This window comes from Bacillus sp. 1021 (assembly GCF_014534735.1).
GTDB classification, from domain to species: Bacteria; Bacillota; Bacilli; order Bacillales; family Bacillaceae; genus Bacillus; species Bacillus siamensis.
This window is the reverse complement of record NZ_JACVSR010000001.1, coordinates 1-228,386: the sequence shown is the minus strand read 5'-3', so window position 1 is coordinate 228,386 and position 228,386 is coordinate 1. Positions and strand designations below refer to the sequence as shown.

235 protein-coding genes, 10 tRNA genes, 2 pseudogenes and 2 riboswitches (1 of these 249 running past the window's edge) are annotated in these 228,386 nt (G+C 47.6%); of the genes and pseudogenes, 95 read left to right on the top strand and 152 right to left on the bottom strand.

What is annotated here, in order from left to right:
* The 3 genes from ICW23_RS01215 to ICW23_RS01205 all read right to left on the bottom strand — a co-directional run.
* On the bottom strand, positions 1–608 hold the 5' portion of the coding sequence (locus ICW23_RS01215; RefSeq protein ID WP_016938244.1) for a DUF2268 domain-containing putative Zn-dependent protease. It extends 178 nt beyond the left edge of the window; the window shows 608 of its 786 coding nt (coding positions 1–608); its start codon is at positions 606–608; the stop codon falls past the left edge of the window.
* Between the two features lie 85 nt (positions 609–693).
* Positions 694–1,932: a beta-ketoacyl-ACP synthase II gene (gene fabF / locus ICW23_RS01210; RefSeq protein WP_029575326.1), complete on the bottom strand. Its 1,239-nt coding sequence runs from the start codon at positions 1,930–1,932 to the stop codon at positions 694–696.
* A gap of 23 nt (positions 1,933–1,955) precedes the next feature.
* Positions 1,956–2,894: a beta-ketoacyl-ACP synthase III gene (locus tag ICW23_RS01205; protein ID WP_016938246.1), complete on the bottom strand. Its 939-nt coding sequence runs from the start codon at positions 2,892–2,894 to the stop codon at positions 1,956–1,958.
* A 165-nt stretch (positions 2,895–3,059) separates the two neighbouring features.
* Here ICW23_RS01205 and ICW23_RS01200 point away from each other — a divergent pair, with 165 nt between their 5' ends.
* Positions 3,060–3,287, top strand: a complete 228-nt coding sequence (locus tag ICW23_RS01200) for a hypothetical protein (protein WP_016938247.1) — start codon at positions 3,060–3,062, stop codon at positions 3,285–3,287.
* A gap of 29 nt (positions 3,288–3,316) precedes the next feature.
* Here the strand turns inward: ICW23_RS01200 and ICW23_RS01195 are convergent, their stop codons facing one another.
* The 4 genes from ICW23_RS01195 to ICW23_RS01180 form a co-directional block, all read right to left on the bottom strand.
* Complete coding sequence (locus tag ICW23_RS01195) at positions 3,317–3,508, bottom strand: ComZ family protein (RefSeq protein WP_003155061.1); 192 nt, start codon at positions 3,506–3,508, stop codon at positions 3,317–3,319.
* A 12-nt stretch (positions 3,509–3,520) separates the two neighbouring features.
* Positions 3,521–4,474, bottom strand: a complete 954-nt coding sequence (locus ICW23_RS01190) for a BMP family ABC transporter substrate-binding protein (RefSeq protein ID WP_045925324.1) — start codon at positions 4,472–4,474, stop codon at positions 3,521–3,523.
* 88 nt (positions 4,475–4,562) lie between these two features.
* Positions 4,563–5,129: a hypothetical protein gene (locus ICW23_RS01185; RefSeq protein ID WP_188153898.1), complete on the bottom strand. Its 567-nt coding sequence runs from the start codon at positions 5,127–5,129 to the stop codon at positions 4,563–4,565.
* Positions 5,130–5,211: 82 nt separating this feature from the next.
* Complete coding sequence (locus tag ICW23_RS01180; RefSeq protein ID WP_064777821.1) at positions 5,212–5,946, bottom strand: lipase family protein; 735 nt, start codon at positions 5,944–5,946, stop codon at positions 5,212–5,214.
* A gap of 261 nt (positions 5,947–6,207) precedes the next feature.
* On the opposite strand from ICW23_RS01180, the gene ICW23_RS01175 reads away from it, so the two are divergent.
* A complete protein-coding gene (locus ICW23_RS01175) occupies positions 6,208–6,393 on the top strand; it encodes a YjzD family protein (protein ID WP_016938251.1) in 186 nt (61 codons plus the stop codon).
* A 36-nt stretch (positions 6,394–6,429) separates the two neighbouring features.
* Here ICW23_RS01175 and ICW23_RS01170 read toward each other — a convergent pair whose 3' ends face one another.
* The 10 genes from ICW23_RS01170 to ICW23_RS01125 all read right to left on the bottom strand — a co-directional run bounded on the left by ICW23_RS01170 (position 6,430) and on the right by ICW23_RS01125 (position 18,190).
* Positions 6,430–6,609, bottom strand: coding sequence for a YjzC family protein (locus ICW23_RS01170; protein ID WP_016938252.1), 180 nt, complete (start codon positions 6,607–6,609; stop codon positions 6,430–6,432).
* 76 nt (positions 6,610–6,685) lie between these two features.
* Entirely contained in the window at positions 6,686–7,657 is a 972-nt protein-coding gene (gene argF / locus ICW23_RS01165) for an ornithine carbamoyltransferase (protein ID WP_188153897.1), read from the bottom strand.
* Complete coding sequence (locus ICW23_RS01160) at positions 7,645–10,740, bottom strand: carbamoyl-phosphate synthase (glutamine-hydrolyzing) large subunit (protein WP_188153896.1); 3,096 nt, start codon at positions 10,738–10,740, stop codon at positions 7,645–7,647. The genes argF and ICW23_RS01160 overlap by 13 nt, the downstream gene beginning before the upstream one ends.
* Positions 10,733–11,791 (bottom strand): carbamoyl phosphate synthase small subunit, encoded by a 1,059-nt coding sequence (locus tag ICW23_RS01155; protein WP_188153895.1) that lies wholly within the window; start codon positions 11,789–11,791, stop codon positions 10,733–10,735. Before ICW23_RS01155 ends, ICW23_RS01160 begins: the two co-directional genes overlap by 8 nt.
* Positions 11,792–11,859: 68 nt before the next feature.
* Positions 11,860–13,017, bottom strand: coding sequence for an acetylornithine transaminase (locus ICW23_RS01150; RefSeq protein ID WP_188153894.1), 1,158 nt, complete (start codon positions 13,015–13,017; stop codon positions 11,860–11,862).
* A complete protein-coding gene (gene argB / locus ICW23_RS01145; RefSeq protein ID WP_188153893.1) occupies positions 13,014–13,790 on the bottom strand; it encodes an acetylglutamate kinase in 777 nt (258 codons plus the stop codon). The genes ICW23_RS01150 and argB overlap by 4 nt, the downstream gene beginning before the upstream one ends.
* Positions 13,791–13,804: 14 nt before the next feature.
* The gene (argJ, locus tag ICW23_RS01140; RefSeq protein ID WP_016938258.1) at positions 13,805–15,022 is read right to left on the bottom strand and encodes a bifunctional ornithine acetyltransferase/N-acetylglutamate synthase; all 1,218 of its coding nucleotides are present in this window, start codon (positions 15,020–15,022) and stop codon (positions 13,805–13,807) included.
* A 22-nt stretch (positions 15,023–15,044) separates the two neighbouring features.
* Positions 15,045–16,082 carry an N-acetyl-gamma-glutamyl-phosphate reductase gene (gene argC / locus ICW23_RS01135; RefSeq protein ID WP_095240957.1) on the bottom strand — a complete coding sequence of 346 codons (1,038 nt, stop codon included), beginning with the start codon at positions 16,080–16,082 and terminating at the stop codon, positions 15,045–15,047.
* Between the two features lie 132 nt (positions 16,083–16,214).
* Positions 16,215–16,757 (bottom strand): MFS transporter, encoded by a 543-nt coding sequence (locus ICW23_RS01130; protein WP_095240958.1) that lies wholly within the window; start codon positions 16,755–16,757, stop codon positions 16,215–16,217.
* Positions 16,754–18,190 carry an FAD-binding oxidoreductase gene (locus tag ICW23_RS01125; RefSeq protein ID WP_188153892.1) on the bottom strand — a complete coding sequence of 479 codons (1,437 nt, stop codon included), beginning with the start codon at positions 18,188–18,190 and terminating at the stop codon, positions 16,754–16,756. The genes ICW23_RS01130 and ICW23_RS01125 overlap by 4 nt, the downstream gene beginning before the upstream one ends.
* Before the next feature lie 220 nt (positions 18,191–18,410).
* Here ICW23_RS01125 and fosM point away from each other — a divergent pair, with 220 nt between their 5' ends.
* Positions 18,411–18,833 (top strand): FosM family fosfomycin resistance protein, encoded by a 423-nt coding sequence (gene fosM / locus ICW23_RS01120; protein ID WP_016938262.1) that lies wholly within the window; start codon positions 18,411–18,413, stop codon positions 18,831–18,833.
* 73 nt (positions 18,834–18,906) lie between these two features.
* On the opposite strand, the gene ICW23_RS01115 is transcribed toward fosM, so the two are convergent.
* Both ICW23_RS01115 and ICW23_RS01110 read right to left on the bottom strand, forming a co-directional pair.
* Positions 18,907–19,215: a metal-sulfur cluster assembly factor gene (locus ICW23_RS01115; protein WP_003155088.1), complete on the bottom strand. Its 309-nt coding sequence runs from the start codon at positions 19,213–19,215 to the stop codon at positions 18,907–18,909.
* A 62-nt stretch (positions 19,216–19,277) separates the two neighbouring features.
* A complete protein-coding gene (locus ICW23_RS01110) occupies positions 19,278–20,045 on the bottom strand; it encodes a prolyl oligopeptidase family serine peptidase (RefSeq protein ID WP_045925314.1) in 768 nt (255 codons plus the stop codon).
* Positions 20,046–20,164: 119 nt separating this feature from the next.
* On the opposite strand from ICW23_RS01110, the gene ICW23_RS01105 reads away from it, so the two are divergent.
* The 3 genes from ICW23_RS01105 to ICW23_RS01095 all read left to right on the top strand — a co-directional run bounded on the left by ICW23_RS01105 (position 20,165) and on the right by ICW23_RS01095 (position 21,409).
* The gene (locus ICW23_RS01105; RefSeq protein ID WP_045925313.1) at positions 20,165–20,977 is read left to right on the top strand and encodes a Cof-type HAD-IIB family hydrolase; all 813 of its coding nucleotides are present in this window, start codon (positions 20,165–20,167) and stop codon (positions 20,975–20,977) included.
* Positions 20,978–21,062: 85 nt separating this feature from the next.
* Positions 21,063–21,212, top strand: coding sequence for a hypothetical protein (locus ICW23_RS01100; RefSeq protein WP_016938265.1), 150 nt, complete (start codon positions 21,063–21,065; stop codon positions 21,210–21,212).
* Complete coding sequence (locus ICW23_RS01095; protein WP_013351795.1) at positions 21,212–21,409, top strand: DUF3813 domain-containing protein; 198 nt, start codon at positions 21,212–21,214, stop codon at positions 21,407–21,409. Before ICW23_RS01100 ends, ICW23_RS01095 begins: the two co-directional genes overlap by 1 nt.
* Positions 21,410–21,445: 36 nt before the next feature.
* Here the strand turns inward: ICW23_RS01095 and ICW23_RS01090 are convergent, their stop codons facing one another.
* Both ICW23_RS01090 and ICW23_RS01085 read right to left on the bottom strand, forming a co-directional pair.
* Positions 21,446–21,907 (bottom strand): BsuPI-related putative proteinase inhibitor, encoded by a 462-nt coding sequence (locus ICW23_RS01090; RefSeq protein WP_016938266.1) that lies wholly within the window; start codon positions 21,905–21,907, stop codon positions 21,446–21,448.
* Positions 21,908–21,921: 14 nt separating this feature from the next.
* A complete protein-coding gene (locus tag ICW23_RS01085; RefSeq protein ID WP_003155101.1) occupies positions 21,922–22,764 on the bottom strand; it encodes a YitT family protein in 843 nt (280 codons plus the stop codon).
* Between the two features lie 125 nt (positions 22,765–22,889).
* On the opposite strand from ICW23_RS01085, the gene ICW23_RS01080 reads away from it, so the two are divergent.
* A complete protein-coding gene (locus ICW23_RS01080) occupies positions 22,890–23,741 on the top strand; it encodes a DegV family protein (protein WP_047477747.1) in 852 nt (283 codons plus the stop codon).
* 49 nt (positions 23,742–23,790) lie between these two features.
* Positions 23,791–23,913, top strand: a complete 123-nt coding sequence (locus tag ICW23_RS01075) for a hypothetical protein (RefSeq protein ID WP_016938268.1) — start codon at positions 23,791–23,793, stop codon at positions 23,911–23,913.
* 168 nt (positions 23,914–24,081) lie between these two features.
* Here ICW23_RS01075 and ICW23_RS01070 read toward each other — a convergent pair whose 3' ends face one another.
* The gene (locus ICW23_RS01070; protein WP_173363135.1) at positions 24,082–24,978 is read right to left on the bottom strand and encodes a CvfB family protein; all 897 of its coding nucleotides are present in this window, start codon (positions 24,976–24,978) and stop codon (positions 24,082–24,084) included.
* Positions 24,979–25,077: 99 nt separating this feature from the next.
* Here ICW23_RS01070 and ICW23_RS01065 point away from each other — a divergent pair, with 99 nt between their 5' ends.
* The 5 genes and pseudogenes from ICW23_RS01065 to ICW23_RS01050 all read left to right on the top strand — a co-directional run bounded on the left by ICW23_RS01065 (position 25,078) and on the right by ICW23_RS01050 (position 29,387).
* Positions 25,078–25,569, top strand: coding sequence for a YajQ family cyclic di-GMP-binding protein (locus ICW23_RS01065; protein ID WP_188153891.1), 492 nt, complete (start codon positions 25,078–25,080; stop codon positions 25,567–25,569).
* Between the two features lie 100 nt (positions 25,570–25,669).
* Positions 25,670–25,791, top strand: a riboswitch (SAM riboswitch).
* Between the two features lie 89 nt (positions 25,792–25,880).
* Positions 25,881–27,722, top strand: a complete 1,842-nt coding sequence (locus ICW23_RS01060) for a bifunctional homocysteine S-methyltransferase/methylenetetrahydrofolate reductase (RefSeq protein WP_045925308.1) — start codon at positions 25,881–25,883, stop codon at positions 27,720–27,722.
* 78 nt (positions 27,723–27,800) lie between these two features.
* A pseudogene (locus tag ICW23_RS18850) lies at positions 27,801–27,929 on the top strand (GNAT family N-acetyltransferase); the annotation flags it as partial.
* A gap of 183 nt (positions 27,930–28,112) precedes the next feature.
* Positions 28,113–28,739, top strand: coding sequence for a pentapeptide repeat-containing protein (locus ICW23_RS01055; RefSeq protein ID WP_188153890.1), 627 nt, complete (start codon positions 28,113–28,115; stop codon positions 28,737–28,739).
* A gap of 153 nt (positions 28,740–28,892) precedes the next feature.
* Complete coding sequence (locus tag ICW23_RS01050) at positions 28,893–29,387, top strand: DinB family protein (RefSeq protein ID WP_188153889.1); 495 nt, start codon at positions 28,893–28,895, stop codon at positions 29,385–29,387.
* Positions 29,388–29,573: 186 nt separating this feature from the next.
* On the opposite strand, the gene ICW23_RS01045 is transcribed toward ICW23_RS01050, so the two are convergent.
* Positions 29,574–30,437 carry an AraC family transcriptional regulator gene (locus tag ICW23_RS01045; RefSeq protein WP_016938274.1) on the bottom strand — a complete coding sequence of 288 codons (864 nt, stop codon included), beginning with the start codon at positions 30,435–30,437 and terminating at the stop codon, positions 29,574–29,576.
* Between the two features lie 122 nt (positions 30,438–30,559).
* Here ICW23_RS01045 and ICW23_RS01040 point away from each other — a divergent pair, with 122 nt between their 5' ends.
* On the top strand, positions 30,560–31,927 hold the full coding sequence (locus tag ICW23_RS01040; protein ID WP_029575328.1) for an MATE family efflux transporter: 1,368 nt from the start codon (positions 30,560–30,562) through the stop codon (positions 31,925–31,927).
* 37 nt (positions 31,928–31,964) lie between these two features.
* On the opposite strand, the gene ICW23_RS01035 is transcribed toward ICW23_RS01040, so the two are convergent.
* Together ICW23_RS01035 and asnB are read right to left on the bottom strand one after the other, a co-directional pair.
* Positions 31,965–32,708, bottom strand: a complete 744-nt coding sequence (locus tag ICW23_RS01035; RefSeq protein WP_188153888.1) for a squalene/phytoene synthase family protein — start codon at positions 32,706–32,708, stop codon at positions 31,965–31,967.
* 84 nt (positions 32,709–32,792) lie between these two features.
* On the bottom strand, positions 32,793–34,634 hold the full coding sequence (asnB, locus tag ICW23_RS01030) for an asparagine synthase (glutamine-hydrolyzing) (protein WP_099745125.1): 1,842 nt from the start codon (positions 34,632–34,634) through the stop codon (positions 32,793–32,795).
* A gap of 175 nt (positions 34,635–34,809) precedes the next feature.
* Between asnB and ICW23_RS01025 the strand changes: the two genes are divergently transcribed.
* Positions 34,810–35,352 (top strand): DUF2777 family protein, encoded by a 543-nt coding sequence (locus ICW23_RS01025; RefSeq protein ID WP_095241032.1) that lies wholly within the window; start codon positions 34,810–34,812, stop codon positions 35,350–35,352.
* A 204-nt stretch (positions 35,353–35,556) separates the two neighbouring features.
* Here ICW23_RS01025 and ICW23_RS01020 read toward each other — a convergent pair whose 3' ends face one another.
* Complete coding sequence (locus ICW23_RS01020) at positions 35,557–35,913, bottom strand: YisL family protein (RefSeq protein WP_045925301.1); 357 nt, start codon at positions 35,911–35,913, stop codon at positions 35,557–35,559.
* A 93-nt stretch (positions 35,914–36,006) separates the two neighbouring features.
* Positions 36,007–36,912 carry a fumarylacetoacetate hydrolase family protein gene (locus ICW23_RS01015; RefSeq protein WP_188153887.1) on the bottom strand — a complete coding sequence of 302 codons (906 nt, stop codon included), beginning with the start codon at positions 36,910–36,912 and terminating at the stop codon, positions 36,007–36,009.
* Positions 36,913–37,128: 216 nt separating this feature from the next.
* On the opposite strand from ICW23_RS01015, the gene ICW23_RS01010 reads away from it, so the two are divergent.
* From ICW23_RS01010 to ICW23_RS00980, 7 genes are all read left to right on the top strand, one after another.
* Positions 37,129–37,347, top strand: a complete 219-nt coding sequence (locus ICW23_RS01010) for an aspartyl-phosphate phosphatase Spo0E family protein (RefSeq protein WP_016938281.1) — start codon at positions 37,129–37,131, stop codon at positions 37,345–37,347.
* Between the two features lie 193 nt (positions 37,348–37,540).
* Positions 37,541–37,762 (top strand): spore germination protein, encoded by a 222-nt coding sequence (locus ICW23_RS01005; protein ID WP_016938282.1) that lies wholly within the window; start codon positions 37,541–37,543, stop codon positions 37,760–37,762.
* A 12-nt stretch (positions 37,763–37,774) separates the two neighbouring features.
* Positions 37,775–38,014: a spore germination protein GerPB gene (locus ICW23_RS01000; protein WP_016938283.1), complete on the top strand. Its 240-nt coding sequence runs from the start codon at positions 37,775–37,777 to the stop codon at positions 38,012–38,014.
* 34 nt (positions 38,015–38,048) lie between these two features.
* Complete coding sequence (gene gerPC, locus ICW23_RS00995; protein ID WP_016938284.1) at positions 38,049–38,666, top strand: spore germination protein GerPC; 618 nt, start codon at positions 38,049–38,051, stop codon at positions 38,664–38,666.
* The gene (locus tag ICW23_RS00990) at positions 38,663–38,839 is read left to right on the top strand and encodes a hypothetical protein (RefSeq protein ID WP_016938285.1); all 177 of its coding nucleotides are present in this window, start codon (positions 38,663–38,665) and stop codon (positions 38,837–38,839) included. The genes gerPC and ICW23_RS00990 overlap by 4 nt, the downstream gene beginning before the upstream one ends.
* A complete protein-coding gene (locus ICW23_RS00985) occupies positions 38,839–39,234 on the top strand; it encodes a spore germination protein GerPE (RefSeq protein WP_016938286.1) in 396 nt (131 codons plus the stop codon). Before ICW23_RS00990 ends, ICW23_RS00985 begins: the two co-directional genes overlap by 1 nt.
* 39 nt (positions 39,235–39,273) lie before the next feature.
* Complete coding sequence (locus tag ICW23_RS00980; RefSeq protein ID WP_013351765.1) at positions 39,274–39,492, top strand: spore germination protein; 219 nt, start codon at positions 39,274–39,276, stop codon at positions 39,490–39,492.
* 38 nt (positions 39,493–39,530) lie between these two features.
* Here the strand turns inward: ICW23_RS00980 and ICW23_RS00975 are convergent, their stop codons facing one another.
* From ICW23_RS00975 to addB, 5 genes are all read right to left on the bottom strand, one after another.
* Positions 39,531–39,830 (bottom strand): HNH endonuclease, encoded by a 300-nt coding sequence (locus ICW23_RS00975; RefSeq protein ID WP_188153886.1) that lies wholly within the window; start codon positions 39,828–39,830, stop codon positions 39,531–39,533.
* Positions 39,831–39,846: 16 nt separating this feature from the next.
* The gene (gene sbcC, locus ICW23_RS00970) at positions 39,847–43,239 is read right to left on the bottom strand and encodes an exonuclease subunit SbcC (RefSeq protein WP_188153885.1); all 3,393 of its coding nucleotides are present in this window, start codon (positions 43,237–43,239) and stop codon (positions 39,847–39,849) included.
* Positions 43,236–44,408 (bottom strand): exonuclease subunit SbcD, encoded by a 1,173-nt coding sequence (gene sbcD / locus ICW23_RS00965; RefSeq protein ID WP_016938289.1) that lies wholly within the window; start codon positions 44,406–44,408, stop codon positions 43,236–43,238. Before sbcD ends, sbcC begins: the two co-directional genes overlap by 4 nt.
* A gap of 65 nt (positions 44,409–44,473) precedes the next feature.
* Positions 44,474–48,178, bottom strand: coding sequence for a helicase-exonuclease AddAB subunit AddA (gene addA, locus ICW23_RS00960; RefSeq protein WP_188154197.1), 3,705 nt, complete (start codon positions 48,176–48,178; stop codon positions 44,474–44,476).
* Positions 48,165–51,665 (bottom strand): helicase-exonuclease AddAB subunit AddB, encoded by a 3,501-nt coding sequence (addB, locus tag ICW23_RS00955; protein ID WP_188153884.1) that lies wholly within the window; start codon positions 51,663–51,665, stop codon positions 48,165–48,167. The genes addA and addB overlap by 14 nt, the downstream gene beginning before the upstream one ends.
* Before the next feature lie 144 nt (positions 51,666–51,809).
* Here addB and ICW23_RS00950 point away from each other — a divergent pair, with 144 nt between their 5' ends.
* The 5 genes from ICW23_RS00950 to ICW23_RS00930 all read left to right on the top strand — a co-directional run bounded on the left by ICW23_RS00950 (position 51,810) and on the right by ICW23_RS00930 (position 56,466).
* Positions 51,810–52,520 (top strand): DUF421 domain-containing protein, encoded by a 711-nt coding sequence (locus tag ICW23_RS00950; protein WP_064777801.1) that lies wholly within the window; start codon positions 51,810–51,812, stop codon positions 52,518–52,520.
* Between the two features lie 68 nt (positions 52,521–52,588).
* The gene (locus ICW23_RS00945) at positions 52,589–53,098 is read left to right on the top strand and encodes a ferritin-like domain-containing protein (RefSeq protein ID WP_188153883.1); all 510 of its coding nucleotides are present in this window, start codon (positions 52,589–52,591) and stop codon (positions 53,096–53,098) included.
* A 208-nt stretch (positions 53,099–53,306) separates the two neighbouring features.
* Positions 53,307–53,930: a TetR/AcrR family transcriptional regulator gene (locus ICW23_RS00940; RefSeq protein ID WP_188153882.1), complete on the top strand. Its 624-nt coding sequence runs from the start codon at positions 53,307–53,309 to the stop codon at positions 53,928–53,930.
* Between the two features lie 15 nt (positions 53,931–53,945).
* Positions 53,946–55,142: an MFS transporter gene (locus ICW23_RS00935; protein WP_188153881.1), complete on the top strand. Its 1,197-nt coding sequence runs from the start codon at positions 53,946–53,948 to the stop codon at positions 55,140–55,142.
* Between the two features lie 166 nt (positions 55,143–55,308).
* Complete coding sequence (locus ICW23_RS00930) at positions 55,309–56,466, top strand: AbrB family transcriptional regulator (RefSeq protein WP_016938296.1); 1,158 nt, start codon at positions 55,309–55,311, stop codon at positions 56,464–56,466.
* Positions 56,467–56,503: 37 nt separating this feature from the next.
* Here the strand turns inward: ICW23_RS00930 and ICW23_RS00925 are convergent, their stop codons facing one another.
* The 4 genes from ICW23_RS00925 to ICW23_RS00910 form a co-directional block, all read right to left on the bottom strand.
* Positions 56,504–57,025 carry a MarR family transcriptional regulator gene (locus ICW23_RS00925; RefSeq protein ID WP_047476733.1) on the bottom strand — a complete coding sequence of 174 codons (522 nt, stop codon included), beginning with the start codon at positions 57,023–57,025 and terminating at the stop codon, positions 56,504–56,506.
* A gap of 88 nt (positions 57,026–57,113) precedes the next feature.
* Entirely contained in the window at positions 57,114–58,592 is a 1,479-nt protein-coding gene (locus tag ICW23_RS00920) for a monooxygenase (RefSeq protein ID WP_188153880.1), read from the bottom strand.
* A 145-nt stretch (positions 58,593–58,737) separates the two neighbouring features.
* Entirely contained in the window at positions 58,738–59,253 is a 516-nt protein-coding gene (gene lepB, locus ICW23_RS00915) for a signal peptidase I (protein WP_045925291.1), read from the bottom strand.
* Complete coding sequence (locus ICW23_RS00910; protein ID WP_016938301.1) at positions 59,250–59,876, bottom strand: TVP38/TMEM64 family protein; 627 nt, start codon at positions 59,874–59,876, stop codon at positions 59,250–59,252. The genes lepB and ICW23_RS00910 overlap by 4 nt, the downstream gene beginning before the upstream one ends.
* 150 nt (positions 59,877–60,026) lie before the next feature.
* Here ICW23_RS00910 and ICW23_RS00905 point away from each other — a divergent pair, with 150 nt between their 5' ends.
* The 4 genes from ICW23_RS00905 (at position 60,027) to ICW23_RS00890 (ending at position 62,530) form a co-directional block, all read left to right on the top strand.
* Complete coding sequence (locus ICW23_RS00905) at positions 60,027–60,386, top strand: YhjD family protein (protein ID WP_016938302.1); 360 nt, start codon at positions 60,027–60,029, stop codon at positions 60,384–60,386.
* Positions 60,387–60,506: 120 nt separating this feature from the next.
* A complete protein-coding gene (locus ICW23_RS00900) occupies positions 60,507–60,707 on the top strand; it encodes a DUF3311 domain-containing protein (RefSeq protein ID WP_003155162.1) in 201 nt (66 codons plus the stop codon).
* On the top strand, positions 60,704–62,173 hold the full coding sequence (locus tag ICW23_RS00895; protein ID WP_049628227.1) for a sodium:solute symporter family protein: 1,470 nt from the start codon (positions 60,704–60,706) through the stop codon (positions 62,171–62,173). The genes ICW23_RS00900 and ICW23_RS00895 overlap by 4 nt, the downstream gene beginning before the upstream one ends.
* A gap of 39 nt (positions 62,174–62,212) precedes the next feature.
* Complete coding sequence (locus ICW23_RS00890; protein ID WP_016938304.1) at positions 62,213–62,530, top strand: YbjQ family protein; 318 nt, start codon at positions 62,213–62,215, stop codon at positions 62,528–62,530.
* A 32-nt stretch (positions 62,531–62,562) separates the two neighbouring features.
* Here the strand turns inward: ICW23_RS00890 and ICW23_RS00885 are convergent, their stop codons facing one another.
* On the bottom strand, positions 62,563–62,832 hold the full coding sequence (locus ICW23_RS00885) for an excalibur calcium-binding domain-containing protein (protein ID WP_016938305.1): 270 nt from the start codon (positions 62,830–62,832) through the stop codon (positions 62,563–62,565).
* Positions 62,833–63,027: 195 nt separating this feature from the next.
* Between ICW23_RS00885 and ICW23_RS00880 the strand changes: the two genes are divergently transcribed.
* Positions 63,028–63,738: a YrpD family protein gene (locus tag ICW23_RS00880; RefSeq protein ID WP_099745118.1), complete on the top strand. Its 711-nt coding sequence runs from the start codon at positions 63,028–63,030 to the stop codon at positions 63,736–63,738.
* Here ICW23_RS00880 and ICW23_RS19075 read toward each other — a convergent pair.
* The 3 genes from ICW23_RS19075 to ICW23_RS00870 form a co-directional block, all read right to left on the bottom strand.
* On the bottom strand, positions 63,731–63,865 hold the full coding sequence (locus ICW23_RS19075) for a hypothetical protein (RefSeq protein WP_262481951.1): 135 nt from the start codon (positions 63,863–63,865) through the stop codon (positions 63,731–63,733). The two genes, ICW23_RS00880 and ICW23_RS19075, sit on opposite strands and share 8 nt — an antisense overlap.
* Positions 63,866–63,953: 88 nt before the next feature.
* A complete protein-coding gene (locus tag ICW23_RS00875; protein WP_047476728.1) occupies positions 63,954–64,325 on the bottom strand; it encodes an iron chaperone in 372 nt (123 codons plus the stop codon).
* 145 nt (positions 64,326–64,470) lie between these two features.
* Complete coding sequence (locus tag ICW23_RS00870) at positions 64,471–65,049, bottom strand: competence protein ComK (protein ID WP_188153879.1); 579 nt, start codon at positions 65,047–65,049, stop codon at positions 64,471–64,473.
* Between the two features lie 316 nt (positions 65,050–65,365).
* Between ICW23_RS00870 and ICW23_RS00865 the strand changes: the two genes are divergently transcribed.
* Positions 65,366–65,599 (top strand): IDEAL domain-containing protein, encoded by a 234-nt coding sequence (locus ICW23_RS00865; protein WP_016938310.1) that lies wholly within the window; start codon positions 65,366–65,368, stop codon positions 65,597–65,599.
* 29 nt (positions 65,600–65,628) lie between these two features.
* On the opposite strand, the gene ICW23_RS00860 is transcribed toward ICW23_RS00865, so the two are convergent.
* Positions 65,629–66,486 carry an SDR family oxidoreductase gene (locus tag ICW23_RS00860; protein ID WP_188153878.1) on the bottom strand — a complete coding sequence of 286 codons (858 nt, stop codon included), beginning with the start codon at positions 66,484–66,486 and terminating at the stop codon, positions 65,629–65,631.
* A gap of 123 nt (positions 66,487–66,609) precedes the next feature.
* Here ICW23_RS00860 and ICW23_RS00855 point away from each other — a divergent pair, with 123 nt between their 5' ends.
* The 7 genes and pseudogenes from ICW23_RS00855 (at position 66,610) to ICW23_RS00830 (ending at position 73,387) form a co-directional block, all read left to right on the top strand.
* Positions 66,610–68,133, top strand: a complete 1,524-nt coding sequence (locus ICW23_RS00855; RefSeq protein ID WP_188153877.1) for an FAD-dependent oxidoreductase — start codon at positions 66,610–66,612, stop codon at positions 68,131–68,133.
* 18 nt (positions 68,134–68,151) lie between these two features.
* Positions 68,152–68,739: pseudogene (locus ICW23_RS19200) on the top strand (protoglobin domain-containing protein); the annotation flags it as partial.
* A 165-nt stretch (positions 68,740–68,904) separates the two neighbouring features.
* Complete coding sequence (locus ICW23_RS19195) at positions 68,905–69,546, top strand: methyl-accepting chemotaxis protein (RefSeq protein ID WP_395941030.1); 642 nt, start codon at positions 68,905–68,907, stop codon at positions 69,544–69,546.
* Positions 69,547–69,676: 130 nt separating this feature from the next.
* The gene (locus tag ICW23_RS00845) at positions 69,677–70,234 is read left to right on the top strand and encodes a biotin transporter BioY (RefSeq protein WP_188153876.1); all 558 of its coding nucleotides are present in this window, start codon (positions 69,677–69,679) and stop codon (positions 70,232–70,234) included.
* Positions 70,235–70,245: 11 nt separating this feature from the next.
* Positions 70,246–71,682 carry an acyl-CoA synthetase gene (locus tag ICW23_RS00840; RefSeq protein WP_188153875.1) on the top strand — a complete coding sequence of 479 codons (1,437 nt, stop codon included), beginning with the start codon at positions 70,246–70,248 and terminating at the stop codon, positions 71,680–71,682.
* Positions 71,670–72,761 (top strand): acetyl-CoA C-acyltransferase, encoded by a 1,092-nt coding sequence (locus tag ICW23_RS00835; RefSeq protein ID WP_188153874.1) that lies wholly within the window; start codon positions 71,670–71,672, stop codon positions 72,759–72,761. The genes ICW23_RS00840 and ICW23_RS00835 overlap by 13 nt, the downstream gene beginning before the upstream one ends.
* Before the next feature lie 50 nt (positions 72,762–72,811).
* The gene (locus ICW23_RS00830) at positions 72,812–73,387 is read left to right on the top strand and encodes a histidine phosphatase family protein (protein WP_188153873.1); all 576 of its coding nucleotides are present in this window, start codon (positions 72,812–72,814) and stop codon (positions 73,385–73,387) included.
* A gap of 15 nt (positions 73,388–73,402) precedes the next feature.
* Here ICW23_RS00830 and ICW23_RS00825 read toward each other — a convergent pair whose 3' ends face one another.
* Complete coding sequence (locus ICW23_RS00825; protein ID WP_188153872.1) at positions 73,403–74,242, bottom strand: ABC transporter substrate-binding protein; 840 nt, start codon at positions 74,240–74,242, stop codon at positions 73,403–73,405.
* A gap of 487 nt (positions 74,243–74,729) precedes the next feature.
* Here ICW23_RS00825 and ICW23_RS00820 point away from each other — a divergent pair, with 487 nt between their 5' ends.
* A complete protein-coding gene (locus tag ICW23_RS00820) occupies positions 74,730–75,878 on the top strand; it encodes a S8 family peptidase (protein WP_016938318.1) in 1,149 nt (382 codons plus the stop codon).
* A gap of 43 nt (positions 75,879–75,921) precedes the next feature.
* On the opposite strand, the gene ICW23_RS00815 is transcribed toward ICW23_RS00820, so the two are convergent.
* Positions 75,922–77,172, bottom strand: a complete 1,251-nt coding sequence (locus tag ICW23_RS00815; RefSeq protein ID WP_188153871.1) for a M48 family metallopeptidase — start codon at positions 77,170–77,172, stop codon at positions 75,922–75,924.
* A 154-nt stretch (positions 77,173–77,326) separates the two neighbouring features.
* Between ICW23_RS00815 and ICW23_RS00810 the strand changes: the two genes are divergently transcribed.
* Positions 77,327–77,722, top strand: coding sequence for a YhfM domain-containing protein (locus ICW23_RS00810; RefSeq protein WP_016938320.1), 396 nt, complete (start codon positions 77,327–77,329; stop codon positions 77,720–77,722).
* Positions 77,723–77,772: 50 nt separating this feature from the next.
* On the opposite strand, the gene ICW23_RS00805 is transcribed toward ICW23_RS00810, so the two are convergent.
* From ICW23_RS00805 to ICW23_RS00790, 4 genes are all read right to left on the bottom strand, one after another.
* Positions 77,773–79,314 (bottom strand): fatty acid--CoA ligase family protein, encoded by a 1,542-nt coding sequence (locus ICW23_RS00805; RefSeq protein ID WP_016938321.1) that lies wholly within the window; start codon positions 79,312–79,314, stop codon positions 77,773–77,775.
* 130 nt (positions 79,315–79,444) lie between these two features.
* The gene (locus ICW23_RS00800) at positions 79,445–80,089 is read right to left on the bottom strand and encodes an SDR family oxidoreductase (protein WP_188153870.1); all 645 of its coding nucleotides are present in this window, start codon (positions 80,087–80,089) and stop codon (positions 79,445–79,447) included.
* Positions 80,090–80,170: 81 nt separating this feature from the next.
* The gene (gene lplA / locus ICW23_RS00795; protein WP_064778239.1) at positions 80,171–81,166 is read right to left on the bottom strand and encodes a lipoate--protein ligase; all 996 of its coding nucleotides are present in this window, start codon (positions 81,164–81,166) and stop codon (positions 80,171–80,173) included.
* A gap of 12 nt (positions 81,167–81,178) precedes the next feature.
* Positions 81,179–81,913, bottom strand: a complete 735-nt coding sequence (locus ICW23_RS00790; RefSeq protein ID WP_016938324.1) for an MBL fold metallo-hydrolase — start codon at positions 81,911–81,913, stop codon at positions 81,179–81,181.
* A gap of 156 nt (positions 81,914–82,069) precedes the next feature.
* On the opposite strand from ICW23_RS00790, the gene yhfH reads away from it, so the two are divergent.
* Both yhfH and ICW23_RS00780 read left to right on the top strand, forming a co-directional pair.
* Complete coding sequence (gene yhfH, locus ICW23_RS00785) at positions 82,070–82,204, top strand: protein YhfH (RefSeq protein WP_016938325.1); 135 nt, start codon at positions 82,070–82,072, stop codon at positions 82,202–82,204.
* Positions 82,205–82,437: 233 nt separating this feature from the next.
* Positions 82,438–83,727, top strand: a complete 1,290-nt coding sequence (locus ICW23_RS00780) for a glutamate/proton symporter GltT (protein ID WP_016938326.1) — start codon at positions 82,438–82,440, stop codon at positions 83,725–83,727.
* Between the two features lie 39 nt (positions 83,728–83,766).
* Here ICW23_RS00780 and ICW23_RS00775 read toward each other — a convergent pair whose 3' ends face one another.
* Positions 83,767–84,798 carry a M42 family metallopeptidase gene (locus ICW23_RS00775; RefSeq protein ID WP_032864854.1) on the bottom strand — a complete coding sequence of 344 codons (1,032 nt, stop codon included), beginning with the start codon at positions 84,796–84,798 and terminating at the stop codon, positions 83,767–83,769.
* A gap of 198 nt (positions 84,799–84,996) precedes the next feature.
* Here ICW23_RS00775 and ICW23_RS00770 point away from each other — a divergent pair, with 198 nt between their 5' ends.
* Both ICW23_RS00770 and fabHB read left to right on the top strand, forming a co-directional pair.
* Positions 84,997–85,227 carry a hypothetical protein gene (locus ICW23_RS00770; protein ID WP_155816750.1) on the top strand — a complete coding sequence of 77 codons (231 nt, stop codon included), beginning with the start codon at positions 84,997–84,999 and terminating at the stop codon, positions 85,225–85,227.
* Between the two features lie 59 nt (positions 85,228–85,286).
* Positions 85,287–86,264 carry a beta-ketoacyl-ACP synthase III FabHB gene (gene fabHB / locus ICW23_RS00765; protein WP_045925275.1) on the top strand — a complete coding sequence of 326 codons (978 nt, stop codon included), beginning with the start codon at positions 85,287–85,289 and terminating at the stop codon, positions 86,262–86,264.
* 61 nt (positions 86,265–86,325) lie between these two features.
* Here fabHB and ICW23_RS00760 read toward each other — a convergent pair whose 3' ends face one another.
* The 6 genes from ICW23_RS00760 to ICW23_RS00735 form a co-directional block, all read right to left on the bottom strand.
* A complete protein-coding gene (locus tag ICW23_RS00760; protein WP_016938330.1) occupies positions 86,326–88,659 on the bottom strand; it encodes a YhgE/Pip domain-containing protein in 2,334 nt (777 codons plus the stop codon).
* A gap of 71 nt (positions 88,660–88,730) precedes the next feature.
* A complete protein-coding gene (locus ICW23_RS00755) occupies positions 88,731–89,303 on the bottom strand; it encodes a TetR/AcrR family transcriptional regulator (protein WP_016938331.1) in 573 nt (190 codons plus the stop codon).
* Positions 89,304–89,451: 148 nt separating this feature from the next.
* Positions 89,452–90,885 (bottom strand): protoporphyrinogen oxidase, encoded by a 1,434-nt coding sequence (hemY, locus tag ICW23_RS00750; RefSeq protein ID WP_016938332.1) that lies wholly within the window; start codon positions 90,883–90,885, stop codon positions 89,452–89,454.
* A gap of 27 nt (positions 90,886–90,912) precedes the next feature.
* Entirely contained in the window at positions 90,913–91,848 is a 936-nt protein-coding gene (hemH, locus tag ICW23_RS00745; protein ID WP_016938333.1) for a ferrochelatase, read from the bottom strand.
* 75 nt (positions 91,849–91,923) lie between these two features.
* Positions 91,924–92,985 (bottom strand): uroporphyrinogen decarboxylase, encoded by a 1,062-nt coding sequence (gene hemE / locus ICW23_RS00740; protein WP_029575331.1) that lies wholly within the window; start codon positions 92,983–92,985, stop codon positions 91,924–91,926.
* 123 nt (positions 92,986–93,108) lie between these two features.
* Complete coding sequence (locus ICW23_RS00735) at positions 93,109–95,250, bottom strand: transglycosylase domain-containing protein (protein WP_188153869.1); 2,142 nt, start codon at positions 95,248–95,250, stop codon at positions 93,109–93,111.
* A gap of 122 nt (positions 95,251–95,372) precedes the next feature.
* On the opposite strand from ICW23_RS00735, the gene hmoB reads away from it, so the two are divergent.
* The 3 genes from hmoB to ICW23_RS00720 all read left to right on the top strand — a co-directional run bounded on the left by hmoB (position 95,373) and on the right by ICW23_RS00720 (position 98,629).
* Positions 95,373–95,873 (top strand): heme-degrading oxygenase HmoB, encoded by a 501-nt coding sequence (gene hmoB / locus ICW23_RS00730; RefSeq protein ID WP_016938336.1) that lies wholly within the window; start codon positions 95,373–95,375, stop codon positions 95,871–95,873.
* Positions 95,874–95,987: 114 nt separating this feature from the next.
* Positions 95,988–97,373 (top strand): hypothetical protein, encoded by a 1,386-nt coding sequence (locus ICW23_RS00725; RefSeq protein WP_099745104.1) that lies wholly within the window; start codon positions 95,988–95,990, stop codon positions 97,371–97,373.
* A gap of 68 nt (positions 97,374–97,441) precedes the next feature.
* Positions 97,442–98,629 (top strand): M20 family metallopeptidase, encoded by a 1,188-nt coding sequence (locus ICW23_RS00720; RefSeq protein ID WP_188153868.1) that lies wholly within the window; start codon positions 97,442–97,444, stop codon positions 98,627–98,629.
* A gap of 22 nt (positions 98,630–98,651) precedes the next feature.
* Here the strand turns inward: ICW23_RS00720 and ICW23_RS00715 are convergent, their stop codons facing one another.
* Genes ICW23_RS00715 through ecsA form a run of 3 tightly spaced genes read right to left on the bottom strand, consistent with a single transcriptional unit; the run spans position 98,652 to position 101,361 of the window.
* Positions 98,652–99,356, bottom strand: coding sequence for an EcsC family protein (locus ICW23_RS00715; protein ID WP_188153867.1), 705 nt, complete (start codon positions 99,354–99,356; stop codon positions 98,652–98,654).
* A gap of 42 nt (positions 99,357–99,398) precedes the next feature.
* Positions 99,399–100,625, bottom strand: coding sequence for an ABC transporter permease (locus tag ICW23_RS00710; RefSeq protein WP_025649549.1), 1,227 nt, complete (start codon positions 100,623–100,625; stop codon positions 99,399–99,401).
* Positions 100,618–101,361 (bottom strand): ABC transporter ATP-binding protein EcsA, encoded by a 744-nt coding sequence (gene ecsA / locus ICW23_RS00705; RefSeq protein WP_003155231.1) that lies wholly within the window; start codon positions 101,359–101,361, stop codon positions 100,618–100,620. Before ecsA ends, ICW23_RS00710 begins: the two co-directional genes overlap by 8 nt.
* Before the next feature lie 490 nt (positions 101,362–101,851).
* Here ecsA and ICW23_RS00700 point away from each other — a divergent pair, with 490 nt between their 5' ends.
* The 3 genes from ICW23_RS00700 to ICW23_RS00690 all read left to right on the top strand — a co-directional run bounded on the left by ICW23_RS00700 (position 101,852) and on the right by ICW23_RS00690 (position 104,143).
* Positions 101,852–102,289, top strand: a complete 438-nt coding sequence (locus ICW23_RS00700) for an HIT family protein (protein WP_007409220.1) — start codon at positions 101,852–101,854, stop codon at positions 102,287–102,289.
* Positions 102,290–102,424: 135 nt separating this feature from the next.
* Positions 102,425–103,504: a 3-phosphoserine/phosphohydroxythreonine transaminase gene (serC, locus tag ICW23_RS00695; protein WP_188153866.1), complete on the top strand. Its 1,080-nt coding sequence runs from the start codon at positions 102,425–102,427 to the stop codon at positions 103,502–103,504.
* Positions 103,505–103,624: 120 nt separating this feature from the next.
* The gene (locus tag ICW23_RS00690) at positions 103,625–104,143 is read left to right on the top strand and encodes a tryptophan transporter (protein WP_016938343.1); all 519 of its coding nucleotides are present in this window, start codon (positions 103,625–103,627) and stop codon (positions 104,141–104,143) included.
* Positions 104,144–104,200: 57 nt separating this feature from the next.
* Here the strand turns inward: ICW23_RS00690 and yhzF are convergent, their stop codons facing one another.
* Positions 104,201–104,392, bottom strand: coding sequence for a membrane protein YhzF (yhzF, locus tag ICW23_RS00685; RefSeq protein WP_007409223.1), 192 nt, complete (start codon positions 104,390–104,392; stop codon positions 104,201–104,203).
* A 118-nt stretch (positions 104,393–104,510) separates the two neighbouring features.
* Here yhzF and ICW23_RS00680 point away from each other — a divergent pair, with 118 nt between their 5' ends.
* Both ICW23_RS00680 and ICW23_RS00675 read left to right on the top strand, forming a co-directional pair.
* On the top strand, positions 104,511–104,867 hold the full coding sequence (locus ICW23_RS00680) for a YtxH domain-containing protein (RefSeq protein WP_007409224.1): 357 nt from the start codon (positions 104,511–104,513) through the stop codon (positions 104,865–104,867).
* A gap of 179 nt (positions 104,868–105,046) precedes the next feature.
* Positions 105,047–105,658 (top strand): HTH-type transcriptional regulator Hpr, encoded by a 612-nt coding sequence (locus ICW23_RS00675; protein ID WP_016938344.1) that lies wholly within the window; start codon positions 105,047–105,049, stop codon positions 105,656–105,658.
* On the opposite strand, the gene ICW23_RS00670 is transcribed toward ICW23_RS00675, so the two are convergent.
* Entirely contained in the window at positions 105,655–105,996 is a 342-nt protein-coding gene (locus ICW23_RS00670; protein WP_003155243.1) for a YhaI family protein, read from the bottom strand. The two genes, ICW23_RS00675 and ICW23_RS00670, sit on opposite strands and share 4 nt — an antisense overlap.
* 210 nt (positions 105,997–106,206) lie before the next feature.
* Between ICW23_RS00670 and ICW23_RS00665 the strand changes: the two genes are divergently transcribed.
* On the top strand, positions 106,207–106,737 hold the full coding sequence (locus ICW23_RS00665) for a DUF3267 domain-containing protein (RefSeq protein ID WP_016938345.1): 531 nt from the start codon (positions 106,207–106,209) through the stop codon (positions 106,735–106,737).
* A gap of 60 nt (positions 106,738–106,797) precedes the next feature.
* The gene (locus ICW23_RS00660; RefSeq protein WP_003155245.1) at positions 106,798–107,016 is read left to right on the top strand and encodes a hypothetical protein; all 219 of its coding nucleotides are present in this window, start codon (positions 106,798–106,800) and stop codon (positions 107,014–107,016) included.
* A 52-nt stretch (positions 107,017–107,068) separates the two neighbouring features.
* Here the strand turns inward: ICW23_RS00660 and yhzE2 are convergent, their stop codons facing one another.
* Positions 107,069–107,155: a sporulation protein YhzE2 gene (yhzE2, locus tag ICW23_RS00655; protein ID WP_013351705.1), complete on the bottom strand. Its 87-nt coding sequence runs from the start codon at positions 107,153–107,155 to the stop codon at positions 107,069–107,071.
* A gap of 124 nt (positions 107,156–107,279) precedes the next feature.
* Positions 107,280–107,366 (bottom strand): YjcZ family sporulation protein, encoded by an 87-nt coding sequence (locus ICW23_RS00650; protein ID WP_016938346.1) that lies wholly within the window; start codon positions 107,364–107,366, stop codon positions 107,280–107,282.
* A 158-nt stretch (positions 107,367–107,524) separates the two neighbouring features.
* Here ICW23_RS00650 and ICW23_RS00645 point away from each other — a divergent pair, with 158 nt between their 5' ends.
* Positions 107,525–108,382, top strand: a complete 858-nt coding sequence (locus ICW23_RS00645; RefSeq protein ID WP_016938347.1) for a peptidylprolyl isomerase — start codon at positions 107,525–107,527, stop codon at positions 108,380–108,382.
* A gap of 38 nt (positions 108,383–108,420) precedes the next feature.
* Here the strand turns inward: ICW23_RS00645 and ICW23_RS00640 are convergent, their stop codons facing one another.
* The 6 genes from ICW23_RS00640 to ICW23_RS00615 form a co-directional block, all read right to left on the bottom strand.
* On the bottom strand, positions 108,421–108,648 hold the full coding sequence (locus ICW23_RS00640) for a sporulation YhaL family protein (protein ID WP_013351703.1): 228 nt from the start codon (positions 108,646–108,648) through the stop codon (positions 108,421–108,423).
* Positions 108,649–108,759: 111 nt separating this feature from the next.
* Positions 108,760–109,704, bottom strand: coding sequence for a 3'-5' exoribonuclease YhaM (yhaM, locus tag ICW23_RS00635; protein ID WP_016938348.1), 945 nt, complete (start codon positions 109,702–109,704; stop codon positions 108,760–108,762).
* A 73-nt stretch (positions 109,705–109,777) separates the two neighbouring features.
* Positions 109,778–112,663: an ATP-binding protein gene (locus tag ICW23_RS00630; protein WP_188153865.1), complete on the bottom strand. Its 2,886-nt coding sequence runs from the start codon at positions 112,661–112,663 to the stop codon at positions 109,778–109,780.
* Entirely contained in the window at positions 112,660–113,883 is a 1,224-nt protein-coding gene (locus tag ICW23_RS00625; protein WP_188153864.1) for a metallophosphoesterase family protein, read from the bottom strand. Before ICW23_RS00625 ends, ICW23_RS00630 begins: the two co-directional genes overlap by 4 nt.
* 110 nt (positions 113,884–113,993) lie before the next feature.
* Positions 113,994–115,253 (bottom strand): ABC transporter permease, encoded by a 1,260-nt coding sequence (locus tag ICW23_RS00620; RefSeq protein WP_045927101.1) that lies wholly within the window; start codon positions 115,251–115,253, stop codon positions 113,994–113,996.
* On the bottom strand, positions 115,246–116,142 hold the full coding sequence (locus tag ICW23_RS00615) for an ABC transporter ATP-binding protein (protein ID WP_188153863.1): 897 nt from the start codon (positions 116,140–116,142) through the stop codon (positions 115,246–115,248). Before ICW23_RS00615 ends, ICW23_RS00620 begins: the two co-directional genes overlap by 8 nt.
* 105 nt (positions 116,143–116,247) lie before the next feature.
* Between ICW23_RS00615 and ICW23_RS00610 the strand changes: the two genes are divergently transcribed.
* Entirely contained in the window at positions 116,248–116,433 is a 186-nt protein-coding gene (locus ICW23_RS00610; RefSeq protein WP_016938353.1) for a YhzD family protein, read from the top strand.
* Positions 116,434–116,457: 24 nt separating this feature from the next.
* Here the strand turns inward: ICW23_RS00610 and ICW23_RS00605 are convergent, their stop codons facing one another.
* Positions 116,458–117,225, bottom strand: a complete 768-nt coding sequence (locus ICW23_RS00605) for an enoyl-CoA hydratase (RefSeq protein WP_188153862.1) — start codon at positions 117,223–117,225, stop codon at positions 116,458–116,460.
* Positions 117,226–117,409: 184 nt separating this feature from the next.
* Between ICW23_RS00605 and ICW23_RS00600 the strand changes: the two genes are divergently transcribed.
* Genes ICW23_RS00600 through ICW23_RS00590 form a run of 3 tightly spaced genes read left to right on the top strand, consistent with a single transcriptional unit; the run spans position 117,410 to position 119,510 of the window.
* Positions 117,410–117,763: a hypothetical protein gene (locus tag ICW23_RS00600; protein ID WP_188153861.1), complete on the top strand. Its 354-nt coding sequence runs from the start codon at positions 117,410–117,412 to the stop codon at positions 117,761–117,763.
* A gap of 27 nt (positions 117,764–117,790) precedes the next feature.
* Positions 117,791–118,288: a cation:proton antiporter regulatory subunit gene (locus ICW23_RS00595; protein WP_014469990.1), complete on the top strand. Its 498-nt coding sequence runs from the start codon at positions 117,791–117,793 to the stop codon at positions 118,286–118,288.
* A gap of 7 nt (positions 118,289–118,295) precedes the next feature.
* Positions 118,296–119,510, top strand: coding sequence for a cation:proton antiporter (locus ICW23_RS00590; RefSeq protein ID WP_049628203.1), 1,215 nt, complete (start codon positions 118,296–118,298; stop codon positions 119,508–119,510).
* A 25-nt stretch (positions 119,511–119,535) separates the two neighbouring features.
* Here the strand turns inward: ICW23_RS00590 and ICW23_RS00585 are convergent, their stop codons facing one another.
* The 3 genes from ICW23_RS00585 to ICW23_RS00575 all read right to left on the bottom strand — a co-directional run bounded on the left by ICW23_RS00585 (position 119,536) and on the right by ICW23_RS00575 (position 123,408).
* A complete protein-coding gene (locus ICW23_RS00585; RefSeq protein WP_188153860.1) occupies positions 119,536–120,825 on the bottom strand; it encodes a lysine N(6)-hydroxylase/L-ornithine N(5)-oxygenase family protein in 1,290 nt (429 codons plus the stop codon).
* A gap of 101 nt (positions 120,826–120,926) precedes the next feature.
* Positions 120,927–122,429 (bottom strand): coproporphyrinogen III oxidase, encoded by a 1,503-nt coding sequence (locus tag ICW23_RS00580; RefSeq protein WP_188153859.1) that lies wholly within the window; start codon positions 122,427–122,429, stop codon positions 120,927–120,929.
* Between the two features lie 112 nt (positions 122,430–122,541).
* The gene (locus tag ICW23_RS00575; RefSeq protein ID WP_016938359.1) at positions 122,542–123,408 is read right to left on the bottom strand and encodes a Cof-type HAD-IIB family hydrolase; all 867 of its coding nucleotides are present in this window, start codon (positions 123,406–123,408) and stop codon (positions 122,542–122,544) included.
* 370 nt (positions 123,409–123,778) lie between these two features.
* Between ICW23_RS00575 and ICW23_RS00570 the strand changes: the two genes are divergently transcribed.
* Positions 123,779–124,918, top strand: a complete 1,140-nt coding sequence (locus ICW23_RS00570; RefSeq protein WP_080752449.1) for a DNA alkylation repair protein — start codon at positions 123,779–123,781, stop codon at positions 124,916–124,918.
* 38 nt (positions 124,919–124,956) lie between these two features.
* On the opposite strand, the gene ICW23_RS00565 is transcribed toward ICW23_RS00570, so the two are convergent.
* Positions 124,957–125,307, bottom strand: a complete 351-nt coding sequence (locus tag ICW23_RS00565) for a YlbF/YmcA family competence regulator (protein WP_045927096.1) — start codon at positions 125,305–125,307, stop codon at positions 124,957–124,959.
* A gap of 85 nt (positions 125,308–125,392) precedes the next feature.
* Positions 125,393–126,526 carry a DUF445 domain-containing protein gene (locus ICW23_RS00560; RefSeq protein WP_016938362.1) on the bottom strand — a complete coding sequence of 378 codons (1,134 nt, stop codon included), beginning with the start codon at positions 126,524–126,526 and terminating at the stop codon, positions 125,393–125,395.
* A gap of 237 nt (positions 126,527–126,763) precedes the next feature.
* On the opposite strand from ICW23_RS00560, the gene ICW23_RS00555 reads away from it, so the two are divergent.
* From ICW23_RS00555 to ICW23_RS00535, 6 genes are all read left to right on the top strand, one after another.
* Positions 126,764–127,855 (top strand): YheC/YheD family endospore coat-associated protein, encoded by a 1,092-nt coding sequence (locus tag ICW23_RS00555; protein WP_016938363.1) that lies wholly within the window; start codon positions 126,764–126,766, stop codon positions 127,853–127,855.
* Complete coding sequence (locus ICW23_RS00550) at positions 127,845–129,203, top strand: YheC/YheD family endospore coat-associated protein (RefSeq protein WP_188153858.1); 1,359 nt, start codon at positions 127,845–127,847, stop codon at positions 129,201–129,203. The genes ICW23_RS00555 and ICW23_RS00550 overlap by 11 nt, the downstream gene beginning before the upstream one ends.
* Before the next feature lie 83 nt (positions 129,204–129,286).
* Positions 129,287–129,502 carry a YheE family protein gene (locus ICW23_RS00545; protein ID WP_012117190.1) on the top strand — a complete coding sequence of 72 codons (216 nt, stop codon included), beginning with the start codon at positions 129,287–129,289 and terminating at the stop codon, positions 129,500–129,502.
* A gap of 224 nt (positions 129,503–129,726) precedes the next feature.
* The gene (locus ICW23_RS00540) at positions 129,727–129,933 is read left to right on the top strand and encodes an alpha/beta-type small acid-soluble spore protein (RefSeq protein WP_016938365.1); all 207 of its coding nucleotides are present in this window, start codon (positions 129,727–129,729) and stop codon (positions 129,931–129,933) included.
* A 102-nt stretch (positions 129,934–130,035) separates the two neighbouring features.
* Positions 130,036–130,161: a hypothetical protein gene (locus ICW23_RS18845; protein WP_016938366.1), complete on the top strand. Its 126-nt coding sequence runs from the start codon at positions 130,036–130,038 to the stop codon at positions 130,159–130,161.
* A 28-nt stretch (positions 130,162–130,189) separates the two neighbouring features.
* Positions 130,190–130,810 carry an NAD(P)-dependent oxidoreductase gene (locus ICW23_RS00535; protein WP_095241004.1) on the top strand — a complete coding sequence of 207 codons (621 nt, stop codon included), beginning with the start codon at positions 130,190–130,192 and terminating at the stop codon, positions 130,808–130,810.
* Between the two features lie 40 nt (positions 130,811–130,850).
* Here the strand turns inward: ICW23_RS00535 and bmrD are convergent, their stop codons facing one another.
* Together bmrD and bmrC are read right to left on the bottom strand one after the other, a co-directional pair.
* Positions 130,851–132,872: a multidrug resistance ABC transporter ATP-binding protein/permease BmrD gene (bmrD, locus tag ICW23_RS00530; RefSeq protein ID WP_016938368.1), complete on the bottom strand. Its 2,022-nt coding sequence runs from the start codon at positions 132,870–132,872 to the stop codon at positions 130,851–130,853.
* Positions 132,869–134,626, bottom strand: coding sequence for a multidrug ABC transporter ATP-binding protein BmrC (gene bmrC, locus ICW23_RS00525; RefSeq protein WP_188153857.1), 1,758 nt, complete (start codon positions 134,624–134,626; stop codon positions 132,869–132,871). The genes bmrD and bmrC overlap by 4 nt, the downstream gene beginning before the upstream one ends.
* A 420-nt stretch (positions 134,627–135,046) precedes the next feature.
* Between bmrC and ICW23_RS00520 the strand changes: the two genes are divergently transcribed.
* Positions 135,047–135,547 (top strand): universal stress protein, encoded by a 501-nt coding sequence (locus ICW23_RS00520; RefSeq protein WP_016938372.1) that lies wholly within the window; start codon positions 135,047–135,049, stop codon positions 135,545–135,547.
* Positions 135,548–135,585: 38 nt separating this feature from the next.
* Here the strand turns inward: ICW23_RS00520 and ICW23_RS00515 are convergent, their stop codons facing one another.
* On the bottom strand, positions 135,586–136,137 hold the full coding sequence (locus ICW23_RS00515) for a hypothetical protein (protein ID WP_016938373.1): 552 nt from the start codon (positions 136,135–136,137) through the stop codon (positions 135,586–135,588).
* Between the two features lie 108 nt (positions 136,138–136,245).
* Between ICW23_RS00515 and ICW23_RS00510 the strand changes: the two genes are divergently transcribed.
* Entirely contained in the window at positions 136,246–136,830 is a 585-nt protein-coding gene (locus ICW23_RS00510) for a TetR/AcrR family transcriptional regulator (RefSeq protein WP_016938374.1), read from the top strand.
* 40 nt (positions 136,831–136,870) lie between these two features.
* Here the strand turns inward: ICW23_RS00510 and dat are convergent, their stop codons facing one another.
* Entirely contained in the window at positions 136,871–137,722 is an 852-nt protein-coding gene (dat, locus tag ICW23_RS00505; protein ID WP_016938375.1) for a D-amino-acid transaminase, read from the bottom strand.
* A gap of 256 nt (positions 137,723–137,978) precedes the next feature.
* On the opposite strand from dat, the gene ICW23_RS00500 reads away from it, so the two are divergent.
* Positions 137,979–138,827 (top strand): polysaccharide deacetylase family protein, encoded by an 849-nt coding sequence (locus ICW23_RS00500; RefSeq protein WP_016938376.1) that lies wholly within the window; start codon positions 137,979–137,981, stop codon positions 138,825–138,827.
* Between the two features lie 34 nt (positions 138,828–138,861).
* Here ICW23_RS00500 and ICW23_RS00495 read toward each other — a convergent pair whose 3' ends face one another.
* From ICW23_RS00495 to ICW23_RS00485, 3 genes are all read right to left on the bottom strand, one after another.
* Positions 138,862–139,593 carry an NAD-dependent protein deacylase gene (locus tag ICW23_RS00495; RefSeq protein ID WP_395941028.1) on the bottom strand — a complete coding sequence of 244 codons (732 nt, stop codon included), beginning with the start codon at positions 139,591–139,593 and terminating at the stop codon, positions 138,862–138,864.
* Positions 139,594–139,656: 63 nt separating this feature from the next.
* Positions 139,657–140,772, bottom strand: coding sequence for a mechanosensitive ion channel family protein (locus ICW23_RS00490; protein WP_016938378.1), 1,116 nt, complete (start codon positions 140,770–140,772; stop codon positions 139,657–139,659).
* Between the two features lie 164 nt (positions 140,773–140,936).
* Positions 140,937–141,041 carry a YhdX family protein gene (locus ICW23_RS00485; protein ID WP_188153856.1) on the bottom strand — a complete coding sequence of 35 codons (105 nt, stop codon included), beginning with the start codon at positions 141,039–141,041 and terminating at the stop codon, positions 140,937–140,939.
* Positions 141,042–141,210: 169 nt separating this feature from the next.
* On the opposite strand from ICW23_RS00485, the gene ICW23_RS00480 reads away from it, so the two are divergent.
* Genes ICW23_RS00480 through crcB form a run of 3 tightly spaced genes read left to right on the top strand, consistent with a single transcriptional unit; the run spans position 141,211 to position 142,674 of the window.
* On the top strand, positions 141,211–141,921 hold the full coding sequence (locus ICW23_RS00480) for a glycerophosphodiester phosphodiesterase (protein ID WP_188153855.1): 711 nt from the start codon (positions 141,211–141,213) through the stop codon (positions 141,919–141,921).
* A gap of 1 nt (position 141,922) precedes the next feature.
* A complete protein-coding gene (locus ICW23_RS00475) occupies positions 141,923–142,318 on the top strand; it encodes a fluoride efflux transporter FluC (RefSeq protein ID WP_049628190.1) in 396 nt (131 codons plus the stop codon).
* A complete protein-coding gene (gene crcB, locus ICW23_RS00470; RefSeq protein WP_045927082.1) occupies positions 142,315–142,674 on the top strand; it encodes a fluoride efflux transporter CrcB in 360 nt (119 codons plus the stop codon). Before ICW23_RS00475 ends, crcB begins: the two co-directional genes overlap by 4 nt.
* A gap of 13 nt (positions 142,675–142,687) precedes the next feature.
* On the opposite strand, the gene ICW23_RS00465 is transcribed toward crcB, so the two are convergent.
* The 3 genes from ICW23_RS00465 to ICW23_RS00455 form a co-directional block, all read right to left on the bottom strand.
* Positions 142,688–144,076, bottom strand: coding sequence for a hemolysin family protein (locus tag ICW23_RS00465; protein WP_188153854.1), 1,389 nt, complete (start codon positions 144,074–144,076; stop codon positions 142,688–142,690).
* 231 nt (positions 144,077–144,307) lie between these two features.
* The gene (locus tag ICW23_RS00460) at positions 144,308–145,552 is read right to left on the bottom strand and encodes a beta-ketoacyl synthase N-terminal-like domain-containing protein (protein ID WP_188153853.1); all 1,245 of its coding nucleotides are present in this window, start codon (positions 145,550–145,552) and stop codon (positions 144,308–144,310) included.
* A gap of 32 nt (positions 145,553–145,584) precedes the next feature.
* Positions 145,585–146,769: a pyridoxal phosphate-dependent aminotransferase gene (locus tag ICW23_RS00455; protein ID WP_188153852.1), complete on the bottom strand. Its 1,185-nt coding sequence runs from the start codon at positions 146,767–146,769 to the stop codon at positions 145,585–145,587.
* A 178-nt stretch (positions 146,770–146,947) separates the two neighbouring features.
* Here ICW23_RS00455 and cueR point away from each other — a divergent pair, with 178 nt between their 5' ends.
* Positions 146,948–147,373, top strand: coding sequence for a Cu(I)-responsive transcriptional regulator (gene cueR / locus ICW23_RS00450; RefSeq protein ID WP_016938386.1), 426 nt, complete (start codon positions 146,948–146,950; stop codon positions 147,371–147,373).
* Between the two features lie 61 nt (positions 147,374–147,434).
* Positions 147,435–148,769 carry a hemolysin family protein gene (locus tag ICW23_RS00445; RefSeq protein WP_047476662.1) on the top strand — a complete coding sequence of 445 codons (1,335 nt, stop codon included), beginning with the start codon at positions 147,435–147,437 and terminating at the stop codon, positions 148,767–148,769.
* Positions 148,770–148,814: 45 nt separating this feature from the next.
* Here the strand turns inward: ICW23_RS00445 and ICW23_RS00440 are convergent, their stop codons facing one another.
* Positions 148,815–149,414 carry a lysophospholipid acyltransferase family protein gene (locus ICW23_RS00440; protein ID WP_045927079.1) on the bottom strand — a complete coding sequence of 200 codons (600 nt, stop codon included), beginning with the start codon at positions 149,412–149,414 and terminating at the stop codon, positions 148,815–148,817.
* A 238-nt stretch (positions 149,415–149,652) separates the two neighbouring features.
* Between ICW23_RS00440 and sigM the strand changes: the two genes are divergently transcribed.
* From sigM to ICW23_RS00425, 3 genes are read left to right on the top strand one after another with little or no spacing between them, the layout of a single operon-like run.
* Entirely contained in the window at positions 149,653–150,144 is a 492-nt protein-coding gene (sigM, locus tag ICW23_RS00435) for an RNA polymerase sigma factor SigM (RefSeq protein WP_003155312.1), read from the top strand.
* Positions 150,137–151,210, top strand: coding sequence for an anti-sigma factor (locus tag ICW23_RS00430; RefSeq protein WP_047476660.1), 1,074 nt, complete (start codon positions 150,137–150,139; stop codon positions 151,208–151,210). Before sigM ends, ICW23_RS00430 begins: the two co-directional genes overlap by 8 nt.
* Positions 151,198–151,488, top strand: a complete 291-nt coding sequence (locus ICW23_RS00425) for an anti-sigma-M factor (RefSeq protein WP_003155315.1) — start codon at positions 151,198–151,200, stop codon at positions 151,486–151,488. The genes ICW23_RS00430 and ICW23_RS00425 overlap by 13 nt, the downstream gene beginning before the upstream one ends.
* 40 nt (positions 151,489–151,528) lie before the next feature.
* Here ICW23_RS00425 and ICW23_RS00420 read toward each other — a convergent pair whose 3' ends face one another.
* From ICW23_RS00420 to ICW23_RS00405, 4 genes are all read right to left on the bottom strand, one after another.
* The gene (locus ICW23_RS00420) at positions 151,529–152,884 is read right to left on the bottom strand and encodes a sodium-dependent transporter (RefSeq protein WP_099745175.1); all 1,356 of its coding nucleotides are present in this window, start codon (positions 152,882–152,884) and stop codon (positions 151,529–151,531) included.
* A gap of 124 nt (positions 152,885–153,008) precedes the next feature.
* On the bottom strand, positions 153,009–154,406 hold the full coding sequence (gene bcaP, locus ICW23_RS00415) for a branched-chain amino acid transporter BcaP (RefSeq protein ID WP_188153851.1): 1,398 nt from the start codon (positions 154,404–154,406) through the stop codon (positions 153,009–153,011).
* 354 nt (positions 154,407–154,760) lie between these two features.
* Entirely contained in the window at positions 154,761–155,630 is an 870-nt protein-coding gene (locus ICW23_RS00410; RefSeq protein WP_016938392.1) for an SDR family oxidoreductase, read from the bottom strand.
* A gap of 79 nt (positions 155,631–155,709) precedes the next feature.
* Entirely contained in the window at positions 155,710–156,813 is a 1,104-nt protein-coding gene (locus tag ICW23_RS00405; RefSeq protein ID WP_049628186.1) for a citrate synthase/methylcitrate synthase, read from the bottom strand.
* Positions 156,814–156,922: 109 nt separating this feature from the next.
* On the opposite strand from ICW23_RS00405, the gene ICW23_RS00400 reads away from it, so the two are divergent.
* Entirely contained in the window at positions 156,923–157,798 is an 876-nt protein-coding gene (locus ICW23_RS00400; protein ID WP_045927075.1) for a transcriptional regulator CitR, read from the top strand.
* A gap of 68 nt (positions 157,799–157,866) precedes the next feature.
* On the opposite strand, the gene ICW23_RS00395 is transcribed toward ICW23_RS00400, so the two are convergent.
* Entirely contained in the window at positions 157,867–158,691 is an 825-nt protein-coding gene (locus ICW23_RS00395; RefSeq protein WP_016938395.1) for a C40 family peptidase, read from the bottom strand.
* 460 nt (positions 158,692–159,151) lie between these two features.
* On the opposite strand from ICW23_RS00395, the gene ICW23_RS00390 reads away from it, so the two are divergent.
* Entirely contained in the window at positions 159,152–160,531 is a 1,380-nt protein-coding gene (locus ICW23_RS00390; RefSeq protein WP_016938396.1) for an alkaline phosphatase PhoA, read from the top strand.
* A gap of 35 nt (positions 160,532–160,566) precedes the next feature.
* On the opposite strand, the gene ICW23_RS00385 is transcribed toward ICW23_RS00390, so the two are convergent.
* Positions 160,567–161,973: a SpoVR family protein gene (locus tag ICW23_RS00385; protein ID WP_016938397.1), complete on the bottom strand. Its 1,407-nt coding sequence runs from the start codon at positions 161,971–161,973 to the stop codon at positions 160,567–160,569.
* 173 nt (positions 161,974–162,146) lie between these two features.
* On the opposite strand from ICW23_RS00385, the gene ICW23_RS00380 reads away from it, so the two are divergent.
* The 3 genes from ICW23_RS00380 (at position 162,147) to lytF (ending at position 165,866) form a co-directional block, all read left to right on the top strand.
* The gene (locus ICW23_RS00380) at positions 162,147–163,661 is read left to right on the top strand and encodes a mechanosensitive ion channel (RefSeq protein ID WP_049628182.1); all 1,515 of its coding nucleotides are present in this window, start codon (positions 162,147–162,149) and stop codon (positions 163,659–163,661) included.
* A gap of 134 nt (positions 163,662–163,795) precedes the next feature.
* Positions 163,796–164,230 (top strand): nitric oxide-sensing transcriptional repressor NsrR, encoded by a 435-nt coding sequence (gene nsrR, locus ICW23_RS00375; RefSeq protein WP_016938399.1) that lies wholly within the window; start codon positions 163,796–163,798, stop codon positions 164,228–164,230.
* A gap of 178 nt (positions 164,231–164,408) precedes the next feature.
* Positions 164,409–165,866 carry a peptidoglycan endopeptidase LytF gene (lytF, locus tag ICW23_RS00370; RefSeq protein ID WP_099743979.1) on the top strand — a complete coding sequence of 486 codons (1,458 nt, stop codon included), beginning with the start codon at positions 164,409–164,411 and terminating at the stop codon, positions 165,864–165,866.
* Between the two features lie 41 nt (positions 165,867–165,907).
* Here the strand turns inward: lytF and ICW23_RS00365 are convergent, their stop codons facing one another.
* On the bottom strand, positions 165,908–166,231 hold the full coding sequence (locus ICW23_RS00365; protein WP_099743978.1) for a DUF3889 domain-containing protein: 324 nt from the start codon (positions 166,229–166,231) through the stop codon (positions 165,908–165,910).
* Between the two features lie 190 nt (positions 166,232–166,421).
* Between ICW23_RS00365 and ICW23_RS00360 the strand changes: the two genes are divergently transcribed.
* Positions 166,422–166,664, top strand: a complete 243-nt coding sequence (locus ICW23_RS00360; RefSeq protein WP_016938402.1) for a YhdB family protein — start codon at positions 166,422–166,424, stop codon at positions 166,662–166,664.
* Positions 166,665–166,677: 13 nt separating this feature from the next.
* On the opposite strand, the gene ICW23_RS00355 is transcribed toward ICW23_RS00360, so the two are convergent.
* From ICW23_RS00355 to ICW23_RS00295, 13 genes are all read right to left on the bottom strand, one after another.
* Positions 166,678–167,202, bottom strand: a complete 525-nt coding sequence (locus tag ICW23_RS00355) for an NADPH-dependent FMN reductase (protein ID WP_099743977.1) — start codon at positions 167,200–167,202, stop codon at positions 166,678–166,680.
* A complete protein-coding gene (locus ICW23_RS00350) occupies positions 167,203–167,847 on the bottom strand; it encodes a response regulator (RefSeq protein ID WP_049628180.1) in 645 nt (214 codons plus the stop codon).
* Complete coding sequence (locus tag ICW23_RS00345) at positions 167,828–168,985, bottom strand: GAF domain-containing sensor histidine kinase (protein ID WP_049628179.1); 1,158 nt, start codon at positions 168,983–168,985, stop codon at positions 167,828–167,830. The genes ICW23_RS00350 and ICW23_RS00345 overlap by 20 nt, the downstream gene beginning before the upstream one ends.
* Before the next feature lie 142 nt (positions 168,986–169,127).
* On the bottom strand, positions 169,128–170,870 hold the full coding sequence (locus tag ICW23_RS00340; protein WP_188153850.1) for a phospho-sugar mutase: 1,743 nt from the start codon (positions 170,868–170,870) through the stop codon (positions 169,128–169,130).
* A 132-nt stretch (positions 170,871–171,002) separates the two neighbouring features.
* Positions 171,003–172,670, bottom strand: coding sequence for a glycerol-3-phosphate dehydrogenase (glpD, locus tag ICW23_RS00335; RefSeq protein WP_188153849.1), 1,668 nt, complete (start codon positions 172,668–172,670; stop codon positions 171,003–171,005).
* 138 nt (positions 172,671–172,808) lie between these two features.
* Positions 172,809–174,299, bottom strand: a complete 1,491-nt coding sequence (glpK, locus tag ICW23_RS00330; RefSeq protein WP_016938408.1) for a glycerol kinase GlpK — start codon at positions 174,297–174,299, stop codon at positions 172,809–172,811.
* A gap of 16 nt (positions 174,300–174,315) precedes the next feature.
* On the bottom strand, positions 174,316–175,143 hold the full coding sequence (locus ICW23_RS00325) for an MIP/aquaporin family protein (protein ID WP_016938409.1): 828 nt from the start codon (positions 175,141–175,143) through the stop codon (positions 174,316–174,318).
* A gap of 172 nt (positions 175,144–175,315) precedes the next feature.
* On the bottom strand, positions 175,316–175,891 hold the full coding sequence (locus tag ICW23_RS00320) for a glycerol-3-phosphate responsive antiterminator (protein ID WP_016938410.1): 576 nt from the start codon (positions 175,889–175,891) through the stop codon (positions 175,316–175,318).
* A gap of 16 nt (positions 175,892–175,907) precedes the next feature.
* The gene (locus ICW23_RS00315) at positions 175,908–177,260 is read right to left on the bottom strand and encodes an aspartate aminotransferase family protein (protein ID WP_095241035.1); all 1,353 of its coding nucleotides are present in this window, start codon (positions 177,258–177,260) and stop codon (positions 175,908–175,910) included.
* Positions 177,261–177,503: 243 nt separating this feature from the next.
* Positions 177,504–179,042, bottom strand: coding sequence for a bifunctional GNAT family N-acetyltransferase/carbon-nitrogen hydrolase family protein (locus ICW23_RS00310; protein ID WP_016938412.1), 1,539 nt, complete (start codon positions 179,040–179,042; stop codon positions 177,504–177,506).
* Positions 179,035–179,724, bottom strand: a complete 690-nt coding sequence (locus tag ICW23_RS00305; protein ID WP_016938413.1) for an HAD family hydrolase — start codon at positions 179,722–179,724, stop codon at positions 179,035–179,037. The genes ICW23_RS00310 and ICW23_RS00305 overlap by 8 nt, the downstream gene beginning before the upstream one ends.
* Positions 179,725–179,852: 128 nt before the next feature.
* Positions 179,853–180,275 carry a CBS domain-containing protein gene (locus tag ICW23_RS00300; RefSeq protein WP_188153848.1) on the bottom strand — a complete coding sequence of 141 codons (423 nt, stop codon included), beginning with the start codon at positions 180,273–180,275 and terminating at the stop codon, positions 179,853–179,855.
* 130 nt (positions 180,276–180,405) lie between these two features.
* Positions 180,406–180,801 (bottom strand): DUF5365 family protein, encoded by a 396-nt coding sequence (locus tag ICW23_RS00295; RefSeq protein ID WP_016938415.1) that lies wholly within the window; start codon positions 180,799–180,801, stop codon positions 180,406–180,408.
* Positions 180,802–180,911: 110 nt separating this feature from the next.
* Here ICW23_RS00295 and ICW23_RS00290 point away from each other — a divergent pair, with 110 nt between their 5' ends.
* A complete protein-coding gene (locus ICW23_RS00290) occupies positions 180,912–181,820 on the top strand; it encodes an RluA family pseudouridine synthase (protein WP_188153847.1) in 909 nt (302 codons plus the stop codon).
* On the opposite strand, the gene ICW23_RS00285 is transcribed toward ICW23_RS00290, so the two are convergent.
* Complete coding sequence (locus ICW23_RS00285) at positions 181,817–182,413, bottom strand: class D sortase (RefSeq protein ID WP_188153846.1); 597 nt, start codon at positions 182,411–182,413, stop codon at positions 181,817–181,819. The genes ICW23_RS00290 and ICW23_RS00285 overlap by 4 nt on opposite strands.
* Positions 182,410–184,443 carry a bifunctional metallophosphatase/5'-nucleotidase gene (locus ICW23_RS00280; protein WP_188153845.1) on the bottom strand — a complete coding sequence of 678 codons (2,034 nt, stop codon included), beginning with the start codon at positions 184,441–184,443 and terminating at the stop codon, positions 182,410–182,412. The genes ICW23_RS00285 and ICW23_RS00280 overlap by 4 nt, the downstream gene beginning before the upstream one ends.
* 193 nt (positions 184,444–184,636) lie before the next feature.
* Between ICW23_RS00280 and ICW23_RS00275 the strand changes: the two genes are divergently transcribed.
* Positions 184,637–185,299, top strand: a complete 663-nt coding sequence (locus ICW23_RS00275; protein WP_188153844.1) for a spore coat protein — start codon at positions 184,637–184,639, stop codon at positions 185,297–185,299.
* On the opposite strand, the gene ICW23_RS00270 is transcribed toward ICW23_RS00275, so the two are convergent.
* Together ICW23_RS00270 and ICW23_RS00265 are read right to left on the bottom strand one after the other, a co-directional pair.
* Positions 185,300–186,202, bottom strand: a complete 903-nt coding sequence (locus tag ICW23_RS00270) for a hypothetical protein (protein ID WP_188153843.1) — start codon at positions 186,200–186,202, stop codon at positions 185,300–185,302. It lies immediately after the preceding gene.
* Between the two features lie 124 nt (positions 186,203–186,326).
* The gene (locus tag ICW23_RS00265; protein ID WP_016938420.1) at positions 186,327–186,869 is read right to left on the bottom strand and encodes a YhcN/YlaJ family sporulation lipoprotein; all 543 of its coding nucleotides are present in this window, start codon (positions 186,867–186,869) and stop codon (positions 186,327–186,329) included.
* A gap of 142 nt (positions 186,870–187,011) precedes the next feature.
* On the opposite strand from ICW23_RS00265, the gene ICW23_RS00260 reads away from it, so the two are divergent.
* Positions 187,012–187,611, top strand: a complete 600-nt coding sequence (locus ICW23_RS00260) for a hypothetical protein (RefSeq protein WP_188153842.1) — start codon at positions 187,012–187,014, stop codon at positions 187,609–187,611.
* A 208-nt stretch (positions 187,612–187,819) separates the two neighbouring features.
* Here ICW23_RS00260 and ICW23_RS00255 read toward each other — a convergent pair whose 3' ends face one another.
* The gene (locus ICW23_RS00255; protein WP_016938422.1) at positions 187,820–189,211 is read right to left on the bottom strand and encodes an L-cystine transporter; all 1,392 of its coding nucleotides are present in this window, start codon (positions 189,209–189,211) and stop codon (positions 187,820–187,822) included.
* Positions 189,212–189,362: 151 nt separating this feature from the next.
* Here ICW23_RS00255 and ICW23_RS00250 point away from each other — a divergent pair, with 151 nt between their 5' ends.
* Positions 189,363–190,442, top strand: coding sequence for a GGDEF domain-containing protein (locus ICW23_RS00250; protein WP_045927058.1), 1,080 nt, complete (start codon positions 189,363–189,365; stop codon positions 190,440–190,442).
* A gap of 165 nt (positions 190,443–190,607) precedes the next feature.
* Here the strand turns inward: ICW23_RS00250 and ICW23_RS18840 are convergent, their stop codons facing one another.
* The gene (locus tag ICW23_RS18840) at positions 190,608–190,706 is read right to left on the bottom strand and encodes a MetQ/NlpA family ABC transporter substrate-binding protein (RefSeq protein WP_223152182.1); all 99 of its coding nucleotides are present in this window, start codon (positions 190,704–190,706) and stop codon (positions 190,608–190,610) included.
* 655 nt (positions 190,707–191,361) lie between these two features.
* Here ICW23_RS18840 and cspB point away from each other — a divergent pair.
* Entirely contained in the window at positions 191,362–191,562 is a 201-nt protein-coding gene (gene cspB / locus ICW23_RS00240; RefSeq protein ID WP_003155376.1) for a cold shock-like protein CspB, read from the top strand.
* 85 nt (positions 191,563–191,647) lie between these two features.
* Here cspB and ICW23_RS00235 read toward each other — a convergent pair whose 3' ends face one another.
* The 18 genes from ICW23_RS00235 to queG form a co-directional block, all read right to left on the bottom strand.
* Positions 191,648–192,595, bottom strand: coding sequence for an ABC transporter permease (locus ICW23_RS00235; RefSeq protein ID WP_188153841.1), 948 nt, complete (start codon positions 192,593–192,595; stop codon positions 191,648–191,650).
* Positions 192,588–193,505: an ABC transporter ATP-binding protein gene (locus tag ICW23_RS00230; protein ID WP_188153840.1), complete on the bottom strand. Its 918-nt coding sequence runs from the start codon at positions 193,503–193,505 to the stop codon at positions 192,588–192,590. Before ICW23_RS00230 ends, ICW23_RS00235 begins: the two co-directional genes overlap by 8 nt.
* Positions 193,506–194,222 carry an ABC transporter ATP-binding protein gene (locus ICW23_RS00225; protein ID WP_188153839.1) on the bottom strand — a complete coding sequence of 239 codons (717 nt, stop codon included), beginning with the start codon at positions 194,220–194,222 and terminating at the stop codon, positions 193,506–193,508.
* Complete coding sequence (locus tag ICW23_RS00220) at positions 194,212–194,589, bottom strand: GntR family transcriptional regulator (protein ID WP_188154196.1); 378 nt, start codon at positions 194,587–194,589, stop codon at positions 194,212–194,214. Before ICW23_RS00220 ends, ICW23_RS00225 begins: the two co-directional genes overlap by 11 nt.
* A gap of 2 nt (positions 194,590–194,591) precedes the next feature.
* Positions 194,592–195,359 (bottom strand): hypothetical protein, encoded by a 768-nt coding sequence (locus ICW23_RS00215; protein WP_188153838.1) that lies wholly within the window; start codon positions 195,357–195,359, stop codon positions 194,592–194,594.
* Between the two features lie 119 nt (positions 195,360–195,478).
* Positions 195,479–195,850, bottom strand: a complete 372-nt coding sequence (locus ICW23_RS00210; protein WP_016938429.1) for a hypothetical protein — start codon at positions 195,848–195,850, stop codon at positions 195,479–195,481.
* Positions 195,851–195,862: 12 nt separating this feature from the next.
* Positions 195,863–196,396 carry an NAD(P)H-dependent oxidoreductase gene (locus ICW23_RS00205; protein ID WP_016938430.1) on the bottom strand — a complete coding sequence of 178 codons (534 nt, stop codon included), beginning with the start codon at positions 196,394–196,396 and terminating at the stop codon, positions 195,863–195,865.
* A 24-nt stretch (positions 196,397–196,420) separates the two neighbouring features.
* Positions 196,421–198,016, bottom strand: coding sequence for an MFS transporter (locus ICW23_RS00200; RefSeq protein ID WP_016938431.1), 1,596 nt, complete (start codon positions 198,014–198,016; stop codon positions 196,421–196,423).
* Between the two features lie 40 nt (positions 198,017–198,056).
* On the bottom strand, positions 198,057–198,722 hold the full coding sequence (locus ICW23_RS00195) for an HlyD family secretion protein (RefSeq protein ID WP_007610259.1): 666 nt from the start codon (positions 198,720–198,722) through the stop codon (positions 198,057–198,059).
* Positions 198,723–198,758: 36 nt separating this feature from the next.
* On the bottom strand, positions 198,759–199,223 hold the full coding sequence (locus tag ICW23_RS00190; RefSeq protein WP_016938432.1) for a MarR family transcriptional regulator: 465 nt from the start codon (positions 199,221–199,223) through the stop codon (positions 198,759–198,761).
* A gap of 192 nt (positions 199,224–199,415) precedes the next feature.
* On the bottom strand, positions 199,416–200,588 hold the full coding sequence (gene yhbH, locus ICW23_RS00185) for a sporulation protein YhbH (RefSeq protein WP_060963222.1): 1,173 nt from the start codon (positions 200,586–200,588) through the stop codon (positions 199,416–199,418).
* 188 nt (positions 200,589–200,776) lie between these two features.
* Positions 200,777–202,672, bottom strand: a complete 1,896-nt coding sequence (prkA, locus tag ICW23_RS00180) for a serine/threonine protein kinase PrkA (RefSeq protein ID WP_188153837.1) — start codon at positions 202,670–202,672, stop codon at positions 200,777–200,779.
* A gap of 360 nt (positions 202,673–203,032) precedes the next feature.
* Positions 203,033–203,743 (bottom strand): hypothetical protein, encoded by a 711-nt coding sequence (locus ICW23_RS00175; protein WP_188153836.1) that lies wholly within the window; start codon positions 203,741–203,743, stop codon positions 203,033–203,035.
* A gap of 11 nt (positions 203,744–203,754) precedes the next feature.
* Positions 203,755–204,468: a polymer-forming cytoskeletal protein gene (locus ICW23_RS00170; RefSeq protein WP_262481948.1), complete on the bottom strand. Its 714-nt coding sequence runs from the start codon at positions 204,466–204,468 to the stop codon at positions 203,755–203,757.
* Positions 204,459–205,091, bottom strand: coding sequence for a YhbD family protein (locus ICW23_RS00165; protein WP_188153835.1), 633 nt, complete (start codon positions 205,089–205,091; stop codon positions 204,459–204,461). Before ICW23_RS00165 ends, ICW23_RS00170 begins: the two co-directional genes overlap by 10 nt.
* 128 nt (positions 205,092–205,219) lie before the next feature.
* Positions 205,220–205,702, bottom strand: a complete 483-nt coding sequence (gene trmL / locus ICW23_RS00160; RefSeq protein ID WP_101605566.1) for a tRNA (uridine(34)/cytosine(34)/5-carboxymethylaminomethyluridine(34)-2'-O)-methyltransferase TrmL — start codon at positions 205,700–205,702, stop codon at positions 205,220–205,222.
* Positions 205,703–205,738: 36 nt separating this feature from the next.
* Positions 205,739–206,650: an amidase domain-containing protein gene (locus tag ICW23_RS00155; protein ID WP_045925646.1), complete on the bottom strand. Its 912-nt coding sequence runs from the start codon at positions 206,648–206,650 to the stop codon at positions 205,739–205,741.
* Positions 206,651–206,726: 76 nt separating this feature from the next.
* Entirely contained in the window at positions 206,727–207,887 is a 1,161-nt protein-coding gene (queG, locus tag ICW23_RS00150; RefSeq protein ID WP_016938440.1) for a tRNA epoxyqueuosine(34) reductase QueG, read from the bottom strand.
* A gap of 84 nt (positions 207,888–207,971) precedes the next feature.
* On the opposite strand from queG, the gene ICW23_RS00145 reads away from it, so the two are divergent.
* A complete protein-coding gene (locus ICW23_RS00145) occupies positions 207,972–208,595 on the top strand; it encodes a hypothetical protein (RefSeq protein ID WP_188153834.1) in 624 nt (207 codons plus the stop codon).
* Positions 208,596–208,685: 90 nt separating this feature from the next.
* Here the strand turns inward: ICW23_RS00145 and ICW23_RS00140 are convergent.
* Positions 208,686–208,759: transfer RNA gene (locus ICW23_RS00140), tRNA-Gly, on the bottom strand.
* Positions 208,760–208,949: 190 nt separating this feature from the next.
* Between ICW23_RS00140 and ICW23_RS00135 the strand changes: the two genes are divergently transcribed.
* Positions 208,950–209,153 (top strand): helix-turn-helix transcriptional regulator, encoded by a 204-nt coding sequence (locus tag ICW23_RS00135; protein WP_003155407.1) that lies wholly within the window; start codon positions 208,950–208,952, stop codon positions 209,151–209,153.
* Entirely contained in the window at positions 209,150–209,617 is a 468-nt protein-coding gene (locus ICW23_RS00130; protein WP_016938443.1) for a hypothetical protein, read from the top strand. Before ICW23_RS00135 ends, ICW23_RS00130 begins: the two co-directional genes overlap by 4 nt.
* 20 nt (positions 209,618–209,637) lie before the next feature.
* Here the strand turns inward: ICW23_RS00130 and rpsN are convergent, their stop codons facing one another.
* From rpsN to ICW23_RS00100, 6 genes are all read right to left on the bottom strand, one after another.
* Entirely contained in the window at positions 209,638–209,907 is a 270-nt protein-coding gene (rpsN, locus tag ICW23_RS00125) for a 30S ribosomal protein S14 (protein ID WP_014417259.1), read from the bottom strand.
* Positions 209,908–210,100: 193 nt separating this feature from the next.
* Entirely contained in the window at positions 210,101–211,237 is a 1,137-nt protein-coding gene (gene ssuD / locus ICW23_RS00120) for an FMNH2-dependent alkanesulfonate monooxygenase (protein WP_064778289.1), read from the bottom strand.
* A gap of 25 nt (positions 211,238–211,262) precedes the next feature.
* Positions 211,263–212,099: an ABC transporter permease gene (locus ICW23_RS00115; protein WP_188154195.1), complete on the bottom strand. Its 837-nt coding sequence runs from the start codon at positions 212,097–212,099 to the stop codon at positions 211,263–211,265.
* Positions 212,096–213,085, bottom strand: coding sequence for an aliphatic sulfonate ABC transporter substrate-binding protein (locus ICW23_RS00110; protein WP_188153833.1), 990 nt, complete (start codon positions 213,083–213,085; stop codon positions 212,096–212,098). Before ICW23_RS00110 ends, ICW23_RS00115 begins: the two co-directional genes overlap by 4 nt.
* A gap of 15 nt (positions 213,086–213,100) precedes the next feature.
* Positions 213,101–213,868 carry an ABC transporter ATP-binding protein gene (locus ICW23_RS00105; RefSeq protein ID WP_049628154.1) on the bottom strand — a complete coding sequence of 256 codons (768 nt, stop codon included), beginning with the start codon at positions 213,866–213,868 and terminating at the stop codon, positions 213,101–213,103.
* A 224-nt stretch (positions 213,869–214,092) separates the two neighbouring features.
* Complete coding sequence (locus tag ICW23_RS00100) at positions 214,093–215,022, bottom strand: amidohydrolase family protein (RefSeq protein ID WP_099743960.1); 930 nt, start codon at positions 215,020–215,022, stop codon at positions 214,093–214,095.
* Positions 215,023–215,277: 255 nt separating this feature from the next.
* On the opposite strand from ICW23_RS00100, the gene katA reads away from it, so the two are divergent.
* On the top strand, positions 215,278–216,723 hold the full coding sequence (gene katA / locus ICW23_RS00095; RefSeq protein ID WP_016938450.1) for a catalase KatA: 1,446 nt from the start codon (positions 215,278–215,280) through the stop codon (positions 216,721–216,723).
* Positions 216,724–216,794: 71 nt separating this feature from the next.
* Here katA and ICW23_RS00090 read toward each other — a convergent pair whose 3' ends face one another.
* From ICW23_RS00090 to ICW23_RS00065, 6 genes are all read right to left on the bottom strand, one after another.
* Positions 216,795–217,760: an ABC transporter ATP-binding protein gene (locus ICW23_RS00090; protein WP_016938451.1), complete on the bottom strand. Its 966-nt coding sequence runs from the start codon at positions 217,758–217,760 to the stop codon at positions 216,795–216,797.
* A complete protein-coding gene (locus ICW23_RS00085) occupies positions 217,753–218,739 on the bottom strand; it encodes an ABC transporter ATP-binding protein (RefSeq protein ID WP_188153832.1) in 987 nt (328 codons plus the stop codon). The genes ICW23_RS00090 and ICW23_RS00085 overlap by 8 nt, the downstream gene beginning before the upstream one ends.
* Positions 218,736–219,641, bottom strand: a complete 906-nt coding sequence (gene opp4C, locus ICW23_RS00080) for an oligopeptide ABC transporter permease (RefSeq protein ID WP_188153831.1) — start codon at positions 219,639–219,641, stop codon at positions 218,736–218,738. Before opp4C ends, ICW23_RS00085 begins: the two co-directional genes overlap by 4 nt.
* A gap of 12 nt (positions 219,642–219,653) precedes the next feature.
* On the bottom strand, positions 219,654–220,610 hold the full coding sequence (locus tag ICW23_RS00075) for an ABC transporter permease (protein WP_188153830.1): 957 nt from the start codon (positions 220,608–220,610) through the stop codon (positions 219,654–219,656).
* A gap of 66 nt (positions 220,611–220,676) precedes the next feature.
* The gene (locus tag ICW23_RS00070) at positions 220,677–222,404 is read right to left on the bottom strand and encodes an ABC transporter substrate-binding protein (protein ID WP_188153829.1); all 1,728 of its coding nucleotides are present in this window, start codon (positions 222,402–222,404) and stop codon (positions 220,677–220,679) included.
* Positions 222,401–222,586 (bottom strand): FbpB family small basic protein, encoded by a 186-nt coding sequence (locus ICW23_RS00065; protein ID WP_016938456.1) that lies wholly within the window; start codon positions 222,584–222,586, stop codon positions 222,401–222,403. Before ICW23_RS00065 ends, ICW23_RS00070 begins: the two co-directional genes overlap by 4 nt.
* Before the next feature lie 254 nt (positions 222,587–222,840).
* Here ICW23_RS00065 and ICW23_RS00060 point away from each other — a divergent pair, with 254 nt between their 5' ends.
* Positions 222,841–224,196, top strand: coding sequence for an FAD-binding oxidoreductase (locus ICW23_RS00060; RefSeq protein WP_188153828.1), 1,356 nt, complete (start codon positions 222,841–222,843; stop codon positions 224,194–224,196).
* A gap of 43 nt (positions 224,197–224,239) precedes the next feature.
* Here ICW23_RS00060 and thiC read toward each other — a convergent pair whose 3' ends face one another.
* The 11 genes from thiC to ICW23_RS00005 form a co-directional block, all read right to left on the bottom strand.
* Positions 224,240–226,012: a phosphomethylpyrimidine synthase ThiC gene (thiC, locus tag ICW23_RS00055; protein WP_045925635.1), complete on the bottom strand. Its 1,773-nt coding sequence runs from the start codon at positions 226,010–226,012 to the stop codon at positions 224,240–224,242.
* Positions 226,013–226,134: 122 nt separating this feature from the next.
* A riboswitch (TPP riboswitch) is annotated at positions 226,135–226,245 on the bottom strand.
* Between the two features lie 49 nt (positions 226,246–226,294).
* On the bottom strand, positions 226,295–226,993 hold the full coding sequence (locus tag ICW23_RS00050; protein ID WP_188153827.1) for a Type 1 glutamine amidotransferase-like domain-containing protein: 699 nt from the start codon (positions 226,991–226,993) through the stop codon (positions 226,295–226,297).
* Between the two features lie 328 nt (positions 226,994–227,321).
* Positions 227,322–227,403 (bottom strand) — tRNA-Leu (locus tag ICW23_RS00045).
* 245 nt (positions 227,404–227,648) lie between these two features.
* Positions 227,649–227,737, bottom strand: a tRNA-Leu gene (locus tag ICW23_RS00040).
* A 7-nt stretch (positions 227,738–227,744) separates the two neighbouring features.
* Positions 227,745–227,815, bottom strand: a tRNA-Cys gene (locus ICW23_RS00035).
* Between the two features lie 6 nt (positions 227,816–227,821).
* Positions 227,822–227,896 (bottom strand) — tRNA-Gly (locus ICW23_RS00030).
* A gap of 51 nt (positions 227,897–227,947) precedes the next feature.
* Positions 227,948–228,019 (bottom strand) — tRNA-Gln (locus tag ICW23_RS00025).
* 9 nt (positions 228,020–228,028) lie between these two features.
* Positions 228,029–228,104, bottom strand: a tRNA-His gene (locus ICW23_RS00020).
* 29 nt (positions 228,105–228,133) lie between these two features.
* Positions 228,134–228,207: transfer RNA gene (locus ICW23_RS00015), tRNA-Trp, on the bottom strand.
* 10 nt (positions 228,208–228,217) lie between these two features.
* Positions 228,218–228,302: transfer RNA gene (locus ICW23_RS00010), tRNA-Tyr, on the bottom strand.
* Between the two features lie 11 nt (positions 228,303–228,313).
* Positions 228,314–228,386, bottom strand: a tRNA-Thr gene (locus ICW23_RS00005).

Below are 228,386 nucleotides of genomic sequence, written 5' to 3'. Positions count from 1 at the left end.
CGAAGGTTCGGCTTGACTCTTTTTTCAAACAGAAAATCAAGCTGCTCAGGCGTGTAGTAGGACGTCCATTCCGCCGTAAGACTTGAGCCGAATCGCTCATATACAGCATATTCTGCCAGCCCCTCCATCATGATTGTATCAAGTAATGTCTCATCTTTTTCGTCCTTTGTCACATGTTCTAACCGGCAGACGTGATTATATTCATGTGTCATAAGGGCGGAAACAGCTGAATTGGAACTATCCGACGATAAGAAGAGAAACATTTTGTCCCGGAAAGCAAGACCGGATTTTGACCCGAATTCCAGACGGATTTTTCGGTTTCGTTCATCAACGGGCAAAACAACGATCGGCACGTCCGGCCCGTTCCACTTCTCCTTTAAATAAGCTTCCTCCTTTTGAATATGGCTGTAGCTTCCTCTTTCTTTCAGCCGTTTACTGGTCCTAACGCCGTCCTTCAGATGGCGGAACATTCCGTGGTTTTGCAGCATCCCGAGTATCGGCTTCCACTCTTTCTTTTCGGCCCCTGAAAAAAGCGGCAAAAGGTGCGGGGCCAAATCATTCATGGATGCCGCCTTTTCCATCCATTTATATGTCTGCTTGACGCTCATACCGGTTCGCCTCCTCTTGTTGTTATCATATGCACGCACAAAAAAAACCGGCCCCCTTTTTCAGGCAGCCGGTCAAAAAACTGTATTATTGATATTTTTTAAAGATCAAAGTGGCATTATGTCCGCCGAATCCGAGCGAGTTGCTGAGAACGATGTTAACATCCTGCTCGCGCGCTTTGTCCGGTACATAATCTAAATCACACTCTTCATCAGGTGTTTCGATGTTAATCGTCGGCGGGATAACGCTGTCTTTAATCGCCATGACGGAGAAGATGGCTTCAATTCCTCCGGCAGCGCCTAACAAATGGCCCGTCATTGATTTTGTCGAGCTGATGGCAAGCTTGTACGCATGATCGCCGAAAACGGTCTTAATGGCTTTTGTCTCGTATTTGTCATTGTAGTACGTGCTTGTGCCGTGAGCGTTAATGTAATCAATTTCTTCAGGCTTGATGCCCGCATCTTTGATTGCTTCTTGCATCGCTCTCGCACCGCCTTCCCCGTCTTGGGCAGGCGCGGTAATGTGGTAAGCATCACCCGTTGAGCCGTAACCGACAATTTCTCCGTAGATTTTCGCACCGCGGGCAAGCGCGTGCTCAAGCTCTTCAAGTACGACGATCCCCGCGCCTTCTCCCATGACAAAGCCGTCACGGTTTTTATCAAACGGGCGGCTTGCCGTTTTCGGATCAGGATTTGTAGAAAGGGCTTTGTTTGCGCTGAAGCCCGCAAATGACATTCTTGTCAGCGGCGCTTCCGTTCCGCCCGTAATCATCGCATCGGCATCGCCGCGCTGAATGACTTTAAACGCGTCACCGATAGAGTTTGTCCCCGTCGCACATGCCGTCACCGTACAGGAGTTAACTCCTTTTGCTCCGAGAGCGATTGAGATTTGGCCTGTCGCCATATCCGGAATCATCATCGGAACAAAGAACGGGCTGACCCGTCTCGGCCCTTTTGTCAGGAAGATTTCGAATTGGGATTCAAGCGTTTCAAGGCCGCCGATTCCGGAACCGACCCAAACGCCGACTCTTGGCGCGATCTCTTCTGTGATGTTCAGACCGGCATCTTCAACAGCCATTTTCGCGGCTACGACAGCATATTGCGTGAAGCGGTCCATTTTTCTCGCTTCTTTTTTATCCATGTAGTTTTCAATATTGAAATCTTTCAGTTCAGCAGCTACTTTCGCCGGATACTCATCCGATTCCACACGTGTGATCGGTCCGACTCCGGATACGCCGCTAATTGCATTTTTCCAGCTTGTTTCGGCGTCGTTGCCAAGCGGAGACAAGGCTCCAAGTCCTGTAACGACTACTCTTTTTTTACTCATCATGTGTGCACCTCACCTTTTTTCTATCGTCCCCAGCGCACCGCTATGGCGCCCCATGTCAATCCTCCGCCGAAACCGACCATGACGATGACATCGCCGTCTTTAATTTTACCTGCTTCCAGTTCCTCTACTAATGAAATCGGAATGGATGCTGCGGATGTGTTTCCATATTTATGGACTGTTTTAGACATCTTTTCAACCGGAAGCTCCAAACGTTCCCGTGCCGCTTCCATAATGCGGATGTTTGCCTGATGGGGAATCAAAAAGTCTACGTCCTCTTTGGAAAGACCGGCTTTTTCAATGACATTTACACTTGATTCACCCATTTGCCGGACGGCGAATTTGAATACTTCTCTTCCATGCATGATTGTATGCCCTTTTTCATCTAAGTACAAGTGCTGACCGCCTGTACCGTCTGCTCCGAGCTCAAATGACAGTATGCCTCTGTCGTCGCTGACCGGTCCGATGACAGCCGCTCCGGCCCCGTCCCCGAACAGAACAGCCGTATTGCGGTCTTCCCAGTCAGTAATGCTTGAAAGCTTTTCGACTCCGACCACAAGGACATGTTTGTATGTTTGCGATTCAATGAATTGTTTGGCGGTTACGATACCATACATAAAACCCGCACATGCGGCGCTGATATCCATCGCGCACGCTTTTTTGGCCCCGAGCTTTTCTTGTATCATACAGGATACGGTAGGGAAAGACTGGTCGGGAGTGACCGTCGCCACGAGGATCATATCAAGCTCCTCAGCGGAAATGCCCGCCTGATCAAGCGCTTTTTGCGCAGCCTCAGCGGCCATGCCGGATGAATACATATCTTCAGCGGCGATTCTTCTTTCTTCTATACCTGTTCTCGTACGAATCCACTCGTCCGATGTATCTACCATTTGTTCAAGATCATGATTTGTCAGCACTTTTTCCGGGATGTAACGGCCGACACCAAGAATTCCAGCTTTCATAGGAAATACTCCTTTTTATAATGAATTTAAAACTAATTAGTTATGATCAATTATTAGTATCAGGTACTAATTCTACCCTATTTTTTTTCTGTTGGCAATATATTCGTCTAAACTATCGGCTCCTGATCTTCATAGTATAAAAGGAAGATGAAAGGAGGCTTTATTATGGATATTTTCACTAAAATGATGTTCGGCAATTCCGGGGACCGGGATAAAGAACCGGAAGAAAACCCGGAGCAGCCTCAGAAAGAAAACGAAGAGCAGGAGATCGATTACAATCACGTCATGAATCAGCTCGGTTCCATCATGAACTCCCTGGATCAATTAAAGCCAGTATTTAAAGACCTTGGGCTTGGATCGATGGTATCCGCTATAAAGAAAAAAATCATGTGAAAAGCCACTTCATGAAAAAGTGGCTCTCTTTATTTATTCAGCTCTCCGGCATCAGATCTGCCAAGCTCATACGCTTCCGCCATGACCGATGTAAATAGATCCATAAACGGCTGAATCATTTCCATAGACAGATCAATGCCGGATTTCTCAAGCTCCGCCTTTGCTTCCGGCAGGTATTTCATTGCGATCTGCATAAATTCAAGAGACTTTTCATGCTGCATGTGTATCCACCTCTATTCATTTGACGGCAGTTCATTTGTTCGGTTATACGTTTTTACAAGGTCTGAGATTTTGTCTTGAAATGCTTTGTCCACCAGAGGGCTGAACGTCCCCATTTCAACGACTCCTTCCCTGAAATCGAAGTCGTGATCTCCGCTCTTGAGCGTGCCGTTATTATATTGCTCGGCGATTATTGTATAGGCTTTGTCTACATTTTGCACGGTGCTTGTCAGCACCGTGTTTTTGCCCAGGTTCGATTGCTCGGCGACATAGCCGATGGCGTAAAGCCCGTCTTTTTTAATTTGCTGAATGACAGGAACATTATACCCGTCTCCGGCCGGATATACAACATCCGTGCCTTCTGCTTTTAACTTCTTATAAAGATGCAGTGCTTCATTGCCGTTATCCCAATGGTCCGTAAATTCAGTATTGACGGTGATATCGGGCTTTTCATATTTTGCTCCTTTAATAAAGCCGTCTACCTCAGGCTGCCATAAAAACGAGGCGATGACGCCGACCTCATTCGTTTTTGACATATGGGCGGCCGTCATTCCCCCAAAAAAGCCCATCGCTTCTCCCATAAGATGAACGCTTGTGACATTATCGTTTTTCGCCGTTCCGTTTGCGACGACGAATTCCATGTCGGGATAATCCTTACTGATCATATTGAAGATTTCCTCGTATTCATTTCCGTGCCCGTATAAAAGATTGACTCCTTTTTTATGCAAATCATCTATCGCTTTTAAAATATCTTCATCAGATCTGATATTTTCTTTATAATAAACGTCAACGTTAAATTCAGATTGTATCGCTAATAAACCTTTGTAACCTTTTGTGCCCCATACCAGGTCACTGATGGTATCGGGAAAAAGCATTCCGACCTTCTCAATTTTCCCTTTAAACGGAGCTTGTGCGCATCCGCTCAATAAAAGGAGGACAGAAAAGACCATGACAAGCCTGGTGATCAAGCCGTGTTCAACCCCTTTTTTACTCATAACATGTATAATTGATATACATTTATTGTAGCGGTAATGCACATAACATGGAAGGTATTTCTTAAAAATTGTCGAATGTTGATGAAAATTGTCTTTTCCACTCTTGAATTTTTTCTTCCGCTTCTGTTTTTTGCGTTTTTTCTATTATTTCCAGGGTAATAACCTGATTTTCGTCCTCTGTGACGTCCGCCTGAAGCTTATTCATCAGATCGCAGACTGCGTCTTCTAAAAAGACCCTGCTTTCGCCATCTTCTTTCGCTTCCGTCCACGGGCCGTAAAGCGGCGGAAGAATAATCGTTTTAACCGTGTCCCGCTGGCCGTTTTTTTCCCAGTCTCCGTGATCCTCGTTGTAAACAATCCAATATAAAGGCTCCGTTCTGTCTTCAGGCAGACATCCGCTCCCGTATTGAACGCAGATTCGATCGTATTCCTTATCACCGATTTCATCTATGATTTGAAAAAGCCCGTTTCTCCCGAGCCACATTAAACGTTCTTCTAAATACAGCTGCCTCGTTTTGTCCTCCGGCTCATCCAAAATGACATCAACATGCACACCTTCATCCATCATCCGTTCGCATAATGAAAGGCCGAGAAATTCATCTGCTCCAATGATCAGCGCTGTCTTCATCGCATATGCCGCCTTTCCGGTTTTTCATTCACGTACAAGCCAAACAGCCCTCTGAAAAGAGATGGCTGTTGTATACTATTCACTACAGGTCTTTTTCATGACTGCGGAAAAAGCGGCAGACGGCTCTGTACATCCTCGCCGGATTCTCAAGCATGTGATACGTGATATCAGTCTTGCATCCGGTCTTTTCCCGGGCTTCTTTATATGCGTTCGCATGCAGGGTATACGGATACGGCGCTCCGGTCGTTCTTTGCCATATATGTACCGGCACGCTGGTGCGGCAGCCGGTGATGGTCTGATAGGTCAGCGAGCTTGCCTCTTTTTCAGAAACACCGAAGCTTTGAGCCGTTTCTCTCAGAAACTGCTTATAAAAAAACTTATTTTCTTTCTCTGATTCAAAATGGGCTTGAAGGTCAAGACAAGGATCTAACATTGCTGCTGAACGGATATGCTCCGGCGAAGATTGCAGCAGTTGATCGGCGATGAGAGCGCCCATGCCTTCTGCAAGCAAGTGTATCTTCGGGTTGAGGGTTTCTTGTTTCAGCACATAATGAATCAGCTGCCTGGCGTAAGCGGCGGCTTTTTCCGATCCCCAGTGCCTGCCGTATAAATTGCTGTTGAAGATTGTATAACCTCTGTCACGCAGCGTATTTAGCAGCTGGTTTCTCCCTTCATGTTCGAGCCAAAAGCTTGAATCCCCGCTGACAAAGTGAGTTCTGTCCCCAAGAATAAAGATACAGAAGCCGTTCGGCCGATACGGCAGATGGATGACGTTCAGCTCAGATCCGAGTTGGAAAAATCTTTCCGTTATCCCCATGCCTTTCCGCCTCCTTTTACTCCTAGTTTCTCTATTGGCTATCATATGTAAGAAGAATGAAAACGGATCAGTTAAACCCCTAGTTGCTTCTATGTTTTGGCTATTATACCGGTGCGGGGACCGTATTTTCTGTCAGATGGCCGGACAGGCGGGAAAAAGTCAGTTTTAGGGCGGGGCTTTTTGATGCGAAATTGACCTTCCGCCCGCGCCTTATGTATGGTATGATACAACGTAGAATAAAATGAAGGACGAGGTGGAAACGTGCGGTTAGTTATCGGTTTTATTTGGACGTTCCTTTTAACACATATGGCCTGTTATTTGATCGCCTCCATGAACAGCGCGGCATACAACTTCAAGCAATCATCAGTTATCGCCGTGGTTATCGCGGTGCTTGTGTTTGTTCTTGCGGAAGTCATGCCTGTCAAACAGGATGCAAGCCAGCATTAATTAAAAAAACCTGCTATTCAGCAGGTTTTTTTGTGTTCACGGTTTTCGTTGATATGTCCATAATCTGTTGTGATTTGAAGTCTCAGGAAACATTTCTCCCGCTGTAAGCTTGATTTTTTGCGGATTTTTGACCATACTTCCCGTTTCGCCGATTTCAACGTACACACCGTTATTCGGCGCTTTTTGTCCCGGTCGGAATTGATGCTGCTGTCCCACGTCATTTCCTCCTTTTTCTTTTTCATGTAGTATGCGCTTGTATACGGGAAAATATTAAAAAACCGCTGAATGAGGCTCAGCGGTTTTTTTGTTCATCCTGTTTGTAAAGAAGAACTTTCAAGAGCGCTTTTTGCGCGTGAAGCCGGTTTTCCGCCTGCTGGAATACCGCAGAGTTCGGGCCGTCAATTATCTCGGACGTGACCTCTTCCTCCCGATGCGCGGGCAGACAGTGCAAAAAGGTATAGTCAGGTTTGGCGAGACTGACGAGTGAGGCGTTGACTTGGTACGGGGCAAACACGTTCAGCCGCTGCTGCATCTCTTCTTCCTGCCCCATGCTCGTAAAGACGTCGGAGTAAATCACGTCTGCATCCCGCACCGCTTCCTGCGGATTTTCGGTAAGGATGATCTCCGCTCCGGAAACAGCCCCAGCTTCTTTTGCGGCATTTACCGCCTCTTCCTCTACTTCATAGCCTTTCGGGGAAGCAATCGCAATGTCACAGCCCATTTTTGCGCATCCGATCATAAGTGAATGCGCCACATTATTTCCGTCACCGATATAGGCGACTTTTACACCTTTCAGTTTTCCTTTTATTTCTTGTATCGTTAACAGATCCGCGAGTGCCTGACACGGGTGGTACCGGTCGGTCAGCCCGTTTATGACGGGAATGTGTGCATGCTCGGCAAGTTCTTCGACTTTTTCATGCTCAAAGGTGCGGATCATAATGGCATCAACGAATCCGGACAGCACCTTCGCCGTATCCGCGACCGTCTCTCCCCGTCCAAGCTGCAGGTCGCTGCTTGAAAGAAATAGTCCTGTTCCTCCGAGCTGAGCCATGCCCGCTTCAAAGGATACACGCGTGCGGGTTGAAGATTTTTCAAAAATCATCGCCAATGTTTTTCCTTGAAAAATCGGCTGTATCGGATGCTGTTTTAATAATGAAGCTTCTGTCAGAAGCCCGTTAATGTCAGAAGGGCTGAAATCCTTCAAGGAAAGAAAATCTTTGCCGTACAAATGGGTTAAAGTATGTTCCGCTTTTACTGTGTGCATGATGCCACATCCTTTTGATAAAGATCTTTAAGCGATACAGGCTGAGGTTTGCCGGAGCCGCTTGCTAAAAATGCCTTTGCGGTTTCCGGTTCAGTAAAGACCGTCACGCCATGCGTCATGGCTTCAATCCGCTGTTTGCGCGCTTCTTCAGAATGATTGAAATTAATATGGACCGCTTTATCCTTCCGATCCGCCCAGGCCTCAAAAGAGTCTTTGCACACGGTGAATCCCGCCGCTTGAGCCTGCCGTGCCAGTTCCTCATCTCCGCCTTCCAGATAGACGCTTCCTTTTTTCTCCCAGACATGCGCGTAGATTTTTTTCAGGGCGCTTTCTGCGTCAAACGCGACACACATCCCTTCTCCTGTCGACTTCATTTCCGGTCCCGGCTTTACGTCAACATCCTGAATGGCATGAGAAGAAAATACCGGGAATTTCACAGCCGTTCCATGCTGATTTTGAACCTCGGGGTTGAGGTCTTTAAGGGAAGCGCCGGCCAGCAGTCTGGCGGCAAGCGGGATCATCGGCACTCCCATCACCTTAGATACGACAGGAACCGTGCGGCTTGCCCGCGGATTCACTTCAAGAACGAGAATATCCCCTTTGTCATCAATGACAAACTGAATGTTCATAATGCCTTTGAAACCCAGTTTTACCGCAATTTTTTCGGCAGCCTTTTTTATATCCCGCTGCATATCAAGTGTGACGGACGGACCCGGCAGAATCGCAAAACTGTCGCCCGAATGGACGCCGGCCCGTTCAATGTGTTCTGTATAAGTCGGAACGAATACTTCATGTCCGTCGGAAATCAGATCAATCTCCAATTCTTTTCCTGTAATGTATTGGTCGATCAAAATCGGATACGGCATGCCCGCTTCTTTTTCCAGCAGGTCTGACAGCTGCGCTTCTGAATCCACGATGATCATGCCCATCCCCCCGATGACATAAGACGGACGGATCAGCACGGGATACCCGATGCGGCTTGCTTTTTCCGCGGCTTCTTCTTTCGTATAAGCCGTTTCCCCTTCGGCATGTTTCAGATCAAGCTCATCAAGCAGCCGATAAAACAGATCCCGATCCTCCAGCGCATCCAGGGTTCTAAAAGATGTTCCGAGCAGCTGAATGCCCGCTTTTTCCAGTGATTCAGCGGCATTGATAGCGGTCTGTCCCCCAAACTGGACGATGGCAAAATCAATGTTTTCATGTTCCGCCACGTTTAAAATATGCTCTGATGTCAGCGGTTCAAAATAGAGCCTGTCGGCAATTTCGTAATCGGTGCTTACCGTTTCCGGATTGTTATTGATCATAATCGTTTCATAGCCCAGCTTTTGCAGGGTCAGGACGCCGTGGACTGCGCTGTAGTCAAATTCCACTCCCTGACCGATACGGATCGGGCCTGATCCTATAATGAGCGCCCGTTTTTTCTCTTTTCGGCTGATATCTCCGTCGCTTTCTCCGAGATAGGTGGAGTAGAAATAATTGGTCTTGGCATCAAATTCAGCGGCGCATGTATCTACGATTTTAAACGACGGGACGATATCTGCTTTCTTTCTGAGAGCGCGGATGTCTTCTTCCGTTTTTCCCGTAAGAGACGCGATCATGACGTCCGTGAAGCCTTTTACCTTCGCCTGCTTTAAAAGCGGGACAGACAGATGATCTCCTTCTTCCATCAGCTTGTTTTCCAATGTGATGATATTTCGGAATACATGAAGGAAAAACGGGTCAATTTTCGTTTTAGAATGAATGTTTTCTATCGTTACACCGCGGCTTAACAGTTCCATGACGACGAAGAATCTCCGGTCATCCGGCGTTACCGCTAAGTCCCACAGCTGATTGACCGTAAAGCCGCCGAGTTCAGGAAGGCGGGTGCCGATCGTTTTCAGCTCAAGGGAGGCCGCCGCTTTTTGAATGGCCGCTTCCATATTTCTTTCGATCGCCATGACCTCTCCCGTCGCTTTCATCTTCGTTCCGAGCGTGCGGTCGGCATGTTTAAATTTATCAAACGGCCAGCGCGGGAACTTGACGATGACATAATCCAGCGCCGGTTCAAAGCTTGCATAAGTAGAGCCCGTCAGCGGATTTTTCAGTTCATCAAGCGTATAGCCGACAGCAAGTTTCGCCGCCATTTTGGCAATCGGATAGCCGGTCGCTTTTGACGCGAGAGCTGAAGAGCGGCTGACACGCGGGTTCACTTCAATGACATAGTACTGTTTGCTGAACGGATCCAGCGCAAATTGAATGTTGCAGCCGCCGACCACATCCAGTGCTGAAATAATCGCCAAACTTGCCGAACGCAGCATCTGATATTCTTCATCCGTTAACGTCTGGGACGGCGCGACTACGATCGAGTCTCCTGTATGCACGCCGACGGGATCAATGTTTTCCATGTTGCAGACGGTGATGCATGTATGATTTCTGTCACGCATGACCTCATATTCGATTTCTTTAAAACCGGCGATGCTTTTTTCGACGAGGCATTGGCTGATCGGGCTTGCCAACAGTGCCTGTTTAATCAGCGTCTGAAACGCTTCTTTCGTTTTCGCGATTCCGCCTCCCTTTCCGCCTAACGTATACGCCGGTCTCAGAATAACCGGAAATCCGATAGACTCAGCGAAGCGGAGGGCATCTTCTTCGTTGTCGACGATTTCGCTTTCCGGAACGGGCTGGTCGAGCTCCTTCATCAGGGCCCGGAACCGCTCCCGGTCTTCGCCTTTTTGAATGGTCTCCACTGATGTTCCTAAAAGCTTGACATTATGCTTCTTCAGCACGCCTGCTTCTTCAAGCTTAACAGCTAAATTCAACGCCGTCTGGCCACCCAAATTGGCAAGGAGGCCGTCCGGTTTTTCTTTTTCAATGATGGCTTCGATGCTTTCGGTCGTGAGCGGTTCAAAATAAATTTCATCAGCAAACGCCTCATCCGTCATAATTGTTGCCGGATTGTTGTTGACGAGAATAACACGGTATCCTTCTTCTTTCAGAGCCATGCATCCCTGCGTTCCTGAATAATCAAATTCAGCCGCCTGGCCGATGATGATCGGGCCTGAGCCGATGACTAATATGCTGGAAATGGTTGTATCTTTAGGCATGAGCGATTTCTCTCCTTGCTGGTATCACTTTCTCTAGAAATTCATCAAATATCCACTCGCTCTCAGCCGGTCCGGGATGAGCTTCAGGGTGGAACTGTACGCTTAATACGGGAAGGCGGCTGTGAATGAGTCCTTCCACTGATGTGTCATTGACATGATGGAATCTGATCGACAGCTCATTTTGGTCAATTGATGCTTCATCGACGACGTAGCTGTGGTTCTGGCTTGTCATAAACACCCGTTTCGTTTTCCGGTCAATAACGGGATGGTTGGCTCCCCTGTGCCCGAACGGCAGTTTATACGTATTCCCTCCGAAAGCGAGGGCAATCAGCTGATGTCCGAGACAAATGCCGAGTGCGGGGAAAGCATTCAGTAAAGCCTTAATCCGGTCCATGTACGGAGCAATCGCTTTCGGGTCCCCAGGTCCGTTTGAAAGCACGATTCCGTCAGGCCGAATATCATAAACGGCGTTCATCTGGTGATACGGAACGACTGTTACTTTACAGCCGCGCTTTACAAGCGACGAAGCGATTGATTTTTTATAACCGAAATCAATCAGCGCAATATGCCGGTCTCCGTCCCCCATAGAGGTGATCTCTTCGGCCTGCGCCAGCTCAGCCGGGTTTTCTGTTCCGGATGCCGCCGGAACTTCTTCTGTTGTTGACACGGCAGCATTCATCGTGCCGCCGGAGCGGATGGTTTTGACGACGGCCCGTGTGTCCACTTCGGTTAAAAGCGGGATGTTCCATTTATTTAAATACTCTCTCAAACTTGAGACTGCTTCATGGTGAGAAAAATGTTCACACGCTTCATACACGACAACGGCCTTGACTTGAGGAATCTTACTCTCAAGGTCTTTTTCATTAATTCCGTAGTTTCCGATCAGCGGATACGTAAAAACAATGATCTGGCCCTTATATGACGGGTCCGTAAGCACTTCCTGATAACCCGTCATTCCGGTGAAAAAAACTGCTTCGCCAACGCAGCATGCTTCTTTTTCAAGATCACCGCCGAATGATGTTCCGTCTTCCAATACTAAATAACCTTTCATCTAAAGCCCACCTCTTGATGAATAATTAATTAAAAACATGAATTTTTATACTCTTATAGCGAAAAAAATTATCGTTTCACTGCGGTATGCGCTTCTATCGCTGCTTTCAGCATACTGACGGCCGAGAGCATTTCCTCTTCAGAAACCGTAAGCGGAGGGAGCAGCCTGATGACATTCGGTCCGGCCGGAAGCACGAGAAGTCCGCGTTCCTGCAGGTCTCCGATAATGCTGGAAACGGAACCTGCGCATTCAATGCCGATTAATAGCCCTTTTCCGCGGATATCTTTTACAAAAGGCCCTGTCAGCTCACTTTTCAGCCGGTCTTTTAAAAAAGAGCCTTTGCCGGCCGCAGCCTGGAGAAAGTCCGGCTGAAACACAATGTCCAAGGTTGCATTCACGGCTGCCATGGCAAGCTTATTGCCGCCGAAAGTCGTACCATGCGTACCCGGCGTGAAGGCTTCGCCAAGCTTCTTTTTGCCGATCACGGCCCCGACGGGAAAACCGTTTCCAAGCCCTTTCGCAACGGTGATGATGTCCGGAGAGATGCCGAAATGCTCATAGCCGAATGCTTTCCCCGTCCGGCCGATTCCGGTTTGAATCTCGTCTATGATAACCAGCGCCTGTCTGTCTTTGCAAAACGTCTGTAAGGCTTCGATGAATTCCGGGTCAGCGGGATGGACTCCCCCTTCTCCCTGCACCATCTCAAGCATGACGGCGGCGATATCATCCTCTTTTGAAAGCGTGCTGAATGCTGACGGATCATTAAACGGAAGATAGTGAAATCCATGGAGCATCGGTCCGAAACCGGTTTTGATTTTGTCTTGTCCGGTGGCGGCCATTCCCGCATATGTCCGTCCGTGAAAGGATTGCCGGAATGTCACGATTTTTGTTTTTCCCGTTGCTTTACGGGCAAGCTTAATGGCGCCTTCATTCGCTTCAGCCCCGCTGTTGCAGAAGAAAACAAGGTCCCCCGCGCTATGTTCGGCAAGCTTTGCCGCGGCTTTTTCCTGAAGGTCATTTTCAAACAGATTGGAAACGTGCCATACGCTGTCAAGCTGTTCTTTGACCGCTTCTGTCACCGCATCATGACAATGGCCGAGATTGGAAACGGCGATGCCCTGAATAAAATCCAGATACGTTTTTCCGTTTACATCCTCTGCGATTGTCCCTTTCGCTTTTTTGATATCAATAGGCCAGCGGCTGTAGGTTTGAAATAAACTGCTCATGACACGCTCTCCTTTTCCTTGACGATTTTTGTCCCTTGGAAGGCTTGATCGGTGAAAAACGCTCCTTTTCCATTTACGATCATGACTTCCGCGACATCTTCACTCAGTGCCGATAATGCCGACTTCACCTTCGGAATCATCCCTCCCGAAATGACACCGCCATCGATGAGGGTCTGAATCTCCCGCGGCGTCAAAGTATCCAGTCGGTTCTCTCCATCCATAATTCCTTCGACATCCGTGACAAATAAAAGTTTATCCGCTTGTAAGGCTGAAGCGACGGCCGAAGCTGCTGCGTCTGCGTTGACGTTCAGCGTTTCGAAATCACTTGTCATGGAAAGCGGAGCGATAACGGGTATGATGCCTTCTTTCATTAGTGCTTGAATAATGGACGGATCGGTTTTTTGGATTTCACCGACTTCTCCGTATTTGTCTTGATCAAGATAGGATGCTTGAAGGAGACCGCCGTCCTTTCCTGAGATTCCCGCAGCTTTCAGCCCGTTTTTCGCGAGTTCGGTTACGAAAAATTTATTGACCGTTCCTGACAAGACCATTTCGGCTGTTTCCAGCACCGGTTTGGTCGTTTTCCGCTGCCCATCGACAAATTCCGTTTCAATTTGCAATGTTTTCAGCATTTGTGAAATTTCCGGACCGCCGCCATGCACGACGGCAATGTTCCAGCCCGATTGCATAAGCTCTTTTACATTTTGAAAAAAAGCGGCGGATAACTCGCGGATCACGCTGCCGCCGCACTTAAAAACAATGGTTTTCTTCATGCCGCTCCCCTTTGTTATGTGCGATAGCTCGCATTGATTTTGATATAGTCATAGGTTAAGTCACAGCCCCATGCCCGGCCGCTGCCGGCGCCTTCTTGCAGGCGGACTGCGATCGTAATTTCATCACCTGATAAGTACTCCTTGGCGTCAGTCTCTGAAAACGGCTGAGGTTCGTTGTGTTTAAACAGACACTGACCGCCGAGGAAAACTTCCACTTGTTCGGCCGTTACGCTTGCCGCACTGTGCCCGATTGCGCCGACGATGCGACCCCAGTTGGCATCAGTGCCGTAAACGGCGGTTTTCACAAGGCTTGAACCGACGATTTTTTTGGCGATGATATTCGCTTCAAGATTATTTTTCGCGCCTTCGACTTTGGCTTCAATTAATTTCGTCGCTCCTTCACCGTCTCTGGCAATATCTTTGGCAAGGTCTTCGCATACAAGCTTCAGCCCCTTTTTAAAAGCCGGCCAGTCGGAATGCTGCTCCGTCAGACAATCATTCCCCGCGCAGCCATTCGCCATCACGAGCACCATATCATTCGTCGATGTTTCTCCGTCAACGGTGATTTGGTTAAATGAAACATCCGTGATCTCTCTGAGCGCGTTTTTGAGTGCCTGTTCTTCCACGGCCGCATCCGTTGTGACAAAGCCGAGCATTGTCGCCATGTTGGGGTGGATCATGCCGGAGCCTTTCGCCGCTCCGCCGATCGTGATGATGTCTCCGCCGATCACCAGTTCATAACACGTCTGTTTCGTCACTGTATCCGTCGTCAAAATGGCTTCTTCAAAAGCTCCGGACACTGCAGGCGCTTGACCGAGCTGCTCAATGCCCGCCTGAATTTTTTCCATGTCTAACAGCTCGCCGATCACCCCGGTTGATGAAACCGCAACAAGCTCCGGCTCAATCCCGAGCTGGCTTGCGAATCCGTCCCGCATTTCATAAGCGTCCTTTAAACCTTGGTCTCCCGTACAGGCGTTGGCAATCGCGCTGTTGACAATAACAGCCTGAAGCACGGCCTCTTTTTTCAAGCTCTCTTGCGTCACTTTCAAGGGTGCTGCCTGAAAATGGCTCTGCGTATATACCGCTGCACTGACTGCAGGCGTCTCGCTGATAATCGCCCCGAGATCTTTTTTTGAATAGCGCAGCCCGCAGTGGACGCCCTTTGCCTCAAACCCTTTCGGCGAAGATACGCCGCCTTTGATTTTCGTGATTTTCTCACTCAGCTGAATCATATTTTTGAATCCCTCTTTCGTTCTATGGATAGACTGGCGTCATCATAAGTCCCGTTTCTTCCTGCCAGCCATTCATGATATTTAAATTTTGAACCGCCTGCCCGGCGGCGCCTTTCATCAGATTATCTATGACAGAAACGATGGTCACGCGGTTTGTTCGTTCATCCACAGTGACACTGATGTCACAAAAGTTGCTGCCGTACACTTCTTTCGTCGCCGGGAATTCACCTTCCGGCCTGATTCTGACAAAATATGAATCTTTGTAAAATTCGGAATAAAACTCTCTTAATTGTGCAGAAGACATTCCCGGAGGGGCGTCGGTATACATCGTCGCCATAATGCCCCTTGTCATCGGCGCCAAATGAGCGGAAAACGTGATCGGACCTGTGCCGGGCTGCCATGCCGCCAATTGCTGTTCAATTTCCGGAGTGTGCTGATGCTCATTAACCTTATAAATTTTGAAATTATCATTCAGCTCAGAATAATGAGTGCCCATGGAAGCTTTTCGGCCGGCGCCGGATACGCCTGTCTTCGCATCAACAATCAGAAATGAATCTTGTAAAAGCTTATTTTTCGCCAGCGGAGCGAGCCCGAGAAGCACAGCCGTCGGAAAACACCCCGGATTGGCAATCAGCTTTGCATTCTGAATTTCTTCTTTTTGCAGTTCGGCTAAACCGTAAACCGCGTTTTGAATCGTTTCTTCCGGAGCAGCCTGCCGCTTATACCACTTTTCATACACGGCCGGGTTTTGAATCCGCAGATCGCCGGAAAGATCAATGACCGGAATGCCTGCCTCCGCCAGCTTCGGCGACCACTCTCCGGAAACGCCGGGCGGCGCGGCTATGAACATCACATCAATTTCGTTGCGAATCGTTTCTATATGAAGCGGCTGAAGTGATTGCGGCGCTATATTTCTCAAATGCGGATATGAAGCATCATATGCCTTTCCTTCATCGCTCGATGAATATAATATACAATTATCTGTATAAGGGTGATGGTTAAGAATCCTGACAAGTTCGGCGCCTCCATAGCCAGTTGCGCCTATAATACCAATTTTCAACGGGTTCACCTTCTTGGTTTTTGTGAAATTATTTAACATTATAACATGAATAAAAATTAATTCAATTGTATATTTAATATTTTTTATTCATTTTCCATCTGTTTTTGCCGACAAAAAAACAGGCTGATTCAATCAGCCTGTTTTCTTCAGCATCATAAAACCGCTTATAAAAAACAGCACAGAGCTTGCGTAAAAAATAATGTGAACCGTAAAGAAGTCAGCGAGAAAGCCGCCCAGAATGATGGCGGCAGCAGAAAATACGGCCGTCCAAAAATGGTAGCTGCCGACTTTTTTCCCCCGCTCCCCGCCGTCGGTGTAATCGGCGATCACTATTTTTTCGCCGTGTTTTTGCATGGCGCCGAACAGGCCCAAAAGCACCTGCACAACATAAACCTGGTGCACGCCGGTGATGTGCGGAAGCGTCAGGAGAAGCACTGCCATGCCCCACGAATTCGCCATAAGGAACCAGCGGGGATCAAGTCTTGCCGACAGCCGGCCGAGCAGCGGATGAATCAAAGCGCCGCTCAGGCCGAACAAGCCGTATGACAGACCGAATTGCGTGTAGCTGGAACCGATGTTTTTAATGAATAAAATATAAAAAGGAAAGATCAGGCTGCCGGCAAAAAAGACACTGCTCTGAGACAGGATCAGCCATTTTAAATGATTGTGTTTCATGATTTGTACCTCTGATAAAAATAATTCATAAATAAGTCATCCGGATCATACTTGCGCTTTTTCTGAAAGAACATGTCGGTCTTCGGATACGCCTCGCGCATCTGCTCTTTCGTTTGGTACAGCATATACGGCAGATAATAGCTGCCGCCGTGGCGCAATGCCGTGTCCGTCATTTTTCTGACGATCCGCGCCGCACTCGCCTGACTGTCTTTTGAAAACCCTTCATTGATTAATAGAACGAGCGAAAACATATCATCCTTTGCATATGACAGGTCGGCTTTTTCATTTTTTTGCACGTAGCGGATCGTAATATTTACGAGATTGAGATCTTCGTGTGACAGCGCCGTGCGCAAATCATGAATGTACGGCGCAAATTCGCCGACAGGCACGAAGTATTCCTGAAGCACGTCGGTGTTGTCCGTGTTTTCATATTCCAAAAATTTCGATTCTGACCTCATGACATTATTTCTGGAGATTTTCACGCCGTTTTGGCTGAGAAAATAAGACTGCTGGGCCGACCAGAGCCAATTTCTTCCCCAGTCATACCGGCGGGAGAGGCCGAGCGCGAATTTCGTCAGCGCCGGATGCTCATCTTCTTTCAGGTCATTGTGCTGCTTTAATTCAGTCTGATTGTCTGAGAGCGTGTAATCAGTCACATACATATCGCGCAAAAAGCCTTTATCCCCTGTTGTGATCCGCGCAAGATGCATGCGCACGGCAGGATTGTGCTGTACATGCCGGGTAAAATATTGACTGTATGTATCAGCGTTCATGCGTTTCGTTTTCATTTCGTACAGCTCATCATCTGTCAGCTCAATATCTGCGTCAAGAATCACACCGAACAGGCCGTACCCGCCGATGACGGCTGAAAACAGGTCATCTTTCGGGGTGACCGTAACGATTTTGCCGTCCGCCTTTAAAAGATGAAACGATTTAACCGTATCAATCAGCGAACCGTACCGGATATCCCGGCCGTGAGCGTTGGCGCTCAGTGAGCCTCCGATCGTAAAAATATTTTGCGACTGCATGACCTTTACCGCGAGCCCGTACGGATTGACATACCGCTGAATATCATTCCACGTCGCCCCCGCCTGCACTCTGATGATTTTTTTCTTTCGGTCGAGACCGAGTATTTTGTTGTACCCCGTCATGTCGAGAACGATACCGTCTTCATAATACGTCTGGCCGCCCATTGAGTGCTGGGCGCCTGCGATCGAAATCTTCAGATGCTTTCTCTTTGCTTCCTTAATCGTTTCGACCAATGTTTCTTTCTCTTTTCCTTTGACCGTCTGCTTAATTTTCACCGGCATGAGACGGCTGACATCCGTCATTGTTTCCGCCTGCTGATGCCGCTCTTTGTGGAAGACAGAAACAGCGAACAGCGCCGTATAAACTAGGATGCTAAGGATAATGAGAAGTATTTTTTTCTTCATATGTTCCTCCCTCGCGTACAGCCGGTCTATTATATCACGACTTCCGCCCTCTTTTTTCCTTTTTATCCCGATACCGAAAAAAACCCCGAATGCTGGAACACTCGGAGTTTTTTAGTGATTTGTCCTTTTTTCCGCACGCCGGCCTGCAGCGACCGCCGAAAATTTTTTTAGTGGGTATATACTCTTTATATATAATAAACATGTTAAATGAGGTGGGAACGTGAACATAAAAGGAATCAATCATCTTCTTTTTTCTGTTTCAAATTTGGAAAAATCCATAGAATTTTATGAAAAAGTATTTCATGCACAGCTCCTGGTTAAAGGGCAAAAAACAGCATATTTTGATCTGAATGGGCTTTGGCTTGCGCTGAACTTAGAGGCAGATATTCCAAGAAATGAAATACATAAATCCTACACACATACGGCTTTTTCAATTGATCCAAGCGATTTTGATGCAATACATCAAAGGTTAGAAAATCTAAATGTAAATATATTAAACGGACGGCCCAGAGATCAGCAGGATCAAAAATCAATTTATTTTACTGATCCCGATGGACATAAATTTGAATTCCATACAGGCACACTCCAAGACAGACTGTCTTATTACAAAAAAGATAAACCCCATATGACGTTTTATATATAAAGGTTTTATGCAGACAAAAGAAAAGCACCTCCAAACTTTAGGGTGTACCTAAAATCCGGGGTGCATTTTCTTATTACTGAATCCCTAATGCGATTTTCGCGTAGCGTGACATTTTGTCTCTCGTCCACGGCGGATTCCAGACGATGTGAACCTCCGTCTCTTTTACATCCGGAATGTCAGCGAGCGCTTTTTTCACCTCGTCGACGATGATCGGAGCGAGCGGGCACCCCATTGATGTCAGTGTCATTGTAACGTGCGTCAGGCCGTCGTCATCCATATCGACGTCGTATACGAGGCCGAGGTTGACGATATCGACGCCGAGCTCAGGGTCAACGACCTGCTCCAAGGCGCCCATGATGTTTTCTTTTAATGCTTCTTCCACGTTCCATCACTCCTTTTTCCTCAGTATAACGTAAAAACGGCTTTTGTTAACACCTTTGTGCTTTATAAATGCTTATCGAACCAGGCGACGGTTTCTAAAACGGCGTATCTCGGGACTTTATGATCAGCCCGTTCGTCTTTCAGAAACTGAAGATGCTCCGGCCGGCTGCTGTAATGCGGTTTAATCGCCTCATAAAAGCCTCTGGTCGGTGCATACGGTACGACTTTGTCCTGAACGCCGTGCCAGAACAACAGCGGGCGACTGCGGAGTTTTTCCGGTTCCAGGCTGAGATCAAACGGTTTGAGCCGCGCAAACAGTTCATCGACCTGTTCTTTTGTGACGTCAATGTCGATATTCTGCTTTTGAATGTGGTCAATCTGCTGCTGAAAAAATGCCGTGTAGTTCGGGCTTCCCATCAGACTGACCCCGGCTTTGACCCAATCATACGCAGCCATCGCGCCGAATGTCGTTATCCCGCCCATTGACGTGCCCGCAAGACCGATCCGCCCGTCTTCAATCAGACCGCGCGTTTCAAAATCCTTTTTCAGCACGTCAAGCTCCTCGATTTCATTTAATACAATGTCCCAAAAATGGACAGCGAGCTCTTCCGCTGACAGCTGTTCAGCGCGTTCACCGTGGTAAAGAGCTTCCGGCAGCACGGCTCTGAAGCCCTTTTCAGCAAGCAGGTAAGCGAAATGAAGATTATGCTCCTTCGCGCTTGTAAAACCGTGAATAAAGAAAACAAGGGGAGCGGGACGGTCCCGATTTTCTTCTTTTACAATATGTAAAAACGGAATGCCTGATACGGTTTGATGATCAATAAGAATCACGTGACTCCCTCCTTAGGATAACCATAATCATAAGTGTAACATGTAGACAATAAAGATGGTAAAAAGCTACACTGTACATAAGATAAAAACAGCAAATCATATGACAAAAGGAGTTATTTATGGAGACAAAACCTTATCTCATCGCCTTAGATCTGGATGGAACATTATTAAAAGATGATAAAACCATTTCCCCTGAAACAGCACGGACGATTCAGACGCTGAAAGAAGCGGGCCATCATGTCTGCATCTCAACCGGCCGCCCTTTCCGTTCCAGTTCGATGTATTATGACGAGCTTGGGCTGACAACACCGATTGTCAATTTTAACGGGGCGTTTGTCCACCATCCGAAAGACGAGTCATGGGGACGCTACCATACGTCTTTATCTGTCGATGTGGTCAGACAGCTTGCCGAACTTACAGAAACCTATCAAATACATAATGTGCTCGCTGAGGTCATTGATGATGTGTATTTTCATTATCATGATGAGCATTTAATCGAGGCGTTTCATATGAATACGGCGAATGTCACGTTCGGTGATCTGCGTGAAACGGTCAAAGAGGATGTGACGTCCGTATTGATTCACGCGAAGGAAGAGGACGTGGCGGACATACGCGCGCATTTATCCGATGTGCACGCCGAGGTCATTGACCACAGAAGATGGGCAGCTCCGTGGCATGTGATTGAAATTATTAAACACGGGATGAATAAAGCGGTCGGATTGAAGAAAATCAGCGACTATTACCAAGTGCCGAGAGAACGGATCATCGCGTTCGGCGACGAAGACAACGATCTTGAAATGCTCCGGTTCGCCGGGTGCGGCGTCGCGATGGGAAACGGCACAGATGAAGTCAAACAGGCTGCTGACCGCGTCACGGGTTCAAATGAAGCGGACGGAATCGCCGGGTTTTTAAAATCCTATTTCTCCCTATGAGATTTTCCCGCTCATAACCCGAAGCCTTCCGCCCATACTAAAACAGACGACTCATCTCGTCTAAATATGGAAGGGGGACATTGCAATGGGTAAACGAAACAAATCAAAACGGTTTATTCAGCAAGGCAAGGACTCTGTCAGTCTTCATGACGCAAGATTTCCATATCGGTCTACATTAGAGGAAGCACAGCATGATGCAGCAAAAGACGCAGCCGAAAGACAGGTTGACTTTTAATGAGAAACGAACTGTTCTCTCAAGCCAAGTCATTTGTCCAGCAGGCTGTCATGATTGCTAATGGTTTCGAAGACGGCGACCGGGAAAAAGCTGTCTCACGCGCCAAAAATGCCGTGTCTTCCGCGTACGCCAATTCGACGGATGCAGAACGTCAGCAGCTGCACCAATTTCAGGATCAGCTGGAGAAATTGCAATAAAAAAAGGCGCCCCGTCTGGACGAGGGCGCCGCTTTTTTATTTTACTTCAAATGTTTTTACCGTTTTCAGTCTTTTTCCGATCTGATCGGACTTTCCTAAAAACGTCACGGTGACCGTGTATGTCCCCGGTCCGGACGCGTTTTTCCACACATCTGAAAAGTCATACGTTTCATTCGGCATTAAGGTCATGGTCTGAAACGCCTGGGTAAACATTCTGTCTTTTGAATAACGGTACAGTTCTTTGTTCTGTTGATCATGTACGGTCAATTCGAATTTCTGCCCTGAGCTGAATGTGAAATCAATCGGACTTTCGCTTTTGTTTTTTAAAGACATTTGAAATTCGATCTGCTGATCCGTCTGCACAGGATTTACGGCTAATTCCGCTTGCTGTTCATTCATCTCTCCGGATACCTCCTCAGCGGGCTCCTTCTGCCCGGATTGACTGCTGCACCCGATCAGTAAAATGACCGGTAATAACAGGCCAAACAGCCACTTCATTCTATCCGCTCCTATCAGTCTTTTCTGAAGAAACCAAAGATCCCCGTCGTTTGCACGATGTTTGTGAAGGCTTTCGGGTCGACCTCTTTCACGATTTTCTCAAGATCATACAATTCGTACCGCGTGATGACGATGATCATCATTTCTTTCTGTTCGTTTGTGTAAGCGCCTTTTGCCGGCACCGTCGTAATGCCGCGGACCATTTTTCCGTAAATCGCTTCTTTGATTTCATCGGCTTTTTTCGTAACGATCATAGCGGTCAGTTTCATGTGGCGGGTATGAATGGCGTCAATCACCCTTGTTGTGACATAAAGAGCGACAAGGGTATATAATGCTTTCTCCCATCCTTGCAATAATCCTGCCGTCAAAATGATAATCCCGTTCAAAATGAAGAAATACGTGCCGACCGGTTTATCCTTCCATTTGGCCAGCACCATCGACACGATATCAAGACCCCCTGTAGACGCGCCGAATTTCAGCGTTAAACCGATGCCGATGGCTGAGATGACTCCTCCGAATACGGTATTCAGGAGAATATCGTGCGACAGTCTCATTTCCGGAAGAATTCCCATAAAGACGGACGTCAGCGCTACACTTAATATGCTGTATACGGTGAATGATCTGCCGACTTTCAGCCATCCTAACACACCGATGGGAATGTTTAAGAGGAACATGAGAACTCCTGTCGAAATATAAAAAGGGGCGTATTGATCAACGACGCTTGACAGCAGCTGGGCGACACCGGTAAAACCGCTGGCATATACATTCGCCGGTATCAGAAATAAATTCAGCCCCGCCGCATATAGAAACGCGCCGATGACGACGATTGCTAATTTTTTTACTTGTTCAAGTACCATGGCTTGCTCCTCCGCTCATTTTCATTATTAGCTTTTCCCTTAAAACAAAGTTTTGAACACTATTTTGCCACATTTATATGATATAGTTGGCATCACTCTCACCAAATGGAAAGAAGGGAATTATGATGACAGTTCACCTTATTGCTGACAGCGCCTCTGATCTGCCGAAATCTTACATTGAAGAAAACCGGATCGGGTTCATTCCGCTGCACGTAACACTCGACGGAAACGAATATGAGGACGCGGTCACCATTCAGGCGGATCATATATTTCAAGCGATGCGGGATGGGAAAGTCCCGAAAACATCCCAGGCATCACCGGATACGATAAAAAAAGTATTTTTACAATACGCGGAACTGGGAGAGCCGGCGATTTACATTGCCTTTTCTTCAGGTCTTTCCGGCACTTATCAGACGGCCGTGATGGTCGCCAATGAAATCAAAGAGGAATTTCCCGATTTTGATTTACGGATTGTAGATTCCAAATGCGCTTCATTGGGATGCGGCCTCGCGGTGATGCATGCGCAAACACTCTGTGTTAACGGGAATACAATACAAGAAATCGAAACGTCTGTAAAGAGCTTTTGCGCACGGATGAAACATATATTTACGGTCGATGATGTCGCTTATCTCGCGCGGGGCGGCAGGATTTCAAAAACGTCCGCTTTTGTCGGCGGGCTTTTGAACATCAAACCGATCCTGCATGTGGCTGACGGCAGACTCGTGCCGCTCGAAAAATTGCGCGGACAGAAGAAACTGTTTAAACGGATTTTAGAAATGATGAAGGAAGAAGGCGGCGATTGGCCGGATCAAACGGTCGGAATCAGCTATGCCGACAATGAAGAGACGGCGCTTCGCATGAAAGAGATGATTGAAGATGCGTTCGGTCCGAAAGAGATCATTCTTCATTCAATCGGTTCCGCCATCGGCGCCCATTCCGGGCCGGGAACGCTCGCGATTTTTTTCCTGAAGCCATAATTTCCAATGCCGGCGGGCATCCTATCGTAAAGAAGGGAGGCTTTGCCGCATGAAAGATGATGACAAAAAACCGCTGGATAATAACGCCTTAAATCAAAAAAAGAACCGGCTTGCCGAAAAAAACCGGCAGGCGGGAAAAAACCAGAATTCAAAAAAACCGGACCATCTGTAAATGCAAAACAGCCCTCTTACCTTGGAAAAAGAGGGCTGTTTTTTCTGTACGGCCATAAGTGCGCCAGTTACATAGTAAACCGGCGGACCTGATAAATAAATACAGGATATAGCGTTTTGAGGAAATAAAAAACATCGGTTTTTGTTCACCGATGTTTTTGCAGAACATTTATTGTTTTTCGTATGTCCAGCCGTTTTCCTGATACACTTTGCCGTTTTTCATCAGGTGCCCGAGCGCCCGCTTAAAGGCGGATTTGCTTAAATGAAACCGTTCGCGGATATCGTCAGGATGGCTTTTGTCTCCGTAAGGCATTGCGCCGTTTCTTGATCTCAAATAGGTCAGAATCTCTTCTGCGTCAACCGAAAGCGCGTCCTGCTTTCTCGGCAGCAGCGACATGTTGACGGAGCCGTCTTCCTTCACCTCGATGACACGCCCTGTCACGCGGCTGCCGAGTCTCGGCTCTTCCTTTCTTTCTGAAGGGTGAATAAATGCGCGGATGCCTTCATCTGTAATCAGAAAAGAGCCAGATGCGATCAGTCTGTACACCGTGCCTGTCAAGTCTTTATTCATGACGTCTTCCTCTGCATCCGTAAATAATTCACTGATGATATCCTCAGGCGCCGGCTTGGCAAACATGCGTCCGCGGCTTGTCACCTTCAGCATGCAATACAGTCTGTCGCCTTTTTGCGGCCAGACGGATTTGTACGGAGGAAGATGCTCCGTTGCGACAAGCGCGTCTTTCGACAAACCGACGTCGACGAATACGCCCATATCTTCCACTGCGTCCGTCACTTCCACCCATCCGTAATCATAAAAGCTGATGAGCGGCTTTTTCATTGTCGCCGCGAGTCTTTCCTGATGGTCGACGTAAATAAATACGTCCACTTCATCTCTGTCTTCGATATCCTCCGTGATTTCACTGTTATGTAAAAGAACCGTATCCTCGCCGTCCGTTAAAAAATAACCGAAATCGGTCTGGTGATCTATACTAAGCGTGAGCTGCTGCCCTGGTTTCATGTTATCGTCCTTCCTGCTTCGCCCGTCAGAGGCTGATGTTTTTCTCATTTTTTCCAATTCGCACAAATTCATGCTTTGTGCTGTTGGACATTTCTCTTTATTCTACTATAATCAACACATAAGTGAAATGTTATAGGAGGTTTTCTCATGGCAAAAGAAAGTTCTTTTGATATTGTATCCAAAGTTGAATTTCCTGAAGTGCAGAATGCGATTCAGATGACGCTGAAAGAAATCGGCACGCGCTATGACTTTAAAGGATCTAAAAGCGATGTGACTTTAGAAAAGGAAGAACTTGTTCTGATTTCTGATGATGAGTTTAAATTGAATCAGCTCAAGGATGTGCTGAGCGGCAAGCTGATTAAACGGGATGTGCCGACGAAAAACATTGAATACGGCAAAATCGAAAATGCATCGGGAGGCACGGTGCGCCAGCGCGCGAAGCTTGTACAGGGCATTGATAAAGACAACGCAAAAAAAATCAACGCGGTGATTAAAAACTCCGGCTTGAAGGTTAAGTCGCAGATTCAGGACGACCAAGTGCGCGTCACCGGAAAAAATAAAGATGATCTGCAGCAGGTTATTGCAGCCGTCCGCGGAGCAGACCTGCCGATTGACGTTCAATTTATTAATTTCAGATAAATTATGTGATTCCTATTGATTATTGTCTCTATTTTCGGTAAATTTGGAGAAAGGGATTTTCACAGTTAAGTTTTGGAAACCCATGACAATTACATGAACGTTCTTATCAAGAGAAGCCGAGGGACTGGCCCGACGACGCTTCAGCAACCGGTGTAGTGGTTTACCCAAACCATGACCAAGGTGCTAAATCCAGCAAGCTAAAAACAGCTTGGAAGATAAGAAGAGAGACAAATGATTACAAAGTCTTCTTCTTAAGAAGACTTTTTTTATTTCTCTTTTTTCCTTGCTGAATGTGATGAAGGAGGCAAACAATGGGACTATTACAAGACTTAGAAGAACGGATTTTAATCGGAGACGGCGCGATGGGCACTCTCCTCTACTCCTACGGCATTGACAGATGTTTTGAGGAACTGAATGTATCTAAGCCCGATGAGATCAAGCGGATACATAAGGCATACGTGGAAGCCGGTGCGGATATCATCCAGACGAACACGTACGGCGCGAATTTTATTAAGCTCTCCAGATACGGCCTTGAGGATGAAACGAAAAAAATCAATCAGGAGGCGGTCAAAATCGCGCGCGCTTCCTCAGACGGCGCTTATGTATTGGGAACGATGGGCGGCATCCGCACCTTTAACAAAAACGCCTACAGCCTTGAAGAGATTAAACGCAGCTTTCGGGAGCAGCTTTATTTATTGCTGCACGAAGAGCCGGACGGCCTGCTTTTGGAAACATACTATGATTTAGAAGAGGCGCGCGAAGTGCTGAAGATCGCCAGAAAAGAAACGGAACTTCCGATCATGCTGAACGTATCCATGCACGAACAGGGCGTGCTTCAGGACGGAACGCCGCTTCGGGAAGCTCTCAGGTCAATTGCCGATCTCGGCGCTGATATAACGGGAATTAATTGCCGGCTCGGCCCGTACCACATGATTGAAGCGCTCACCGAAGTGCCGATTTTCCGTGACGCTTATTTATCGGTCTATCCGAACAGCAGCCTTCCGTCCTTAGAAGAAGGCCGGCTTGTTTATGATACGGACGATGCCTATTTCAGGGAAAGCGCCGTACAATTCCGTACTCAGGGCGCTCGCATTATCGGCGGCTGCTGCGGCACGACGCCCAATCATATCAGAGCCATGGCTGAAGCGGTTCGCGGACTTTCACCGGTCACTGATAAAGAAGTGAAAATCAGACGGGAAGAAGAAGTCATCTCAGTCCGGGATGAACGGACCGAGCCGGGTTTAAACGAAATCGCCGCGCAAAAACGGTCAATTATCGTAGAGCTTGACCCGCCGAAAAAATTGAATTTTGACAAATTTCTGCAAGCGGCGGCTGAATTAAAGGAAACCGGCATAGAAGCGCTGACGCTCGCCGACAATTCATTGGCAACACCGAGAATCAGCAATGCCGCCTGCGGTTCATTGCTGAAAGAGCGCCTTGATATCCGTTCTCTCGTCCATATTACATGCAGAGACCGCAACATCATCGGCCTTCAGTCACATTTAATGGGGCTGGATACGCTCGGGCTTACCGACATTTTAGCTATCACCGGCGATCCTTCAAAAATCGGCGACTTTCCGGGGGCTACCTCCGTCTATGATTTAACGTCCTTTGACTTGATCAGGCTGATTAAACAATTCAACGAGGGCATTTCTTTATCGGGGAAACCGCTCGGCAAGAAAACAAACTTTTCCGTAGCCGGGGCGTTTAACCCGAATGTCCGTCATTTGGATAAGGCCGTAAAACGGCTGGAGAAAAAAATCGAGTGCGGCGCTGACTACTTCGTGTCTCAGCCTGTCTACTCAGAGCAGCAGCTCATTGACATTCATCATGAAACAAAACATCTCAAAACACCGGTGTATATCGGAATCATGCCGTTAACGAGCAGCCGCAATGCAGAGTTCATTCATCATGAAATCCCGGGCATTAAGCTGTCTGACAGCATCCGCGAAAAAATGGCGCTCGCCGGCGAAGACAAACGGAAGCAGAAAGCCGAGGGCCTCGCCATCGCCAAGTCGCTTCTTGACACGGCGTGCGAATTGTTCAACGGAATTTATTTAATCACCCCGTTTCTCCGTTCTGATTTGACGTCAGAGCTTGCTGCTTATATTAAGCAAAAGGATGAAAAACGGGCCGATGTATATTTGCATTGATAATCAAGAAGCCGCCTGATGTGACAGGCGGCTTTTTATCACAGCAGAAGACACGGCGTACCGCGCGGCATGGCGGCGCTTGTCTGGTGCAACGCCAGATGTCACGTAAAGGGATATTACAAAAAGCTCGGCTGGCAAAGCAACGGCGGCCCCTTTGACATACCCGGCATCGGCCCCCATGTGATCATGTATAAAGAACTCTCCTGAAACAGAAAAAGCCCCCAGAGAAGCACCCTCTGAGGGCTTTTTCATCAGCTTCCGTATTGACGCCTCCCCGCTTTTTTATTACCCTTTGTTCATAAAGCAACATGCAATTCGGCAAGGACACCGGGTATGAAACGATATCTGTCAACTGCTGATCAGCTATTTTTTATGAAAAGGGAGTATGAGATGAATACGATCCAAAAACCGAAAATCCCGAAAGAGCTGCCGGTGCTTTCTTTCGCTGAAGCGCTTCAAGACGATCAGATCAAAGAAGCCGTCATTGAAAACGGCATCATAAGCGGCAAACTGCACGGCCTGCGCGCCGAAAAAGTCATTTTCAGAAATACCATTTTTACAGATGTCTCTTTCAGACATATGGAATGTACGGATGTCTTGTTTGAAAAATGTGATGTTTCAAACGCAGATTTCAGCGGAAGCATCATCCATAGAACAGTCTTTCAGCATTCAAAACTTCTCGGCTTGAATCTGGCCGATGCTGCCATGCGCAACGTACGGTTTGAAGACTGCCTCGCAAATTACAGCTCCTTCAGCTATTCCAATATGAAGCATGTCCGGTTCGACACGTGCGCTCTTACAGAAAGCGAGTGGAATGATGCCGCGCTTGAACACACAGATCTTGAGGCATGTGATCTGAACGGCGCAAACTTCATCGGCACGTCCCTTTTTAACATGGATATCAGCACGTGCACATTTGATCACCTGCATGTCTCACTTGAGAAGCTGAAAGGATGCCGAATCTCTCCGGCGCATGCCGTTACATTCGCAGAAGCGCTCGGGGCCATTGTGACGTGACCTTTTATCAAACGAAACGGCGGATACAGGAGGCCGGCTGCTCGGCATTGGTGATGTGGGGTGCGGCTTTTTATTTTGCGGCGCTTTCTACTCAGATAAAAGGAATTCTCCCAAGCCATGTTGAATGTATCGAAAGGAAAAGGGGGAATTGGAGTGTCAGACATTGTAAAGCTTTATCACTATCACAGATGGGCGAATAAGGAAGTCATCCAGCATCTGAAGACCGTGCCCGCGGCAAGCTTACAGCAGAAACTGCAAAGTGTTTTTCCGACTGTGAACGCCGTGCTTGTGCATATATACCGGGCTGATTTCATCTGGCTTCACGTGCTTTACGGAGAAACTTACGAACAAATCGTCTCGCAATTTGACCAATTTGAAAAGCTCGGCGGAGATTTTGCGGCGATTGAACATAGAATGACTGAGCTGGACAAAGAATACAAAGAATTTTTAAGAAAATTGGAGAACCCGGAAAGTCCGATCTCCATTTCCCATCCGCGTCTGGGATCGCTCCAGACGACATATGCCGATGTGATCCGCCATGTTGTGAATCATGGCACATACCATCGCGGCAATATAACGGCGATGCTTCATCAAATGGGGTATAAAGGCGTGCCGACTGACTACATTTTTTTTTCATACGAATCATAAAAAAGCAAAGGCCAGCTGAGCCTTTGCTTTTTTACTTCGAATCTATCATAAGGCATAGCTGGAAGCGCCCGGGGTAAGCTTTACAGGCCTTCCGGTTTTAAAAGATTCCGTGGCTGCGATCCCGATTTCAAGTTAATCGTGGCATCGGCATGCTTGCTGATCCCTCTTCTGTTCTCTGGTTTTAGGTCAGTCCGTTTTCCGGCTTACGAATTTGCGGTATTCAAGCGGCGAAATGCCTTCAATCTGTTTAAACAGCTTAGAAAAGTAGGTCGGGTCCTCCATGCCGATGGCGTCCGCGATCGCCCCCATTTTGTCATTGGTTGCGGACAAAAGACGCTTCGCCTCCGTCATTCTGACTTTGTTCGTATACTGGCCGGGCGTGACGCCGAGCACCTGCTGCATACAGCGGGTCACATAGTCTTGATTGTAATGAAGAGCCGAAGAGAGCGCTTTGATGGTTGTTTTCTCCTGATAGTGCTCCTGAAGGTACCGGGCGGCCTCCCATGCGACTCTTTCCTTTGCGGACGGGATTTGGAACGCTTCCTTTTGAAGGTGAAGCAGCAGCTCCTCAAACAAAATTTGCTTTCTCAGCGGCAGGTCGGAGTTCTCAGCGCTGTCATCTGTCAGGACACTGAATTGCCCGGCCATAAACTGCGGGCGTCTCACTTTTCCTTTTTGCGGCAAGGACAGGCGGTAGCGGGCCGGCTCTTCAAAACTGCCTTTTTTCCGCCTCAGCTCCGCCCAGTTGTTACCCGCTGTTTCCGTCACCTCATAATCCGCTCCCTCAAAATGAAGCCACGAATAGGAGGTCGTTTCTTCACTGCCTTTTGTTCCGTAATGTTCAAGGCCTGGAGAGAGCAGAATATATTCTCCGGCTTCAACGGAAAAGGCGTTTTCGCTTTCTGTAATGTGAAGGACGCCTTCTTTCACATACAGCAGATCAAACACCGGGAAGACCCGTCTCACATGGGTTTCGCCTTTTTTGAACACCCCTTCTCCCGCAGCGATAAAGACCGGGAACGGAGGGACTGTGAACTCGAGAAAGGTCATATTTTCGGCCCTCCTTTTTAAGTCGGATTTTTGCAAGAAGTTTCGTTTCTCTCCCTTTTTATTATAAGAAAATGGAGGTACACTGTTAAACGTTGATTTTGTCAGGAAAGGGGTTAAAAGAAATGAAACAAGCGATTTTAAAACGGGCTGCATTCAAACAATCTTCTGATCACAAACTCTCATTATACGCGCTGACTTGGCCGATTTTTATTGAGGTTTCATTATATATGTTTATGGGAAACGCCGACACTCTTATGCTTAGCCAATACTCTGACAACAGTGTGGCGGCCGTGGGCGTCAGCAATCAGATCTTAAATTTAATTATCGTGATGTTCAGCTTTATCGCAACGGGTACGACAATTGTGATTTCGCAGTTTTTAGGCTCTAAACAGAAAAAAGAAGCGCAGGAAGTGGCTTATGTATCGATAGGAGCGAACTTCGTCATCAGTCTCGCCATCAGCGCCGCCGTGTTTTTCGCGGCTGTTCCGCTGCTTCATGTCATGGGACTTTCCGATGAATTGATGCCGGATGCCAAAGTCTTTTTGCAGGTGGTCGGCGGGCTGTCATTTATTCAGGCACTGATTATGACGTTCAGCGCCATTTTAAAAAGCTACGGCCATACGAAAGATACGATGTTCGTTACGATTGGAATGAATATATTAAATATTGCCGGAAACTTTCTTGTCATTTTCGGGCCGCTCGGCCTGCCGGTGCTGGGCGTCGCCGGAGTTGCGATGTCAACGTCCATCGCGCGGATCATCGGACTGATCGCGATGATTGTGATCGTCAAAAAACGCATCGGACTCGGTCTGACATGGAAAAAGATCTTTCACGTTCATAAAGAGCACTTGCGGAAACTCCTAAAAATCGGGATTCCGTCTGCAGGTGAACAGCTGTCTTATAACATTTCACAAATGGTTGTCACTTATTTTATCGCCATTATGGGCGCCCAGGCGCTTACAACAAAGGTATATACACAAAACATCACCATGTTTATCCTGCTGTTCGGAACGGCGATCAGCCAAGGCACCCAGATTTTGATCAGCAGGTACATCGGCGCCAAACAGTTTGACGACGCTTATGACCGCTGTATGAAAAGCCTGTACTGGGCGCTTGGCATTGCCGCTATGACATCGGTTATCATGACCTTGTTTTCAAAGCAGCTGATCGGAATTTTCACAAGCAGCCCTGATATTATTGCGACGGCGAGCATGCTGATTGCCATGACAATCATTCTTGAGCCCGGCCGTTCATTTAATGTCATTATCATCAACTCGCTCCGGGCTGCCGGAGATGCAAAATTCCCCGTCTATATGGCGATGATTTCCATGTGGGGCATCGGTCTGCCTCTCGCTTACCTGTTCGGCATCCATTTCGGATTGGGGCTTATGGGGATTTGGATTTCATTTATCGCGGATGAATGGGTCAGAGGCATTCTCATGTACAGAAGATGGCGGTCACGGATTTGGATTCAAAAAGGGATTGCATAAACGCCCGAAGCTTCATTATGAAGCCGGGGCGTTTTTTTTATGCTTGAGAAAGCCGTTTTCTCATGCCTTCGAGCTCTGACCGGTAATGAGTCAGCAAACCGGTAACGGCGGGCCTTGAGTATAACGGAAACAGCTCCAGCTCTTCAGACGCCTCCTCAAAATACGCCTCGGCTTCGAATGCGATATACTCCCATACATTCACAAAAGCTTTGTTGATCGTGCAGTTCTCCAGCTCTTCTTCCGTATAGCCGAATTGCGCCATCACCTGACGCGGAAGGCGCTTTTTCATCCGCTCATCCGCACAGACCCCGGTGAGAACCCGGCTCAGCTGAATGGCAGCTCCTAATGAAACGGCTGCATGGCGGAGTTTCTCTTGATTTCGGCGAGCGCAAACCGGCAGCAGAAGCAGGCCGAGGGCTCCGCCTGTTTGGCCCGCGTACATCAGCAGGTCGTCAAACTCTTGGCAGGTCTCTTTTTCTCTGTCAGACCTTTGACCGGCGATAAACTCACGTAACGGTTCTTCTTCGAGTGCAAATTGCTGCTTCACATCGGCGAGCGCTTTCCACAAAAAGCCGTCGGCGCCTGTCCCGTTCATAAAGTCTTGTGCTGCCTGTTCAAATCCCTCAAACTCCCGGACATCCGCAAGCTGCTCAGCTTCATGAAACAAAGCCAGCACCGCCCACGCGGCCCCTCTGTTTTTTGGGGGCAGAGATGAAAAGATCCGTTTATATAAAGGAAAGTGCGCCTCGGCAAGCTGCGCGCATGTTTCGTATTCGGTCATGGTATCACTCCTCTGTTTTTTAGTGTACCATATGTTTCACAATAAAAAGACCGATATCCTCAGCGGAAACCGGTCGCGGCACTGTTATTCTTCTATATCGATACGGTACGCCTCAAACCATGTATGGATCTGGGCAAGATGGGCGATCAGCTGCGGGCCTTTCATCAGCTGGCCGAACCACGGAACCTGAAAAGACGAACCCTCTGTCTCCAGCAGCATTTCCAGCTTCTTTCTGTCCAGCAGGGTGTGAAGCACGGAATCTTTATGCTGCAAAATCGTTTTCAGCCACTCTGTGACTCCTTGCGTGTATTTCGGATGATGGGTTTTCGGATACGGGCTTTTTTTGCGGTACAGAACCTCTTCCGGAAGCAGCCCTTCAAGCGCCTTCCGCAAAATGCCTTTTTCCCGGCTGCCGTGCATTTTCATTTCCCAAGGGATGTTCCAGACGTATTCTACAAGTCTGTGATCGGCGAACGGCACCCGCACTTCCAGACTTGCCCCCATGCTCATGCGGTCTTTGCGGTCGAGCAGATTTGTCATAAACCAAAGCATATTTAAGTAGAAAAGCTGACGTCTCGCTTTGTCTGTTCCCGTCTCACCGTCTAACAGAGGCGTTTCCGCAATGGTTTCTTCATATCTCGCATTCACGTATTCTCTTAGGTTCAGCCGTTTTTGCCATTTTTCGTCCAAGAGGGTGATTCTCTCCTCAGTGGATCTCATCCAAGGAAATCCGTCTTCTTCCGCCGCGGTGTGAAACCATGGATATCCGCCGAAAATTTCGTCCGCGCATTCCCCGGAAAGACTCACGACAAAATCTTTTTTGATTTCACGGCAGAACCACAGCAGCGAGGAATCAACATCCGCCATGCCCGGCAGGTCTCTGACGAGAACGGATTCCTCCAGATGTTCAACCAGCTCATCCTGCGTAATCACACACTTATGGTGCTGTGTGCCGAATGCAGCTGTCATTTTATCGATCCACGGGCCGTCATCATTCGGCTGAAATGAACTCGCTTTAAAGAATTTGCCGTTCTCCTCATAATCAATGGAATAAGTATGGAGGGGATCTCTGCCTTCTTTCTCAAAATGAGCGGCGGCTATCGCGGTAATCGCGCTCGAATCAAGCCCCCCGGACAAAAACGTGCAAACCGGCACGTCAGATACGAGCTGGCGCGTTACTGCATCCTGAAATAAGTACCGAATGTGAGCTGCGGTGTCATCGAAGCTGTCTGTATGCTTTTCGCTTTTTACATTCCAATAACGCCATATGGACAAACCGTCCTTTGAAAAAGTGAACGCATGAGCGGGACGCACTTCGTGAATTCCTTTAAATACCCCGCAGCCCGGTGTTCTGGACGGCCCGAGCCCGAAAACTTCCGCAAGTCCGCTGCTGTCTGTGCGGGCTTTCACATCCGGATGGGCAAGGATGGCCTTCAATTCCGATCCAAACAGAAAGGAAGAGCCGTGTTCTTTATAAAAAAACGGTTTGACGCCGAGCCGATCTCTTGCCCCAAACAGCCGCTCCCGTTTTTCATCCCAGATGGCAAAAGCGTAAATACCGTTTAAGCGGTCAACGCACTCCTCCCGCCACTCAATATAGCTGTGCAGCAGCACTTCTGTATCAGAGGTCCGCTCAAAACGGTGGCCCCTCGCCTGCAGCTCCCTCCTCAATTCTTCCGTATTATACAGCTCGCCATTATAAATGATGGTGTACGTTTCCCCTTGATGCGTGCAGCCCATCGGCTGGCGGCCGCCTTCAATATCAACGACCGAAAGTCGTTTATGTCCGAATAAAACATGGGGCTCTCCCCAGACGTTTGAATCATCAGGCCCTCGTTTTGAAAGAGTGTCTATCATATTGTTCATAATATGTTTCTCTTGGACGAGCTGCTTTTGAAAATCGACCCAACCCGCAATTCCACACATGTGATATCAGCTCCAATCCCGTTTCTGTCGGTATCAAATTCGTTTCTATCAGCACTTTACCCAGTTTATGCAAAGAAACGCAGATAGTTGATTTGTCCCACTAAGAGTTGTATGAGACAAGCCTGATTTGGAAAGAACGGAAGAGAAGAAACAAACAAAGGAGACCGGCACGGATATGAAACGAAAACAGCTTTTCTCAGAAAAAAACAAATGGGGGCGCGGCACTCTGATAATAGAAGACGGCATCTGTCTCGTCGAAAACGATGAGGGTGATATCCTGCTGGCAGACAGTCTAGGAAACGCAGCCGTCTTGATGAAACGTGACGGCAGATGGCAGCCGGCCCAGATTCACGGTGCTTCAGCCGAAATCGGCGCAGACACGGTTGCCCTGTTCGGCGGAGAAGAGATCCGGTATGAGAAGGCAGTCAAACGGCCGCTGTTAACCTTGCTCGATTCGCTGGACGATGAAACGTTTCTGCTGTTTCTCAGCCATCTGCACGGGTTCGGCCTGTCTGTATATGATTGCGTATTTTCCTACAATCAGCCGCTGTTTTCCGGTGACGGGGTCTCGTTTTATCACTTTTCGGCAGATGACGCCCAATGCGCCCTGCAGCATCACCGCGGCAGCCCGGGTAAGCATGACAGATTTGAATGGACGGCATCTGACGGGCGGCGCTCCATTATGTATTCAGCGGCCAAACACGGCGGAACAGCGTAAAAAACAGGCGGTGCCTTTTAAATAGGTGCCGCCTGATGTATTTAGCTTTGTTTTTCATGCTGATTGACGCCTTTGGCATCCTGCACATCTCCTTCGCCTCATCAACATCCTCCTGTCACGGCATTTCTCATTCAGCGGCCCAGTTGCGCAGAATGTATGCATAAATAAAAAACCCGGATTGTATCCGGGTTTTCAAGCGATTGATTAAAATATGTGGAAGCCGATCGGCAAGTGAAGGCCGAGAAGCACCGTCAGGATGAGCACGATAATAAAACCGATCCACAGTCCTCCGGTCGATTTGCCTTTTTTCTTGCGGATGACGAGCATTTCCATCAGTCCGATGGTAATAATGCCGAGCAGCATTTTTCCGGCGTACTCTCCGTTCCAATTCGCAAAACGGACAAACAGTTCAGCGCCGGTCAAAATAATAATAATGTAGAATAAGCGCAGAATCATATGCGTTATTTTTGCGCCCTTCGCTTTTCCGGAGCCGTACAGCCCGTAGCTGACAAACACCAGGATAAGCGCAACGACCCATGAAGTAATATGCCAATGTGTCATTATGTTCAATTCCCCCTATCAGATCAATCTGCCTCACTTATGGTACCACAACAAGCCGCTGTGAGCATAATCATTCTCAAGAAAAACACTCAATTATCCGATTTGGTTCGACAGTGTGCCCATCGGTTCAATTGTAATATCAATGCGGTCTCCCGGCTGTAAAAATGTCGGCGGCTTAAATCCTTTCCCGACACCGGACGGCGTCCCCGTCGCGATAATGTCCCCGGCTTCAAGCGTCATTCCTTTTGACAGCGTCTCGATTAATTCAGCAATCGGAAAAATCATGTCGCCCGTTGATCCTGATTGGCGCAGTTCCCCGTTGACCCGCGTTTCAACTTGCAGGCTTTGCGGATCACTGACAGCTGATTTATGTACAATGACCGGTCCCATCGGGCATGTCGTATCAAGGCTTTTGCCGATGAAAAACTGTTGATGCTTTTTCTGCAGATCGCGCGCTGTTATATCATTTACTATGGTATAGCCGAATATATGATCGAGCGCATGTTCTTTGGAGATGTGCGATCCGCTTTTTGATATGATAACCGCAAGCTCCCCTTCATAATCAAGCTGCTCCGTTACGTCCAAGTGGCTTTTCACCGTTTCTCCGTGACCCGTAACGGCGGTCGGGGCTTTTGTAAAGACCATGGGATGCTCCGGAATATCCGCCTCGCTTCCCATTTCAACGGCATGATCACGGTAATTTTTCCCGATGCAGATCACGTTCTTTGAAGGTCTCGGAATAGGCGCGCAGAGCTTCACGTCAGACAGCGCATACATAAATGAACCCGACTCATCATTCGGTTTTTTCGCCCATTCCGCAAGCTGTCCGGCATGATTGACAAACTTTTCCCCCTTTTGAATGCACTCGATCAGCGAACCCGGAATCGTCTCAAGTTCAAACAGTTTCTTTTCAGCCTTTTGCAGATCTAAGATTTTGTCATCATCAATGATCAGACCGACAAATTTCCGGCTGTTCAGTTCCCCTGTCGCAAATTTCATGTTAATCCCCCATCATTTTTAAATCTGGCATCTTTTATGTATTCTTTCTGCAGGCGGGAAATTCCTCTTTTGAACAGGCTGAATATCATCGTAAAAGAGTATCAAAAATTGTCACTTTTTTAGTCATATTGACGAAATAAAACCTTCCCAGCCAAAATAGGTTATACTATTATCATCCTATGTTTTCCAAAATAATCGAGAATTGGAGATCGCACGATGAACAGAAAAATTGAAGAAAAAAGATTGACTTTATTCGAGACAGCGCAAAAATTCGGAATCAATGCGACGGAGACCATCAGGTGCAGCCAGGAGCTGGACAGCCTCTTAAACGGGTGCCGAGGCGGGCTCATCCAACAAACGAAAGACGGCGGGATGAACCCGGCCGCACAGATTCAGCCGGATTACACAGCAGGAAAAAAACAGGCTTTCTCATAAACATGATATGTATATAGATCTGAGCCATTTGTTTTTTAAGACCCGGCATGCGTAAAGCGCCGGTGTTTTTTTATGTCTAAAGTTTTTTCCGCTCACAAAAATGTGCGTTTGTCATAAGCTATATTAGGCAGGCATCCCAAATAAGCTCCTGGAGTGTATTTCATTAAAATCTTCACGAAAAGGATGTGCTCGTATGCCCGCAATTGTCGGAGCGTTTAAAATTAATGCCGTCGGTACGAGCGGAGTCGTTCATATAGGCGACTGCATCACCATTTCTCCAAAAGCAGAGGTTAAGACATTTGCCGGAGCGGGCAGCTTTAATACCGGAGACAATCTCACACTGACGAATTACAGGAATACAACGAATGTGTACGATAATGATGTAATCGATCAGCCGATGGCAGGTAACGCATAAAGGAGGCGCCGTATGAATTTTTACGTCAATCAGTCGATCCATATCAATTACATGCGTGTAGAATCTGTCAGCAATTCCTCCATACTGCAAATCGGGAGCGCCGGTTCAATTAAATCTCTTTCCAATCTGTATAACACAGGGAGTTATGCAGAGCCGGCGCCGCCTGTCACCGCGGGGCAGCAGACTGTAACAACAGGGGGAGGCCCCGGCGCCTCATCATTTGTACCGCTTCAGCCACCGCTAAGTCGGTAGTTCAATGAAAGAAACGAGACGCGAGGTGAATGTCATGTATGATCAATCGGTTTCATCCTACCTGCAGAATTTAAATTCCTTCGTCCAGCAGCAGGCGCTTCAGATTCAGGAGCTCGAACGGCAGCTGAAAGAATTTCAGAGTGAAATATCAACGCTGAAACAGCAGCCTTCCACAAGGATTGATCGGCTCGAGTATAAATTTGATCAGCTGAAAATTGAACGGCTGGAAGGAACGCTGAATATCGGATTGAATCCGACTGATCCGAATGCCGTGCAAAATTTTGAAGTCGGCCAGACATCTCCGCAGGTCGGAATGATGCAGCAGGAACAGGCGGGCCAGCAAATGCAGCAAATCCGTCAAAACGTCGATATGTACCTGAATGAAGAAATCCCCGTGCTGTTAGAACAGCTCGAAACACAGTATGAGAGCAGGCTGGACGAAACGAACAAATATCATATTATAGAAGATATCAGAAAGCAGATGGACAGCCGGATTAAGTATTATCTGTCCCAAGTCCCGAAAGAAGAAAACACGCCGCCAGCGCAATACGCCGAGCAGATTGCCGAACACGTGAAGCGTGATATTGTCAGGGCCGTCGAGCATTTTATTAAACACATACCAGGTGAAATGAAAGGTGATGATCCGTCATGATTTTTACAGTGATTAACCGGAATATTGAAGTCGGCGACATCCGGTCTACCGGTGTTTCCAGTTCAGCCTTATTATTAATCGGCGATACCGATTCCGTCTATCTGTCCTCCATCTTTGACACGCCTCCGGAATCCCTCATTATCGGGCCTCTTGTGCCGCTGGCGCCGGAATAATGTTACATCGGATTTCACGCCTCAGAAGCGCCAAAGTCAATGCAATCGGGATGGGGAGTGTTTTTCAAGCAGGCGATTCGAATGAAATCAATATGAAGGTCAAAGTATTGGCCGATCAGCGCAGTGTTGCTGTATACAGAGACGATGAGGGCTCGTTTAACACAAAAGAATACCAGATCTTTCGGCAGCCGGCCGTCATGCCGTTACCGGAAACGGGGGTTCAAAGTGCATTCAGCCATGAAAACCCTTCGATTCGGGTAAGAAATGTGAAAGTCCAAGGGGTAACGTCAGCGTCCGTGGTTCAAATCGGATCGACGTCGGTCGTGCTGGGCGATTCGAGGCTGAAACATATTAGGCAGATCGAGTCACCGAGCTCACAATCGCCGCAGACTTGACATATAATGACGGTGAGACTTCTATAAAGGGTGTCGTTTATGCCAGCAATTACCGGACCTATAGCTATCAATTCCATATCGGGCGGAGTCGTAAACTTTGGTGATTCCTTTTACCTTTCTCCAAAAAGCTCTTCTAAATCTGCGCTCGGTTCGGGAGCAGGCAATACCGGAGATTTCCTGTTATTAAACAACGTTGTCAATGCGACAAACTATATAGACCCCGATGTCAGCGATCAGAATGTGGCCGGAAACGCATAAAAAGCAGCCGCTCTTTAAAGAGAGGGCTGCTTTTTTGTTCAGCGTTTTTTTCGTTCTTTTGCTTTTTTTGTTTTCACAAGCTTTTCCGGCGGCTGTTTTCTGATCCATTTCACAAACCGCGCAAGTTTCGGATCATGCCGCAGCTCTTCTATTCCCGCAAGCCTTGCCGCAAGCTCCCGGTTCGTATAAAGGGCGTGAATTTGTTTATGGCAAGGGATGCAGAGCATTGCGGTCGGAAGGAATGTCCCGCCTTCTTCCTTAGGTGTCAAGTGGTGCTCTGTCAGCCGCACATGGCGGCGGCCGCATAATTCACATGTGCCTTCGGCAGAATCGGCCATAATCCCTTCTCCTTTCTTACATGATCTCTAACGTGACCCGGGTGCCTTTTCCGCCCGGTTCAGACGGATGCACGATTAATTTTTTCGGCAGGCGTGCTCTCAGCTCCTGCACATGGCTGATCACCCCGACGGACAAATTATCCGATTGCAGCTTTTCCAGCGCTGTGACAACGGTGTCTAAAAGCCCTTGGTCAAGCGTCCCGAATCCTTCATCTAAGAAGAAAAATTGCAGCGGGTATTGACCCCGCAGCTGAATTTGGGCGGACAAAGCAAGCGCAAGCGACAGCGATGTCAGAAACGTCTCCCCCCCAGAAAGGCTTGATACGGGCCGTTTGACGCCGCCGTTCGCGTCATCGCGCATAACGAAGCCGCCTTCTGAATCGACTAAAATGGCATACCGCTGCCTTGTCAGTGCTCCGAGCCGGGCAGAGGCGTCCCGGGCCACGCTTTCCAGCTGTTCTTCCGCTAAAAATTCGACGAATGTATTGCCTTTGCATACAGACTGCAGCTTATCAAGTCTGTCAATCTGTGTCTGCCAGCTTTTCAGTTCGGCTTCAATTTCTTTAAAGCGCTTATGCTGTTTTTGCATAACCGCAAAGGCTTTTGCCTGGGCGCCCTTTTCCTCCATGGCTGCGCCTGACTCAGCCTCCGCCTGCTTCAGCAGAGAAACCGATGCTGTCCATTCTTCTTCCGTTACCCGGCGGTCAGCTAATTTTTCAGTGACACGGCGGATATTTGCCGAAAGCTGCTTTGAGGTGTCCAGAAACTCATCAATTTCTGTTTTCATTTCCTCCGCGCGGGTTTGCGGAAGCAGGCTTTTTTTGACTTGGTCCGGCTCGGCAAACCCGGTATCTTTTGATCTCACGCGCCAGTCATTTTGCGCTTTCTCAAGGGCGGATTCAGCGTCCCGCAGTGACATGAGACTTCCGGATTCCCGGCCTTTTGCGTCATTCAGTGATTGCTGAGCCTGCTTCAGTGCATCGAATAAGGACTGTTCTTTCGTTTTTAACAGCTGTAATTCCTGCCGCACCGCTTCAAGCTTTGCGGAAATTGATGTTTCTTCTGCTGCCGTGCCGAGCTCTTGTTCATACTCGTCAATCACCTGCTGCAGGCGCTCTGATGCATAGTGAAGCTCGAGCCGTTCCCGTTCAAGCTGATGCTTCTTCTCCTGCAGCCGCTCCTTCTCTTCTTCATGTTCCTTGAGAAATGCGATGCTTGTTTCAATGCGCTTCTCAAACTCTTCTGCCTGCCGGTCTTTATCGTCTATCGAAGCCTGCCAGGCGTCAACCTGATTTACCGGGATATCCCCGCAGACTTCGTTGTACTGATTTAAGCGGCTTTCTGACAGTGATTCAAGCTCATGTAAAGAATGTCTGAGGCGCTCGGCTTCTTTCTCCTCATAGCGGATTCGTTCAGCCAGCTGCTCGGCTTGTTTTACCGTCTGCTGATACGCGCTGATCAGTCTCGTGACCTTCTCTTTTACCGACAGCATATCCTGCTTCATTTGTTTCCATTCCAAGCGGACGGCGCTGAACGCTTCATCAAGCGGACGGCCGCTGATGGAAGAAGCGGCTTCCAGCTCCGGGGTCCGGGCGCTTTGCAGGAACGGACATTCTTCGGTAAAACGCCCCGACTGCTCTTCTAATGCAACCTTGGCTGTCAGCACTTCCTGAGAAAGAGCCGCCGCCTCGGACAGCAGCGCTTCAACCTGCTGCAAACGTTCCTGCACATCCGTATCTGGCGAATGTGTTTCATGAGCGGAGCGCGGACGGTCATGCTGCGTCGAGCCGCATACAGGACAAGGCTTTCCTTCAATCAGTTTTTCCGATAATTCTTTTGTTAATGCAGCCGTTCTCGCTTCCTCTGAGCGCCTGCGCAGGTCGGCTTGCGTTTTGCCGGCCCGTTCGGCTGCGGCTTTCAGTGAACGTTCCGTTTCACAAACCATATGGTAAACGGTTTGAAGCGTTTGATAAGCGCGCGTAATGTCTTCTTCTTCCATTTTCGTTTTTGCGCTGAGCGCCTCGCTTTCTCCGTTCAGCTTCTCCATGTTCTTCATCTGCGTTGTCAGATTGGCCCGTTCTTTCGTGATCTGTTCCTGCGTCTGCTGAAAGCCGGCTGACAGCTGTGCGGCGGTCTGGCATTTTTTCCGTTCATCAGCGGTCACCTGAACTGCCTTCAGCTCTTCTTTCAGCTCATTCTGCCTGTTTTGGCCGCGGATCAGGCGGTCTTTCACTGCGTTCAGCTGTTTCGAGGCGGCTTCGTATTCTTCCTCTTTTTTGCGGTGCTCCGCCTTTGTTTTTTCCGCTTCTTTTTTTGCTTCAAGCAGCTTTTGTTCAATGGCTGACAGTCTTTGATACAATTCTTCTTCCTTGACAAGCTTCGGCTCTTGTTCAGCCTTATGAACCCGCCACGCTTCATAGGCTTCATTTTGCCGGGTAAATGAAGCGGTTTCCGCCTCTGATTTCCGTTTGGCCAGTTCGTGCTCCTGTTCGGCGCGCTGCTGCCGGCGTACGGCTTCCGAATAGCGTTCGGCGTACGGCTCAAGGGCGAGAGCGGTTTCCGCCTCTTTAAGACGCTCAGTCAAATCCGTGATATACGGGCGCCTTTCCTCAAGCTTTTCCCGGCGGTGCTCATATTCATCTCTTTCTGTCTGCAGGTTCCAAATCTCCTGGTGACTTTCAAAACGCTCTTTTGCCCGGACCCGTTTCTTCTCAGCTGCTTCAAGCCGTTCGTTCGCTTCGTGAAACTGCTGTTCCGCCTGCTTCAGCGCATCTTCTCCCGCGTCTCCGAGGCCGGATTGTTCGGCAAGCATTTCATTTTTTTTCGCCGCCGCTTCCTGCGCGCGCTTCCTCAGTTTTTTGACAAGCCTGTCCCCGTACTGTTCCAGATTAAAAAGACGCTGCAGCATATGTCTTCTTTCCGCGCCTTTAAGCGACAGAAACTCGGCAAACTTCCCTTGCGGCAGCACGACGGCTCTTGTAAAGTCGTCAATGGTCAGGCCAAGAAGCTCTTCCACCTTTTTGTTCACTTCATTCGCTTTATCAGCAAGCACGGTTTGTTCGTCTTTGATTTCAATTAAGCGGCAGAGGGCGGTTTTCACTTTCGTTTCATCCGTTCTCTTAAAAACGCGCTCGACCTTATAGGACACCCGGTGGCCTGATTGAAGCGCGAATGTAAAAGAGACGGCGAGCTGATCTTCGGCATGGTTCAGGATGCCGTGCGTATTATTTGCGGCACGCTCCACCTTTCCGTATAAAGCGAGTGTCATAGCATCAAGGATCGACGACTTCCCGCTTCCCGTCGGGCCGAAAATTCCGAACACGCCCGCTCCGGACAGTCCGGCAAAATCAATCGTCTGTTCCTCCCTGAAGCTGTGAAGCCCTTTTATCGTTAACAGAATCGGCTTCATGTCGCATCCTCCTCATCATCTGCTGACGCAAGCTCTAAAAACAGCTTGACCATCTCCTCATCCGGCACGGCGCCGCCTGTTTGCTTTTCATAAAACTTCTTAAATCGGTCCTCAATTGATATGTGCTTCACTTCAATCCGGTCATTGCCGGTCTCTTTTTCTTCAAAAACCGGCCTGATATGGATAAAGCCGGGATGCGCCTTTCGCAGCCGGTGAATTTCTTCAAGAGAAAGCTGATCCGTCAAATGGATATCAAGATCGATCCAGGCATTCCGGTCACGCCCTTCATCAAGCCAGCCGTGAACCTCGCTCAGCCCCTGCGCTTTCCATTTGACAAGCGGTTTACCCGAGGACAGAAAAATCTCTTCCCACTTCGCTTCTCCGCCGGGCTTCGCTTCTACCACCGTCACCGATTTGGCATAACCGGCTTCTGAAAAGCTGTATGCCAGCGGAGAACCGGAATAGCGGGCAGCCGTTTTGGCGCGCTTAATCGTTTGCGGACGGTGAAGATGGCCGAGGGCCACATAAGCCGCATCAGCCGGCAGGCTTTCAGCGGCGACCGTGTAAGCGCCCCCGACTTCAATCGGACGCTCTGAATCGGTCTGATTTCCTCCCGCGACATAAATATGGCTAGCCGCGACTTTCACGGCATCATCCCGGCACAGACCGCACATGCGGGCAAACGCCTCTCTGATTTTCACATCGTAATGATCGCGAAGAAGCTTTTCCTCAAACGTATCAGACAGCACTTCGTTTAATCTCGCTTCTGACGGATAGGCAAGCGCAGCTACGGCTAACAGCTCGTCCGCCGACGGCACCTCGATATGCACCGGTTCTGTCCGCGGATAGCCGATTAGATGAATGCCCCGCTCATCTGTTAACGGAGAAGCCGCCGCCAGCCTGTCAGGATTGTCATGGTTTCCGGCAATGACGACAACCGGGCGTTTTCCGCCGTCAGAAAGCGCGGAAAGACTTTCATAATACAATTGCTCAGCGAGCGCAGGCGGATTGACCGTATCAAATACATCTCCTGCCATAATGACCGCATCAATGTTTTCTTCTTTGACAATGGTATTCAGCTCTTCCAATACCTCGGCCTGCTCACTCAGCCGGCTTCTGCCTTCAAGCGTTTTGCCGAGATGCCAGTCAGCTGTATGTAAAATGCGCATACCGCATTCACCTCACTTTTCTGATAGAAAAAAAGATCCGCTCCAAAAAGGAGCTTCGGATCTTATTACAGTGTAAGAACGTGACCTCCATCGAAGAAATAGAGCGCACGCCCTTTCACTTTCGTTTTTGTAATTTGTTCAATCGCTTTTGTATACAATTCGATTTGTGTTTCATACCTTTTTTGCAGGATCGGGGCCGCGCCTTCAAATCCGTTCCGGAATTTCCCCTCTATCCGATCCGTTTTATAGTCCAGCAAATAGAGTCCGTCCGCCGTTTCGTAGAGGCAGTCAATAATCCCCTGCACGAGCAGCGGTTCACCGGCCGTTTTTGCTTCCTTGTACACTTCGCCGGCCGGAAGCGCCATACTGAACGGCACCTCCCGATCAATCCGCCGCGCCCCGAGAAGGTCTTTCCCGATTTCAGTTTCGAAAAACTGTATAATGTCGTCGATATCAATAGCGTCCCGCTGCTCTTCTGTCAGCAGCTCTTTTTCGTGAAGCGTCCGAACCGTCCGCTCCGCTTCTTCAGCACTCGGAACGTGCGTCAGCGGTATGTGCTGCATCACCGTATGCATCGCCGTCCCTTTTTCCGCGGCCGTCAGCCCCTTTTTCATCATAAAACCGGGACGTCTGTATAAAAGCGTGTCCCCTGCCGGTTTGATGAGGGAGCGGCCGCTATATTCATCCTCGTATTCTTGCTTTCTCTTCAGCTCAGAAACTGACTGCTTCGTTCTGATAGCCGTCAGCTCTCGGTACGGGTATTCCCATTGAAGGAGACGGCGCGCCTGATCATCAAATGAAAACGAATCAGGAATCGGCTCGCCCTGCTGAATCGCCTTGAGACGTTTGTTCTTTTCTTCAGCACGTTCTTTTGGGTTATCTTCCAGCAGTTCACTTTGCTGCAGCATCCGGATGTGAAAACGGGACGGGTCGTGCGCGATATCCTCCGGAGCCGAAAGACCCGGCGGCCTGTGCGCCTCCATGTCACGGTGGCGGATAAGCGCCGGCCCGATAAAATCCAAATAAGATGACGCCTGATAGCGGTCGAATTCAGAGAGAAGCCAATCGGCCCTGTCCGCTTGCGCCTGCCATTTGGCCAGCTGTTTTTCCCGGTTTTTGCAGGAACCGATGAGAAACAGCTTTTCCTTCGCTCTTGTCAGCGCCACATATAAAACGCGCAATTCTTCTGATAAAAGCTCTCTGCGCATTTTTTTCTTCATCGCCACAAGCGGCAGAGTCGGATAGCTGATTCTGAGTTCCGGATGAATATACTTCGTTCCGAAACCGAGCTCTTTATCAAGCAGGTATGATTTGTTGAGATCCATCATATTAAAACTTCTGCCGAGTCCGGCGGTGAAAACGACGGGGAATTCAAGTCCTTTGCTGCTGTGAATCGTCATCAGCCGAACGACATCCTCCTGCTCGCTGAGCGCCCGCGCCGTCCCCAGATCATCGCCGCGCTCCTGCATCCGTTCAATGAACCGCAAAAAGCGGAATAACCCGCGGAACGCCGTCGCTTCGTACGAGCGCGCCCGGTCATACAAGACGCGCAGATTGGCCTGGCGCTGCTTTCCGCCAGGCATGCCGCCTGCATAATCAAAATATCCTGTATCGCGGTATACTTCCCAAATCAGCTCAGCTACCGAATGATTCGTCGAGAATGACCGCCACTTTTGCAGATTGTCATAAAATGTTCTCAGCTTTTGATACAGCTCATCATGTCTGTCACCGTTCGCTATATATGCTTTCAGCGCTTCATAAAACGGCGCTTTTTTCTTTTCCAGGCGTATCAGCGCAAGTTCATTTTCGTCACAGCCGACAATGGGCGAGCGCAGTACTGAAGCAAGCGGAATATCCTGATACGGGTTGTCAATCACCTTTAAGACTGAAAGCGCCGCAGCCACCTCCACGGCTTCAAAATAACCTGACGTCAAATTGGCGTAAACCGGAATGCCCTGGTTTTTCAGTTCTTCCATCAATTGCGGCGCCCAAGGCATGGAACGCAGCAAAATCACGATATCCCGGTACTGGATATTCCGGTGTGTTTTGGTTTTGCCGTCATAGACCTTAAACGGAGATGAGACAAGCTTCCGGATCTCCCCGGCTATCGCTTTTGCTTCCCAATGCACGGTTTCAAAATCTTCGGCATCCTCGGAGCTGTCTGCATCATCAGCACTGTCAATCAGCAGCAGTTCCGTTTCCGCCGCCTCATTCGGCGGATACGACGCACCGAGCTTCAATGCCGCCTGTTCATCGTAGTCCACTTCGCCGATTTTGCCGCCCATCAGCTGCTTAAACAAGAAATTCGTGCTGTCCAAAATATCGGAGCGGCTGCGGAAGTTTCGGTTCAGGTCAATTTTCTGTCCCGCTCCTTCCCCGCTCTCTGTAAACCTTTTATATTTCCCGAGAAACAGCAGCGGCTCGGCAAGTCTGAAACGGTAGATCGATTGTTTGACGTCGCCTACCATAAACAGATTTCCCGCCTCTTCATTCCCGCTTTTCACAAGCTGCAGAATAGATTCCTGCACAAGATTGGTATCTTGATATTCATCAACCAGAACCTCATGGAACTGCTCTTGATAATAAACGGCCGCTTCACTCGGCACCCGCCGGCCGTCTTCATCAGCCGCAGTTAAAATGGCCAGACAGTAATGTTCCAAATCTGAGAAATCAATGATTGATTTTTCTTGTTTCGCCGCTTCAAATCGTTTTCCGTACGAAATCACGAGCTGAACGAGCGTTTCAATGACAGGCTTCATGTCTGTTAAACTCTTTAAATGATCTTGCGGGCTTCTTGTAAAGTAATCGGTCTTTAACTTTTCGATCAGTTTTTTCGCGCTGTTTCGCAAATCGGTCGCTTCATCCAAAAGCGCCTTGTCAAATTCATCACCTTTTACCGCCTTAGCCCGCTTAAATGTGACCGCGGGAACCCGTTCATACAGCGCCTCAAAGTCATGCCGGCAGCTGATCAGCTCTTCTATCTGCTGAAGATCGTCCAGAAAATTATCAGCGCGCGGCGCCGGCCCGCCGGGCGCTTTTGTCAGTTCAAGCGCCTTTTCAAGCTTTTGCTTTGCCCCGAAGAGCGCCATTTCAGCATCTTCTCTCACATACTCGTAAAACGGCAGCTCTTCCATTTTGCTTTCTTCCGTCACATCATATAGGCGGACAAAGCTTTTCAGCCACGCTTCCGGATCAGGATGAGACCGTGAATACTCGTACACCCGCTTGACGAGATCTTGAAGATCCAAATCATGCCTGTCCGTCGTATATCTGTCCACAAGCTCAAAAAACGCCTGACTCCCTTTTGCGTATTCATCCTCAAACAGCTCATCAAGGACTTCGTCTCCGAGCAATTCGCCTTCCGTCTGATCAGCCATCCGAAAGCCCGGGTCAAGATCAATCATATAATAATATTTTTTAAGCACCTGCAGACAGAAAGAGTGCAGCGTCGAAATGCTCGCCCGATTTAATAGAGAGAGCTGCCGTCTGATATGGAGAGATCCCGGATTTTTGGCGAGCTCTTTTTCTAATGCTTCAGCGATCCGATGCTTCATTTCCGCTGCTGAGGCGTTTGTAAAGGTCACCACAAGGAGCCTGTCAACATCAACCGGATCTTCCTCCGCGGTTATCTTTCTGATCATCCGTTCCACGAGCACGGCGGTTTTACCTGATCCGGCTGCGGCAGCGACCAGAATATCGCGGCCGGAAGAAACGATGGCGCTCCATTGGTCATCCGTCCATATGCTGTCTTTCGGTTTAGGAATTTGCATCATCATCCGCCTCCTTTTTCAGCCAATCCAGTATGGTGCCGTCTTTTTCCGCTTTCAGGCTGCGGTATTCATTTTCCTTAAGAGACTCATCAAACTGGCACACCGATTTAAACGCACAGTACGTACAAGGCGTCTTATCTTTCAGCTTATACGGGGTAATGGACACAAGCCCGTCCGTTATCGCTTCGCCCGCCTGTTCAAATGTCCGCCGCACATGGTCTGTCAGGAGATGAAAATCCTGTTCGCTGACTGCGGCTGAATCGGATCTTAAAGAACCGTCCTTTTTCAAACCGGCATTAATGATATTTGAACGTCCTTCCTCCAAAGTCGTGTCCATCAGGCTGATTGCCTCCCGGTCACCGAGGAGAAGGCCTTTCATTTTAAATTTCTTGAAAATTTCCTGCTCGATTTCATCAAGCCCCATCGGCAGACTGGCCTGAATCATCGGATCATGGATATGGAAATACAAAACGCCTGCGGGTGTCGCTTTCATGCCGAGCCAATCCGCTGAATGTGTAATCGATAAGTCAAGGTACGTGAGCATTTGCAGAGCGAGCCCGTAATATACCTCAGCCAGATCAAGCCCCTTGTCGCTTGATTTGTAATCCACGATTCTAAGCAGCAGGCCTTTTGAACTTTCCGCTTTATCCACGCGGTCGATCCGGCCGACGAGTTCCATCGTACAGCCGTTTTTCAGCGTGAAAGTGAGCGGAGGCAGCGGACCGTTTCCCCCGAAGCCGAGTTCAAGGCCGATCGGGACGAAACCGCTCGCCTTCGCATGCTCGCTTAATATGCCAGAGACACGCGTGACGATTTTCTGCAGTTTTTCCTTCACATAAAAGTGTCTGTTTGAACTGAGCAGAATTTCTTTTTGCAGCCTTGGCGCAAGCCGTTCCACTGCTTCATAGGAGAAATTCCGGCACTGATCTTTCGTCAGATCGCGCCATTCCAGCTTCTGCTCACGAAGCCGGTCTGAAATCAGCTTGAGGCTGGAGTGAAACAGCTGTCCGATATCGGGCGCTTCCAGCTTGAAAAACTGCCGCTCTTTTAATTGAAGCCCGTGAGATGCAAAATGAGAAAACTGGCAGGCATTAAACGCCTCCATCCGGGAGACGCTTCCTTTAATGTGCTCGCCATAAAGCTGGCGCGAAACAGGACGTTCAAGACGCTTTGCCTCATTGCGGAAAAACAGGCTTGAAAACAGCTTTTTCGCGCGCCGGTGATCAGGCTCTTTCATCAGCACATTGTATGCGCTCCACCATACATCACTGATTTCATACTCTCTTGTCCACAGCCTGAGCTGGCTTGCCGTATACGTCTGCGCCACCTGTTTATTGACGAGATACTGAAGCTGCTCTTCTTCACTTACCTGCTCGGGATCAGCAGCCGACAGTTTTTCCTGATGGTCGGGAAACAGCTCGCCAAGCCTGTTTACAACAATTGACGGCAGAAGCGTTTTTCCTTCCGCATCGGCAATCGGATATGACACATACAGACGGTCAGACGGACTTGACAGCGCCATATAGATGAGAAAATGCTCATCAAGCAGCCGCTCACGCCCCGCCGAAGACAGCTCCACTCCGACCGCTCTCAGCCACTCCCGGTCATCATCGGACAGCACGCCGTTTTCATCCGGGCGCGCCGGAAGAACGCCGTCATTGGCCCCGATGACAAACGTGCAGGACGTGCCGTACATTCTTGACAGGTCCATATTCCCTACAAACACTTGGTCAAGCGCAGGGGGAATTAAAGAAAAATGAAGTGATTCCGTTCCTGTTTCAAGCATTTGCTGGAACAGCGCCAAAGACATTTCATCTTCACCCATCATGCCGGCAAACTCCTCGAGAAGCTGGATAACGGCGTCCCATGCCTGGCCGTGCTGCTGTGCTTCAATCATGTTTCCGGCCTCTTCGGCCTGCTGCCTTTTCCGGTCCAGCTTCAGGGGAACATCGGTATCTTCCAAAAAGAGATAAAGAGCTTCCGCCATGCTTTGAACCGTTTTCGCTTTTTTCATCCGGTTTTGAAGCCGGACAAGGGGCGCGGCCATCCATTCTCTCGTCTCATTCAGCATTTGCTCCATCTTTATTTCCTGATCCGTCTGCGCGAAATCCTCATCGAGCGATACGAAGCGCCTGTATACAAACCGCTCGCCGTTCGTCCAGCGCTCCCCTTTAATTCCGTAGGCGATACAATAGTTTTCAAGCTGATCGACCTGCTCTCTTATTTTCTGCACCGGCTGATCAAGCGGGAATAACAGTTCGGTTTTCGCACAGCGGAACACCGCTTCATATCTCCAGTTCCCCTTTACGACATCCAAACTTGAACGGATGAATTCTATAAGCGGGTGATGCTGCATAGAAGCTTTTCCGTCAATAAAATAAGGAAGCCCGTAATCTGCAAACACTTCCTTCAGCAAATCTTTATAATCTTCCGGCTGGCGGATGAGAATCGCCATATCTCTGTACCGGTATCCTCCGTCCCGGACAAGTGATTGAATTTCCCGGGCAATACCCTCAAGCTCGGCTCTTCTGTTTTGCGCCTGTATGACGGTAAACGCTTCCTGCCGGCCGGTATACGCCGCAGCGGGACGCACATCGTATTGCGACTCTATGCAGGCAAGTTCCGGCACATGCTGATGCCGTTTCGTGCCATGCAGTTCCTTGCAGGAAATATCGGCATTCAATTCCTTTGCCGTCTGATAAAGCTTATAGTATGTGCTTCCCGTCATTCTGAACAGATTGAGCTCATCCGGTGCCTGTTCTCCCGAAGGGCTGTCCGCCGTCAGCGAGAATGTGACATGTTCAGCATGCATGATCAGCTGCTCCAGCACCCTTAATTCCTGCGGTGTAAATTGATAGAAGCCGTCGACGTAAACTCTGGCGCCTTTTACAACATCCGCTAATGGAAGCTGCTGGGCGAGCAGCGTCAAATAATCCTCTGAATGCAGATAGTGGCCGGCGAGGCTTCTTTCCATCTGCTGATATAAAATGCCTAAGTCATGAAGTTTTTCAGACAGCATCCGCTCCCCGCGATATTCTGACGCCGTTCCGCTTTCCGCCATGCGGCGGACGTCTTCAGGCTCAATACAGTAACGCTTAAACTCTGTCAGCATCCGTTCCACCTGCTCAGTGAACCCGGTTTTGTCACTCGCTTTTTGATACACTTTAAAATCGTGCTTATGCTCTTCAATCAGCTTCCTCAACAGCATCTGCACACCCGTCGTCGTCACAAACGGACGGTTCATGCCTCCGGTATGCTGAAGCACGCGCCACGCCAAACGCGAAAAACTGAACACTTGAGCGCGTATCATGCCGCCGATATCCGGCGTTTTAGCAAGCTCATATTCCATTAAAAACGTCATTTGATCCGGGACTAGAAAAATGATCGGTTTCCCGAACGGCTCCCGGCGCAGTTCATCTTGAATGCTGTCGATAATCAGCCTCGTTTTCCCACTCCCCGATCTGCCTACTAAAAACTCAACACCCAAATTAGAAGACCCCTCTCTTTTTATCTTTCTACATTTTATCGAAAGTTGACGAAAATGACCAATCTCATCTGCTGGTAAAAACGGGATGACTGTTTTAAAAAATATCGTTTTTGACCAAATTAAAGACAAAAAGGATTAAATATCATGTCAGAATATCTCGAAGTGATTGTGCGAACGATTCTGTCGTTCAGCATTTTGTTTATCGGCGCCCGGATACTCGGAAAACAAACCATATCACAGATGACGCTTTTTGATTTCATTGCGGCCATCTCGCTCGGCGCCATCACAGCCAATCTGTCGTTTAATACAAAACTGCCGATTCATTTTACTGTCAGTGCTTACACGATTTTCGTGGTCATCATTTATCTTGTCGCATATCTTTCTATGAAAAACAGAACTGCCAGGGGTTTCTTTGCGGGCAAACCGACCATCATCATTCAAAACGGAAAAATACTTGAGCATAATATGAAAACGATGCGCTATACCCTCGACTACCTGAACCAGCAGCTTCGTGTAAATGATGTATTTGACATTTCTCAGGTTCAGACGGCCATCATTGAAACAAACGGCAGCATGTCAGTGGAGGTCAAACCGGAATTCGCGCCCGTTACAAGACAGGATCTCGGCATTTTTGCAGGACACGAAAAGAACTTTGCCGTTGAGCTCATTATGGACGGCCAGCTGGTGACGAAGAATTTCGAAGAAAACCACGTATCGGAAAAATGGCTCAGAGAAGAATTGGACAAGAGAAATCTTGCACCCGAAGAGGTCGTATACGCGGTGCGCGGAAGCAACGGCCGGCTGTTTGTCGATACATATAATGACCATATCACATCGCCGCTTGATCAAGAATAAGCATGACATCCGCACATGTCACGGGCTATCGCCGTATAATACCCTATAAACATCCGGGGGTGAGTCCAATGCACGAGAATTTTTTTCATTATACAGCCGTCTGCGGCGACGACTCTGTTCTTATAAAAGATCTGATAAAATCCATTAACGGCGAATACAGCGCTGTGATCTGCTACTCGATATTAGCCGAAAAAGCGCCGACCGCAGAAATCAGAAGACGAATCGAACATATCAGAGAGGAAGAAATGCGCCACCTGCACGCCTTCTCTTCACTGTATACTTCAATTACCGGAAACCAGTTGACGCCGAAACAGACGGAACATTGTCCGCACACATACAGAGAAGGACTGAGGGCGGCGTTTTATGATGAGCAGAAAACGAATGATTTTTATTTGCAGGCATCCGATAGAGCGGTACACCCGGAAGCGAAGCGGTTATTTGCCCGAACAGCATTTGACGAGCAGCGTCATGCCGTCTGGTTTTTATACGATATGACCCACTCTCCTTCCCATCATACAGGGGGAACGGTATCAAACGCGCCGAACACGAGCTATCCCCAGGCAAATACCGGGAAATAACGCTCCCCCGCCGGAGCATTCAGACCGCAGACAAACCCCGTTCTTTCAATAGGAAAGAATGGGGTTTATTTTTCGAGCTGCGTGATCCTCTCTAAAAAACGGACAACTTCTTCATTGTATAATCAGCAAAAACACTTTATAATAAAATAAACCAACCGGTCGGTTTTTAAGGAACCGAGCCTCACTTGGCGGAAAGGATTTGTGTGATGTGACAAGTACAAAAGGCGGCGCCGGAAAGAGTGAAAAGACGAAGAAAAAGCTCGTATCCGCTTCGCGAGACTTATTTGCAAAAAAAGGTTATTCAGAAACCTCAATTCGGGATATCTTAGAGGCGGCCGAGATCAGCAAAGGCAATCTTTATCATCATTTTAAAGGAAAAGAGTTTCTGTTTCTTCATATCATGGAAGAGGATCACCGCGTGATGATTGAGACGTGGAGGGAAATGGAAGCCGACCTGAAAGACGCTGCCGAAAAGCTGACGGGCTTTGCAGAACTGCTCAGCCGGATGAGCATCAATTACCCGCTGATGAGAGCAAGCGAAGAGTTTTATGCGAGCGCGTTTACGTCAGAGGAGGTCGTAAAACGTCTCAATAAAATTGATATTGAATATGACGATGTGATGAGAGATATCTTAACAGAGGGAAATCAAGACGGCAGCTGGTCCATTCATCATGTCGAATCAAAAGTGAAAATCCTGCTGTCTGTCTTTTACGGTTTGGATGTGTTATATAAAAACGATTCCATTCAGCAAAGAAGAGAATTACAAAAAGAAGCCATCTCTGTGTTTATTCACGGAGTCATCAATGCCGATCAACAGAATCAGGACAGCTGACAAAGGAGAAACAACATGCAAAAACCGATTAGAGAACAAAAAGCTGTACTCATCATCTTATTAAGCAACATATTTATTGCGTTTTTAGGGATTGGGTTAATTATTCCCGTTATGCCGCTGTTTATGAATGTGATGCACTTGACAGGCAGCACAATGGGATACCTTGTCGCTGCCTTTGCCGTCGCGCAATTAATCGTATCCCCCATTGCGGGAAGATGGGTTGACCGCTTCGGCAGAAAAATCATGATTCTCGCCGGGCTGTTTCTGTTCGCATTATCCGAGCTGACCTTCGGGTTGGGCACACATGTCTACGTTTTGTATTTTGCAAGGGTGCTGGGGGGCGTCAGCGCCGCTTTTATCATGCCCGCTGTTACAGCGTATGTCGCAGATATTACGACAGTGCAGGAAAGATCGAAGGCGATGGGCTATGTATCTGCCGCCATCAGCACAGGGTTTATCATCGGGCCCGGCATAGGAGGATTTATTGCCGATCACGGTGTCCGTATGCCGTTTTTCTTTGCGGCGGGAATTGCATTTATCGCAGTGATTTCCTCTGTCTTTATGCTGAAAGAGCCATTGACTAAAGAGGAACGCGCCCAGCAGATGGAAAGCGTCAAAGAGTCAACCTTCTTAAAAGATTTGAAAAAGTCGATTCACCCAAGCTACCTGATCGCCTTTATCATCGTCTTTGTGCTGGCATTCGGGCTGTCGGCGTACGAAACGGTGTTCAGTTTATTTACAAACCATAAATTCGGCTTTACGCCAAAGGATATCGCCGTTATTATTACGTTCAGCTCCATTGTTGCGGTCATCATCCAAGTGCTCGCATTCGGCAAGCTTGTCAACTTCCTCGGGGAGAAAAAAGTCATTCAGCTTTGTCTGGTCATCGGGGCTGTGCTGGCTTTCGTTTCTACGGTGATGTCAGGATTTTTGCCCGTGCTTGCTGTCACCTGCATTATATTCCTTGCGTTTGATTTACTGCGCCCGACACTGACCACTTTCCTATCGAAAATCGCAGGAAATCAGCAGGGATTTGTCGCCGGAATGAACTCAACATACACGAGTTTAGGCACCATTTTCGGCCCGGCTCTGGGCGGTATTTTATTTGATATGAATATTCACTTCCCGTTTCTGTTCGCAGGCGTGGTCTTATGTCTCGGTCTGGGACTGACCCTTGTGTGGAAAGGAAAGGCCGGCGAGGTTTCGGAGTAGGGTGCGCTCCCCCCTTCTCCGGAGCTTTTTTTGTTTATGATAAGAAAAATGAATGGATTATGAGAAATAATTCATCATTTATTTATCTCAAAATCTATACTATAGTAATAGTAAGGTTAACGAGCTTAACAATTTAATATGAATGTTTCAGGAAGAAGGGTTTTCATTGAAGAAAGACAAACATCTCCTTACGGATATCTGGTTTATTCTCATCAGTGCGGCAGGGGGGTTTCTTCTTTCGCTTACAGGAATGTCGATCGCCTGGATGCTCGGAACGCTTGCCGCCGGCTGCATCCTCTCCATGACGAGGCCCCGCTGGCTGTTCATGGCGGCTGACAGAAGAGGGATTAACCGCAGATGGCTTGCGGCGGGACAAATGATTCTCGGCATCGAACTCGGCCAAAAACTGAACCTGTCCGTTCTTTCAGTTTTACGGGATCATTGGCTTCCGGTAGGCTTCATGCTGATTTTCTCTATCGCGATGGCGCTTGTTTCCGGATATGTGCTCTTTCGGTTCAGCCGGACGGACATGATGACAAGCTTTGTAGGCACGGCGCCGGGCGGTTTATCCGCCATGCCCGGTATCGCTCAGGAAGTCGGCGCAAACACCGCGATTGTAAGTCTCATTCAGCTGACACGCGTCCTTCTGGTTGTCATGACAATACCGTTTCTCGTCATTTTCTTATTTACCAAACAAAACGGTACGGCTCAGACATCAGCCGGAGCCGTTTCAGCAGGAGCTTCACATCCGGGCCTTATTCCCGTCTTGTTAACGGCCGGATTTATTTTGGCTGCCTGGCTTGCAAGTAAGGCCGCAAAACGGCTGAAATTTCCTGCCCCTTGGCTGCTCGGCAGCATGATCGGCGTTGCTGCCGCGGAAATCGGCGTGTCCGCCTTAGCGGGAAAAGATATGCTGGCCTGGTGGCCGCCGGAAGCGAACCAGCTGTCACAAATTTTTCTCGGCGCCACAATCGGTTCAAAAATGTACAAAAGCATGTTCACCGGCGTGTCCAGAGTGCTTACGATCGGATTTATTTCCTCCGTCGGATTAATCGCCGCAATGATCCTGAGTGCAGTTGCCGTTTCTAAATTAACGGGCATCTCCATGATTACATCCGTTCTCGCCTTCTCTCCCGGCGGAATCGCCGAGATGGCGGCGACTTCGATCACCCTGCATGAGGACTCGACTTTCGTCGTCGCGGTTCAGGTCATCAGGATCGTTCTCGTCATCGCCATGCTTCCGCCCTTCTATCGCCTGCTGCACCACCTTTCTCAGCTGAAAAAGGCGCACGGCGATAGAGGCCGGGCAGAAAGAGGAACATGAGCCGGATAAAAAAACACGCATAAGGATGCGTGTTTTTTTATTTCAACAGCTGCCCGACGCCATTTACAGAGCGCCAGTTTGCTGAAAGATCACGGAACAGCCGTTCAGCAAATAACAGTTCTTCATCTGTATAGCGGTCCAAAAATGCCAAGAACCGCTTTTTTATCATTTCGTGGTATTCGTGATGAAGGGAATGCAGCTCTTTTCCGGCAGGAGTCAACCGGAAATAGACTTCTTTTTTATTGTCGCTCAGCCGGGTTCTGCGCAGAAATCCGGCTTCCAAAAACTTCGCGCAGCTTCTCGACACGGTCGGTTTTGTCGTCTTCATTTTTTCTGCTATTGATGTGACATTGATCGGTTCATGATCTCCGATACAAGATAAAATGTGTATTTCCGTCAAGGTCAGCTGAAGTTTTTTGCCGTTTTCTTCTCGGAGTTCGTCCATCCGTTCGGCTAATGACGCCCTGATGTCCTCCTGACACCTCTCCTGCTCGTGGAAAATGTCTGTCAGCCCCTCAAGAATCATGTGTTTTGCATGGTCTGGCTGTCTTCTGTCCAACTGCTGAGTCACCCTTCCGTATGAATTGTTTCCTTTACTATAACGTTTTGTTACGGAAGAAACAATCACACAGGCGCAAAAAAGCGTATCAGATAAGTCCCCATCTCTCCAAACCGGCCAGTACGGCTTCTTCCGCTTCACGTCCCGAGCCGCCGGCCGCCCAAGCCGCGTGGCCGTCTGGCCGGATCAAAACAGAATGGACGTCATCCCAGCCGATACGTGTTTCAAAAAGCGCCGCCCTGACAGTCGCCACACTGTCCGTATCAATACCGGCGGGAATGCTTCCTCTTAATGCCAGCAGCACAAAGCCGCCCTTGTGAAGAAAATCATACAGCCGGGCCGGCCGGCCGTCATGAAGAATCAACTCTATATCGGGCAGCCGTTTTCCGTTCAGGAAATGCGGCGCAAGCTCCGGGTCCGGTTCATAATGCAGATCAAGCGCGGATACTTTTCCCGCCAATAAACGGTTGGCCTCCTGAAAATCGAGCAAAGCGGTCATCGTATCTCTTAATGCCATCCCTGACTCGGTAAAATCCATGAGCTTGATCTGGGTTTTTATATTGTGCAACACTTCTTTTCCCGCGCTGTGCCTTTCCTGATGATAGCTGTCCAGAAGATGAGGCGCCGCTTTCCCCTTCATTTCCGCCCCCAGCTTCCAGCCGAGGTTGAAGGCATCCTGAAGCCCCGTGTTCAGCCCTTGGCCGCCTGCGGGAAAATGAATATGCGCCGCATCACCGGCCACAAAAACCCGGCCTGAGCGGTATTGTTCGGCCTGACGCTCGGCATTGCCGAACCTTGACGTCCACACCGGATCACTCAATCCGAAATCAGTGCCGCATATCTGCCGCAGGTCTTCTTTCAGCTCTTTTTCTGTGACCGGCTCTTCCTTCCGCTTTTGCGGGACGTGCGGAGAAACGATCAGAACGCGGAAAAGTCCGTCCGTAAGAGGGACAATGACAACCGATCCCGCCAGACGGCACGTTGAAAAAAAGGCAGATTCAGGCGGAGTTTTCAAAACGGCATCACAGAGGGTTCCTATTAAGTCGGCATCAGTGCCCGAAAAAGCGATGCCTGCCTGTTTACGGACAATGCTCCCCGCTCCGTCTGTACCCGCGGCATATAAGCTGCGCAGGGTGCGGATACCGCTTTCATCCCGGAACACCGTCTCCACTCCGTCATCCGTCTGGGTAACGGACACCGCTTCCGCCCCGCGGATAATATCTGCGCCTAAACTTGATGCATATTCTTCCAAGAGCCGCTCCGTATCAGCCTGAGGCAGCATTAACGAATAATTCTGCTTAGAATCCAGCCGGGAAAAATCCAGCCGTGTATCCAGCATCGAAAAATGGCCGGATGACACCTTCGTCCCTTTATCCAAAAAGCGTTCCAATATGCCTCTCATTGCAAAAAGCTCAAGTGTGCGCGGATGCATGATAAGCGCTTTGGAATAGGGCACCGTCTTCTTCAATCGTTCAATGACAGTCGTTTTCACTCCGGCAAGCGCAAGCTCTGATGCGAGCATGAGGCCGACCGGACCTCCCCCGATAATGGCAGCTTGTGTTTCCATCTCATCAGCCCTCTTTCGTATTTATTGTTACGCGCGCAACAAAATCACCAAAAATAAAACGCTTGATTTTTGTTTCACGCGTAACAATCTCCATTATAGTCTTTCCTCTGCTTTTTGACAATCATTTCCGAAAAAAAGACGCCGTTCACTTGGCGTCTGATTCACTGATGACCCCGACGATGTCTTTATCCTTAATCGGTCCGAAATGGCGGCTGTCGAGGCTGTATATGCGATTGTCGCCAATAACGAAATATTGTCCTTTCGGTATGCTTTTGCGCCCGGTCGTTTCCTTCAATGTATAATCACCGGTCACATGGCTGCCTGCGGACAATGATGACTTTAACGGTTTTAAAAACGGTTCTGAAACCCGTTTTCCATTCACATACAGCTGGTCTTCCCTGTAAGCGATCGACTCGCCCGGGAGCCCGATGACACGTTTGATCAGCACTTTGTGGTGCGGGCCTTTAAACAGGACAATATCGAAACGGCGGATCGTTTTGTAACGATGGGAAAACTTGTTGACTATCAGCTCATTTCCTTGTTTAAAGGTCGGGTTCATGCTGATTCCTTCGACTTTATAATCAATAAAAATGGCATTTTTTAATTGTATGGCCAAAACAACGATAAGCACGCCGGCTATAAACCAAAATCGTTTTTTCAAGATTCCTGTCTCCCTCCGTCTTTCTCATGCTGACTGATCCTCGTCTGTAAACGCCGTTCGATATGCTTTCCTGCATACCACAGCACCGCGATCACCGTTAAGGCGCCCGCCATCCTGAAAGGCTGTGTAAAGAGCGCGTGAAGGTCATACCCGATAAAGCTGATCATAAAGATCATGACCATTTTCCCCATAGCGGCGGCTGATACAAACTGCAGCGCCCCCACCCGTGACAGGCCGGCAACGATATGAACCGCAGCGGACGGCGTAAAGGGGAAGCAAAGTAAAATAAACAGCGGACCGAAACCGTGCCGCTCAACCCACAGCATCATCCGCCTTATGGTCTGATGCCTGCGGATGAAACCGAAAGCTCTTTTCTGTCCGAAACGGCGGACGGCATAAAACATAAGCAGTGATCCTGCCGCAGATCCAAGCCACGACAGAAAAAAACCTTCCCACAGCCCAAATGCATTCGTATTCGCCACCACAAATACAACAAGCGGCAAAAACGGAAGAAACGCTTCAATAAAAGGCAGTAAAACCGCAGCCGCCGGGCCGAAAGCTCTATAGCTTTGGAACCATTCCGTCAGCTGTTCCTCAGTGAAATATGATAAAAATTGCTCCAACGTTTATACTCCTTAACGAGTTTGTCTATCCTTATTCTACACATTATCTCCAAAAAACGAAAATGTTTACGAGATTTTCCGACTTGAAATATCGTGTAAGTGAGTATAAAATAAGAACAAATGTTCTCTTTTAAGAAAGAAGGAGTATTTATGCCTGACATCCGGAGCGGCACCCGCGACCTCATCGAAAAAGGGCTGTTTCTGCCCATGGCAGCCGCCATTCTGAATCGGGATCTCGAAGCGCTTGATTCGTGCCCGTTCAAATTAAAACAACCCTATAAACAGCTTATCAGCTGCTCTTTAAAATTAGCACAAAAGGATTTGAGTGATGTTCGAAAAGAGTTAAGAAAGCGTAAAATCAAAATATACGAAGCCCAAAGAGATGAAGCATTTACGCTTTATATATGCACCATTAACGGCTATGAAGAAAAACACCGTTATTTCAACCCGAGAATACGGGAACAGGTAACCGCCTTATTGGAGTATTACCTGTCTCTTGCAGCCATTTAAAAAGCAGTCGGGACTGCTTTTCCTTTCAATCAATAAAATTCAGACTATTCACACTATACATTCGACATGATTTTCTTTATAATTCGGGACACGCTGTTTTCAATGAAAAGGAGGAATGTTATGAAACTGATTCATGTTCTCGCTGCCCTGCCCTTTTTCGGAATTCTCGCCGGCATTCCATTCGCCAACCGGGTGACGCCTTATGTTTTCGGAATGCCTTTCATTCTCGCATATGTCGTCATCTGGGCGGTGCTGACTTCTGTTCTGATGGCTGCGGTTTACAAATTGGACAAAGAAAACAAGGCGGGTGAGACGGAATGAACGCCGCATTTCCCGTAATGGCCGCCGTGCTCCTGTTTTGTGTATATCTCGGAATCCGCGCCCGAAAAGGAAAAAAGATGGATCTTGAACAATGGACGGTGGGCGGACGCGGCTTCGGCACGATGTTTGTCTTCTTATTAATGGCGGGAGAAATTTACACGACCTTCACATTCCTCGGCGGAAGCGGATGGGCTTACGGAAAAGGGGGTCCCGCCTTTTACATTATCGCTTACGGCTGTCTTGCCTACATTTTGTCATATTGGCTTCTGCCTGCCGTGTGGACATACGCCAAACAGCACAAACTGATGTCGCAATCTGATTTTTTTACTTCAAAATACAACAGCCCGCTCCTCGGCATTCTCGTATCGCTCGTCGGCATCGCATCTCTCATCCCCTATCTCGTCCTGCAGCTGAAAGGGCTCGGATTAATTGTTTCAGCAACGTCGTACGGCCAGATTCCGCCATCAGCCGCAGTCTGGATCGGCGCTGTCTCCATCACGATTTATGTGATGATTTCAGGAATCCACGGTTCAGCGTGGATATCAGTCGTCAAAGACATCATGATTTTAGGCATCGTCCTGTATTTAGGCATTTATCTTCCCATTCATTACTACGGCGGTTTTGCGGAGATGTTCAAACAAATCGACGCCGCAAAACCCGGATTTCTTACACTTTCTGAAACCGGACAGAGCCCTTCATGGTTCAGCTCAACCGTCCTGCTGACCGCTCTCGGCTTTTATATGTGGCCCCATACCTTTGCCGCTTCCTATTCGGCGGAGCATCCGCGGGTGTTTCGGAAAAACGCGATCATCATGCCTCTTTATCAGCTTGTCCTGCTGTTTGTCATCTTTACCGGATTTGCGGCGATTCTGCAGGTGCCCGGTTTAAAAGGGGCGGACACGGATCTCGCCTTATTAAAGCTGTCAGTGAAAACCTTTGATCCTTGGTTTGTCGGACTGATCGGATCGGCGGGCATTCTGACGGCGCTTGTCCCCGGTTCAATGATACTCATGGCCTCAAGCACGCTGTTCGCCAAAAATGTGTACAAAGCAATCCGGCCCGGCACGACTGACAAAAAAGTTTCACGGCTCGCAAAATATGCCGTACCCGTTATTGCGCTGATTTCCGTATATTTTACGCTGAAAGGCGGAAATACCATCGTCACCTTGCTTTTAATGGGCTACAGCCTTGTCACCCAGCTTTTCCCCGCGCTTTTATTCAGCCTGCCGAAGCGGCGTTTTATCACAAGCCACGGCGCTTTTGCCGGCATAGCGGCCGGGGTCGGGACGGTCGCCTTCATCACGCTGACCGAATCAACCATCGGAACCCTCTTTCCGTTTCTTCCGCAAATCGTGAAAGACATGAATACAGGCATCATCGCGCTGATTTTAAACACCGCCGTCATGTTTGCAGTCAGTGCCGCAGTCAGAAAAAAACAAATCAGCGCAGCCGAAAAGGCGGCTTAATGGTAAAATAGCGGTAAGACACATGAAGGGGGAAAGCCCATGATCATGACAACAACTGAAACCGTCGCCGGAAAACAGATTACGGAAGTAAAAGGCCTGGTGACAAGCAGTATCGTCCAGTCCCGTCACATCGGAAAAGACTTGCTTGCAGGCTTAAAATCTGTTGTCGGCGGCGAATTAAAAAGCTATACCGAAATGCTGGAAGACTCCAAAAAAGCGGTGAAAGAACGGCTGATCAGAGAAGCGGAGCAGCTCGGAGCGAACGCCATCGTCGGCCTGCGGTTCGAACTGACCGCCGGACAGAACACGTCCGAATTAATCGGATACGGAACCGCCGTCACCATCGAATCAATGTAAAAAAACAAGCCTCTTTAAAGAGGCTTGTTTTTTTATTTCTCACATGCGATATAGTCTTTATCACGATCAAGTCTTTTATTTGCATCGTAAAGCGCTTTTGAGACATACGGCTTGTACTTTGTTCTGCCGCCTTTGTTTTTCACTTTTGACGTCCGGGCCACGCCGCCCTTATACACCTTATTCAGCGCCTTGCAGTTTTGATACGTTTTCACCTTTGTTTTCGCTTCTGCCGTCTGCCCCGCCCCGTATGAACATCCGAACACCAGACCGAAAGACAAAAGCACAGCTGCCGTCTTTTTCATACTCTATCTATCCCCTCTCCTGAGTGATGCGGTATTGCTGAACATAGCATAGTTCAAATAATCTCCATTTACAAGATAAATAGGAAAAAAGTTTCGATTTACATTTGTTTGGATCTCTTTTATGGAATTTCTTCCAAAACCTTTTATAATATGAATTGATAGCGCTATCTGACTATGATGATAGGAGGAGAAATGATGGTGAAAAAAGGGCTTCTTGCGGGTGTGCTCACTTCAGCCGTTCTATTCGGTGTATGTACTGCGGATATTCCAGGGGTCATCAGCCCCAATACGGCGGAAGCGGCGTCCCAGCTCAGCAAAGGAATCGGCGGAAGGGCCTATCTGAACAGTACGGGCTCTGTTCTCGTCACGAAAATTCAGCTTCCGAGCTCGATTCAGGTGTCAAATGGGACAGCCTATATTTACTCAGGATTTACCGGAGGCACGGAGGCCGATATCGGGCTTCAGTACAGTGAAACGTATCATGTATGGAAACCGATCATGAAAGTCGGCTCAAAAGGGCAAAGCCAGGTCCGGTATCTGGAAGGAGAAAACCAATTCACCTATACGAAAGGCTTCCGGCCCGGCAGCACCGTACAACTGACCATTTACAAAAATCTGAACGGCAATACCCGCGCCACATATTGGGGCACGAATAATGACGGGTACACCGGCCGCATCATTTCAGAACTCGCCCAAACAAATGTAGGTTCAGTCTCAAAATGGAAAGCGCTCGCCACCGTTGCGGTCACATCAGAGGATCAGCGCCCTTACATCAAATCAAACTTCTCAACAGCTTTTACAAACATCACGATCGACAATAAAGCAGTCACACCTGTGGTGGATACACAGGACTTTGCCAAAGTGACGGTATCAGGCAGCAGCGTCAGCATGTCTGTCGTCAAATAAAGAATTCCGAACGCACGATTCCTGCCATCGTGCGTTTCGTTATGTCAATCCCGCACTTTACCGCGAAGATTTCGCCTGAAGGAAAAGCCGTTTTCGCCGAAGCCGGGTATTCAGGCGATGAACGCATGATGATCCTCCGCCGGAAACGCAAATCCCTTAGGATTACTTTTCATAAAAAAGCTCCTGATCAGGTTTGTGCTTTAATATTTTTTCGTTCATTTCCGCCAAAACGCTGAACAGTCTGCCTTCTCCTGAATATTAAATTGAATCATGCTTTCAAGCAGATCATAATGCACCGGTTCAGTCCATTGAATTCTGAACAAACGGGAAGTGGCGCTGTAGCCGGCGCGGGCGATGTCATCGGCAAAGTGCGCAATCCCCGCTTCTTCGGGGGAAACACTTAGATGATGCTTCGCTGCTGCAAAGCCGATAATAAAGGTGCCGTGATCAGTAAACATCGGCGTATTCCACTTGATCTGCGGTTGTAAATTCGGGAATCGGTCAGCCGTCCAAGACAGGATTTCCTCTAGTTTGAGCCGGTGATCCGGATTGTCGATTCCTGATACATATTTTGCAAATACATCCATGCCCATCTCTCCTAAAATATAATGTCATAACTCTTTCCACCATCATAGCCAACAGACGGAGACGATACAACTCTGCCCGGGCATGTAAATCAAAAAAGCCCTCTCCAAAAAGGAAAGGGCCCGTCCCTTCACATCACAGCTTTCTCTAATATCTCTCCCCCAGCTCCCGCAAAATAAAGTCGTAAATCATTTTAGTCCGCTCTTCTTTCGGGTACAGCATGAATTCCTGCCGCTTCGGGATATGGCTGCCCATCCTGTCCTGAAAAGTGGTTCTGAGATAGGCGGTTCTGTAAACTTGATTCTCAAAAGAATGATAAGATACTTCCAGTTCCATCGTTTTGCCGTTTGAGAATGTGACCGCTGTATCACCGAATGCGGTCGGTTGAAAATCTTTAACATGCACATGAGATATCCAGCCGCATTGAGGCCTTGAAGAAGAAAGTGTAGGGAATAAAAAGATGTGATTTGAAGGGTCTACCATAATCGGCGGCTTGTGAGAAATTTTAATCGCTTCATACGTTCCCGCTTTTCTCCCGGCATAGCTGGAGCCAAAGTAGCGGCAGCTTCTGTCAATGATGTGAATCGGCTTCATGCTGACATATAGAATGCAATCTTTTTCAATGATCTTCGACCCCATTTTACCGTCTATTTCCTCAGGCAAAACAGCGATGGTTGAACGATTTACTTCGTAGCTTTCTAAGGGTGCGTGTGTTTTCTGGCACATAATGTGCAGCCTCCAATCCTTTTCTTGAAAATTTATACTAATAATCTATCATCTGTCATTGGAAAACGACAGGTTTTTTTTGAATATAGCTAAAAATCACCTTTTAAAGATATAATTTAGTCTTAATTTACTACTTAAATATTATTTTTTAATTTCGTTTTCACAACATTTATACAATGTTATTTTTCAATTTTTCGTCAGTTTGCAGGATATGTCGATATATTTCCAAGTATTAGTTGTCTAAAGATTATAAAAATTAATTGATTTTTCCGGCTGTTATCCATATACTATAAAAAAGGCATTGGGGGGATTCTTTATGAAAGAGAAAAAATCGTACACTGAGCTCATGAAGTCCCGCAACACGCAAAAAGCAAATGAATTCGATGTGACAATGGCCGATATTTACATTCAAATGGTGCTCGACGAATCCTTGTATAAACGCCGGCTCCACACGCTGACAAAACAGATTGATAAAGCGCTTGATGATAAAAATAAAGAAGCGTTCCTTACGCTTTCTAAAGAATATGCTGCACTCAAACTGAGTGAATAAGCCAATCCAAATGGATTGGCTTTTTTATATTATCCGTTTACGATGGTGCCGCCGTTCACATGAATTGTCTGTCCCGTGACATAGGAAGAATCATCGCTTGCTAAGTACAAATAGCTCGGTGCCACCTCAACAGGCTCTCCCGGGCGCTGCATTGGCACGTCTGAGCCGAAGACTTCCACTTCCTTCGCCGAGAAGCTCGCCGGAATGAGCGGCGTCCAGATCGGCCCCGGCGCCACTGCGTTCACCCTGATGCCCTGAGTGACAAGAGACTGGGAAAGAGATCTTGTAAACGTGACGATCGCCCCTTTTGTCGCTGAATAGTCAATCAATGTTTTGTGGCCTTTGTAGGCGGTAATGGAGGCCGTATTAATGATTGAACTTCCTTTTTTCAAATGAGGAAGCGCGGCTTTCGTTAAGTAAAACATTGAAAAAATATTCGTCTGAAACGTTCTGATGAGCTGATGGCTCGTGATTTTCTCAATCCCCGGCTGCACGTGCTGCTCACCCGCATTGTTGACTAAGATGTCAATGGAAGGAAAGGCTTGGCCCGCCTGACGGATGACATCGTTGCAAAAGGCTTCGTCGCCGACATCACCTGCGATCAGCAGACACTTTGCCCCCTCTTTTTCTACATATTGCTTCGTCTCTTCGGCATCCTGATGCTCATCAAAGTAAACGATGACCACATTTGCGCCTTCCTTCGCGAACAAAACGGATACGGCGCGTCCGATTCCGCTGTCTCCGCCCGTGATAATCGCAGTTTTTCCTTCAAGTCTTTTCGCCGCTTTCGGTTTGTCAAACACAGGGCGCGGGTCCATTACATATTCAAAGCCCGGCTGCCGGTTTTGATGCTGCGGCGGCAAGGTTTTCTTCTTCTGATTCGCCAATTTAATCACTCCTTTACATTAATTACTATATTATGAGTAATTTAAGCATCTTATACGACTTTCATGTATGAATATAGACTTATTGGAAAAATTAAGAATATACAATAGAGGAGGTAATTTGAAATGACTGCTTTTTCAAACGAGGAATCTGCTTCCTATTGGAAAGCAACAGCTGACATTCCTTCCTTTCCCGCCCTGACTGAAGATACGGAATGCGACGTTGCGGTTATCGGCGGAGGAATTACGGGCCTGACAACGGCATACGAACTGACGAAAAGAGGCTTCCGTGTCGCTGTCATTGAAGCAGACCGGATTTTAAACGGGACGACCGCGGGCACGACCGCAAAAATCACCGCCCAGCATGATTTCATCTATGCCGATCTTATTCAGCAGATCGGACTGACCAGCGCAAGGCTGTATTTCGAAGCCCATCTTCGCGCTATGGAAGACATGAAGCAGATCATCAAGGACCTTTCGATTGACTGCAGGCTGATTGAACAAGACGCGTATATTTACACGAATACGGAATCCGGCGTCAAAAAAATCCGCAGCGAGCAGGAAGCCTACACCAAGCTCGGCATTGAACATGAGCTTGTGAAAGAACTTCCCGTCCCCGTTAATTGCAGGCTCGGCCTTGCCATGAAGAATCAGGCGCAATTTCATCCGCTTTTATATGGTGCGGCGCTTGTGAAAGAGATGGTCAAAAACGGAGCGCGGATTTTTGAACAGACGGCGGCAATTGACATTAAAAAAGAACCGCAGCCTGAGGTGGTCACGAAAAACAGACACGGCATCAAGTGCCGCTACATTGTCTGCTCCTCCCACTTTCCTTTTTATGACGGCGGAGGGCTTTATGCCGCCAGAATGTATGCCAGCAGATCCTACGTACTCGCGGTAAAACCGAAGCAAGCGTATCCTGACGGTATGTTTCTCAGCATAGACAAGCCGTCCAGATCACTGCGCTATACAGAGCTGAACGGTGAAAAACTGGTGCTCGTCGGCGGCGAAAGCCACAAAACAGGCCAAGGAAAAGAAATGTCCGAGCATTACGAAGCGCTGAAACAATTTGCAGAAGACACAATCGGAGTCGAAAACATCCCATATCATTGGTCTGCACAAGACCTTGTCACCATTGACAAAATCCCGTTCATCGGTCCGATCTCAGGCGATGAAGAATATATTTTGGCGGCGACCGGTTTTAAAAAATGGGGCATGACAAGCTCAGCCCTTGCGGCGAAGCTTTTGGCCGATCATATCCAAAACAAAAAGAACCCGTTTTCCGGCCTGTTTATCCCGTCACGTTTCCACGCAGATCCGGGGCTGAAAAAACTGATTTCCTATAATGCCGACGTAGCCAAACACCTTATCTCGGGCAAACTTGAGAGGCCGGACGCTTCACCTGAGTCCCTTCAGCCCGGAGAGGGAAAAATCGTAACGGTAAACGGCAAACGGGCCGGCGCCTATAAAGATGAAAAAGGCTGCCTGCATCTTGTCGACACGACATGCACCCATTTAGGCTGTGAGGTTGAATGGAATGACGGCGAACGGACGTGGGACTGCCCTTGTCATGGCTCCCGGTTCACACCTGACGGCGGGGTTGCCGAAGGTCCCGCCATCAAGCCGCTGAAGCGCATCACGCAAGATTAACTGAACCATTCTGTATGAATGGTTTTATTTTTTTGCATTAAAATATTTTTACCAGATTCCTTCATTCAAGTTCCTTCCAAACCGATAAAAAGAAAAAGAGAATATCTGGAGGAACTAATATTGTTATTTAAAAAAGACAGCAAAAAAGAAACAGCTTATTTTTCAGAAGCCGATGGCAAAAAACGCATCGAGCTTTCAAATCAATATGCAGATGTCAAAAAGCAGCTGAAAATGGTCAGGCTTGGAAACGAAGAGCTTCATGTGCTTGAAGAGCTGCAGCCGTTAATCAAAGAACATATTTCCACCATCGTCGATTCCTTTTACCGAAACCTGGATCACGAAAAATCATTAATGACGATCATTAACGACCACAGCACGGTCGAGCGCCTGAAAAAAACATTACGCCGTCACATCCACGAAATGTTCGCCGGCACGATAGATGATGAGTTCATTGAGAAAAGACAGCGCATCGCTTCCATTCATTTGCGGATCGGCCTTGAACCGAAATGGTATATGGGGGCGTTTCAGGATCTGCTTCTGTCGATGATGAACATATATGAAGCTTCCATCCCGGATTTGCATGAGCTTTTAAAAGCGATCAAAGCGACGACGAAAATACTGAATCTCGAACAGCAGCTCGTCCTTGAAGCGTTCCAGACCGAATATAACTGCCAGCGGGACGAGCAAGAGGAAAAGAAAGCCCGTCTTCATCAAAAAATTCAGGAAACATCCGGATCACTCGCTGATCTGTTTTCAGAAACGAGCAGAGCCGTGCAGGAGCTGGTCGATAAATCAGAGGACATTTCCGAGGCGTCAAAAGCCGGCACCGTCACTTCCGTACATGTAGAAGAAAAGTCAATCGGCGGAAAAAAAGAACTTGAAAGCCAGCAGAAGCAATTGAATAAAATCGACGCCAGCCTTCTGCATATTGAAGAAGAAATGGATAAGCTGAATGACATTGCCCAGCAAATCGAAAAAATCTTCGGCATCGTGACGGGGATCGCCGAGCAAACGAATCTCCTGTCATTAAACGCTTCAATAGAATCTGCGAGAGCCGGGGAGCACGGCAAAGGCTTCGCCGTTGTCGCAACGGAAGTAAGAAAGCTTTCAGAGGATACGAAAAAAACCGTTTCCACCGTATCAGAGCTTGTGAACAATACCAATACACAAATCAACATCGTGTCCAAACATATTAAAGATGTAAACGGACTTGTAGGTGAAACGAAAGAAAAAATGACGCAGATCAACCGTCTGTTTGATGACATCGTCCAAAGCATGAAAACGAGCAAAGATCAGACAGGCAAAATCGACGTTGATTTACAGGCTTTTCTCGGCGGCCTTCAAGAAGTCAGCCGCGCCGTTTCCCACGTTGCATCATCCGTTGATTCACTTGTTATCCTCACAGAAGAATAAAGACAAACCGGCCGGCCTTTTTTATAAAGGGCCGGTCTTTTTAATGTAAACTAAAAATATAATGATGTTGACATATATAAAGACTCGATTTATTGTATAAACATATTTTGATAAGCTGGAGGAATACATAATGAAATTGACAGAAATGATGCATATTGCCGTGTTTACCGCCATTATGGGACTTTTAGGGCTGCTCCCCCCGCTTTTCTTATCCTTTACGCCGGTTCCGATTACACTCCAGACGATCGGTGTGCTTTTATCAGGAAGCATCTTAAAACCGAAAGCCGCGTTTTTAAGCCAATTGCTGTTTTTGCTGATTGTGGCATGCGGAGCGCCTCTCCTTTCGGGCGGAAGAGGCGGGTTCGGGGTTTTTTTCGGGCCGAGCGCCGGGTATCTCATCGCATATCCGCTTGCGGCATTCCTGCTTAGCCTCAGCATCCGAAACCTTCGCACAGCCAGCGCACCCCATTTGTTTATCAGACAGTTTTTGTTCGGCGTGCTGTTTTTGTATGTCATCGGCATTCCCGTTCAAGCTTTTATGATGCACATTGATATCTTGACTGCCGTAAAGCTCAGCCTCATCTATGTGCCCGGAGATCTGCTTAAAGCGGCCGCAGCCTCATTCGCAGCCGTAAGAATCAGAAAAACTCTTCAAGCAAGCCGGCTTTTGCCGACGAAAGGAAGCTGATTTTACGCATCATGATTACATCATCATATTCAGAAACAGCCGGACAAGCGCCGGAACAAATCGCCATTGAGACAGAAACAGATCAGATCAACTATCAAACTTGGAATAAACTTGTAAACCAGACCGCAAACTGGCTTGGCAGCCTTTCAGGTAAGCCGAAAAACATTGCAATATTACTGCCGAATGAAATCCCTTTTTTACAACTATTCGCAGGCGCGGCGCATGCCGGCTGCACTGCGGTTCCGTTAGATCCCCGCTCGACAGCAGCGGAATTCGCGGATCAGCTGCACATCAGCAAAACCGACCTCGTCATCTGTGACCGCCGGCTGAGCGGCAGATTGAACGGCGTCAAAACACCCGTCATTCTGTGGGATGAATGCAGATCTTGTATCGAGGCGGAGAAAACAGATGGCGCCTTTATCAAAAACGCCGGCCTGCCCTTTTATACCGGGTTCACCTCGGGTTCGACCGGAAAGCCGAAAGCCTTCACCCGCTCTCACCGTTCGTGGCTGGAGAGCTTTTCTTGTACGAAACGTGAATTCGGCATTTCCCCTGATGACAAAGTGCTGGTACCGGGTACGCTGCGCTCCTCACACTTTTTGTACGGCGCCGTCAGCACTTTGTTTATCGGCGGAACCGTCATCCTTCAAAGAAAATTCAACCCGGCCGGAATGAAAGACTGGCTGAGACAAGCTGATGTTCTGTATACCGTACCGACAATGACCGACGCCCTGCTCTCGGCAGAAGCGTTTCCGGATAAACCGCTCAAGGTGATTTCTTCCGGCGCAGACTGGCCGGCTTCGTCTAAACAAGCGCTGTCAGACCGCTATCCTCATTTGCGGTTATATGATTTTTACGGAACGTCCGAGCTGAGTTTCGTGGCTTTCTTATCGCCTGAAGACGGCGCAGAAAAGCCAAATGCGGCGGGCCGGCCGTTTGATCATGTTAAAATCGAAATCCGCCGTCCCGGAGGAGAACGCTGCATGCCGGGCGAAACGGGGAAGATTTTTGTGAACAGCCCGATGAAATTTTCGGGATACATCGGCGGCGCAAAGCCTGATGATTCCGGATGGATGACGGTTGACGACATGGGGTATGTCGACCGTGACGGCTATCTATATATCGAAGGACGTGAAAACGGGATGATCGTATCCGGCGGCCTGAACGTGTTTCCTGAAGAGATTGAACGTGTGCTCAACGGCTGTCCGGGCGTCAGAAAAGCGGCCGTAACCGGTGTGCCTGATGCCTATTGGGGCAGCATCGCCGTTGCAGTAATCGACGGACATGCGGATGTAAAGGAACTGAAGAAACGGTGCCGCGAACAGCTGGCAGCATATAAAATCCCGAAAAAATGGCTGTTTTCAGAAATACCGGAAACAGCCGGCGGAAAGATCGCCCGTGCCGCCATACGAAAACAGGCAAAGGACATGATGGAATGGAAGCGGTAATTACGGATGCGAAACGGACGATTTTCGCCCGGGAAAACGGCCTGTTAAAGGACTGTCTTCCTGAGGATTTAGCCGCTCCGCTGATCCGCCATTTGAGCCGGAACACACCCGAAGACATTGATGAAGTCCTGATCGGAAATGCGACGGGCCGCGGCGGAAACCTCGCCCGGCTGTCAGCCTTGGCAGCCGGACTTCCTTTGAGCGTGTCCGGGACGACCATCGACAGACAGTGCGGCTCCGGGCTTGATGCCGTGAGAATCGCGTGTCATTTTGTAAAAGCCGGCGCAGGGAGTACGTATATCGCGGGAGGAGCGGAGAGCAGCAGCCGCTCCCCTTTCTCATCGCGCGCGCGTTTTTCTCCAGAACATATCGGCGATCCTGATATGGGCATAGCAGCCGAGTATACGGCACAGGCTTACGGGGTAACGAGAAAGATGCAGGACGAATATGCCCTTCTCAGCTATGAACGGAGCGTCAAAGCGCACGAAGACGGCCTGTACCGCCGGGAGATCCTCCCCATTCGCGGATTCGCCGCTGACGAAAACATGCAAAAAAAGCGGAACATGGAGCCTCTCATCGCCCGCGCCAAACCCGTCTTTCAGCCCGGAGGCTCTGTCACCGCCGCCAACAGCTGCGGAATTTCTGACGGGGCGGCGGCAGTCTGTGTGATGGAAGAACAAAAAGCGCGGTCTCTCGGTTTAAAGCCGAGATTGCGTTTTATCGGAAGCGCGGTAAGCGGCGTCCATCCGCATTATCCGTCAGCAGCTCCGGTGTACGCCGTCAAAAAACTGCTGAAGGAGCAGGACCTGTCACCCGATGACATTGATATATACGAAATAAACGAGGCGTTTGCCGTCAAAATATGCGTCTTTTCACAGCAGCTTCAAGTGCCGTATTCTAAAATAAATGTCCGGGGCGGCGCTCTGGCCGTCGGACATCCGTACGGGGCTTCCGGAGCGGCGCTTGTCACCCGGCTTTTTTATGAAGCAAAAAGGCGGCCGGATGCCCGCTTTGCAGCAGCAGCGATCGGCAGCGGAGGCGGAGTCGGACTGGCGCTTCTCTTTGAAGTGTTAACGTAACGGCAGTATAATAGATGGTATCGATAAAAAATGATCGGAGTGGAGACTTTATGACTGCCGTTTGTTTAGTAAGACATGGAGAGACTGATTGGAACGCCCAAAAGAAGCTTCAAGGCAAATCGGATATTCCGTTAAATGCGACGGGAGAGCGTCAGGCGAAAGAAACAGGAAAATACTTAAAAGGTTTCAAATGGGATGTCATCGTCTCAAGCCCGATGAAACGGGCCAGAAAAACAGCTGACATCATTAATGGATTTCTGAATCTTCCTATCGTCGTCATGGAAGATTTCAGAGAACGGAGCTATGGGGATGCGGAAGGAATGTCTTTACCGGAACGGTCGAAGCGCTATCCGGATAAAAACTATCCGAACATGGAGACTGCAGAGGAGCTGACAGACAGAATGCTGGCCGGTTTAGTGAAAGTTCAGGAGCGCTTCCCTGATCAAAAAGTACTGATCGTCGCTCACGGCGCAGCCATTCACGCCCTCTTGTCCGCCATTTCTGACGGTGACACCGACATCCAAAACGCAAAGCTTGTCAATGCTTGTCTGAGCAATATCGAACGAATTGAAAATAAGTGGCGCGTCAAGGATTACAATGTAAGCAGCCACCTTTCAGAATCATAGCAAAAAGGCCCGCATTCAGTGCCGGGCCTTTTTAGCGGGCATTTTTTCCTGCAGATCATGTAATATGGCGTCCGCACCGTCAATACTCCGGCGTTCCGTCCAAACCGCCCTGTCCGCGCGGTAAACATGTCCGTTTTTCACGGCTTTAAGCTGTTTCCAGATCGGATTCTTTTCGAACTCTTTCTCTCCGCCCAACAGCACGATGTAATCAGGATCGATATGCAAAAGCTTCCCGGGCGTCATTTTGATAGGCTCAGATTTTCCGCCGGAAGCTGTCTGGACCGCATAGGTAAACCCTGCGAGCGTTAAAAGCCGGGACGTAAAAAACTGATCGTCCTTAACAGAAAAGCTGCCGTTTACAGCGTTCATTATTAAAATCGAGGCGCCTTCTGCATCCAGTTTTCTTTTGATGTCATTCAGCTTTTCTTCCTGAGCCGACAACTTTTTCTCTATGATGCCCTCTTTACCGGCCGCCTTTTCAATGGTAAGGGCGGCGTCAACCGCATCCTGATAATCCGCATCTTCATTTTTTAAAGCGATTGTCGAAGCGATCTCCGTCAGCTTATGGTATATCCCTCTGTGCAGGCTTGAGTCTGCAATGATGAGATCGGGTTTCAGCGAAGCGATCTTATTCAGGTCGGGATGTGACCGGTTATCGGCCGCAGCCACAGGCTTTATGCCGAGATCATGGAGGGTATCATTAAAACCCGGATTCAGCACGGCGACGCGCTGCGGATGCGCTGGCACATGTGAGGTCCCCAGATCATGTCTGATGGCAGTCTCATGTTCCGGCCCTGAACATGCCGATATGACGAGGACGGCCAAGATCGGCATCAGCATACTGAATCGTTTCATCTGTTCCCCTCTTTCGTTTTTCCGCAATTATATCATGAACAAAATAAGCATTAATGATATTCATAATCATTATTTTTATAAAATGGTTTCATGGCTATTCTCCACCAAGGAAGTCAAAGACTGATTCATGTTGGGGCTTTTTCTCATTCCGCTTTCACCTCCTTCAGTCTTCTGCATTCAACAAAAAGTGACATTTATCCTGTTTTTGGTACAGCATCCAAAAATGGGAGCAAAACAATCGACCCAGTAAACAAGCGAGTCATTGCGCTTGTGTACATTTACTCATGTCCTTCCATCGGTTTTTTCCATTAAAATTTAAATATTTCGGGTTCCTACTAAATGAAAGAGAGTTGATATACCTAAATAGAAATAAAACGGGATGAAAAAAATTGGGTCTACTAAAATATTATTCCATACTATACAATTAATCCACAGAATAGTCTGTCTATTGGTTATTCTGCAAATGAAAAAAAGGAGAGGATAAAGAGTGAGAGGCAAAAAGGTATGGATCAGTTTGCTGTTTGCTTTAGCGTTAATCTTTACGATGGCGTTCGGCAGCACGTCTTCTGCCCAGGCGGCAGGAAAATCAAACGGGGAAAAGAAATATATTGTCGGGTTCAAACAGACAATGAGCACGATGAGCGCCGCTAAGAAGAAAGATGTCATTTCTGAAAAAGGCGGAAAAGTACAGAAGCAATTCAAATATGTAGACGCAGCTTCAGCTACATTAAATGAAAAAGCTGTAAAAGAGCTGAAAAAAGACCCTAGCGTCGCTTACGTTGAAGAAGATCACGTGGCAAAAGCGTACGCGCAATCCGTGCCTTACGGCGTATCTCAAATCAAAGCCCCTGCTCTGCACTCTCAAGGCTTCACCGGATCAAATGTTAAAGTAGCGGTTATCGACAGCGGTATTGATTCTTCTCATCCTGATTTAAAGGTGGCAGGCGGAGCCAGCATGGTTCCTTCTGAAACAAATCCTTTCCAAGACAGAAACTCTCACGGTACTCACGTTGCCGGCACAGTTGCGGCTCTTAATAACTCAATCGGTGTATTAGGCGTTGCGCCAAGCGCATCCCTTTACGCGGTAAAAGTTCTCGGCGCTGACGGTTCCGGCCAGTACAGCTGGATCATTAACGGAATTGAGTGGGCGATCGCAAACAAAATGGACGTTATTAATATGAGTCTCGGCGGACCTTCTGGTTCTTCAGCGTTAAAAGCTGCAGTTGACAAAGCCGTTGCTTCCGGCGTCGTAGTGGTTGCGGCAGCCGGTAACGAAGGCACTTCCGGCGGCTCAAGCACAGTGGGCTATCCTGGTAAATACCCTTCTGTCATTGCAGTCGGCGCTGTTGACAGCAGCAATCAAAGAGCATCTTTCTCAAGCGTAGGACCTGAGCTTGATGTTATGGCACCTGGCGTATCGATCCAAAGCACGCTTCCCGGAAACAAATACGGAGCATACAACGGTACGTCAATGGCATCTCCGCACGTTGCCGGAGCGGCTGCTTTAATTCTTTCTAAGCACCCGAACTGGACAACCACTCAAGTCCGCAGCAGTTTAGAAAACACCACTACAAAACTTGGTGATGCTTTCTACTACGGAAAAGGGCTGATCAACGTACAGGCGGCAGCTCAGTAAAACATAAAAAACCGGCGTCGGCCTTGGCCCCGCCGGTTTTTTATTATTTTTCTTCCTCCGCATGTTCAATCCGCTCCATAATCGACGGATGGCTCCCTTTGAAAACCTTGACGAGAAACGGCGGATTGACCCGGCTCAGTCCCGTATCGGCCAAGTCCTGAAACGTCTCAATCGCCGCTTCCCGGTTTCCGGTCAGCTCGATGCCGTAACGGTCGGCAGCGTTTTCCTGATACCGGGAGACGGCATTCGTAATCGGATCAGAAGCAAAACTGAGCACGGATATGAGCAGCAATAACAGCGGGAGAGCGGCCAGATCTTTAGGCCCCTCTATATGAAGCATCCGGCTGAAGGATTTCGCCAGCCGCCTGTAAAGCTTGTCAATGATATAGAACCCGGCTAATGACAGCAGCAGATACCCGGCAAGTCCGATGTACACGTGCTTCATCACATAGTGCCCCATCTCATGCCCCATAATGAACAAAATTTCCGGATCCTTCAGTTTGTTAAGAGTCGTATCCCACAAAACGATGCGCTTATTCGAACCGATGCCCGTCACATACGCATTCAGCGCGTTCGTTTTCTCCGACATATTCACTTCATAAACATGGCTGGCGGGAATATCGGCCTTGTCGGCAAGCGACAAAATTTTGCTTTCCAGCTCCTTGTCTTTCAGCGGATAAAAATCATTGTATAAAGGATCAATGACGACCGGCTGCAGGAAAAACAAAAACAGGGTAAACGGCACGGTCAGACACCAAGCGTAAAACCACCATTTTTTTGTATGCTTTGTGATCAGCCAGTAAAACACAAGCACACACGCGGCAAACAGCGGAAAACTGATCCAGAAATCAATGACATGGTCTCTGATCCAGCTTGTTGCGGTCTGGGTCGAAATATGATACGCAAGCGAAACCCGATATCCGATCCACTCAAGCGGAAGCGAAGCCGCCGTAACGATGAGTGACATGACAAATACGAAGCTTACGATTTGCAGCACCCGAAAGCGCACCGCTGCTTCCAGCCATTGCTTTATTTTTTTGGCAAGCCCAGTAATGAGCAGCAGAAAAAATAAAAACCAATCTAACGGCGCCCCGATAAAAAACAGAAAATCCTTTACATTTGAATAGTTTTCAGCGGCTGCCAGGCGGCCCGGGTCCATAAACGAGGCCGGATCGGCTTTCGTTCCCTTTACGGCCTCCGGGACCGAGGAGTCTCCTGTCATAAAGAAATACCAATAGAAAAAAAGGCCGTACAGCACATAGGCAAGTCCCGCTGCCGCAATCCATTTGCGCATGGAAGTCACCCTCCTTACCCTTATGACTTACTCCTATTGTAAGCATAAATGCAAATAAATAGAACCAAGCCTCCGAAACGGATGTTAATCTTTTCACAACAGAAAAGAATGGAACAACAGGAAGCGGGAAAGACTAAAAGACGGAGTGATGAATATGAAAAAAATAATCGCATTTATTGTAGTAATCGCCCTTTTGGTTGTTGCTTTCTTCTATGTATACAGCCGGACCGGCGATGTGTTTCCATCAAGCAACGCAGATCTGATTATTCTGTCTGAGCACGGAAAAAAAGAAATTAAAATTAAAGACAGGCAGAATGTAAAAGATATGCTAGATATCTTGAACCAAGGAAAACAAGTCAAACTGACCAAAAGCGTGTCTCCCGATTACAACGGAACGGTCAAATACCATGAAGACCGTTTTGATTCATTCAGCATGTGGCTCGAAAGCGGCAATTATATGACGTACAAGTATAAAAACACGTATTACAAACTGACCCGGCATGATACGTTGCTTGTGCAAAGCATCATTAAGGAAGAATCGCAGAGCTGACCGGATCAGTTCATGTAAAAGCGAAGCCCTCAGGCTTCGCTTTTCGTCTGTCATTTCGGAAGCATGTCCCGAACCGCCCGTCTCAGCAGCTTCCCGGTCGCATTCTTCGGAATCTCATCAAGAAAAACCACTTCCGCCGGGCGCTTATATTTTGCTAAATGCTGTTCACAGTAATCAACAACGGCCTGCTCTGTCAGCTCACCATCCGCAGGCACTATATAAGCATGCACCGCTTCCCCCGTTTTGGCGTCAGGAACGCCGATAACCACGGCTTCTTTAATGCCCTCATGGCTGTAGAGCACTTCTTCTACTTCGCGCGGATAGACGTTGTATCCGCCGACGAGAATCATATCTTTTTTTCTGTCGACGATATAAAAATAACCGTCTTCATCGCGCTTCGCCAAATCACCAGTGTACAGCCAGCCGTCCTTCAGCGCATGTTCCGTCTCCTCCGGCATCTTGTAATAGCCTTTCATCACATTCGGCCCTTTCACGATCAATTCCCCCACTTGATGGGCGGGCAGTTCTCGACCGAGCGTATCAACAACTTTATTTTCGACATGCAAAATATTCGTCCCGATTGAGCCGGGCTTTCTCCCCCGGTCAAACGGATTGAAACAAGTAACCGGCGACGCTTCAGAAAGTCCGTATCCTTCCAAAATGGTGACATTAAAGGTTTGTTCAAACGTCTGCAGCAGAGCGACCGGCATCGAAGCGCCGCCTGAAATGCAGAGCCTGATAGACGCAAAATCCTCCGCCTTGCCGTGCTCATATTGATACAGGTAGTTATACATCGTCGGAACGCCTGCAAAAATAGTTGCCTGCCGGCGTTTAATCAGTTTAAACACAGAGGCCGGGCTGAATTGCGGCTCGATTAATACACACGCTCCGCTCATCAGAGGCGCATTCATACAAACGGTTAAACAAAAAACATGAAACATCGGCAATGCGGCAACAATTTTATCTTTCTCATTCATTCCTAAGTATCCGGCGACATCATTTGCGTTGGAAAAAAGATTCTGATGGGTGAGCATGGCGCCTTTCGGTTTTCCCGTCGTCCCTGAGGTATATAAAATGACGGCAGTATCATCTTGGGACAATGTCGGATAGGTTCTGGTGCGCTCCGCCGGACGGAGCATTTTTGTAAACGTTGTCATTTTCAAGCGCAATTGAGGGTCTTCTGTCGATGGAGCGTTCTCTGCGGTCTGACTGATGATGATATGCTCCACTAGCGGCAGTGAGCCGTGCAGGCTTTCAAATACGGGAATTAAAAGGTCGATGCCGGCGATCGCTTTGACATCGCCGTTTTTCATCATATATGCGATCTCTGAAGGTGTGTATGCCGGATTAACAGGTATGACGACAACTCCCGCTTTTAACGCGCCGAAAAACGCAATGACAAAATCAGGCGTATTTCCGAGCAGCAAAGCGAGATGATCCCCTTTTTTCAGTCCCCTGTCTTCCAATCCGTTTGCAAATGCTTCGATTTTACCTGCCAGCTCCTCATACGTCATGTACTGATCTTGAAACAGACAAGCCGGTTTTTCCGGTTTCTGTGATGCCGTTTCTTCCAATTTGGAAACCAGATTCATTTTCCCACCCCTTTAAAAATGTAATGAATGAATAGTCATTCATTTCTCCGGAATAAACGTTCACTTCATTATAGAAAAATATAGAAAAACACTCAAGGGCTAAAAGCCCCGAGTGCTGTAAAACCGGAAACTATAATTGTTTCAGCGCTTCTCTGATGGGCGTGCTGCCCGCCGTCAGATCGAACGCCTTTTCAAACGTATTCGGTTCATTAAGGGATGCGATAACGGTCTTGGCGACATCGTCTCTTGAAATGGAGCCTCTTTCTAAATCGGCGGCGGCATTGATATTGCCCGTGCCGGGATCATTTAATAACCCGCCGGGACGGATAATCGTATACGTCAAACCGCTCGCTTCAAGAATTTTGTCCGCATAATGTTTAGCGGCATAATACGGCTTCAGCGATTCATTCCAGTTGGCCCGGTTATGAGCCTGAAGGGCGCTCACCATAATAAACCGCTTAATGCCGGCTTTCTTTGCCGCTTCTATCGCTTTTGCCGCTCCGTCAAGATCAATCAAAAGCGTCTTATCATATCCGGTGCTTCCGCCTGATCCGGCGGTAAAAACCATCGCGTCACAACCCTCGGCGGCTTTCGCGATGTCTTCCGCACTTCCTTCGAGATCGGCAAGAACGGCTTCTGTTCCCGCAGCTTGAAGCGCTTCTTTCTGCTCTTCTTTCCGGACCATCGCCCGAAGCGTATGGGTGCCGTCTTTTTGAAACAGCCCGGTCAGCCGCTGTCCGATCTGTCCGTTTGCTCCGATGAGAAATACTTTCATCATGATCCCTCCCTATCTATTATGGTTCTATCATTTCATAAAAACGGGCGCTGATTCAAATCATGCGGTTCGGCAAGTGTTCTAATAAATCAGTTCGAGAAAGTCTTCCAGCTCTATTTTGCCGAAATACTGTTTCAGCTCAATTCCGGCCAGCGCCTCCCTGATCGCGGTTCTGTCATACTGTTTTCCGATCAGCGCCTGTTCGACTTCACTCACATCTTTCGCACCGAAAAAATCACCGAAAATTTTGCAGTCTTGAATGATTCCTTTTTTCACTTCAAGGCGCAGATCAATTGATCCGACCGGATAACGTTTGGAATGCTGAAGATTGAATGCCGGCGACCTGCCGAAATTCCAGTCCCAGTTTTGATAACGCTCTTCAGAAATCTTCCGGATCGCTTTCCAGTCTACATCCGTCAGCTTATATTCCGGCACTTTGGAAAGATCATTTGTATTAAAAATATGGTGAAGCAGATGCTTTTTGAATTCATCGGCCGTCATTTTGTCATCAAGAAACTCGCTGATGTTGGCGACACGGCTTCTGATTGATTTAATGCCCTTTGATTCAATTTTGTCTTTTTTCACTTTCAGCGCTGACACAACATGGTCAATGGCCGAATCCAGCATTAATGTTCCGTGGCTGAAAATCCGCCCTTTCGTCGAGAATTGAGCGTTGCCGGAAATTTTTCTGCCATCTGCGACAATGTCGTTGCGGCCGCTTAATTCAGCTTCCACACCGAGCTGGCGCAGCGCCTGAATGACGGGTTCGGTGAATTTTTTAAAATTGTGAAAGCTGTCTCCGTCATCCTTTGTGATAAAACTGAAATTCAAATTTCCGAGATCGTGATAAACCGCGCCGCCTCCTGACAGTCTGCGGACGACAATGATTCCGTTATCTTCTACGTATTTCGTGTTGATTTCTTCTATTGTATTTTGATTCTTCCCGATGATAATCGACGGCTGATTGACATAAAAAAGCAGGTACGTCTGTTCAGGGTCGAGATGCTTCACGCAATATTCTTCGATCGCGAGGTTGATCCTCGGATCGGTTATGTTTTGGTTGTCAATAAATAACATGGTGCTCCTCCTCTATTTCTCCCACTTCAATCCGGAGGCCGCGATTTTCACTTCGCCCCCGAACACGGTTTCCGCTTCTTCTTTCAGTTTGCGGTGCTCGCCGAAGTGAGGCAGATGCGTGAGAATCAGCTCCCCCGCTCCCGCCTCCTTCGCGATACGTCCGGCTTCCAAGCTGTTCATATGGCCGGCTGACGTGCCGTCCTGGTCTGCGTAAAAATTGCACTCGCAGATCAGCAGATCGGCATTTTCCGCAAACGGAATAAACGAGTCCTGATAGCTTGAATCAGCCGTATACACAACGGAAGCAGAACCGTCAGTAATGCGCATCGCATAACAAGTGACCGGATGCACCGTTTTCAGGAAGGTAATCGTGAACGGCCCGGCAGAAAGCGGACAGTCCGGCTGATAGGCCATTCCCTTTGTATGCGTTTTGTATGTAAGACGCTCAAACTGTTCTATATCAGCATCATGCCCGTAAATCGGCAGCGCATCCGTTCCTTTTCCAAGAAATGACCCGACCTGCTTGGCAAATTGAAGCGGCCCGATATCAGCAATGTGGTCATGATGATAATGAGACAAAATCACGGCATCAAGCTCTTCTGCCGGTACATAAGCAAACAGCTTTGATAATACGGCGCTTCCGCAATCGACGAGCAAAGAATAACCGCCGGACTGAAACAGATAGCCTGAAGTTGCTTCATTTGCGGCCGGAAACCCGCCGCAGCATCCAATAACTGTAACTTTCATAGCATCCTCCGAATGTTTAAGATAAAAGATCCTTTCCTCCAATATACCTATTTTTCGTATAAATTGCATGTTTTAAACATTGTGCCAAAACAGCCGTTGATTTTCGTTAACTGTTATAATACAATGTAGAGACAACACAACGAAAGAGGGATGGGTATGTTGGATAAAATAACAGAATTTTTTAGAAATCTGCCCGGTAAAAAGTGTGCGGAATGCGGCAAAGAAATAGCTGAACAGCATGAATGCTATGGAAATGTTTGTGACGATTGCTTGAAAATAAAGGATATGTGACAATAGGGTGCCGCACAGTCAAAAGTGTGCGGCACCTTTATTTTTCGGCCGGCGCCGTACTTTCTGAATAGGGTGTTATCCACCATTATTAGCAATCATCTGTATGTTTTGTACAATTCAGTATTTTCAATCTATAATTTTTTATAGACGAATTGTTTTCTTTTCTATTATAATTTGTTCTAATAGCTATCTTTTTAGATACTTATTGCACTTTTTTCTTCGGGAGGTAATCTATGAAAAAATTACGTTTTGGATTAGCGACGCAAATTTTCGTCGGACTCATACTAGGGGTTGTAGTCGGTGTCATCTGGTATGGCAATCCTGCTGTTCCAACTTATTTACAGCCTATCGGCGATTTGTTTTTACGCTTAATCAAAATGATCGTGATTCCAATCGTCGTCTCCAGCTTAATCATCGGCGTTGCCGGCGCGGGAAGCGGAAAACAGGTCGGAAAATTAGGCTTCAAAACGATTTTGTATTTTGAGATCATTACCACTTTCGCCATCATTCTCGGACTGGCTTTGGCAAATCTTTTTCATCCGGGAACAGGCGTTAATATACATGAGGCTCAAAAAACAGATATCAGTCAATATGTTGAAACAGAAAAAGAACAAAATAATAAATCCATCGCGGACACATTCCTGCATATTGTACCGACAAACTTCTTCCAATCATTGGCCGAAGGAGATCTGCTTGCCATCATCTGCTTTACCGTGCTGTTTGCACTCGGCATCTCGGCAATCGGTGAAAAAGGAAAGCCCGTATTGGCCTTCTTTGAAGGTGTTTCTCATGCGATGTTCCACGTTGTGAACCTGGTCATGAAAGTTGCTCCGTTTGGTGTTTTTGCATTGATTGGTGTTACCGTTTCCAAATTTGGGCTCAGTTCCCTGCTTTCACTCGGTAAACTGGTCGGTTTAGTATATGTAGCTTTGGCTTTCTTTCTCATTGTTGTATTCGGAATCGTCGGAAAGCTTGCCGGGGTTAACATTTTCAAATTCCTCGCCTATATGAAGGATGAAATTTTATTGGCGTTCAGTACGTCAAGCTCCGAAACTGTACTCCCTCGTGTTATGGAAAAAATGGAGAAAATCGGATGTCCGAAAGGTATTGTTTCATTTGTTGTGCCGATCGGATATACCTTTAACTTAGACGGATCTGTGCTGTACCAATCTATCGCCGCAATATTCCTCGCTCAGGTATACCACGTTGACTTGTCCATTTGGCAGCAGATTACCCTTGTGCTTGTCTTGATGGTCACTTCCAAAGGAATGGCTGCCGTGCCCGGGACTTCTTTCGTCGTCCTGCTTGCGACACTAGGCGCATTCAACATTCCTGCAGAAGGCCTTGCATTCATCGCCGGTGTTGACCGGATTATGGACATGGCCCGTACGGTCGTCAATCTGACCGGAAACGCGCTGGCATCCGTTGTGATGTCAAAATGGGAAGGTCAGTATGATCCCGCTAAAGGCGCGAAGGTCATGAGCCTCGCCAAAACAGAACAAAACACAACCATCTCAGGTTAAACGAAAACCCTGCACGGAACTTTTCCGCGCAGGGTTTTTTTATGCCATCGGCGATAGAACGTACCGGTACAAAAGCTTCGCCGTATTAAGAAGCGATAATTCGTGCGTGCGTTCAAAGGCGTGTGACGCGTCAATTCCCGGGCCGATCAGCCCGTGGACGATGTCATGGCCCGAACGGATGGCTGCTGAAGCATCAGAACCGTAATACGGATAAATATCAAGCTGATAATCAATGCCATAGCGCTCCGCAAGCCCGGCCAGATGTTTTCTGAGCTGATAATGATACGGGCCGCTTGCATCCTTCACGCAAATAGAGACGGTATATTCATCCGTAGACTGGCCGTCGCCGATCGCTCCCATATCAACAGCCAAGTATTCGACGGTTTCAGGCGGAATGTTGGAATTGCCGCCGTAGCCGATTTCTTCATTATTAGAAATCAGAAAGTGCGTCGTATACGGAAGTTCGATTTTCTCTTCTGTGATGCGGCGGATTAAGTTCAGGAGCAGGGCCACACTCGCTTTATCATCAAGATGCCGGGATTTTATAAAACCGCTCGGTGTCATCTGCACGCGCGGATCAAATGAAATGAAATCGCCGACCCTGATGCCGAGATTGGAGGTCTCCTCCTTCGTCCGGACAGGCTCATCAAGGCGGACTTCCATATTCTCCTGATTCCGCTCTGCCTTGCCGGCGTCCTTGTAGACGTGCACTGAAGTCTGATGCATTAAAATGGTGCCTGTATAGGTTTTGCCGGAAGCAGTTTGGATCTCGCAATATTCCCCTTCAATCGAGTTGTATCGGAAGCCGCCGATCAAGTCAATCTTCAGCCGGCCGTCCGCCTTTATTTCCTTTACCATCGCGCCGAGCGTATCGACATGCGCCGTCAGCAATCTGTGTTTCTTGTCATCACGGCCGGGAATCGTGACAAAAAGACCGCCTTTGCGGTTTCTGTAAGAGGAGACGCCCCAGTCTTTTAAAAGACTTTCTGTATAGGCGATAACCTCGTATGTATTGCCCGTCGGACTCGGAATCGACACCAGTTTTTTAATCAGTTCCATCGTATGTTTCATATCTGCCACAGGTCATTCCTCCTATCAATTTGATTCTTCTTAAAATATACTCTTTTGATCCACAACCCGTCCAATCTTTTCCTTCTCTTTTTTCATAAGATGAAGGGAGCATGGGGATAGGAGGGAAATGTATGATCAGCCGTAAATCGCATAAGCGGAAAAGGTTTCATAAAGATTGGTTTGAGGATTGGTTTGAGGATGATTGGTTTGATGCAGACTCCTTCTGGTGCTGTAAAAAAGACAAAGATCCCTGCAAGAAGAAAAAAGAAGAAGAACCTTGTAAGAAGAAAAAGGAAAGAAAGCATCATCATTCATGCCGCCATCATCGCCGCCACTGCTGCCGTCATTGGTAATATCACACAAGCCCGTTTTATAAATAGATGTCTCATGCTCCCCAACCAGCGGATGCTGCTTGGGTTTTTTTATTAAAATTAGTACCAAGTATTAATATCTGGTGTTATAATCTGCTTATAAAGGAGTGATTCATCATGTCAAAATCTAAAATTACAGCAATCGGTACATATGCTCCGGCACGCCGATTAACAAATGCGGATTTGGAGCGCATCGTCGATACATCTGATGAATGGATCGTCCAGCGTACCGGCATGAAGGAAAGACGTATTGCCGGCGAACATGAATTCACATCGGATTTATGTATAGAAGCGGTGAAAAACCTTGCAGAACGATACAGCGGGACCCTTGATGATGTCGATATGATCCTTGTCGCTACAACGACGGCGGACTATGCGTTTCCAAGCACTGCGGCACGCGTGCAGGCTCATTTCGGCTGGCCTCACACCGGCGCCCTTGATATTAACGCCACATGCGCCGGACTCACATACGGCCTTCAGCTCGCAGACGCATTAATCACCGCCGGTTCTCATCAAAAAGTGATCGTGATTGCCGGTGAAACATTATCAAAAGTAACGGATTATACTGACCGGACGACCTGCGTCCTTTTCGGAGACGCTGCAGGCGCCTTATTGGTGGAACGCGACGAATCAGCGCCGGGCTTTTTGGCAGCCGTGCAAGGAACGGCCGGGAGCGGCGCGGACGTGCTGTATCGCACGGGGCTGAGCGCAGAATTAAACGGCGAGCCGCTTAAGGGCGGAGGAAACATGGTGCAAAACGGGCGCGAAGTATATAAATGGGCGGTCAGAACCGTGCCTGAGGAATGCAATGCCCTTTTAGAAAAAGCCGGCTTTTCAAAAGACGATCTTGATTGGTTCGTTCCTCACAGCGCCAACATGCGGATGATCGAATCCATCTGTGAAAAACTTCCTTTCCCGCTTGAACGGACATTGACAAGCGTTGAATATTACGGAAACACTTCATCGGTTTCTATTATTCTCGCTTTGGATGAGGCCGTGAAAGCGAAAAAACTGTCGGAAGGCCAGACACTGGTATTATTCGGGTTCGGCGGCGGATTGACGTATACCGGATTGCTGGTGAGATGGGGATTTTAATCGAACGATGATCGAAAGCAGAAAAAAGAGGCCCCGAGCATCTGCCCAGGGCCTCTTTTTCTTATGCTGTGATTTCTTCTTCCGCTTTGTGTTCTTTTTTGCTTTGCACCGTAAAGTACACGATGGTCAGCGCGATCATGACAACGGCAATGCCCAATAGAATCGATGCCTGCTGCCACATGTAGGCGTAATCGCCATTTGAAATGACGGCACGGAATCCGTTAATGCTGTACGTCATCGGCAATGCCCCGTGAATCACTTGATAGAATCCCGGGAGGAGTTCAAGCGGGAAGGTTCCTCCGCTTGCCCCGAGCTGGAGCACCAGAATGATGACAGCGATAAAGCGTCCCGGATTTCCCATCGTGGTCGCTAATAATTGAATCATGGACAAGAACGCGATGCTGGTAATCATCGTAAAGAGATAGAATCTCCAGGTGCTTTCCACATCAAGTCCGATTCCTTTTAACAGAACCGTTGCGACAATAACGGATTGAATCAGTCCGACGAGCAGAATGACGCTGAATTTACTGAGGAACCATTCAAACCCGTTTCTCGGACGGCCCGAAGCTTCAGTCAGAGGGAATACGACCGTCAGCATCAATCCGCCGACATATAAGCCCATAGAGAGAATATAAGGCGTCAGTCCGGTACCGTAGTTAGGCACGGAATGAATCGCGTTATCGTCCGTTTTTACCGGATCGGCAAACATGCTGTACGTTTTGTCATCTGTCTTAATGTCCCCGGTTTGATCAGCCGCGTCTTTCAGCTGGCTGGACAGTTGTCCGGTGCCGTCTAAAAGCTTGCTTAAACCGGTGCCGAGAGACGCTTGACCCTGCTCAATTTTGGACGAGCCGTCATGGATTTTGTTTTGCGCGTCCAGCAGTTTCGTTAAGCCGCCAGACACTTGGCCGCTCCCTGACACTAACGCTTCTGATCCTGATTTGAGCTGTCCGAACTTGCTGTTGTATTCGCCGATACCGGCCGTCAGTTTGTTTTGGCTTTCAAAGACGGTCTGCGCTCCGCTGTATAATTTGTCAGTTCCCGCTGTCAGCTGGTTAATCGCGTCTTGTACCGCCGCCGCGCCGTTATACAGTTTCGATGTGGACTGCGGCAGTGCTTTCAGCTGATCAGCCTTCGCTTTTACATCTTCCAGCGCGCTTTTTATAACTGACATATCCGGAAGCTGAACATCTCCGCCGGACGGAAGCTGGCTGACGATATTGTCTAAATCCGGAAGGTCAGCCTTCGGAAGCTTCTCATTCAGAAGCTGAACCAGTTTCGTTTTTTGCTCACCCGTTAAGAAATCACTGTCCTGAATCACCTTTTTGACCGCATCATCCCGGGCATCCAGGCTGTTTTTCAGATCGGAAAGCTTTTTCTTAAACTGCTGCAATTCCTTTTCAGTCTGCTCAAGCTCCCCAACCGCTTTTTCAATATCTGAGAGGTTGACTGAATTGATCGCATCTTCAAATGCCGCCGCTTTTTGCGATACTTCCTGCGCCTTACTGTTTAATGCGCTTAATCCATTCGTTAAATCCGGAAGCTTTTGCTGGAGCTGCTTATGCCCGTCAAGGCTCGTTTTAAGCCCGCTGGCCACCTCGCCTCCTCCTGAAGCAATCTGTCCCGATTTGTCTTGAATGTCGGCGCTTGCGCTCTGCAGTTTTGCGATAGAGCTGTTAAGCGTTTGAATCCCGCTTGTCACTTTCGCCGCTCCGTCGGTAAGCTGCTGTGTTTTGTCGCTGATGGTTGCGGTGCTTTCAGTAAGCTTCGCTAAATTTTCCTTCAGCTTGGCGCTGCCGTCTTTCGCGTTTTTCGTGCCATCGTCTATTTTCTTGGCGCCGCTGCTGGCTTTGCCGAGTCCTTTGGCAATATCTTTAAAGTTGTCAAAAATGACTTTTGCGTATTGCTCTGTCACTTCTTTCGACACGGAGGCTTTCAGTTTATCGATTGCCTTTTCGCCGATTGTCGCCCCGACATAGTTGGATCCGGCGTTCGTATGATATTTCAGATCCAGCTTTTTCGGATTTTTATCCATTACCGTGCTGGCGTTTTTCGAAAAACCTTCAGGAATCTCGACCACTAAATAATATTTAGCATTTAATAAGTCCTTTAACGATTGATCAAGATCGCTTGAAAAATGCCAATCAAAATTATCATTTTTCTTTAATTCTTTCACAAGATCGTCACCGATCTGAAGATGTTTCCCTTCGTAGTCCGCCCCTTTATCCTGGTTGACAACGACTACCGGCAGCTGATCCACCGTGCCGTACGGGTCCCAGTACGCCTTCAAAAACACTCCGCTGTAAATCAGCGGAACGAATAATATGGCAATGATGGGGATTAACAGTTTCTTGCTCGTTACAATGTCTTTCCACTGGCTTTTTATTGTATTCAACCCTGTTGCCTCCTTCCGCAAACTGACTCATTTGACAAAACGGTCACGGCACCTAAAAAGTGAAGGATCATCTATTTAGATAATCCTTGACCAACATACATTTCCAGCAATTCGGCGATCGTCTCTTTTTCAAGAGGCGGATGGTTTTTTTCCCAGTCAAATATCAGCGCGATGTAAAGCTTAAGCATGACAAAAGCGGTCAGCTCCGGATCGCACGGTTTAATGCTCCCGTTTTCAATGGCATATTCTATCTTTTCTTTAATATATGACAGAATGGCCCGCTCCATTTTCGCAATGACATCCTGAACGGCTATTGTACCAATCTCGGCGTTCTCCTGAAAAATTTTAATCGTCAGCTGGTGTGTTTTTCTGAATTCCAAAATCGCGACAAGCGCCCGGTGGACATTTTCGTGAAATGAAAGCTCCGGTTTCATCGCTTCATCGGCGTGTTCCTTCATTTCTCTTAAAATAGTGGTGAAAATATCATCAAACAGTTCTTCCTTGTTTTTGAAAAACGTATAGATGGTTCCCTTCCCCACATTTGCCAGCTTCGCCACCAGATCCATTGTCGTTGCTTTGTAGCCGAATTGTGTAAAAGACTTCGTTGCCGCTTCCAGAATGAGCTTTTTCCGATCGACGGACATGTTTCCCACCTCGTTAAATTGACCGTTTGAACGTTTTAGTCATTTTGTACATAAGATAACTTATCACAGTCGCAAAGAAGATTCAAATGTTTTTTCTTTTTATTGGTGTTCCCTTTACAGAACGGGAACATGCAAAAAAACCTCCGTTTTAAGATAACGGAGGCTGGTACGTTTCAAATAAATAAGCCAGTGAATCATATACGGCAGCTTTTCCCTGGTCGATACAGTCTGGGATGCCCACCCCTTCAAAAGACGCGCCCGTCGCGTATACACCCGGATAGGAAGCTCTCAGCGCGTCTCTGAACTCTTTGATGCGCTCTTTATGACCGACATGGTACTGCGGCATGCTTTCGTTCCAGCGGGTCACACAGGTCATTTCCGGCTCGCCTTTGATATTCATTACTTTTTTCAAATCTTCCATTACGATGTTAATGATCTCGTTATCTGAAAGATCTACGATGGATTCATCTCCGGCTTTTCCGACGTACGCCCTGAGCAGTGTTTTGCCCTCCGGCGCCGCATGCGGCCATTTTTTGTTCGTCCATGTGCAGGCCGTGATGGAGAAGTCGCTGTTTCTTGAGATAACGAATCCCGTACCTTCATGCTCCATCTTGACGGCTCCCTCAGGAAAACCTAAGGCGACGTTGGCGACGGATGTAGAATGCATGTCTTTGAGACATGAAACCGCCGGCAGATCAGAAAGCATTTTCGCCGCGGCTTTATGCGGCGCTGTTACAATGCATCCTTCCGCATGAAGCACTTTGCCGTTATCAAGCGTCACGGAATATCCTTTCTCCTCGCGGCCGATATGGGTGACTTTCGTGCCTTTCATCACTTTTGTCAGCGTAAGCTGCTTTTCCAGCTCCTCCACCAACGTTTGAAGCCCTGTTGTCAGCGTTAAAAACTGCCCCTGCTTTTTGGCCGTCAGCTGCTGTCCTGAAGGCTGCGGACGCGATTTTTTCATGCCGAGAATCAGGCTTCTGTGCTTTTGCTCAGTCTGATAGAATTGCGGAAATGTGGACATGAGGCTCAGCTTATCAATATCTCCGGCATAGATCCCTGACAAAAGCGGTTCTATTAAATTCTCAACAACTTCGTCACCGACGCGTCTGCGGAAAAATTCACCCAGAGACTGATCTTCCTTCGGTTTGCTCGCAGGCAGAACAAAATCCAGCGCCGCCCGCGCCTTTCCGGGAACAGAAAATAAGCCGGTGGAGATGAACGGAGCGATTTTTGTCGGGATGCCCATCACCGCGCCCTTCGGCATCGGATGAAGCGTCTCGTTGACGAGCACGTAAGACTGGCCGGTCGCATTGTTGACGAGCAGATGCTCAAGCCCTAAATCTTTTACGAGCTGGGGAGCGCTTTTTTTCCTTTCCAGAAAAGAATCCGGCCCCCGCTCAATGATGTAGCCGTCTTTATGCGCCGTCTGAATTTTGCCGCCCGCTCTCGGGCCCGCTTCAATCAGGGTGACCTCAAGCGGCAGCTGTTTTTCTTTGATTTCTTTTTCCATGTAGAAGGCGGCGGCTAATCCCGTTATGCCGCCGCCGATGATGACCAGATGTTTTTTATCGCCACTCATTTTTATCGCCTTCTTTACCGTTTAGTTCTACTTGTCCAGCTCTTTCAGCACGACCGCTGCAAGCGCATCGATAAATTCGGGCTGTGCGTTCGGCATTGCCGGACGATAGTAGCTTGCGCCGACTTCATCGGTCACAGCTTTGCATTCGTAATCATTATCGTAAAGCACCTCTAAATGATCGGCAACGAAGCCTGCGGGCACGTATACAAATGCTTTATAAGGATGCTTTTGATACAGCTCGCGCGTGAGATCCTGCACGTCTGGCCCGAGCCACGGATCAGGGGTGTTCCCTTCGCTCTGCCAGCCGACTGCGTAATCGGTAATTCCGGCGCCTTCGGCAATCAGTTTTGCGGATTCCTCCAGCTGGTCAGGATACGGATCGCCGTATTCTTTAATTTTTTCAGGAAGGCTGTGCGCTGAGACGATCAGCATCGCGTCATCCCGTTCTTCTTTCGGCATTGATTCATACGTTTTCTTCACCTGGCTGACCCAATAATCAACGAATTTCGGTTCATCATACCAGCTTTCAACCGACTTGATGGTCAAGCCGCCAAGCTTCTCCGCTTCTTCTTTGGCGCGTTTGTTGTATGACTGGACACTGAATGTTGAAAAATGAGGGGCGAGCACCAGGCTGACAGCTTCTGTAATGCCGTCTTTATGCATGTCCGCCACCGCGTCTTCGATAAACGGTTCAATATGTTTTAATCCGATGTACACTTTGAATGTGACGTCGTCCTGGATTTCATTTAAACGCTGTCCGAGCTTCTCCGCCTGCTCCTTCGTAATTTTTGCAAGCGGCGAAATGCCTCCGATCGCTTCATATCTGTCTTTTAAGTCTTGAAGCATGTGCGGCTCCGGCTTTCTTCCGCGTCTGATATGTGTATAATAACGTTCTATGTCTTCTTCTTTGTAAGGCGTTCCGTAAGCCATAACGAGAAGTCCCATTTTCTTTTTGCTGCTCATTTTGTTAAACACCTCTTTTGATGGTCTGTCTATCTTGATTTTGACAGGAAAATCTTCTTATCACCAACGATCTGCTCAGGAAGATTGTTCCCCTATTTTAGCCGCGGAGTATTCATGCACAAAGGCCGTCAGCCTTTTCAGCGTTTCCGGGTTTACATCAGGGAATACGCCGTGTCCTAAATTGAAAATAAACCGATCCGTTTTCATACCCTGGTCAAGAATCGCTTTCGCTTTTTTCTCGATGACCTCCCAAGGCGCAAGAAGAAGCGACGGATCAAGATTGCCCTGAACCGTTTTTGTGATGCCTTGTTTTCTGGCTTCATCTATGCTGAGTCTCCAATCAAGACCGACAACGTCAAGAGGAAGGTCATGCCAGTCTCCGGCCAGGTGGCTTGCGCCTACGCCGAACATGATCAGCGGAACTTGTTCTGCTGAAAGCTCCCGGAAAATTCTGTCCATCACCGGTTTTATAAATTGCCGGTAATCTTCGCGGTTCAGCGCGCCGACCCAGGAATCAAAAATCTGAATGGCTTTTGCGCCGGCGTTAATCTGCGCTTTTGCATAAACGATAATCATATCCGCGAGCTTGTCCATCAGCATCTGCCACGCTTGCGGCATACTGTGCATGAACGCTTTTGTTTTGTTGTAATTTTTAGAAGGCCCGCCTTCAATCATATAACTGGCCAGCGTAAAAGGCGCTCCCGAAAAACCGATGAGCGGGACATTCAGCTGTTCGTTTACGAGTAATTTGATCGTTTCCAGCACGTAAGGAACATCCTGTTCGGGATTCAGTTCGCCGAGCTTTTCAATATCCGCAGCAGAGCGCACCGGCTGATCGATCACCGGGCCGATTCCGTTTTTAATTTCAACATCCACTCCGATATAAGGAAGAGGCGTCATAATATCTTTATATAAAATGGCAGCGTCCACTCCGTACTGCTCGACCGGAAGTCTCGTCACATACGCGCACAGCTCGGGCTGATGCGTAATTTCGACTAAGCCGTATTTTTCCTTCAGCTTGCGGTATTCCGGCTGTGACCTCCCCGCCTGTCTCATGTACCAGACAGGGACGTGATTTGTTTTTTCTCCCCGTGCCGCTTTTAAAAACGTATCATTAAACGCTTCTCGTTTACTCATCTGAATTTCCACCTTTCCTCCTGCAACCATACGTTCGTGTTCTTCGCCCATTACACTATACCTTGTTTTTTTAAAATGGTATAGAATTGAGGCCTAATGTTCAAAAAATCGCCGAATTCATCATTAAGAAGAGAAAAGCTTCGGCTGAACGTATTCCGTTCCCTCTCCTTCTTGATTCGTCTGTGAATTATATGGAACGACCTTGTATGAAGCCCCTGAAAACAGGTTGGCGTATGGTATGTCAAAGCTGCCTTTTCCTTTCACCGAATCCAGAAGCTTGTCTTTTCCGTCTTTCTTTTCATATATTCGGTAAACAACCCGATCATCCTTTTGAGCATCCCATTTTAATTGAACCGTAATCAGTCCCATCGCCTTAAATGTATAACCGGCCGACAGGGACTTCACCGCTTTCAGCTCAATCGGGCTTCCCAGTTCTTTCACATTTTCAGGCTTTATGAATGTTTTGCCGTTTTCCCCCGCTTTTGTGACGATATCTTTAAAGAGTCTGACAGGATACTGGCTTCCGCCTTTCAGGTAATGGGTTTTATCTGTTTTGTCATACCCCATCCAGATGGCTCCCGTCAGCCCGGGAGTGTATCCCGCAAACCAGGCGTCCTTCGTGGCGCCGGGGACGCCGGTAAATGACGTCGTGCCGGTTTTCCCCGCCAGGCCGCCCTGATAGCTGCCTTGTGAAGCGGTTCCTTCTTTTACGACCTGCTGAAGCATCCTCGTCATATTCCATGCCGTCTGTCCGCTGAAGACGCGCGTTTTGCCGTTTTTAGGCCCGGAAATCGTTTCTCCGTCTTCGTCCGTGATGTTCTCTATAAAAAATGGCTTCGTATACATTCCGTTTGCCGCAAATGTATGATAAGCTCCGGCCAGCTGAAGCGGGGTGACGCCTTCTGACAGACCGCCCAGCGCAATCGCGAGTCCGTTGTCAGAAATGTTTATGCCGTTTTTATTAAGATACGATTTTCCCGTATCCACGCCGATCTGCTTCAATGTCCAGACAGCGGGCGCATTTATGCTGTAGGTGATCGCGTCCTGCATCGTCACTTGCCCCTTGTACTGTCCGTCATAATTTTTCGGTTCGTACCCGTTGTAAGACTGCAGTTTGTCTTGAAGTAGCGAGTATGGTTTGAACTTGTCCTCCTGCATGGCGGGCCCGTACACGGCAAGCGGCTTAAACGTTGAGCCCGGCTGCCGCGGCGCCGTTACCCTGTTGTATCCTTTTGTCACGTAGTCGCGACCGCCGACCGCCGCGCGGACGCCTCCGGTTTTATTATCAATAAAGACGGCGCTTCCCTCCGCCGCCTGATCCGTTCCCGGAAAATAGCCGCTTTCCCTCATGAGCGTATATGCCGTTTTCTGCAGTTTGGAATCAAGCGATGTCCGGATCGTATAGCCGCCTTGAAGGAGCTGTTCGCCTGACATCGAATAACGGGATTCCGCCTCCTTGATGACAAGATCGATATAACTGTCAAACCAAGGCGTTTCAGATGTTTTCTTGATATGAAGCCCCAATGTCCGGCCCTGGGCTCTGACGGCTTCTTTTGCGCTGATATAGCCTTGATCGTTCATCATGGAAAGAATCGTATCGCGCCGCTCTTTATTTTTGCCGGGATGCTGAATCGGCGAATAAAGGGAAGGCGCCTTCGGTATAGCCGCCAGAACGGCGCCTTCTGCAACGGTTAAATCTTTTACTTCTTTATTAAAATAGTAGTGAGACGCGGCTTGAATGCCGTAAACGCCATGGCCGAAATAGAGCTGGTTCAAGTACATTTCAAGCAGCTTATCCTTGCTGTAATCACGCTCAAGATTGATGGCGATAATGACTTCCTTCGTTTTGCGCAAAAATGTTTTATCATGAGTCAGAAAAATGTTTTTCGCCAGCTGCTGGGTGATCGTGCTTCCGCCCTCCACCTTGCCGCCCGCTAAAATATCCCGGAACATCGCCCGGCCGACAGACTTTACATCAATGCCGTGATGTTCGTAAAATCGTTTATCTTCAACGGCGATAAAGGCATCTCTCACATCTTCAGGAACCTCCTGAATGGATACCGGTTCGCGGTTTTCCGTATAAAGACTCGCGATTTCATCACCGTTTTGATCGACGATTTTTGAAGATGCGTGCAGGATTAATTTCTTTTCATCGATGACATAATGGCCGAGAAATATAATGATAATGTATCCGATTAACGCGAGAAAAGCGGTTACCGCCGCAATTACAGCCGGAATAAAGAATCTTTTTTTCTTTTTCAGCATAAGTCACCTCGCCTTTCTTAACTTGTAGTATGGGAAATATTGTTTCGAATTATGTCAGAATGAGTCGCCAATAGAAACTTATACCACTCTTTTGTTATACTAGCAAGCAGGAGGTGGCTGATATGAAGGTTTATATTACATATGGGACAGCCGATTTTTTAAAAACGATTGCAAAGAAACACCCAAATGAGAATATGGTGCTGATGCAAGGAGAGGAAAATGCGATTTTAATCCACGAGACAAATGGAGAAACCGTTTTTCAGGCGCCCCATTCCTATGAAAGCATCGACAGCGTCGGGGAAATCAAACATCCGGGCTACGCCGTCCTCAATAACATCGCCGTTACCCAGGAAGGCCGTCCGCTGTTTGAAAACCGGTTTAAAAACCGCGCCGGCAAAGTGGAAAATGAACCCGGTTTTGAAGCCATCCGCGTATTAAGGCCGCTTGAAGGCGATACGTATGTCATCCTGACCCTGTGGGAAGAGGAAAAAGCCTTTCAGGGCTGGCAGCAGTCAAACTCTTATCAGGAAGCCCATAAAAAACGCGGAACATCAGCCGGCATCGACACGACGTCCATTTTCTCCCGTCCGTCTTATGTAACCGCTTATTACGCTATAGATTAAAACCGCCGGAGATTCTCCGGCTTTTTTTAGTCCCGATTTTCCGCCTCCCCTTTGCACCTTCCGCCCGCCTATGAATAACCTGTAGCAATCCTATTTATAAACGGAGTGGTTCAATTGGGGATCGGCATCTACTCGGTACATCTGCTTTATGTTGCTTTTATCGCGGCCATTATCGTTTTTATGCTTCTCAGAAAAGATACAACCTTTATTTCACTTGCCGGTATTTTTGTGATTGCGCTATGGACGACGCATTCATTCTCCGCTTCGGTCAGCAGCCTGTTTCACAGCTTCACGTATGCCGCCGGGGAATTGCTGCCGACGATTTTTATTATTTGTTTTATCGTGGCCATGAGCGGACTTTTGACCAAAACAGGTATTAATGAAGCGATGATTTCTCCGTTTGCGAAGCTGATGAAGGGGCCGGCTGCCGCGTATTGGATCATCGGCTGCCTGATGTTTGCCATCTCTCTTTTTTTCTGGCCGTCACCCGGTGTGGCGCTGATCGGCGCTGTGCTGCTTCCCGCGGCGATCCGGGCGGGCCTTTCTCCGATCGCCGCGGCAATGGCGATGAACCTGTTCGGCCACGGATTCGCTTTATCAGGTGATTACGTCATTCAGGCGGCGCCGAAATTGACAGCCGATGCCGCGGGCGTTCCTGTGGGCGATGTCATGCAGGCTAGTATTCCGCTCGTTTTAATCATGGGGTTAACGACGACAATCACCGCTTTTTTTCTCATCATGCGGGAGCGAAAAAAAACGCAGGTCCCCCTCTCCTTTGACAGCTCCGGTTCTTTGGACACAAGCATGTATCTCCCGAAAAAACTCAGGGTGACCCTGGCTGTTCTCATTCCGCTTGTTTTCCTCGCCGATATTATCTGCATGATCGTCTATCGCCTGCAGGGAAATGATGCGACGGCACTCGCCGGGGGGACGGCGATCGGCATTCTCCTGATCATTCATTTCATCGTGCATAAGCAGCGGCATTTAGAAAAGATCACTGAGTATTTTATCGGCGGTTTTCAATTCGGCTTTAAAGTATTCGGCCCCGTCATTCCGATCGCGGCGTTCTTTTATCTTGGTGACGCGGGGTTTAAAAGTATGTTGAACACCCCCCTGCCGAAAGGGTCTGCGGGTATCGTCAATGACCTTGGCCTGGCGCTGTCCCATTCCTTTCCGATGTCCGGGGAATTCGCCGGCATCGCCCTGACCGCAGTCGGTGCGATTACCGGGCTTGACGGTTCAGGCTTTTCCGGTATTTCTCTTGCAGGATCGATGGCAAAGCTGTTTTCCGCCGCGCTTCATACGAATCCGGCCGTTTTAACGGCGCTGGGCCAGATTTCAGCGATCTGGGTCGGGGGCGGAACATTGGTCCCTTGGGCACTCATTCCCGCTGCGGCTATTTGTAAAGTTGACCCGTTTGAGCTTGCCAGAAAAAACTTTATCCCGGTGACGGCCGGGCTTATCGTCACGACGATTGCTGCCATCATCATTCTTCCGTAGCAAAAAGATTGAAATCTTCTGACATTTTCTATACAATCATGGGAAAAGCAGACGAGGGGGCACCGCTTTTGACATTAACGACACTTCAAAAAAGCTTGTACGCTCAGCTTGACGGGCTGTACGAGGAAATGGTTGAAATCAGACGTCACCTTCACAGGAATCCCGAGCTTTCCTTCAAAGAGAAAAAAACACCGGCATTCATCGCTTCGTTTTATGAAAAGCTCGGCGTTCCCATCCGGACGAACGTGGGGGGAAACGGCGTCACAGCCTATATTGAAGGCGGAGAACCGGGACCTTGTGTCGCGCTCAGGGCTGATTTTGACGCTTTGCCGATACAGGATGAAAAAGATGTGCCCTATGCTTCACAAATTCCCGGCGTCATGCACGCCTGCGGCCACGACGGCCATACGGCAGCTCTGCTTGCTGCCGGAAAAGTGCTTTATCACAACCGGGAAAAACTGAAAGGATCATTTGTGATGATCCACCAGCACGCCGAGGAATTATCTCCCGGCGGAGCAACATCAATGATTGAGGACGGCTGCCTTGAACATGTCGATGCCATTTTCGGCACACACCTATGGGCGACTGAACCCGTCGGAACGGTCTTATGCCGCACGGGCCCAGTAATGGCCGCCGCTGACGGCTTTACGATTAAAGTCATCGGCAAAGGCGGCCACGGCGCGATCCCTCACGATACGAAAGACGCCGTTTTAATCGGCTCACAAATCGTCACGGCCCTTCAGCATATCGTGAGCCGGCGTGTAAACCCGATGCAGCCGGCTGTCATCTCAGCGGGCTCATTCATCGCTGAAAATCCGTTTAACGCCATTGCTGATCAGGCAGTCATCACAGGCACCGTACGCTCGTTTGATGAAGAGGTGCGCAGCCTGCTCGAAGCAGAAATAGAAGCCGTCGTAAAAGGGATTTGTTCCATGCACTCCGCTTCTTATGAGTATCGTTTCAAACGCGGCTATCCCGCCGTCGTCAATCATCCGGAGGAAGCGGCGCACGCTGCGGCAGCCGCCGCGGAAACAGACGGCGTCACGAAAGTCGTTGAAGGAGAGCCGCAGATGGCGGGAGAGGATTTTTCCTATTATCTGCAGCATACAAAAGGCGCTTTTTTCTTTACGGGCGCCGCTTTAGACGATGCGGAATCTATTTACCCTCACCATCATCCGAAATTTGATTTTAATGAAAAAGCGATGCTGACCGCCGCCAAGGTGCTGATCGGCGCCGCAGTGAGCTACCCCCGATAGGGCATAAAAAACAGCCGGTACATTACGTACCGGCTGCTGTGATTCTTAAATGAAAAACGTGCCTTGCCGTCTCACCGAGCTGTGACAGCAGTTTATAATTGGCCGCTCCGCCCACGGCGGCTCCGACGACCGGCAAAAGCTGAAACAATTTCACCACGTCCAGATAATCGCGGTATTCCTGCTGAAAAACTCTCCAATCGACATCATGCTTTTTCGAATCCCACTGTTCAATCATTGAGTATATGCGTTTCCGCTGTTCACCGCTTGAGAAAGCCAGCTGAAAAATAAACAGCAAAAACAATCGCTCATCCCTGTCTTTCACATCATAGCCGTAAATGGAGGCAAGATCGAACAGACATTTCATTTTAATGGATAGCAGAAAAGGAAAATCAGCCATCCCTAAAAAAATTCCGCCGGCCCCCGTACCGATACCTTCAGCTGCCGCGACCTTTTGGTACGATGCGATGGTTTGTCTGGCGAGGGCATCTTTTTCAGCAAGCGTCATACCGTTTGTATCCCGCTTGCTTTTCACCAGATTTGAACCCGCCATTGTTGCTTCGGTCATTTTTTTAATGCTTTCTGTGATGACGGCATGAATTTTATCGGGAATCCGCTCATTTATTTTCGCCTGCATTCCTTTAGAAAAGCGTTCAAGCATGGAATCTTTGCGCAAAAAACGCGCTTTCCATTGCAGTGCTTCCTGTATCAGCTGCTGATCGTCGGTCATCTGTGTCTCCTTCTTTCATTGAGGTTTCAAAAACCCGATTGATTACAGCTTGCCGTACTTTTTCAATCTTCCGCCCATATACGAAGGCATGATCACAAAAATCAGAACGGCTGAAGCAACGGCCGCATACAGCGCCCCGCTGACTCCCGCGGCATAGGCTGACGCTGCACAGAACAGCAGCGCCTGCACGGTTAATGCCGATTTCATCAGCGAAAAGAAACTTTGCAGCTTCGCTTTCTGATTGACCGGGTAAAGCTCCTGCAGAGAAAGATGATGAAAATGCCCGAACAGCGGAAGAAGCTGTATCCCCGTAATAAAGACGGTAAATACGGTTAACGCCGCCGTGATCCACGGATTGGCGGAAACGAGCATAATAATCAGGATAAAAATAATCGTGAGCCTGACCTGAATGCCGAGATAATCATTTGAACGCAGAAAGGCCCGCGCATACATATAGGAGAACGTTTTCCGCTGCTCAAACGGAATCATTCTGAGCAAAAAGTCGAGATACGCCCGGCGTTTTGCCTGTTTTTTCAGGTGAGGCACATCGGTAAACAGATTGGCGATTCTGTAAAACCGCTGCTTCCTTCTTAATTCATATTCAATATGAGCTTCCCATTTTAATGATTTATGTTTTGCGGCCGATGTGAAATACACATAAAGGCCGGCCATCACAATGTAGACGGCGGCAGCGTACACATAAAACGACTGTAAGACGAAGTATAAAAGCAGCATATTGGAGATAAAGCGTATGACCGCATCCATCATTTTCATGCTTCTGTCATTCATAAACGTCATCCGCCACTCCATGGCCTGATTCCACGCTTTTACCGCCAGCATCTGAATAAATACTGCGGCATACGACGCAAGCGACGCCCCCGGACTTACAGCGAAAAACAGAGGCATGCATACAAGCGACAGAGCAATAAGCGGAAACAGCTGTGACAGATAGCTGTACTTAAATGAATGCTTAAAGTATGTCCCCATTTTCGGTTCAAGCGGCAGCAGAAACACGAGGTCCGCTTCCTTTAACAGTGTCCGGACGTATGAACCGGTCAGCACAAATGAAAAGAGCACCGCCATCACCCAAAATGAGGGAAAATGAACGGGAATGTCTTTGACCCACTTGCTGTACCAGCTCGCCGCGCCGGCAATAAAAAAGATCAGCACAATGACGAGATGATCATTGAGCATATATTTCATATACATTCTGGTTTCCTTTATATGCTCTTCAAGCCGGGACTGCCAAATAGTAGACATATTATTCATGGCCGGCGTCTTCCTTCGTCAGTTCAATATACAAGTCATCAAGAGCTGCGTCTTTCATGCCGAACTGCTCTCTCAGTTCTTCCAGTGTGCCGCTTGCCCGCACTTCGCCGTTATGTAAAATAATGAAAGCATCACAGTAGCGCTCTGCCGTAGCCAGGATATGCGTTGACATCAGCACGCTTGATCCGGCTTTTTTCGCGGCGTCCATCCGCTCCAGCAATGCATTGATCGCCAGCGGGTCAAGGCCGAGGAACGGCTCGTCAATGATATAAAGCGAAGGCTCCGCGAGAAACGCGCACATGATCATGACCTTCTGCTTCATCCCTTTGGAAAAGTGAGCGGGAAACCATTTCAGCCTTTTTTCCATTCTGAATTCTTTCAGAAGCGGAGGAAGCCTTTTTTCAAGCGTTTCTTTGGAAAGGCCGTACGCCATGGCCGTCAGCTCCAGATGCTCTTTGAGCGTCAGTTCTTCATACAGCACCGGCGTTTCGGGGATGTACGTAAATTGCGAGCGGTAGCTTTCCTTATCCTCCGAAAACGTCTTGCCGTTCAGCTCGATCGAGCCTTTATGCGGGTCCATTAATCCGATAATATGCCGGATCGTCGTGCTTTTGCCCGCGCCGTTTAATCCGATGAGTCCGACAATCTGGTTCGGCTCAAGGGTGAATGAAACATTTTTTAAGACCGGGTTTCTCGTATAACCGCCGGTTAAGTCTTTTACCGATAGCAGAGACATAATTTCTCCCCTTCTGATTCGTTTTTCTTCATAGTACCAAAAATAAAGTCTGATTTGAAACGATTCCCTTTTTTTCTCACGTGAAAAGCGTGCATAGTTATCGTTTTGGCGGACATCATAATGTATGTAGAAGGAAACAGCTTTAATCAACTGAAAATGAGGTGTTTATAAAAGACGTCTTAGAACAGTTGGATGAAAATCAACATGTCCTGTGCTTACAATTTCTTCACACACTGCTTTGATGATGTTCTTCATTCATGATGAAATAATCAAATGAGGTGTTTGTCCCAGGAATGATTAAGCAGACCCATAAGTCTTCATTTTAAAAACAAATGAGGTGCTTACAAAAGGCATATTTAATTTTCTGTGATAAAGCTCGTACTTCTGCATCAGGGTGAACGCGCAGCCGTTCACCCTGTTTTTTGTTTTGGCCGTTTTTGTGGTACGATGAGAATATACATATATTTCTTTTCAGGGAGGAAACCCATCTATGCACAAAGCGGACGATTGTATTTTCTGCAAAATCATTGCCGGCGACATTCCGTCTTCAAAAGTATATGAAAACGAACACGTCGTTGCGTTTCTCGATATCAGCCAGGTCACAAAAGGCCACACGCTCGTCATTCCGAAAACACATATCGAAAACGTGTACGAGTTTACGCCTGAGCTTTCTAAAGAATATTTTGAAGCGGTGCCGAAAATCGCGCGCGCCATCCGGGATGAATTCGAGCCGATCGGGCTGAATATTCTCAATAACAACGGTGAAAAAGCGGGCCAATCCGTGTTCCATTTTCACATGCATATCATTCCGCGTTACGGAAAAGGCGACGGATTCGGAGCCGTCTGGAAGACACATGCCGAAGACTATACGCCTGACGATCTTCAGGAGATCGCGTCAACCGTCAGAAAACGGCTTGCCTCATCTTAAGGATGAGGTTTTTTTGCGCCCGAAACATAAAATACATAAAATAATATTTTTTCATATCAAAAAAATCTAAAAATTGTGATAGGATAATTGTATTATTTCTTACACTAAAGCGGAAAACAGGGAGAGATCGTAAAAATGGAACGTACAACGAATTTCAATGCAGGACCCGCAGCCCTTCCACTGGATGTGCTGCAAAAAGCACAGAAAGAATTTATCAACTTCAATGATACCGGCATGTCTGTCATGGAGCTGTCCCACCGGAGCACAGAATATGACGCGGTGCATCAAAAAGCGAAAACCCTTCTGAAAGAACTGATGGATATCCCCGACGATTATGATATTTTATTTCTCCAAGGCGGAGCAAGCCTTCAATTCTCAATGCTGCCGATGAACTTTTTAACGCCGGAGAAGACGGCGCACTTCATCGTGACGGGCGCATGGTCTGAAAAGGCCCTCGCTGAGGCGAAACTGTTCGGAAACACATCCGTCACGGCAACAAGCGCAGATTCAAACCACAACCATATACCGAAAGCGGACCTCTCACAGATAAAAGACGGCGCCTACTTGCATATTACGTCCAACAACACGATTTTCGGAACGCAGTGGAAAGAGTTCCCGAATTCACCGATTCCGCTCGCAGCCGACATGTCAAGCGACATCCTGAGCAGAAAATTTGATGTCAAAAAGTTTGATGTCATATACGGCGGAGCCCAGAAAAACCTCGGGCCGTCCGGCGTTACGGTCGTCATCATGAAAAAATCATGGCTTGAAAACGAAAACGCCAACGTTCCTAAAATTTTGAAATATTCCACCCACACAAAAGCTGATTCACTGTATAATACGCCGCCTACATTTGCGATTTATATGCTGAGCCTCGTCCTTGAATGGCTGGCTGAAAACGGCGGTGTCGAAGCGGCTGAACGGCGCAACCAAGAAAAGGCGGATGTCCTGTACGGCACAATCGATGCAAGCGGCGGATTTTACGCGGGGCATGCCGAAAAAGACAGCCGTTCTCACATGAATATTACCTTCACCCTCCGCGACAGCAGTCTGACGAAAAAATTCGTTGAAGAAGCGAAAGCGGCAAAAATGACCGGACTCGCCGGCCACCGCTCAGTCGGAGGCTGCAGGGCGTCTGTTTACAACGCCGTCAGCCTGGCTGATTGTGAAAAACTGGCTCAGTTTATGAGAAAGTTCCAGCAGGAAAACGAATAAATTTCTTCTAACCCGACAGTTCCTTTGATATACTGTTGGCATATCAATTTTTCCGGCCATCGCAATAAATGACGAGCATATTATTGGATGGCGAAAAAGCTTAGCAGAGGAGAGCTTAGTATGAAAACAAAAGAATTAGTCATTATGGCCCTGTTTGCGGCAATCGGAGCGGTGCTTCATTCCATTATGCCGCCGGTATTATTCGGAATGAAACCCGACATGATGCTTGTGATGATGTTCATGGGAATTCTGTTATTCCCCCGTGTGCAGAACGTGCTGATGATCGGGATTGTAACGGGAATCATTTCCGCACTCACGACATCTTTTCCGGGGGGACAGCTTCCGAATATCATTGAAAAACCGGTAACGGCGTTTCTGTTTCTCGCGCTGGCGCTTTTGGTGAAAAAAAGCGTGAAAACAGCGGCGGCTGCCGTCATTACGATAGCCGGCACTTTCATCTCCGGTGTGATCTTTCTGGCGCTGGCCCTTCTGATTGTCGGCCTGCCGGGCGGATTCACGGCATTGGTGCTCGCGGTCGTCCTTCCGGCGGCTGCGCTGAACGCAATCGCCATTATCATCATGTATCCGATTGTGCAGACGATCTTAAAACGTTCCAATATGATTGAAACGGCAAAATAGCCGCATACTGAAACCTCTTCCGGCCGGAAGAGGTTTTTTAATGTGTTTCAGCATGTTTCATACGAGAAGTTTTGTGAAAAAGATAAGGAACAATGCGAGGGCGGTTCCTGCTGAGCAGACAATGGCCTTTTGGCGGACGACCCGCTTCGGCGGATAAGAAGCGGCCTGGCCGAGCAGTTTCAGGTAATAAACGGCGCCCGCCGCAAAGACAAGAGCCATACAAGATAAAACAATCATGAAGACAGACAACCTTCTCCCTCCTTTTCCCTTAAAAAATATGCTAAAATAAAGCAAGCTATGTATAGAAGTTTATTCTTCTGAACAAAAATGGTAAAAGCTTATGAGAAAAAAAACGGGGTGATTTCAAATGGCTGACGGACGTTCCCTTTTAACAGGCCTTTTCGTAGGCGGATTGATCGGAGGCGCAGCGGTTTTGCTTTCGGCTCCTTCATCCGGAAAAGAGCTGCGGGGCAAAATCAAAGCGAATTGCAATTCTATTGAGGACACAATCAAACGGTTAAAAAAAGACGGAATGGCGCTGAAAGACCAGCTTGTCCAAACGGCGAAAGAAAGCGCCGAAGTCATTAAAGACGTAGGCGGAGAGCTTCAGACAAGCATTAAAAGGTGGCAGGAGGAAATCAAGCCGCACCAGCAGGATCTCCAAAAGGAAATCGCTGATATTGAAGAGAAAATCAGACAGCTGGAGAAAACCTTACAAAACTAATATCCTATACAACCAAAAAAAGTGCGGACATATTGCGTTCCGCACTTTTTTTTGCGGTTTAAAGCCTTTCACAGCAACGGATTTAGAATTTATTATAAAATTCTTAAATTTTCATCTTTATTAATCTTTATTTTATTGGCATAATAGAGGAAAAGAAAATGTGAAGCAGGTGATCTGTATTGAATCGTGTTGAACCGCCTTACGATTTAAAAGAAGCTTTAATCTATACCCAAAAAATGGCACAGCTATCCAAAGCGCTGTGGAAATCTATCGAGAAAGACTGGCAGAATTGGCTGAAGCCGTACGATCTTAATATTAATGAACATCATATATTATGGATTGCTTATCAGCTTAAAGGAGCTTCTATTTCGGAAATCGCCAAATTCGGCGTTATGCACGTATCAACTGCATTTAATTTTTCAAAAAAACTTGAAGAACGCGGGTATCTGAATTTTTCCAAGCGGCTGAATGACAAACGGAACACGTACATTCAGTTAACAGAAGAAGGGGAAAAAGTATTTGAAAGTCTGCTAGAGGAGTTTGACCCGTCGAGAAACGCGGTGTTTAAAGGCTCACAGCCGCTCTACCACTTATTCGGGAAGTTCCCGGAGATGGAAGAATTGACCTGTGTCATCCGCCACATTTACGGAGAAGATTTTATGGAGATATTCGAGAAATCATTGACAAACATAAACAATGATTTTGAAAGTGAAGACGGAAGCCTGAAGAAAAAAGCGGGCGAATCGGCTGCCCATGAAACGGCTGAAGAGCTGGAACCGGTCAGCAATTAATCAAAGTGCTTCATAATCTCGATGAATTCTTCCATCAGCGCTGTATAAAGCCCCTGCTCGTACAAAGCAAAAATCGTTTCATGAACATCTAATTTTTCGTTCAGCTGTCCCGCAAAAAGCGCAAGGAGCTTGTCGAACGTCACAAAGCCTTGCGCTTTTTGCGACTCCAGCTCGTCCTCCAATTCGCGGCAGATCCGCCCGACCTCTTCACCTTCCTCTTCGGTCAGCCCTTTTTCAATCATCATCGCATAAAAAGGGTACTTATCCATATCCACCGTTTTCACCAGCAATTGTATGTAATATTCTAACCGCCCGATACGCTGATCCATTGAATCCATCCGTTTCACTTCTTTCTATCTTTAATCTTATTTTAGCTGATAATGAATGGAGAAGAAAGGTTAAACCGTACATTTCCATGTTTCACCGCTCTCTTCTGTTCTTCTCTTTCCGGGTTTATTTTTTTCTTTAAAAAAGGATTGATTTTTTCTCCTGAAGAGAGTAAATTATTTTGAGATTGTATTCCATCTTTGTACGGAAGGATGACTCTGATGAATTGCTGGAAAACCATTAATCTGATTAAAGATTATGGTGCGGTTCGTTTATTATTGACTGCTGTAGGTTTTATGATCCTGTTTTTTATATGCAACTTCTTGGCATTCGGGCTGCTTCGTCCGAATATCAGTTTAAGTGACGGGCATGTATTAGCTTTTTGCGTTCTGCTCGTCGTTACTTTATTTGTACATAAAGTCATACATGTCCTGCCAATGTTTTGCAAAAAAAGAAAAAAGGAAATGAAAATGTACTTTTTGCGGATGCCGACATGGAAAGGCATACCGAAAACAACGATGCTGATTTCAACGATCAGCCCGTTTTTATTCATTACGCCGGTGTTATTTTATGCAGGCTTGGCATTCCCGAGACACGCCCATTACTTTTATATGATTTCGAGCATTCATGCGGGCTATTGCCTGCCTGATCTGCTGTTTGCGCTGCACCTGGTCAAAGCGCCGAAATCATGTCTGATTGACCAGGAATCCGACGGCTTTGATATTTTAGTAAAAAAAGTGCCGGAGTCCTGATGTCCCGCTGATTTTTCAGCTTACATTCTATCTTTTTCAATAAATATTTGGTAATGTAATATGGGAGCAGTTCAGAGAGAGGGGGAATCTCCCATCATTTTATTCTATTTTATCGTGGCTGCCCTGTTTATTCTTTATTTTATAAACAGGCTCACAAATACATTATGCCTTGTCAGAGAGATTCCTGAAGACCGGCAGGATAAGGTATTCCGCTTTATTAATGTATCTATTTTAATTTTACTGATCTCTTCGTTCGTCGAGATCTCCTTTACTGTGTAAACAGGCAAAAAAAGATGGCTGCCGGCGGATTAACGCGGACAGCCATCTTTTTTTAGTAAATCCAAGAAGCGCCGATGATGATCAATAAGATGAACAGAACAACCAACAATGCAAAACCGCCTGCAAATACTTCACCCATCTCCAGAAGCACCTCCTACAAAACGTTTTATTTTTCCAATTACATCATATGCAATTCACTTCAGAAACGCTTAGGCGCCTGGGTAAGAAAATGGACCGCTTTTGGAAAAAGCGATCCGTTTCGCTTAGCAAATGTAAGCTGCACCTACAATGACAAGCAAAATGAACAATACGACGAGCAGTGCAAAACCGTTTGAATATCCTCCGCCCATGGTTCATTACCTCCTTTTCATGATCAATATATTTGTATGTATCAGGAAAAAGTTTGACTAGACGAATGCCCTTTATTTAAAATCTTTTTACAGAAAGCCACAATATGTTATGATACGCATATGCAATTTAATTTGGATGATTAGGAGTGTTTAAAGGAATGAAGAAAATCGCGATAGCAGCTATTACGGCAACGAGCGTCCTGGCTCTCAGCGCTTGCAGCAGCGGCGACAACGACGTGATTGCCAAGACGGATGCCGGCAATGTAACAAAAGGCGAGCTCTACACGAACATGAAAAAAACCGCGGGCGCAAGTGTGCTGACACAGCTCGTACAAGAAAAAGTATTAGCCAAAAAATACAAAGTATCGGATAAAGAAATCGATACCAAGCTGAAAGAGTACAAAACGCAGCTCGGCGATCAGTACAGCGCCCTTAAACAGCAGTACGGCGAAGATTACCTGAAAGATCAGGTGAAATACGAACTGCTTGCACAAAAAGCGGCGAAAGACAACATCAAAGTGACTGACTCCGATACGAAAGAATATTACGACGGCTTAAAAGGTAAAATCCGCGCGAGCCACATCCTTGTCGCTGACAAAAAGACAGCTGACGAAGTGGAGAAAAAGCTGAAAAAAGGCGAGAAATTTGAAACGCTTGCGAAAGAATACTCAACCGACAACTCAAAAGACAACGGCGGCGACCTTGGCTGGTTCGATAAAAAATCAATGGATGAAACATTCAGCAAAGCAGCATTCGGCCTGAAAGTCGGACAAGTCAGCGATCCGGTCAAAACAAAATTCGGTTATCATATCATCAAAAAGACAGAAGAACGCGGCAAATATGATGACATGAAAAAAGAACTGAAAGAAGAAGTTCTTAAACAGAAACTAAACGACAACTCAGCCGTGCAGGCAGCGATTCAAAAAGTCATGAAGAAAGCTGACGTAAAAGTTGAAGACAAGGACTTAAAAGACACGTTTAACACTTCATCATCAGCATCTTCTCAATCTAAATAAAAAAACTGTGCAGGCTCTAGGCGAGCCGCACAGTTTTTTTATGCGATCGAATGATTGGAATTTTCTTCCGCATCTCCGTTTTCATTTTCGGGCGCCGCCATACGGCGCTCGCGTTCCTGCTCCATCCGTTCAATATACACTCTTCCTTCTTTTTCAATAAACGACTGGTCAAGCTTTTCCTCTTCTTTAGCTGTCGTAAAAAGCTTATAAGCGCTGAAAATAATCCCGATAATGCAAAGGTATACCCACCAAGGAAAAAATAGCACGTTGTTTCCTCCCTTTTTACCCAAAGTCTTTATTTTAAGCTATGCCTGATAAAGACAAGTTATGAGAGCTGAACGTAAAAAAGACCGATCGTAAAGGATCGGCCTTTTTTCTTATTGATGGAAAGTCGGTTTGTAGAAAGAACGGTTTTCAAGCGCAAATACACGCTCAGTGTATTCGCCCGGCTTCACCCGTTCAAGCGCTCTGTCCATCATGATCATTTTTGCATCCAGATTGTCAATGTAGTGCAGAATTTCCGCTTCTTTCACCATCGGCGGTTTCGGGCTTCCCCATTCCGCTTTTCCGTGATGGCTCAAAATCAAATGCTTCAGAATCAGCACTTCTTCAGCGTCAATCTGAAGCTCTTCGGCTGCTTTTGAAAGCTCTGTCACCATGATTGAAATGTGTCCCAGCAGATTCCCTTCCACGGTGTATGTTGTGGAAACAGGGCCTGAAAGCTCTTTTACTTTGCCGAGGTCATGAAGGATGACTCCCGCATACAGTAAATCCCGGTCAAGAGACGGATACAGATCGGCAATCGCTTTTGCCAGGTTCAGCATCGACACAACATGATACGCAAGCCCTGAGACGAACTCATGGTGGTTTTTAGCAGCCGCCGGGTAATCCATAAAATCAGCGGCATATTTTTTGACCAGATGTCTCGTGATCCGCTGGATGTTTGGATTTTTCATTTCAAAAATGTATTGAGTGACGGTCTCCATCATTTCATCTTTCGGAATCGGCGCCGTTTCCAGAAAATCATCAATGCTGACATTTTCATTTTCGCCGGCCGGCCGGATGTTTCTGAGCTTAAGCTGGTTTCGTCCGCGATAGTGATGTACATCTCCGATTACCTTCACGATCGTCTGCGCCGCGTATGTTGTTTCATCAGTCGGCTTGGCATCCCACAGCTTCGCTTCGATATCCCCCGATTGGTCCTGCAGCATTAACGTCAGAAATGGTTTTCCGTTGCTTGCGATTCCTTTAGTCGAAGATTTAATCAGAAAGTATTGATCGACCTGCTCGCCGACCTCGTGCAGCATAATACCTTTTGCCATTCTATTAAAAGCTCCCTCCATATCTTACATAATACCAGTATAGCACATACCTCTTTTTTGAAAATAAACTCTTTTATGACAGGAGCCGCATGACTTGTCCGTTGTGAAATGACCGGCTCACATGCTCATGGCAGGTGAAATAAAGTATCTGCCTCCCGCCTTCTGTAAGCTGATTCAGCACATCAAACAGACGCTGCAGCCGCTGCCTGTCAAAATGAACAAAACTGTCATCGAGTAAAAACGGCAGTGATACCGCAGATTCCCGTTCTGACGCAAGGGCAAAACGGATCGCCGCGTAAAGCTGCTCGCATGCCGCCTGTGACAGCTCGCTTGCAGAAAAAACTGTACCGTCTTTCTGCATGACCATAATGGAATCATCGGCCTCTGAGAAATACAATTTGTGATAGCGTCCGGCCGTAAGCGGTCCGTACAATGCGCCGGCGGTTTCTAACAGACGGGGAAGCGTCACCTTTTTATGCCGCTCCATTTTTTCTCTGATCACATGTCTGACCGTCTGCAATGCGGCCCACTCTTTAGCTGTTTTTTTAACGCGTTCCTTCTGCATTTCTGTCTGCTGTTTTAAATCGGACACAAGCCCCGAGGACTCCAGCTGCTCTTGCTTCACCGTTAATAAAGCAATCTGCTCACGGAGATGCGCGCTTTTTTCCTCGAGTGTTTCTTTCTCTTTTTCCTTCTGAGCGAGTGTATGTTCAAGTTCAGGCACTGTACGGCTCATATACGGCGCCAGCTGTTTTTGGCCTATGCCGGACAAGTGCGTATCGATTTCGCGCAGCTGCCTCTCTGTTTCCCGGCGGCTTTCATTCAGCCTGGCGAGCTCACAGAAGTGTCCGCGGTTTTTTGCGTCTGCCGCCATAAAAAGCTGTTTCACCTGCTGTTCGTAGTAATGAACTTCTTCGTTTAATTCGCGCATTTGCTCTTGGGCATGCAGCAGATCCGTTTCGAGAGCCTGCTTTCGTTTTGCGTCCTCACGGGCCCGTTCCGCCTGCGCCAGCAAAGCACGCAATCTTTCTTTTACGGACAGCTCCAAGCCGTCTGAAGGACTCAGCTTTTTGACCCGTTCCTCAAATGATCTTTGCAGCTTTTGGAGCCGGCCCGCTTCAATGGTCAGTTCATGCTTGTTCAGAATTTCTTTTTTGACATCTTTCATCACATGATATGCGTCAAGAAGATGGGACGGGCTGCCCGAAAACCCCAGTTCCTTCATAAAATGTTCCGCCTGTTTTTCAGACGGAGCCATTTCGGCCTCCCATTCTTCATATTGGCGGATGACTCTTTCATATGCCGCTTCTTTCTGTTCAAGCACGGCTTGGTCCGCAATCAGCTGCTGGCGGTGCCGGCCGTCACGCCAAAGCTCTTCCTGCAGAATGTCGGCCTCTTCTTTTGAGATCGGCGGCGGCGGCTTTTTGTGAATGGCCCCTCTTCTTTCTGACGGCAGCGGCTTCTGTATGCCAGACAGCATATACAGCATCAAAGCGCCGGTAAAAAGGGCGGCGGGCAGCCATTCCTTTAACACAGCGAAAATCGCAATGAACACAATGCCCGCACCGAGAAAGAGCTTTTTTTGTTTGGCGCGCTGTTTTTCCAGCTGCTGAAAATGCGCCTGCCATTCGTTTCCATCAGTATCAGCCATTTGCTTATATGATTGTAAAGCGGCTTCTTTTTCTTGCCTGACGGCGGGAGCCAAGATGTTTTCCGCCGTTACGGCATGCTTTCGTTCGGCGTCTTCCAGTTCCAGACGCGCTTGTTCGAAAATCGCATCAAGCTGTTTTTTTCTTTCTCTTGCCTGTCCGGCGCTCTGCACGGCTTCTTGCAGCCGCCATTCATATTCATAATCGGTGTTCAGCGAAAGAATGCCGTCTTCCTCATGTCTGCCGCCGAGCTGTTGTAACCCTGAAGAAACACGGGCCGATATCTGCCTGATTTGTGATTGGATGGCGGCAAGCTGTTCGCCGCGTGATTCGTACATATGCTGCTCGCCGGAAAGCTCCTGCAGCTGCCGTTCTTTTAGCAGCAGGTTCTCATTTGGCGCGAGCAGCTCAGCCTGCCGCCTGATTTCAGCCGCTTTTGCCCGAAGCCCCTCAAGCCGGGCCGCTTTCGGATGGAGATGCGATTCGTATTTTTCAAGCTGATGCATTCCGTCCTTCGGGAATTGCTCCAATGCTTCCGGATAAGAAGAAAGTTCGCTTTCCAACGCTGTTTTTTTGTCTGCGAGCGGCTTTGCTTCTATCGCCGCTTTTACTGTTTTAATTTCCTCAGTTACATCTTTCAATTGTGCTTCGGCATCCTGCAGACGGCTGCCGGCGCTTTTTTTCTCTTCCAGAAGGCTGTGATAGCCCGCTTCCGCAGCTTCCGCCTGTTTCAGCTGGACGCTGAGCCGCTTTAACGTATCCAATTCCTGATTTAAACGGGGTTTCCGTCCGTTCGGCTTATACATTCTGTCGAGCTCTTTCGCCAGTCTGCCGTCAAGCTTTGCCGCCGCTTCAGATCCGAATAAGCTGGAAAACAGGAGAAACTCGCCGATTTTATCCCGGTTAAAGGCTTGAATCTCCTGCAGTCCGAATACATCAAACGAATAGATTGCTTCGTACAGCGCCCGATCCGTATCAGAAAGCAGCTGTTTGAGCCATTCTCCGTCCTTGATTTCGCCTGAAGGCAAATACACTCTGACTTTTTCGGCAGCGCCTTTTGTGCGTTCAATTTTAACAGCGCCGTAATCGTCATGCTTCAGTTCCACAACGCCGCCGTACACCCCGCCGTTTTTCGGTTCGTATTTTTTTGATTTCGGAAAACCGAACAGTACGCTTTTGATAAAGGACATCAATGTCGTTTTGCCCGCTTCGTTTAAGCCGTAAATCACTTGGACAGACGAATCTGACAGATGGAAGCTTCGGTTGGAAAATTTCCCGTACTGGTAAATCAGCATCGTCGTTATTTTCATCGCTGAAGCTCCTTCAGCTGGCGCTTTAAAATGGCTTGAGCTTGCCGTTTAATGTCCAGTATCTCTTCATCCGTAAATAAAGTCATCTGCCGCCGGTATACGGGATGACGCTCGAGCGCTTCAAATACACCGCTCATGTCCGCGCATTGTTCTATGTCCTGAAGAAGCCCTTTAAAAAACGGATCCGGCGGCACGGTGCCTGTTTGATCCGTCCGATCCTCAATCGCAAGCGGCCAGATGAAACATTCCTCTTCAGCCTCTTCCTCCTGTAAAGCGGAAAGAAGCTCCTCCGCAATGCCTGCGGGCGCCTCCGTCCAAAAGCGGGGCGCCTCGCCGCGGAGCACCAGTCTGACACATGCCGGGCGGCCCGCGGCACGCAAGCGGGTGAACATATCCGATGCCATTTTCATCAGGGAGGTCATATGCTCGGCTTCGGAAATATCAAGATCAATTTCCTCCCATAAGACATCGTGCGCTTCTTTGAATTCCCAAGACATCTCACCGTCTGCCGCCCGGACGAGATAATATCCCTTAGGCCCGGTTTCTTTTAAATGGCGTGCCTGAATATTTCCGGGATAAATGGCGGCGGGATGCTTGGCGGACAGAACCTGCCGCTTATGAATGTGTCCAAGCGCCCAATAATCCATGCCGCTTTTTTCAAGGTCTTCTTTCGTAAAAGGACAGTACGGGTCATGCCCATCCGCTCCTGATAACATGCCGTGGAGCATGCCGATATGATAAGGCGCGCCGGTCATTTTCCGGTAACGGGATGCCTGATTGGCCGTTACGCTTCTTTCCTGATAGCTGCATCCGTATATGCTTGCCGCGAGCTCTCCATTTTTAAAGAAGGATTTTTCCTCCGGTGTATCCGAAGTGAATATATGTACATTTTCCGGCCATTCAATCGGTGTCCACTCACCGCCCAAATGATCATGGTTGCCGAATATGACGAACACTTGGATATCCGCTTTCTGTAATCTGGTAAACTGCTTTCTCAAAAACAGCTGGGCTTTTAAACTTCTGTTCGCTTCATCAAACAGATCTCCCGAAAGCAGCATGAAATCTGCCTGCTCCCGGAGCGCCCCGTCGGTAAGACGGCGGACGCTGTGAAATGTGCTTTCTTTAATACGCGCATATACCGGTTCAGGCAGATGCGAAATGCCGTAAAACGGGCTGTCCAGATGCAGGTCAGCGGCATGAATAAACGTCAGATCAGCCATCTCGCCCTCCCCTTTCTGTAGGTTGAATTACCCTTATTCTAGCATCGTTTTCATACGAATGCACGTTCTGCACGATAAAAAAACAGCCCGGCTGTTCCGGGCTGTTTCACTTATTTTTTGGAGATGCGCAGCGCTTGTTTGATCGCTTTGAATCCGCCGGCGTTTCCGTAAATCAAAACGCCGCCTTTATAAATTTTCGCGCCGACCGCTGCAAAGATCACGATAGTGACCAGTGTCAGGGCGATGCCGGCCGCCGCCTGCCAAAACGGGATATCGAGCATTCCTACGCGTAAAAACATAATCATCGGCGTGAAAAACGGAATGTAAGATGTAACGGTAATAAAACCCGCGTCAGGATTGCCAAGTCCGAACATGGCGATAAAAAAACCTGCCGCGATTAAAAAAAACATCGGCTGAATCGTCTGCTGCACGTCCTCTATCCGGCTGACAACACTGCCGAGAAACGCGGCAAGCGTCGCGTAAAGAAAATAGCCGAGCAGATAGAAAATGACGGCATAGACAATCGTCGAGACGGGAACATCCGAAAAATTGAGAAATGCACTGATCGGCGACGACTCATCATTTTGAGGGTTCAGCTTCAGTGAGAGAAAACCCGCCGCAAGCAGCACCGCAAACTGTGTGATTCCGACAAGCGCGATACCGAACAGTTTAGCAAACATCTGCTGAATCGGCGGCATGCTTGAAATTAAAATTTCCATGACCCGTGACGATTTTTCCGTCGCCACTTCCATCGCAATCATACTTGCGTACATGATAACCGAGAAGTAGATGACAAACAGCATGATGTATACAAGCCCCATCACCTGACCGAGCTCTTCCTCAGATTTCGCCCCTTTTTCCAGTGCGTCTTTGCTGACTTCAGGCGGAGTGTAGAGGCTGCTGACTTTTTCTGCCGAAATGCCGAGCTTGGCGGTTTCAACAGCGGTTTTTGTCTGGGTTAAAGCCTGCTTGAGAAGTTTATACGCTGATTCATCAGAAATGGTCAGCGCCTTGTAGGCTCCTGTTATCGTTCCTTTTTGATCTTGTCTGATGATAAAAAGCCCGTCCCATTCACCGTCTTTGACACGCTTTACGGCTTCTTTTTCGGACTCCTTCGTCTCCATCGCCTGCAGATCATTGTCTGTATCAGCCGCTTTAAGCTGTTTTGCAAACGCCGGGTAAAGCCCGCCCGTTTCATCAATCACCGCAATCTGCTGCTTGCCGTCATCCGATTGAAACACGGAAATGATTGATTGCAGGTTGGTCACCGCTAATACTAATAAAACGGTAATGGCGGTCGAAATAATGAATGACTTTGTCGAGATTTTGTTTTTATATGTATGAAACAGCATAATCCAGAATTTATTCATAAACGGCCCCCACCTTTTCTATAAAAATATCATGCAGTGACGGCTCTTCCAATTCAAACTTCCGTATAAAACCTTTCCCTTGCAGCGCCCGGAAAATATCCTGGGAAACCGGTTCATTCGCGACCTGCAATCTGATCCCGTCATTTGTTTCCTTCCATTTCACGACACCTTCATGCGTTTTTAAAAAGCTGAGATCTTCATCTGAATGAACGGTGACATTTTTTTTGCCGAAAGACCGCTTAATGTCTTTCAGATTGCCTTGAACGACTGGTTTTCCCTTCTGGAGAATGCACAAATTCTCGCAAAGCTCTTCTACATGCTCCATTCGGTGGCTTGAAAAAACGATGGAAACGCCGCTGTTTTTCAAAGAAATAACCGCTTCTTTCAGCAGCTCGACATTCACCGGATCAAGACCGCTGAAAGGCTCATCGAGAATCAGCAGTTCAGGCTTATGCAGGACGGCGGAAATGAACTGGATTTTTTGCTGGTTTCCTTTTGACAGCTCTTCGACTTTCTTATTCTTGTAATCTGTAATGCCGAACCGCTCGAGCCATGTCATGAGCTCTTTTTCCGCCTCTTTTTTGCTCATTCCTTTTAATCTCGCAAGATAGACAAGCTGGTCACTGACCTTCACTTTCGGATACAGCCCCCGCTCTTCCGGGAGATAGCCGATTTTTTCGCTGATAGAATAATTGACCGGCTTCCCTTTCCAGCTGATCTGCCCGTCAGTCAGGCTTAAAAGCCCCAAAATCATCCGAAAGGTCGTCGTTTTTCCCGCGCCGTTTGCGCCGAGGAGCCCGAACATTTCCCTTTCAGGTATTTGCAGGTTCAAATTGTCAACAGCGGTAAAGCTGCCGAATGTTTTCGTTACGTTTTCAATTGTAAGCACGAATCCAACTCCTTCCTTGACCCATTATATACTAATAATGGGTAAAAATTAATGGAGGATTTTAAATTCTTTATGAGAATATCATTCTATAAAGGAGGTGACGTGATGGGACAATATGTATTGACCGCATTCCATGCGTCGGGAGAAAAACTGCTGGATGAACGGATCGAAGCAGGTAACGTGGCGGAAGCAAAGGCTGCCGGAGAGGCTTTGTTAAAGGAAAAAAAGCTTGAGAACACTGCTCATCGCTTAGTAAATGAAGCCGGAAAGCTGATTTTATTCCACAGATAACAGAAGCTTTCCGGCTTCTGTATTTTACCGGTTAAATTGCGGCGTCCGTTTTTCTAAAAAGGCGCGGATGCCCTCTTTATGATCATCCGTTTTTCTCATATTTTCCTGGGCCTTTCGTTCAAGAGACAAAACGTCTTTTAACCGGCTGATATGGAGGCTTTGATAAATAGCCTTCGTTTCAATCATTGCTGCCAGCGGCGCATGTAACAACCGGTCGATATACGGTTTTGCCCCTGCCGCAGGGTTGCCGCTGAACAGCCCGTCGGCAAGCTTGAGCTCCACCGCTTTTTCAGCCGGCAATTTTTCGCCGCTCCAAATCAGTTTTTTCGCTTCAATCTCACCGACGCGTTTCATTAATAAATAATGGCCTCCTCCGTCGGGAACCAGTCCGATGCCGATGAAATTCATCGCGAGGCGGGCATTTTCTTCAGCGAGAACCACGTCGGCACACAGCGCGAAACTCAGTCCGAGCCCCGCCGCGGCTCCGTGGATGGCGGCTATCACAATTTTTTTCATATCATAGAGCGTCAGTGTAATGGATTCGATCATTTTCATGAGCCGTTCATATTCTCCTGAATCATGATCCGATGTCATCATCTGAATATCACCGCCCGCGGAAAATCCCCTGCCTTCCCCCCGCAAAAGGACGATAAGCGCCTCACTGTCAGCTGCCATGACGCATGCATTCTCCAATTCCCGGAGCATTTGTTCATTGAGCGCGTTGTAACTATCAGGCCGGTTCAGCACAATCTCTGCAATCTTTCCCTTTTCTTCATATCGAATATACTGCATGTTTACACCCTCCTTGTATCCGCTTACATTTTTGTTCAAATGATATATTCTTTCCGCCGAAGCGAAACCCCTTTATTTTTCAAGGTCAACAGATACCGAAAAATGCATATCATTTGAAACTGAACATACATTTTTATATAGTGAAATTGACATACAAAACAAAAAGGGGGGAGGAACGCCGATCATGAACTATGTGATACTGAGTTTTTTATTGAGCTTTTTTATGGTGCTGTTCCCCCCTTCGGATGTCGCCCTTCCTTCCCAATTGGTGACAGAAACAGACAGCCACGTTCAAATTTCGGTTTACCCGCAGGAAACGGACTCGGCAAAGACGCCGGCCCCTGCCAAAACCGCTCCGCACGGCCTGTCAAAAGGGTACGATGCGTTATCCCGAATGGTCACCCTGTTATCTGTCAAACCTCTTGATCAATTCATTGATTCCACACTGGAAAGGACATGCGCCATTCCGATACAATACCAGTCAAATTACCTCCGGCATCAGAGCCTTTCTCATTGCCAATCTGTATTTACGGTGTAAAAACAGTCTATTCCGGAGGGATTTTTTATGAATATTAAGGAAAACGATCTGCCCGGCATCGGGAAAAAATTCGAAATCGAAACGAGAAACCATGAAAAAATGACGATCATCATTCATGACGACGGCAGGCGGGAAATTTACAGATTTGATGACCGCGACCCTGATGAGCTTCTGGCAAGCATTTCTCTTGATGATGCGGAAGCAAGACAAATCGCCGCGATTATCGGCGGGATGGTGTACAAACCGCAGGCGCTTGAATCGATTGAAATGGCGTTCAGCGATCTGATTATCGAATGGTTTAAAGTTGAAAAAGGGGCAAAAGCGGCAGGCCGGACGCTCGGCGAACTGGATGTGCGCCAAAACTACGACGTGACGGTCATCGCCATCATTAAGCATAACCAGAAAAAGTTTTTAAACCCGGGCGCTGATTCGCTCCTTGAAGCAAACGATACACTCGTCCTCTCAGGCGAAAGAAAGCATTTGAAGAAACTGATCCAAGACTTTCTCTCAAGAGACGGAGTGTGATCTGTTTATGGATCATCTCGTATTTGAAGTCGGTACGGCGCTAGTTCTCGTGGCTATTGCAAGTGTCATCGCCAATAAAATTAAATTCTCGATTATTCCCTTCCTGATTATTTTAGGAATGCTTGTCGGGCCGCACGCGCCCCAAGCGGGCATCATTGACCTGACATTTATCGAAAGCCGGGAAGTGATTGAATTTTTCGGACGGATGGGCGTCCTGTTCCTCCTCTTTTACCTCGGGCTTGAATTCTCGGTCGGAAAATTAGTCAAATCCGGACGTTCCATTGCCGCCGGCGGAACGATTTATATTCTGATTAATTTCAGCTTAGGACTGATATACGGCTTTATCACGGGCTTTTCCTTTTTGGAAGTGCTTGTATTGGCCGGTGTCATCACGATATCATCAAGCGCCATTGTCGCAAAAGTGCTTGTCGACTTAAAGCGCACGGCCAATCCGGAAACGGAGCTGATTCTCGGCATCATTATGTTTGAGGATATCTTTCTGGCGGTTTACTTGTCCGTTGTTTCCGGGCTTGTATTGGGAGACGCGACGTCTGTCGGAGGCGCGCTGATGTCGATCGTGATCGCTTTCGGATACATGCTGCTGTTTTTCATTGCCGCTCGAAAATTGCCGCCTCTTCTGAACAAGCTGCTTGATATCCGTTCAAATGAGGTGTTTGTCATTGTCATTTTTGCAGCGCTCTTTTTCATTGCCGGCTTTTCCGAAACGATTCATGTCGCTGAAGCGATCGGTGCGCTTTTACTTGGACTCGTCTTTTCAGAGACGGCCCATTCTGACAGGATTGAGCATCTTGTCGTGCCGTTCCGTGATTTTTTCGGGGCCATGTTTTTCTTCAGCTTCGGGCTGAGCATTGATCCGTTTTCACTCGGAGATGCGGTCTGGCTTGCCCTCGGCGCCGTTTTGCTGACGATTGCCGGAAACTTTATCGCCGGCATGATTGCCGGGCGCCGGGCGGGGCTTTCTCATAAAGCATCGTCTAACATCGGGCTGACCATCGTCTCCCGCGGCGAATTCTCCATCATCGTTGCAAATCTCGGCATCGCCGGCGGTCTGTCCGCCTCACTAAAACCTTTCGCCGCCTTGTATGTTTTGATACTGGCCATCTTCGGCCCTTTGCTCACGAAAGAATCGAAGCGGATATATCTCATGTTGAACAGCGTTTTCAAATGGAAAAAGCCTGAAAAGACGCCGCAGAAATCATAAAAAAACTGACCCCTTACTAAAGGGGTCAGTTTTTTCGCGCGGGAAGAAATTGCTGAAAAGCCGTTTTTTTGTTAATGGAGAAATGCTCTTTTCCCAGAATGGTATTAATGATTTTTTGATTTCTGTAAACAGACAGCTTCAAATTCGTAGCCCCTGTTCCGTGGGCATGGTCAAGATTCGTTAATGTGAAGAAATGATGCCGCCTATTGTCCTTAAAGACGAGGCGGGAATCGGCCGTCACTTTAAACCGTTTCTCATCCTCCCATTCGATATCGGGAGAAATGGCCGAAAACCACTCCGGAATATGCGGCTTGAAGCCGGTCGCCAAAATCACTTTTTCTGAATCGGCCGTAAAGGTTTCATCCATCTGCCATTGATGAAAGCTCAGTGCGCAGCGGCCGTTTTTCTTTTTAATTTTTTTAAGTTCCGCCATCGGCTGAATATAGACATCAGGCGAGCCTCCGCTGATCGACCTGTGGTACAGGGCATCGTAAATGTCAGCAAGTGTGTCAGAATCAATGCCGTGGCGCAGTCCTTCCAGCTCAGGCAGTGTATTCAGCCGTTCCTGAAAAGGCAGGCGGTTAAAATACTCCACATAATCGGGTGTAAACATTTCCTGTCCGAGCTTGGCGGTTTCTAATTCTCGAAATCCGGCGGAGCGTGTCACCCATTGCAGCCGGCAGCGGCGGTATTGTTCATCATGCAATAAATCAGAAAAGATCTCCGCTGCGCTCTGTCCGGAGCCGACTACTGTAATTGATTCGGCGCCGGCGAGTTCATCTTTCCGGAACAAATATTCCGTGCTGACCATCGTGTCCTGACGCGCCCCGTCATCAATCTCTGCCGGAATAAGAGGCTCAGAACCCGTTCCCATGACGAAATGCTTCGTTTGATACACGCTGATGCTTCCGTCCTCAATGTTCTTGACGCTGACTTCATAATGGCCGCCGGCATTTTTCACGCCGATTACCTCTGAGCCGAAACGGCATGATTTGATTTCTGAAGCCGCCCAGCTCAAATAGTCGTTAAACTCCCGCCTTGGAATATCAAATTCATTAAACGTATAAAACCGGTACAGCCGGTCATGTTCATGGAGAAAGTTCAAAAATGTGTAGCGGCTTTTCGGATTGGCAAGCGTGACGAGATCAGCCAGAAACGCCACCTGTAAATCCGTTCCTTTAATTAACAGGCCCGGATGCCACGCAAATTCTGTCTTTTTATCGAAAAAAAGAGCGTCTGTTTCGGGTATATCCTCTAACAAAGCGGCAAGCCCTAAATTAAACGGCCCGATTCCCGCACCTATGACATCATACATAATTACACCTCTTACGAATTACAGTCTGATGATCTTTTTCCCGTTTTTACATTCGGATAAACATAAAAAAACGGCACGCTGATTCCGTGCCGTTTTTCATATTACAAAGCGGATTTGACGAACATCTCATCTAAGTATTTGATTTTCTCTTCTGTATAATGCTCGAATCGGTCATTATATGATTTCGGGTCTTTCGGATTGGCGAAGTGCGTGATTTTTCCGGTTTCCGGATGAATGAATTTGCTTGCCGCGCCGCAGCCGATACCGATAATCGTCTGCACTTCTTCCATAATCATAATGTTGTAGATGCTCTCCTGACCCGGGAAGGAGTAGCCGACATTTTCAAGGTTTCCGAGAATGTTTTTCTGCCGGTACAGGTAGTACGGTTTATAGCCGTGCTCTTTTGTCCAGCGGACGGCGTCATCCATCATGCGGGATACTTCCTGCCTGTCAGCAACTTTATACTTATGCTTGTTTCTCGTCATTTCTGACGCCCGTTTGAAAGAAAGCGTGTGAACGGTCAAAGATTCAGGCATCAGCTTTTCCGTTTCATCAAGACTGTGCCTGAACTCACCCGTCCCTTCTCCCGGCAGGCCGATGATCAGGTCCATGTTGATGTTATTCATGCCGTGTTTGCGGGAAAGGCGGTACTTTTCAATGGTTTCTTCGACTGTATGATGTCTGCCGATGGCCTTAAGCGTTTCGTTTTCATAAGACTGCGGGTTGATGCTGATTCTGTCAATCTTATACTTATTTAAAACGGCAAGCTTTTCCTCCGTAATCGTGTCGGGACGGCCCGCTTCAACGGTAATCTCCCTGATATTTGCGACATCTGGGAAAGAACGGACCATTTCTTCATATAAAAGGTCCATTTCTTCAGCGGTAATGCTTGTCGGCGTACCGCCTCCGAAATAAATGGTCGTCACTTTGATATCATGCTGTTTCAGCCATTCGCCGATTTTTTGCATTTCATAGTGAAGCCCCCATAAAAAGGAGCCGACTCTGCCTGCCTGTCCTTGGATGGCATAGGCCGGAAACGTGCAGTAGGCGCACTTCGTCGGGCAGAACGGAATGCCGATATAAATGCTGACTTCATCTTTGACCCGGTACAGATCGGGAACCGCGGCGAGCTGGCGGTCGACAATCTCCTGCATCAGATTGATTTTTTCATCATGGATCAGATAATCTTTTTTCAGATCGGCATGCGCCTCTTCTTTTGTCAGGCCGCTTTGCAGCTTTTTATGAAGAAGTTTAGTAGGCCTGATTCCGGTCAGGATTCCCCATTTTTGCGTCATGCCCGTATGCGATTGAAGAAGATTTAAATAGACGTATGACAGCGTGTTTTTCACCTGTTTAAATACTTCTTTGTCGCTCCATCCGGCAAGAATCGGTTTCGTGTGATGCTCCTTTTCGCCGGTTCCTTTGATTTCTCCAGATACTGACACGCTGTCTGCATCTTGAGAAATGGCAAGTGAGATGACGAGATCAGAGGGTTCCTCCGTTTCGGCGTATGCAAGAACACACTCCTCAAAAAATAAATTCGCGATGTTTTGCAGCGGACGATGCAGCCTGTCATCCGTTATGCCGTCTATTTTGATTTGCAATGTGATCACCTTATTTTTCAGATTCAAAACTTTCTTTAGTGTACAGAAAGAACAGGCTAAAATCAATCCGCGAAAAAGCCGCAGACCGGTGTTTCGCGTCTGCGGCTCTTTATTACGGCCGTTTCATGTGGAACTTATCGAGAAAGCCTTTGCGGTGCTGCATGCGGAAGTATTCCTTGATCATATAGGCGACGCCCTGTTCATCATTTGACCTTGTCACCCAATCCGCTTTTCTTTTTAATTCATTAGAGGAATTCCCCATCGCGACACCGAGGCCTGCCAGCTCGATCATCGGCAGATCATCTTCCTGATGGCCGATAGCCACGACCTCTTCCATTGAAAGCCCGAGTTCAGCTGCGACCATCGAAAGTCCGCTTTCTTTTGAAACCCCTTTAGGCACGATGTTCAGCTTTTCTTCGTTAACGCGGATCACGTCCACGGCCGGGAATGCTTTCACGATCGTATCTGTTATGTCAGCCTGCAATCCGTTTTCAGCATACACCTCAATGACGGGCGCGGAAACCGGTTCATCAAGGAGCAAATCACTTAATGATTCGACAAACTGAACCGGGTAAAAAATCGGGTCAGACGGATGAATCATCGTTTTCCCGACCAGATTGGAGTTCACTTTCTTCTTGTTTCCGATCGAATATTTTTCGTGCAGAAGCCGGATATTGCATTGATAGCTTTCCAGCACCTGGACAATATTAAACGTGTGATCTTCCGATATTTTCTTTTCGAAAAACGGCTCATCTATTTTTTCGGAAATGTATGCGCCGCTGTGGGTAACCAATTTTGCATTCAGTTTTAATATTTTCGCTACTTTTTGAGCGGAGCGAAAATGGCGGTTTGTGACCAGTGTGACGTAAATCCCTTTTTTCTTGACGTATTCGATGGCATCCTTTGTCGTCTGATGCAGTTTGCCGTTGGAGCGAAGAAGCGCTCCGTCTATATTTAACGCCAGCATTTGTTTTGACACAGAGAAGTCCCCCTCCTTGATGACTGTACTTGTCATTAGGATATGACCCTGTCTCTTTGTTTAGAACAACCTTTTCTCAGCAGCAAAAAAGCCTGCCTCAAGCAGACTTTGAACTGTCATTTTGTGGGATACGATCGATTTGCTGCCTTCTCCCCAATGTGTATTTCTATATCAGGAACCCCTTATTTGACCGTTGATGCGCTCGTTTCACTTACTCTCTGTTGCTACCCCTTAACATAACAGGCAGTATAGGCGACCGTATCCTTGGACCTTCTGTAAGTGTAGGCGCTTTCAGGGTTATTATCACACGTTTACTGTTAAAAGACAAGGGTTTTTTTAACTAAAAAAATCATAGGGCCATCTATGCTGAATGTATGATAAAGTTGAAAGAGAACATATATTCGCATATAATAAAAGAAAAAAAGCGGTGACTGTCATGTCTCTATTAAAAGATATTTATAACGAAGAATTTGCAGAAGCACTTCTGAACAGAATCAAATCGGCGCATCCGGCTTTTGAGCGGGACATGTGCCGGGCGCTGATGTTTCAGGAAGATTGGCCCGAACTGGCATTAAAACAGCGGATGCGCCGGATCACAGACTCTTTATATGAAACACTGCCGAAGGATTACATACGGGCGCTTGACGTCTTATATGAGACAGCTCCCCATTTCACAGGGCTCGCCGGGATTATTTTTCCCGATTATGTCCAACAGTACGGAACGGATCACTGGGAAGAATCAATGAAGGCGCTTCAGTTTTTCACTCGTTTTTCCACTTCCGAATTTGCGGTCCGCCCGTATATCAAGCTTGACCGGGAGCGGATGTTCAAAGAGTTCCTTTCCTGGACGGAGCATCCGGACGAACATGTCAGAAGGCTTGCCAGCGAAGGCTCAAGACCGCGCCTGCCGTGGGGAATCTCCATTCCGGCTCTTCTTGACGACCCTTCTCCGATTCTCCCTGTTCTGGACCGCTTGATGCAGGATGACTCGTTATATGTCAGAAAAAGCGTGGCAAATAACCTGAATGACATCTCCAAAACACATCCGGATCTTTTGGCACAGATCGCAGCCGATCGGTTCGGAAGCTGTCCGCACACGGATTGGATTTTGAAGCACGCCTGCAGGACACTGTTAAAAAGAGGAGACAAACAGGCGCTTGCGATTTTCGGGTTTGAAGACGCCTCCCGGATTTCATTGGAACGTTTTACACTGAATTCGGAAACGGCCGCCATCGGAACAAGCATACATTTTTCTTTTCAGATCCGCTCTTCCGCCCGGCAAAAAGTCAGGGTTGAATACGCGATTGATTTTGTAAAGAAAAGGGGGCACCGCAGCCGCAAGGTGTTTAAGATGTCGGAGTCCGCCATGGATAACGGAGACGTAAAAGCCTTCAGCAAACATCATTCCCTTAAAGATTTAACCACCCGCAAGCATTATCGGGGAATTCACACTCTGTCTGTCATCATTAACGGAACGGTAAAAGGTTCGCTTGATTTTTCTGTTGAATAAAAAACCCCCCTCCATTTCATAGATGGAGGGGGTGGAGCTTATTGCGGGTTTCCGTAAAGCTCTTCAAGAGGTTTCATGATAATTTTGTTTAACTCGCCGATCAGCATGCTCATGCGCTGTTCCGCCTCCATCAGCTGAGAAATCAATTCATGCTGCTGGACAAGAGCAACCGTTTTTTGCGCCTGCTCTACCTCTTCCTGAGTGATTTCTTCACCTGACATCTGTTTCTGCTGCAGCTGCAGCTGTACATTGCGGAAATTATCAAACATGCGTTTTGCGGATTCATCTGCGTTTACTTGATCATAAAGCCCTCTTAAACGGCTGTATTCATCACTGTTACGCAAAGCTTTTTCAAGATCATATGCTGCATCATAAAAATGAACTGCCATTGTAACCGCTCCTTTCTTCCTTTCAGACATACCACTCCACTATAACAGACTGCGGAGTGACTTTCATCCTTGGCCGATGTTTTCCTTAGAAAAGAATGACAAACAAAGCTTGGATTGCTCCGATGATCCCGCCGAGCAGACCGCCTAAATACGTAATCATCTTAAATTCTCTCTTGGAAATCGACAGCACCATTTCCTCGAGCCGCTCAACCGGAAACTGATCAACCTGCTCTTTGACCACTTCCTCAAGACGAAGGCGTTTAAGCACATCTTCCAAATGAGCGGCAATACTGCCGAGCGCTGCATCAAGCAGCTTCGGCGCATACGTTCCCGTAATCTCCCCTTCATAGCGGGAGATGATGTCACCGAGCCGGCCCTCAAAAAAGGGTGCGGTTTGAAGCGCGGCCAAAGCCCGTTTTTTCAGGCTGAACAGCAGATCTTTCGCATTCCACTTTTCGTCGGCCTCATAAAGTGTATAAGATTTGAGCTTGCCCCATTCTTGAGAAAGCAGATCAGTCAGAAGCTTTTTTGTTTCATCGTTGTGCAAAAACTTTAACAGCTCAGGCAGCACACGGTCTGCCAGACTTGAATTACCGAGGAACATCTGCACCATGCTGCCGAGCATCCCCCGTGCATTCAAAAAGTCGTCGATCATATTGCCGAGTCTGTCTTTGCCTTCTTCACTTTCAAAATAATCAATGCTCCGCTTCAGGATATAATCGGCGGCCATCGGAACTTTTTCATCCAGCTGTTTCTGCAGCTCATCAGGAAGCCAGTCCTTTATGGCGCGGTGTTCATATTTCCGGTACAGTTCCGAAAGCTTTTCATCTGTAAAACGGTCAATCCAGGCATCCGTTTTTTCCTGAGGATTCCGGATGCCTGCGGCGGCCAGAGCTTCCTGCACCGTCATATCGGAAGCGGCCATTTTTTGCGTGAATTGTTCGGCGAACACAAGCGCCTGGTTTTTAACGGTATCTGACAAAAGCCGCTTTTTTATGCCTTCCGGAGTTAACAGATGGTTCGTCACCATGAGCCCCATCTGTTTTGCCAATTCGTCCCGTCTTTTCGGGATCAGCCCCGGGGTAAACGGAATCCGTTTTCCGAACAGGTAATACGGACGGTACGGACGAAATAACATCTGAATGGCAAGGTGATTTGTCACCGCACCGATCGCGGCTCCGATCACAATCATAAATATAAACGTTCCTGCTATGCCCATTCCTTTTCTTCTGCCTCCATCTTATGTTCTATTTTTCTAGATGAACTATCTATTCGTATTATAGAGGCTGGCGTGAATGCGGGCAAATGAAGAACCTGAATTGTTGTTTCTCAGGAATAAGGCAAGATGCTGTTTCGTACTCTTTACAGTAGATCATCTTTTATGCTGCGCTTGACATGTCTATTGGATGGAAGGGCCGTTTCATCAGCGGCTTTTGAATAAAGGGGGAGTAACAACATGACAACACTCGGTTTTATGTCCGTATCCCGCCGGCACGAAGAAGATTTCGCCGGTGAACTGGCTGAAAGAGCGCCAGAGTACAATGTGCGCTTTGCCCGATTTACACCGTTTGATATTTATCCGGATTCTTTACGCGTGAAAGCGCTCGTGTATCATCCGAAAAGCGGAAAATGGAACGAAACGGAAATTGATATTCCCGAATTTATTTACGACCGCTGTTTTTACGGAAAATCTGCTGAAGCTCAAAAAGCCAAACCGATCGTCGAATGGCTGAAAAAATATCCGAAAACGGAATTTATCGGCCGCGGGCTTCCTGATAAATGGACGGTCACGAATGCGCTCCAAGAGCATCACCTGATCAGTCCCTATATTCCTGAAACGGTCGAAGTCAGCCGTTATGAAGAGGTGCAATCATACTTAGCGAAAGAAAAAGCATGTATACTTAAGCCCGCTTTCGGCGCGGGAGGAAGAGGCATCATCCTCCTTAAAGCAGGGAAAAAATCAATTTCAGCCACTTACTATATCGGGAAAAACAAGCAGACAAAAACGTTTTCCAACCACGTGTCTTTTAAGTCCTGGTGCAAAAAAGTGCTGCAGCACCGTTATTTGCTTCAAGCCTACTTAAATATTCAGGATAAGGAACAGCACCCGTGCGACATCCGCATTTTCATGCGCAAAAATGAGTCAGGGGCTTGGGAAACGGTCGGAAAAGCGATTCGAAGAGGTTATCAGAACGGTCTTTTATCTCATTTGCGGGGAGGGTCCGAGCCGCTTAAATTTGACACCTGGTTTGAGGAAATTCCGAAAAAGCAGCAGGCCGTTTTATTGGATGATGTCTTTTCCATCACCCAGTCCGTCCCTTATTTTCTTGATGAACAATTCGGACCGCTGTTTGAGCTGGGGCTCGATATTTGTTATGCCAAAGACGGGCGCATCTGGCTTTTGGATGTCAATTCAAAACCGGGACGGAACGCCATTTTAAGCGTGGCTCCCGAGGCGAAAGAGGATTTGTACACCAGTCCGCTGAAACGCTTCCGCGATCTTCAGTCACAGGAAAACCGGAAAGGAGCACTTCCGCGTGAATCATAAAGGGATGATGGTCGGCATCGATAAAAAAAGCAAAAATACGCTGTATCTCCCCTTCGCCATGAAACGGGAAGGGATTTTATCCGCTGCCTTCGGGACCAAGGTTGTCAAATGCCGTGTGGCCTTTTCTCAATCTCTTGAAAAAAGCGCGCTCCTTTCTGAAGATTTATTTGAGGAGCTGATGATACCGCATAAAAGCCGGGCTGATTTTCTCATCCACGGCCAGACGGTGCATATCGGACCGCTGATCGGCGTTTTTACAGCAGGGTTCACATCATCGGCGCAGCGCCCGTTCAGAGACCGCACCTCCTTCTTTTCCAAGCTGCTCTCCCTTCACGAGCAGGCGAACGGATATTGTTTCGTTTTCGGGGCACATCAGATCAACTGGGAAGAAGGCACAGTCCAGGCGCTGATTTATAAAGAAAACAGCTGGAAACGGGCAGACGTCCCGCTTCCGAATGTTGTATATGACAGGCTCCCGAGCCGAAAAACGGAAAAGGTTCCTCTTTTACAGCAGACAAAATATAGGCTGATGAATGACTATCAGATTCCCTGGTTTAATCCGCAATTCTTTAATAAATGGGACATTCACAAGCTTCTGAAAAAAAACAGTCTCACCGCTTCTCTCCTGCCAAAATCAATCCTGCAGCCGAATGCAGAAGCGATAGAGACGTTATGCAGCACGTTTGACACCGTATTTATCAAGCCTGCAGACGGCACACTCGGAACGGGAATTTACAAGCTGGAAAAAACAGACGCCGGCTTCTCAGTCAAATACACGAATGAGGAAAAAACGGTGGTGACGGCAGATTATGCAGATGCGGCATCCTTCATGAAATCATTTGAAGAAAACAATGACCCGTCCGCTTTTTTATTGCAGCAAGGCATTGACCTGATCCGGCTTGACGGGCGCCCCGTCGATTTCAGAGTGCATACGAACAAAAATGCCGAGGGAAAATGGACAGTGACGGCGATCGCAGCAAAAATTTCCGGCAGAAACAGCATTACAACGCATCTGGCAAACGGCGGGGAAGTCAGAACGTTAGCTGAATTATACGGCGATCCGAAAGAGAGAGTCGGCATGATCCGGAAGCTTTCGAAAGCCGCCTTAGCGGTCAGCCGTGTGTTAAATGAACATATTGAAGGCTTTATCGGCGAAATCGGTTTTGACCTCGGCGTTGATGAGGCGGGGAAAGTTTGGATGTTTGAGGCCAACTCCCGCCCCGGGCGGAGCATTTTCTCGCATCCGAAGCTGAGATCAGTCGATTACCTCACAAAACGGAGAAATTTTGAATACGCGTCATATTTATCAGAACGGTCCATTACCGCCCCGGAAAAACTTTGGCGGTGAGGCCGCCTTTTTTTCGTTGACCCGGGACAGGCACAGAACTTATGAGCTACAATGAACAGGATCAACATTTCCCGATAAGGAGCGTGAACGTCATGATTTCGCACTTCAGCTGGAAACCGTTATTCAAAAAAGAGAAACTGCCCGGATGGCGGATTTCGTTTTACTGGCAGGGTACGCATTACGAAGGAATTTACCACAAGTCCGGAGACATTGAATGGGGACACACACATCCTGGGAAAGAAGAGCCGGCTCTCGTAAAAGAGCTGCATGAATTAATGCTTTATCACATATATGACTGAAAGCTAAAAGCTCAGCCTCAAAAGGCTGGGCTTTTCTTTTTCCTTCCGCTATTTACCACCCGGTTTTCCGAATGAGATGCCTTATGATTCACCATAATACGTAGTACAAAGCGGCAAACACCATTGGGTGAAGCCGAGCTGGCAATGGTTTTCATTCCGGAAACCATCAGCTGGTGCAATTCCAGCAAACCCAACCATACTACTTTATAAAGGAGATCATACAAATGGCAAACAACAACTCTTCAAACCAACTTTTAGTACCTGGCGCTGCTCAAGCAATCGACCAAATGAAATACGAAATTGCTTCTGAGTTCGGCGTAAACCTTGGCGGAGAAACAACTTCCCGTGCAAACGGTTCTGTCGGAGGAGAAATCACTAAACGTTTAGTATCTTTCGCGCAGCAGCACATGGGCGGACAAGGCGTACAATAACTCAATAAATGGCTTACAGAAGGCGCGGGATACCGCGTCTTCTTTTTATTGCCGTCACCCTTTTTCCTATTCCACATACCCTAGGAAAAAAGGAGGGAAAACATGTCATTCATTGCCTCAGTCAATTGGGAGCTGTTTCAGTTCGTAACGGTTTCTTTGGTCAATGAATATGTTGCCCACCATCTCCCCTTTATTCACAGGTATTCTTTTCCCCGCTGCTTTGAATGATATAATGAGCGGCGAGGAGGTTTTTTACATGAATATCGCTTTACTCGGAGCAACAGGAAGAGTCGGACAGGCTTTTATAAAAGAAGCGCAGAAACACGGACACATTGAGATATTCGCTCTTGTCAGATCTGCCGGAACGGCCCTTCCCATTTCTGAAAAACATATCATAACAGGGAATGCCAGACGGCGGGAGGATATCGGCCGATTGATTTCTAAAGCGGACACAGTCGTGAGCTGTCTCGGCACGGACGGTGACGATACCCTTTCAGCGGCTATGATCCATATAGTAGACAGCATGAAACAGCATCATGTTCAGCGTCTGATTACGATCGGAACCGCGGGTATACTTCAATCACGGCTTATGCCTGACAAATACCGTTTTGAATCGTCAGAATCAAAACGAAAATCAACAAGAGCCGCAAAGGAACACGCCCGCGTATACGAGATGCTTCTGGCAGAGGATATTGACTGGACGATCATCTGCCCCACCTATCTTCCTGGCGGAGAAGCTGCCGGAGTTTACCGGTTCGAACAAGATCAGCTTCCTGAAGGCGGGACTGAAATCACCGTCGGAGACACGGCGCATTTTCTTTACCGTGAACTGATGAACCCGCAGTTTGTCAGAAAACGGGTGGGACTGGCTTACTAAATTGAAAAAGGGCGAATCTTTTGATTCACCCTCCTCCTGATTACACCGCGGACTGCGCCGTTCCTTTCTGCAATTCATACATTTGATGGTACTGCCCCTTTTGCGCCATTAATTCGTCATGGCTTCCTTTTTCAATGATGCGCCCCTTTTCCAAAACGAGAATCTGGTCTGCGTGTCTGATCGTGGAAAGCCGGTGGGCGATAATAAATGTCGTGCGCCCTTCTTGCACCACGTGCAGCGCTTTTTGAATGATTGCTTCTGTTTCGGTGTCAATGTGCGCCGTCGCCTCATCCAAAATTAAAATGGCAGGATCGAACGCGAGCGCCCTTGCAAAAGAAATCAGCTGGCGCTGGCCTGAAGACAGTGTTCCGCCTTTTTCCGTGACGGGCTCCATGATGCCCTTCGGCAAGGATTTCAGAAGGCCTGCGGCGCCGACTTGCCGAAGCGCTTCTTCAGCCTGCTGCAGGGAAATACGCTGATCATCGAGGGTCACATTGGAGCCGATCGTTCCAGAGAAAAGATACGGATCTTGAAGCACGATCCCCATATGCGATCTCAGCTCCTGTCTTGACATGCCGTATATGCTTTTTCCGTCCAGCAGGATATCGCCTTTTTCGGCATCATAAAAACGGAACAGAAGATTCAGGATGGAGCTTTTGCCGGAACCCGTATGGCCGACGAGGGCGACCGTCTCGCCTTTTTCAGCTGTAAAGCTGATGTGTTTCAGCACCTCTTCTCCCTTTCGATACCCAAAAGAAACATCGCGGAATTCCACAGTCCCTTCCGCCTTTCTGTCTGCGGGAGCGCCTGTTTCTTCCGTTTCCTCCTCCTGTAAAAGCTCAAATACCCTGCCCGCGGAAACACGAGCCAATTCAAGCTTTGAAAATTGGTTGACAATCCCCGTAACCGGCTGGAACAAACGGTTTAAATAATCAACAAACGCATATAAAACGCCGATCGAAACAATTCCGGCCGCACTCAGACTCGCGCCTCCGAAATACCAGATCAGCCCGACAAACGCCACATTGCGCAACACATTGACAAGACTGTGGGACATGAGGGAATTTAAAGACAGCATTTTGTTCTTATAGCGGAAATGAGCTTCATTCAATTCTTCAAATTCCTTCATCGTTTCCTTCTCGCGGCGGAACGCCTGAATAATCGGCATCCCTTGAATGGACTCATTCATTTTTGCATTGATGTCACTGTTAATGGAACGGATTTTTTGGTTGAAGACGGATGCGTATTTGCGGTACACAACCGACCAGATCATTAAGATCGGAATAATCAAAAGGCAGACGGCGGCCAGTCTGACATCAAGCATAAACAGCGCCGTAAAAATACCGAGCATGTAGACGCCGCTTGTGATAAACGTAGACAGCACCGTTACATATAAATCTCTGACCGCTTCTGTGTCATTCGTAATGCGGGCCACGACTTTTCCGGCAGGCAGATTATCAAAGTAGCGGATCGGCATTTTCTGAATGTGTGAAAATACATCCTGCCTCATACGCTGTATGATTCGGTTCGCTCCCATCTGCAGCAGGTAATGCTGGCCGTAATGAAAGCACACGGAAAACATGAGCAGTCCCGCGTAAATGGCGGTCAACGTCAGCAGCCCTTTTATTTCCGGACGGTAAAATTGAAAAATTTCCTGTTTGGATAACGCAATAGCGGGATATGACCTGCTTTCTTTACCGTTTGATATTGTCAGCCGGCCGTCAGTCACCGAACGGTTTCCGTCAAAACTGACGGGACCCTCAACAAAATAGTAGGCCGCACCGACTTGATAAATATGTGCCTCTCCGGTTTTCTCCGCCCCCGGTTTGAGCCGGTCCTCCCTGACATAATCATGCCCTCTGAACCTGACGGCGTCCGGATCGTCCCCAGAGGCTTTAACCCATGTTTTTTCAACGCCGAGAATATGGTCGTCAATCATTTTTTTTCCGATAAACGGTCCGGTCAGCTCAGTGCCGACCGCAATAATGAGCAGAACGACCGCCCATATCAGCAGCTTTTTGTATTGAAGCGCGTAATTCCATAATCTTCTTCCGGTCTTCATGCGCCCGTCCCCCCTTCTTCAAGAGAGGGCAGCTGCTGCCTCTCATATTGTTCGCGATACCAGCCATTCTTCGCCAACAGCTCCTGATGCGTGCCTCTTTCAGACACCCGCCCTTCATCCATGACGAGAATGAGATCTGCGTGTTCAACTGCCGAGAGCCGGTGAGTAGTGATAATCGTTGTTTTATGCCGCCTTTTTTTACGGATGCTGTCAATGATGGCAGCTTCCGTTTTCGCGTCTACCGCAGAAAGCGAATCATCTAATATGAGAATGTCCGGATCTGTCAAAAGCGCTCTCGCAATTGAGATGCGCTGTTTTTGTCCGCCGGAGAGCGCTACCCCCTTCTCGCCGACAAGCGTCTCAAGCCCTTCTGAAAGCATGCCGATATCTTGTTTAAAATGCGCATCCTTCAGCGCGCTGCCGATTTCCTCTTCGGTTGCGTCCTGCCGACCGTAAAGCAGATTTTCCTTCACCGTCTTTGAAAATAAAATATGATCCTGCGGCACATAGCCGATCCACCCTCGGAGCTTCTCAAGCGGAATCTCCTGAATCGGAATGCCTGTAAACGTGATGGCTCCCGCACCGGGCGGATATTCACGCAGCAGCTGCTTAATAATCGTCGTCTTTCCGCTTCCCGTTTTTCCGACGATGCCGAGTGTCTGCCCTTTTTCAACGGAAAATGATACACCGGAAACAGCCGGTCCCGCTCCGCTCGGGTACGTAAAAGTCACTTGTTCAAAAACAAGACGCCCGGGCTCCTTGATATCGGCGGGCTGCTTGGGCCCTGTCACATCAGGCTCATAGGACAGGGTCTCATTGACACGGTCTAAGGAGGCATTGCCGCGCTGCATGATATTGATTAATTCTCCGATCGCAAACATCGGCCAGATCATCATTCCGAGATACACGTTAAACGATACCAGCTCACCCAGTGTCAGCCGGTTTTGAAAAACGAGATAGGCGCCGTAGCCGAGACCGATGAGATAGCTGAGTCCGACAAGAAGTTTCACAGTCGGTTCAAAGAGTGAATCGATAAACGCCACCTTCATGTTTTTCGTGTATACATCCGCTGTCATATCACCGAAACGGCTGACATCATTTTTTTCCTGCACGAAAGCCCGAATGACCCGGACGCCGGATACCGACTCCAGCACCTTGTCATTTAATGATCCGAAAGCATCCTGCGCTTCCGTAAACCGCTCATGGATCTTTTTTCCATACAGACTGACCGCAGCCGCCATAATCGGCAGCGGAATAATCGCGGCAAATGTCAGCTTCCAGCTGATGAGAAGCCCCATTGTCAAAAATATCGTCAGCATATACATCGTCGAATCGACGAGCGTTAAGACCCCGAAGCCCGTCGTCATACTGACGGCCTGCAAATCATTCGTCCCCCGCGCCATTAAATCGCCCGTTCTGTATTTCTCAAAAAACGGCGGTGACATTTGAAGAAGCCTTCCCATCAGTTTTGATCGGAGAATTTTCTCCATGACATTCGCCCCGCCGAAAAGCTGGTACATCCAAAAATAGGACAGCAAATAAACGGCTGCCGTTAAAGCGAGAAACACACATATGTAAAACAGCATCCCGCTTTTCGTAAACACGCCCGCCTTCATATCGTCTATTGCGTTACCGAGAAGTTTCGGCGGGAACATTTCAATGACATTCACAATCAATAACAGAACAATCGCTGTCGTATAGCGCAGCCAATAGGCTTTAAAAAACCAAGCGAGCTTTTTTAATACAGTAAACAAATACCTTCATCCCCTTTCATGAATCAGCCGCCATCAAGTTTTTCCGGATTGTTTTTCATTGTTTTCGCTAATACCACCACATGCATCACACCTGTCTTTCATTCATTTTTTGTATAAAAAAAGACATGAAGCGTCAGCTCCATGCCTCTTATTATTATAAATAAGGTACAGACCCGCCTGTTATGCGCGACTGCACTGTTTTTAAGCAAATGTTCAGAAAACGGAAGATGTATGGCAGTCACGCCGATATTCAGCTGAAGATGAGTTGATAAGCTTTAATGCTGACATGATCCATACCTCCTTTTTTCCTATATTATTCCTTTATCATATAAACGAATCCTTTTTTTGTCAATACAGGTTTTAGATTTCTTCCGTACGGGTATCGTTTTGTAAACCTTTTTTACTGAAAGGATGAGGCCGATGTTTCACGCGGACCGGTTGATTGCAGCTTTTGACGGAAGTCATGATAGCAAGAAAGCGCTTCAAAAAGCGATAGACCTTGCAAAAACATTTCACGCGAATTTAACGGTCGTGCATTCTCACAATGCAAAAGATACCCAGACGATTGTCGATCCCCCGAGGCCGGGAGCCGGCGCCACGTATATCGGCGGCGGGATTGCAAGCGTTCCCGACCCGCTTCAAGCGGAAAGAATCCCCCCTGACCCGATGATTTATGAAGACCGTACGGAAGAAATCATTGCCGAAGCGAGAATGCTGATGAACGACAGCCAGATTGACGGGGATATCGACATTTTAGAAGGTGATCCCGCTGATGCCATTATCGAACATGCCGACCGCATATCGGCGGATCTGATCGTCATGGGGAGCAGGGACCAGAACAGGCTGAAAAAACTTTTATTCGGAAGCGTCAGTGAAAAGCTGTCATCAAAATCCGACATTCCGGTGCTGATCGTAAAATAATCCTTTCTGTACAGCAGCTTAATCAAAAGCTGCTTTTTTTAAAGCTCCCGGCTGTTTCCTCTTTTTTTCGGCATTACAAAAAAACTCGCCATGATCAAAAAATCAATGCACAGCACGACAGACCAGCCCTTCAACAGCCTGCTGAGCGCTTCGGTGCGGGAAGCGTCCTGAATGAGAAATACCGTTCCGGCTAAAAGAACGCCGCCGATGACAAATGCTAATACATGTCTTCCCCATCCTTTTGCATAATGTTTGGCATAATCCAGTCCGTACCGCTTGACCGGTTTTGCCCCTTCCTTTACGACATAATAGCGGAAACGCTCATCCGCCCATTGAATCATGCTTTTTCCGAAGGCGACAGACACTCCGATATAAACGGCCGCCACTGCATGCGCCATAGTCGCTGTCGCCCCTCTGTATAAATCAGCTGCAGCCGCCGCAAACAATACGGCATCAAGTAAAGGAATGAGAGCGAAAAAAAACATTCCGAGCTTTTGCCGCCTGAATAAATACCGCGCCGCCAATCCGAAGATAACAGCCGCCCAAAAAGCAGCCTCACAAATGACAATCAACCAAGCAATCGCGTTCAATCCGGTTCCCCCTTATCGTTTTCTAAAATGCATTGTAACACCTCTTTTTATTTAATACAATTGTATTATAAAATTGCAAGAAATATTTTTTCCTGTTACACTGGAGACATGCCTAAAATCATCGATCATGAAAAAAGAAGAAAACAAATAGCCGAAGCCACTTGGCGGACGATTTTGGAGCGGGGCATGGAAGGAGCGACAGTGAGAAACATCGCCCGGGAAGCGGGTCTTTCTTTAGGCGCGCTGAGGCACTATTTCACCACTCAGGACGAACTTTTAGGGTATGCGATGACCCTCGTAAAAGAAAAAGCGGCCGCCAGAATTAACGAAGTTGCCATGAAAGATCTGCCGCCGAAAGAAAAAGCGGTGCGTCTGATGCTTGAAATCATCCCGACAGATGAAGAAACGATGGCTGAAATGGAGGTATGGTTCGCTTTCACAGCTTATGCCAGACATAAGGGAGAAGAGTTTCATCCCCAGCATGACGGGATCTTGGCATATATACGAGGTCTGATTGACTGGCTGGATGATAATAAGCATCTGAAACCAAATCTTGATAAAGAGACAGAAGCGGAGAAATTGTATGCCATTGCCGACGGATTGGCGCTGCATGCACTGCTTGAACCTGAGCGTCTTTCAAAAGAGAAAATCTCCCGCGTGCTCGTTCAGCATGTCGAGTCTCTTTTTATCTGACAGAAGCAAAAAGGCCGGATTGTTTCCGGCCTTTTTTCGTTTATGACTGAACGCCGATCTCCTGCTGAATGCTCAATTGAAAAGCCTCTTGAATCGTTTTGGCTACAGGACCCGGCACACCGCTGCCGACCGGTTTTCCGTCAAGGGTTACGATCGGGATTAGTTCAGAGGTTGTCGACGAGATGAAAATTTCATCCGCGTTTCTGAGTTCGTCTTCAGTAAGGGGCTTCTCCCGCACCTCAATCCCGTTTTCTTTCATCAGCCCTAAAAGTTTCATCCGCGTAATGCCGTTTAAAATCAGCTCATTTGCAGGATGCGTCCGGACGGTGCCGTTTATGACGGCGTATACATTGGAAGAGGTTCCTTCCGTGACCGCTCCGTCCCTTATCAGCACCGCTTCATAAGCGCCTGCTTCATAGGCTTTTTGTTTTACCATCACATTATACAGTAAATTCAGACTCTTAATGTCACACCTCAGCCAGCGCTTGTCTTCGGCCGTTATGGCCTGCGCCCCTGCTTTTTGTTCATTTTCCGGTTTTTTCACTGAAAAGGTGTATGCTGTTGTCTGCGGCTCCAATCCTTCGTCATACTGGTGCTTCCGGGGCGCCTTCCCTCTCGTCGTCTGAATATAGACCCCGCCGTCAATGAGTTTGTTTTCCTGTACGAGCTTTTGGAGATCCCATTCTATGTCTTCTGCGGAGAACGGCAGGGTGATGCCGATTTCTGCGGCGCTTCTGAAAAGACGGCCGATATGCTCATGCAGACCGAATAAAACGCCGTTGTATACTCTGATGACTTCATACACACCGTCACCGAATTGATATCCGCGATCCTCAATATCAACTGCGGCTTTTTCACGATCAATCAACTGGCCGTTTACCAATGTCTTCATGTAAACCCTCCTCATCGTTATCTGCCGTGATGCGGATTCTCAGCTGTTATTGTCAACTATTCTATCATATTGAACAAGCAGGCAGCGGAGTTTATTTTTTTCTTAAAATCTTATTATTCGACATATTTTCTATGTCTTTTCCAGTTTTGTTCCTGTATACTTGATTCGACATACATATGCTGTTAACTTTTGGCACTATGCAAGCCTCTGCTGTTATCGGCATTATGAAGAAATTTATGCTACTGGAGAGATTGTTATGCGCAAGACAAAAGAAGGTGCTTCCCCTTCTCTGTTTTCATTAGCTTTTAAACTTACGAGTTTAGCAGTTTTGTGCGGACTGCTTCTGGTAATCGTCATAATGGGTTATTCCGCTTCCGCCGCAAAAAATAAACAGGTCACCGTGACTGCAAACGGGCAGCTTCGAGATGAAACAGAAAGCCTGCGGCTGAAAAACGATTCTCCCGACATCCTGCTTAAACATTTGCAGAAAGAGCGGGACACGGGAAAAAAAACGGTATATTTAACCTTTGACGACGGGCCGTCTCCTTATACTGAACAGCTGTTGAATGTATTGAAGGCAAATGGCGCAAAGGCCACTTTTTTTATGCTTGAACCGCGGATGAAAGCCTATAGACATTCCGTGCAAAGAGCGAATCAGGAAGGAATCGCGCTCGGCCTGCATGGCGTGACGCACGATAATCACCTGTTTTATCAAACACCGACATCGCCGCTGAAAGAAATGCAGCAGGGACGTGATACGCTCCAGGCCATCACGGGAGTGAAAACGGATCTTGTCCGCACGCCTTACGGCAGCAAACCGTCATTGACAGACACCCAGATCAAACATCTCGAAAGAGGCGGCTTCGTGTACTGGGACTGGACGATTGACAGTGAGGACTGGAAATACAAAAATGCCCGGTACGTGCCGGAAGTATTGAATCAGCTCGCATATTTGGAAAGCGTCCATACGAGCAGGCCGCATGTCATTTTAATGCACGATCTGCCTGCGACCGTGCATGCTTTGCCGAGCCTGATCCAAAAACTGAAAGCCCAAGGCTACTCCTTTGATATTCTGACGGACCAGATGATTCCCGTCCATGAATAAGAAAAAGCCGGATCTGTATATGATCCGGCTTTTTTTATATCGCGGCGCTGATCCGCTTTGCAAATTCACCGATCTTCTCATGGATGACAAGATCAAATAAATGGTCGCAATATGTCGGCTCAAGATTAATGATCACCTGCTTCAAACCGGGAATCCGGCTCGCATCCTCTGGGACAAACCTTGCCGGCGCCACCTCAAGCGAAGTGCCGATCACAAGAAGGAGATCAGCTTGATCAAGCTTTTCATAAAGGGTTTCAAAATGCTGGACGAGATCGCCGAAAAGTACGACATCCGTCTTTAATACAGTGCCGCAAACCGCATGATCTCCGGTTTCCGCCGTACATTCCGGAACTTCTTCCTTCAGCAGATGAGAAAGCCCGTAGCGCGCTCCGCAGCGGGGGCATGCGGCGGTCTGAATTGAACCGTGAAGCTCATAGACACTGCTGCTTCCCGCTTTCTTATGCAGCCCGTCAATATTCTGCGTGAAAATGTCTACCTGCTTTCCCCGCTTTTCAAGGTCTGCCAAATACTTATGGCCGGCATTCGGTTCATAGCTTCCGCTCATTTTCATCTGAAACAGCTGTTTGAATTTGGGCCAGAAGTCACGCGGACGGCGTTCAAAGTATTCCCTGCTCATCGCTTCCATTCTGGAGGTGTCTTCGGTCCATATACCGCCCGCCGAACGAAAATCCGGAATGCCTGATTCCGTGCTCATTCCCGCTCCCGTCAGCACCGCGATACGTTCAGCCTGATTGATCAATGTCATAAACGCTTCCACTCTTCCACCGCCTTTTCTTTTTATCATATCATGAAAAAAGAACGGCGCCTGTTATGCCCGTTCTTTTTCTCCGGAATGATCCTTCACATGAACCGGATCATCGTGGCTTTTCTGTTTTACGAATACATTCTGGCCCGGATAGGCGAATTCCACGCCTTCCTCCGCAAAAATATCAATAATCCGGCGGTTGATATCCTGCCGCACGTCCAGGCTTTCCGCCCAAACGATGGTCTTTGTGTAAAAGTTGAAAAAAAGATTGTAATAGCTGTCCGCAAACACGTCAAAGTTAACCATAATCGTATCATCATGCACGCCTTCATGTTCACGAAGCATTTCTCTGAGCCTTGTGATGCACCGCTCTAAACGATCAATCGGCGTCGCATAAGAGACACGAACGGAAAACGTGATCTGCCGCTTCGTCATTCTCGTCCAGTTTGTGATGGCTTCCATCGACAGTGTTGAATTGGGCACAGTGACGAGCGCCCCCTGCGCCGTCCGGAACCTTGTGCTTCGGAATGTGATATCTTCTACGCCCCCTGTCACAGATGACGTCTCGACCCAGTCGCCGATCGTAAACGGCTTTTCCGTAATGATGATAATGCCGCCGAAAAAATTGCTGATCGTATCTTTAGCCGCGAGCGCGAACGCCAATCCGCCAAGTCCGAGTCCGGCCACAAACCCATTTACATCATAATTGAATTCCTGTGCGATCACGCTGACGCTGAGTGCGAGAATGACAAAGCGCAGCACCTTAGATAAAAACGGCGCCAAAATGTCATCCATATCAAGCTCAAAGCGCTGATTGACTTTATGAAATAAAAAGGAAGACGCCGATGTCAGATTGCAAAGCCCCCAGGCGATCAGCGCTATGATCAGAGAGCGGTACATTTTTTTGACAATGTCCATCTGCCCGTCTAAAAACGGCGAATACTCAATCGCTAAAAACAGCCCCAGCGCAACGAAAAACCACCTGGCCGGCTTATCAAACGCTACGGCAATCTGTTTGAATATATCGGTTTTCGGTTTGTTCGCCAATTTGTAAACAAGCTGGAAAAAGTATTTGACAAACAGCTTTCTCAAAATGAGAAAAGCCGCTAAAATCCCAATGCTGATACAGATCTGCAAAATATGGTCAAGAGTAAAAAAGCTCTTAAAATGTGTCACCATGGCATATACTCCTTTGTCTTGTCGAAAATCCATTATACTAAAACATTCGGACATCAGCTTCTTTTAATGTCTTTATGAAAGCCTGAAAAACCCCGGCAGCAGAACACAGCCGGGGTTTTTCACAAATTCGTTCATCTTTCAGCCAGATACAACAGGGGCAGGCACTATTTCTTCTTCGATTGTGTCTGATTCAGGAGAGTCGCTTTTTGGATCTCAGCATCGGTTTCGGATTTAATTCTTTCCTCCACTTTCAATCTCCCTTTTCCCATGATCTCGCCTCCTTTTTGCCATTATAAATCATCACTGCGGAATGTAAACCGAAAAAAGCACTATCTTTTTTCCAAAAAAATACTGTTTCGCACATTCACCAGTTTGAATCGCTGTGCATATATGAATTTGATATAATAACAGAAATGCCCATGAGGGGAGCTGACAAGCTTGTATACCATCGCTCATCGCGGCGCATCCGGTTATGCGCCCGAAAATACATTTGCGGCATTTGATATCGCTGCCGAAATGAATGCTGATTTCATTGAGCTTGACGTCCAGCTCACAAAAGACGGACACATTGTCGTCATACATGATGACAGAGTCGACCGGACGACGGACGGCTCTGGTTTTGTAAAAGATTTCACGCTGAAGCAGCTGCAGTCCCTGGACGCCGGCAGCTGGTACGGGGCTGAGTTTAAAGGGGAACGGATTCCCCTGCTCGAAGAGGTCTTGAAGCGTTACCATTCTAAAATCGGATTTTTAATTGAACTGAAAGGGCACGCTTCTCAAGTCGGTCTTGAAAAAGCAGTCGGCCGGCTGTTAAGCAGGTTTTCCATGCATCATATCGTTCAATCTTTCAGCCTGAAGTCGATTCAGGCCTTTCATGATATGTATCCGTCCGTTCCGACTGCAATCATTGCCAGGTCCAGCTTCGGGAGGTTTTCCAGAAGCCAGCTGAACGCCTACAAATCAGCCGCACATTATGTCAATATTAAATATACCCGTCTGAATCGGTTCTTGATTTCCACCGCTCACAAACACGGCCTGAAAGTATTTGCCTGGACGGTCAGAAATCAAAAGACGGCCGAAAAGCTGCAAATGATGGAAGTTGACGGCATTGTAACTGATTTTCCGGATTTTATTTCTAAGGATGGCTGATATGAAACAATACATCGCAATTTTTATCGGAGGGGCGCTCGGCGCTTTGCTCCGCTTTGAAATGAGCACACACATTCACAGCCGGTCATTCCCGGCGGCTGCTTTCCTCGAAAACGCGGCGGGAAGCCTTTTACTCGGCCTTATCACGGGTTATTTTCTCATTCGGGCTAAACGCCCTCTCCTGACCGCCTTTTTCGGAACCGGTTTTTGCGGAGGTTTCACGACGATGTCCACCTTCGCAAAAGAAACCGTCTTTTTGCTGCAATCGTCTCCCTCAGCGGCTTTTTGTTATGCTGCCGCGACTTTATTCGCCGGTCTTGCCCTTGCATACGCCGGCATTTTCTGGGGACGGCGGATTGCTCTTCGCATCGCGGGAAGGGAGCATGATACGCCATGACGATTGTCTTGATGCTTATTGCAGCGGGAATCGGAGCGGTATTACGGTTTCTGCTGGGGCAAACCGTTTCAGAAAGGACAAAGGGTTTGCCGATTCCGCTTGGAATGGCTGCGGTCAACCTGCTCGGCTCCTTCGGCCTCGGCATGTTCACCGGATTGGGTCTGGATAATCCTTCAGCCGGCATCATCATTGCGACAGGCTTTTTCGGTGCGTTTACGACCTTTTCCACCTTCAGTATTGAAGCCGTGCAGCTGATGATGAACAACCGCATAAAGGAAAGCCTGCTTTACATCGCAGTTTCAGCAGCCGGAAGCCTTTTGGTGTTCTGGTGCGGCTTCATTATCATTTCCATTTAAAAAAACCTTGAGCTTATTTTTCGCTCAAGGTTGCGTTATGAAGCATGACCGTTTCAGGCACGGGCAGCGGGCGGTTTATTGTCCCCTGACCGCCCGGGCGGCCCTGTTCTTCTTTTAATTCAAGCTGTTTAATAAACCGGCCGTCCATTTCTAAGATAAGGGCAGTGTATCCCCCAATCTGTATCGACTCACCCGCACAAATATCAATATTCCGCTTCAGCACAAGGCCGCCGATCGTGTCGACTTCCTCTTCAATCTCTGCGCCGAGCAGATGATTCACCTGATCGATCCGAACCTTTCCGTCCAGGACATAATGACGTTCGGACAGCTTTTGAATCAGCGGCTGTTCATCTTCATCAAATTCGTCTCTGATATCCCCGACGATTTCTTCAAGGATGTCTTCGGTCGTCACAAGACCGGACGTCCCGCCGTATTCATCAGACAATATCGCCAGATGAATCCGCTCTCTCTGCATTTTTATCAGCAGGTCGTGGATCGGAATCGTCTCAATGACTTCAATGACCGGGCGGACGTAAGACGTGATGGATACTTCCGCTTTTTCATCTTCTGTCATAAACAGCAGATCTGAAAAAAGATGCTTCGTATTGATCATGCCGATGACGCTGTCTTTGTCCCCGTCTGTTACGGGCCATCGCGTATACTTGTCTTTCAGCATCATATCAAGCATTTCCTGCACGGTCATATCAGTGGAAACAGCGGCGATTTCTTTTCTCGGAATCATGATTTCCCTGGCGATCCGATTATCAAATTCAAAAATTTTATTCACAAATGTATATTCGGACGGATTGATTTCTCCGTTTTTTAAACTTTCTGACAGCAGGATCCGCAGCTCTTCTTCAGAATGGGAGCCTTCATGCTCAGATGCCGGCTTTAATCCGGCCAGACCGGTTAAAATCCTCGCGGAGCCGTTTAAGACCCAAATAAACGGGAACATGAACACGTAAAATAACCGAAGCGGCCCTGCAATCCATAGCGTCAGCTTTTCCGCTTTTTGAATCGCAACCGTTTTAGGCGCAAGCTCACCGACGACGACATGTAAAAACGTAATCAGCCCGTACGCCGCAGCAAAAGCAATCACATGCTCAGCAGAATCCGGCAGCCCCATACTCTGTAACACAGGATGAAGCATCCGCTCAAATGCAGGCTCTCCCAGTACGCCGAGCCCGATAGAAGTCAGTGTAATGCCGAGCTGCGAAGCGGATAAATACTCATCAAGATCCGTAATGATACGCTTTGCGAGCACTGCCCGTCTGTTCCCTTCTGAGATGAGCTGATCGATTCTGGATCTCCTCACTCTGACGATCGCAAATTCACTCGCCACGAAAAACGCCGTTAACGCAATGAGCACACCGATTAAAATCAAACTGTCAATATCGTCCATTTCACCTTATCCCGAATTGAAGGATAAGGACGTCACCTCCTGATTTCATCGTTTTTTCTTAAGCGAGAGGAACGAAATGGGCGATTGACTACACAGAGGGCCCCATCCTGCCACCTCCTAAGTCAAAGCATGATTGTCATTTGTATATTTTATTGTATCATAACTCCATTCTTTCATCATTTTCAGATTTTTTATCATATAAAAAACAGCCTTCAAAAAAGAAGACTGCCGTTATCTGCTTCGGAAATGATTTTCTAAACAAAGCGCCGTATTAATCCCCCCGAATCCCATGCTTAAGCTCAACGCATGATGTACGGTATGGGCGCTCGGCCCGTCGGTCACCCACTGAAATGAATCGTCAATAGGCTCCGTTAAATTGCGGGTCGGATGAAGCTTGGATTCCCGCATCTGCAATAGTGCGGCAATGATTTCCACCGTTCCGGCCGCACTCAGGCCGTGTCCGGTAATCGATTTTGTTGCATTAATCCGCGCGTGGGCCAGACCGCTTTCAGAAAGCGCCCGGCACTCAGTTTTATCTCCGATCGGCGAACCGGTGCCGTGGGGATTGATGTAATCAATTTCTTTTGCTGAAAGACCGGCCCGCTCCAGTGCCTGGCGGATCACCGTCATTTCGCCCTCTGCTGAAGGATTCGGGTTGCGGTTCGCATCAGAAGCCATCCCCCAGCCCTTTAAGCCGGCCCACGAACGCGCGCCCCTCTGTTCGGCAGATTCAGCGCGTTCCAGCACAATCGCCCCGCATGCTTCTCCGAATATAAAACCGTCCGTATGCCGGTCAAACGGGCGGCAGGCGGCTTCAGGATGTTCAGCGAATTGATCAGTGCCCATTGCTCCCAATGAGCGGAGAGCGTGACACTCCATATACGACAGATCGGCCAGCGCCCCGATCACGATACAGCGGTCAAACAGGCCTCCATTGATTCCTTGGACAGCTTGGATAACCGCCGCCTGGCCGCTTGCCGACGCGCCGCCGACCGTAAAAGCCGGCCCTTTTATCCCGAATTGCTCGGTGCAAAGCCCTGATAGATCACTATCCATAAAAGAAAGCCCGTACACCGGATTTACAAATTGCGGCGTTTCGCCGTTTTTCTCAAAGGTCTGCAGCAGTTCGCGCTGCGTCGTATTCGAGCCGCCGACGATCAGACCGGTGCGGCTGTGATCAGCACCGTCTAATTGAGCGTCATGCCACGCTTCATATAAAGCGATAAGCGCCGCCTTTCCTGATAATGCGGCCCTTCGGTACAAGCGTTTGGACAGCGCATCCGGCGGCGTTAATTCGGTAAGCTCCGCGCCGATAAACGAACTGCCCTTCTGCCGGCCGGGGCGTTTCATCACATCAAAAGCGTGCCGCCCTTCCATAAGCGCATCAAGAAACGCCTCTTTGCCCTGTCCGACCGCGGTTAAGACCCCGATTCCTGTAATGCTGATGTCTGACGTGCCAACACTTCTCCTCGACATTTGCCCGTTCTCCCATCTTTATGTATTGGAAGCTATGAAGAAAAATCTTGATACAGCGCTTTGAAAATGTCCCGCGACTGTCTGATCTGTTCTATAGGCACGCTGAAAGATAAGCGGAAATAGCCGCTTCTTCCAAATCCGCTGCCGGGTACGATCAATAGTTTGTATTTCTGTGCGGCATGCATGCAGAATGCAACCTCGTCTTCAATCGGTGATTTAGGAAAAACGAAAAAGCCTCCTTTCGGCATTTCAAACTCAAAACCGGCTTCTGTGAGGATGTCTACCATAAGGTCTCTGCGCTTACGGTAAGGTTCAGCGTCAATCGAAAGATCATCCATTTTCGCCACGGCGCGCTGCATCATGACCGGAGCGTTCACAAAGCCAAGCGTCCGGTTGCAGAAAACGAACGCATCCGTCAGAAGATCCCCCTCAGGCATTTGGGCGTCAACTGCGATATACCCAAGCCTTTCCCCCGCAATGCCGAGATCTTTACTGAACGAACTGACTAAAATTACGCGGTGATACGCCTGAAACGGATTCGCCTGCTCTTCGCCGTAGATCAGCTGGCTGTATGGTTCGTCAAATAAAATAAAGATGCTTTGTCCGTTCCGTTCCTCGGCTTCTTTTAATAAGGCGCCCAATTCATTAAGATTTTTCTGACTCAGCACAGTTCCCGTCGGATTATGCGGCGTATTGACGATCAGCCCTTTCGTACGGGGAGTGATCGCTTCTCTCACCGCTTCAATATCAATCTCAAATGAGTCAGTCAGCGGACAGATGACGGGTCTGCCGCGGTAATTTTCAACATACGCTTTGTATTCCGCAAAATAAGGCGCCAGAAGGATGACTTCTTCCTCCGGGTTCAATATGCTCTTGAGCGCAACATTCAGCGCTCCGCCGGCTCCGACCGTCATCACTGTATGTCTGGCAGAAATTTCAGTCTGGAACCGCTCTGACAAAAAGCCCGCAACTTTCTCTCTCGCCTCCGGAAGCCCTTGGTTTTGTATATATCCGTGCCGTCCTGTTTGAGCCGCTTCGCAAAGCGCCTTTTTAAATGTTTCCGGAGGCTCCGCAACCGGATTCCCTATAGAAAAGTCAAACACCTTATCGGCGCCGAACTCTTTTTTCAGCCGCGCACCTTCATCAAATAGTTTGCGTATCCATGATCCTTTCTCCAGATTTTCTGTCACTTCCCGTGATAAACCGCCCATTGTCATCTGTCCCTTCTGTCTTTTTCTGCCGTTTCTATTTACAATGATTATGAAAGATTTACATAGCGCAGTCAACGCTTTTTCAGGATCATGCCGCCCGGTTTCAAGAGAAAGACGGAAAACAATAAACTTGTGCAAACTCCCCTTCATATATTAAACTATTCTCATAACTATAACGTGATGGTTGGGGAGGGATTTAGATGGGGCTGAGACTTATCGCATCAGTGAATTAGCAGAGCTTGCCGGTGTAACGAAACGCACGGTGGATTACTACACAAACCTCGGGCTTTTAAAGCCTGGCAGGTCTTGTTCAAACTATCGTTACTACGATACACTTGCACTCAACCGGTTAAAGTTTATAGTCGCTTGTAAAAAGCAGCGATTGGCCCTGTCTGATATAAAAGACCGACTGGAGAACCAGTTTCCCTCTTCAGCCTTGCCTGACGATATTGGAAATCTGGCATCGGAAATTGATCACATGAATCAAAACATCTCCGGGATCTTGCATCGGTTTGAAAAGCTTGAACCAGAGGAGCGCGCACAGCTGAAAAAAAAGCTGGCTCCTGAAAAGCTTGCAGTGCTTCAATCATTTATGCTGCTGTTAAGTTAAACCATTATCTTACTAACAGGAGGTGTTACCTTCATCTTCCCAAAAGGAGTGAAGGTTCTAATTGGACATTGTGAATTTGATTTTAGTCGCGGTTTTAATCGCGCTGACGGCATTTTTCGTAGCATCTGAGTTTGCGATAATCAGAATCAGAGGCTCACGGGTTGACCAGCTTATAGCAGAAGGAAATAAAGCCGCAATCGGTGTCAAAAAAGTGACCACGCATTTAGATGAGTATTTATCAGCGTGCCAGCTCGGCATAACATTGACTTCAATTGGTCTTGGTGTCTTAGGCGAATCAACGATTGAACGCCTGCTTCATCCGCTTTTCACAAAGATAAACGTACCAAGCTCACTATCGCACATTATTTCATTTATTCTCGCCTACGCGATCATTACGTTTTTACACGTGGTCGTCGGAGAATTAGCGCCGAAAACAGTCGCCATCCAAAAAGCGGAAGCCGTTTCGATGCTGTTTTCAAAACCGCTCATTTGGTTTTACCGCATCATGTTCCCGTTTATCTGGCTTCTGAACAACTCCGCCCGTCTTTTAACGAAGATGTTCGGCCTGGAGCCGGTGTCAGAAAACGAGCTTGCCCACTCTGAAGAAGAGCTGCGCATCATTTTATCGGAAAGCTATAAAAGCGGTGAAATCAACCAGTCTGAATTTAAATACGTGAACAAAATCTTTGAATTTGACGACAGACTTGCAAAAGAAATCATGATTCCGCGTACGGAAATCGTCAGTCTGCCGCACGATATCAAAATTTCTGAAATGATGGACATCATTCAGATTGAAAAATATACCCGTTACCCTGTCGAAGAGGGTGACAAAGATAATATTATCGGCGTGATTAACATTAAAGAAGTGCTGACCGCCTGCATTAGCGGCGAGGTATCAGTCGACTCGCCGATTACTGAATTTGTCAATCCGATCATCCATGTAATTGAGTCGGCACCGATTCACGACCTGCTTGTGAAAATGCAGAAGGAGCGGGTTCATATGGCGATTCTGTCGGACGAATACGGCGGAACCGCGGGACTTGTCACCGTTGAAGACATCATCGAAGAAATCGTCGGGGAAATCCGTGATGAATTTGATATAGATGAAATCAACGAAATCCGCAAACTCGGCGACGGCCATTACATGCTTGACGGTAAGGTTCTGATTGATCAAGTGAACGAACTGCTCGGCATCCATTTGGAAAATGACGAAGTCGACACCATCGGCGGCTGGTTCCTTACACAGAAATACGACGTCGAACAATACGACTCGATTATCGAAGAAGGCTGTGAATTTATTATTAATGAAATTGACGGCCATCACGTCGCATATATCGAAGTGAAAAAACTGGCGTTTGATGAACTGCTGGAAACCGCTGAACAAAAAGAAGCATAACCAAAAAAAGCTTGCGCGTCTGATACAGACGGCAAGCTTTTTTGTTTACATTTGTTCCAGTTTTTTCTCAAGATCTTTAATTCTGGCATTCAGCTCTTCTGTCATGGCCGCAAGCCTCTCCTTCGGCGCAAGGTCGGCAAAGTCCTCCAAAAAAATCGGCTTGCCGATGATAAGCCGCATTTTTCCCTTTTTAAACAGTTCTTTTCCCGCAGACGGTCCGCTGTATGCGGCCGGAACGAGCGGCGCTTTCCCCATTTGGGCAATGGTCACGGCTCCTCTTTTCAGCGGGACGTCTTCAGAAGTTCTCGTGCCGCTTGGAAAAATCCCGACAATCTTCCCTTCCTTCAGAAGCTTAATCGGCGTTTTAATGCTGCTCGGACCCGGGTTTTCACGATCAACCGGAAACGCGTGAATCTTCTTCAGAAAACTTCCGATCCACTTTTTCTGAAACAGCTCTTTTTTCGCCATATAATGAATCTGATGAGGCAATATTCCGACTCCGAGCGTAAGGACGTCCACCCAGCCCGCATGCGTGCACGCGATAACGAATCCTTTATCAGACGGAAGATTCTCTTTATTGTATACTTTGACTCCTCCGCGCAGAGAAAGAATGAATTTGATGGCATTTGCACAAAACTTATACATAACGCACTTCCTTTGTTGTAATGATCAAAAGTGTTCTCTCTCTATTATAACAATATTTTTTATTACCTGGTACTAATAAATATATTTTTCCTCCGCCGATCTCTATCTTTTATGACGGATTTTGGGTACTATAGAGAAATGGTGTTTGATGAGGTGAAAATGAAATTAAGCCGTTTGCATGGAACGTGCAACTTTAAACCTTTCTTATGCGTGTATAACATAGAGGGGAGAAAAGGCAGTGACGATCGATGAAATTTACCAAATGTATATGAATGATGTTTACCGGTTCCTGCTCTCCATGACTAAAGACAAGCATCTCGCTGAAGATTTGCTGCAGGAAACCTTTATGAGGGCATACATACACATTCACTCCTACGACCACAGCAAAGTAAAGCCATGGCTTTTTCAAGTGGCGAGAAATGCGTTTATAGATTATGTCAGAAAACATAAGAAGGAAGTGACCATTTCCGATGACTTAATTGGGAGCCTTTTTCAGACGGCTGTGCAAAGCCCGGCTCATCAGATTGAAATCAAGGAAGTGCTGACAGGGTATATGTCCGAACTTCCCGACAATTATCGGGAGGCCTTAACACTGTATTATTTAAAAGAACTGAATTACAAAGAAGCATCCCATATTATGAATATTTCAGAGGCTAATTTTAAAAGTGTTTTATTTCGTGCCAGACAGCGGCTGAAAGCACTTTATAATAGAGGTGTTAATGATGAATGAAGAATTTAAAAAGCGTTTTTACCAATACAAAAATGGAGAAATGAGCGACCGGGAAATGGCCGCCTTTGAAGAAGAACTGGAAAAGCTGGAAGTCTATCAGGAGCTGATTGAAAGCGAAATGCAGGACGACCGGGAATGGGACGTCGGCATCAGCCCGGAAAAACAGAAGGCCATTTTATCATACGGAAAACGCAAATCGTATTTGCGGATTTCGGTTCTCGCCGTCATCTCCACTTTAATGATTTTGCCGCTTTGCACTTTAGGAAGCTACCTCTATTACGGTTTGGGAGGAAAAGAAAGCACCGGTAATCAATTAATGGAGACCGCGGCCGTGACGGTGGCGACCACAATGCCGAACGTCCTCGTCGATACCTCCGGGCTGAAAAGCCAGGTGAAGCTGTTTGGAATGAATACGGAATTTCCGCTGCAAAAGCAGATCGGTACAAAAACGAAATCCGTCGGCGGCGAACGGATTGAAATGTTTTTAGATACGGTCAAAACGCCTGCCGTGAACTACTATGATTTAGACGCGGCACAGGCAAAGCATTATTTCGCCCATCCTTCCGGCTTAAAGAAACGTACGGTCGACAGAGCCGGACAGACATTAAAAAAATTGCCTGAAGGCAGCGTGGCTGAGGTCTATCTTTCTTATGACCGGGCCTACCCTTCTTCCCAAGTATATTCAGCCTTTAAAAAATACGATGTGAAGTTTTTATGGAACGCGGTCGAAACGGAGAAAAATCTGAAAGACAGTCCTTATGCCGAGCCGTTAGGATTTCCCGGGAAAGATTCTAAGATGGCTTCCTCTTTTGAAGCGCAGGGACAGACAGACCGAGAACAATTCACCAGCGCTCTTGAATTTATGTCCCGCCATAAAAAATGGGCGCATGCGATATCGAAACGCAAAGACATGAACCTGAGCAGCAGAATCGACTATGTCGAACATCACGGAATGAATGTATACGGCTCTGTCGTGACGGGGCCGACAAAAGAAATCGAACGTCTGCTGAAAAACAAAACAGTAAAAGCAGCAAACATCGGTGAGGTGGAATTATGGAATTGGTAAGAATTTTTAAAGAGCATAATGTTTTCGGCTGGATATCAGTCGGTACCGCGATTTTGTCGCTGCTGCTGTTGAACGTGGCAATCATCAGCAATGTAACTTTCTATTCTTATCAGATGCTGCCGTTTGCGATGGCCGCCGTGCCGTTCGGCATCATTGAGCTGTTTATTAAAAAAGGCCGGACGGGCCCGGGGCTGCTCGGCGTCATCCTCAACCTTTTCGTCATTGTCTGTGTATATACGATCGTTGCCGTTGATACGAATCTGCAATTCGGTTTTTAACCATAAAATAAAAACAGGCCCTTTGACAGGGCCTGTTTTTTTAAAATGAAAGAACGCCGATTAAATGCAGCAATACGACAATGATAGCCAGCGGCACGAGATATTTCAAAAGGAAATACCACAGCTGAAAGAAACGATAGCCGACGGCGGAACCGCTTTTCATCTCGGCAAACAGTTCCCGCTTCGGTATTTTCAGCGGGATGAAGATTGATATTAATAAAGCGCCAAGCGGAATCAGCACATTGCTCACTGTGAAATCCGCCAGATCAAAAAACGTTTTTCCGAACAAATGAACATCACTGAGAACACCGTATGATAAACACGACGGAATTCCGACTAAGAAAATGAGCAGACCGCTTGTCCACGACAGCTTCTTCCTTTTCGTTTCATCACCTTTCCCTACAGTCGCCACGATAATTTCCACCATCGAAAAGGCCGAAGTCAGTGCGGCAAAGAAAAAGACCGCCAGAAAGCTGATAAAAAACAGCGAGCCGAACGGCAGCCGGTCAAACACAGCCGGCAGTACGGTAAACAGCAGTGTAGGCCCTTCATCCGGTTTAAAGCCGAACGAAAAAACCGCCGGAAAAATGGCCAGTCCCGCAAACAGCGTGACGAGCACATTCATGATAACAATGGAACCCGCCGATCCCGGAAGGTTTTGGGTTTTCGGCAGATACGAACTGTACGTCACCATGACCGATACGCCGAGCGTTAATGTAAAAAACGCCTGTCCTAAAGCATAAAGGATGGATTCCGGCGTCAAATCTTCAAAGTGCGGAACCAATAAAAATTTAATTCCCTCAACGGCATGGTCAAGCGTGACAGAACGCAGCACAAGCAGCAGAAACAGCACGAATAAAATCGGCATCAGCACCGCACTGACACGTTCAATCCCTTTCTGCACGCCTTTTGCGACGACCGCCACCGTCATGATCATAAATACCAGCTGCGCGGCGAGAGTCTGGAGCGGATTTTCAATGACCGTCCCGAATACCGTGCCGTACTGCTCCTGAGTGAGCCCGGATAAAGAACCGGTAACGGCTTTCAGCACATAGAGCAAAATCCACCCGCCGACAACACTGTAAAAAGACAAAACTAAAAAACAGGCCGCCACACCCACATAACCCGTAAGGTGCCATACCGACTTCGGCGCGGCTTGTTTGTAGGCATCAATCGCATTTGTCTGGCTCCGCCTTCCGAAAATAAATTCACCGAGCAAAAGCGGATAGCCTAAAAGCACGGTAAAGAGGACGAATACAAGAAAAAAAGCGCCTCCCCCGTTCGTACCCGCTACGTAAGGGAACTTCCAAATGGCTCCCAGGCCGATCGCCGAACCGGCGGCGGCCATAATAAATCCTATTTTTGAGGCCCATTGAACCCTTTTTTGGTCAGACACCACTTTCCACTTCCCTTCCGCCCTATATTATCCCTTATTCGCCGCGATAACTTAAGCCCATTTCAATATGTTTCACTATTCTGAAAAACACAAAAAGAGCGGCTGATACCGCTCCTTTTGCCAATTATCCGTTTAATTTCGAATGCTTTCTCGAATATAAGAAATAAATCACCAGACCTATGATCAGCCAGATAAAGAAACGGATGATAGTGGCGGCGCCAAGGTTAATAATCAAAAACAGGCAGAACAGAATGGACAATATCGGAATAAAGGGAACTCCCGGACATTTAAAAGCTCTCGGCAGATCAGGCTGTTTCTTTCTCAGCACGATAACCGCCACGGAAATCATGACAAACGCGGCAAGCGTGCCGATGTTTACGAGCTTCGCCAGTTCATCAAGCGGGACGAGCGCTCCCAGCAATGCCGACAGAATACCGAACACCCACGTCACCACGTGCGGCGTTTTATGCTTCGGATGGACTTTTGAAAGCGCCCCCGGCACTAAACCGTCACGGGACATGGCAAACATCACCCTCGTCTGGCCGTACAGCATGACGAGCATCACCGTCGTCATTCCCAACACTGCGCCGATATCAATAATCCCGGCCACCCAATTCTGACCCGCCATCTGCAGGACGAGAGAAACGGGATGGTCAACGCCTTCAAAACCGGCAAACGGTACGACGCCCGTCATAATCGCCGATACGGTCACATACAGCACGGTGCAGACGATTAATGAAAAAATAATTCCTTTCGGCAGATCCTTCCCCGGATTTTTCGTTTCCTCTGCGGCGGAAGAGACGGCGTCAAAACCGATAAAGGAGAAGAAAACGAGCGCCGCGGCACTGAAAACACCGCCGAACCCCATCGGCATAAACGGCTGCCAGTTGTGCGGTTTGACATATACGGCCGCAACGGCGATAAACAACAAAACAACCAGAATTTTCAGAATTACCATAATATTATTGACCCGCTTCGATTCCTTAATGCCTAAGTAGAGAAGGAATGTAATCGCAAGCACAATAACAAATGCCGGAAGATTAAAGAATGTGACCGTCCCTTTAACAGAACCCGGAGCGGCCGTCAATGCGGTCGGAAGATGGATGCCGAATCCCGCCAAAAATGATTGAAAATAACCGGACCAGCCGACCGAAACCGCGCTGACGGCGAGCATATATTCCAAGATTAAATCCCATCCGATGATAAACGCGAGAAGTTCACCCAATGTCGCATAAGTAAATGTGTAGACGGAACCTGAAACCGGGACGCTTGAAGCAAATTCAGCATATGACAAAGCCGCAAATAAACATGCTAAAGCGGCTATGACAAATGAAACAGTCAGCCCGGGTCCCGCCGTAACTGCCCCTGTTCCGGTTAAAACAAAAATACCCGTTCCGATGATGGCTCCTATCCCGAGAAGGGTCAGATCAAAGGCCCCCAACTCCCTTTTCAGCGACTTTTCGCCGCCCGTTGCGGCAAGCAGGTCCTGAATGCTTTTCTTTCTGAATATGCTCCCCTTCATCTGCTTCACTCCTTGTATATCAATCTCTTATGTTAGAATATTCAGATAACAATAATGATAATGACTAAATTCTTATTTTTCGCATGAAATGTTTCAGCACATCATTCCTTTCTCCTACATCATATTATAACGAAAAATAAAAAAATGAAAATAACTTTTTTGAAAATTCTATATATTAAATTTATTGTATGAACAAAACAGAATATGAATGGGAAAACGTCCCGTTATTACAGCGGGTTAACGCTTATTATCATCTTTGAATTCACGATTGACCTGACGACAGCGTTTTCTTAACATTATATAGAAATAAATAAAAATCCCGCACTTTTAAAAGTGCGGGATAAGACTTAAGGATTATGTTGAAATAAATCTGCCTCCATTTACGTGAATGGTCTGCCCTGTCATATAGGAAGATTCGTCTGAAGCCAAAAGCACGTAAGCTCCGGCGTGTTCAGCAGGCTGTCCCGGTCTTCCCATCGGGGTATCCAGACCGTGCTTTTCCACCTTTTCTTCAGTAAACGTCGCAGGGATCAAAGCGGTCCAGATCGGGCCCGGGGCCACTGCATTTACCCTGATCCCCTGATCGGCCAATGACATCGCCATCGAACGTGTAAAGGAAACGATGCCGCCTTTCGTGCACGAATAGTCAATCAATGATGTATCGCCCTGATAAGCGGTAATAGATGTTGTGTTAATAATGGCGCTCCCTCTTTTCAGATGAGGCAGCACAGCCTTTGTCATATGAAACATGGAAAACATGTTTGTACGGAAGGTCTTCTCCAGCTGTTCAGCCGTAATATCAAGAATCCCATTTTGCGGATGCTGCTCAGCGGCATTATTCACAAGAATATCAATTTTTCCGTAGTGATCTAAGACTTGCCGGACCGCCTTCTGACAATGGGCCTCATCCCCGACGTCTCCCGGAATTAACAGGCAATCAGCCTGGCATTCTTCCGCACGCTTTTTCGTTCTCTCGGCATCGGCATGTTCGTCAAGGTACAGGATGGCAAGATCCGCTCCCTCCTTCGCGTAAGCAATCGCAGCCGCTGCGCCGATGCCGCTGTCTCCGCCCGTGATGACGGCGACTTTTCCTTTTAGTCTGCCCGATCCTTTTACATCCGGGTCCTCCAAGAGCGGTTTCGGCTCCATTTCTGACTCAGTGCCGGGCTGGCGGTTTTGCACCTGCGGTTTTTGACCTTCTGTCTGTCTGTCCATCGGATTCATGTTCTCACACTCCTGCATTTGGTATTACTGAGACGATACCACGGAGTGCGGATCACTAAACGGACAAATATGCCGGTGCTTAAAGCTGCTGAGCCGTTTCGGGAAAGGCTCCGGTGTATTGCGCAGACGGCCTGAAAATCATGTTGTCAGCTGACTGTTCAAGCACGTGTGCGCACCAGCCCGCCATTCGGCTTGCCGAAAAAGTCGGCGTAAACAAAGCATTATCCACATCAATAGCCTGCATGACAGCCGCCGCGTAAAATTCTACATTTGTATACAGCTTCCGTCCCGGCTTATATTGCTCTAATAAACGGATGGCTTCCTTTTCCACATAAAGCGCCAAATCAAGCGACGGATCATTTCCGGCCACCTCTTCAGCCTTTATGCGCAATGCTTCCGCCCGCGGATCTTTTGTTTTGTATACTCTGTGCCCGAAGCCCATCAGGCGCTCTCCCCTCATAAGCTTCGCTGTCAAATATGCTTCTGCGTTTTCTTTTTGTCCAATGTCTTCAAGCATTTTCGTTACACCGGAAGGCGCGCCTCCGTGCAGCGGCCCTTTCATCGTGCCCAGTGCGGAAGTGACGGCAGACACTAAGTCTGATTCAGTGGAAACGGTGACTCTCGCTGAAAAAGTCGATGCATTCATCCCGTGCTCCATCGCCAGAATCATATACGTTTCAAGCGCTTTCTTTTGAGCTTCGGACGGCTGCCTGCCGGTCAGCATGTACAAATAGTTTTCAACGTGCCCGTATCGCGCCTCAGGCGGCAGTGCTTCCTGCCCTTGTTTACGGCGGTATCTGTACGCAATAATCGTCGGTGTGACGGCAATCAGTTTAATCGCTTCTTCCGGCTTAGGCGGATATGTAAATGAATCTGTCCCCAAACCTGAAACAGCTGTTCTCAGCACCGCCATATCGTCCATATCGTCCGGAAGCGTTTCCAGCAGGTCGATGAGATGTTTCGGCAGCCCGCGCTCGGCTGCAAGTTTTTCCTGAAACGCAAGCAATTGCTGCTCATCAGGAAGCGTTCCGTTTAAGATGAGATACGCCGCTTCTTCAAAACTGGATTGGAGCGCGATATCCTTCGCGTCATATCCGCGATATATCAAATGCCCCTTTTCTCCGTCAATGTGGCTGATCGCCGTTTCTGCACAAGTAATTCCTTTTAATCCATGATAAATCAATTTCATTCCCCCTTATCCTCTTTCTGTTATTATAGTAAATATAATATTTAAAAAATAATGAATATTTTTAAGGGAATTAATTAAAACTTTTAATCAGAGGAGTGCATCTATGGATTTTAAATGGCTTCACACCTTCGTCACCGCAGCAAAATATGAGAATTTCAGAAAAACGGCGGAAACACTTTTTTTATCCCAGCCGACCGTCACCGTTCATATAAAATTATTAGAGAAAGAAATCAGCTGTAAGCTGTTTCAGCGAAGCGGCCGGAAAATACAATTGACTGAGGAAGGAAAAGCATACGTTCCGTTTGCCATGAGGCTTTTGGAAGACTATGAAAACAGCATGGCGGAGCTGCACAGGGTGCGTCAAGGCTACTTCCACACGCTGACGCTCGCTGTTTCGCCGCTTATCGCCGACACCGTTCTTCCGTCTGTCATGAAGCGTTACACAGAGGACAATAAAGAGACCGAGATGACGGTTACCATTTACGAATCGGAAGAAATCGCCACTCAAATCAGAAACGGCTCAGCCGATATCGGACTGAGCTGCTTAAAGGTGCAATCATCTTCCCTCACATGCCGTCCCCTGTACAATGACCCCGTTGTGCTCGTCGCGCCCCCCGGCCGTAAACCAGGATCAGGGAAAGCGGATGAAGTGAAAGACCTGCTCGGACGATACCTGCTTTTGACCCATAACCATCCTGACTATTGGGATGATTTGCTCCGTCAGGTCAGAATACAGTTCCCCTTTGTCAGAACGATGAAGGTGACACAGACGCATATTACGAAACGATTTATTAAAGAGGGGCTGGGCGTCTCATTTCTGCCGCTGTCAGCGGTACGGGCCGAACTCGCCGAAGGCAGCATGATAGAAATCCCGTGCGATTTCGCCCAGATGCCGAGCGCGGGCGCCTACGCCATCGCCCTCCATGAAAATGAAAAAAAGAAAACCTTTTTAGATTTTTTATCACATTTTCATTTTTAGGTGAAACAAATGGAGCGCTGTTCCGTCTAAATAAAAAACCCGTTCTGATGAACGGGTTTTTCTGGCTGCTAGAATCTTTTCGCGCCCAGGTAGCGCGGCTTCCAGTAGCTGTTATTCAGATCACTTGTTGCGACGCCGTCAGAACCGGCATGGATGAACTTGTTGTTTCCGATGTACACGCCCATGTGTGAAGGGCCGGCCTGATAGGTTGTAAAGAAGACGAAGTCGCCTTTAGACGGACTGGACACGCTCTTCATTGAGCTCCAGTAACCCGCAGTGCTTGTTCTTCCGACACTCGTCTGTTTGTTCAGCAGGTACCAGATAAATCCGCTGCAGTCAAAGCCGGAAGTCGTTGTTCCGCCCCATACATACGGCGTGCCGATTAAAGATTGCGCATCAGAAATCAGCTTGTTTACATTCAGGCTCGTCTGTGCAATATTATGGCTGGATGAAGGCTTCTTTGATGACGAAGATCCTGAAGACGCTGAACCGGAAGTTGATCCTTTTACTTTAAGAACTTGTCCGATGCGGATCAGGTCCGTTTTTAAACCGTTTAAACTTTTCAATTGGTTTACCGTCATTTTATATTTATTCGCAATTTTCCAAAGGCTGTCGCCTTTTACGACTTTATATGTAGACGACGATGACTTGCTGCCCGAATTTGAACCTGAAGATGATTTACCATTGATCGAAAGCTTCTGGCCGATGTAAATGATATCCGATTTTAATTTATTCTCAGATTTAATGGAATTAATTGACGTTCCGTACCGATTTGAAAGTCCCCATAATGTATCGCCTTTTTTTACCTTAATTGTTTGCGCAGATGCCGCACCCGCAAACAAAGTCGTCCCTAAAACCACTGCCGTCGTTGCTGTAACAAGTTGCTTTTTCATTTTTTCCTCCCTGAATAATTCTATCTATTTTATAAGTCTCTTTTTTAAAGTTTTTATCTGTTTCCTATTATAAGGTTCAATTTCCACTAGAAATAGACTTGACTTCCCGTGACAAATTTCTTACTAATTCGTTTTTAAAAAAAGTTTTTAAGGGTATTAAATATTTCAATTTGATTTCAAACGTGACGAAAAAAGAGTCTTTTTGTCATGTTTTTTTCCTGTGATCCTCGTGTTTTGGAAAATAAAGATATTTATTTTCCACATTACCCCTTGTTAAAAAAACCCTCATCTTTTTTGAAATAGTGAATGATTTTTACTTTTTCTTGAAAACATAACCTTACTTGAGAATTTACATTTCTAACAATGTTTCACCTGAAATTTACAGGAGGGACAGGCGTTCTTTACAAACATCCCCTACCATTAGACATGCAGACCACGATTAAAGGAGGACGATTTGAGAATGAGTCTATTTAAACAGGTTCGGTCAAAACTTCTGCCGGCGGCAGCCGTATCCGTGCTGACAGCCGGTTTGATTGCGGGTGCGGGATTTCAGCACTCCGAACAGGCTGCGGCAAAAAAACAGCCTGACAAAAATGAGATCAGAAACGTCATCTTCATGGTCGGAGACGGAATGGGAGCGCCATACATGAACGCCTACCGTTCGGTCATTAACAAAGGAAAGCCTTCAGACGGCATGAAGCTGACTGCATTTGACCCCAATCTCACCGGCATGATGATGACTTATCCTAATGATCCTGATTCCACTATCACCGATTCCGCGGCGGCCGGCACGGCAATGGCCACCGGCGTGAAAACGTATAACGCAGCGATCGGAGTCGATAAAAAAGGAAAGCGGGTAAAATCTGTCCTCGAAGAAGCGAAACAAAGAGGCAAATCCACCGGACTTGTCGCAACTTCAGAGATTGCCCACGCCACCCCTGCGGCTTTCGGCGCGCATAACAAATCAAGAAAAAATATGGATGAAATCGCCAGCAGCTACTTTGATGACCGCATCAACGGAAAGCAGAAAGTGGATGTACTCCTCGGCGGCGGCAAATCAAACTTTATCCGTAAAGACCGCAATATAACGAAGGATTTCAAAAAAGCGGGATACAGCTACGTGACATCAAAACAGGAACTTAAAAAGGACCGCAATAAAAACGTTCTCGGCCTGTTTGCCGATGGCGGACTCGCCAAAGCAATCGACCGCTCAAACGACGTGCCTTCATTAGAAGACATGACAACAGCGGCGATCGACAGACTGAATAAGAATAAAAAAGGGTTTTTCTTAATGGTCGAAGGCAGCCAAATTGACTGGGCGGGTCATGACAATGATATCGTCGGCGCAATGAGCGAAATGAAGGATTTTGAAAAAGCGTATAAAGCAGCGATCGCATTTGCCAAAAAGGACAAACATACGCTTGTCATTGCCACTGCTGATCATACGACCGGCGGATTGACGATCGGCGCGAATAACGATAAAAACTGGCATGTTGAACCGATTCTTGCCGCGAAAAAAACACCGGCATTTATGGCTGATCAAATCAAAGCGGGCAAATCCGTATCTTCCGTGCTTGCGCGTTATACCGGCCTGAAATGCTCAAAAGCCGAAATCAACCAGATCGAAACTACGGCAAAGCAGGATAAGGACAAGGGCGCCTATAAAGCGATCATTAAGCTCTTTAATGCGAAAACCAACAGCGGCTGGACAACCGGCGATCATACGGGCGAAGAAGTTCCGGTTTACGCATACGGCCCGGGAAAAGAATCTTTTACAGGCCTATTAAACAACACGGATCAGGCTAAAAAGATCTTTCACATTCTGAAAAACGGCAAATAAAAAAAGGATGCGGGGTTTCCCTGCATCCTTTTTCTTTACAGATATCTCCGGTGCACTCCTTTGCCGTCATACGAGAACATCACTTCCTTATCTTCCAGAACTGATTCGATATGCACGCTCCTGCCCCACAGCTGGTACAAGTACGGCAGCACCTTCTCCAAATATTTCAGATCAAGCTCAATTCCCTCATACCAATGCTTAATATAAAGCTCATTATTCTTCAGATAATCCCCATCATTGACGGTCAGATAAGGAAACCCGCCGTTTACCCGCATGTTCACGAGCTGATCGCGCACGGCCTTCCATTCCTTGTCGATCACTTTATAGTCCCTGCCCTGCTTTTGGAATAAATACAGATCCTCTCGCAGCACGAGATCTTTCGTCAAATAATTGCGGATAAAAGAAATATCTGATTCAATTTCCCTGACCTCAAACATTTTTTCACGGCCGGAACCGGGCTTTACCCCTGTTTTTTTCATTTCTTCTGTCGGGTTGTCGTAGCGCTCTTCGATGTCTTCAAAAATTTTCAGCCCTAAATAATACGGGTTGATTCCCGTTTTTGACGGCTGAACGACGCCTGCGTTCAGTTTCGCAAATTCGATGGCTTCATCTGAAGTTAAATCAAGCTCGCGGATAATCCGCTGATGCCAATAGGATGCCCAGCCTTCGTTCATGATTTTTGTTTCCAGCTGAGGCCAGAAATACAGCATTTCTTCTCTCATCATGGTTAAAATATCTCGCTGCCACGGTTCGAGCTCCCGCGAATGCTCCTCGATAAACAGCAGAATGTCTTTTTCCGGCCGGGGCGGAAACGCTTTTTTCCCTTTTTTCTTTTTCACCGGCTTCGGCTTATCCATTCCCCATAAATCATCGTAAGGCGATGGCGCAGTTTCCTCTTCGTCCTCATCTTCGTCATCAACACTCCATTGCAGCTTCGGCCTGACGAGCGACGGATCGATATGCTCCTGAATCGCCAGAATGGCATCTAAAAAGGACTCCACCTCTTTAATTCCGTGAATTCTTTCATAATGCTTAATCCGCTCCGCCGCAGCCGCCATACTCTCGACCATGTCCCGGTTCGTATTTTGAAAGCGGCAGTTATGTTTGAAAAAATCACAATGGGCCAGAACATGGGCTACAATTAATTTATTTTGGATCAGCGAATTGCTGTCCAGCAAAAATGCGTAGCAAGGGTTGGAATTAATGACAAGTTCATAAATTTTGCTCAAACCGAGATCATAATGGAGTTTCATCTTGTGAAATTGTTTGCCGAAACTCCAGTGGCTGAATCTCGTCGGCATGCCGTACGCGCCGAATGTATAAATAATTTCAGCCGGGCAAATTTCGTATCTCATCGGGTAGAAATCAAGGCCGAATCCCTTCGCAATGTCGGTTATTTCCTCAATTGCCCGCTGTAAACCTTTTGTCTCCTCCGCGTTCAACCGAATCCCCCCTACTTGGACTTATTTATAATGTATGACCCCTCCTCTCAAAAGATGAAATAACAGGCGGGTTTCCGTCTGAAAACTTTCGGCACATCCGTCCCGTTTGCTTTATATGTAAGTGGGTAAACACACACCATACCCCATAAAAAAAGAAAAAGGAGCGATTCTACTTGAACACAGCAGACATGCTTACCACGTATCTCAGCAAACTGCCGAATCTGATCATTGCATTGCTCGTCCTGCTTATCGGCTGGGGCATTGCGAAAATCATTGAAAAAGCCGTATACAAAGGCCTGCAAAAAACAAAAATCGACGACAGGCTGTTCGCCGAAAAAAAGCCGGCGCGCTATTCCTCGGAAAAAGTCATCAGTAAAGTCATTTATTTTATCGCTTTAATTATCGTTTTTATTCTATTCTTTAACATTCTGCATCTGACAACCGTGGCTTCGCCTTTTGTCAGCATGCTGTCGGCGATAACGGCGGCTGTGCCGAGCATTTTAAAAGCCGGTTTGATTCTGCTCTTGGGATGGGCGGCTGCTTCGCTTTTCAGCTATCTCGTCAAAAAAGCGGGCATGAAACTGGCTGCAAACGGCTGGATCAGAAAATGGACCATGGTTTCTGAAGAGGCGGAGATGAGCAAGTCCGTTACGGCCGCTTCACGAATCGTTTTTTATTTCGTCTTGCTCCTGTTCCTGCCGGGCGTCTTGTCCGCTCTTCAAATCAGCGGAGTATCAGGGCCGTTTACACATATGATCCAAAGCGTGTTATCCTTTATACCGAAATTATTCGCCGCGGCGCTTATTGTCTTAATCGGCTGGCTTGTTGCCCGTCTCGTCCGTGATATCGTCACAAACTTTCTGGCGAGTATCGGCACGGAAAGACTTGCCGCACGTATGGGGCTTTCTATTTACCTGAAGGATACAAGCCTGTCGGCAATCATCGGAACGATTGTCTACGTGCTGATTTTTATTCCGGTGGTCATTTCTGCGCTTGACCGGCTTGATATTGCGGGCATTTCTGAACCGGCCTCAGCCATGCTGAACACGGTCTTCACAATGCTTCCTAATATCATCATCGGTATTGTGCTGATCATCGCCGGCATCTGGATCGGAAAATGGGTAAGCAGTATTGTATCAGGGCTGCTGCACCGGGCCGGCTTTGACTCTCTTCTCGGAAAAATGGGCTTTGAACAGGCGGACCGTCCGAAGCTTACGCTTTCTCAAACTGTCGGCATGATTGCGCAGATCATCATCGTCCTGCTCTTTACGGCAGAAGCGCTGCAGCTGGTTCATCTTGAATTTCTCGTCGTCATTGCGACCGGGATTATCGCTTACCTGCCTAATGTTCTGGCCGCTGTATTTATTCTCGGAATCGGGCTTTTGGCCGGACAGCTTGTCAGCAGACTGCTTGTCGGCATGCTGAGCGGAAAAGAATTCAGATTCCTGGCGCCTCTTGCGAAATATACGATTATCACGCTCTCAATCTTTATGGCGCTGGATCAGCTCGGTGTCGCCGACACGATCGTAAATGCCGCATTTATTCTGATTCTTGGCGGTTTCGCGCTTGCCTTCGGACTTTCATTCGGTCTTGGCGGAAAAGAATTTGCTTCCCGTTATCTGTCGAAGTTGGACCGCAAAATTGAAAAACATCAATCGGCTGATGACCGTAAACCGCCGATGTCTTAAACGAAAAAAACGTGTGCTCGGAAGGAGCGCACGTTTTTTTTTTGAGATTGATGGGCAAATTCCTTTTTTTTCATTTTGAAATCCTATATGATAAACTGTAACAGAAGCAAAATCTCTTTTTTCGAGGTCATTCTATGAAATTAACGAACTATACCGATTATTCTTTACGCGTTTTGATTTTTTTGGCTTCCAGACATTCCGAAGAACTTTCCAACATAAAAGAAATCGCCGACACATATTCCATCTCTAAAAACCACCTCATGAAAGTCATTTACCGTCTCGGACAGCTCGGGTATGTGGAAACGATCCGGGGCCGCGGAGGCGGAATCCGATTAGGAATGAAACCGGAAGACATTAACATTGGAGAAGTCGTTCGAAATACAGAAGACGACTTCAACATCGTAGAATGCTTTGACTCCCAAAAAAATCTCTGTATCATATCTCCCGCCTGCAACTTAAAGAATTTGCTGAATGAAGCCCTGCAAGCTTACCTGGCTGTTTTAGACAAATATACGTTAAGGGACCTGGTCAAAAATAAAGAGGAGATTATGAGACTGCTCAGAAGCTGAAGGAATGCCCGCATTCCTTCTTTTTTTATGCCTGCATAAGAAAAAAGAACTATTTCTACTAATATGATAAATGATTGCAGACAAGTGCCGATATAAAGATTATCATTACTGTTATCCTCACCTTGCGGCTGCAACGAATGGGGATAGTAAAATCATCGCAGGAAAAGGGAGATTCACTATGAAAAAAAAGGTAGCGGTCGGTTTGACTGCATCTGCGATTGTCGGGTCTGCGTTAGCTGTAACACCGGCAGAAGCACAAACGATTAAGGTCAAAAGCGGAGATTCATTATGGAAGCTTGCCCAAACCTACAATACAAGCGTGGATGCCATTACATCAGCCAATCATTTAAAATCCACCGTTATTTCCATCGGGCAGACGCTCAACATCCCTAACGGCAAATCAGATTCCGGCAGCCCGGCGCCATCTTCAAAGAACAGCGGCAAGACGACAAGTGTGTATACGGTGAAAAGCGGAGACTCGCTGTGGCTGATCGCGTCTGATTTTAAAATGTCCGTACAGGAACTAAAAAAACTGAACGGTCTGACAAGCGACTTAATCCGCGCAGGACAGAAGCTGCAAGTGAAGGGGAAAGTGTCCTCAAGCACCGACAAGACAAAAACCGTGCCGGGCAGCAGCTCAAACAGCAGTAAAAATCAGTCATCTTCATCTTCCGGGACATATAAAGTCAAACTCGGCGATTCGCTCTGGAAGATCGCAAACAGCGTTCATATGTCCATTGCGGAACTTAAAGTATTAAACAACTTAAAAACGGATACGATCTACGTAAACCAGGTTCTGAAAATAAAAGGAACGTCTCCTTCGGGAAACAAGCCGTCAAAAGACAATTCAAACAAAAATCAAAACCAGACGCAAACATCATCTTATACAGTAAAAAGCGGAGACTCGCTCTGGAAGATCGCAAACGCATACAATATGACGGTTCAGCAAATCAGAAGCATCAATAAACTGACGTCAGACATGCTGCGTGTCGGACAAGTGCTGAAGCTGACAAAAACGTCATCTTCCGGCTCTTCGTCTTCACCGTCATCTCCGAACCAGTCCGGAGATACAGGGAAAACCACTACATATACCGTCAAAAGCGGGGATTCTTTATGGGTGATCGCCCAAAAATTCAATGTAACCGCCCAGCAGATCCGCGAGAAAAACAATCTGAAAACAGATGTGCTTCAAATCGGACAGAAGCTGACGATTACAGGACAGCAGTCAAACACGACACCGAATCAGTCCGGCAGCACAGGCGGCACAGGTTCAACAAGCGCGAAGATTAATGTAATGATCGATGCCGCAAAAGCTCAGCTGGGTGTACCGTATGTATGGGGCGGGACAACGCCGAGAGGCTTTGACTGCAGCGGTTTTATTTATTACGTTCTTAATAAGGTCACTTCCGTATCCAGACTTTCAGCCGCAGGCTACTGGAATACGATGACATCAGTCAGCCAGCCGGCGGTCGGTGACTTTGTCTTTTTCTCAACTTATAAAGCCGGACCTTCTCACGTCGGCATTTATCTCGGAAACGGACAGTTTATTAATGCCAACGATTCGGGTGTCGTCATTTCCAGCATGAACAATTCCTATTGGAAACAGCGCTACCTCGGAGCGAAACGATTCTTCTGATACAGACAAGCTGCACAGCCGAAAAGGCTGTGCAGCTTTTTTTACAGCCTGAAAATATTAATGCTGATCACATGTTTTGTCACGGGGTGAAAATACACTTCAGCACGGGAGGAAAACGTCTCTTTTTTTGTTTGCACTGTTACGCGAAACACGTCTTTCGTCTGTTCCCGGTTTACTTTCGTACGGCCCATGTACGAATAATCGGTAAGCTCGGCGCCCTTGTATTCACGTTCCAGCTGGTTCCGTGCGAGCTGCTCCCATTTTCCGACTGATGGATCGAGGTGTTCTGTATGCCCTTTTTCAGCGATTGAGGCAATGAGAATGCCGCAAAACAAGAGGGCGAGCGCAAATGGAAGGAATTTCATCTTTATGTTCTCCTGAGTCGTTTTTGTCAATCTTAGCGTGTCCAAAGAAGAGACGGATATGCGTTTTTATTTTATGTCTCCCTCATATTGCTATGCCCAATTTATACGGACACCAACTTTTCCCCCGTTGCATCCGGGCTTCGGCGGCATAAACTAACGGAGAACTTCTCATTGAAAGGGGAAGCGTAAGATGGATCATGCCGATTATGATAAAGCCTTATATTACACACACAGGTCTCAATGGGACAATTTATTAATTTTGATGGTGCGTACGAAAGATGATTTGTTATCAAAGCGTATTGAGCACTTTTTGCATGCATATCATTTTGAACTTGATTATGCGGTGCTTGAAAAAGAGCTGTATTCCCTTCTCAGGTATATTGATCATGCGGCAGAGCTCGCGTATGAAGATCAATTAGCCATGCTGACATAAAACAATCCCGGCGTCAGGCGCCGGGATTTCCCGTGTTTGTAAACATATTCAGCTCTTCGATCATGTCTTTCAGGCTGACCGCCATATCCTCAGATACGGTCCGGCGCTCCATGTCGATGTGGATCGGGTCTAAGACCAGCTGTTTCGGGATGACATTTGCATAGACGCCCCTCATTACAGTCCGCATATTCGCCAGCGCGTTCATGCCGCCTTTTCCTCCGCCCGCCGCTGCAATGATAGCCACCGGTTTATATCTCCAGCAGTCACTGCTTAAAAAATCAATGGCGTTTTTTAAAGCGCCGCTCATGCCGCTGTGATACTCGGGAGATAATAAGACGACGGCAGACGACTTTTTCACCTGCCGCCTTAACTCTTGCACTGAGGGCAGATCGTTCTGTTCTTCTTCACCGTTATAAAGCGGCAGTTCACTTTTGCTTAAATCAATAAAATCGGTTTGAAACCGGTCTCTGATATACGAAGCGGCAATTCTTGTCCGCCCGTTTTTTCTCGGCGTGCCGCTGATCACTAATATACTCATTTAGTTTACCGCCTTTCCGGAAACATTGTATTTTACGGCATACAATGCCGCTTGTGTCCGGTCTGAAAGATTCAGCTTTGACAGCAGATTGGACACATGGGTCTTCACTGTTTTTTCAGAAATAAACAGAGCTGCGGCAATTTCCTTATTGCTTTTCCCTTTGGCTATTTCTTGAAGAACATCTTTTTCACGGGGAGTCAGCTGATAATATTTTTCCTTATCCTGATCCTCCTGAACCATATGTGTCAGCACGTGAGGCACAATATCCGCTGAGAGCCGGTACCGTCCGGAATACACTTCCCGGAGTGTTTTCACTAAATCATCGGGCTGGGCGTCTTTCAGCTGATACGCTTTGGCTCCGGCTTTAAGGGCGGGAATGACATGCTGCGGGTCGGAATAGCTCGTCAAAACGACGATACTGATGTCCGGAAATCGTTCAGCCGCGATTTTTGCCGCTTCAATGCCGTCCATATCAGGCATTGATAAATCCATTAGAACGATGTCAGGCTTCGTTAGTTCAGCTTGCTGAAGCGCTTCAGCACCGGTAGACGCCTCACCTACTACTTCAATATCTTCCTGAGTGGCGAAGAAAAAGCGCAATCCTTTGCGGACAACGTGATGATCATCAGCGATCACAATTTTCATCAATCAGACCTCCTATCCCGTAAAATGGAAGCCGAACGGAGACAATCGTACCGGCGCCAAGCTCAGATTGCAATAGAAACCGGCCTCCGATTGCTTCGGCGCGCGCTTTCATACCCGCAATGCCAAGCGACGGCAGCCCCGCATGCGCATCAGCGCTGAAGCCCGCTCCATGGTCGATAATGCGAAGCTCAGCATGATCCGGCTTTTTAACGGCAGAAATGATAACCCGGTCCGTTCCCGCATGCTTTTTGCAGTTATTCAAGGCTTCTTGAGCGATCCGCCAAAGCGCGTGTTCCTGTTCATCCGTAAGCTTCAGTTCATCTTCCATGTCACAGACGGCTTCCAGACCGATGAGAGCGGCATAGCTTTTGATCGACGCATACAGCCCTTTCGTTAAACTTTCCGGTCTCAGCTGCCAAATAAGCGTCCTCATTTCTGTCAACGCATCCTGCGACAGCTCTTGGATGAACGTAATCATCTGCCGGAGCCGTTCATCATCTGTAAAGCTTTTAGCGGCTTTTGCCGTTAAGCTGACGGAAAACAGCATCTGATTGACGGAGTCATGCAGCTCTTGCGCCAGCCTGCTCCGTTCCATCAGCAGGGCGTTCTGCTGCGCAAATTCGGCCAGTTTCATCCGCTGGATCGCCGTTCCGATTTGAAAGGCAACCCCTTCAAGAAGATGCAGTTCTTCTTCGCTGAAAAACGTCTTTTCGCCTGCAGCGACGTTTAATAAACCGAATTTCCGGCCGCCGTCTTCAAGCGGAACGGTCGCATGATGCGTAATGCCTTCAGTGTCGCTGCAATCCGTCGTCTGTTCCGCAAATTCAATCCGTTTACAATTCATAATGTTTACAGCCTTGGTCAATCCGCCATTGCTGAATTTGGTCAGACAATAGCAGTCCCCGCTGCACATTAATGCGTTTTCCCGCTGACCGAGAGCCGGCGGTAAATAAGCGGATGCGGCAAGCGTATAGGACCCGTCCGGATCAATCAGAAAAATCCACCCTGTCTGCAGCCCGGTCAGGCTGAGCAGCTCGCGCAGGACTTTATCAAGCGCTTCCTTCATATCGTGGCTTTGGTTTAAGGTTTCCGCAATCGCTTTTAAGGTTTTTAAGGTTTCTACCGTCGTTTTCGTCAAACTCCCTCACTCCGGCCATTCAGAATTATCCATATTATATCAATTCTAATCTGTATTTGCCTTTGCTTCAGCATGATTTTCTCTCATACTTTCGGATGAGGCGTAAAAAAACCGCCGGATATCGCTTCCGGCGGTTTTTTGTTTATTTCGTTTTTTCCACTATGGCATCCACCGTTTTCATGACGGCTTCAGATAATGCGGCAAGACGCTGTTCACTGTCTTGTAAAGAAGTTCCCTTCACTGCGAAATAGAACTTGACTTTCGGCTCCGTTCCGGATGGGCGGAGGCAGAACCAAGAGCCGTCTTCAAGGAAATATTTCAGGACATTTGACTTCGGCAGATCAATATCTTCTTCACGATGATCGGCAAATACAGTCCGTTTTCCCGTTGAATAGTCTTCAGCCTGCGTGATTTGTTTTCCGGCCATCTGCTTCGGCGGATCGTTTCGGAATGAAGTCAGGATAGCGGAAATCTGCTCTGCTCCCTGTTTTCCTTTTAACGTCAATGACTTCAAGCCTTCACGGTAATAACCGTATTCTTTAAAAATGGACAGCAGCGCGTCATAAAGCGACATGCCCTGCTTTTTATAAAAGGCGCATACTTCGACGGCTAACAGCGCAGCCTGGATTGCATCTTTGTCACGCGCAAAATCGCCGATTAAGTAGCCGTAGCTTTCTTCATATCCGAACTGGAACGTGTATTGTCCGGTTTTTTCATATTCTTTGATCTTTTCACCGATAAATTTGAAGCCCGTCAGCGTGTCGACCGTATCTAACCCGAACGATGAAGCGACAGCGCGGCCCAATTCACTCGTAACAATCGTTTTCATGACGACGCCGTTCTCAGGAAGGACGCCTTGTTTTTTCTTTTCAGAAAGCAGGTAGTGCAATAAAAGCGCGCCTGTCTGGTTCCCCGTCAGCACCGTATACTTGCCTTCACTGTTTTTTGCGGCAATGCCGAGACGGTCGGCATCCGGGTCCGTAGCGACGAGAATATCGGCGTTTTGTTCTTCTCCCAGCTTAATGGCATATTCAAATGCCGCGTGCTCTTCAGGGTTTGGCGATTTGACGGTTGAAAAATCCGGATCCGGAAGCTCCTGTTCCTTTACGACAGTGACGTTTTTGTAACCGAGCGCTTCGAGACCGCGGCGTACCGGTTTATTCGCCGTGCCGTGCAGCGGAGTGAACACGACGCTCACGTCGACTTCTTCCGAAAGCTCGGGATGGACGGAGATGGAAGTCAGTTTTTCAGTATAGGGTGTATCAATTTCTTCACCGATGATCTTAATTAAACCTTTTTCCTTCAGCGCCTGTTCATCTTCAACTTGAATTGTTAATTCATTTTCAATCGCATTCACTTCCGCAATGACGATGTCCGCTTCTTTCGGCGGCAGCTGTGCCCCGTCATCGCCATACACTTTATATCCGTTATATTCAGGCGGGTTATGGCTGGCCGTCACGACGATACCCGCATAAGCGTTCAGTTCTCTCACCGCAAAAGACAGCTCAGGCGTCGGGCGGAGCTCATCAAATACGTATGTTTGAATGCCTTGGGAAGCAAGGGTTTTGGCTGCTTCCATCGCAAACTCAGGAGATTTATGACGGGAGTCGTACGCGATCGCAACGCCTCTTCTTTTCGCTTCTTCTCCTTGTTTTGCGATATACGCAGCAAGCCCGGCGGATGCTTTGCGGACCGTGTAAATGTTCATTCTGTTTGTGCCCGGCCCGATTTCTCCTCTCATGCCCCCTGTTCCGAACTCAAGATTTTTGTAGAAAAAGTCTTCCAGCAGCTGCTCGTTTCCTTCTGCGTCCGCCAATAATTTTTTCAATTCTGAATCTAATTGTTCGGCCTGATTCCAGCGTTCGTAACTCTTACTCCAACTCATGTTCGTCCTCCTATAATTTCAGCTTATGACCATATTTTAATATGAAGCGGCTGTCCGTGTCACTTGATAACTTAACACAGTGCTTTATGTAAAAAGAAGGGCTCATGCCTTTTCGGCACAGCCCTCCGGTTATTATTGTTCGAGCGGAACAACTGCATCGTGCAGCAGCGTGTTTAACCACTCGGTATGTTTCGCTTTCGTTTCGTCATCCCATTGGAACCGGTCGCTCATGTAATCAATCACAGCCGTTTTATACGTCTGCACCCATTTGATGTCGAAGAACAGTCTGCCCGTTCTGCGGACGAAGAAATCAGCAGGTGTCGCAGCCATCTCTTCTTCAATGCTGTAAGCCGCTTCCGCCAGAATGTGAACCGGAATCTGGCGTTTTGCCGCTTCTTCTTTCAGGCCTTCAATCCGGCTGAATACATTTTCGACGTTAGAGCCGTATCTGATGGCTAACTGTTTAGCTGTTTCCTGTGATAAACCGATTTTCAATCCGTCTTTTGTCTTTGCTTCCACAAATGACTCGAAGTTTTTAGAGCCGCCGACATGTCCTCCGGAAATCGGCATCGTCTTCGTCTTACAGCCGCCGAAGTCCTGGCCGCCCTCTTCTTTTAAGCGGTCGCTGACAAGATCGACAATGTGCTCAGCCATTTTACGGTAGCCCGTCAGTTTTCCTCCGGCGATTGTGATCAAGCCAGATTGAGATGTCCAGATTTCATCTTTACGGGAGATCTCAGACGGATCTTTTCCTTCTTCGTGAATGAGCGGTCTGAGGCCGGCCCAGCTTGATTCAATATCGTCCGCCGTAATATTCAGTTCCGGGAACATATAATTGATGGAGCTGACGACATAATCACGATCCTGCACCGTCATGCGCGGATGCTCAAGCTTTTGTTTATAAACCGTGTCTGTCGTGCCCACGTATGTTTTTCCTTCACGCGGAATGGCGAACACCATACGTCCGTCCGGCGTGTCAAAGTACACAGCCTGTTTAAGCGGGAATACGGATTGGTCGAATACGAGATGGACCCCTTTTGTATGCTGGAGATGTTTTCCGCTTTTGCTGTGGTCTTTTTCTCTCAGCTCGTCGACCCACGGACCTGTCGCATTGACGATTTTTTTGGCGTACACTTTGTATTCCTTGCCTGACAGCAGATCTTCAATTAAAACGCCGACGACTTTTCCTTTTTCATAAAGCAGCTCTTTCACTTTAGAATAGTTGACAGGCTCCGCACCGAATTTAACGGCTTCTTTCATGACTTCAATCGTCAGTCTCGCGTCGTCCGTCCGGTACTCTACATAGTAGCCTCCGCCTTTTAAGCCGTCTTTTTTGACGAGCGGTTCTTTTTGCAGCGTTTCTTTTGCAGACAGCATGCTTCTGCGCTCTGATTTTTTTACCCCTGCTAAATAGTCATATACACGCAGACCGATGGAAGTAGAGAATGAACCGAATGTGCCTCCTTTATGGAACGGAAGCAACATCCATTCCGGCGTCGTGACGTGCGGGCCGTTTTCGTATACAATGGCACGTTCTTTACCGACTTCAGCCACCATTTTGACTTCGAATTGTTTCAGATAACGCAAACCGCCGTGGACAAGCTTTGTGGATCGGCTTGATGTGCCGGCCGCGAAATCCTGCATTTCGCTCAAAGCGACTTTCATTCCCCTTGAAGCAGCGTCAAGCGCCGTACCGGCACCCGTAATGCCTCCGCCTATAATAAACAGATCGTATGTTTTTTTAGTCATGTCTTCCAGCATATGATCCCGTTCCAAACTCGAAAATTGGTGATTCATCATTACGTTTCCTCCTTGTTGTCACGGTATAGAAAAAGAGACCACAACAGCCAAAGCGCATGTTATCACTTTGGTGCTGTGGTCTCTCCTCATCTCAGGACCGTTCCTATTAACTTGTGTTCAGTATATCATAATTTTATATTATTTAAAAGCCATAGCTGCATTTACTGCTTTTTTCCATCCGCCGTACAATTCATCGCGTTTTTCATCTTCCATTTCCGGTTTGAATTGCTTATCCAGATTCCACTGATCGGCGATTTCAGTGCTGTCTTTCCAGTAGCCGACAGCGATTCCGGCCAAATACGCGGCACCGAGCGCCGTCGTTTCATTAATTTCCGGACGTTCGACCGGCACATCAAGCAAGTCGCTTTGGAACTGCATAAGGAAATTATTTTTAACCGCTCCGCCGTCTACACGCAAAGTTTTTAAAGAGATGCCTGAATCAGCTTCCATGGCATCAAGCACATCTTTCGCCTGATAAGCGAGAGATTCAAGCGTAGCCCGGATAAAATGCTCCTTCGTCGTTCCGCGTGTCAGGCCGAAAACTGAGCCGCGCACGTCACTGTCCCAGTACGGTGTGCCCAGTCCGACGAAAGCGGGCACGACATATACACCGTCAGCGGAATCCACACGCTCTGCGTATGTCTCGCTTTCTTTCGAATCATGGAACATCCGCATGCCGTCTCTCAGCCATTGGATGGCAGAACCTGCGACAAAGATGCTTCCTTCCAGCGCATACTCGACTTTTCCGTCTAATCCCCAGGCGATCGTCGTCAGAAGGCCGTGCTCTGAAGTAATGGCTTTTTCTCCGGTATTCATGAGCATAAAGCAGCCTGTGCCGTATGTGTTTTTCCCCATGCCTTCTTCAAAGCACGCCTGACCGAACAGCGCTGACTGCTGGTCTCCGGCCGCACCCGCAATCGGAATATTTTTGCCGAAGAAATGATAATCAACCGTTTTCGCGTACACATGAGAAGACGGTTTCACTTCCGGCAGCATTGATTTCGGCACGCCTAAAATGTCAAGCAGCTCGTCATCCCATTTTAATTCATGGATATTAAACATCAGCGTTCTTGAAGCGTTGGAATAATCCGTTACGTGCGCCGCGCCTCCGGACATTTTCCAGATGAGCCACGAATCAATCGTTCCGAAAAGGAGATTTCCGTTTTCCGCTTTTTCCCGCGCGCCTTCTACATTGTCAAGAATCCATTTGACTTTTGTTCCTGAGAAATAAGGGTCGATCAGAAGTCCCGTTTTTTCTCTGAATGTATCATTATATCCTTTTTCACGAAGCTCTTCGCAAATGCCGGATGTTTGTCTCGATTGCCACACAATCGCATTGTATACCGGCTTTCCGGTATCTTTATCCCATACGACCGTCGTTTCCCTTTGGTTCGTGATGCCGATGCCGGAAATTTGATCCGCGCTGATTCCGGACTCTGAGATCACAGTCGCGATAACAGCGAGCACCGATCCCCAGATTTCGTTCGCATTATGCTCCACCCAGCCCGGCTGAGGGAAGTGCTGTGTGAATTCCTTTTGAGCGGAATGCACGATTTTTCCTTCTTTATTAAAAAGAATCGCTCTTGAACTTGTTGTGCCTTGGTCAATTGATAAAATATAGGTCTCCATGATGCCGCTCTCCTTTTTAAATATATTCAGAATTTGATAATGTTTTTCGTGATTGAGATTTCTTGGTATAAACATAGAGTATAAAAAGCAATACAACCATTATAACGCTTACAAACCAAAAGCTAGATGTCACATTTCCTTTAAACGCGGCATTGTAAAATACGCCGCCGAACGCACCGCCCATGATCGGACCGATAACGGGAATCCAGGCATATTTCCAATTTGACGGCCCTTTTTTCGGAATCGGCAGAAAGGCGTGTGCGATTCTCGGCCCCAAATCCCGCGCAGGGTTGATCGCATACCCGGTTGTTCCTCCGAGAGAAATTCCGATAGCCACGATGAGGAATCCGACAATCAGCGGGTTCAGCCCTTTTGTAAATTCATTCGCTCCGATCGCCAAAATGCCGAGCACGAGCACAAACGTCCCAATGACTTCACTTATCATATTCCCAAATGTATGAGGAATACTCGGGCCGGTCGAGAAAACGCCCAGCTTAGCCGCCGGATCATCCGTCGCCTTCCAATGCGGCAGATAATGAAGATACACAATAACCGCACCGATCATTGCTCCGATCATCTGTCCAGCAATATATACAGGGACTTCTTTCCAAGGAAAACTGCCTTCAAGCGCAAGGCCTATCGTTAAAGCCGGATTCAAGTGAGCGCCGCTGATTCCGCCGACAGCATATGCCGCCATAGCTACTCCAAGCCCCCAGCCGAATACAACAACAATCCATCCGGATTGGTATGAAAGCGATTTCTTTAAATTGACTCCCGCACAAACGCCGCCCCCGAAAATAATAAGCAGCATTGTACCGATTACTTCTCCCCAAAATGCTGTCATCATCATTCCTCCCAAATGACATAATAGCAGGTTTGACAGAGTTATAGAGAATAAAAAACCCACAACAGACCGCTTTACGCTTTATTGCTTCCGTAAAGAGCTGTTGTGGGTCTCCGGGTCTCCATCACATAGTATTAACCTAGGTCTATTGTAACAACGGGTGTAAGCGGTGTCAATCTTTTTTTGTCATAGAATGTTCATATTTAGCCCACAGCTCGGTGTCTGAAGTCGTCACAGCCGTGGCCCCCGCCTGCAAAGCGTTTTCAACATCCTGCTCCGTGCGGATAAAGCCGCCGGCAAAAATCGGAATGCCCGTCATCTCTTTAATTTCCCGGATTAAAGTCGGAACGATGCCCGGGAGGACCTCGATAAAGTCAGGCTTATGCTTCCCGACGAATTCCATGCTCTTTTCCATCGCGCTCGTATCCAAGAGAAACAGACGCTGGATCGCATATATTTTCTTTTGTTTCGCTTTGACGATGACGGCCGATCTCGTTGAAATGATGCCGGCGGGCCGGATGTCCTGACAAATGAACTCCGCCCCGTATTCATCATGCTTAATGCCGTGAATTAAATCGACGTGAACCATCAGGTGTTTTCCGTGTTTTTTCGCTTCATTCACGACACCTTTTAATTGACCGAGGTGAATATCTAAAATAACGCCGTATAAGAACGGACTTTCTAAAAATGCATCGAATTGCTTCATGTTCCGGATAGCCGGTAAAATCTGCTGGTTGTGAAAACTCATGTTTTACTCCTTTACATTAAAAATCAATGCTCAGCACGCTTTCTTTGACCGTCGAAATGATGAAAGAAAGCTCCTCGTCAGAAAGACAGAAAGGCGGTGATAGCTGAATGACATTATTATATCCCGCTGCGGTATCGCCATTTTTCCCGACGAGCAGGCCTTTTTTCTTACAGGCGGTGATGACGTGCTGGACAGCGGCGGCATCAGCGGGTTCTTTCGTGATTTTGTCCTTTACGAGCTCGATGCCGGCAAGAAGGCCCTTTCCCCGTACATCTCCGACCGCGGGATGTTCTCTGAGCGGCTGAAGCTCCCGGAGCAGCCTTTCGCCAAGCTCACGGGAACGGGCGATCAGATTTTCATCCTCCATCAATTGCAGGTTCTTCAAAGCAAGGGCGCAGGCTGCCGGATTGCCTCCGAATGTATTCACGTGCCGGAAACGGCCGTACGGCTCACCGTCCGAATACGCTTCAAAAATCTCCCGTTTCACCGCCGTAGCCGACAGCGGCAGGTAAGCGCTCGTGATGCCTTTTGCCATTGTGACGATGTCCGGTGAAACGCCGTAATGCTGAAATCCGAACGGCTCTCCCGTGCGGCCGAAACCGCAGATGACTTCATCACTGATAAGCAGCGCGCCGTGGCGGCGGCAAATGTCCTCTACCTTTGCCATATACCCGTCTGGGGGCATCAGTATACCTCCGCCTGTAATAATCGGTTCCATAATAACCCCGGCAATCGTTTCGCTTAATTCCCACGTCATGATCCGGTCGATTTCATGTGCGCTTTCCAATGTGTCAGCATCGGCGGGATTCCGATAGAGATCAGGCGGCGCCGCATGCAAAAATCCTTGGGAGAGCGGTTCGTATTTGTATTTTCTCTGCGCCTGGCCGGTAGCGGCGAGCGCCCCCATCGTATTGCCGTGATAGCCCCTGTACCGGGAGATGAATTTGAAGCGGCTGTGATCGCCGTTTTCAATGTGGTATTGGCGGGCAATTTTGAACGCGGTTTCATTTGCTTCCGATCCGCTGTTGGAAAAGAAGATTACATAATCGCCGCCGAGCCATTCATTCAGTTTTTCCGCAAGCTCAATCGCAGGTTGATGGCTTTGGGTCAGCGGATAATAAGGAAGCTCCTTCAATTGGCTGTAAGCCGCATCGGCAAGCTCCTTTCTCCCGTACCCGATATTGACGCACCATAGTCCTGACATGCCGTCCAAATACCGCCTGCCGTCAATGTCCGTAACCCAGGCGCCTTCCCCTTTTTGGACGATTATGCTGTCATCCGGCTCCGCCCCTTTCATCGCATGCCAAATCAGCTCTTTATCCTTTTGTTTGAGTGACTGATTTTTTTGTACATGTTCCACACCGCTCATCTCCCTTTCAATATCATTGCACTGTATCGAAAGCTGCCCGGCTTCTGACGCCGATTCTCTTGGTGAAGTTTTCCTCTTAATAAGAATATAAAGGCGCGGCATGGGCGAGTCAATAAAGCGGCAGCAATTAAAAAAACGCTTTCTCCCAGAAAGCGAAAGGGCTACAAGAGCATATCCCGAAACCGGGGACGGTGCAAGTATTTTTATAAAAAAACCCGCTCCTTAAACCGGAGCGGGCTTTCTTCATTTAAGATGCGTAATCCGGTAGATGTCTTTGCGCCGGTCTTTCAGCTGGCGCACGGTTCCGTTTTCACGCTGTCTTCTTAAAATTTCAAGGTCAACGTCCCCGATCACAACCATTTCGATATTCGGGTTCGTTTCACCAACGATTCCGTCTCTGGCAAATTCAAAATCAGACGGAGCAAAAATGGCTGACTGTGCGTATTGAATGTCCATATTTTCTGTTTGCGGCAGGTTCCCGACCGTACCTGAGATGACAGTGTAAATTTGGTTTTCAACCGCTCTCGCCTGAGAGCAGTATCTTACGCGCAAGTAGCCTTGGCGGTCTTCAGTGCAGAACGGCGTAAAGATAATTTTCGCCCCTTGATCCGCGGCAATTCTCGCAAGCTCCGGAAATTCAATATCGTAGCAGATCTGAATGGCGATCTTTCCGCAGTCCGTATCAAATACGCGCACTCTGTCTCCGGCGCTGATGCCCCACCATTTCCGCTCATTCGGCGTAATGTGAAGCTTATACTGTTTTTCAATCGTGCCGTCACGTCTGAATAAGTAAGCGATGTTATAAATTTTCCCTTCTTCTTCAACGAAATGGGAGCCGCCGATGATGTTGACATTATATTTCACCGCAAGATCTGTAAAGAGGCTGATATAGTCCTCTGTATATTCGGTAATCCTCTGAATGGCAAGACTCGGAGAACGCTCCTCAAGGAATGACATGAGCTGCGTCGTGAAAATTTCAGGAAATACCGCGAAATCAGATCTTGCATCGGAAGCCACATCCACATAATATTCAACCTGATTGGCAAATTCCTCGAAGGAATAAATCTTTTTCATTTCATACTGAATGACGCAAATACGCACCGGAAATGCCGATTTGTAATAGCGCTTCGACTGCGGCAGGTAATCGACATTGTTCCACTCCATTAATGTCGCATATTTAATGGACGCGGTGTCATCCGGGAGATAATTCGGATTGATCCGCATGAGCGTAAATCCGTTCATCAGCTGGAAGGAAAGCACCGGATCATAAATCTGATGGCGCGTCACCTGTTCAACATAGGCTCTCGCCGTCATTTCTTCCGCATATTTATGGTAATTCGGAATCCGTCCGCCGATAATGATGCTTTTCAGGTTTAATCGTCTCGCCAGGTCTTTTCTCGCTTCATACAGCCGGTGTCCGATCTTCATCCGTCTGTATGCCGGATGCACCATCACTTCAATTCCGTACAGGTTCATTCCGTCCGGATTGTGGTTCGTGATGTAACCGTCGTCTGTAATGTCCTGCCATGTGTGGCGGTCATCGTATTCATCGAAATTGATGATCAGGCTGGAGCATGATCCGATAATTTCCCCTTCATACTCGGCGCAAAACTGACCTTCCGGAAAATGCGCGAGATGGCTGATTAAATGCTCAGGCTCCCAAGGCTCCATCCCCGGGAAACAATCCTTTTGCAGCTCAATAATTTTGTTGATATCTTTCTCTTCCATGTTCCGTATGACCATTTTCTTTTCAAAACGGGTCAGATCAAGTTTCTCAGACAATGCCGCTTCCCCCTGCCGATTCGTTTTGATTGTTCAAGCGCTGTAAAAGTAATTCAAGTTCCATTTCCGCCATCGATTCCAATCTGTGATCGTATTCTTCAAACAACAGGGTGCTTGTTACCTTATTCGGTACGATAACACATTTCATGCCGGCGCGTTTGGCTGCGATTGAGCCATTGACGGAATCCTCAAAAGCAAGACATTCGGAAGGTTCGACGCCTAAATGTTCCGCCGCTTTCAAATAGAGTTCCGGATTCGGCTTCACTTCTTCTACGTCATCCGCCGTCTGAATCACTTCAAATTCATCAAACAGGCCTAACTCCTTCAGATGGCCCGACACCCATTTGAAATCTGAGCTTGAAGCAAGCCCCACCTTCAATCCTAATTCTTTCGCCGCGGCTAAATAAGCCTCCACCCCGGGACGCGCCGTTTCCGTTTTCATCCGCTGTTGGAAGCGCGCGCGCCTGATCGCCGTCAGTTCGTCATGATCGAGCTTTCTTCCCAGCTGCTCCTCTAAATACGCGAACGGCTTAAACCCCGCGGCCGTTCCGATCACCTTTCCCCAGACAGATAAAGGCAATGTCGATCCGTGTTCTTCAAACATTTCTTGCAGCACTTCATATTCATGGGTTTCTGTATCTAAAATTAACCCGTCAAAATCAAAGATTAATGCTTTTATCACTGCTTACAGCTCCTTTAGTTAACGTACTGTGACCTATGTATACACTATACCGTGAATTTCTTCCGCGTTCAAAATGTAACATTCGGACGGAAAGAAGAGCCTGCATGAATGCAAGCTCTCTTGATCCGTTACTGTGAGTTTTGGCTGGAAATATTAGAAAGAGCTGCTCCCGCAGACTCGTTTGAACGCTGATCGACCGCTAAGTCTCCAAGCGCAACGATCCCGACCAAATGATTTTGATCAACAATGGGAAGGCGGCGGATTTGGTATTGGGCCATCAGGTGTGACGCCTCTTCAAGACTCATCTCCGGGTTTCCGGATACCACTTTAGAAGACATCACGTGCGAAACAGGTGTTTGGCCGTCGCGGCCTTGAGCCGTTGTTCTCAATGCGATATCACGGTCTGTCAGCATTCCTTTTAATTCCCCTCCGTCAACGACGGGAATCGCTCCGACATTATGCTGATGCATCAGCGCGGCCGCTTCCTGAATCGTTTGATTGGGAGAAACGGTAGCCACGTGGGTAGTCATTGATTGTTTGATTGAACTCATTGTAAAGCACCCCTTTCGCCATTTATTATGCTCGGGGATTTGTCTCATTATAAAGGGAGTTAGAGGAAAGAAATTGTGGTATCATGTCAAAGAAGCAAAAAAGAGCCTGTAAAAAGGCTCTTTACATCCATCAGATCAGCCTTCTGTGACCGCAGGCTTCTGATTCGGCTCCTGTCTCGAAATCATCATAGGTAAACGGAAAATTCATTCCGCAATCATTCAGCAAAGCGCAATTTTTATCAAACAGCGCACGCTCTTTGGCATCATATACCGCGTGCGGCTTTGACAGCATGATATGTACCGTTTGCAGACAAGCCATAATTTGAAATGCTTCTTTTAACGTTCCTTGGTAAAGTTGGTTTTGTAAAGACAATACGCCCCTTTTTTTAAAGCGCTGAATTTCCAGTTCGGAGAAATAAAGAGGAAAGACATTTTGGAACAATTCAGAGGAAAGCTCTTGTATCGCGCTTTCTTGCCCGTCAGTCGCTGCGTTGACAATTCTCACATCAATCACCTTTCTTGCCATGTGAATATCCTTAATCTTTATCAAGAATAGCACAGAAAAAAACGCGAAAGCTAAGGTAAGTGTTTCCTATTGAAACAGCCGCTTTCCGCTTGAAAAAGGAGCTTTATGATATGAAACAAAATGACCGCGGGCTGGAACTTCTGATAACGGAAAAGCACGCCGGACAATGGCTGTTTTCAGTCCTGAAATCAGAATTTCAGGCATCTAAACCCGTGATAACCGAATGGATGAACCAAGAAAGCATTCAGGTCAATCGCACATCTCCCAAAAACAACATCATCCTGAAAACCGGAGACCGCCTTTTCATTGATCTTCAGGAAAAAACGGAGTCATCGGTGATCCCGGAATACGGGGAAGCGGAAATCTTATTTGAGGACAATCATATGCTGATTGCAAATAAGCCGGCGGGAATGCCGACTCATCCGAATGAAGAGGGTCAGACCGGAACCCTCAGCAATCTGATCGCTTACCATTTTCAAATCAACGGCGAACAAGCGAAAGTCCGCCACGTTCACCGGCTTGACCGGGACACGTCAGGTGCGGTCGTTTTTGCCAAGCACCGCCTGGCTCATGCCATCCTCGACCGGCAGCTTGAAACCAAAACATTAAAACGCACCTATATCGCCGCAGCGGAAGGAAAAGTGACGCCGAAAAAAGGCACGGTTGATTCGCCGATCGGCCGCGACAGGTCACATTCCGTCAGACGGCGCGTCTCACCCGGCGGACAAGCCGCCGTCACCCATTACAAGGTACAAGGCTATCATTCCGGCGCGCGGCTTTCTCTGATCGAGCTTGAATTGGAAACCGGAAGAACACATCAAATCAGAGTGCATATGGCAAGCATCGGCCATCCGTTAGCGGGAGATGATCTGTACGGCGGAAGCCGGGCGCTGTTTCACAGACAGGCGCTTCACGCCAAAAAGGTAAGTGTCATTCATCCGATCTCCGGAGAAGAAATCATTGCCGAAGCGCCGATGCCCTCTGATCTGGCACACTTTGCCGACACGTATTTTTCTTAATCCGGGTAAGCATATATAATATATCGTTTCGGTGCATTTCCGATGTAAGAAAACGGATAGCAAGTGGTCAGGATCAGTTCCTCCCGCTCATGCTGAAGGGTGATGACGGACGTATCATCCCGGCTGACGATTTTTGTATGGCTGATTTTATAAGAAAACGCGCCGTAAGACAGCATCACGTTCAGCCTGTCTCCTTTTTTCAGTTCGCCGGTCCGTCGGAACACCGTGTCCCTGTGGCCGGATAATACGATTTGGCCGTGTTCATCCGGATAATAGCTGTCTTTGTAATGGCCGACGCCTTTTGCTAAATCGTCTGCGTCAGTCCCTTCCACGATCGGGAGCTCAGCATCGATTTTAGGGATCTCTAAAATACCGCTTGCTTCACCTGTTTTAGGATGAAATTCTTTTTTGCGCTGCGCCAAAGCCGCTCTATTCGTTTCTTTCTTTGCCAGAACGGGTTCAGCCGCTTTTTTTGCTTCTTCAAGCGATTGGTTTGTCTTCATATGTGAATCGACGATCTTCCAGCTTCCATAGCATGTGACGATGACACCGATAATGATGACAAGAAGCGGAATGTGTTTCAGTTTATTCATGGTGTACGGGTTCTCCTTTTCCTTCTGAAAAGCCAGTATACGCCGGCGCCTGTGATCACCAGTCCGGCCAGTGCCGTCTGATAGCTGCCCGCTGAAGTATCAGGCAACGGGCGGCCTTTTTGTGAGCCGCTTTCAGTCTGTTTTGTGCTTTTTTCCGGATTTGCAGCCGATGACGGACGGGTTTCGGAAGCTGTTTCTTTTATAACGGGACGCTCTGGTTTTTTGGCTTGGTCAGGCTGTTTTGCAGCATCCGGGTTTTTAGCGGGTTTTTCCGCTTGGGGTTTTTCTGTTTTATCAGGTCTGGTGCCGCCCGGTGTTTCCCCGTTTCCCGGCTGACTGCCGGTGTCATCAGGTGTTTCAGCTGCTGATGCCGTGCGGATGCGGCCGTCGGTTTGATAAGAAATCGGAGCGGAAAAGCTTTTGACATAGTCGACTGTCGCTTCCAAATCCTCAGGCCCCGTCACCGGATTCTTGCCGAGTTTCCCGATCGGGCCGTATTTTGCCCCCGCCGCCGTTGCCATAAATTGATTGACTGTTAATGTATATCCTTTCTCGGGCTGTATGTCTGTCCCGTCCGCCATTTTCATATCAATCGCTTTTCCGGTTTCCGGGTTCCATGTATAGGAAAATCCGCTGATGCTGTAATCCGGTCCGTAAACCGGAGAAATTTGTGCATTGATGATCTCCCGCAAATCTTTTCCTTTGATTTCAAGCTTCGTCAGCACATTGCCGAACGGCTGAACATTATAAAGGTCTCCCCATGTAATCGGCCCTTTTTTTATGCCGTCCCGGATGCCGCCGCCATTCATAAGCGCAAAATCGGATTTCATCTTCGCTTTCATACCGTCGGCAATCAGATTTCCAAGCGCCGTGTCGCCGTCATTTGAATAGCCGCCCGTTATATCATGGGCCGCTTCCCCGACCGTTTCGCTGATAATCGGTTTCACTTTCTCTTCATATTTGCTTAATATGCCTGCCGCATCCGGGTCCGGCTTGATTTTACTTTGGTCGATATATTGGATTTCCGCTGATTTTTTCACGATATCCTTCGACTCTTTATCAAGTTCAAGATCGGCGATTCCGATTGCTTTTCCGTATTCAAATGCCTGCACGATCAGCTTGCCGTTGACTTCTCCGTTTACGACTTTATGATTGTGCGCGGCGAAAATCACGTCAATCTCTGAGTCTGTCCCGCCGGCAAGCTTTGCAGCTTCTCCCGTGATCGCACTGCCGTTTTGTTCAGCAGACATATGGGCGAGCACGGCGATAGCTTTAATTCCTTTTTTCTTCAGGTCAGCGGCGGCGTCATTGACGGCTTTTACCTCATCCGTAAACGTGATGTTTTTAATTCCGTCCGGAATGACCATTCCTGCTGCCGATCTGGTTACAACTCCGATAAATGCAACCGGAATTCCGGAAACGTATTTGATTTCATACGGCGGAAGAAAGGACTCACCTGATTTCAGTTTACAGTTGGCGCAGACGAGCGGGAAATTTTGGCCGTCATAACCGCTTGTCCCCTTTCCGTCCGGATGATCTCCTCCATTGATGATCCGTTTAAGCTCATTTGTTCCTTCATCGAATTCATGATTGCCGACAGTCCCCACGTCAAACCCGATGTCTTCCATCAGTTCTACTGTCGGTTCATCTTGAAAAAGGGCTGACACGGGAGAACTGCCCCCGATCATATCGCCCGCATGCACCACGAAGGCGTGTTCTTTTTCGGCTTTTGCTTTTTTAATGTACGCCGCAGCGTAGTCCATTCGGCCGAACGTGCCATCCGGTTTACCATCTCCGTTAAGATCAAGCTCATATTGCTGATCAATTTTTCCGTGCAGATCATTCATGCTGATGATTCTGAGCGGGACACGGCCGGTGTCTTCAGTCTGCTGTTCTTGATACGCCTTATCCGTTCTACTCTCATTCAGCGGTCCGGCTTGTCCGATTGCTGCCGCATCTTTCAGGCCGGAGACCATAAAACAAACCATCAGCACACAGCACGAAAGACGCATCCCCCTTTTTTTCTTCATTCATTTCCCCCCTTGTCTTCTAAGAAATACGTTAGCTTATTTTCTTAAAAATCACACCACTTTTTTGTAAAGATTGTCTTCACTGGCGCAAAATAGTAAATAGTCCCCATGTAACGAAATCGGTCTGCATGTATAACGGATCAGCTTTTTTCACATCTTAATGATGATTTGACATGAAGGAGGAAAACAATCAGTGGAACAGCAGCAGAATCAGCAGCCGCCGCCAGTAAATCAGGGGATGCCGGGTTCACCGCAAGTGAATCACGGAGGACATGAGCTTTTCGATATGCATGAAGTCCTGGCCGGAACAGTCGGCGTCCTGGATCAATTTATGATGCTCAGACAATTTATACAGGATCAGCAGCTGGCGGATATTCTTGACCGCCAGTACCAATTCATTCTCGGACTTTATAATCTGACAGCAGAATGCTTTAAGACCGGCCAAAAGCCTTCTCAAGAAACTTCGACATATATGATGAAGGAACAGAACCAAGCCGTGTACGGCATAAAACCGACACAGCCGAAAAAACCGAATCAATCATTAAATGATGTCAAAGATCTCGGGATAAGCGGTCATATGCTCGGCCTGATTAAAGCTCAAGCTTCTCTTTTGACGATGAGCTCGCTTGAAATGACCAATCCCGTGACAAGAAGAGTGCTCTCCGCTCAAATTCAGCAATATGTTGAAATGGCATTTGAAATCTTCTTGTACCAAAACAAACACGGTTATTATCAGGTTCCTCAGCTTAATGCACAAGATATGCAGACGATGCTGAATTCATTTGGGCCGGCTCAGGGACAGCCGCAAATGCCTCCGATTAAAGGACAAATGGGACAGCAGCAAAACCTGCATTGATTAAGAAACGGCGTTGGATACCCGACTCTCCAATGCCGTTTTCTTTTTTTCATATGTTTTTGTGAAATCACGTTCAAACTGTTTCAGGGTTTCTTTGGTGGCTGCTTCAAAGCCTTTTTCAAAATCCTGTGTTTCGGCGGTTTTGTTGATAATGGTTAAGATAATGCCTTCTCCGAATGTATCGGTTAAATCCTTTATCATATAGAAGCTTTGCAAATATACATCCGTCTCATACTCCATCCGCGATTTCTGCCATTTTCGGTCGGTCGTTAATTGATCAAACGGCACGACGGAAAATGCAATCGGATCAATGACTACATCATAATGCGCAACCCATTCGCTCAGCCCCTCATGAAACCAAAGCGGAAATTCAGACGTAGACGTCCCCATTTGCCGCGTTTTTTGATGAAACGCATAGTGCGTATATTCATGTATAATCAATTGTTTATACATAAAAACGGCCAGCTCATCTTTTTTCAGAAGCTGTTTTTTCTCTTCAGGCAAAAGCCCCATCATCTGCTCCTGCTCTGAATAAAAACCGACTACGTTTTTCAAGCCGGAATATTGCTCAATTTCAGCTTCATCCGCAAAGAAAATAAGTTCAAGAGGCGCTGTTCCTTTATAGCCGACAATGATTTGATTGATACGCTTTGCGTAGTCTAACGTAAGCTTGGTCAGATCCAAGAGCGGTTTTTCATCCGCCGTATAGTAAATCGCTGTATGTTTGTAAATTTCTTTATTCATGTGTTCAGTCACTTGTTCCTTCGTCGGAACAGAGCGGCTGTTTTGGCCTGACAGGACGTACATCAAACTGACTGAAACGGCTGAACTGACAGCCAATATGACAAGGACTCCGCACAGGATCAGAGTGAATGCCGCCCGTTTCCCCATGCCGTCACGCAAACAAGCTCCCTCCCCGATCCTTCAATTTTTCATCTCATTCTTTACTTTATGCGCCGGAAGGTTTGGCCGTGACGGCAGATAAAATAAAAAAGCCGCAGCAAATGCGGCTTTTCCATTCATTCATTTATTTATTGGGGTTTGGGAATACACGCTGCACCATTTGGCCGAATTCATCAAACAGACCCGATACCGGGTGGCCGTTTTTGATTCGTTTTCCGTAGCCTTGCATACGTTCCACGAAATCCGGATTCGCTGATACATATACTGTCCGGACATGTTTATCGGCTGATTTCACCTTATCGGTAATCTTATTTTTCAAATGGTTGGCGATGGCGCCTTTTTGCCCGTTTGTCAAAACAACGGCAACATAAGCGCTGTTTCCGGCAACGATTACAGTTGCATTTTTAACTTCTTTCAGATCAGTCACCTTGTCTGCGGCTTTATCAGCAACCCTCAGGTTACGGTTGTTATTGTGATCTGCGGTGTTTTGGTTATGACGGTTCCCTGTATTCATATTTGTCGCACCGTCGTTAGGCGTGTTGCGGTAATTTACATTTTGGGTGCGGTTGTCATTTCGTTTTCCTTCTCCCTGGTTTCCCATGCTGCACCCTGCGGTAATCAGCATCGGCAGAAGAAGGGCAGAGATAACTGCTTGTTTTTTTATCATGTGAATTCCTCCTTTCTCACTTTACGTATAGGTTTTTCTATTCGGCTGGATTTATGCACGCCGTTTGCATTTGCGCAGTTGGATAAATATCAGAAGGAAAGGAAAAGATAAATGTAATCAATAGAATGAGGAGGGATTTAACTTGTTCAGACAAAAAAGAGGCATCAGCCCGACAGCGCTGCTGATCGGCTCATCACTTTTGATTGCAGCTTTATCACCGGAAATCCGCCGCAAAATCACCGGAATGGTTTCAGGCCGAATGCAGCATAAAGATGACGCACACTCCATGCAGCCTGCTGAGATGATTAAGCAGGCTTTCGGCGGAGAATCCAGCGGACAGCAGCACACGGACAAAGACCGGCATTCACAAAGCGGCTCCATGCAGCCCGCCGAGATGATCAAACAGGCTTTCGGCGGAGATTCCGGCGGACAGCGGCACACGGACAAAGACCGGCACTCACAAGGCGGCTCCATGCAGCCCGCTGAGATGATTAAGCAGGCTTTCGGCGGAGATTCCGGCGGACAGCGGCATGAGCAGACTTCCCGCCAACACTCCGGCTCAACTTCATCGTCTCATGAACACAGCCGGAGCCATACGGACGGACAGGCAGACCGCAGAAAAGAGACTTCGGCAAAGCCTCACTATACGGAGCCGATTCACTTTGAAGAAAGCGCGGTAAATGTTTTAAATGACAGCACCGTAATGAATATGCTGGAAGATCTGGAACCCGGAAATCATTAAAAATACACGAATTCGTTTTTTAACGATTTGAAGAAGTTCCCTTAATCACAATGCCGGGGAGCGGATAATGTTGCTTCCCGCTAAAAAAGCCTTAACTTCAGGTGAAGTTAAGGCTTTTCAGATTGAGGAAAGATCTTGCTAACCATGCAGTGCGGCTCACAGCAAAGTGATGTGCCATGGCTGGTTTTTGCTGATGATCCTCTTTTTATTAAGCTTCTTCAGCTTCAATGACGATTGAGGAATCATTGTAAACCGAGGTATCGGTTTCCTTCGTCATTTTACTTGTTAACAGTCCCGCGGTCATGCTGCCGCTGACATTTAAGGCAGTGCGTCCCATGTCAATTAACGGCTCAATTGAGATGAGCAGCCCGGCAAGCGCGACAGGCATGTTTAAAGCGGATAAGACGAGAAGAGCCGCAAAAGTCGCGCCGCCTCCTACGCCTGCTACACCGAACGAACTGATTGCCACTATCGCGATGACCGAAATAATAAATCCGGGTTCAAACGGATTTTGCCCCACTGTCGGCGCAATCATCATCGCGAGCATTGCCGGATAAATGCCGGCACAGCCGTTTTGACCGATCGATAAGCCGAATGAACCGGCGAAGTTCGCAATTCCTTCCGGTACGCCCATGCTTTTTTGTGTTTTAATATTGAGCGGCAAAGCCCCTGCGCTTGAACGGGACGTAAACGCAAACACCATGACCGGAAATGCTTTTTTCACGTATGTGATCGGATTTAAACCGCTGAACGTAATCAGCAGCAAGTGAATGATAAACATGACGATGAGCGCGGCGTATGATGCGATCACAAACATCCCCAGTTTCACAATGCTGTCGATGTCGCTTGTCGCGATCGTTTTCGTCATAATCGCCAACACCCCGTAAGGCGTCAGTCTTAAAATTAATGTCACGACGCGCATAATAATCGCGTAAACCGCATCGACAATTCCGCTGAATGTCGCGGCGTGCTCCGGCTGCTTCCGTTTCACGCCAAGGAAAGCGATGCCGAGAAAAGCGGCGAAAATAACGACTCCGATGGTGGAAGTCGGTCTGGCCCCGGTGAAATCAAGAAACGGATTTCCCGGCAGAAGCTCAACGATTTGCTGAGGAAGCGTTTTAGCCGTCATATCCTCCGATTTTTGCTGAAGCTCCTGGCCTCTTGATAGCTCAGTGCTTCCCTGGTCGATATGAACGGCCTTCAGATCAAAGGAAAGCGCCGAAACAATTCCGACTGCCGCGGCAATTGCTGTGGTGGCAATCAAAATTCCGATGATCAGGCCGCTGATTTTTCCGATGTTATGGGTCAGTTTCAGCTTCGTAAATGCGCCCAGAATGGAAATAAAGACAAGCGGCATGACGATCATCTGAAGCAACTTGACATAACCGCCGCCGGCGATATTAAACCAATCAGCTGTTTGTGTCACGATATGTGAAGCCGGCCCGTAAATCAATTGCAGTGCAAAACCGAATACAATGCCTAATCCGAGCGCGGTAAAGACACGTTTAGAAAAGGAAACGTGTTTTTTTTGCATCACAAACAGACCTGCTATAAGCAAAAGCATAATGAAAACATGTAAGACTACAAATAAATTCTCCAAAACAGGTAAACACTCCCTTGCTCATTATCCTTAAACACTATATTATATGAATTCCGATCGGTCAAGTATGATTTTACAATATATGTATTTTTATAGACTTTTCTCTTTTCTTTCCACCCTTTCTTTAGTAACTTATATAAGGGTGATTGTTATGCTGAAGGAACTGTTTCTTAATTTGACGATTTTAATCACATTTAATTATCTCTTCACCCTTCTTTTTAAAGAGTCGCTTTCGTATAAAGAAGACCGTCCGATGTTTCAATTACTGAAGGGGGCGGCTTGCGGGCTTTTAGGGGTTTTTCTGATTGCTTTCGGCTTTTCTTACTCTGATTCTATCATTGATCTCAGAAATATCCCGATTATCATCGCCGCTCTTTACGGAGGCTGGGTGTCTACGGCAGTTGCCTTTGCGATTATCGTGGCAGGCCGTATCCTGATCAATTTCAATGCCAGCGCCATTTTTTCCATTGCAGCAGTCGGGATTATTGCCATACTTTCTGTGGCCGTCCTTAGAGGAAAAAAGCCGGATCGCAAAAAGGCGTTCGTTATGCTGCTTTTCTCAAACGTTATTTTCACCCTGACGCTGCTGTTGCTTGTGCCTGAACAGCCTGCCGGGACCCTCGTATATTATTGGCTCATTTCCACTTTGGGCGGAATGCTGTCACTGTATATCATCAAACACGAAGCCGATGCCCGCCTTTTATTCAAGAAATACAAGTTTCAAGCGAATTATGATTTTCTGACTGGGATTTTTAATAAGAGAAAGTTCGAGGAGATCTCGCGCCTCCTGTACGACCGGGCATCTCGATCAGCCTCATCTCAGCTTGCGCTTATTTATTTAGATATTGATCACTTTAAACAGATCAATGATCAATACGGCCATTATGAAGGTGATCAAGTGCTGAAAGAACTAGGGACGCGGCTGAGATTCTTAATCAGCAGTTCTGATCCGTCAGCCCGTATCGGGGGCGAAGAATTTGCGGTGCTTATACCGAATTGCACGTATACAAAAGGGCTTCACCTCGCAGAAGAAATCAGGCAGACGATGGACGGGAACCCGATTCTGCTGACGAGCGGAGATACAATTTTCGTGACCGTTTCTATCGGCATCGCGCACTATCCGACCAATACGGCGGATCCGCAGACCCTGCCTCTGATCGCAGACCGGATGCTGTACAAAGCGAAAACCTCAGGACGCAATCAAGTGTGCAGCACTGAAAAAAAAGAATGATCGCCGCAGGGGGGAATCATTCTTTCTTTTCAGTGACAACGGCGCCCGCCTGGAAAACGGGAATCAGGCTGCCCTGATATTCGATACAAAGACAGGAGTTTTTGCATCCGCATAAAATCCTGCTTTTTTTGGTGAAAACTGCTGCCTCACGCCTTTTCAACTTAATCAGCCCGCCGTTTCATCAGACACGATCATCACCGCTCCGTTTGGTATATCCTTCAGCCGTTTATACTGCTTGGAATAAATGCCGAGCACACGCCGCATACGTCGTTCCTAAAGGGACAGCTTCTTTTTCCCATTAGTCGGCAAACATTTAAAATAAGCAAGTTTGAAATGTATTGGCATCAAAATCCCTCCGGCAAGTGCCAAATCAGCCTCGGCATAATCCGAAAACATTGCCAATGAAATTTTCAATCCTTCCTCTCCGACTTTTTTGCGACAAATCCCCAGATAAATGGATGACATACATTGATTCTGATAGTAATGGCTCGATTTCAAGCGGGATCATGGCATGAAGTAAGCAGCATGATCAAAATGAAGAGAAACAGACTCTTTATAATCCGCAGCTTCAAGATGACCTACTCCCTCCCTATTTTTATTTGCAGTGCAGCACTGCACCATGCATTCGGGCTCATGATTAAGTTAAGGTTGTAGAGAGCGGCTTTTATGAGCTGCAAAATGTGCTGTTCAATCTCAGATCAGCCTTCCGTATCCGCGCGATTTCGACTTAAAAAATGTTATTTCAAAAAAAGTTACATTTAGCAGTTGTTTTTTCTCCGGATTACTGGTAGAGTAAAGGTAATTATTTTTGTTCGAACTATCTTTAAGAAGAAAGTTTTGCAAGAGTTTTCGTCTTGGAAGTTTGTTTTAGAGCAAGAATAGTGAATTTAAGCGTTATGTCGCTTTAGGAGGAAATTTCATGTTAGAAGGTAAAGTAAAATGGTTCAACTCTGAAAAAGGATTCGGATTCATCGAAGTAGAAGGTCAAGACGATGTATTCGTTCACTTCTCTGCTATTCAAGGCGAAGGCTTCAAAACTTTAGAAGAAGGCCAATCTGTTTCTTTCGAAATCGTTGAAGGAAACCGCGGACCACAAGCTGCTAACGTAACAAAAGCATAAATGTCTTAAAAAAACCTGCCGGTGCAAGCCGGCGGTTTTTTTATACCTAAAAGCTGTTTTGCCTAGGCAAAACAGCTTTTTTACATCAGGTAGCAATATCCCGTTTTAAGAAGACGCCGAATGCGAGCGCCATAAAAATAATGAAGTAAATCACAAGCATCACAACCGAAAATGTCATCGTCATCCCCTCTACTAAAGGAGTACCGTTCATATATTGCGACAAATCCGTGTTCGCAAATAAAATATATTTCGTCCATTCAAATTTCGTGGCAAGAAATACAGTCGCCGTGTTGCCCATAACCAATAGAAAAATAGAAAATCCGACCGCTAATGAGCTGTTTCGGAATACTGCAGACAGCATAAACGCCATCGTCGCAAGCATAAAAGCGGAGACTGATTCATAGATATATGTTTTAGCGAGAAAGGCGATGATATTTTGTTCAAAAACACGGCCGTCTTTGTATACGAGATGAACATTGGCCGCAGTATCTCCGCCTGTACCGAAAAAGAGCAATCCCAACAGAGCGGAACCGGCAAATAAAATCACAAGCATCAGCAGTCCGAACAGCAGCACCGTCATATATTTAGAAAGCAAAATTTGAAAACGGCTGAGCGGACGGATGGCCAGCAGTTTGATGGTTCCCCAGTTGAATTCATTCGCCACGATGCCTGCTGCGATGATAATCGTGAACAGGCCGGTCAAAACTGTCATCATCGAAGAATCGGCTACGTATGACCACACTGTGTACCCTGTATCCTCGGGGAGGTTATGATCCATACGGTATTCATTTATCGCGACATTCTGTTTCAGGTTATCAATGAGCGTCTGATTTCCGGTTTCCTTCATCTGCTGTTTCATTTCTTTGTTTTCAGCCTGGAGCTCCTGTTTCCAATTTGGATTGGCGTCGCTAGAGGTGAAATGGTTTGACAGAAGTGCAAATCCGGTCATCGCAAGGCCTAAAATCACAATCATAGCCCATGTCCCGACACGGCTGAAGATTTTAATCCATTCATTATAGATCAGTTTAAGCATATTGAGCCTCCTCTTTCGTCCCGCCGGTAATTTCCAGGAAACGGTCTTCTAAAGATCTTGTTATGATTTTCACTTCATATAAGCGGATATTTTCACGGACGAGAAGTGAAATCACATCAGGCACTTCCTGTTTTGACAGCTTGATCTCAAAGCCGCTTGTCTTCTTCACACAGTCAAACTGACTCAGGACGGCAAGCGCCTCTTCCCTTTGTTCAATATGGAAAAAGTATGTATCTTTTTCTTCTGTTCCTTCATCTCTTACCTTTTGAATATCAACAAGCTCTCCTTTTTGCAAAATGCCGATTCGATCGCACATCAATTCCATTTCGGACAGCAGATGGCTCGAGACGATAACCGCCATTCCTTTTTCCCGTGTCAGCTTTTTCAGATGGTCTCTGATTTCCCTGATACCGGCGGGGTCAAGGCCGTTTGTCGGTTCATCCAGAATCAGCACCTTCGGGTTATGCAGCAGACTCTGAGCAAGGCCGAGGCGCTGTCTCATGCCGAGAGAATAGGTCTTTACTTTGTCATGAATTCTGTCCTGTAATCCGACGAGCTCGATGACCTCATCTATCTTTTCTTTCGTAACGCCTTTTACCATTCTTGCGTACTGCTGTAAATTTTTATAGCCGCTCAGGAATTTGTACAGCTCCGGGTTTTCCACGATGGCTCCGACGTGCCTGACCGCTTTTGCATAGTTTTTCGTAATGGATTCCCCGCAGATTACGATGTCTCCCTGAGACAGTTTCATTAATCCGACCATCATTCTGATCGTTGTCGTTTTCCCCGCTCCGTTCGGTCCCAGAAACCCAAACACTTCACCTGCCCGGACGGAGAAACTCAGATCATGAATAATCGTTCGTCCTTTAATCGTTTTCTTTACCTGTTGCAATTCCAATACCGTTTCCAATTAGAATCCCCCTTCTTTTTCGTACGCCTGTATAATGCTTTTATACCATTGCAGTACGGACATTCCTTCCTGCTCCCTGAGCTCTTCGACTTCACGCCGTTCAGCGATTTTCCCTTTTTTGAACACCATCACTTCGTCCAAAAGCGTCTCAATCTCATCGATCTCATGTGTGGCGATGACGACGATCTGACTGTCAAAATCAATATACGATACGAGACTGTTGACGATTGACTCCCGGACCGCCGGATCCAGACCGGAAAACGGCTCGTCCAGCAAAATGACGGATGCTTTTCTCGACAGGGCCAGGACGATTTTCAGCCTGCCCCGGCTGCCTTTAGACAGCTCTTTTATTTTCTGCTCCGATGAGAGATTCATTTCCGATAATAGATTCCGTGCTTTTTCCAGCTGAAAATCCGGGAATTGTGAATGATAAAATATGAGCATATCACCGACAGTCGTCCGGGCGAAAAACGTATCATGTTCGGTTAAATAAGCCGTACGAAAAAGCATGTTCCGGCTTACGGCACGTCCGCCGATCCGAACAGCGCCCGAGGTGGGAAATGCAAGCCCGGCAAGCATTTTCAGCGTTGTTGATTTACCGCTTCCGTTCGGTCCTAATATTCCGTAGATCTTACCCGGAGACAATGAAAATGATACATCGCTGACCGCGAGCCTGCGGCCGTATTTTTTTGTAACGTGTTCAAAATCAAGATTCATCGTCTGCTTCCTCCGCATATTGTTTGATCCCGTCGAGCATTTCTTCAGGAGATAACCCAAGCTCCGCCATTTCCTGAATAAAGCGTTTGAATACGTCTTTTGTCAGCCTGTCTTTCAGCTCCTCTTTCAGATCGGGTCTTTCAGCTATAAAGGTTCCCTGTCCTCTTCTCGTTTCCACGATCCCCAGCCTTTCCATTTCACTGTACGTTCTTTGTATCGTATTCGGATTCACTTTCATCTGCACGGCCATCTCTCTTACGGACGGCAGTTTGTCACCCGGCGAAAGCTTGTTTCGAATCAGCCGGTAATATACACGGTCGGCAATTTGCAGATAAATCGGCTTTGATGATTGAAATTCCCGCTTCATCATTACACCTCAACCTTGCGATTCAGCAGCATTGAGGCCAGCGCGAGACAGAGCGCCGCAAGCACAATCACGGCCAGGAAGCTGAAAAGCGAGATGTGGACGGCCTTCAGCTCCATCGTCCAGCCGGCCAATTTTGTATAATGAAATTCAAAATTCGCATACACTTTTACCGGCCATAAATCATGTTGAGATGAAGTGAAAGGCGTAATGAGTTTATCGTCAATATAGGCCCAGACAAACGCAAGCACGATGCAGATCACCCAGCGGAGAACGGGGAAATGTTTTAACGAGTGAAAAACAGTCCAAAATACGGCCACGATCACAGATAAGTACGCTGAGCTGATCAGCAGGTAAGCATTCAGTCCTGTTAATGTGCCGGCCAGGGGAATGGTGTGTTCCAGCGCTCCTTTTGCAGCAAGCATCCGGTACATCCAAATACCGTAGCCGGTCAGCGCCAGCTGCCCGATAAACTGATACAGCAGTGAGGCCGTCAGCTTGGAAGCCAGCAGATAAAACCCGCCATTCGGATTGTAAAGCCACAGCTGATTTTTCCCTTCTTTGTGGAGGTGATAGTACATAAAAAGCGGCGCCACAAGAAATTGAAAAAACCCCATTGCCGCAAAAAAGCCGAAAATGACGAGCGGTTCTTTCTGACGGACAGCAATAACGTGGGCTGCCGCCGCCCAGAAGATCATGCCGCAAACCCAAACCGCCAGCCAGACCCATGAAACCTTCGCATCTTTTTTCAGCAGACCTAAAAACGATGTCATTCTTTCTCTCTCCATTCGGGACCAGTGTATGAGTCACATAGTACACTAGATCATCACAAATTACAATATCTTCAATAAAAAAAAGACAAATCCGCTCTTACGCAGATTTGCCTTTTCCGTTACTTCTTTTTGTTTTTTAAGGAGAGCAGCGCATCACGATAGCTGCTATCCTGCATTTTGCCGCCGCTTTCGGGATCTGTTGTTTCCTGATCCGTCTCAGAAGTCTTGAACTTCTGAAGCGCCTGACGGTACACATCATCGCCCATTGTATTCTTTTTCTCGCGGGGAGATTCAGATTTTACAACGACGGGAACATGCTCGGCTGAGCGTTCCTCGGCCGGATCATGCTTTTCCGGCTGTTCGGCTGTAGTGCCGATCGCTTCTCTCTTTTCTTCTTTGACATCCTGTCCTGCAGAAGTGCTGCGGACATTGAATGTGATAAGAAGTGCAATCACAATGACAGCAGCAATAACCGCTATAATAATGGCCATATAACCCTCTCCTTACTGTCGTCCGGCAGTTAGATTACCTGTGACCTGGCTGACACGTCTGCCAAGCGCACGGCCTAATTGAAGGCCTTCTTCCGTCATCAGCACATCGCTGTCAACCGGGCATGTGACGCCCGCGCCGTAGTAAGAACCGTACAGCGCATTTTCAGGAACGTTGCCGGGAAGACCGACAACAATCATGCCTTGGTGAAACATAGGAGTGATCAGATTGTGCATTGTCATTTCTAATCCGCCATGGGTTGTCGCAGTCGTACAGAATACGGCGCCGACTTTATCAATCAGTTCGCCCTCAGCCCACAAATAGCCGAGTCTGTCGATCCACGCTTTTAAGCCTGAACTGATGGTGCCAAAGTGTCCAGGGCATCCCCAGATAATCGCATCCATGTCTTTCAGCTTGCGGATGTCGGCTTGATCGACATGGTCAATCAAGACTTCAGCATCAGCGTTTTCACTTGCTCCTTCCGCAATGGCTTCGGCAAGGTATTTTGTGTGTTCGCCTTCACTATCGTACACTACGTAAATTTTCATTCAGGAAACCTCCCATTCAGATGATTAAGATTCCTTCACTTCTTTAGGGGCCGGAAGCAATGACAGCTCCTCTTTTTTCTTCGCCCGCTGTTTGTCTTTCCGTACGTCACGCAAGAACAGGCTCAAGACTACACCGATAACCGCAAAGATCGTCGCCCACATAAACGCGTCATTAATTCCCATAACGTTGGAATTAAGTGAAGCCGTTTTGTAGAGATAGGCATAAACGGTTTGTTTCGCCGCATCAAGCGACATGTTCATGTTGACCATTAAATTCGAAACCGCACTTTGGAACGACTGCATGAAGCTTGGATCTGCCGTGCTTGTTTTATCCGCAATCTGCGAATAATGCATCGTCGTGCGGTTCGTATAGATCGTTGTGATCAAACTTGTTCCGATTGAACCGCTGATCTGGCGGAGCGTGTTGCTCATCGCCGTGCCGTGGCTGTTCAACCGTGCCGGAAGCTGGTTCATTCCGGCTGTCATTACAGGCATCATTAACAGTGACATACCGAATGCGCGGATGGCATAGACAAGCATGATATGCGTATAAGGTGTGTCAATTGTCAATTTTGTATACTGGAATGTCGTTGCGACCGTAATGACCAGCCCGACGATCGCAAGCGGTCTCGGACCGATTTTGTCAAACAGAATACCGGAAATCGGCGACATGATCAGCATGACAATCGCGCCCGGCAATAGCAAGAGGCCTGATTGCAGCGCCGTAAAGCCGACTAAGTTCTGCAGATAAATCGGAAGCAGGAACATTCCTGTGTAAAGCGCAACGGTAATAATGATGTTAATCACACTGGAAAGTGAGAAAATATCATATTTAAATACCCGGAAGTCAAGCATCGGTTTTTCAGATCGCAATTGCTGAATGACAAACGCGGCAATCGCGATGATACCGACAATAACGGTAGACAGAACGATCGGGTCTCCCCAGCCGTCGCTTCCCGCTTCACTGACTCCGTAAAGCAATGAGGCAAATCCGACAATGGACAGAATCGCACCCAAGCTGTCGAGTTTGATTTTTTGCGGTTCCACCAAGTTCTTAAAGAGGAAAAACGCTATGACAATAACGATCGCCCCGATCGGAACAAGGCCGTAGAACATAATGCGCCATGTGTAATGCTCGATGATCCAGCCGGAAAGAGTCGGTCCGACCGCCGGAGCAAACATCATCGCAAGACCGAAAATCCCCATTCCTTTCCCCCTGCTTTCAGGCGGGAAGATAAGCAGAATGGTTGTCATGACCAGCGGCTGCAAGATACCGCCGCCGACCGCCTGAATTAACCGGCCGATCAGCATGGTTGAGAAGTTAGGCGCGATTCCGCAGACTAACGTTCCCGCTGTAAAACAGAACATGGCTACGAGAAAGAGGCTTCTTTGCCCGAACCGGGTAATTAAGAAGGCCGATAACGGAATCAAAACACCGTTGACCAGCATGTATCCGGTCGTCAGCCACTGAATCGTCGTCGCACTCACACCGAACTCGGTCATTAAGTGCGGCATCGCCACGTTAAGAAGCGTTTGGTTCAAGATCGCCAGGAATAACCCGGCCATAAGCACAATAAGCAATGTTTTAGGACTTTTTACTTGATTATCTGATTTAGCCACCTAAGACAACCTCCCTTCATGGTTTGATGACTGATCTGTATTATTCAGAGATTTTTACAGATGCGTTCATACCAGGAAGCACCTTGTCAGATGGGTTGCTGAGTGAAATTTTAACAGGAACTTTTTGCGTTACTTTTGTGTAGTTGCCGCTTGAGTTTGAAGAAGGCAGCATATCAAAAGTTGAATTTGTCGCATAGCCGATTTCTTCTACAGTTCCGTCAAATGTTGTATTAGGGTCACCGTCAACAATGACGTCTACTTTGTTTCCTACTTCAATGTCTCTGATGTCAGTTTCTTTAATGTTTGCAGTGATGTAAAGGTGTTTCATGTCAATTTCTTGGGCAATTGTCGTACCGGCTTGCACCATTTGGCCGTTTTTCACTTCGTTTTTCACGATTGTTCCATCCATGATGGCTTTAACGTCAGCATTTTGCTGTCCTTTGATTTTTGCAACAACGTCGTTTTTACTTACTTCTTTCCCCTCATCAAGGTTCCAGTCAGTTACTTTACCCGCAGCAGGAGCTGTGATAGCAGCCATGTCGCCGGCAACTTTTGCTTCATCGGTTTTTACATAGTGCGTGCTTTGATAATAGTAGTAAGCACCTCCGCCTATAATTGCAAGAACAACAATCAAACCGATAATGTTGGTCAGAATTAAACGTCCTCTGTTCATTTTGTTTTCTCCTTTCGTTTCTTCCTCTATCATTTTGTGGAATGATGATAAAAATATGTGGGGATTTTTTTATTTTCCGTTTTTCACTGCACAGCCGTTTGCAAGCTTCGTTAAACTTTCCGCCAGCTTGCGCAGGTACTGCAGTTCAGCGGTATTGAGCTGCCGGTATAAGACCGCCGCTTTTTCGGCGTATTGAACAGCAGCTGTCTTTAGAAGTTCTTCCCCCTCTTCGGTTAACTGAATCATAACAACACGCCGGTCGTCGTGATAGTCGCTCCGAACCATTAATCGGCGCTTATACAGAATATCGGTCATTCTCGTGACAGACGCCGGTTTCAGATCAAGCGACAAAGCCAGCCTTGAAAGCTGCGTGCTTTTGCTCTTATGTATTTTGAACATCAGCAGATACTGCAGGACTGTAATATCAAAAGGTTCAAGAACTGTCTCCAAGATCATTTTCTGCTTTTTGTAAATTGATCTGGAAGTATCAAACAGCTGTTCAAAACTGAGCAAAGCAAGCTCTGATTCAATCACCGTATTTTCACCTCATTCCCTTAATAATAGTTCACAAGATAAAATATTAATAAATGAAAGAAGATTTGTAAAGAGAAAAGTTTTATTTTTTAAGGATTTTTTTTATGCCTTTTTTCTCTTTATTTTTAATTAAAAAAAGCCGAGTGAAGAACCGCGGCCGCACGATTCTTCACTCGGCTTTATGTTTAATACTTATGCTTTGCTTACCCCCGCTTCCTCTTTTTTGAAGAAGCTTTTCAGCGCTTGAAAAACGTCTGATTTCTGCTTTAAGATGTAATATTTAAATTTATCATCTTTGACGTTTTTATAGGCGGACATGAGTGTTGAATGCCTGTTATATTGATTAACCTCACCGTAGCAGAACAGATTTGATTTTTTCATGATGTCATTGACGAGCTTTACGCATCGGGCGTTATCCGATGTTAAATTATCCCCGTCTGAGAAATGGAACGGATAGATGTTGTAGCGGGCGGGGTCATATTTTTCATCAATTAATTCAAGAGACTTCCGGTAGACGGAGGAGCAGATGGTTCCCCCGCTCTCGCCTTTCGAGAAGAAATCTTCTTCCGATACCACCTTCGCTTCCGTGTGGTGGGCGATAAATTCGATATCTACCGTTTCATACTTTGTCCGTAAAAATCGTGTCATCCAAAAAAAGAAGCTCCTCGCCATATACTTTTCCCATACGCCCATCGAACCGCTTGTATCCATCATGGCTAAAACGACAGCTTTCGATTCCGGCTTCGTCACATCATTCCATGTTTTGTATTTCAGATCTTCCGGATAAATCGGATAAAACGACGGCTTGCCTGACATGGCGTTTCGTTTATAGGCAGACAGCATCGTTCTTTTCTTATCAATATTCCCTGTCAGCCCGGTTTTCCGGATATCATTAAATTCGATGTCGGTATGAACGATATTGTCCCTTTCTTTTTGCTGCAGATTCGGCAGCTCTAATTCCTGAAACAGCGCTTCTTCCAGGTCCATCAATGAGACCTCGGCTTCATAATAATCCTCGCCTGCCTGATCGCCGGCTCCCTGGCCTTTTCCGGCCCCCTGCTTTTTATCTGCGCCGTCTCTGGCGACGACATCGCCGATTTCGCTGTCACCGTCACCTTGGCCGACATGTTTGTTTTTATCATAGTTATAACGGATTTTATATTCATCAAGCGAACGAATCGGGATTTTCACGACATCTTTTCCGTTGGACATAATAATGCTTTCCTCAGTGACAAGGTCCGGAAGGTTGTTTTTTATCGCTTCCTGTACTTTCTTTTGGTGGCGCTGCTGGTCGTCAAAGCCTTTGCGATGGAGGGACCAGTCTTCCTCTGAAATCAAAAAATTTCCGCTGTCATTACGGGACATGAATTCCCCTCCTTAACCGTTATGGTCGTTTTACATGTGTATTCCGGCTTGGTCCTGTTTATGAAACAAGTCCGGCGAAAAGATTTATTCTTATCTTATGCCGGACGGACTTTTCAATTGACAAACAATTTTGAAATATAGACAAAAGAACCCGTCCTTTTACGGACGGGCCTTTCATCAATCAAGCATCAGCGGTTGAGCAGGCTTCCGACATACTTCAGCAGTTCATTTGCGCTTGTCGAATTATAGCCGTGTTCATCTATTAACCGCGCCACTACCTCATTAACCTTTTTAAGCTGCTGCTCATCCGGCGTTTTGGTTGAGGTCGTAATTTTCACTACATCTTTTAAGTCTGCGAAAAGCTTTTTCTGAATCGCTTCGCGGAGCCTTTCGTGTGAGTTATAGTCGAAGCGTTTTCCTTTTCTTGCATAAGCGGAAATGCGAATTAAAATTTCTTCACGGAATGCTTTTTTGGCGTTTTCCGAAATGCCGATCTGCTCTTCAATGGATCTCATCAGCTTTTCGTCAGGGTTCATTTCTTCTCCCGTCAGCGGATCGCGGAGCTTATTTTTGTTGCAGTACGCTTCCACATTATCTAAATAATTATCCATGAGTGTTTTTGCGGATTCTTCATATGAATAAACAAACGCCTTCTGCACCTCTTTTTTGGCGATGTCATCGTACTCTTTCCTGGCGGCGGAAATAAAATTCATATACCGCTCTTTGTCCTCAGCGGAAATGGACGGATGCTGATCGAGTCCTTCCTTTAAGGAACGCAGCACGTCAAGCGAATTGATGGATTCCATATTTTTTCTGATAATCGTTGAGGAAATACGGTTGATGACATAACGCGGGTCAATTCCGCTCATTCCTTCATCATGGAATTCCTTCTTCATATCCTCCAGATCAACGGAATTGTAACCTTCAACGCTTTCTCCGTCATAGAGCCTCATTTTTTTAACGAGATCAATATCAGACCGGTTCGGTTCCTTCAGCCTGGTCAAAATAGAAAACATCGCAGCCACTTTTAATGTATGGGGGGCGATGTGTACATCAGAAACATCACTTTCCGAAATCATTTTTTCATAAATCCGTTCTTCTTCGGACACCTTTAAATTATAAGGAACAGGCATCACGATGATTCTGGAGTGAAGGGCTTCATTTTTTTTATTGGCAATAAACGAGCGGTACTCCGTTTCGTTCGTATGCGCAACAATCAATTCGTCGGCTGAGATGAGCGCAAACCGTCCGGCTTTAAAATTCCCTTCCTGCGTGAGTGATAGAAGGTGCCAGAGAAATTTTTCATCGCATTTCAGCATTTCCTGAAACTCCATCATTCCGCGATTCGCTTTATTTAATTCACCGTCAAACCGATAAGCGCGCGGATCTGATTCCGAGCCGTATTCGGCAATCGTTGAAAAATCAATGCTCCCCGTCAAATCGGCGATATCCTGTGATTTCGGATCAGACGGGCTGAAGGTTCCGATTCCGGTACGCTTATCCTCCGAGAAGAAAATGCGTTCAACCTTTACATCCTCAATTCTGCCGCCGTATTCTTCTTCAAGCCGCATGACATTAAGCGGAGACAGGCTTCCCTCAATTCTGATCCCGTATTCTCTGTAGAAGTCTTCGCGCAGATGATGGGGAATAAGATGGAGAGGATCTTCATGCATCGGGCAGCCTTTGATAGCGTAAACGGCCCCGTTGTCTGTCAACGAGTAGGCTTCAAGCCCTTTTTTCAGCATGGTGACAAGGGTCGATTTCCCGCCGCTGACGGGCCCCATTAATAGTAAGATCCGTTTTCTTACATCAAGCCGCTTGGCAGCCGGGTGAAAGTATTCCTCCACGAGCCGTTCCAGAGATTCTTCAAGTCCGAACAGTTCCCGCGAGAAAAAACTGTATGTCTTTTTCCCGTCCTCCTCCTCAATTCCGCTGTCTTTTATCATATTAAAAACGCGAGAATGAGCAGACTGCGCGACCAATGGATTTTCTTTTATGATCTCCAAATAATCAGCGAACGTCCCTTCCCATTTGAGACGCTGCTCTTCCTCTCTGTACTTTTCAATTTTCTTTAATATATCCATAAGAACCTCCTCTATCATGGTTAATGCACTAGAAATAAGGTACTTTGTTACAATCTATGCGGTGACGTGATAATACATGCTTTTCGTTTCTTAAAAATAAAGGCGGCTCAAGGGCGGTCATTGACAAGGGCCTGGTGCACCGTTCATAATGAAAGAAATACAGTTTCATCCAGACTCGGACATCAAATGGAAAAGCAAAGAGGAGGAGAAATGATGAAAACGATCATCTTACTGGGGGTCATTCTCACTTTTTTAGTATCCATTTTTACGGCGGGTTACGACAGCAAACCTGAAAACGAATAACGGCAAAAAGGGTGCTCCTTATGAAGAGCACCCTTTCCTGTACAACATAACAATGTTTCATATTTGAATGTGTTCTTGGACAGTTGATTTTTCATGGGCTTTGCAGCTTGTTTGATACTCGATTTTTCCAATTTTGCAGCCTGGGCCGATTTCCACATGCTTTCCTCTGACAGTGTCCGCTTCCGTGTATTCGAGGTAAATCGTGTCTCCCTCAATCAATTCAGCCGAAAGCATGCCGGCTTTCCGTTTCAGAAAACCGGGTTTCCGCCTGACTATGATCGATGTACCGCCGATTTCCTTCACGTTGCTTCGGTCATAACGCAAATGGATATTGACGTCTCCCGCGTTTAACAATCCCGCCACATTGATACAGCCTGTTACATGAAGCTGCTCTGTCTCGCAATCGCCGCCGACGGTGAGACTTCCTTTAATATGACACTGCTCTCCCGCGGCTCCGCCGGAAATGTCGGCAAGTCCTTTCAGCCTCAGCGTGGTGAAACGCATGGAGCCGCCGATTTTCAGCGTGCCGAGCACATTTGCGGAACGCGCCGATAAATCTCCATCAGTTTCATGTTCCCCGAAAATTTTCAGCCGATTGATCTCGGCATCTCCGAGAAAACGCCCCGTACCGAATATCCGGCAGCGCTCGCTTTGAAGCCCTTCACCGACAATGCCTTCTCCTTTAATGCTTACATTCTGGTAGGAGCCCCCGGCGGCGTGTCCGGCTCCGTACATTTTTAAATGACTCAATTTTTTTGTTGTTTCCACTGAAGCTCCTCCTATATTTTTACGGCTTTGTTTACTAAAGCTGACGGATCACATGTAAAATCTCCGCTGTATTCCACCGTCTCAATGATACAGCCTGCGCCGATCTGCACAGAATTTCCGCGGACTGTCTTCGCGTGCGTGTCCGCCAATTCAATGATGTCACCTTCGATCAGCTCTGCAGTCAGCACCGGAGCCGGCATCAGCTTAAACCGCGCGAGCACGCTTTTTCTGCTCATCACCTTTAAATGACGGCAGCCGATTTCTTTCACATGGCTCTCGCCCGCCGCCAGCTTCATATTGACGTCGTCGGCGTTCAGCAGGCCGCCGATCTTGCATTTGCCTTCCGAACGGAACGTTTCTGTCTCGCAATCCCCTTCAATCCCAACTTTCCCGGATATGAAAATATCATCAGCTTTCACACCGCCGCCGAAAGATGAAAATCCCGCGACGTTCAGCCGCTCTGTTTTGACATCGCCTTTAATGACACCCGTTCCGTTGATTCGGATGGATTCGGCTTCAGCACTGCCGGAAATTTTCCCCGAACCGCTGATCGTCAGCGTTTGCGTTTTGACATTTCCGTCTGTTTTACCGCTGCCGTTAAACAAAAGGCTCGTGCACTCTACGTCACCTGACACCGTGCCGCTTCCGTTGATCTCCACCGTATGAAAACGGCCTCCTTTTGAACTTCCTGAACCGTTAATGACTAATTTATCTGTTACATCCATTGATGGTCCTCCTGCATCCATTTTGTTTTTAATTCTTCTGATGCCGCAGCAAGCGCCACCCGTTCAGCCACTTTGACAGACGGTTCAAACAGAATATGTTCCGCATCTGCGATGAAGCACGTCGTTACGCCGAGTTTCCGGAGCACGACGAGCTCTGTATTTGCCTTCAGCTCAGAAGCCTCATACGTTTTCAGCACCTCTGCCGCCATTTTTCCTTCTTCAAGACTGATATTTCCCGATTGCAAAAGCCTTTCAAGCACATATAAAGACAGCAGCGCCCGGGACGTGAATGTCCCGCCGTCTTCTCCGTAAACTTGCAGCGCGGCGTTTGAAATCAATCCTTTTTGAAGCAGCTCCGCAGACGATATATCGACATCAGCCATTTGCGGAGACAGCATTTCCCTCATTTCATCCAGAGACAGATTTTCTTTCATTTTCTGTATTTTTGAGATGCGTTTTAAGATTTCCGCTCTCGGAAAAAATGTTTCCTGGCCTGTAAACGTTGATTTTCGGATAAACCATTCCTCAGGAATTAAATTTTTCCGCTTCCAGCGATACAGCTGTCCGTATGAGATTGATGTTTCTTCAAGCAATTCTTTTTTAGAAATCAGTTGTTCCTCCATAAATCCAGCTCCTTCGATGAACACATTGTAACATAACACTGTTACGTTTGTTAAGCCTATAAATATAACATTGTATGAACCCCGGCTGCATTCAATAAAAAAACCGCCCGAATCCGGGCGGTTTTTTCTCATGTCAAATCTCTGTAATTTTGCTGGCGCAGCGCTTCATATACAAGAATCGCGGCAGTGTTGGACAGGTTTAATGATCTCACATGCTCGGTCATCGGAAGACGCAGGCAGCGGTCCATATTGTTTTCGATCAATTCTTTCGGAAGTCCGCTCGTTTCTCTGCCGAATACGAAGAAAAAGTCTTCCTCCGTATTTGAGTAGTCAAACGATGTATGCGGCTTTTGCCCGAATTTTGTAATGAAGAAAAACTTTCCGTTCTCATATGCCTCAAATAATTCATCCAATGAATCATGATAAACGACGTTGACGAACTCCCAATAATCGAGTCCGGCGCGCTTCAGCATTTTATCATCGGTTGAGAATCCGAGCGGGCGGATCAAATGAAGCGTTGTGTCTGTTGCCGCACAAGTACGTGCGATATTTCCCGTATTGGCCGGGATTTCGGGTTGATATAAAACGACATGTAATGCCACGATGTTCACCTCTGTTTTTTATTCCGCCCACCATTATATCATTAATTACTCTTTTGTCGTATCATCCGTAATATGAAAAAACGCATATCTGATGGAAGGAGTATATGCCGTTGAATCCTCATATGACCAATATCTCATTCTGCTGTCATATGTTTGGGCATTGACGAGCGGCATATTGCTTTTATCTTTTGCGACCACGATCGTCGTATGGTTAAAACGGCCGTCACCTTCAAAATCATAGCAAATCACATCTCCGGGCATAAGCTCCTCGGCGCTTGACACCTGCACCGCGCGAAGCCCGGCCTTGGATTGGGCCAGATACATCTTCATGGAATGCGCGACCGTCCAGCTGTAGCTCCATGAGCTTTCCTTCATCCACCAGCCTGAGCCTCTGTTCGGATGCCCCCGCATCGGCGCTTTTCCGGCATGTAAACATTGGGAAATAAAATTTGTGCAGTTGTCGCCGAAATTTTTATAAGCGGGATTTCGTTTATTCCAAAACTTTTCCGCGTACTGAACGGCAGCCAGACGGTCGTATTGAAATGCCCGCCCGAAATCTTCCCGTTCACTCCGCTCATATTCGATTACGCTGTTTCCGTCAGAAAATCCGGCCGGTTTTTTCTTTATTTCCCGATCTTTAATCAGCAGCTGGTCATAGAGAAAAGCATTCCGTTCCTCAATCTGCTCTTCTAAATAAAGATGCCCGTCCTGCTCCTTGCACAAATATTCGAAATGAATGGTGTACATGACGCATAACGTGCCGTCATCCTCAAGACTGCTTTTGACAATGACGGCTTTCGCTTTCGCTTTAACGATGTCAACTTTCCGTTTTTCAAACAGCTCTTTTTTTCTCGTCAGGACCTCAAGATCGCCGGCCTGCCCATTGTGCCTCATCTCGGTTCCGTTGACTAAATAATGAAGCCGGGCCTCCGCTAAGTCTTCAATAATATGCTTCAAGCGCTCCACCCACCATACTGTTTTATAAAGAAAAAACACTTGAACTCACTCCAAGTGCTTTTTCTCTATACATATGTCAGGACCGGCCGGTTTTAGTCTTATCAGAAACCGAAAGCAGCTCCAGCCCCTTTTCTATTTCCTGTATGGCTTCCTCATCCTGCTCTTTGTGAAGCGCTTTTTCTAATTCCTTCGCATATTCCGGATCACCGATTTTTCCGATGGCCCAGGCGGCCGTCCCCCTGATGACGGGGCGCGGGTCTTGGTGCATCAAAGCCGTCAATTCGGGAAGAGAAGAAGCATCTTTGAAATGAGCCAATGCTAAAATAGCATTTCGCTGAATCGGCTTCTTGCCGCGCCATGAACCGGATACATGTCCGAATTTTTCTTTGAATTCCCGGTTGCTTATGGTCAGAAGCGGCTTTAACAGCGGCTTGGCGATTTCCGGATCGGGCTCCATCTGCGGATGAAGATGAAAATCTTTCCCCTTATTAATCGGGCAGACCGTCTGGCACGTATCGCAGCCGTACAGGCGGTTTCCGATTTTCGTACGGAATTCATCCGGCAAAAACCCCTTTGTCTGGGTCAGGAATGAAATACAGCGCTGTGCATTAAGCTGCCCGGGATTAACGAGCGCGCCGGTCGGGCACGCGTCTAAACATTTTGTGCACGATCCGCACATATCTTCAATCGGCACATCCGGTTCAAAGGGCAGATTGGTGATCATTTCAGCGAGATAGACGTAAGAACCGTATTCAGGTGTGGTGATCATGCAGTTTTTGGCGCTGAAACCGATTCCCGCCCGTTCCGCCACGGCCCTGTCGGACAATTCTCCCGTATCCACCATTGACTTCGTGCGGATATCCTCATGTTTGCTTTGGAGAAAATTCTCCAGCAGATCAAGCTTTTCGCGCAGCACGTCATGATAATCCTTCCCCCAGGAAGCTCTGCAAAAAATGCCGCGCCGGCCGTCCCTCGTGCTCCTCGGCGCATCTTTCATTTTGGAAGGATAGGCAAGGGCGATGGCGACGATCGATTTGGCTTTCGGCAGAAGCAAAGACGGAGTGACCCGTTTTTCAATATCCGGCTCTTCAAACCCGGATAAATAGCCGAGTGATTCCTGAAGAATCAGCCGGTCCCGCAGACTGTCGAACGTATCAGCCGTCGTAAACCCGATTTTGTCGACTCCGATGCTTTTGGCGTATTCGATTAATTCCTCTTTCAGTTTATGAATATTCATTTTTTGCACAGCCTCCTTTCTTTGTGATCAGGCTCCCGCACGGGTATAATAGAGTTTTACCATCCCGAAATGGAGTGAACACAATTGAACATCAGTTTAGATCCTCTTATTGCTGAACGGGTGCCGGGGATCAAAGCGGCAGCCGTATTATATGAACAGATTGAAGTCGGGCCTGCCCCGCAAATGCTGAAAGGCCGCCTCCGTTTATTTCAAGAATCGCTTTACTTTGATTATGCTGACGGCGGCATAGATGAACAGCCTTTTGTGAAAGAATGGGCATGTATGATGGAACAGCTCAGTCCCGCCTTTTCAGGACAAAAAACGCCGATGGAGCTTATGCTCGGCGATATTTCCCGGGAGCGATTCATCGAAAGTGTGAATTCAGCCCATGATACCATACTTTTTTTCTCCTTGAAATATTCATTGCCCATCATGGCGTATGACGCCGCACAGATGGATGAACCGATTTCAATCACAATCGGAGAAAAAGAACACGTACTGGCTTTCTCCGACTCTGGCGGCATTTTCGGCGGTCTTACCGGACAAATCAACACCCGCCCTGTAACAACCGGCACAAAGAACATGCTGCAGCTGATCTTTTTCCCGCCTTCAATTCATGCCGACGCGGCAGATGAGCTGTTAACATCCTTAACCAAAATGTTTGAACAAATTCACGGAGGCACACATACCGTCACTTGGCTTTCATAAAAAGACACGCCTTTCGTGTCTTTTTTCACATAAAAAAACGCAATACTTCGTTTATCAGAGAAACGAAACACTGCGTTAATAACGTATGTATGGAGCGGGTGATGAGAATCGAACTCACGACATCAGCTTGGAAGGCTGAGGTTTTACCACTAAACTACACCCGCATCAAAATGCTTTTTTGTCAGCACCGATTTGATGTTTCTAATATTACATGCATATTTTTTTTTCGTCAAGGGAATGTTAAAAAATTTGTCGAAAAAAATTCTTTTTTTGTCCATATGTTAAGTCTAGTTTACATTTTGTTAAGAATACCATACAATATAAAAAAGAAGAAAACTTGAGGTACGCCTGATGATGAAAAATAAAGTAAAAGAGCTGAGAGCCAGATTCGGCTATTCTCAGGAAACGCTCGGAAAAGAAGCCGGAGCCACCAGACAGACGATTGCGGCGATTGAAAAAGGAGATTATGTGCCATCACTCTTATTGGCGCTTAATATCTGCCGGGCTTTCTCCCTGCCGATGGAGGAAGTATTCTGGCTGGAGGAGGAGAAAAAATGAGTTTAAAAAGAAAAGCGTGTTTTCACCTTGCACTCTACGGATTGGCCTGCTGGACGCTTATTTCCATTATGGAAGCAGTGCCGCGTATCGCTCAGTTTTTCCAGACAGAGGGGAGCGGTTCATTTGAGCTGAACATCACGCCGTTTCTGCTGTTTACCGTTTGTGCCGTATTATATATCTATACTGAAAAGAAAAAACGGAACGGCAAAAAGCACAGGCTTGTGCCCGATGAATTTGAGGAACAGGATGAAAGAGAACGGATGATGACGGCTAAAGCCTGCCGTTCCTCGTATATTGCCGTTTACTTCTCATTGCCGGCCGCAGCCGTACTGCTTTTGTTTTATCCGCTGATTCAGCCGCATCTTCCCTTTTTTCCGATTCTTTTGATTTTCATTCTGATGATGATTCAGCATTTGGCTTATGTTTTCACGTTCCATAAGCACGGCAAAAACTCCGGTTCATGACAGATCCGGAGTTTTTTATGTTACCAGCTCGCTTTTTTCACTCCGGGAACCCGGCCTTTATGGGCCAGCTCCCTGAACGCGATTCTGGACAGTTTAAATTTTCTCATATATCCGCGGGGCCGTCCCGTCACCGTACAGCGGTTATGAAGTCTGGCCGGAGCAGAATCACGCGGCAGTTTGCTCAGCGCTTCCCAGTCTCCTTTTGCCTTTAATTCTCTTCTGATGTCCGCATATTGTTCAACAAGCTTCTGCCGCTTGAGCTCTTTGATCACTTTTGATTTTTTAGCCATTCCAGCACTCCTTTTAAATCGTAATAATTACGTTTTATATCGTATCATTCATATGATCATCGTGCAAGCTAGGCGCATTAAAGGCGGGTATTTACCCGCCTCCTTTTTGCCAGTTTCACATCAGACAGCGGCATTTCCCCGGAAATGAATCAGCAGAAAGCGCCCGCCGGCAATTATCCGCCTTATGATGTCATCAGACTGTCGCTTTGTTCCCTCTTGCAAAATGGTCGTTGCCCATTGCTTCGCCCAGTCTGCGCTCAAGCTTTTTCGTCCGCTCGTTTTGAAACGGCAAAAGCGGAAACACGAGTTCAGCCAGATAATATGCTTCTTCAAGATGCGGGTAGCCTGAAAAGATAAACGACTCAATGCCGAGCGCCCGGTACTCTAAAATTCGATCGGCGACAGTCTGGGGATCACCGACAAGCGCCGTGCCCGCTCCGCCTCTGACCAGCCCGATGCCGGCCCAGAGATTCGGGCTGATCTCAAGCTTCGTCCGGTCGCCGTTATGAAGATCGGCCATCCGTTTTTGTCCTGAAGAATCAGCGCGCCGGAGTGCAGCCTGCGCTTTCGCAATCGTCTCTTCGTCTAAATGGCTGATTAATTGTTCTGCCGCTTTCCATGCCTCTTCCTCAGTCTCCCGGACAATCACGTGAAGCCTGATGCCGAAGCGCATTGTCCTTCCTTCTTGGGCAGCCTGTTTTTTGACGGTTTCAATCTTTTCTTTTACCTGCTCCGGCGGCTCCCCCCATGTTAAATACACATCTGTATGTTTCGCCGCAGCCTCAATTCCCGCCTGTGATGAACCGCCGAAATATAATGGCGGATGCGGAGCCTGTTTTGGCGGAAACAGCAAATTGCTGTTTTCCACTTTGATATGGTCCCCTTCATATGTCACCGTTTCTCCCCGCATGAGTCCGCGCCATACGGTCAAAAATTCTTCAGTCGCCTTATAGCGCTCATCGTGGCTGATAAACATCCCGTCTCCCGCCAGCTCATAAGGATCTCCGCCCGCTACGACATTTACGAGCAGACGGCCGTCTGACAGCCGATCCATTGTCGATGCCATTCTCGCGGCGACAGATGGCTGCATCAGTCCCGGACGGACCGCCACTAAAAATTTTAAATCTTTCGTTTCACCCGCTAAAGCCGCAGCCGTCAGCCATGGGTCTTCACATGATCTCCCCGTCGGCAGCAGAACCCCCGTATACCCGAGTCTGTCTGCCGCCTGTGCCACTTGCTTAAAATAAAGATGATCGGCGGTTCTTCCTCCCGTTTGCGTCCCTAAATACCGTCCGTCTCCATGCGTCGGAATAAACCAAAGAATCTCCATATGAATCTCTCCTTTTTTAAATAGGCTACCCTTCATAACTGTTCCGCCATTTTAATAGTTTCCGTTCGAGCATTCTGACCAATGCATCTGTCAGCTTGCCGACAGCCGCAAAAATGATAATGCCGACAAACACCTTATTTGTCTGTGAAAATTGTCTCGCATCCATAATCATATAGCCGACGCCCGCGCTCGATCCCATCAGTTCCGCCACCACAAGGCCGAGCCACGCAATACCGAGAGAGAGCCGGATGCCGAGCAGGATATTCGGCAGAGACGCCGGAAGAATCAATTTCGCCATCTGCTGATACCAGTTAAATTCCAGCACCCGGGCGACATCAAACAGCTTTGCGTCCACGCTGCGGATTCCGAGAAACGTATTAATGTATACAGGGAAAAAAGCCCCCAATGCGATCAGCAGAATTTTTGATGTCTCATCAAATCCGAACCACAAAATAAACAGCGGGGTCACCGCCAAGTGCGGAACCGTCCTGAGCATTTGCAGAGACGGATCGATATACGCTTCCGTCCGTTTTGAGAACCCGACCAGCAGCCCGAAAACAAGCCCGAGGCCCGCGCCAAGCAGAAATCCGGCAGCCGCCCGATATAAGCTGATCTCTAAATGGCCCCAAAGCTCGCCTGACAGTAGAAGTTCCTGAAAAGTCTGTAAAATGACGACGGGTGACGGGAGCACCGTTGCCGAGACGATGCCCAGACTTGCGATAAACTGCCATACCGCGATAACCGCAGCCGGGAGTACAACCCCTTTCATCCATTGGTATGAATACTGCCGGGACTTTGCCGCATCTTTCTTTTCTGATTGGCTCAATGTGCCGGGAGCCGTTGATGCTTCTGCTTTCATTATTTGCCGCCCTCCGTTTCAAGCGCCTTTTTGATAAATGAATTGTCGACAACGTCTTTTACATTGATTTTCTTATGAATCGCTTTTGTTTGATATTGAAAATCAGCGGTTTTCTGCTGGGCTTTGACAATATCATCATTAATCGGTTGATTAAGAGGCTCTGTATTGTTGAGCACGTTTCTGACGACTGAGGGATCAAGATTTTTGATTTTCGCATATAAAGAGACAGCTTCCTCTTTGTGTTCCTTTTGCCATGTGACTGCTTTATTGAACACTTTCAGAAAACGGACAACTTCATCCGGGTGCTCCTTGGAAAATCCGGTCCTGACTAACGTAAAACCCGGAGAATATAAATCCGTGCTCTCTCCGTTCGCTAATATTTCCGCCCCGTGCTGCAGCGTTTCAATCGACAAATACGGCTCCCAAATCGACCATGCATCAACTGATTTGTTTTCAAAAGCGGAAACCGCCTCATCAGGCTGAAGCTGAATGATGGTGACGTCATCGGCGGAAAGTCCGGCTTTATCCAAAGCTTTATAAAGAAAATCAAAGCCGCTGCTGCCTTTGGCTACGGCGATTTTTTTCCCTTTCAACTCTTTCAGACTCTTAATTCCGCTGTCCTTGTTTACGAGAATGCCGTTTGCTTTTAACCCGTCTTGGGACAGCCCGATCTCTTTAAAATCAATTCCTGCCGCCTGGCCGGAAATGACCGGTGAATTGCCGACCTGGGAAAAATCAAGCTTATCGGCGGCAAGACCTTCAAATTGCGGGGGACCGCTTTGGAATTCGACCCATTTTACCTTTATTCCGTCTTTTTTGAAGGCTTCTTCAAACCAGCCTTTTTCCTTGGCAATGAGAAGCGGGCTTAAACTCTGCTGGATGCCGATCCGGATTTCTTTCACCGTTTTCCCGCTCCCTCCTGCTCCGTCGGCACTGCATCCGGCTAACATCATGACTGCTGCGGCTAAAAGAATGATGGTTTTTTTCACTTTGCTTCGTCCTTTCTATATCCCTGATCCATCCGCAAACCGGAGATCTTCCGTTTTCTCAAATTCAGCAAGCACCTTCTGCCGGACGGCCTGAAAATCAGCTGACGTCCGATTGCGCGGATGCGGAAGCTGAATCGGCACCAGACTGTGCAGCCGGCCGGGCTTTGCCCTGAGAATTGCCAGCTTATCGCCTAAATAGACAGATTCGTCAATATCATGCGTAACCAGAATCATCGTCGTTTTTTTCTCGCGCCATATATCAAGCAGCACATCCTGCAAGTGTTTTCTCGTAAAAGCGTCAAGCGCTCCGAACGGTTCATCCAAAAGCAGCACCTCGGGCTCACGCAACAGGGCTCTGGCGATGGCGACCCGCTGCGACATGCCGCCGGATAATTCGCGCGGATAAGCGTCCTCTGCTCCCTGCAGCCTGACAACCTCAATCAGATCATCCACTTTTTGACGAACGGCCGGGTCGTTTATATTGAGATCGGCAGCGATGTTTTGTTTCACCGTCAGCCAGGGAAACAGCCGGTGCTCCTGAAAGATAAATCCCTGCCGGATGCCCGGTCCCGACACATGGCGGCCGTTTATTGCGACAGAGCCTTTATAATCGGTATCAAGCCCGGCAATCAATTTTAAAAGCGTGCTTTTTCCGCAGCCGCTCGGCCCGATGACAGTCAAAAATTCTCCTGATGCAATTGACAGTTCAATATCATTCAGCACCGGTGTTTTCCGTCCTTCATGCTCAAACGCTTTTTCTTGTATGCTGATGGTTACAGCCATCTGTCTTTTCCCCTCTCTTCCTGCCGCATGCGATCGAAAAACAAAAAGGCCCCCATCTCCGTTGCTTGTAGAGATGAGAGCCTTCGGCGGTCCGATCAGCTGCCCGTTTGTTTTTAAATTTGAATATCATGTTAATTCAAATTATTCCGACTTGTCAACTGTTTTTTGTAAGAATTAAAAATGCGCCCTCCGGCATAAACCTGCCAAAGAGCGCATCAGCTGTATCACGTATTTATTTCCTTTTGCGGCTGGTCGATTTTCAGCAATGTCCGCGCATTGTTTCCGAAAATCTTCTCTATGTCTTCTTCCCGCATGTTGATTTCCCGGCAGGTCCGGACCTGCTCCTGAAGATATCGGTATACGTATCCTCTCGGAAATCCGTTCGAATCCGTCCCAAAGATGATTCGTTCAGCACCGATTAATTCGGATGTCTTCCGAAACAGAATTTCCAAATCAAGCGGGTACGGCATCCACCTCATCCACTGGTTTGATCCGGACGTGTCAATATACACATTCGGGCAGCTCCAGCACAGCTGCAGCAGTTCCTGATAATATCCGGCGCCGAAATGCGGGATGATGAATGGTATATCAGCATACTCTCTCGCCACGCGATAGATGGAGAGGGGATTGATATTGCGGTGGCTGACAATGCCCCCCGCTCTCCCTAAAAGCCCGAAGTGGATTAATACAGGGAGCCTTTTGTCAGCTAAATACGTCCAAAGCTTTTTCAGCGACGGATCATGAAACTCGATGTCTGTCAGCGGCCCGAACAGTTTATACCCTTTCAGACCGAGCTCTTCTACGGCTCTTTTCAGCTCTTCATATGCATCCTCCCGCTCCAAAGGATGATATGCAAATCCGGTAAACCTCGCGGGATTGGCTTGAATAAACGCCGCCATCCGGTCATTGCTCTCCGCTGTTAAAAAATTCAGTACGCCGATGCCGTATTTATCTAACTCATTCTCCCATTTTGTCATCAAAGGGATTTCCCCGTCATCACCCTCATGCGGATCAGGAAAATCCCAAGTCAGATTCATTCTTTCTGACCGCTCCCGATTATAATCGGAAAATGTCTTATCATGTTTGCCGAAATAAAGGCTGTACGGCAGATGACCGTGAATATCAACAGGTTTAAAATGCTGCCGGAAAAGCATACAATCGCCGCCTCCCTTACCGCCGACAATGAAAAAAGGCCCTTATCCCATGAAGAATAAGAGCCTCTTGTGTTCAAGTCAGCGGTTTCTATTTTTTCTCATCTTAAACCCATTATTCCCGTCAGTCAAGTAAGCTTTCAAACCCGACTTCTCTTTCCGATAATAAAAATAATTATTTTATAATCATTATAAAATAATATTGACTTTTTACTGATAGGTGATATTATGTTTTTATAAATCTAAAGAGGTGATCACATGAGTTCAAATAAATTGACAACCAGCTGGGGCGCTCCTGTCGGAGATAACCAAAACTCAATGACGGCCGGAGATCGCGGCCCTGCTTTAATACAAGACGTCCATCTGCTTGAGAAATTGGCGCACTTTAACAGAGAACGCGTTCCCGAGCGTGTCGTTCACGCAAAAGGCGCGGGCGCACACGGTTATTTTGAAGTCACAAATGACGTTACAAAATATACGAAAGCCGCATTTCTGTCAGAAGTCGGTAAACGCACACCGCTCTTTGTCCGTTTCTCAACCGTTGCAGGCGAACTGGGCTCTAGTGACACAGTGCGCGACCCGCGCGGATTTGCCGTTAAGTTTTATACAGAAGACGGAAACTACGACATCGTCGGAAACAATACACCCGTGTTTTTCATCCGCGATGCCATTAAGTTCCCTGACTTTATCCATACACAAAAAAGAGATCCGAGAACACATCTGAAAAACCCGACGGCCGTTTGGGATTTCTGGTCTCTTTCACCGGAATCACTGCACCAGGTAACCATACTGATGTCAGACCGGGGCATTCCGGCAACCCTTCGCCATATGCACGGATTCGGAAGCCATACATTTAAATGGACAAATGATAAAGGCGAAGGTGTCTGGATTAAATATCACTTTAAAACAGAACAAGGCGTAAAAAACCTTGATGTCAATACAGCCGCAAAACTCGCGGGCGAAAATCCCGATTACCATACGGAAGATTTATTCAACGCGATTGAAAACGGCGATTTCCCCGCATGGAAATTATATGTTCAAATCATGCCTTTAGAAGACGCAAACACATACCGCTTTGATCCGTTTGACGTCACAAAAGTATGGTCTCAAAAAGACTATCCGCTTATTGAAGTCGGCCGCATGGTTCTGGATCGCAATCCGGAAAATTACTTTGCGGAAGTAGAACAGGCGACGTTCTCTCCCGGAACATTAGTCCCTGGCGTCGACGTCTCACCTGACAAAATGCTTCAAGGCCGGTTGTTCGCATACCATGACGCCCATCGCTACCGTGTCGGCGCGAACCATCAGGCGCTGCCGATCAACCGTTCCCGCAATGAAGTGAAAAACTATCAGCGTGACGGACAAATGCGTTTTGATGATAACGGAGGCCGCTCCGTCTATTACGAGCCTAACAGCTTCGGAGGCCCGAAAGAGTCACCTGAAGATAAACAGGCGGCATATCCTGTATCAGGTTTCGCTGACAGTGTAAGCTATAATCATCATGATCATTACACACAAGCCGGCGATCTGTACCGCCTGATGAGCGAGGAAGAGCGCGCACGCCTTGTCGCCAATATCGTCGGTGCGATGAAACCTGTGGAAAAAGAAGAAATTAAGCTGCGCCAGATCGGCCACTTCTACAAAGCTGACCCTGAATACGGCAGACGCGTTGCCGAAGGACTCGGATTGCCGTTACCAAAATAACATCAAAAAACCTGCCGGTCTGTCCGGCAGGTTTTTCCTGTGTATTATCAATAAAGCTTTCTTTTTCTCAATTATACAAAATGGCATGCTGCAAAATGCTGAGGCCCCTTCTCCGACAGCGGCGGACTTTTCTCAGCACATATCTTCTCGGCTGCCGGACATCTCGTTCGGAATTTACAGCCTGAGGGCGGATCAGAGGGACTTGGAATATCACCCTTTAACATCACCCGCTCCCTTTTCGCTCGGGGATCAGGAACAGGCACGGCTGATAACAGCGCTTTTGTATAAGGATGAAGCGGCCGTGAAAAAAGCTCCTCCTTTGACGCGTATTCGACAATCGTCCCTAAATACATAATCGCGACCTTTGTACATAAGTGCTCCACCACGCTTAAATCATGAGAAATGAACAAATATGACAGCCCGTGCCGTTGCTGAAGGCTGCTGAACAAATTGATCATCTGCGCCTGAATGGAGACATCCAATGCCGCCACGGGTTCATCCATAATGATAAATTGCGGCTTAAGCGCCATCGCTCTTGCAATCACGATCCGCTGCCGCTGCCCTCCGGAAAATTCATGCGGATAACGGTCGATAAAGTTTGCGGAAAGACCGCAGGCTTCAAGGACCTCCGCCGCTTTATCACGCGCATTCCGCTTCACCGCCAATTGGTGCTCGATCATCGCTTCACCGATGGCTTCTCCGATCCGTCGTCTGGGATTTAAAGAGCTGAACGGATCTTGAAAGATGAGCTGCGCTTCCGATCTGAATGTTTTCAGCTCACGCCGGTTCATCCGGAACACATCTCGCCCCTGAAAAAATACCTCTCCCTCTGTTTTTTCATGAAGTCTTAAAATGGTTTTTCCGATTGATGACTTGCCGCTGCCCGATTCACCCGCTAAACCGAACACTTCTCCCTTTCCTATCGTAAAACTGACGCCATCCACCGCTTTTACGGGATTGTTGCGGGCCTTTCTCATCCCCCCCTGCCCCTCATAATATTTTTTCAGCCCTTTGACCTCCAGCAACACATCACTCATCTGCTTTCTCCTCTCCGTAAAGCCAGCACGCCGCCTGATGCCCTTTCCCGAATTCAGTAAAATGCGGGCTCGATCTCCGGCATATCTCCGTGCTGTGTTCACACCGCTCCGCAAAATAACAAGACGATCCGGACAGATCTGCAAGCGCGGGAACCTGCCCCGGGATGGTATACAGCGTCTCTCTCCTTTGACCGATAACCGGTTTTGCCGCGAGCAGCCCTTTCGTATACGGATGCTTCGGATCGGAAAACAGCTCTGCAACCGGTCCTTCCTCCACAATTTTTCCCGCATACATGACAATCACATAATCAGCCATTTCGGCAACCACGCCAAGGTCATGGGTAATGAATAAAATAGATGTGTGAAACTGCTTTTTCACATCCCGCAATAAATCCAATATCTGCGCCTGAATCGTTACGTCAAGTGCCGTCGTCGGCTCATCGGCAATGATCAGTTTCGGATCGCAGCTGAGCGCGACAGCCGTCATAACGCGCTGCAGCATGCCGCCGCTCAGCTCATGGGGATATCGGTGCATCATCTGCCCGGCATGGGGGATCTCCACTAACGTGAGAAGTTCAACCGCCTTCCTCCATGCCTCTTTCTTGCTCAGCAATAAATGCTCGCGAATCGGTTCCGTCAGCTGCTCACCGATTGTAAACACCGGATTCAAAGAGGTCATCGGCTCCTGAAAAATCATCCCGATTTCGCAGCCGCGGATTTTCTGCATTTCTTTTTGTTTCAGTTTCAACAGGTTCCTTCCTGAAAAATGCACCGCTCCCCGTTCGATTCTTCCCGCCTCGGGAATGAGCTGCATAATGGACAAAGACGCCATGCTTTTCCCGCAGCCGGATTCCCCTACAATGCAAACCGTTTCCTTCTCATGAATCGTAAAGCTGACATCGTCCACGGCCTTTACCGCACCTTCCTCCGTATAAAAAACCGTTTCCAAATGCCTCACTTCTAAAAGCGGTTTTTTCATTTCACTTTCACCTGCCGTTTTACCTTAGGATCAAAAGCGTCTCTTAAACCGTCTCCAAGCAGATGAATCGCCACAACGGTCAGAAAAATGGCCGTACCCGGCGGTATCCACAGCCACGGACGGAGTGTAAAATCCATATAATGATTCGCCGCTTCCATCATGTTTCCCCAAGAAGGAGTCGGCGGAGCAACGCCGAGTCCGAGAAAACTCAGCGCCGATTCACTCAGCATCGCCCCCGCCACATGCAAAGTCGCCGCTACCATGAGTAACGGCAATGTATTGGGAAGCAAATGATAGAGAATTTTCCGTTTATCACTGAGCCCCAGAACTTCCGCAGCCATCATAAACGGCTGCTCCTTCAGCGACAAAATCTGTCCGCGTACAAGCCGCGCCAAACCGGGCCATCCGATCAGGCTTAACATCATCATAATCAGGTACATCCTGTATTCAGAAGGCACTTTCCACTCCGACATCACCGCAGCCAAAATCAAAAGCAGCGGCAGACCCGGGATAGACATGAGCATATCAGCGATGCGCATAATGATCATATCAGCGGCGCCCCGATAAAATCCCGCCGCAGCCCCAAGCAATGAACCGATGACAAGTGACAGCACCATTGAAGCAAGCCCCACGGTCAGAGAAATCTGCCCCGCCAGCATCAGCCTCGTCAGCACATCTCTCCCGTACTGGTCGGTGCCAAGCCAATGATGAACCCCCGGATGCTGATTGGCATTTGAAATATCCGTCCGATCCGTTATGTACGGAGAAAAAGACGGCCCGATAAAACACAATACAAACATAAAACATAAGAATAGAAGACTGATGACCGTCAGCTTATGATGCAGCAGGCGGCGGTACGTCTGCTTCCAAAGAGAAGGCGGCGCTCCTTTTTGTTTATTCACCCAAAACACTCCCTATTTCAGCCTGACTCGCGGATCAACCGCGGCATAAGCGATATCCGCCAAAAAATTCCCCACAATCGTTAAACAAGACAAAAACAAGGTAAACGCCATCAAAACCGGATAGTCCCGATAATGCACAGATTCCAGCTGAATACGGCCGACACCCGGCCATCCGAAAATCTGTTCAATAATAATAGCCCCGGAAAACAGACCCGGCAGTTCAAAAGCAAGCAGGGTAATCGCCGGAAGGAGCGCATTTTTCAGCGCATGTTTCCAAATGACGGTGCGCTCTTTCAACCCCTTCGCTCTCGCCGTTCTGATATAATCCTGCCTGATCACATCAAGCATCCCGGAGCGGAAATATCTTGTCAGTGAGCCGATGCCGAGCATAGATAAAATCACAACCGGAAGAATCATATGTCTGGCGGCTTCAAGCACGTACGAAAAACCAGAACTCGTGCTTCCGGTATCAACCATCCCTCCGACGGGCAATATTTTTAAATCCACTCCAAACCATTTAATAAACAGAAGGCTGATAAAAAAAGACGGGAACGCCATGGAAGCAAACACAAAAAATGTTACGATCCCGTCAAACCACGAGTATTTCCTGACAGCGGATATGACACCCGTTATCATCGCGGCAGACCATGTGACAAGCAAAGCCAAAAACGCGACAAAAAACGAATTCCAGACATATTTCTGAAGCAGTGACAGGACGTTTTCCTGATACTTCAAAGAGAATCCCAAATCTCCGCTGAGCACATTGCCGAGCCACGTCACATAACGCTGCCAAATCGGCTGATCCAGGCCGTAAAGCGCTTTTAGCTCCTTCGCCCTTTCCGGGGTCAGGTTGACATTGGAATCAATATAATCGCCCGGCAGCATCGCGAATAAGAAAAAAATAATAAAGGACGTACCGAATAAGATCACAAGCATTTGAATGAACCGTTCTGCGGCATACCGTTTCACAAAAAGCCTCTCCCTTCCGCTGAAAGGGCAAAATACCCCGGACAGCGGGTATTTTGCGCCATTGTTCTACTGAATTGACACGTTTGAGAGACTCGAACTGATTCCCGAATAATTGTCAGGCTCAAGCCCTTTTATTTTTCCGCTGACCGCCCTTGCGCTCTGACGGTAATGAATCAGAATGTAAGGCGGGTTTTCCCCGAGCTCCCGGTACAGCTGGTGATAAATCTCTTTTCTTTTGCTGATATCAAGCGTGCCGGCTCCTTTCTCGATCAGCCGGTCCGCTTTCGGATTGGAATATCCCGTCACATTATTGGGATGGCCGGAAGCCAGCTTTTCCACCGTGTCATTCGGATCAAGAATCTGCGAGGTGGAAACGGCGGCAAGATCGTACTGTTTTTCATTTATTTTCGCTACCTCTGTATTAAAATCCATCACTTCCGGTTTTAATGAGATTCCGATGTCCGCGTAATTTTCTTTCGCGATCGGGATGAAATCATCATCCGCTTTAGAAGTGTAATAGCTGATTTCAAGCTTTTTGCCGTTTTTTTCACGCACGCCGTCTTTCCCCGTTTTCCAGCCTGCTTCATCAAGAAGCTTCTTGGCTTTTTCCGGATTAAACGTGTACGGATTGACTCCTTTGTCATCATAAGCCCACGAAACCGGAGACACCGGCACATTTGCGACTTCTCCGTAGTGTTTAAAGCGGACATCGACGATTTTCTGACGGTCCAGCCCGTAAATAAGCGCTTGGGACACTTTCTTATCTTGAAAAGGCGGACGCTTGTGATTCACGTACACAAGCCCGTAATCATTCACGACCGAGACGCTTATATTCGCAAAACCGAGGCTTTTTAAATGCTCAACCGTATCATCATCAGGAGAAAATGAAGCGTAATCAAGATCACCCGTTTCAAACAGCTGAAGAGAAGTTGACGGATCAATAATTTTATAAATCAGCTTTTCTGTTTTCGGTTTTCCGGAATAATAATGTTTATTAGCCTGATAGCGTATTTCCTGTCCCGGGAGGTATTCTGTAAATTGATAAGGCCCTGCTCCGAGCGGTTTGGCATAAAGCTCTTTTAAATAATCCAGTTTGCCGAATCGATAATTCTTTCCGTAGTAAGCTTCCGACAGCACCTGCCCGCCTAAAAGAAGCAGCGACTTCGCACTGACTTTCTCAGTCGTGATTTTAATGGTTCTGTCATCAAGGACGCGAATGCCCTCTATCGTCTTTGCTTTTCCTTCTTTATAAGCCTTGCCGCCTTTAATATAGGCCGTGGTGATATCTTCATAGCCTGCGTAAGCGGGATCATGCAGCAGTTTTAAAGTGAATGCAGCATCCTTTGCGGTGAGCGGCGAACCGTCACTGAAAACGAGATTTTTTCTTAAGCGGAACGTGTAGGTAAGCTGATCTTTGGAAACAGTCCAGCTTTCAGCAAGAGCCGGTGCGGGCTTACCCGTTTTATCCAGCTTGACTAACGGTTCAAAAATAGGATCTGTCGCATTTCCATCCCAGCCGTTTTCATAAAAGTACGGCAGAAACACTCCCCCCGGCGCGGAAATCCCCGCAACAAAAGTGTCCGTTCTGGCTTTCGACTTAACGGGAAGCGCCTCCGGATGAGAAGCTTTAAATTTCTTTGTTTTGACATGGGCGATACGTGTTTCCTGTTTTTTATCCGCCGCAGAAGACGGTTCTTCTCCGGCACTCCCTAACGCGCACCCTGATAACATGAACGATACCGACAGCGCGAGTATGATGCCCGTTGTTTTCATCCTCAAAGTGTTCCCCTTCATTTTGATCGAACCCCCGCATGCTTTTCATCTATCTTTATATAAATCTGCTCCATCTGTTCCTCACTTCTCATAATCTCCCATTTGTTTTTCTCCACAAGCAGTTCGAAATTCAATGTGTGTTTTCTGTACTTTTTTCGCTTTTTACTTTTTTTGCGCACATGTGATGCCTTTTTTAACGCCACTTTTCATCCCTCCGCTTTTCATCCAATGGCTTTCACGCAAAAAAAAGCCCTTATCTGTTTACAAGATAAGAGCCTTCGGTGATCCGATCAGCCAACGTTTGGAAATATGTACTGACTATGTTAATTCATACAATCCCTACCTGTCAACTATAATTTAAAATATCGTTTCATTCCGGGGGTTTTCCTCATACACTCTCTTATTTTTCCGCATATGTTAGAAGAAATAACAGATCCCGATGAAAGAGAGTGATAGTGTGGAAAAGACAACATTGACCGGGCGCATCGTCAGAAAAGATGACCCGGACTATAATGAAGCAAGAACCAATATCAACTTAAGCCTGCAAAGATATCCGGACATCATTGTGTTTTGCCAAAACAAACATAATGCCGTCAATGCACTGAGATGGGCGCGTGAGAATAACGTGCCTTTCCGCATCAGAGGCGGAAGACACAGCTACGAGAATTTTTCCCTGTTAAATGACGGGCTTGTCATTGATCTCAGTGAAATGAAGAAAATAAGAGTGAATAAAGATAAGCGGCTGGTCTCGATTGAAGCGGGTGCCGATTTGGGAGAAGTGTACCGGACACTCTGGCGGTACGGCTTGACTCTTCCCGCGGGAACCATTGCAAATGTGGGAATCACGGGGCTGGCGCTCGGAGGAGGAATCGGATATTTAACAAGGGCTGCCGGCCTGACTTGCGATCGTCTCCTCCAACTCGAGATGATCACAGCAGACGAAAAAGCGGGTGCTGAATTGATAACAGTCAACCGCTCAAAGCATCCTGATTTATTTTGGGCGTCTCAGGGCGGAGGCGGCGGCAACTTCGGCATTGTCACATCGATGGTGTTTAAAGCCGTGCCGATCTCGTACGTAACTATTTTTTCTGTCACTTGGGGCTGGGATGATTTCGAGGAGGTATTTAATACGTGGCAGAACTGGGCTCCATTTACAGATAACCGTCTTACTTCATCCATTCAGTTTTGGCCTAAAGAAGTCAACCGCATAGAAGCGCTCGGCCAATTTATCGGAACAAAAAATGAGCTGAAAGAACTGCTGGCTCCGTTAATGAAAGCGGGAAACCCGACAAGCGGCATGGTCAAGACAGTTCCGTTTATTAGAGCGGCAGCCTTTTTTAACAGCCCGGGAGGCAATGAGCCGCAAAAGATGAAGCGGTCAGGATCCTTTATTGAAAAACCATTGTCAACACGCGCAATTTCTGCTTTAAAATACTACTTGGAGCACGCTCCGAATAAAAACGCCAGTGTCTGGCAGCAATCTCTCGGCGGAGCGGCCGGACGGATCGCTCCGGATCAAACGGCATTCTACTATCGCGACGCAATCATTGCCCAGGAATATATAACAAACTGGACATCTCCTGAAGAGGAAAGACAAAACGTCCGCTGGATCGAAGAGCTGAGAACGTCTCTTTCAAGAGAAACGATGGGGGATTACGTAAATTGGCCTGATATAGACATCAGAAACTGGCTGCGGACATATTACGGAGGAAATGTCGACCGCCTCCGTCAAGTCAAAACGAAGTATGACCCGGAAAACGTATTCCGCTTTGAGCAGAGCATTCCGCCGTTTCGCCGGTCGCCGTTTTTCTAAAAAAAGATGAAGATGGACACACTCCATCCTCATCTTTTCTTTTTTATTGATATAAATGGCTTCCCTTCTCGACAAACTCTTTTGCTTTTTCTTTTAATCCTTCATTGAGGGCCTCGTCTTCAGTCAGACCGTTTTCTTTCGCATAATCGCGAATATCCTGAGAAATTCTCATGCTGCAAAACTTCGGGCCGCACATCGAACAGAAGTGAGCCGTTTTTGCGCCTTCAGCCGGCAGCGTTTCATCATGATATTCCATTGCTCTTTCAGGATCAAGCGACAAATGAAATTGATCGCGCCACCGGAATTCAAACCGCGCCTTAGACAGAGCATCATCCCGAATCTGAGCACCCGGATGCCCTTTGGCAAGGTCTGCCGCATGGGCCGCGATTTTATACGTAATGACTCCCTCTCTTACATCATCACGATTCGGCAGGCCCAAATGCTCCTTTGGCGTGACATAACAAAGCATCGCCGTCCCGTACCAGCCGATCATCGCCGCGCCGATCGCCGATGTAATATGGTCATAGCCCGGAGCGATATCAGTCGTTAATGGGCCCAGTGTATAAAAAGGCGCCTCTTTACAAATTTCCAGCTGTTTGTCCATGTTCTCTTTAATTTTATGCATCGGCACATGACCCGGTCCTTCAATCATCACTTGCACATCGTGCTTCCACGCGATTTCCGTCAATTCTCCGAGAGTCTCCAATTCCGCAAACTGCGCTTCATCATTAGCATCCGCAATCGAGCCGGGACGCAGCCCATCTCCAAGAGAAAATGCAATATCATACGTCTTCATAATTTCACAAATTTCTTCAAAGTGCGTGTACAGAAAGCTTTCCTGATGGTGAGCCAGGCACCATTGCGCCATAATCGCCCCGCCGCGGGATACGATTCCCGTCGTGCGTTTGGCCGTTAACGGGACGTAACGAAGCAATACGCCGGCATGGATGGTGAAATAATCCACGCCCTGCTCCGCCTGCTCAATCAATGTGTCTCGATAAATGTCCCACGTTAAATCTTCGGCGATGCCGTTTACTTTTTCAAGCGCCTGATAAATCGGCACCGTTCCCACAGGTACGGGGCAATTGCGGATGATCCATTCACGTGTCGTATGAATATCTTTCCCAGTGGATAAGTCCATCATCGTATCGGCGCCCCAGCGAATCGCCCACGTCATTTTTTCGACTTCTTCTTCAATAGAAGATGTAACAGCCGAGTTGCCGATATTTGCATTGATCTTCACATGAAAATTCCGGCCGATAATCATCGGTTCACTTTCAGGATGATTAATATTTGAAGGAATGATCGCCCGGCCGCTGGCTACCTCGTCTCTGACAAATTCGGGAGACACATGCTCGCGAATTGCGATAAACTCCATTTCCGGTGTAATGATGCCTTTTCTCGCATAATGCAATTGTGTAACGTTTTTCCCTGCCTTGGCCCGCAGCGGTTTCCGCTGTAAACCGGGATATTCGGCGGCACGGCCTTCTTTTTTATAGCCGTTGTCCTCAGGTTTCACGGCCCGTCCGTTATATTCCTCCACATCGCCGCGCTTTGTAATCCACTTTGTGCGGAGCGGCTTCAGACCTTCATGAATTTGAATTTGTACATCCGGGTCTGTATACGGTCCGCTCGTATCATAAACACGGACCGGCGGATTCTCCTCTTCCCCGAACGCCCCCGTTGTCGGACTGAGGCTGATTTCCCGCATCGGCACTCGTATGTCAGGCGAAGAACCCTTTACATAAACCTTTTTACTGCCTGAAAAACTCGACATAATAGAAATGTTCGCTTGCTGTACTGATTGATTTTGCATACAAATCTCTCCCTTATCCATTTGAATAACAGAACCAAGCTCAGCACCAGCACAAAAAAACCGGATTCATTGGAGAACCCGGTTTTGCAGTCAGAAAGAAACTATTATTGTTTTCCACAACAATAATAAAACCTTTACTTCCCCACGCTGGTACGAACCAGATCAGGTCCAAAGGGTTAAGAAGCCGCCGCTTCTCTCTCAGCCCGCTTAGACGGGCACCCCCAGTAACTATTCATTTCGGTTTCATCGTAACATAATTTGCATACAAAAAAAAGTATATTATCAAAATTCAGATAACGGAATGACTGGAAGCTCTGTTTCCCTTACGCCTTCTTCAGTATCAAAAACCCTGTAACTCTTTGCCATTTCCCGGGAAGAGACAGACCGGAACAGCTGATCGTTTTTATAATGAAGCGCAGCGCCGTCATCAGCGGCATAGCCCTCCTGAAGTTTGTTTTCTGAAATCAGACGGTGATACACCGGCCGGCGCTCCGCTTCTCCGTCATAGTGAGGACAAAAGCTTCCCGGCAAAAACCCTAAAGCTTGCAACTCTCTCAAATCTCCTGCCGAATCTGTCACTCCTTCTTCAAACCAGCAAATCGCCCCGGCGCTGAGCCCCGCCAAGATTACACCGTTCTCCCAAGCCTCACGCAGAATAAGGTCAAGCCCCCATTCTTTCCATAAGACAAGCATATTGCGCGTATTGCCGCCGCCGACATATATGATATCTTTCTTCATGAGAAAGGACCTGAGGTCAGAACACGGCAGTTTAAACAGCGACAAGTGATCTGGCTTACACTCCAGCCTTTGAAAGGCCTGATAAAACCTGCTGATATAATTCTCCGAATCTCCGCTTGCCGTCGGCAAAAAACAAACTTCCGGCTTTGACCGCACCGATTGCTCTAAAATATATTGATCCAGCACAAGATGATCCGGCTCCATGGAAAACCCCCCGCCGCCCATTGCAATAATCTGTTTCAACGTCATCACCTCTTTTTTCTCAAGTATAACAGCTCATTAAAAAGGCGGTATTCCATTTTGGGTACCACCTTTTTAATATTTTTCGCATTGCTATCTGAAAAATGAAAAGACACCGTATAAAATAACAGAGATCACCGCAGCAATAAGCACCGGAACAAGCTTCGAGGGTGTCACCGTATTATCACTGAGAGGGAAAGCAAACGCTCCAATTCGCTAATAATAAACTGGTATGGGATCTGAACCGCCCGCAGGCTTATCATTTTTCACAAGCCTTGGAGGGTATTTTCATACAACAAAAAAAGCTTCTACATATGTAGAAGCTTTCTTATACCGGTGGCCGGGGTCGAACCGGCACTCCAGAAGGAACACGATTTTGAGTCGTGCGCGTCTGCCAATTCCGCCACACCGGCATGTAATACGTCGTGTTCAACCGACGTATATAAATATAACATGCATTTTATAAAGTGTCAACGGTTTTAGTAAAGTTTTTTCAATGGTAATGCAGTATACACGATACAAGCAAGACACTTATATTCATAGTCTTCACACTCTTATTATATAAAAAAAGTGATCTGCAATATGCAAATCACTCTCATATATGTTTTGTAATGTGAAAATTAATAACCAATCTAACATGTTGCGTCCAAAGTTAAATTGGTGCCGAGGGCCGGACTTGAACCGGCACGGTAGTCACCTACCGCAGGATTTTAAGTCCTGTGTGTCTGCCAATTCCACCACCCCGGCAAAAGAAAGGCGACACCCGGATTCGAACCGGGGATAAAGGTTTTGCAGACCTCTGCCTTACCACTTGGCTATGCCGCCGTAATTTGGAGCGGAAGACGGGATTCGAACCCGCGACCCCCACCTTGGCAAGGTGGTGTTCTACCACTGAACTACTTCCGCAGCATGTAAAGAACTTAATACATCTTATGCAGTTATTTTTAAAAAATGCAACTGGGCTAGCTGGATTCGAACCAACGCATGACGGAGTCAAAGTCCGTTGCCTTACCGCTTGGCTATAGCCCAATGATAATATGGGGCGATTGATGGGAATCGAACCCACGAGTGCCAGAGCCACAATCTGGTGCGTTAACCACTTCGCCACAACCGCCATAATCTAAAGATGAATAAATAATATAGTGGCAGGGGCAGTAGGAATCGAACCCACACCGGAGGTTTTGGAGACCTCTGTTCTACCGTTAAACTATGCCCCTATTTATAAAATGGTGGAGGGGGGCAGATTCGAACTGCCGAACCCTGAGGGAGCGGATTTACAGTCCGCCGCGTTTAGCCACTTCGCTACCCCTCCATCATTTAGAGTGCCGGCCAGAGGACTTGAACCCCCAACCTACTGATTACAAGTCAGTTGCTCTACCAATTGAGCTAGGCCGGC

Excerpts from the sequence above, each read along its gene's own strand:
- argF (WP_188153897.1), bottom strand. The coding sequence starts at position 7,657 with ATGCACACAGTAAAAGCGGAACATACTTTAACCCATTTGTACGGCAAA.
- ICW23_RS18845 (WP_016938366.1), top strand. The coding sequence starts at position 130,036 with ATGTCATTCATTGCCTCAGTCAATTGGGAGCTGTTTCAGTTCGTAACG.
- dat (WP_016938375.1), bottom strand. The coding sequence starts at position 137,722 with ATGAAGACATTGGTAAACGGCCAGTTGATTGATCGTGAAAAAGCCGCA.
- ICW23_RS00365 (WP_099743978.1), bottom strand. The coding sequence starts at position 166,231 with ATGAAATTCCTTCCATTTGCGCTCGCCCTCTTGTTTTGCGGCATTCTC.
- sbcC (WP_188153885.1), bottom strand. The coding sequence starts at position 43,239 with ATGAAGCCGATTCTGTTAACGATAAAAGGGCTTCACAGCTTCAGGGAG.
- ICW23_RS00540 (WP_016938365.1), top strand. The coding sequence starts at position 129,727 with ATGGCAAACAACAACTCTTCAAACCAACTTTTAGTACCTGGCGCTGCT.
- ICW23_RS00680 (WP_007409224.1), top strand. The coding sequence starts at position 104,511 with ATGGCTGACGGACGTTCCCTTTTAACAGGCCTTTTCGTAGGCGGATTG.
- ICW23_RS00090 (WP_016938451.1), bottom strand. The coding sequence starts at position 217,760 with ATGAGTGATGTGTTGCTGGAGGTCAAAGGGCTGAAAAAATATTATGAG.
- ICW23_RS00340 (WP_188153850.1), bottom strand. The coding sequence starts at position 170,870 with ATGAGTTGGAGTAAGAGTTACGAACGCTGGAATCAGGCCGAACAATTA.
- prkA (WP_188153837.1), bottom strand. The coding sequence starts at position 202,672 with ATGGATATATTAAAGAAAATTGAAAAGTACAGAGAGGAAGAGCAGCGT.
- ICW23_RS00170 (WP_262481948.1), bottom strand. The coding sequence starts at position 204,468 with ATGGATGTAACAGATAAATTAGTCATTAACGGTTCAGGAAGTTCAAAA.
- ICW23_RS00070 (WP_188153829.1), bottom strand. The coding sequence starts at position 222,404 with ATGAAGGGGAACACTTTGAGGATGAAAACAACGGGCATCATACTCGCG.
- ICW23_RS01015 (WP_188153887.1), bottom strand. The coding sequence starts at position 36,912 with ATGAAATTTGCGACAGGGGAACTGAACAGCCGGAAATTTGTCGGTCTG.
- argB (WP_188153893.1), bottom strand. The coding sequence starts at position 13,790 with ATGAAGAAAACCATTGTTTTTAAGTGCGGCGGCAGCGTGATCCGCGAG.
- hemY (WP_016938332.1), bottom strand. The coding sequence starts at position 90,885 with ATGAGTGGCGATAAAAAACATCTGGTCATCATCGGCGGCGGCATAACG.
- ICW23_RS00520 (WP_016938372.1), top strand. The coding sequence starts at position 135,047 with ATGTTTCACGCGGACCGGTTGATTGCAGCTTTTGACGGAAGTCATGAT.
- ICW23_RS00990 (WP_016938285.1), top strand. The coding sequence starts at position 38,663 with ATGATTTTTACAGTGATTAACCGGAATATTGAAGTCGGCGACATCCGG.
- ICW23_RS00475 (WP_049628190.1), top strand. The coding sequence starts at position 141,923 with ATGAAACAATACATCGCAATTTTTATCGGAGGGGCGCTCGGCGCTTTG.
- ICW23_RS01185 (WP_188153898.1), bottom strand. The coding sequence starts at position 5,129 with ATGAAGACAGCGCTGATCATTGGAGCAGATGAATTTCTCGGCCTTTCA.
- ICW23_RS01080 (WP_047477747.1), top strand. The coding sequence starts at position 22,890 with ATGACAGTTCACCTTATTGCTGACAGCGCCTCTGATCTGCCGAAATCT.
- ICW23_RS00830 (WP_188153873.1), top strand. The coding sequence starts at position 72,812 with ATGACTGCCGTTTGTTTAGTAAGACATGGAGAGACTGATTGGAACGCC.
- ICW23_RS00235 (WP_188153841.1), bottom strand. The coding sequence starts at position 192,595 with ATGCTTAAACTGATCTATAATGAATGGATTAAAATCTTCAGCCGTGTC.
- ICW23_RS01065 (WP_188153891.1), top strand. The coding sequence starts at position 25,078 with ATGGCAAAAGAAAGTTCTTTTGATATTGTATCCAAAGTTGAATTTCCT.
- crcB (WP_045927082.1), top strand. The coding sequence starts at position 142,315 with ATGACGATTGTCTTGATGCTTATTGCAGCGGGAATCGGAGCGGTATTA.
- ICW23_RS01055 (WP_188153890.1), top strand. The coding sequence starts at position 28,113 with ATGAATACGATCCAAAAACCGAAAATCCCGAAAGAGCTGCCGGTGCTT.
- ICW23_RS00165 (WP_188153835.1), bottom strand. The coding sequence starts at position 205,091 with ATGGAGGAACAACTGATTTCTAAAAAAGAATTGCTTGAAGAAACATCA.
- ICW23_RS00975 (WP_188153886.1), bottom strand. The coding sequence starts at position 39,830 with ATGGCCGATTCTGCCGAAGGCACATGTGAATTATGCGGCCGCCGCCAT.
- ICW23_RS00630 (WP_188153865.1), bottom strand. The coding sequence starts at position 112,663 with ATGAAAATAACGACGATGCTGATTTACCAGTACGGGAAATTTTCCAAC.
- ICW23_RS00825 (WP_188153872.1), bottom strand. The coding sequence starts at position 74,242 with ATGAAACGATTCAGTATGCTGATGCCGATCTTGGCCGTCCTCGTCATA.
- ICW23_RS00790 (WP_016938324.1), bottom strand. The coding sequence starts at position 81,913 with ATGAAAGTTACAGTTATTGGATGCTGCGGCGGGTTTCCGGCCGCAAAT.
- yhbH (WP_060963222.1), bottom strand. The coding sequence starts at position 200,588 with ATGTCCCGTAATGACAGCGGAAATTTTTTGATTTCAGAGGAAGACTGG.
- ICW23_RS00870 (WP_188153879.1), bottom strand. The coding sequence starts at position 65,049 with ATGTGCCAGAAAACACACGCACCCTTAGAAAGCTACGAAGTAAATCGT.
- ICW23_RS00490 (WP_016938378.1), bottom strand. The coding sequence starts at position 140,772 with ATGGTGACACATTTTAAGAGCTTTTTTACTCTTGACCATATTTTGCAG.
- katA (WP_016938450.1), top strand. The coding sequence starts at position 215,278 with ATGAGTTCAAATAAATTGACAACCAGCTGGGGCGCTCCTGTCGGAGAT.
- ICW23_RS00670 (WP_003155243.1), bottom strand. The coding sequence starts at position 105,996 with ATGGATTCAATGGATCAGCGTATCGGGCGGTTAGAATATTACATACAA.
- ICW23_RS00920 (WP_188153880.1), bottom strand. The coding sequence starts at position 58,592 with ATGGAAACACAAGCTGCCATTATCGGGGGAGGTCCGGTCGGCCTCATG.
- ICW23_RS00855 (WP_188153877.1), top strand. The coding sequence starts at position 66,610 with ATGACTGCTTTTTCAAACGAGGAATCTGCTTCCTATTGGAAAGCAACA.
- ICW23_RS00215 (WP_188153838.1), bottom strand. The coding sequence starts at position 195,359 with ATGACATCGTTTTTAGGTCTGCTGAAAAAAGATGCGAAGGTTTCATGG.
- serC (WP_188153866.1), top strand. The coding sequence starts at position 102,425 with ATGGAACGTACAACGAATTTCAATGCAGGACCCGCAGCCCTTCCACTG.
- ICW23_RS01060 (WP_045925308.1), top strand. The coding sequence starts at position 25,881 with ATGGGACTATTACAAGACTTAGAAGAACGGATTTTAATCGGAGACGGC.
- bcaP (WP_188153851.1), bottom strand. The coding sequence starts at position 154,406 with ATGAAGGGGAGCATATTCAGAAAGAAAAGCATTCAGGACCTGCTTGCC.
- yhfH (WP_016938325.1), top strand. The coding sequence starts at position 82,070 with ATGTTGGATAAAATAACAGAATTTTTTAGAAATCTGCCCGGTAAAAAG.
- ICW23_RS00225 (WP_188153839.1), bottom strand. The coding sequence starts at position 194,222 with ATGAATCTTGATTTTGAACACGTTACAAAAAAATACGGCCGCAGGCTC.
- ICW23_RS01160 (WP_188153896.1), bottom strand. The coding sequence starts at position 10,740 with ATGCCTAAAGATACAACCATTTCCAGCATATTAGTCATCGGCTCAGGC.
- ICW23_RS01045 (WP_016938274.1), bottom strand. The coding sequence starts at position 30,437 with ATGACCTTTCTCGAGTTCACAGTCCCTCCGTTCCCGGTCTTTATCGCT.
- ICW23_RS00500 (WP_016938376.1), top strand. The coding sequence starts at position 137,979 with ATGCGCAAGACAAAAGAAGGTGCTTCCCCTTCTCTGTTTTCATTAGCT.
- ICW23_RS01010 (WP_016938281.1), top strand. The coding sequence starts at position 37,129 with ATGAACAGAAAAATTGAAGAAAAAAGATTGACTTTATTCGAGACAGCG.
- ssuD (WP_064778289.1), bottom strand. The coding sequence starts at position 211,237 with ATGGAGATTCTTTGGTTTATTCCGACGCATGGAGACGGACGGTATTTA.
- ICW23_RS01100 (WP_016938265.1), top strand. The coding sequence starts at position 21,063 with ATGGGTAAACGAAACAAATCAAAACGGTTTATTCAGCAAGGCAAGGAC.
- ICW23_RS00100 (WP_099743960.1), bottom strand. The coding sequence starts at position 215,022 with ATGCTTTTCCGGCAGCATTTTAAACCTGTTGATATTCACGGTCATCTG.
- ICW23_RS00900 (WP_003155162.1), top strand. The coding sequence starts at position 60,507 with ATGAAACTGATTCATGTTCTCGCTGCCCTGCCCTTTTTCGGAATTCTC.
- ICW23_RS00280 (WP_188153845.1), bottom strand. The coding sequence starts at position 184,443 with ATGAAGAAAAAAAGGGGGATGCGTCTTTCGTGCTGTGTGCTGATGGTT.
- ICW23_RS01095 (WP_013351795.1), top strand. The coding sequence starts at position 21,212 with ATGAGAAACGAACTGTTCTCTCAAGCCAAGTCATTTGTCCAGCAGGCT.
- ICW23_RS00455 (WP_188153852.1), bottom strand. The coding sequence starts at position 146,769 with ATGACAATGGGCGGTTTATCACGGGAAGTGACAGAAAATCTGGAGAAA.
- ICW23_RS00810 (WP_016938320.1), top strand. The coding sequence starts at position 77,327 with ATGAAAAAAATAATCGCATTTATTGTAGTAATCGCCCTTTTGGTTGTT.
- ICW23_RS00290 (WP_188153847.1), top strand. The coding sequence starts at position 180,912 with ATGAAACAAAATGACCGCGGGCTGGAACTTCTGATAACGGAAAAGCAC.
- ICW23_RS00390 (WP_016938396.1), top strand. The coding sequence starts at position 159,152 with ATGAGTCTATTTAAACAGGTTCGGTCAAAACTTCTGCCGGCGGCAGCC.
- ICW23_RS00755 (WP_016938331.1), bottom strand. The coding sequence starts at position 89,303 with ATGTCCGTCGATCGGAAAAAGCTCATTCTGGAAGCGGCAACGAAGTCT.
- rpsN (WP_014417259.1), bottom strand. The coding sequence starts at position 209,907 with ATGGCTAAAAAATCAAAAGTGATCAAAGAGCTCAAGCGGCAGAAGCTT.
- fabHB (WP_045925275.1), top strand. The coding sequence starts at position 85,287 with ATGTCAAAATCTAAAATTACAGCAATCGGTACATATGCTCCGGCACGC.
- ICW23_RS00710 (WP_025649549.1), bottom strand. The coding sequence starts at position 100,625 with ATGAATAATATGTCTACTATTTGGCAGTCCCGGCTTGAAGAGCATATA.
- ICW23_RS00565 (WP_045927096.1), bottom strand. The coding sequence starts at position 125,307 with ATGGCAGTTCATTTTTATGATGCAGCATATGATCTTGAAAAAGCTTTG.
- ICW23_RS00535 (WP_095241004.1), top strand. The coding sequence starts at position 130,190 with ATGAATATCGCTTTACTCGGAGCAACAGGAAGAGTCGGACAGGCTTTT.
- ICW23_RS00935 (WP_188153881.1), top strand. The coding sequence starts at position 53,946 with ATGCAAAAACCGATTAGAGAACAAAAAGCTGTACTCATCATCTTATTA.
- yhzE2 (WP_013351705.1), bottom strand. The coding sequence starts at position 107,155 with ATGGGTGAAGTATTTGCAGGCGGTTTTGCATTGTTGGTTGTTCTGTTC.
- ICW23_RS00510 (WP_016938374.1), top strand. The coding sequence starts at position 136,246 with ATGCCTAAAATCATCGATCATGAAAAAAGAAGAAAACAAATAGCCGAA.
- thiC (WP_045925635.1), bottom strand. The coding sequence starts at position 226,012 with ATGCAAAATCAATCAGTACAGCAAGCGAACATTTCTATTATGTCGAGT.
- ICW23_RS01070 (WP_173363135.1), bottom strand. The coding sequence starts at position 24,978 with ATGAGAAAAACATCAGCCTCTGACGGGCGAAGCAGGAAGGACGATAAC.
- ICW23_RS00620 (WP_045927101.1), bottom strand. The coding sequence starts at position 115,253 with ATGAATAAATTCTGGATTATGCTGTTTCATACATATAAAAACAAAATC.
- ICW23_RS00840 (WP_188153875.1), top strand. The coding sequence starts at position 70,246 with ATGATTACATCATCATATTCAGAAACAGCCGGACAAGCGCCGGAACAA.
- ICW23_RS00985 (WP_016938286.1), top strand. The coding sequence starts at position 38,839 with ATGTTACATCGGATTTCACGCCTCAGAAGCGCCAAAGTCAATGCAATC.
- ICW23_RS00800 (WP_188153870.1), bottom strand. The coding sequence starts at position 80,089 with ATGAAAGTATTTCTCATCGGAGCAAACGGACAGATCGGACAGCGGCTG.
- ICW23_RS00410 (WP_016938392.1), bottom strand. The coding sequence starts at position 155,630 with ATGAATCCGATGGACAGACAGACAGAAGGTCAAAAACCGCAGGTGCAA.
- yhaM (WP_016938348.1), bottom strand. The coding sequence starts at position 109,704 with ATGGCAAAAGGTATTATGCTGCACGAGGTCGGCGAGCAGGTCGATCAA.
- ICW23_RS01040 (WP_029575328.1), top strand. The coding sequence starts at position 30,560 with ATGAAACAAGCGATTTTAAAACGGGCTGCATTCAAACAATCTTCTGAT.
- ICW23_RS00980 (WP_013351765.1), top strand. The coding sequence starts at position 39,274 with ATGCCAGCAATTACCGGACCTATAGCTATCAATTCCATATCGGGCGGA.
- ICW23_RS00950 (WP_064777801.1), top strand. The coding sequence starts at position 51,810 with ATGTCAGAATATCTCGAAGTGATTGTGCGAACGATTCTGTCGTTCAGC.
- ICW23_RS00660 (WP_003155245.1), top strand. The coding sequence starts at position 106,798 with ATGGGAGCAGTTCAGAGAGAGGGGGAATCTCCCATCATTTTATTCTAT.
- ICW23_RS01085 (WP_003155101.1), bottom strand. The coding sequence starts at position 22,764 with ATGGTACTTGAACAAGTAAAAAAATTAGCAATCGTCGTCATCGGCGCG.
- hemE (WP_029575331.1), bottom strand. The coding sequence starts at position 92,985 with ATGAGTAAACGAGAAGCGTTTAATGATACGTTTTTAAAAGCGGCACGG.
- ICW23_RS00735 (WP_188153869.1), bottom strand. The coding sequence starts at position 95,250 with ATGCTGAAAAAGAAAAAAAGATTCTTTATTCCGGCTGTAATTGCGGCG.
- ICW23_RS01000 (WP_016938283.1), top strand. The coding sequence starts at position 37,775 with ATGAATTTTTACGTCAATCAGTCGATCCATATCAATTACATGCGTGTA.
- ICW23_RS00815 (WP_188153871.1), bottom strand. The coding sequence starts at position 77,172 with ATGCGCAAATGGATTGCGGCAGCGGGACTTGCCTATGTGCTGTACGGC.
- ICW23_RS01105 (WP_045925313.1), top strand. The coding sequence starts at position 20,165 with ATGGAGACAAAACCTTATCTCATCGCCTTAGATCTGGATGGAACATTA.
- sbcD (WP_016938289.1), bottom strand. The coding sequence starts at position 44,408 with ATGCGCATTTTACATACAGCTGACTGGCATCTCGGCAAAACGCTTGAA.
- ICW23_RS00350 (WP_049628180.1), bottom strand. The coding sequence starts at position 167,847 with ATGAAAATTGTGATCGCTGATGATCATCACGTTGTCCGCAAAGGATTG.
- ICW23_RS00105 (WP_049628154.1), bottom strand. The coding sequence starts at position 213,868 with ATGGCTGTAACCATCAGCATACAAGAAAAAGCGTTTGAGCATGAAGGA.
- ICW23_RS00885 (WP_016938305.1), bottom strand. The coding sequence starts at position 62,832 with ATGAAAAAGACGGCAGCTGTGCTTTTGTCTTTCGGTCTGGTGTTCGGA.
- ICW23_RS01005 (WP_016938282.1), top strand. The coding sequence starts at position 37,541 with ATGCCCGCAATTGTCGGAGCGTTTAAAATTAATGCCGTCGGTACGAGC.
- ICW23_RS01205 (WP_016938246.1), bottom strand. The coding sequence starts at position 2,894 with ATGAAAGCTGGAATTCTTGGTGTCGGCCGTTACATCCCGGAAAAAGTG.
- ICW23_RS00315 (WP_095241035.1), bottom strand. The coding sequence starts at position 177,260 with ATGAGCGGTGTGGAACATGTACAAAAAAATCAGTCACTCAAACAAAAG.
- ICW23_RS00085 (WP_188153832.1), bottom strand. The coding sequence starts at position 218,739 with ATGAAAAAACCGCTTTTAGAAGTGAGGCATTTGGAAACGGTTTTTTAT.
- ICW23_RS00805 (WP_016938321.1), bottom strand. The coding sequence starts at position 79,314 with ATGAATCTGGTTTCCAAATTGGAAGAAACGGCATCACAGAAACCGGAA.
- ICW23_RS00610 (WP_016938353.1), top strand. The coding sequence starts at position 116,248 with ATGGGACAATATGTATTGACCGCATTCCATGCGTCGGGAGAAAAACTG.
- ICW23_RS00395 (WP_016938395.1), bottom strand. The coding sequence starts at position 158,691 with ATGAAAAAGCAACTTGTTACAGCAACGACGGCAGTGGTTTTAGGGACG.
- ICW23_RS00400 (WP_045927075.1), top strand. The coding sequence starts at position 156,923 with ATGGATTTTAAATGGCTTCACACCTTCGTCACCGCAGCAAAATATGAG.
- ICW23_RS00295 (WP_016938415.1), bottom strand. The coding sequence starts at position 180,801 with ATGGCAAGAAAGGTGATTGATGTGAGAATTGTCAACGCAGCGACTGAC.
- ICW23_RS00300 (WP_188153848.1), bottom strand. The coding sequence starts at position 180,275 with ATGAGTTCAATCAAACAATCAATGACTACCCACGTGGCTACCGTTTCT.
- ICW23_RS00835 (WP_188153874.1), top strand. The coding sequence starts at position 71,670 with ATGGAAGCGGTAATTACGGATGCGAAACGGACGATTTTCGCCCGGGAA.
- ICW23_RS00590 (WP_049628203.1), top strand. The coding sequence starts at position 118,296 with ATGGATCATCTCGTATTTGAAGTCGGTACGGCGCTAGTTCTCGTGGCT.
- ICW23_RS01075 (WP_016938268.1), top strand. The coding sequence starts at position 23,791 with ATGAAAGATGATGACAAAAAACCGCTGGATAATAACGCCTTAAATCAA.
- ICW23_RS00135 (WP_003155407.1), top strand. The coding sequence starts at position 208,950 with ATGAAAAATAAAGTAAAAGAGCTGAGAGCCAGATTCGGCTATTCTCAG.
- ICW23_RS01125 (WP_188153892.1), bottom strand. The coding sequence starts at position 18,190 with ATGAAGAAAAAAATACTTCTCATTATCCTTAGCATCCTAGTTTATACG.
- ICW23_RS19075 (WP_262481951.1), bottom strand. The coding sequence starts at position 63,865 with ATGCGTTCATCGCCTGAATACCCGGCTTCGGCGAAAACGGCTTTTCCT.
- ICW23_RS00650 (WP_016938346.1), bottom strand. The coding sequence starts at position 107,366 with ATGGGCGGAGGATATTCAAACGGTTTTGCACTGCTCGTCGTATTGTTC.
- ICW23_RS00130 (WP_016938443.1), top strand. The coding sequence starts at position 209,150 with ATGAGTTTAAAAAGAAAAGCGTGTTTTCACCTTGCACTCTACGGATTG.
- ICW23_RS00465 (WP_188153854.1), bottom strand. The coding sequence starts at position 144,076 with ATGGACGATATTGACAGTTTGATTTTAATCGGTGTGCTCATTGCGTTA.
- ICW23_RS00265 (WP_016938420.1), bottom strand. The coding sequence starts at position 186,869 with ATGATAAAAAAACAAGCAGTTATCTCTGCCCTTCTTCTGCCGATGCTG.
- hmoB (WP_016938336.1), top strand. The coding sequence starts at position 95,373 with ATGAAGGTTTATATTACATATGGGACAGCCGATTTTTTAAAAACGATT.
- cspB (WP_003155376.1), top strand. The coding sequence starts at position 191,362 with ATGTTAGAAGGTAAAGTAAAATGGTTCAACTCTGAAAAAGGATTCGGA.
- lplA (WP_064778239.1), bottom strand. The coding sequence starts at position 81,166 with ATGTTATTTATTGACAACCAAAACATAACCGATCCGAGGATCAACCTC.
- ICW23_RS00690 (WP_016938343.1), top strand. The coding sequence starts at position 103,625 with ATGAAAACAAAAGAATTAGTCATTATGGCCCTGTTTGCGGCAATCGGA.
- ICW23_RS00770 (WP_155816750.1), top strand. The coding sequence starts at position 84,997 with ATGATTGGTTTGATGCAGACTCCTTCTGGTGCTGTAAAAAAGACAAAG.
- glpK (WP_016938408.1), bottom strand. The coding sequence starts at position 174,299 with ATGGAGACCTATATTTTATCAATTGACCAAGGCACAACAAGTTCAAGA.
- ICW23_RS00570 (WP_080752449.1), top strand. The coding sequence starts at position 123,779 with ATGTATGATAAAGTTGAAAGAGAACATATATTCGCATATAATAAAAGA.
- ICW23_RS00780 (WP_016938326.1), top strand. The coding sequence starts at position 82,438 with ATGAAAAAATTACGTTTTGGATTAGCGACGCAAATTTTCGTCGGACTC.
- bmrD (WP_016938368.1), bottom strand. The coding sequence starts at position 132,872 with ATGAAGACCGGAAGAAGATTATGGAATTACGCGCTTCAATACAAAAAG.
- ICW23_RS00430 (WP_047476660.1), top strand. The coding sequence starts at position 150,137 with ATGAATGAAGAATTTAAAAAGCGTTTTTACCAATACAAAAATGGAGAA.
- ICW23_RS00625 (WP_188153864.1), bottom strand. The coding sequence starts at position 113,883 with ATGGCTGATCTGACGTTTATTCATGCCGCTGACCTGCATCTGGACAGC.
- ICW23_RS00595 (WP_014469990.1), top strand. The coding sequence starts at position 117,791 with ATGAATATTAAGGAAAACGATCTGCCCGGCATCGGGAAAAAATTCGAA.
- ICW23_RS01180 (WP_064777821.1), bottom strand. The coding sequence starts at position 5,946 with ATGGGGATAACGGAAAGATTTTTCCAACTCGGATCTGAGCTGAACGTC.
- ICW23_RS00600 (WP_188153861.1), top strand. The coding sequence starts at position 117,410 with ATGAACTATGTGATACTGAGTTTTTTATTGAGCTTTTTTATGGTGCTG.
- ICW23_RS00360 (WP_016938402.1), top strand. The coding sequence starts at position 166,422 with ATGGATCATGCCGATTATGATAAAGCCTTATATTACACACACAGGTCT.
- ICW23_RS00210 (WP_016938429.1), bottom strand. The coding sequence starts at position 195,850 with ATGGCCATTATTATAGCGGTTATTGCTGCTGTCATTGTGATTGCACTT.
- ICW23_RS00700 (WP_007409220.1), top strand. The coding sequence starts at position 101,852 with ATGCACAAAGCGGACGATTGTATTTTCTGCAAAATCATTGCCGGCGAC.
- ICW23_RS00425 (WP_003155315.1), top strand. The coding sequence starts at position 151,198 with ATGGAATTGGTAAGAATTTTTAAAGAGCATAATGTTTTCGGCTGGATA.
- ICW23_RS00195 (WP_007610259.1), bottom strand. The coding sequence starts at position 198,722 with ATGATAGAGGAAGAAACGAAAGGAGAAAACAAAATGAACAGAGGACGT.
- ICW23_RS00890 (WP_016938304.1), top strand. The coding sequence starts at position 62,213 with ATGATCATGACAACAACTGAAACCGTCGCCGGAAAACAGATTACGGAA.
- ICW23_RS00460 (WP_188153853.1), bottom strand. The coding sequence starts at position 145,552 with ATGTCGAGGAGAAGTGTTGGCACGTCAGACATCAGCATTACAGGAATC.
- ICW23_RS00355 (WP_099743977.1), bottom strand. The coding sequence starts at position 167,202 with ATGAGTATATTAGTGATCAGCGGCACGCCGAGAAAAAACGGGCGGACA.
- ICW23_RS00945 (WP_188153883.1), top strand. The coding sequence starts at position 52,589 with ATGCACGAGAATTTTTTTCATTATACAGCCGTCTGCGGCGACGACTCT.
- ICW23_RS00645 (WP_016938347.1), top strand. The coding sequence starts at position 107,525 with ATGAAGAAAATCGCGATAGCAGCTATTACGGCAACGAGCGTCCTGGCT.
- ICW23_RS01195 (WP_003155061.1), bottom strand. The coding sequence starts at position 3,508 with ATGCAGCATGAAAAGTCTCTTGAATTTATGCAGATCGCAATGAAATAC.
- ICW23_RS00285 (WP_188153846.1), bottom strand. The coding sequence starts at position 182,413 with ATGAATAAACTGAAACACATTCCGCTTCTTGTCATCATTATCGGTGTC.
- ICW23_RS01090 (WP_016938266.1), bottom strand. The coding sequence starts at position 21,907 with ATGAAGTGGCTGTTTGGCCTGTTATTACCGGTCATTTTACTGATCGGG.
- asnB (WP_099745125.1), bottom strand. The coding sequence starts at position 34,634 with ATGTGTGGAATTGCGGGTTGGGTCGATTTTCAAAAGCAGCTCGTCCAA.
- queG (WP_016938440.1), bottom strand. The coding sequence starts at position 207,887 with ATGAATATTCATAAACTGAAAGAGGAATTAATCGAATACGCCAAAAGC.
- ICW23_RS01020 (WP_045925301.1), bottom strand. The coding sequence starts at position 35,913 with ATGACACATTGGCATATTACTTCATGGGTCGTTGCGCTTATCCTGGTG.
- lytF (WP_099743979.1), top strand. The coding sequence starts at position 164,409 with ATGAAAAAAAAGGTAGCGGTCGGTTTGACTGCATCTGCGATTGTCGGG.
- ICW23_RS00560 (WP_016938362.1), bottom strand. The coding sequence starts at position 126,526 with ATGGGCATAGCAGGAACGTTTATATTTATGATTGTGATCGGAGCCGCG.
- ICW23_RS01200 (WP_016938247.1), top strand. The coding sequence starts at position 3,060 with ATGGATATTTTCACTAAAATGATGTTCGGCAATTCCGGGGACCGGGAT.
- ICW23_RS00875 (WP_047476728.1), bottom strand. The coding sequence starts at position 64,325 with ATGGATGTATTTGCAAAATATGTATCAGGAATCGACAATCCGGATCAC.
- ecsA (WP_003155231.1), bottom strand. The coding sequence starts at position 101,361 with ATGTCTCTGCTATCGGTAAAAGACTTAACCGGCGGTTATACGAGAAAC.
- ICW23_RS00880 (WP_099745118.1), top strand. The coding sequence starts at position 63,028 with ATGGTGAAAAAAGGGCTTCTTGCGGGTGTGCTCACTTCAGCCGTTCTA.
- ICW23_RS00665 (WP_016938345.1), top strand. The coding sequence starts at position 106,207 with ATGAATTGCTGGAAAACCATTAATCTGATTAAAGATTATGGTGCGGTT.
- ICW23_RS00440 (WP_045927079.1), bottom strand. The coding sequence starts at position 149,414 with ATGTATAAGTTTTGTGCAAATGCCATCAAATTCATTCTTTCTCTGCGC.
- ICW23_RS00585 (WP_188153860.1), bottom strand. The coding sequence starts at position 120,825 with ATGTATGATGTCATAGGTGCGGGAATCGGGCCGTTTAATTTAGGGCTT.
- addA (WP_188154197.1), bottom strand. The coding sequence starts at position 48,178 with ATGCAAATTCCTAAACCGAAAGACAGCATATGGACGGATGACCAATGG.
- nsrR (WP_016938399.1), top strand. The coding sequence starts at position 163,796 with ATGAAATTAACGAACTATACCGATTATTCTTTACGCGTTTTGATTTTT.
- ICW23_RS00325 (WP_016938409.1), bottom strand. The coding sequence starts at position 175,143 with ATGACAGCATTTTGGGGAGAAGTAATCGGTACAATGCTGCTTATTATT.
- ICW23_RS01130 (WP_095240958.1), bottom strand. The coding sequence starts at position 16,757 with ATGAAACACAATCATTTAAAATGGCTGATCCTGTCTCAGAGCAGTGTC.
- ICW23_RS01155 (WP_188153895.1), bottom strand. The coding sequence starts at position 11,791 with ATGAAAGGTTATTTAGTATTGGAAGACGGAACATCATTCGGCGGTGAT.
- hemH (WP_016938333.1), bottom strand. The coding sequence starts at position 91,848 with ATGAGCAGCAAAAAGAAAATGGGACTTCTCGTTATGGCTTACGGAACG.
- fabF (WP_029575326.1), bottom strand. The coding sequence starts at position 1,932 with ATGAGTAAAAAAAGAGTAGTCGTTACAGGACTTGGAGCCTTGTCTCCG.
- ICW23_RS00775 (WP_032864854.1), bottom strand. The coding sequence starts at position 84,798 with ATGAAACATACGATGGAACTGATTAAAAAACTGGTGTCGATTCCGAGT.
- ICW23_RS00485 (WP_188153856.1), bottom strand. The coding sequence starts at position 141,041 with ATGGGAAAAGGGAGATTGAAAGTGGAGGAAAGAATTAAATCCGAAACC.
- ICW23_RS00320 (WP_016938410.1), bottom strand. The coding sequence starts at position 175,891 with ATGAGTTTTCACAACCAGCAGATTTTACCGGCTATCCGGAACATGAAG.
- ICW23_RS01025 (WP_095241032.1), top strand. The coding sequence starts at position 34,810 with ATGAAACGAAAACAGCTTTTCTCAGAAAAAAACAAATGGGGGCGCGGC.
- ICW23_RS01150 (WP_188153894.1), bottom strand. The coding sequence starts at position 13,017 with ATGAGCAGTTTATTTCAAACCTACAGCCGCTGGCCTATTGATATCAAA.
- ICW23_RS00715 (WP_188153867.1), bottom strand. The coding sequence starts at position 99,356 with ATGACCGACGATCAGCAGCTGATACAGGAAGCACTGCAATGGAAAGCG.
- ICW23_RS18840 (WP_223152182.1), bottom strand. The coding sequence starts at position 190,706 with ATGCGGCGTGTGCTCGGCATTTATTCCAAGCAGTATAAACGGCTGAAG.
- glpD (WP_188153849.1), bottom strand. The coding sequence starts at position 172,670 with ATGATGAATCACCAATTTTCGAGTTTGGAACGGGATCATATGCTGGAA.
- ICW23_RS00220 (WP_188154196.1), bottom strand. The coding sequence starts at position 194,589 with ATGAAGCGGGAATTTCAATCATCAAAGCCGATTTATCTGCAAATTGCC.
- gerPC (WP_016938284.1), top strand. The coding sequence starts at position 38,049 with ATGTATGATCAATCGGTTTCATCCTACCTGCAGAATTTAAATTCCTTC.
- argJ (WP_016938258.1), bottom strand. The coding sequence starts at position 15,022 with ATGATTCAGCTGAGTGAGAAAATCACGAAAATCAAAGGCGGCGTATCT.
- ICW23_RS00555 (WP_016938363.1), top strand. The coding sequence starts at position 126,764 with ATGACAACACTCGGTTTTATGTCCGTATCCCGCCGGCACGAAGAAGAT.
- ICW23_RS00895 (WP_049628227.1), top strand. The coding sequence starts at position 60,704 with ATGAACGCCGCATTTCCCGTAATGGCCGCCGTGCTCCTGTTTTGTGTA.
- ICW23_RS00250 (WP_045927058.1), top strand. The coding sequence starts at position 189,363 with ATGCTGAAGGAACTGTTTCTTAATTTGACGATTTTAATCACATTTAAT.
- ICW23_RS00845 (WP_188153876.1), top strand. The coding sequence starts at position 69,677 with ATGAAATTGACAGAAATGATGCATATTGCCGTGTTTACCGCCATTATG.
- ICW23_RS01035 (WP_188153888.1), bottom strand. The coding sequence starts at position 32,708 with ATGACCGAATACGAAACATGCGCGCAGCTTGCCGAGGCGCACTTTCCT.
- ICW23_RS00205 (WP_016938430.1), bottom strand. The coding sequence starts at position 196,396 with ATGAAAATTTACGTAGTGTACGATAGTGAAGGCGAACACACAAAATAC.
- ICW23_RS00605 (WP_188153862.1), bottom strand. The coding sequence starts at position 117,225 with ATGCAGTATATTCGATATGAAGAAAAGGGAAAGATTGCAGAGATTGTG.
- ICW23_RS00905 (WP_016938302.1), top strand. The coding sequence starts at position 60,027 with ATGCCTGACATCCGGAGCGGCACCCGCGACCTCATCGAAAAAGGGCTG.
- ICW23_RS00865 (WP_016938310.1), top strand. The coding sequence starts at position 65,366 with ATGAAAGAGAAAAAATCGTACACTGAGCTCATGAAGTCCCGCAACACG.
- ICW23_RS00495 (WP_395941028.1), bottom strand. The coding sequence starts at position 139,593 with ATGACATTGATCAATCAGGCTGAACGTATCGCGGTGCTGACGGGAGCG.